This window comes from Gemmobacter sp. 24YEA27 (genome assembly GCF_030052995.1).
Classification (GTDB): Bacteria; Pseudomonadota; Alphaproteobacteria; order Rhodobacterales; family Rhodobacteraceae; genus Pseudogemmobacter.
Genome location: NZ_JASJPW010000001.1, coordinates 1,597,672 through 1,826,803 on the forward strand (window position 1 = coordinate 1,597,672; position 229,132 = coordinate 1,826,803).

Consider the following 229,132-nt stretch of genomic DNA (forward strand, 5'->3'; position numbering starts at 1 on the left):
ACGCAGGCCTGGATCATCTTTGCATCGGCATCCGAGACGCCTTTGGTCTGTTCGCGCACCGGGGCCTCGGCGGCGGGCAGGGGGGGGACGCGGATCGTCTCGCCCGGCTGCACCCGGTCGGCTGCCTTTGCCCGCCCGCCTTCGATGCGGATCTGACCGGTGCGGCACATCTTTTCGATATTGCCCTGGGTCAGGTGCGGAAAACGCTTTTTCAGCCAGCGGTCCAGCCGCTGTTCGCCATCATCTTCGGTGACCTGGATCAGTTGAACGCCGCTCATGAAAGCTGCCTCGCTAAAGTGACGCCGAGGAAGACGGCGAAGAGTGAAAGGAAGACCGAAACCGCGACATAGGCCAGGGCTTCGGTCATGCGGCCCGCTTCGACCAGTTTCAGTGTGTCGAGTGAGAAGGCCGAAAAAGTGGTGAAGCCGCCCAGAAGGCCGGTCATTACGACCGGACCCAGCAGGAGGCGCTGGCTCAGCATGATCCAGGCCAGTCCGATCAGAAAGCTGCCGGTGATATTGATGGCGGCCACGGCCCAGGGCGCGCCGAAAAGGGAAATGATCAGATGGCGCAGCACCGTGCCGGCGGCTCCGCCGAGGGCAAGGGCGAGGAGGCCAGAAAAATGCATCATTTTACCCCCTCAACCGGCGGGTTTTTCGCGCCGGATTTTCCCTTTTGCAACATTTTATCAAATTCCGGGTCAGCGCCAGGCACTGGATCATACCCCGCGCCACCCCAGGGATGGCAGCGGCAGAGACGACGCGCGGTCAGCCAGCCGCCCCGAATGCCGCCATGCCGCGACAGGGCCTCCATCGCATAGGCAGAGCAGGTCGGCTGAAACCGGCAGCCATGCCCGACCCAGGGGCTCAGCAGCAGCCGGTAGCCGCGTACAGGCAGCGAGAGGAGGAAGGCGAGGGGGCTCATTGCCCTGCTCCGGTGTGTGGCGGTGCCGGCCCGGTCGCCGGGTCGCGCGGGGGCTTTGGCGCCCGCTCGCGATGAACCGAGGCGAAAGCCTCGCGCAGATCGCTCACCAGATCACTGAAGCCACGGGCGAGGGTGGTCTCCGGGCGGGCAACCAGAACGTAGTCCCAGCCTTCACGACCAAGTTCGGGCAAAACGGCCCGCGCCACTTCGCGCATCCGCCTTTTGGCCCGGTTGCGCGCCACGGCATTGCCGATTTTCTTTGAGGCGGTGAAGCCGATCCGCGTGACCTGATCACCATCGCGCCGGTCGCGGGCCTGGAGCAGGAAAGAGGATGTCCCCTGACGCCGCGCCGAAGCGGCTTTCAGGAAATCCTTGCGCTGCGGGATGACCACAAGCGCCGAACTGTTTGATCTGTTTAATTCCGTCACGGAATCTTCCCATCTGCGGGCAGTTGGATGTTCCAAAACGGAAACCGCCGGAGGCTTTTCGGGCTGTCCGGCAAATTGCCTCATACCCTTTGCCTCCGGCGGTGCCATTATCCGTTCCTCCGGCCCTGCAGGTGCAGGGCGGTGGCAGATCAGGCCGAAAGAACCTTGCGGCCTTTGGCGCGGCGGGCAGCCAGCACGAGACGGCCGCCTTTGGTGGCCATGCGGGCACGGAAGCCGTGGCGACGGGCGCGAACCAGCTTCGAGGGTTGATAGGTGCGCTTCATTGCGGCATTCCTTCTGCGTTTGTTGTGGCCAGGGGCCTGTTTCCAGGCCTTTCGGCCATATCTCGCGGCCTCGCGGCCATATCTCAGTCGGATGCCTGTCGCAGCTTTCCCACGGGCGCCTGGACGGCGCAGGGTTCGCGGACGTTGATCCTGAAGCCCGGCCTATAGGGGCAGCCGGCGCCCAAGTCAACGTATCCTGACAGGAAACCCGGCAGATTTGGCCCGGTTTTGCAGCTTTTACATGGGTCTTCCCATACTGTCCAACCTGCCCGCGATTTGCTAGATATTTTCAGGAACGGGCGGGTCATACGGATCCCCGCCGCGCACGGCCCGCCGAAATGGGGCGAAAGCCTCTGGCGGGACCGCGGCGGGCGGCAAACCGGGGCGGCAGAACAGACGGCCAGCGCGGAAGGCCAGGCCGAAGGAGGGACGGGGTGACGCAGAGGCAAAGCGGGCGGCGGTTTTTGCGGACCTTGTCCGGCCGTTTCCTCATGCTGACCGTCATTTTCGTCCTTCTGGCCGATGTGCTGATTTTTGTCCCCTCCCTTGCCCGCTACCGCGCTGATTTCCTGCTGGAACGCTTGCGTCAGGCGCAGATCGCGGTGCTGACCCAGCTGGCCTCGGACAGCGGGGTCTCGCCCGAACTTGAGGCGGAACTGCTTGCCAATGCCGGGGTCTATAACGTGGTGCTGCGGCGCGACGATATCCGCCAGCTGGTGCTGTCTTCGCCGGTGCCGGAACCGGTCCATGCTGATTACGACCTGCGACTCTCCGGCCCCTGGGAGCTGATCCGCGATGCGCTTGCGACCCTTTTTGATTCCGAGCATCGCGTGGTGCGGGTGATCGGCAGCCCGGTGCAGGAGGGCGGCCAGCTGATCGAGATCACCATGCCGCAAGAGCCCTTGCGCAAGGCGATGCTGCTTTACGCCTGGCGGCTCCTGCTGTTTTCGGCGCTGATCTCGGCGGTGATGGCGGTGCTTTTGTTCCTCGCGGCGCAGCGGCTGATTGTGCATCCGATTCGGCGCGTGGTCTTGCATATGAAGGCCTATGCCGAGGCGCCCGAGGATGCGCGTACGGTGATCGAACCCTCGGCCCGGGTCGAGGAGCTGCGCGAGGCCGAAGAGATGCTGGCCAGCATGCAGCGTCAGCTGACCGGCGCGCTGAAACAGCGGGAGCGGCTGGCGCAGCTTGGCGGCGCGGTGGCGAAGATCAGCCATGACCTGCGGAACATCCTGACCACGGCGCAGCTGTTTGCCGACAGAATCGAAGGCAGCGCCGATCCGGTCGTGGCACGCTCGGCGCCGAAACTGGTCAATTCGATCAGCCGCGCGGTCAGTCTTTGCGAGGCGACGCTGACCTTCGGCAAGGCCGAAGAGGCGCCGCCGCAGCTGACGCGTTTTCCGCTGGCCGTGCTGGTGAATGAGGTGATCGAAGGTGAGGGGCTGTCCAGTGGCGAAGAGCTGCAGCCCACGGCCCTGGTGACCTCGCTTACAGATATCGCACCGAATCTGTCGCTCCGCGCCGATCGTGAGCAGCTTTACCGCGTAATATCGAACCTGATCCGGAATGCGCGTCAGGCGATCGAGGCGACCGGCCAGGCCGGCACGATCGAGATTTCCGCCGGAGAAAGTGATTCTGAATGGTGGATCAGGGTGGGCGACACTGGCCCGGGCCTGCCGCCAAAGGCGCGCGAGCATCTTTTCGCGGCCTTCCAGGGCGGAGTGCGTAAGGGCGGCACCGGGCTCGGGCTCGCGATCTCGTCTGAACTGGTGCGTGGCCATGGCGGCCGGATCGAGCTTTTGCACAGCGATTCCGAAGGAACCGAGTTCATGATCCACCTTCCGAAGGTCGCGCTGGTGGTCGATCCGCAGCAAATGGAGTGAGGCTGCATTTTGTCTCTTGCATCCCCCGCCGCGCCCTCTAGATACCGGCCTCACAGCGGACCCATAGCTCAGCTGGATAGAGCACCAGACTACGAATCTGGGGGTCGGGCGTTCGAATCGCTCTGGGTCCGCCACTTATATCATTGTAAACTCAAAGCAAAACTGCCTTTTGCGTCACGAAATTGCCTCGTGGCGTGGTTTGTCATTTCTCGCGTCCGGTTTGGTGCCGTTGTGGCGAGAGGCGTTTCCCCCTCACAGGCGGCATGCTCACACAGGCCCTTCCCGCACCACCGCGAGGCCGCCTTCGCCCCAGATCGCTATGAGCCGCGCTGGTTACGAAGTGGCAGACCGAAGCAAACACGACGCAATGTCTCTTGCCCCAGAAGAACCAACAGACCGATCAGCAGAATAAGGCTGACGGCCAATCCCTCGTCGTTTGGACCGAGCTGCCAAGCATTGGTCCAGCCAAGATTGATCTCGGCGATCCGGGCGATGATGAAGAGGGCTACCGCCAATAGAGCGATCCAGCAGGCCTGAACCCACCGTTCATAACGCGCTTCTCCGAGGCCTTTTTGGATTTCCATCTCCGGCGTAGGCGCTGATGCCCCCCAAGGCACATTTATGGGCTCACCAACACCTTGGGCGACAGCCACAGCCTCACAGGCTATGCCGCCCTCAGTGCTTGGGCTTGGCACGGAAAAAGCTGTCTCCTCTTCAAGAGGCGATGCCACGACCACCTCATCCTGATCGAGCTCGTCACTAACGGGAACGCTGGCAGCTTCGGACGCGGGAGGGGTTTCCAAGAGTTGAGCCCGCTCCAACAGCCCGGGCGGGAGTTTGTGCAGGCCCCGTTCATACTTTTCATAGGTCGAAGGAATCAGGCCAAGAAGCGGCGCAAAGCTGTGCTGAGTGTGCCCGAGCTTCGAACGAATTTGCCGCAACTTTCGTCGCCCTTCTGATTTGAACTTTGGCCTTTTCAGTCTTCCCTTCACCGCGCGCACTCCTCCGCAGGTCAGCTGGTACGGCAGCATAGCACCTTTTTTCCATTTGGAGCTAAAGTGCCGAATCTTTTCACGAAAGCGGCCATATCCGACCAGAATCCGACCAGTGCATGGAGCCCTTAAGCGGGTGTTCAGGCTTGCCAAGCCCAGTCTCTGGCCTGTTGAATTCGGGCTATTAGCAATTGCGAAAGCGCGAGCGTAGAGCCCAGATGTCTACAGATCCCCGGCAAGCATTTGAAAACCATGAGCGCCTGAAGGCGGAGCTGCGCATTCGTGGCACATCGCTGGCGCAGATCGGTCGTGACCTCGGGATATCCGGGACATCAATGTCGCTTGTTGGCCTTGGAAAGCACCGCTCCAAGCGGATCGAACGCGCCATCGCAGAAGCGCTCGGGACCACTCCGGAAAAGCTCTACCCCGAGCGGTACAGGGAGGGCGGCACATGACCTGACGCCCCACAAATAGAAGAGGCCCCGAGGGTTGCAGCCCCCAAGGCCTTTCGAGATGTAGTCGAGTAGGACCCACTACATCTCCATCATGACCCAAACAGAAACGCCGGTCAATCTCGCAGTCAAGCAGAGGGCCGGTTTTCCTCACGCTCATGACAAGGAGAACCCCTGTCGCTGCAACCGCAGTCGCAGGGCCTAAGCAACCATGTATGACGAAACCCCGTATCAGCCGCCCCGGCGCAGCCGCGCGACACGAAGCTTTACTGCACGGTCCAAATCCAGCGTGCGCGGCTTGACGGCTTCTTTGGCAATCTCGCGGCCAACACGCTGCCCGATCTGACCGTCTGCACCTATACGGTCAATGATGCCGGCGGCACGACCGTCCCTCAGTACAAGGCCGCGCTCGACAGGCTGGTCGCACAGACCCGCGCCAACGGTTCGCACCTGCTGCTGATCGTGGAGATGGGCGGACACTACTCGATGTCCGGGTCGCCCAATCATGCCAGGTTTGAGCAGATCCGCGCCTATATTAACGCGCAGGCCGTGCATGACCACGTTACCGTGGTTGACTGGCATGCGGCATCAGGTCTCGCAGATGGTGATGCGGCGGTCGAGCGGCTCATGCCGATCTACTACAATATCACCAGCGTGAACGCCGCAGCGGGCACCTTCCTGCCGGCAGGCGGTGACGCTATCCATACGAACAATCTCGGCTATGCGATCCTCTACAGCCTCCTGTGCCAGATCACGGGCGTCAGCCCTGACGGGCGCAGTGGGCGCACTGCCAGTGCGTTCAGGATGCTCGCGTTGCGCCGGACCCCGCTGGTGCATCCTGCTGTGCCACCGAACGCGCCAGCGTTGGCAGGGATGGCTAGTCTCGCCAGAGATTTGCCTCTGATCACCGGCGAGGTGGCGCGCGGCATTGTGGGCGGGGTAAGCCGCAATCCCTATTCTGATCGCGATGCCCCACTTTGGTTCTGTCCTGACGTCATCAACTACGCGGCTGTCGCCAACGATTATATCCTTGCCGGCGGGTTGAGCGATGAATTCGGACCCTATCGCCAGATCAGTGGTGGTAGCCCCTATGGTGCGGGTTACGTGATACCGGGCGTAGGCACGACCCCGGTGCCGATGACGCTGACAGTTATTGTCGGGCCGGGGGGCGGGTCTGTCCGATTTAGCAATGCCAGCGCCACGGCCTATCTGCCGCTGGATATTGACGGTGGCACCATGACGCCGACCCTGACCACCCAGCTGCCAAACGATACCGACAAGCCGATGGTGTATCACCTGACCACGTCGGGCGTTTTGGCCGCTTCACATCTGGTGCTGTCCGGCAACATGCGCGGTGTGTATCTCACCCCGACCACCTGGCCCTGTATTGCGGGCAAAGAGTACGCGAAGGCTCGGCAGCAGGCGCCGGTTCTGCGGCTCGGGGAGGATATCGACGCGAGCAAGGTGATTGATGGGCAGGTCTATCGCACGCTTGCCAACGGCAAGCGGCTCACGCAGCGCGCGATTGGTAAGGTCTGGCGGCCTTTGGAAAACCGCTGGTCTGGCCTCTACACGCTGCTCAACCGGGCGGATGCCGAGGTTCTGGAGATGGTGCCCAATGGCACCCTGACAGCCAATGCCTTTGATGAGCGACTGGGTGGCATCACGCGGACCACCAGTGCCAACCCCAGCTTCGCCGAGGCAAAGGTTGCAGCCGATCTGTCAAATCGTGCATTTGCAGCAGCAGACGCGGGCAAACGCTGGACGATCAGCGGCCAGCACCTGGCGGCGGGGCTGCGCATCCAGCTCTATGCCGGCTCCAACAACACCTATCTGGGCTTGGCCCTCGACGGCACCTGGGTCAATCACAGCGGCGCGCATAGCCTCGCGCCAAACCTTCTGAGTGGTGCCTATAGCGATTGGCGCAACCGGGGCATCGCAATCAGTTTTGACCTGCCAGATGCGGCCATGCTGGATGGCCGAAACTGGGGTCTGCGTCTCTATCAGAATGGCGGGGGGGCAGGCACGATGTCGGAATGGACGGCTGCTGAAGGCGGGATGGCGCTGGTATGACGGAGAGCATCATGGATATCGAGCAAGGCTGCATCGCGCTGGCCTCAGACGGCCGGATCTGGCGGGTGATGGACATCGATCACAATCCGCCAGAGCCGATCTGCTGGTGCGAGCCGCAGGACGGCATTGGCGGTAGCAGCTGGATCGTGCTGGCATCGCTGACCGCGATCACCTCGCCTGAGGATGTGGCAGCGGCGGAGGTGGTCGCGGAGCAACTGGCGAACGCCTTGCAGGATAACCCCGACGCCGTTAAGAACCCTTAACGGCGACGAGGGCGAGGCGGGATCACAATCATAGCTGTCAGCCTATTTTTCGATGAGTTCTCCAGTGAGGCGAATAGAGAATTTACGCTCGGCACTTCCCGCCCCGACACTGATCTGAAGTTCTGATTCGTCAGGTGCTCTCGAAATCCGACCGATCGCCATCGGATTCTTTTTTAGATGCTCATCAATAATAGGACCGGCGGCGGCCAGCATGGAGGCAATTTCCGCAAATTTTCCGGGCGTTAGCTTCTCAAAGGTACGAGTGACCTCTCCGTCGACCGACCAAGAACTCTCTAAGTGGACTTGGAGCGAGATGTTGCCACTAAATGTGGCCTCTCCGCAGGGAAAACCCAAATAAATACTATGTTCAGGTCCAAGAGCATTGAGCGCAGAGATGAGGCTATTAAGTGCTTCAGAAATTTCAGGCCGCTCACCGGCTTCGGCGGGGACTCGCGTGGGTTTTGTGAAGAGGCCTTCTAACCTCTTCCAGGCTGCCTTGCCCGCCTCTCCGAGGAAAGCATCTGTGAACGGCTTTGTAACATAGGCTAATGTAGCCCAAAAAAACAGCGATTGGAGGATGAGAAGCCTTCCTGGGGGGAAGCCAAAACAAACTGGTAAGTGCGCGTCCGACTTCTTCGGTCGGGGTCATTCCCGCAGTTTCAATCAACGCGTAGGGCTTGTGGTCTTCGGTCATTGAACGCCTCATGAGAAAAAATAAATCTCGGCAGGACGGCCAGTGGAGTCAACCCATGGCTACGGAGTACACACTTCATAAACGCTTAAGACCGGGGATCGGGTTCAAAGATCAGAGAAGCCTGAAGAAACTTTTCTGTGCAGAAGGTAGCCGTCGTTTGTGCAGAAGCTGGCGCGGAGCAACACCAGCGGCAGACACTGCTGCGCCGGAAAAGAGGCAGATACCTGCCCCTGGAGACGCCCGTCAGGCGCAGGACGCATAGCCAGTGAGGGGTGCTTTTGACGCATCTGTGCGTCATGGCGGGATGACGCCCTCACCCATCCCTGTGTCTGAAAATCACAAAAAGGCGCAGCTGGCTGCAACTCTCGTCAGAACTCACCCCGGCGCCGTGCTCCGGGGTGGTCTTTTGTGCGGGGATCCTCCGACCGCGATCAGGCAGACGCTTCGTCTTTTTCCCAGGCATCGATGATACGGGCGACCAGCGGGTGGCGCACGACATCGGCCGAGTTAAAATAGTTGAAGCTGACGCCCCGGACCCCTTTCAGGATCCGCTCCGCCTCAGCCAGACCCGAAGTCACGCCGCGTGGCAGATCGACCTGGGTGCGGTCACCAGTGACCACCATCCGCGAGCCCTCGCCAAGCCGCGTCAGGAACATCTTCATCTGCATCGCCGTGGCGTTCTGCGCCTCGTCCAGCACCACGAAAGCATTGGACAGGGTGCGCCCGCGCATGAAGGCCAAAGGCGCGATTTCAATGCGCTTCTCGGCGAAGAGCTTCTCGACCTGGCGCGCCGGAAGGAAGTCGTTCAGCGCGTCATAGAGCGGCTGCATATAGGGATCGACCTTCTCCTTCATATCGCCGGGGAGGAAGCCGAGCCGCTCGCCGGCCTCGACCGCAGGGCGCGAGAGCACGATCTTTTCAACCGCGCCGGAGATGAACATTGTCACCCCGACCGCAACCGCGAGATAGGTTTTTCCCGTGCCTGCCGGCCCGATGCCAAAGCCCAGCTCATGTTTGAACAGGTTCGCCACATAGGCTTTTTGCGCCTCGGTGCGGGGCTCGATCGGCTTTTTGCGGGTGCGCAGCTCCATCCCGGGAGTGAAGAGTTCGATCTGCTCGCCATCGCGCGGCTGCGCCGGGATCGACAGGCGCAGCGCGCCATCGACATCGCCGGCTTCAACACTGCGGCCGGCCTCGAGCCGGGCATAGAGCGCACGCAGCACAGCCGCTGCCTGCTCTCGTGCAGCCGGAGCGCCGACCACCGTCAGGCGGTTGCCGCGCCTGAGCACATGGACCCCAGCTGATGCTCGACCTGGGCCAGATTGCGGTCATATTCACCGCAAAGCCCGATCAGGAGCCGGTTGTCGGGAAATTCCAGGACGGTTTCCACCATGTCCTCGGGGCTGGTCGGGGGGGTCAGCGCGCTGATGCCCAAATGGGCCTCCTTCCTGCAAGAGCCTTAATCACGATGCTGCGCCTCAACGCGGCATCTGGCAAGACCTTTCATTGCCACCACCAGATCTTGCGGATGAAGATCAGAATCTGATGACAATCTGTACAATATGGGACGCCCTGCGCCGGAGGGAAGGCCCCGGATGTGAAAACGGGCCGCAGGTTCCCCGCAGCCCGTCAAAGTCAGGGTTCTGACTGCGTGTTTCAGTTCGTGCGGCGCACAACCACGGTCTTGCGGCCCGGGCCAGAGACACGGTCCCGGATCCCCGGATTGGCCGACTGGTAATCGCCCAGCACAGTGCCCGGAGGATATTTGTCATTGCAGATCGGCAGGCCCGATACCGGGTCGAAACGCGGCGTCGAATAGCCTTCAAGGCCGTCATCGATGATCCAGTTCTGGCAGCCATCCGGATCATAGGCGATGGCGGCGCGGCCATTTTGCAAAACGCCGCGGTCGCGGCCTTTGTCCACACCGGTCGCGATCACCGAATCCGGGCCGTAATAGGCCCGGGTGCCTTCAAAGCTCTCGGCACAGCCGGCCACCAGGCCAGCCCCGAGCAGCACTGTCACAAGTTTCATGCTCATGCCCCCTTACCAGCGATAGCAGACGATTTCGACGCGGCGATTCTTCGCCATGCCGGCAGCGGTCGAGTTGGTGGCGATCGGATTACGCTCGCCGAAACCGATCTCGCGCTCAACCGAGGCACCGACCGAACGGGCCACATCTGCCACCGCTTTGGCGCGACGCTGCGAGAGGCTCATATTATACTCATCCGAGGCGCGGCTGTCGGTATGACCGTAGATCGCGTAGCCAAACGCATCGGTTGACGTGAAGAAATTCGCCAGCCTTTGCCGCCCGGCTTTGGTGAGCTTCGCGCTGTCGGTCGCGAAAAGCTGATCGGTGTTCTCGTTCAGGCAGAGGTTCTTTTTCAGGCAGACCGGCTTGCCGGTTTTCGGATCGCGGCGCGGCACCATATAGCCTTCGAGACCGCCATCGGCCCACCAGTGCATACAGCCGTCATCATCGACCCAGACACCCCATTCGATCTGGCCGGTGACCACGGTGCGATCAATCGTGCTTTGCGACAGGGCAGCACTGCCCCCGGAAATCGCAATTGCCAGCGCGGTCGCCCCAAGGCTCATTCGAGCGCCCATCTTCCGCGCGGCGCGTGAAAGCATATTCACAGCCAGCCCCCCTGTTCTCTTGTGCAGCAGCTGCAGATTTGCCCCCCGCTCACGCGCAAGTAAAGGAGAATTTACCGTAACCAATTCATTTATGTAGACTTCAACTTTCAGTTGCACACAAGATGAAGTGGCTCCCGCACCTGATCTCTCAGGTCCGAAAGCAATGAGGTCAGGCCAGGGGCAGTGATGCAGTCCCGGCATAGGGGAGGTCAGAAAAGCCGTTCCGCCGCAAGGGAGTTAGAGGACGCAGCTGTCACACGCGCCCGGACGAGGTCGCCGATTCGGCCCTCCGGATCACTGACATGCACCGCCATCAGATGATCGGATTTGCCAACCATCTGCCCCGGGAGGCGACCGGGTTTCTCGTAGAGCACAGAAATCTCGCGCCCGACCATCGCCGCCTGGGCCGCGTGCTGCTGATCCAGGATCAGACGTTGCAGCGCCTGAAGCCTGGCATCCGCCACCGCCGCCTCGACGCCGGGCTTTTCCGCCGCAGGCGTGCCGGGACGGGCGGAATATTTGAACGAAAACGCCGCGCCATAGCCGACCCGCGCCACCAGATCCATCGTATCGGCGAAATCCTGGTCGGTCTCGCCCGGGAAGCCCACGATGAAATCCGAGGTCATCAGAATATCGGGCCGCGCCGCGCGGATCCGGTCGATCAGGCGGAAATACTGGTCGCGCGTATGTTTGCGGTTCATCGCTTTCAGGATGCGGTCCGACCCGGATTGCACCGGCAGATGCAGATAGGGCATCAGCTGCGGCACATCACCATGGGCGGCGATCAGGTCGTCATCCATGTCATTGGGGTGGCTCGTGGTATAGCGGATGCGGTCCAGCCCGTCGATTTCGGCCAGCTCGCGGATCAGCCGGGCGAGGGTCCAGTCTTTCCCCTCTCCTTCGCCATGATAGCCATTGACGTTCTGACCCAGCAGGGTGATCTCGCGCACCCCACGGGCGACCAGCTCGCGCGCCTCGTGCATCAGCCGCGCCGCCGGGCGCGACACTTCGGCGCCCCTGGTATAGGGCACCACGCAAAAGGCGCAGAACTTGTCGCAGCCTTCCTGCACCGTCAGAAATGCCGTCGGGCCGCGATAGCCCTTCCGTTGCGGCAGATGTTCGAACTTATCCTCGACCGGGAAATCGGTATCGACCTGGGCACCGCCCGCCTCAACCATCGCCGGCAGGCGGTGATAGGCCTGCGGGCCGACCACGATATCCACCAGCGGCATGCGGCGGCGGATCTCTGCGCCCTCGGCCTGGGCCACACAGCCCGCCACCCCGATCTTGAGGTCCGGCTTGTCGCGCTTCAGCGGTTTCAGCCGGCCAAGATCGGAATAAAGCTTCTCCGAGGCCTTTTCGCGGATGTGACAGGTGTTGAGCAGCACCATATCGGCGTCATCCGCCTTATCCGTCAGCACATAGCCCTTCGCGCCCATGGCTTCGGCCATGCGCTCGCTGTCATAGACATTCATCTGACAGCCGTAAGTCTTGATGAAGAGCTTCTTCACCGCATCTGCATCGCTGCCCTTTGCAAGGCCGGCATTGCTTTCTGCGGGATCTGTCAGGCTTTCGGGGTTCGACATGGCGTGCCTCCTGGAGCGCGCTTTTACACGCGCCGGCCGCCCGGGGCAACGCCATGCCCGGCAGGGCTGCGACCTGGCCCGCTTTGCGGATTTGTGCGGCCATACACCGCCATGCCTGTCCGGGTAACGTCTTGTCATCGGCGGCGTGATAGCAGAGTCTTATGCGCGGCCGGATGCGGGCCGATACACCACCCGGGCGAGACATGCAGTATAGTTCAATTGGCCAGTTTCTGGAAATGGCAAGACCCGCGCCGGGCAAGGGTCCTGTGGCGCTGATCCTCGCCGAGGACAATTGCGAGACCGCCGCCACGCTGCGCCATCACCTCAGGCTGGGCTTCGGGCGTGTCGTGTTGCTGGCCGGCGAAGAGATTATTCTGCCCCCGAGCTGGAAGCGCAGATCGACCGGATCGAAACCGATGCCTTTGCCGAAGACGCGCTTGTCACTGCCGTGAACCTCATCGCTCAGGGGGGGCAGGGCGAATGGATCTACTACTGCTACAACGCCGAATTCCTGTTCTTCCCCTTTTGCGAGACCCGCTCGATCCGTGATCTGACCACCTTCCACAGCGAAGAGCGCCGCAGTGCGATGCTCAGCTATGTGGTTGATCTGTATTCCTGCGATCTGGCCGCCCATCCCAATGCGGTCTCGCTGGACCACGCCCATCTCGACCGCGCCGGCTATTACGCGCTGCCCCGCAAGGATCCCGAGCGCGACTGGGCCGAGAAAGAGCGCCAGATGGATTTCTTTGGCGGGCTGCGCTGGCGGTTCGAAGAGCACGTGCCCTGGGCGCGGCGCAAGATCGACCGCATCTCGCTGTTCCGCGCAACGAAGGGCGTAAAACTCAGGCCGGATTTCACCTTCTCGGATGAGGAGATGAACACCTTTGCCTGCCCCTGGCATCACAATCTCACCACCGCAGTCTGTTCGTTCCGCACCGCCAAAGCGCTGCGCACCAATCCCGGCAGCCGCAACGAGATCCGCAGTTTCCGCTGGCACAGCTCTGAGCCGTTCCGCTGGGACAGCCACCAGCTGATGGATCTGGGCCTGATGGAACCCGGGCAATGGTTCTGACCGCTGCCCGAGCCTTGTTGTCAGCTGCGGGCAAACTTGCCGCAATTGACAGGTTTCGGTCCGCATTTGCCATTCACGGGTGCCGCAGTGGCGTTCTGGGCGGCGTTGTTGCACTTATCGGCGAGGAGGATTCACGTGGTGCATCGCGGCTGTTAGGCTATGGCTATGCCGAAGCCCTCTTCTCCCCGCTAGCGCAGGACGAACTGGCCTGACTACAATGCGGCCCTCCGCCGCCGCGGCTCGCTCTCGATCTGGTTCGATCCGGCGATGGTCCGGAACGCTGCGAAGACTGGCAGGCGCGGTCCCCCTGAGACCTTCTCAGAGAGCGCGATCCAGATATGAGGAGGATCAGGAAACAGTCCGGGGGACTGTTTTCCCGACGATTGGCCTTACGCTGAAGGTGGTGTTCGGCCTGCCACTGCGGCAAACGGTGGGGCTGGTCGCCAGCCTGATCGGGATGGCGGGATTGGACTGGCCTGTTCCGGACTATTCCACGCTCTGCCGACGTCAGGCACGGATTGTGGAGCAGATCCCCTGCCGCCGCCCGGACGGTCCCGTGACCCTGTTGGTCGACATCGAGCCGGTGAAGCGCCACCGGTTCGAGCGAACCGGCGAGGGGCATCAGGTTCCGCGGCGTGAGGAGGAATCGTGGCTGCAGTGCAGCCGCGTAAGTCCGACGCAAGGAGTGGCAGGCGCGCAAACATGGCGTGTCGCGCCGCAGGCAGTGGCGCAAGCTCCATATTGGCATGGAGGCGCAGAGCGGCGATGTCCGGGCCGTCGAATTTACGTCCGGTCGACAAGGCGACAGCCCGATGCTGCCAGATCTGCTGGCGCAGCTCCCCCAGGAGGAAGAGATCGGCTCGGTCACGGCCGACGGCGCCTGTGACACCAGGCGATGCCATGGCGCGATCGTCGAACGGGGAGCCGAAGCGCGCATCCCTGTCCGCTGCAACGGCCGCGCGTGGAAAGAGGATTGCCCTGCTGCCCGCGTCCGAAACGACATCCTGCACGAAACACGACGCCCCGGACGCGCCAAGTGGAAGCGATCAGCCGGCTGCCATGTCCGAAGTCGGGTCGAGGCGCGGATGAACTGCCTCAAGGCCTTTGGCCAGCGCATCGCCTCACGCGACCCAGATCGGCAAACCGCAGAGATCCAGATCCGCATTGTGTCGCAGGTTCTCTCGAACCAGTGGCGTTCACCTGCTCCGCATGAACAAATATAATGCTCGCGGCACCGCCGGGATCATTGCCGTGGGCTGAACGTCACGCGGGAAAGGCAAAGATCCGCTTCCAGCCGATTAGCGCAACAACGCCGATCTGCCCCGCAGGACATCTTTCCTTTCCAAAGCAAGGATTGCACCATCAAAGCCCCGGATCAGACATCTGAACATTCCGGGGCTGAGCGGCTTTTCCGCGCGGGGGACGGGCCCCTGTTTTTTCTTCCCTTGCCTTGCGCGAAGCAGCGGGATAGCGCGACTCTCATGGACCCAATCTTTGATATTGTCTTTGAAGATACGCGCTGGCAGGCTTTTGGGCTGGATGGCCTTGCCGAAACGGCTGCGGCCGCAGTCTTTGCGCAGCTGGGGCTTTCCCCGACCGGCTTCCTGATCTCGCTGCTCGGCTGCGATGACCAAAGGATCGCCGCGCTCAATACCGAATTTCGCGGCAAGCAGGTGCCGACCAATGTGCTGTCCTGGCCCTCGGAAGAGCGCGCGGCGGAGGAGGCCGGCGGTATGCCCGACCTGCCGGAGCCGGGCGATGCCGAGGATCCCGAAGAGCTTGGTGATATCGCCATCGCTTACGAGACCTGCATGCGCGAGGCCACAGATCAGGGCAAGGATCCGCGGGAACATGTGACCCATCTGATGGTTCACGGGATTTTGCATCTTCTCGGCTATGATCATATTGATGACGCAGATGCCGCTGTGATGGAAAATCTCGAGACGCGGATACTTGCGGGTCTGGGCATTCCTGACCCATATTGAAACGCACCCACATAACGGGTGGCTCTGGACAAAGGGACAATGGGCAGTAGCAGCGACGGGCCGGTTACGGCGCAGGATGCGGCGGCATTAGCGGGAACAACGGTTCCGCAGGATAATGCGGGACAGGGGAACATACCGGCAGCACTGCCCGGTGGCGGGCAAAGTGGCCCCAGGGGCTTTTTCGGCCGCCTGATCTCGGCTTTCTCGGGCACAGATGCCGAGGGGGCCGCGCTGACCCAGGGCGAGCAGGCCTTTGCCCTGCTGGCCGAGGTCAGCGTCGATGACGTGGCCATTCCCAAGGCCGAGATCGTGGCGGTTGCGCTTGATACCGGGCTGGAGGATCTGGTCCATGTGTTCCGAAGCCACGGGTTTTCGCGCCTGCCGGTCTATGAGGAAAGCCTGGATCACCCGCTGGGGCTTGTGCTTCTGAAGGATGTGGCGCTGCGTTTCGGCTTCGGGGCATCTGAGGCTTTCACCCTGAAAGACCTGTTGCGGCCGATCCTCTTCGCTCCGCCCTCGATGCCCGCGGCGGTGCTTTTGCAGAAGATGCAAAAGGAACGCGCACATATGGCGCTGGTGATCGACGAATATGGCGGCGTCGATGGGCTGGCGACCTTTGAGGATCTGATCGAAGCCGTGATCGGCGAGGTCGAGGATGAGCATGACGAGGTCGCCGGGCTTTTGTGGAAAGAGGAAAGCCCGGGGGTGATCCTCGCGCAATCCACGGCGGAGCTCGAAGATCTGGAGGCCGCTTATGGCATCCGGCTGCGGGGCCTCGCGGAAGATGATGATATCGACACTCTGGGCGGACTTGTGTTCCTGCGCACCGGCCATGTGCCGGTGAGGGGCGAGATGGTGGTGCTGGAAAACGGCGCCACGATCGAAGTGGTCGATGCCGATGTGCGCCGGATCAAGCGGCTGCGGCTGCGGCTGCCGCAGGCGGCGGTCATCCCGGCGGGAAACTGAACGGGGACAGGTCTCATGCAGCCTCAGCGCAATCGCCTCTGGCATCAGAGGCTGCGTGATTTTGTCATCGGTGCCGTGGCGGCGCTGGGCCTTTCGCCTTTTGGCCTCTGGCCGGTGGCGCTGGTGGCGCTGGCGCTGATCCTCAGGCGGGTGGGCGCGGCAAAGACCGGGCGCGAGGCCTTCTGGCGCGGGCTCTTTGCCGGGGCCGGCTGGTTCGGGCTTTCGCTCAACTGGATCGTGCAGCCGTTTTTCGTTGATCCTTGGCGGCATGGCTGGATGGCGCCTTTCGCGCTTTTGCTGATCGCCTTCGGTCTGGGGCTGTTCTGGGGCCTCGCCGGGCTGATCGCGCGCCGGGCCGGCGGGGGGGCAATGGCCTTCGCGCTGGCGCTTTCGCTGACGGAACTGGCGCGCGGTTTCATCTTCACCGGCTTTCCCTGGTCCTTGCCGGGCCATATCTGGCTCGATACCGCGCTGGTGCAGATGGGCGCGCTTATGGGCGGCTATGGCATGACGGCGCTGACTCTGATCGCGTTGGCCGCACCATTCTCTTATGGCTGGCGGCGGGGAGGGGCGGTTTCCACTGCCATTCTCGCGCTCGGCGTTGGCTGGTCGGGCTACCGGCTTTCCCTGCCCGAACCCGCGCCGCGAGACACAGTGCTGCGCATCGTGCAGCCCAATATCGCGCAGAACCTTAAATGGGATCCCGAAGAGGCGCGCAGCAATTTCACGCGGCTTTTGTCGATGACCGCCGGTGCCAGGGCGGATCTTGTGATCTGGCCCGAGACTTCGGTTCCCTATCTGGTGACCGAAGGCGATGGCGCCGCGCTGTCGATCGCGCAGGCCGGAGGCGAGGCGCTGGTCGTCGCCGGGTATCAGCGCGACGAAGGTGCGGCGGCCTGGAACACGCTGGGCGTTTTTGGCCCGGGCGGGCGCATCTCACAGACTTTTGACAAGATCCATCTGGTGCCGTTCGGGAATATATGCCGATGGGGGATCTGCTTTATGATCGTTTCGGCATCCGCGCTTTTGCAAGCCAGGCCGGGGCGGGCTATTCGGCGGGGCTCGCGCGCAATCTGCTGGATTTTGGCACCACCGGGGGGCGAGCGCTGCCGCTGATCTGTTATGAGGCGATCTTTCCAGGCGATCTGGTCACGGATGAGCGCCCCGACTGGATCTTGCAGGCCACCAATGACGCCTGGTTCGGCACCCTGACCGGGCCGTATCAGCATTTCGCCCAGACCCGGCTGCGCGCGATTGAACAGGGGCTGCCGCTGATCCGCGCCGCCAATACCGGGATCTCGGCGGTGGTCGATGCGCGGGGCTTTGTCGCGACAGACCGCGATGGCCGGCCCGCGCGTCTTGGCCTCGGGCTGCAGGGCGTGATCGACGCGCAGCTTCCCGGCCCGATGGAGCCGCCGCCTTATGCGCGGATGCTGCGCAGTGCCGGCGAGGCGCCCTTGCTGGTTTTCCTGCTATTTGGCCTTACGGTTCGGGCTCTGTCGGCCCGCCGCCGGGCCGCCGGCCGACCTGGCGCTTGATTGTTGGCCCCGTGGGCGCTAAGCGCAATGACACACCGTCACAACGGCTTCCTGGCGTGACGCGGTCCTTTCCAACGGAGCACTTCCCCAATGAGCCGCAAGAACTATGTCTTCACCTCCGAATCCGTGTCGGAGGGGCATCCCGATAAGGTTTGCGATCGCGTCTCCGACGCCGTGCTGGACGCATTCCTGACCGAGGAAGCCAATGCCCGCGTCGCCTGTGAGACCTTCGCCACGACGAATTGCGTGGTCGTGGGCGGCGAGGTCGGCCTGAGCGACAAGGCCGCGCTGACCTCTATGCTGGAGCGCGTCGAGACCATCGTGCGCGACTGTGTGAAAGATATCGGCTACGAGCAGGACGAGTTCCACTGGAACACGCTCAAAGTCACCAATCTGCTGCATCCGCAATCCGCCCATATCGCGCAGGGCGTTGATAAGGACGGGGCAGGCGATCAGGGCATCATGTTCGGCTATGCCTGCCGCGAAACGCCCGAGCTGATGCCGGCGCCGATCCAGTATTCTCATGCGATCCTGCGCCGCCTGGCCGAAGTGCGCAAATCCGGCGCCGAACCGACGCTGCGGCCGGACGCGAAATCGCAGCTCTCGCTGCGCTACGAGGACGGGCTGCCCGTCGAGGCGACCTCGATCGTGCTCTCGACCCAGCATTCCGATATCGCGCAAAGCTCGGATGATATTCGCGCCATCGTGGAGCCCTATATCCGCGACGTGCTGCCTTCGGGCTGGATCACTGAAAAGACCGTCTGGCATGTCAACCCGACCGGGTCTTTCGTGATCGGCGGGCCGGATGGCGATGCGGGCCTCACGGGGCGCAAGATCATCGTTGACACCTATGGCGGGGCTGCCCCGCATGGTGGCGGTGCGTTTTCGGGGAAAGATCCGACAAAGGTTGACCGTTCGGCCGCCTATGCCGCGCGTTACCTCGCGAAAAACATCGTCGCCGCCGGCCTCGCGGATCGCTGCACGGTGCAGGTCTCCTATGCCATCGGCGTGGCCGAGCCGCAGTCGATCTATGTCGATACCCATGGCACCGGCACGGTCCCTGACAGCGTGATCGAGCTTGCAATCCCGAAAGTGCTGGATCTGACGCCGCGTGGCATCCGCACCCATCTGGGTCTGAACCGCCCGATCTATGCCCGGACCTCGGCCTATGGCCATTTCGGCCGCGCGCCGGAAGCGGATGGCGGCTTTTCCTGGGAGCGTGACGATCTCGTCGCTGCCCTAAAAGCTGCGGTCTGAGGCCGGTCAGCCTGCCAAATTCTAAAAAGGGCGCCCATAGCGGCGCCCTTTTTCATGCATCCCGCTGACCTGCGCTTGACCCGGTGCCGCGCGGCGCTTAGACGCGCGCCCTGACCGCACCCCGCCAGAGGCCCGCCCGATGTCCGATCCCGTTGCCCCGGAACAGCACCCAGCCGAGCCCCGCCGCAATTTCTACGGTCGCTCAAAAGGCAAGACCCTCAGGGCGAGCCAGAAGGACTATCTCGCCAATGATCTCGAGACGCTGCGGCTGAGGGGCGTCACCCGCGACGAAAACCCGGGCCGTGCGCCGCTGGATCTGACGCAATTCGGTGGCCTTCCGCTCTGGCTGGAGGTCGGCTTTGGCGGCGGCGAACATCTGGTGCATATGGCGGCGCTGAACCCGCAAATCCACCTGATCGGCTGCGAGCCCTTTGTGAATGGGGTGGCGATGCTGATCGGCAAGATCCGCGCCGCCGGGGTGACGAATCTTTCGATCCATCCGGGCGACGTGCGTGACCTTTTTGACGTGCTCCCGGATGGGGTGATCGGCAAGACCTTCCTCAATTACCCTGATCCCTGGCCGAAAGCCCGCCACCACCGCCGCCGCTTTGTGACGCAGGGCTATCTGCGCGCGCTTCACCGTGTGATGGCGCCTGCGACAGAGTTTCGCATCGCGACCGATATCCCCGATTACGTCCGCCAGGCGCATGAGGAAGTGCCCGAAGCCGGGTTCCGGCTGGAGCATGAAGCCGGCGATGGCGGTGCCTGGGATGACTGGATCTCGACCCGTTACGAGCAAAAGGCCTTTCGTGAAGGCCGCTTCCCGCATTACCTGACCTTCCGTCGGGCGTAAGACCGCGGAACGCTCCGCCTGGAGTGGTCCGGCCAGACGGGGCAGGGAGTTCCTCCTGATCCAAATACTCCCGCCGGAGGCATCTGCGCTTTCCGCTTCTCATGCCGCCGCGATGCTGGACCCCCTCTTCTGCTTGCGCTATCAGGCAGGGGCATTTGCGGGGACGGGAGAGAAATATGTCTGGCCATGGTGACGCACAGGTGATGATTTCCGCCAAAAGCGGGCCGCTGAAAGGCGTGGCATCGGTGCCTGGCGACAAGTCGATCTCGCATCGCTCGCTTATTTTCGGCGCCATGGCGGTCGGAGAGACGAAGATCACCGGTCTCCTCGAAGGCGAGGATGTGATCGACACCGCGAAAGCGATGCGCGCTTTCGGCGCGACCGTGACCCGCCATGGCGAGGGGATCTGGTCGGTGAACGGCGTTGGCGTCGGCGGCTTTCAGGAACCTGCCGATGTGATCGATTGCGGCAATTCCGGCACCGGCGTGCGGCTGATCATGGGGACCATGGCGACGACGCCGATCTCGGCCACCTTCACCGGGGATGCGAGCCTCAGGAAACGGCCGATGGGGCGGGTGACCGACCCGTTGTCGCTGTTTGGCACCGAAGCTTACGGGCGCAAGGGCGGCCGTCTGCCGATGACCGTGGTTGGTGCCGCCGATCCGGCTCCGGTGCGCTATACGCTTCCGGTCGCCTCGGCCCAGGTGAAATCCGCCGTTCTGCTTGCGGGTCTGAACGCGCCGGGCGAAACCGTGGTGATCGAGCGCGAACCGACCCGCGATCATTCCGAGCGCATGCTGCTGGGATTCGGTGCCGATCTGACCGTCGAAGAAACCGCAGAAGGCCATGTCATCACGCTGAAAGGCCGCCCCGAACTGCGCCCGCAGAGTGTGGCCGTGCCGCGTGATCCGTCTTCGGCCGCGTTCCCGGTCTGTGCCGCGCTGATCACCGAGGGCTCGGATATCCGCGTGCCGGGCGTCAGCCAGAACCTCACCCGCAACGGGCTTTACCTGACCCTGGTCGAGATGGGCGCGCTGATCGACTTTGAAAACCCGCGCGAAGAGGGCGGCGAGCCGGTGGCCGATCTGCGCGTCCGTTTCTCGCCCGACCTCAAAGGCATCGAAGTGCCGGAAGAGCGCGCGCCGTCGATGATCGACGAATATCCGATCCTCTCTGTCGTGGCCTCTTTCGCCGAGGGTGTCACCACCATGCGCGGCGTCAAAGAGCTGCGGGTCAAGGAATCCGACCGGATCGACGCCATGGCGCGCGGCCTTGAGGCCTGCGGTGTGAAGATCGAGGAAGAGGAAGACGTGCTGATCGTCCATGGCATGGGCGCGGGCGGGATGCCGGGCGGCGCCACTTGCAAGACCCATCTTGATCACCGCATTGCCATGAGCTTCCTCGTCGCCGGCATGGCCGCGAAACGCGAGATCACGGTTGATGACGGCTCGCCCATCGTGACCTCTTTCCCGGTCTTCGAGGCGCTGATGAACGGGCTCGGCGCGGCGATCCGGCGCGGCTGATCTATTCCCGGGACCAAACCGAACCCGCCCCGGCTGTGCCATGGGCGGGTTTTCCATATCCGGATCATGGCTTTACATCCCGACCCCACGCCGCCAGTTTACCCGCAGTTTTCACCTCTCTCCGGGGATCCGCGCCATGCGCTTTGTCTGTTCCGCCGCCCTTCTTTCCGTGATCCTCTCTGCGGCCATTCCTGCGGTCTTTTCCGCGACCCCGGCTTTGGCCCAGGAAGAGGGGGAGGAGATGGAGCAGGTCACCGGCCAGCAGGTCGATGGCTGGATCAGACTGGAAAGCGACGGCGAAAGCCATGAATTCATGACGGTCAGCTTCCTGTTCGACACGGTCAGGGTCGGCACGGCTTCGGTCGCTGATGGGGCGCAGACGGGCAATGAATCGATTGTGGCCGTTTCGGGCGGGCAGGAACCGGATGGCGGCGGGCCATTCTTCCACCTCGCATTCGGCTGGCCGGGCGAGGGCGCCGAGCCGGTGCTGAAGCCCGAAATCACCTGGTATCCGGCCGGCCAGCAGCCACCCTTCTTTGCCAGTCTTTTGGCCAGCCCGCCGGAGGTCACGGTCACCCGCTACGCGTTTGACGGGCAGGCCGGGGCGATCAGCGGCAGCTTCAGCGGCAGGGTCTGTTCGGTCACAGACTGGGACCAGGAAGAACCGGATCCTGCACTTTGCCGCGATATCACCGGGGCGTTCGAGACAAAGCTCCACCCGGCTTTCTGATTTTCCAGACCTTTGGTTTTCTGGCCTGCCTGGTCTCAGCAGGCCGGGACGTCTCAGCAACCGGGGCGACGCGAAAAGCCCGCAGGATTTCTCCTGCGGGCTTTTGTCATTCCGGTGCCCGGGCGAAAAACGCCCGCAAGGCATCAGCGACGGCGGTCGCGGCGGGCGCTCATCGGCTGGAAGGCGACGCCGACATGGGCCTCGCAATAGGGTTTGCCGGGCAGCGAAGGCAGGCCACAGAACCAGAAATCATCGGTTGCCGGGTCGCCGATCGGCCATTTGCAGGTGCGCTCGGTCAGTTCCATCAATGACAGCTTACGGGCACGCTTTTCGACCTCGCGCACCGAAGCCAGCGCCTCGGGGCTGATCTCGTTGAGCGAGGGCTGCGGCGGCAGCGGCTGACCTGCGGGCACGATGGCCTTGCGGAGTGGCAGGGGCGTGACATTCGACACCGGAGCCGCCGATGGCGCAGGTGCTGCGCGCGGTGCCGCCGGTGCGGGCTCTTCACGCGGCGGCGCCGGCTGAGCCGGGGCCGCCTCGGCGACGGGTTCCGGGCGTGGCGGCGGGGCCGCTGCTGCCGGAGCCGGCGCGGCCTCTTCGTCATCCTTGCCGCCTACGCGGTTAGAAAGGCCCAGCCGGTGGACCTTGCCGATGACTGCATTGCGGGTGACGCCGCCAAGTTCCTTGGCGATCTGGCTGGCCGACTGACCCTCGCCCCACATGCGCTTGAGGGTTTCAACCCGCTCGTCCGTCCAGGACATATGCCTCTCCGCCTGTCTGATAACCGCTGCATAATAAGGGGAGGGGGCAGGGGGCCGCAAGGGGATAGCGAATCAAATCCCGTTACTGATCGCGTGTCCGGATTTATGGTCCGACAAAGGGGCGAGGCAGGTGGCGACATAAGGGCGTTTTGCCTGCCTTTGCCACCAGTTGTTCAACGCCGGAAAGGCAGCCACCGCCGCGGCTCCGTCGGGGCTGCGGGTAAAGCCTGCAAACATCGGCGCCAGATGCAGATCGGCAAGGGTCAGCGGACCGGACATCACCAGACCCTCAGCCGCGATAACGTCAAGCGCGGCCAGAACCGGCATCGCGGCGCGGAGCCCGGCCGCGGCCCGCGCCGGATCCGGCGGCTCGCCCTCGGACAGCGCAAAGACCCCCGCCCCGTAATGGTCGCGCAGCATCGGGCGAAAGCCATGCGCATCCATGATGGCGATGGCCTGGACCATTCGGGCCCGCGCCTTCGGATCCCCGGGTTGCAGGGCAGGGCCCGGGAAGCCCTCGTCAATCCAGCGGCAGATCGCCCCGGTCTCATAAAGCGTGAAATCCCCCTGGCGCAGCACCTGCACCATGCCAAACGGGGAAAGCCCCGCCGCATCAGGCGTCCGGAACGGGTCAACTTCGGTGAAACGCACTGCCACGCCTTTTTCCGCAAGGGTCAGCCGCACGATGGCAGTGTGGATGCTGTGGCGCCAGCCGGTCAGGGTCAGGGTCAGGGTCAGGGGCAGAATCAGGGGATCACGCATCCGCCGATCCTCGCATGTCGCGCCCCCTCGTGCAAAATCTCCGCCGCGCAAAATCTCCGCCGCACAAAAGCCCCGCCGCGCAAAATCCTGCGCACAGATCCCCCGCATTCCCGTTTACAAAGCGCCACTGTCGTTTTATCAGACAGGCATGACCATGAATGCGAAACAGCTTATTCATTCGCGACGCCGCTGAGGCGTTGGTCCCGGCTTGCCCGCCGGTCATTCAGGGCAATCCCCCGCATATCCCGACAGAGCTGTATCTGTCTGTCCACGGATCCGTCACCACGCTGGAATAGAATCCGCATGTTGACACCCCCATTGCCCCGGCTTTACGCCTTTGGCTTCCATTCCTGAGGGAAATTCCATGATCACGCCCGTGCTTCCCACCTATAACCGTGCGCCCCTTGCCTTTGTCAAAGGTCAGGGCAGCTGGCTGGAGGCGAGCGACGGCCGCCGATATCTGGACCTCGGCGCCGGGATCGCGGTGAATGCGCTTGGCCATGCCGCGCCCGAGCTGGTGGCCGCGCTGACGGAACAGGCGGGGCGGCTCTGGCATGTTTCGAATGTCTACACGATCCCGGAACAGGAAAAGCTGGCAGAGCTGCTGGTCGACCGGACCTTTGCCGACACCGTCTTCTTCACCAATTCCGGGACGGAAGCCGCCGAGCTTGCGATCAAAATGGCGCGGAAATTCCATTACGAGAATGGCCAGCCGGAGCGGACCGGCTTCATCGCTTTTGAAGGCGCTTTCCACGGCCGCTCCACCGGTGCTATCGCGCTTTCAGGGGCGGAAAAAATGGTCAAGGGCTATGGCCCGCTGATGGAGGGTTTCCAGCAGCTGGCCTGGAATGATGCCGACGCGATCCGCGCCGCCATTACCGGCCAGACCTGCGCCGTGATCATCGAGCCGATCCAGGGCGAGGGCGGCATCCGCCCGATGCCCGATGCGCTTTTGCAGGAAATCCGGGCACTTTGCGACAAGACCGGCACGCTTCTGATCCTCGACGAGGTGCAATGCGGTATGGGCCGCACCGGACGGCTTTTCGCGCATGAATGGAAGGGCGTCACGCCCGATATCATGATGGTCGCCAAAGGCATCGGCGGCGGCTTCCCGCTGGGGGCGGTGCTGGCCACGGAACGTGCCGCCAAAGGCATGGTCGCAGGCACCCATGGCTCGACCTATGGCGGCAACCCGCTGGCCTGTGCGGTGGGCGCAAAACTCACCGAAATCATCTCCGACCCCGCCTTTCTTGCCGAGGTCGCGCGCAAATCGGCGCTTTTGCGTCAGGGGCTCGAATCCCTAGTCGCGCGCCATGCGGATATTTTCACCGAAGTCCGCGGTGAGGGCCTGATGCTGGGCCTGAAATGCATCCCCGCGCCAGGCGATGTGGTCACTGCAGGCTACCAGGCCGGCCTCCTGACGGTCGCCGCAGCCGATAATGTCCTGCGCCTGCTCCCGGCGCTCAATATTCCCGATGCAGACATCACCGAGGCCCTTACCCGCCTCGACCAGGTGGCGACCAGTCTGAAGGCCGCCTGATTTCATCTGTCCTTAAATATCCCGGGGGTGCGGGGGCTGGCCCCCGCTGCCCGACCTGTCAAAAAGCGAACCGAAATGAAACATTTCCTCGATATCCACACCACTTCGACCGATGATCTCCGGGCGATGATGGACCAGGCACATGCGATGAAGGCCGCCCGCAAGGATCGCCCGAAAGGCACGCCTGATGATGACCAGCCGCTGAAAGGCCGCATGGTCGCGCTGATCTTTGAAAAACCCTCGACCCGTACCCGCGTTTCCTTCGATGTCGGCGCCCGCCAGCTCGGGGCCGAGACCATGGTGCTTTCCGGCAAGGAAATGCAGCTCGGCCACGGCGAGACCATTGCCGATACCGCCAAGGTGCTCTCGCGCTATGTCGACCTGATCATGATCCGCACCTTCGAGGAAGACACGCTTCTCGAGATGGCGGAACATGCCACGGTGCCGGTGATCAACGGGCTGACAAACCGCACCCATCCCTGCCAGATCCTCGCTGATATCCAGACCTATGAAGAACATCGCGGTCCGATCAGGGGCCGCAAGGTGGTCTGGGCCGGCGACGGCAACAATGTCTGTGCAAGCTTTCTGCATGCGGCCGGGCAGTTTGGCTTTGACTTCACCTTCACCGGGCCGGAAACGCTTGATCCCGAAGGAAAATGGCTGGATTTCGCGCGCTCGAAAGGCTCAAAAGTCACCATCCAGCGCGATCCCTTCACCGCGATTGAGGGCGCCGATCTGGTGGTCACCGACACCTGGGTCTCGATGCATGACCCGGAATCCGCGCGCGAACGCCGCCATAACCAGCTGCGCCCCTATCAGGTCAATGAACAGCTGATGAGCCGCGCCAAACCCGACGCGCTCTTCATGCATTGCCTGCCGGCGCACCGCAATGACGAGGCGACCAGCGCCGTGATGGACGGGCCGCATTCGGTGATTTTCGACGAGGCCGAGAACCGGCTCCACGCGCAAAAGGCGGTGATGCGCTGGTGCCTCGGGGTCTGAAACTCCGGTCTGCGGGCGGTTCACACCACCTGGCGATCATCGGCGCTGGCGGTTCGGTTGGCCAGCGCCGCAAGGCCGAAGATCATCACAGCGAGGCCGCCGAAGGTGACGCGATGGCCGAAATGCTCGGCCAGCCAGCCGATCGAGGCGGGCGCCATCAGGATGCCCGCATAGCCCACCATCGTCACCACTGACAAAGCCGCGCCAGCACGCTGGCCGGGGTAATTGCCGGCGGCAGAAAAGATCACCGGCACCAGATTGGCACAGCCGAGCCCTGAAATGGCAAAGCCGAAGATCGCAATCCAGGAGCCGGGCGCTGCGGCGGCCAGCGCCATCCCGACCCCGGCAATCAGACCCGAGACAAAGAAGATCCGCACGCCGCCAAAGATATTCCTGAGCCGGTCGCCAAGAAAGCGGGTGATCGCCATGGTCGCCGCGAAAAACGCAAATCCAAGGCCTGCGGTGAACTCATCGGCTCCAAAGGCTTCGCCAAGATAAAGCGCGCCCCAGTCCAGGATGGATCCTTCCGGTACAAAAGCCATCAGCGCCATCAGGCCAAGGATCCAGATGCCGGGATCTTTCGGCAGGAAGCTGTCCTTCACTGCGGCAGCAGTCCCCGGCTGGGGCGCCCCTTCGGGCGGGTCACCGCGCAGGAAGGGCATCGCGACCAGAACCAGCGCGGCAATCGCCGCTGCAGCCACCAGGGACTGGGTCTCAGCCGAGGTTTTCGAGATGATCCATGCCCCGAGCGTGCCGGCGGTAAAGCCTCCAAGGCTCCAGAACCCGTGCAGCGATGACATCACCGCCCGCCCAAGCCGCCGTTCGATCTCGACCGCATTGGAATTCGCAAGCACATCGAGAAGGCCCATCATCAGGCCAAAGATCACCATCGCCAGCGCGAGCAGCGGCAGTGAGGGCGCGTAAACCACCAGCGGCAGCACCGGCGCCTGGGCCAGCGCCGCGAGGCGGAGCAAAGGCAGCGTGCCATATTTCTGGATCGCCTTGCCCGCGACCAGCATCGCAAGCATCGCCCCCACCCCAAGCCCCAGGATCAGCAGGCCCAGCACCGCCTTGTCGATGCCGTGCTTTGGCAACAAAAGCGGGATCTGGGGGCCCAGGCGCCCACCAGCATACCGCCGCCGGCAAACATCGCGGCCAGCGCCCAGCGGGCGCGTGTCGCTTCCTGGCGGGTCATGGTGAGGCTCATGGCTGTCGTTCCTCCGTTAGCGCCAGCATCCCTATCCTGGGCTACTGACGGCGGGAAGGGGGATCAGCTGCGGGGTTTGGCGCGCAAGGTAGGCTCTGCCTCGCGCGGGTCTTCAGGCCAGGGGTGCTTCGGATATTGCCCGCGCATATCCTTTCTGACATCGGCGTAAGACGAGGCCCAGAAACCCGGCAGATCCAGCGTCACCTGCACCGGACGGCGCGCGGGCGACAGAAGCGTGATGCGCAAGGGCAGCCGGTTCTGGCCGACCACCGGATGGCGGCTGACGCCGAACATTTCCTGCAAACGGACCTCGATCGCGGGGTGGTCGCCGTCATAATCGATCGGCACCTCGCGGCCCAGAGGCGTGGTGAAATGGGCGGGCGCAAGGCGGTTCACCTCTGCCATGTGGTCCCAGCCGATATGGGCTTTCAGGGGCTCGATCAGATCCAGGGCCTTCAGGTCAGACAGGCTGCGGGCGCGGGTCAGATGCGGCAGGAGCCAGTCTTCGGCGCTGGCCAGCAGCGCCTCGTCGCTGACCTCGGGCCAGGTCTCGTCACGGGTCAGGCGGATACGGGCGCGCAGCCGCGCGGCGGCGGGCGACCAGAAGAGCCCGCTTTCGCGCAGACCGTCGAGCGCCGCACGGGCGAGCGCCGCGGCGGGCGCGTCAGGCCAGGGGCGCTCGGCCAGCACCAGCGCGCCAAAGCGTTCGCGTTTCAGCGCCTGGACGCGGTTTTCACGGCTGTTCCAGATCACCTCATCGGACCATGTGATCGCCGGGCCATGGATCTCGCGCAGCTCTTCCTCGCTGATGGCCAGCCCAAGGCGCAGCGTGGCCTCGCGCAGATCGCCATCGAGGTCGGTTGCAATGATCAGCCGTTCTTTGGCCAGCGCAGTGCCGGTCCCGACGATCGCGCCCTTGCCATTGGCCAGAAGGTAGCGTGGCGCGTCCCCCCTGCGCCGGAGCCCGATGCGGTCAGGCCAGGCCAGCGCCGCCCATTGCGCGACCGAAAGCCCGGGGCGCGCGCCCTCAGGCACCGCGCGCGCGAGGCGCTTCGCCTCCTGGCGGATCCGTTCGATCACCGCGCGACTGGCGGTTTCGGGCGGGCGTTCAATGGCTTTGAGGCGCAGCATCAGATCGGGCCCGGCGCCGCGCATCGGGTCGCGCTCTTCCGCCAGCGCCGCGAGACGCGCGGCATCGGGCCCGGCGATCATCAGCATATGGCCAAGGCGGGGATGCAGCGGCAGGCGCGAGAGCCGGCGCCCGTGAGCGGTGATTGAACCCGCCCCGTCCAGCGCCCCGAGCGTGATCAGAAGATCGCGTGCCTCGCGCAGGGTCGCGGGATGCGGCGGCGTGAGAAACGGCAGATCATCCGATCCCCATTCCGCCAGTTCCAGCGCGAGCGCGGTCAGATCGGCCGAAGCGATCTCGGGAGGCGGGAAGGCCAGAAGCCCGCCTTCCTCGCCTTTGGTCCAGAGCCGGTAACAGACACCCGCCGCGACACGGCCCGCACGGCCGCGGCGTTGTTCGGCCTCGGCGCGGGTGACGCGCTCGGTCACCAGCCGCGACATGCCCGAGGCCGGGTCGAACCGTGCGCGGCGCGCGCGGCCACCATCGATCACCACACGGATGTCAGGCAAAGTCAGCGAGGTTTCCGCAATCGAGGTCGCCAGCACGACGCGCCTGAGACCTTCGACCGGCGCAAGTGCTGCGCGCTGCGCCTGGAAATCCATTGCGCCAAACAGCGGGCGCAATGCGATCCCGGGAATGTCCTGCAGTCGCGCCTCAACCCTCCGGATCTCGCCTTCTCCGGGCAGGAAGGCCAGCAGACCGCCTTCGGTGGTTTCTTCCAGCGCCTGGGCGATCAGCCCGGCCATGGCGGCATCAAACCGCATCGAGGCATCAACCGGGCGCGGCAGCCAGCGGGTCTCGACAGGAAAGGCGCGGCCCTCTGCCGTGATCATCGGCGCATCACTCATCAGGGCCGCAACCGGGCCCGCATCAAGCGTCGCCGACATGACCAGCAGCGCCAGATCGGGGCGCAATGCCGCACGGACTTCCAGCGCCAGCGCAAGGCCGAAATCGGCATGGAGCGAGCGTTCGTGGAATTCATCAAAGATGATGCAGGAGATCCCCGGCAGTTCGGGGTCAGACTGGATCATCCGGGTCAGAATGCCCTCGGTCACCACCTCGATCCGGGTGGCGCCCGAGACCTTCGCCTCGCCCCGGATGCGGTAGCCGACGGTTTCGCCGGTCTTTTCGCCAAGGGTTTCCGCCATACGCTCGGCACTGGCGCGGGCGGCAAGGCGGCGCGGTTCCAGCATCAGGATTTTTTGCGCGAACAGCCCTGATTTCAGCAGGTCGAGCGGCACAAGCGTGGTCTTGCCGGCCCCTGGCGGGGCCTGCAGAACGGCACGCCCCGCGCGGGCCAGCGCCGCACGCAGGTCAGGCAGAATCTCGGTGACGGGAAGCTGTTCCATACCTGCTATATGGCAAGCCCGGTGCGGATAAGCCAGCGCCGCCCGGGGGAGGGGCGGCGCGGGGTCATTCTCGTCTCCGGGTCAGTCTCAGGATCAGTCTTCTGGCCACCAGCCGGGCGAGGTTGGCGCGCCATCATCATATTTCGCCAGATAGTCGAGGATCATCGGCTTGTTGCGGATGAAGCCCTTATAGGTCGCCAGCTCATCGGGCACGGTTTTGATCACCCGGTGGAAACGCCGCGCCCATTTCGGCTTGGTGACCAGATCATCCAGGCTGATCAGGTAGCAGCGGATCGGGAAAACAATCGCATTCGAGCGCGGCAGCCGGATCAGTGTCTGCAATTCCACCCGCAGATGCTGGCGTTTACCGATGGTCTCGGGCGTCATGGTGGTCTTTGACGGGCCCCATTTATGGTAATTCTCTGGGCTGGTATCCAGCAGCGGATCTACCGTCATCGTCCAGTTGAACCGCCGCACCGGCGCCCCATACTGTAGCGCGAGCAGGAATTTCAGCGCCCGGTCAAAGATCCCCATCTGATGGGCCAGCGGCACAGGCGCATGCCATTCGTGGAAATTCATCCCGATGTCGAAATCGAGGCTCCAGTCGGCCTGGCTGGTCACCATGCCGGCTTCGATCCAGAGATTGTCGTCGCGCTGATCCTGCAGCGTGAAATCGCCCTGGGCCTGGCGGGTGATATATTCAAACGGCCCCATCGGCAGGGTCGATTCGTCCAGGAAGGTGAACTTCTGGTCGATCCCCAGCGGACGGTTGACCCAGTGCCACTTGTTCCCGTCTTTCGTCAGCGAGAACCACTGGGGATATTCCTCCGAGAACTTCTCCATGATCAGCTCAAGGAGATCCCAGCCTGCCAGCGTCATATGTGGCAGTGACTGGCAGCGCAGCGGATCCTGCTCCAGCACCCGGGCGCGGTCCCGCATTTCCGAGACGTAATGCTCGTCCACGTCAAAGTAATGTTCAAAGATCGAGCCGGGTCGACCTGCGACATGGGGCTCCATATTCACCGAATACATGTAGTCGTCTTCGGGGAAGGGGAAGGGGAAACGGTTCACCGCATGGGGCGAATTGCGATAGGTGTAATCGCCGAAAAAGCTCTCGTCGCGGAAGAACGGGTCTTTGAACGCATCATCAAGGCTCATCGCATCCTCCTCAGAGTTCGATCACCAGGCGCTCGCCTTTGAAACGCGAGACGCAGGGCATGATATGGGATTTCGCGGCTTTCTGTTCGTCAGAAAGCCAGTGATCATAATTCAGGATCTCGCCCTCGACGGCGTTGACCTTGCATTCGCATTGGCCACAGGCGCCGCCACGGCAGAGATAGGGGGCATCGACGCCGGCGGCTTCCAGCGCCTCAAGCATCGACTGGGTCGGGCCGACATTGACGGTGATATTTGACTTTGACAGCTCGACCTTAAACGCCTCGCCCACCGGGGGTGCCAGGAATTCTTCGGAATGGAGCGCGCCTTTCGGCCAGCCCATCTTTTCAGCGGTCGAAAGCACCCAGCCGATCATCCCCTTGGGGCCGCACACATAGAGATGCGTGCCAAGGGGCTGCGTTTTCAACAGGGTCGCGAGGTCGATCGCCTGTTTTTCCAGGTCGTAATAGGGATGAACCCGATCGCCGTAACGGGCGGAGAGCTCTTTCATATAGGCGCCCAGCTCGCGGTCACGCATGGCGTAATGCAGCTCGAACTTATGGCCGAGCGTGTCCAGCTGCGCCATCTGCGCGATGAAGGGGGTGATGCCGATGCCACCTGCGATCAGCAGATGTTTCTTCGCGCGCAGGTCCAGCCCGAAGAGGTTCACCGGCTGCGAGATCACCATCTTCATGCCGGGCTTCACGCCAGAATGCATGAACAAAGATCCGCCACGCCCGGTCTCGTCGCGGCGCACGGAAATCTCATAGCCCGAGCTGTCCGACGGGTCCGACATCAGCGAATAGGCGTTCAGACGGCGGGTGCCATTGTCATCCATCTCGACGACGGTATGGGCGCCGCCCGAGAAACCCGGCATCAGCCCGCCATCTTCGCGCACGAAACGGAAGCGTTTGATCAGGCTGTTGACCTCGACCACTTCGGTCACGATCACGGGCAATCTGGTCGAGCCGCTCATTTGAAACGCTCCTCGGAGGCGGGCACTTCGCCGGGGTCTTCCGCGTCGATACAGACACCCTGGAAGGCGGCGAGGCGGCGCGAATAATGGTCGCGCACGAAGAGGTTGAGCCCGCAATGCGAGCAGACAAACGGGTCAAGCGTCACGTTTTCGGTGATGCCTTTGCAATGGACGCATTGCACGCGCCGCGCGAGTGAGCCGCGCTGCTCGGTCTGGAGCGCATCATGCGGCAGACCGGCGGCAATCGCGTCGCGCTGGACCTGGCCGATCAGCCCCTCGGTGCCGGCGGCGTAAAGCTGCAGACCCATATGCGCGTCGCCCAGCACCTTGCGGATGCGCTGCGAGGCCGAGGCATAGCTGGGCGCGGCGTGGAAGACCTGCGCGCCGAGCTCCGAGACCATCGTGGTCAGATCGGTGCCATTGGTGCCGGGAATATAGACGATATGGGTCGTGGATTTCAGATCCGGCGCGGCAGTCAGAAGCGCGGCGACAGCCTCGCCCCCTTCGCCATCGGCCACAATGAAATGCGAGGAACCCTGCCGTGGAACAAGGCGGCCATAGAGCGGCCGGGATCTCATGATGTCATTTGCTTGCGTTTGCGACATTCTTCTTCTTTCGCTCTGGCATGATGCACCCGCGAGGGCCGGCGCATCGGCTTCATGTCTCTTCCTCACCCCAAAGCCTCTGACGGGCCTTCCTCCCTGGAGGGTGATGAACCTCCCCGCCACAAAACTGCGCGGCGGGGAGGGGAACAGACAGGGCTGAACCTGATCAGCCTTTGACGGTATCAGCCTTTGACGGTGCGGCGCTTTTTCTCGACGTCGTAGAACGGCATCGAATGGCTGGTCGCCGCGATCTCGCCATGGGTTTCGCAGTTCACCACAAGTTTGGTGTCGTTATTGGCGTATTCAACCGGCAGTCGCGCAATTGCGACGGTCCAGTTGTTCAGCGGCGAATGCATCGCCTGAGTCACGACACCCACTTTCTTGCCGTCCTTGAACACCGGCGCGCCATTGCCCGGGACATTGTTGCCTTCAAGCTTAAGGCCCCAGATCTTGAAGCGCTCTTTGCCCTTCAGGCGGTAATGCTCTTCCGCGCCGCGGAAGCCGATCTTGCCCGGCGAGACGGTGAAATCGAGGCCAAGTTCCCACAGCGTGTCGCCGCCCGGCTCGTTGTCGAAGGGGTTATTCTCCGACGTGTCGAACGGGTAGAACAGCAGGTAGCTTTCGACCCGCAGCATATCGAGCGTGGTGAAGCGGCAGGGCATGATGCCCATATCGGCGCCTTCTTCGAGGATGCGGTCCCAGACCATGCCGGCATCCTGGCCGCGCACGAAGATCTCATAGCCGCGCTCGCCGGTATAGCCGGTGCGCGAGATCATGACGGGCTTGCCGAAAAGCGAGGTCTGCATATGGCTGAAATAGTTCAGGTCACGGATGCCTGGCACGTGCTTTTGCAGGTAATCAACGGCCAGCGGGCCCTGCAGCGACAGGTCATGCAGGTTGTCGTCGAAGCGGATATCGACATCGCGGCCGGTGGTGTACATGGCCAGCTGCTCATGGCCGTTGCCGGTGCCATGGACGACCATGAAATTGTTCGGCCCGGTGCGGTAGATCACGCAGTCATCGACGAACTTGCCGCCATCGGACAGCATGGTCGCGTAGGACGAGCGGCCCGGCATGATCTTTTCAACGTTGCGCGTGGTGGCGCGTTCGATCACGTGGCTGGCGGCCGGTCCGTTCAGATAGACCTTTTTCAGGCCCGAGACGTCCATCAGGCCGGCTTTGGTGCGGATGGCCATATATTCGGCATCTGCGTCACCGACCTTGTAGGACCAGGCCGTGCCCATCCCGCTCCAGTCTTCCATATCCGAGCCGAGCGCGCGGTGGCGATCACCGAGTGCAGAGAATCTCCAGGAATTGGTCATGATTCCTCCCGTCGTTTTCTTAATGAATGTTGCGACTCATCCTGGAAGGTCGGGATCGGAAAAGCAACATTCATGTTAAAAAAGGTTTCCTGACAGAGAACATTTTCCTGGCCCTCTTTCTGTCTCCGGGCGCGGCGCGCGGAATTGCCCGATCCTTGTGCGGTCCATGGATGCGACAGGGCAAAGCCGGCGGGAGGATCTCCCGCCGGCTTGCAGTCAGGGACGCGAAGGCCCGGCTTATTTGCCGTTGTCGAGCCCCCAGCGAAGCTTGTCGAGCCCTTCGGCCTGCTCCTCTTCGGGCACACGCAGCCCGGTCGTCGCCTTGAGCACCACCGACAGGATCAGCCCGGTGATGATGCCGACGCCAAGGCACAGCGCAAAGCCCGCAAGCTGCATCAACAGGCTGATATGGCCATGCTGATAGGCAAAGGGCCCTTCGGTGATGCCCCAATACCCGCCGCGCGGTGTGCCGGCCTTGAAGAGGCCAATCATCACAAGGCCGTAGAAGCCGCAGCCGATGAAGAGGGGGAACAGCTTGTGCTCGTCGATCTGACGTTTCGAGGTGAAGTCATAGACCAGCCAGCAGGTCAGTGGGGCGCCAAGTGCCACGAGGAACATCTGCCAGGGCAGCCAGACGTCAAATCCGGGCGCACCTGCGACATAGCCTCCCAGCGGTCCGAACAGAAGGTAGATATAGTTCTTCGTCTTATACGAGATCGCCGCGCCGGTGATGGCGCCGCCGGCCCAGGCCAGCGCATAGTTGTTGAAGGCAATCCCCAGCGAGGTATCGGCCATGGTGACCGAAATCGCGCGGGCTTCCGGGTCGACAAAGAACAGACAGGAGAGAATCACCATCGGCAGGCCCGAGAAAATGGTGATGATGCCGGTGGCCGCGAGGCCGATCGACGGCGCCTGGTAGGAAGGCACCTTGGGATGAGGCGCGAACATGCCGGGGCGTTTTCCAAGCTGCGGCACCAGCACCATCGCGATCCCCGTCGGGAAGATATAGACGAAGCCGATCCCGAAGAAGTCATGGAAGCCGGCATTGGTCAGCGGCCCGACCGAGCCCCAGACCACCCAGCTCAGGATCGAGGAGACGACCGTTGCCACCACGCAGGTGATGTAAAAGGCCGAGGCCTTCATCCGTTCCGACACCGCGAAATGCAGCAGCACATTCACGATCCCCGCAAAGGTGGCGAGGAAGAAGATGAAGATCTGGAAGGTGTTCAGCCCCGGCCAGACGGCGGGATCGACATTTTGCGCATGGGCATTCGACAGCGTCCCGAAGAACCACCAGTCCTTCAGCGAATCCATCATCGTGGCGCCGCCCATGATGTAATATTGCCCGGCCCAAAAGCCGAAGCCGACCGCGAAATAGGTCGCGAATCCAATAAAAAACCCCACCATTTTCTCGATGGTGGAGTTGTAGAGATTGGCACTTCGCGTTGTGCCGGCGTCGATCATTAAGAGCCCGGCGACAACCATCAGGGCCCCAACCGTGCCAGACGCATAGACGAGATTCTGGACGAGCTGGCTGAGGTTTACCTGTTCCGCGAAGAACGTGGCAGTTTCTTCCATATACGCACTCCCTGTTGTGGGTCCGGCTCCTTTCATGGGGCCGGTTTCTGGTCTTTCCGGCATGTCGCCGGCCGTTCCGGTCTTTTGGAGTTCCGCGTGCAGCAGGGCTGCGTCCCGGAAGCGCCGGATTATTCCGCCTGCCCGCCGGTCCTTGCTGCCGGTCTTCCCGGCTTTTTTTCATGCTGTGAGGGCTGAGTTTCCCGCAGCAGAAAAGCGCCAACCGAGAAAAGTACCGTTCCAATGGACCAGAGGGCAGACCACTTGCCGCGCCAGATCATACCGCTTGCCGATCTGGTCTGGTGTGCAGGGCTACATTGCGAGCAAGCGAAATGAAAATCAACCATCCAGGAAAAAACTATTCCCATAGGGAAGACTGCCCCTTTGGGGCCCCGTTTAACTGACTGATGGCGCGATAAAAAATCTGGATAAGAGAGGCGAAGATATCAGGTTTTTCCGCTGATTCCGAGGCAAACAGCCGGCTTCGCAGCCGTGTGGCCGACCCTGCCGGCCAGGCGGACCGTGCCAAAGGGTCAGGTTTGGCGCTGTACCAGATGCCTCAGATGGCTGAACCGCAGCAGGGAACCGGGAATCGCTGCCTGCTTGTAAAAATATTCCCCTCATTCAACTTTATTTCTTGTGTGTTTGTTTGTCTGGTTGTTAGGATTGCTTTGCGCCAGAGCTAATAGGGAGCCGCTTCGATGTGCGGGATTGTTGGACTTTTTCTGAAGGACCGTTCGCTGGAGCCCGATCTGGGCCGTTTGCTGACGGATATGCTGATCACGATGACGGATCGCGGTCCTGATTCTGCGGGGATCGCGATTTACGGCGATGATGCGGGGGGCAAGCTGACGGTTCAGTCTGCCTTTGCGGATCGCGATTTTGCGACGCTTGAGGCGGATCTCGGGGCGGCGATCGGGGCGAAGGTTTCGCTTTCGCGCAAGGACAGCCATGCGATCCTGACGCTTGCGGCGGATAAGATCGCGCCTGCGCGGGCGGCCCTTGCGGCTCTGCGGCCGGATGTGCGGGTGATGAGCGCCGGCGATTCGATCGAGATCTATAAAGAGACCGGGTTGCCGAAAGATGTGGCGGCGCGCTTTGGCGTCTCCAAAATGTCGGGCCGGCACGGGATCGGCCATACGCGGATGGCGACCGAATCGGCGGTCACCACCATGGGGGCACACCCGTTCTCGACCGGGCTTGATCAGTGCCTCGTCCATAACGGCTCGCTCTCGAACCACAATTCGCTGCGCCGCGAGCTGATCCGCGACGGCGTGACGTTCGAGACCCAGAACGATACCGAAGTCGCTGCCGCCTGGCTGTCGCATCAGCTGGCCCAGGGCGTCGAGCTTGGTGACGCGCTGCGCGCCGGTCTTGATGTGCTGGACGGGTTCTACACCTTCGTCGTCGGCACCAAAGACGGCTTTGGCGTGGTGCGCGACCCGATCGCCTGCAAACCGGCGGTCATGGCCGAGACCGATCAATATGTCGCTTTCGGATCGGAATACCGCGCGCTGGTCAACCTGCCGGGGATCGAGGACGCCCGCGTCTGGGAACCGGAACCCGCAACCGTCTATTTCTGGAAGCACTGATATGCAGACGATTGACCTTGCAACCACCACTCTGCGCGACCTGAACGCGACGCTGCAGGCCACCAAAGGCCAGACCAATGCCACCGCCTGGGAGATCACCAATCCCAAGGGCAGCCATGCGCTGGCCGTCGGCCTTGATGCCCCGATCGAAGTCACCGTCAAGGGCTCGACCGGCTATTACACCGCCGGCATGAACAAGCAGGCGACCGTCACCGTGAAGGGCTCGGCGGGCCCGGGTGTGGCCGAGAATATGATGTCGGGCACCGTCGTGATCGAGGGCGATGCCAGCCAATATGCCGGGGCGACCGGCAATGGCGGGCTTCTGGTCATCAAAGGCAATGCATCATCGCGTTGCGGCATTTCGATGAAGGGCATCAATATCGTCGTGCATGGCAATATCGGCCATATGTCGGCTTTCATGGCACAATCGGGCAATCTGGTGGTGCTGGGCGATGCCGGTGACGCGCTTGGCGACAGCCTTTACGAGGCACGGCTTTTCGTGCGCGGCTCGGTCAAATCCCTCGGTGCCGATTGCATCGAGAAAGAGATGCGCCCCGAGCATATCGCCATCCTCCAGGACCTGCTGGCCCAGGCGGGCGCGGATGCAAAGCCCGAAGAGTTCAAACGCTACGGCTCGGCCCGCAAGCTCTATAACTTCAACATCGACAATGCGTCGGCCTATTGAGGATCATGCCCATGAAAGACGAGCAAAAAGTGATCCCGCAGACCGTGCCGCGCCAGTCCTGGACCTATAGCCAGGAGATCAATTCCGAGATCCGCCGCGCCGCGGCGACCGGCATCTATGACATCCGCGGCGGTGGCGCCAAACGCAAGCTGCCGCATTTCGACGACCTCCTGTTCCTTGGCGCCTCGATCTCGCGCTATCCGCTGGAAGGTTACCGCGAGCGCTGCGAGACCAAAGTGGTCCTCGGCACCCGTTTCGCCAAAAAGCCGATCACGCTCGATATCCCGATCACCATCGCGGGGATGAGCTTTGGCGCGCTGTCGGGCGCGGCAAAAGAGGCGCTTGGCCGCGGCGCGACGCTTTCGGGCACCTCGACCACCACCGGTGACGGCGGCATGACCCCCGAAGAGCGCGGCCATTCCAAGACCCTGGTCTATCAGTATCTGCCCTCGCGTTACGGCATGAACCCTGACGATCTGCGCCGCGCCGATGCGATCGAACTGGTGGTCGGCCAGGGCGCCAAACCGGGCGGCGGCGGCATGCTTCTGGGGCAGAAGATCTCGGACCGGGTTGCCAAAATGCGCAACCTTCCCAAGGGTATCGACCAGCGCTCGGCCTGCCGTCACCCCGACTGGACCGGCCCCGATGACCTCGAGATCAAGATCCTCGAGATCCGCGAGATCACCGGCTGGGAGAAGCCGATCTATATCAAGATCGGTGGCGCAAGGCCCTATTACGACACGACGCTGGCGGTCAAAGCGGGCGCCGATGTCGTGGTGATCGACGGTATGCAGGGCGGCACCGCCGCGACCCAGGACGTGTTCATCGAACATGTCGGCCAGCCGACGCTCGCTGCACTGCCCCAGGCGGTGAAGGCGCTGCAGGATCTGGGCATGCATCGCAAAGTGCAGCTGATCGTCTCGGGCGGCATCCGCACCGGCGCCGATGTGGCCAAGGCCCTGGCGCTTGGCGCCGATGCGGTCGCGGTCGGCACCGCCGCGCTGATTGCGCTTGGCGATAATGACCCGCATTGGGAAGCTGAGTACCAGAAGCTCGGCACCACCGCCGGGGCCTATGACGACTGGCATGAGGGCAAGGATCCCGCCGGCATCACCACCCAGGACCCCGAGCTGCAAAAGCGCCTCGACCCGGTCCAGGCGGGGCGGCGGCTCGCGAATTACCTCAAGGTGATGACGCTGGAGGCGCAGACCATCGCGCGGGCCTGCGGCAAGAACCATGTCCATAATCTCGAACCGGAGGATCTCTGCGCGCTGACGGTGGAATCTGCCGCCATGGCGGGCGTGCCACTCGCGGGAACCAGCTGGATCCCGGGGCGCGGCGGCTACTGAACTGCTTTGGAAAGCCGGTCCGGATCTGGGCCGGCTTTCCCTTTCACAACATCGGGCCAGCCCCTCGACGGGCCAGCTGCATCAAAACAACAGGGAATCGAACAAAATGGCCTTGGACAAAGGGCAAAGCGCAAAGCCGCAGACCGGTGCCGAACTGAAGGCATATGCCGAAGCACGCGGCATCCGCTATTTCATGATCTCCTTCACTGACCTTCTCGGCTATCAGCGCGCCAAGCTGGTGCCGACCTGCGCGATCGAGGGAATGTGCAAGGATGGCGCCGGTTTCGCAGGCTTTGCGACCTGGCTTGACGTCACCCCGGCGCATCCCGATATGCTGGCCGTCCCCGACCCCTCGACCGTGATCCAGCTGCCCTGGAACCCCGAAGTCGCCTGGGTCGCCTCGAACCCGGTCATGTCGGAAAAGCCCCTCGACCAGGCGCCGCGCAATGTGCTCCGGAAGCTGGTCGATGAAGCCGCCGAGCTGGGCCTGCGCGTCAAAACCGGCGTCGAGCCGGAATTCTTCCTGCTCAACCCCGATGGCTCCGCTGTCGCCGATGAATTCGACGATGCGGTCAAGCCCTGCTATGATCAGAACGCCATCCTGCGCCGCTATGACCTGATCAAAGAGATCGCCGATGCGATGCTCGATCTCGGCTGGGAACCCTATCAGAACGACCATGAAGACGCGAATGGCCAGTTCGAGATGAACTGGAAATATGACGATGTGCTGGCCACCGCCGACAAGCACGCCTTCTTCAAATTCATGACCCGCGTTCTGGCCGAGAAATACGGGCTGCGCGCCACCTTCATGCCCAAACCCCTGATGGGCAAGACCGGCAATGGCTGCCATGCCCATATCTCGGTCTGGACCATGGACGGCAAGGCAAACGCGTTTTCCGATGACAGCAAAGAGCTCGGCCTCTCCGATAAGGGCCGCGCCTTCCTCGGCGGCATCATGAAACACGCCTCGGCGCTGGCGCTGATCTGCAACCCGACGGTGAACAGCTACAAGCGCATCAACGCGCCCCGCACCTCGTCAGGCGCCACCTGGGCCCCGAATTCGGTGACCTGGACCGGCAATAACCGCACCCATATGGTCCGCGTCCCCGGCCCCGGCCGGTTCGAGCTCCGCCTGCCCGACGGCGCCGCAAACCCCTATCTGATGCAGGCCGTCATCCTCGCCGCCGGCCTCGACGGCATCCGCACCAATGCCGATCCGGGCCCGCGCTCCGACATCAATTTCTACACCGAAGGCCATCTGATCAAAGACGCGCCGAAACTGCCTTTGAACCTCCTCGACGCCATCCGCGCCTTCGACGCCGATGAAGGCCTCAAAGCCGCCCTCGGCGAGGAATTCTCAAACGCCTTCATCAAGATGAAAACCCAGGAATGGAACGAATATTGCGGCCATTTCACACAATGGGAAAAACAAAATACTCTCGATATCTGAGGCTTGATCCCCTGGCGGGCTGGTCCTGAGCCAGTTCGTTGGACTTGCGCGCCCCTTACCGGGCGCGCTTTTTTCATGCGGTTGCACCGGCGCGGTGCATCTGATGATATTCAGGGCAGCAGCAACAGGAGGGGCACAGAATGCGCAGGCCGGAACAGGTGACAGTGCTCTTTGCCGATCAGTCGCTGGGGGCGACTGTCAGGATCGTGGCCGAGACGCTGCTCGCGCGGATCACCTCGCAGGAATATGTGGTTGACGAGCGACTGCCCTCGGAACGCACCCTGGCCGGAGAGCTGGGGGTTGCGAGGAACACCGTGCGTGAGGCCCTGGATGTTCTGGAAAATCAGGGTGTTATCCGTCGTCGCGCCGGGTCGGGAAGCTTTGTCACCGGGCTGTCACGCCATGAAGATATCGACGTCGGCGACGTGGCGGCCGAGACCAGCCCGCTTGATCTGCAGGTGATGCGCGGCATTCTTGAGCCCGAGATGATCCGCCTCGCCATCATTGCCATGTCGCCGCGCGAGATCGAAGCGCTTGGCGAGGTGCTTTCCGCCATGGAGGCGGTGACCACCGATGCCAGTGAATTCGCGCGGCTGGAGGATGAATTTCACCGCCAGATCGCCAAAGGCACCGGCAATCCACTGATCGCGGCCTGCTACGATCTGGTGATCGCAGCCCGCCATCAGGCGTTTCGCGCCGCGCTGAACCGCCGCTTTCTGACGCCAAAACGCATCCAGGACTGCCAGCGCTATTACAACACGCTGTTCAACACCCTGACGGCGCGCGACATCGAAAGCGCGGTCGAATTTACCAAGCTTTTGCTGATCGAAGAGCAAAAGCTCCTGATGCAGGAAGACTGAGACGCGGGATCAGAGCGGGGCGGAGGCGGCGCTGTCCAGCGTGGTGTCGCGGATCGGCAGCGGCTCTTTGCCCTCGCGCTGATACCACATCTGGCCCAGGGCCTCCATTTCCTGGCGAAGCCGTGCACCATGTTCGGCCAGCCAGGCCGGGATGGAGCCAAAGCCGACGACCCGCGCCCGGCCAGACGTGATCCTTACCACCGGCCAATCCCCCGCCAACAGATTGTCATTGCCGTAGAATTCGGTCCCGAGCCAGCGCGCATGGCCAAAGGCATGTTCGCCCCGGCCGCCATGTTTCATCGCCGCAAGGACCGAGACCGGCGCCACCGTTCCGGCCTTTTGCACCGCCATATGCCACAGATCCAGCGTCGCCGCATATTCCCAGGACACCGAGCCCCAGCTGCCGGGAAAGCGCCGCTCATATTCGCTGTGGAACTGTGTCGGGCGGTTGAAGAAAAAGCTCTTATTCTGCAGGGCAGGGTCGTCGAAATCGGGGAACTGGAAGAGGAAGCCTTCCATGAATTCTGTCGATGTTTTGCGGATCAGCTCGCGGTAGCCATCGGCGGTACAGGAGAGCAGCTGGCCGGTAAAGCCCTGGCGATGCGCCGCTTCGGTCAGCGCATGTACCATCGGCGTGTGGCTGGTGCACCAGCACAGGATCTGTGGATCCGTGGCCAGCATCGCCGCCACGATCTCGTCCGCATCGCCGCCGGTATTGGGATAGCGGATCTCTTTGGTGATCTGGAACCCTTCGGCACCGAATGCGGCACGATAGGCGGCAAGTGAGGGCAGGCCCAGCTCATCCATCTGGCTGCACAGCGCCACCCGCCTCAGCTCGGGCCGGTTCTTTGCCAGCCAGCCGACCGCGGTGACATTGAACAGGGGATGGGTCTCGCTCGGCGCGATCAGATAGGGCGTGTCGGGGGAAAGATCGCTCGGGAGCAGGGTCGAGGTCAGGATCTTGCGTTCGGTCAGCCAGGGGCGGAGCCGGCGCAGCGAGTCGCCGCCAAGCATCATCAGAAACCGCACATTGCCGTCCTGAACCAGCCGGCGCGCGCCGATGAACGCCCGATCGGGGTCATAGCCGCAATCTTCGGCGAGGATCTCGACCTGATGGCGCCGCCCGCTGATCATCATACCGCCCGAGGCATTGATCTGGTCGGCCCAGATCTGACATCCATAAAGCCCGGGCAGGCCCCAGGACCGCACCTGGCCGCTCAAAGGCGCCAGAAAACCGATCGGGATCCGCTGTCCGGTGGCGGTATCCAGGCGCCGGACCAGACCTCCGACCGCGAGCCGCTGTGCCAGACTGACAGAACCTGTCATCTCCCGCCCCTTGTTTCAGCGCCAGACCGCCCGGTTGGCGGCGATTCCGCCAGGAATCTTTTTCCCAGCATGAAGATTTGTTGACATGCTGGCAATCCTGTCGCGTAATTGGCGCAGTGAATAAGGAACCAATCCATAAACTGGTTCAGACCAACGGGAGCACGCGCATGAGTAAGAGAATCGCAGTCATCGGAGCAGGCCCTTCCGGCCTTGCACAGCTGCGCGCCTTTCAGTCGGCCGCCGAAAAAGGCGCCGAAATTCCAGAGATCGTCTGCTTCGAGAAGCAGTCCGACTGGGGCGGGCTGTGGAACTACTCCTGGCGCACTGGTCTGGACCAGTATGGCGAACCGGTTCATGGCTCGATGTACCGCTATCTTTGGTCGAATGGCCCGAAAGAAGGGCTTGAATTCGCTGATTATTCTTTTGAAGAGCATTTTGGCAAGCAGATTGCCTCCTACCCGCCGCGCGCGGTGCTGCTCGACTATATTGAGGGGCGCGTGAAAAAGGCGGGCGTTCGCAAATGGATCCGCTTTGAGAATGTGGTCCGCCTTGTGGACTGGGATGAGGCGACGCAGAAATTCACCGTTACCGTGCAGGATCTGCCGAAAGATCACTGCTATTCGGAAGAATTCGACCATGTGATCGTGGCCTCGGGCCATTTCTCGACGCCGAATGTGCCGTCCTTCCCCGGGTTCGAGCGCTTCAACGGGCGCATCGTCCATGCCCATGATTTCCGCGATGCGCGCGAATTCACCGGTAAGGATGTGATGCTGGTCGGCACCTCCTACTCGTCGGAAGACATCGGCTCGCAATGCTGGAAATATGGCGCGAAGTCGATCACCAACACCTATCGCTCGGAGCCGATGGGGTTCGACTGGCCGGATAACTGGGAAGAAAAGCCCAATATGCAGAAGGTCGAAGGCAATATCGTCACCTTCGGCGATGGCAGCACCAAGAAGATCGACGCGATCATTCTGTGCACCGGCTATAAGCATCACTTCCCCTTCCTGCCCGACGGGCTGCGGCTGAGAACGGCAAACCGGCTTGCGACGAACGACCTCTATAAGGGTGTCGCCTATGTCCATAACCCGGCTCTTTTCTATATCGGGATGCAGGATCAGTGGTTCACCTTTAACATGTTCGACGCCCAGGCCTGGTGGGCGCGTGATGTGATCCTGGGGCGCATCGCGCTGCCGGGTAAAGAGGCGATGCTGGCTGATGTGACCGACCGCGTTGCGCGCGAGGATGCCGGCAAAGACACCCATGATGCGATCCAGTATCAGGGGGATTACGTTAAAGAACTGATCGAAGAGACGGATTACCCGAGCTTCGATGTTGATGGCGCCTGCGAGATCTTCTTCGAATGGAAGGATCACAAGAAGCAGGACATCATGGGCTTCCGCAACAATTCCTACAAATCGGTGATCACCGGCACGATGGCGCCGAAGCATCATACGCTCTGGAAGGATGCGCTGGACGACACGATCGAAAGCTATCTGCAGAACTGACGGTCCGCTCTGGCGCAAAAGGAGAGGTTCCGATCAGAAGGGGCGCTGGCAAAGTCCAGCGCCCCTTTCTTTTGCACGATTGTTGGAAATACGTGAAATGCCGGCAGGTTTGCCGGCATTTCGCGATCAGAATGTTCGAATAGTGAAAGCGGTCAGAGGGTCGGGTAAAGCGGGAACCTGTCGCACAGGGCCTGGACCTCGGCCTTCACTTTGGCCTCGACCTCCCCGTTGCCGTCTTCGCCATTGGCGGCGAGCCCATCAACCACTTCGACGATCCACCGCGAGATCTGGCGGAACTCGGCCTCGCCGAACCCACGGGTGGTGCCTGCCGGCGCGCCCAGACGGATGCCCGAGGTCACGAACGGCTTTTCCGGATCAAACGGCACGCCGTTTTTATTGCAGGTGATATGGGCGCGGCCAAGCGCCGCCTCGGCTGCCTTGCCGGTCACTTTCTTGGGCCGCAGATCGGCGAGGCAAAGATGGTTGTCAGTGCCGCCCGAGACGATGTCGATCCCGCCCTTCATCAGCTCATCCGCCATCGCCGCCGCATTGGTTTTCACCTGGGCGGCATAGGCTTTGAACTCGGGGCGCAGTGCTTCGCCGAAGGCGACCGCTTTGGCGGCGATCACATGCATCAGCGGGCCGCCCTGCAGGCCGGGGAAGACCGCCGAATTGATTTTCTTAGCGATGTCTTCATCATTTGTGAGCACCATACCCCCACGCGGGCCGCGCAAGGATTTGTGGGTCGTGGTGGTCACCACATGGGCATGCGGCAGCGGCGAGGCATGCACGCCGCCGGCCACAAGACCCGCGATATGTGCCATATCAACATGGAGGTAAGCGCCGATCTCATCAGCAATCGCCCGGAAGGCGGCCCAGTCCCATTCGCGGCTATAGGCGGTGCCCCCGCCAGGATCAGCTTTGGTCTGTGCTCGAGGGCTTTCTTGCGCACCTCGTCCATATCGAGGCGCTGGTCCTGCTGGCGCACGCCGTAAGAGATGACCTTGAACCACTTGCCGGACATATTGACCGGCGAGCCATGGGTGAGGTGTCCGCCCGAATTCAGGTCGAGCCCCATGAACGTGTCGCCCGGCTGCAAAAGCGCGAGGAAGACGGCCTGGTTCATCTGGCTGCCGGAATTCGGCTGCACATTGGCGAATTTGCAGCCAAAAAGCTCTTTCGCGCGCTCGATCGCGAGGGTTTCGGCGATGTCCACATATTGGCAGCCGCCGTAATAGCGCTTGCCCGGATAGCCCTCGGCATATTTGTTCGTGAGCACCGAGCCCTGGGCTTCCAGAACCGCGAGGGAGACGATGTTCTCGCTCGCGATCAGCTCGATCTCATCGCGCTGACGGCCAAGTTCAGAGCGCACAGCCCCGAAAAGCTCGGGTCGCGCGAGGAAAGAGATTCGGTGAAAAAGCCGGAGCTCTGGAAATTTGTATCAGGCATATCGGGCCTCTTTCTGGTCCTGGATCTGCGGAAAGGGTGGTCAGCCGGTCCAACCTAGGCCGGCGGCGATGCAGTTCATGCTTTGCAAAAGCGGCACGGAAAGTGCTTGCCGTTCGCTTTGGCGCGCCTGGCGCAAGAGGTCAATTTGCAGGCGGTTGAGCTGGTCAAGGGCGATCCGGTTGCGTTCGAACCCGTCGCGGAACATCGGGAACCGCGCGGCGAGACTGTCCTGGCTGGTGATTTGCAGGATCGCCGAGCAGGTCAGCTGGTACTCCTCGCGGATCATCCCGAACAGGGTGTTGGCCAGATCGCGGTCGGTGACAAGGCTGGCATAGCCAGCGGCGACATCCATATCCGCCTGCACCAGGCTCTTCTCGATCTCGTCAACCACCATGCGAAACAACGGGTTAGAGGAGAACATCCGCGACAGGAGCAGCCTGCCGCTTTCGCCGCGCACCGAAAGGAAGGAGGTGATCGCGGATCCGAAACCATACCAGCCGGTCAGCATATGACGGTTCTGGGACCAGGCGAAGACCCAGGGGATGGCACGCAGATCAGCGAGCGTCTTTGCCCCGTGGCGCCGCGCCGGCCGCGAGCCCAGTTTCAACGCTGACAATTCGCCGACCGGGCTCGCCTCTTCGAAATAGCGAACGAAATCCGGGCTCTCGACCAGGCGTGACCAGACCGCTTGCGACATGCCGGAAAGGGCGACAAGGGCTTCGTCCTGGTCAGGATGGACCAGCGATCCCTGCGACCCCGAGCTGGCGGTATGGGTCAGAACCGCGGCGGTGAGCAACTCCATATTGTAGAGAGCTGTGCCGCGATTGGCATATTTTGCGGAAACCACTTCGCCTTGCTCGGTGAGTTTAAGCGCGCCGCCGATGGTGCCGCCGGGCTGCGCCGCAATGGCGCGTTCTGTGGGGGCGCCACCCCGGCTGGCTGAACCACCGCGACCGTGAAAGAAACTGGGACGGAAACCATGTGCGGCCAGTGTTGCCGTGATCCGCCGCTGGGCGCGGTGCAATTCCCAGGTCGAACAGAGGAAGCCACCGTCTTTCCCGGAATCGGAATAGCCCAGCATAACCTCGACATGGCCGCGTTTTCCCGAAGGCCAGCGCGAAAGGCATTGTTTTTCAACAACTCTTCCAGAATTTCCGGGCCAGCGCGCAGATCGGCAATGGTTTCGAACAGCGGCACGACGACCAGCGCGGAGCGCCGGGGCAGGCACCGGCGGCATAGCGCGTGAGCAGATGTACTGCGAGAATATCCTCGGCAGAGCGTGCCATTGACACGATGAAAGGGCCAAACGCCTCGGGGTCATGCCCGCTTTCGCGGGTGAGCCGCAGCAGCGCGAGCAGATCCTGCGCGACCGGCCCGAGGTCAGTATCCTGGATTTGGGGCAGTTCGGGGTCGGCGAGGGCGCGCCGGATTTCCGCAGCACCGGCAGGGTGCCACTGCGGGCGCTGATCCCTTGCGCGGCCCAGATCTCATCCAGGACCGCGTTGATAATGGTCGAATTTTGCCGCAGATCCAGCGCGGCGGTGCGAAACCCGAAAACCTCGGCCCGCCAGCCCACCGGGCGGATCCAGGCCCTTGCGAGATCGCCGGCACCGATGGCGAGCAGGGCGGCTTCGACACTGTTCAGATCACCGACCAGTTCATGCGGACCGCGATAGGCGGTCGCAGTGCCATCCCGGCTTGCGATCAGCCGGGCGAGGATCGCGCTTAACGCCTGTCGGAAAATCTCATTGGGATTGCGTTGGTTATGTGGCGTGCCGCTCCGGCTTTGCACGATGACGGCGGCCAGTGCGGCCATATTGCTCTCGGGACCGGCACGATGCGGCAGGAAATGCTGAGCCGCCGCGCGGCGCGCTCGACCCCTTCAATATGGCAGGCGAGCGCGGCCAGTCTTCCGGCGCTGATCGCGGCTCGCGTCACCTCTGCCGTCACATTGGGATTGCCGTCGCGGTCGCCGCCAATCCAGGTGTTGAACCGCAGACAGGGACGTTCCGATACCGCCGATTGTGGGGCGAATGCGGCGCGCGCATCGATAAAGCGTTCATAAAGCTGGGGAACCGCGTCAAAGAGGCTGTTGCGGAAAAATTGCAGGCCCCAATTGATCTCATCGGTGAGGCTGGGGCGTTCCAGCCGCAATTCCCCGGTCAGCCACAGAAGCTCGATCTCGCAGCGGATCTCTATATAGAGGGCTTCGCGCTCGCGCGGGGTCCAGCGTTGGGTCTCCAGCTCGACAAGGCGGCGATAGATGCGGCGGTGAATTTCAAGAATTGTGACCCGTTTCGCCTCGGTCGGATGCGCGGTCATCGTCGGCACCACCGCGAGTTTTGCGACCGCCGCGTCAATTGCGGCGGAGTCCATCCCCTGCTGGGCGAGGCCTGCGAAGGCCGCCGCAAAAGAGCCGGGAACATTCTCTGCCCCCTCTCGCGCTTCGATCCGGCGGCGCTGACGCATCGCGTCATTTTCCTCGGCGATCCGCGACAGCTGAAAGCGGATGTTCAGCGCCTGGAGATAGGGGATAGCGCGGTCATCGGCGGGAATCGGGGCGGTCGCGCCAGTGGCAAGCCAGGTGGCGACTTCAGGCGCACGCTGGGTCACCACTTCCGCCAGCAGGTCATGCAACAGGTGGCGCAGCGCGGCCGCATCGCTGTCTGCCGGCAGGCCCGGATCAGGCATCACCCGGTTCATCATGCCACCCTGTCGCGAGGAGCGCGGCCCTCAAAGAAATCGACCAGGTTTTCGAAGACGCGGAACCCCATGGCCTCACGGGTTTCGCGGGTTGCCGATCCCAGATGCGGCAACAGCACAAGATTGTCGCTGTTGAGAAGATCTGCCGGGATCTGTGGTTCGCGCTCAAACACATCAAGCCCGGCGCCACCGATCGTGCCATACCAGAGTGCACGGGAAAGCGCATGTTCATCAACCACTTCGCCGCGCGCGGTGTTGATCAGGAAGGCGCCGGGCCGCATCAGGTCGAGGCGCCGCGCATTGATCAGATGCCGGTTTGCCGCGCCCCGGGGCAGTGGAGCGAGACGAAATCGCAGGCCGGCAAGAGGTCTTCGATGGTTTCCACCTGCACCGCGTTGTAGCGGGCAAGCACCTCCGGCGCGATTGCCGAGCGGTTTTGCACCAGGATCTTCATGCCAAAACCGTGATGCGCGCGCTGCGCCATTGCCTGGCCGATACGGCCAAAACCGATGATGCCCAGCGTTGCGCCCGAGACCCGCGTGCCGATCATATGGGTCGGCCGCCAGCCGGTCCATTTGCCATCCCGGACCTCGCGTTCGCCTTCACCGGCACGCCGCGCCACCATCAGCATCAGCGTCATGGCGATATCGGCGGTGCATTCGGACAGCACATCAGGCGTATTCGTCACCATGATGCCGCGATCCTTCGCAGATCCGGTGTCGATATGGGAAAAGCCAACCCCATAATTTGCAAGGATTTTTACCCGCGCCGGGGCCTCGCAAAAGGCCTCGGCGGGGAGTTTGTCAGTCACCGTCGGAAGAACAGCATCATAGCTGCGAAAGGCGTCCCGGAACTCTGCGAGCCCCAGAGGCCGGTCGGCCCGGTTCAGATCGGTGTCGAAGATCTCCGACATTTTCGCCTCGACCGCGGCGGGCCAGCGGCGGGTGACAAGAACCTTTGGTTTTGCAGCCATGATGCGTTCCCCCCTTGCGGTTCAGGCGGCGTTCAGCACGCGGGCGATGGTCTCACCGATGACCGAGGGGTTCTCGGCCACGGTGACGCCGGCGGCAGTGAGGATCTCGACCTTTTCGCTGGCGCTTTCGCCAAAGGCCGAGATGATCGCGCCGGCATGACCCATCGTGCGGCCCTTCGGTGCGGTGAGGCCGGCGATATAGGCGACCACCGGTTTCGTCATGTTTTCCTGGATCCAGGCGGCGGCTTCGGCCTCTTGGGGGCCGCCGATTTCACCGATCAGGCAGACAATATGGGTGTCGGGATCCTTCTCGAACTGCTCGAGAATATCGCGGAAGGATGAGCCGTTGATCGGATCGCCGCCGATGCCGACGCTGGTCGAAACCCCGATGCCGCGATCTTTCAGCTGCTGAGCCGCCTCATAGCCCAGCGTGCCGGAGCGCCCGACAATCCCCACATGACCGGGCAGATAGATATGCCCCGGCATGATGCCGACCAGCGATTTCCCGGGAGAAATGGTGCCGGCGCAGTTCGGCCCGGTCAGGACCATGCGCTTTTCCTTGGGGTAGCGCATCATATAGCGTTTGACGCGGATCATGTCCTGGGCCGGGATGCCGTCGGTGATGCAGACGCAGTAGCGGATGCCGCCATCCGCGGCCTCCATAATGCTGTCAGCGGCGAAGGGCGGGGGAACGAAGACAAGGCTTGCTTCGGCGCCGGTGGCCTCGACCGCTTGTTTTACCGTGTCGAAAACCGGAACGCCGTGGACGGTCTCGCCCGCCTTGCCAGGCACGACGCCGCCGACGAGGTTGGTGCCGTAATCCAGCATTTCCTTTGCATGGAACTGCGCCATGCGGCCAGTAATACCCTGGATGATGACGGGGGTGTTTCTGTCGAGAAAGATGCTCATTTCACGATCCTCATCCGGGTGTTCTGGGTTTTGTCGTTTTTCCAGGCCGAAACAGCGCGATCTGCTGCCTCCATCAGCGAAGTCGCGCGGATGATCGGCAGCCCGCTTTTCGCAAGGATCTTCAGCCCTTCCTCGACATTAGTGCCCGCGAGCCGCACCACGACCGGCACATCGACCGGATTGGCCTGCAAAGCCTGGACCACACCTTCGGCCACCCAGTCGCAGCGGTTGATGCCGGCGAAGATGTTCACAAGGATCGCCTGAACGTTTTCATCCGAGTTCACGAGGCGAAACGCCTTCGCCACCCGCTCGGGCGTCGCGCCGCCGCCGATATCGAGGAAGTTCGCGGGCTCGCCACCCGCCAGCTTGATCGTATCCATCGTCGCCATGGCAAGCCCGGCGCCGTTCACGATGCAGCCGATATTGCCGGACAGGCCGATGTAAGAGAGGCCGCGATCCGCCGCGCGGCTTTCGCGCGGGTCTTCCTGGCTTTTGTCGCGCAGCTCGGCAATGGCCGGGTGGCGGAACAGGGCATTGGTATCAAAGGTCATTTTCGCGTCGAGCGCCAGGATGCGGCGGTCGGCCGTGATCACCAGCGGGTTGATCTCGACCATGGTCGCGTCAAGCTCGGTGAAGGCGCGGTAGCAGCCTTGCAGCGTGCGCACCATCTGTTGGATCATGTCGGTCGGGATCTTCAGTGCAAACGCGATTTCCCGCGCTTGGAATTCCTGAAGGCCCACTGCCGGCTCGACCGTCGAGCGCACGATGCTTTCCGGGCGGGTGGCCGAGATTTCTTCGATCTCCATCCCGCCTTCCGAAGAGGCGACGATCATCACCCGCTGCGACGAGCGGTCGAGCACGAAGCCGAGATAGATCTCGCGCTCGAACGGCACTGCCGCCTCGACATAGATACGGTAAATGCCCTTGCCTTCGGCGCCGGTCTGATGCGTGACCAGACGGCGGCCGAACATCTCATTGGTGGCGTCCTGGATCTCATGTTCCGAAGAACAGATCTTGACGCCGCCGGCCTTGCCACGCCCGCCGGCATGGACCTGGGCCTTCACGATCCAGCGTGAGCCCCCATTTCCCTTGCGCGGTAAGCCGCCTGTTCGGGGCTGTAAGCCAGCGCCCCATCCGGAATTGCGACACCGAAACGGTGAAGTATCTCTTTCGCCTGATATTCATGAATGTCCATGCGCGGCCCTCCCTGACCGGTTATGGTTGTGAATTTCCGCGTTTTTTTTCGCGGTTGGTGTCTGGCTGCGGGCGATGCCGCAGCCAGGGAAACGGCTTATTCTGCCGCCAGCGCCATCGAGCGCGAATTGGATTTACGCCAGAATTCCTCGGCCGCCGCGACGCCGGAGCCCGCCTCGATCGGGATGCCCACATCGCGCATCGACATCTCGGCACCGCCAAGCGCCATCATCAGCATCAGCTCGTTCAGATCGCCGAGATGGCCGATGCGGAAGACCTTGCCGGCCACGACCGACAGCCCGGCGCCAAGCGACAGGCCGTAACGGTCATAGGCGCGCGCGATCACCTTGCGGGCGTCATGACCTTCGGGCACGACGATGGCGCTGACGGTGTCGGAATGCCATTTTGGCTCTTTCGCGCAGAGAGTCATATTCCAGGCCGAGACTGCGCGACGCACGCCTTCGGCAAGGAATTTATGCCGCGCCCAGATGTTCTCGATCCCTTCCGCATTGATGCGGTCGAGCGAGGCGCGCAACCCGCGCAGCATGTTCATCGGCGGCGTGTAGGGGAAGTAACCGGTCGCGTTGGTCGCGGTCATATCCTTGAAGTCAAAGTAGCAGCGGCGCAGCCCGTTGGTTTTCGAGGCCTCGAGCGCCTTCTGGCTGACCCCGATGATCGCCAGGCCCGCCGGCATCATAAAGCCTTTTTGCGAGCCGGCGACCGCGAGGTCGACACCCCAGTCATCCATGCGGAACTCGATCGACCCGATGGAGGAGATGCCGTCAACGTAAAGCAAAGCCGGGTGATCGCACTGATCCATCACTTTTCGAACACCGGCGATATCCGAGGTCACCCCGGTCGCGGTCTCGTTATGGCAGGCGAGGATCGCCTTGATCTCGCGCTTTTTATCGGCGCTGAGGCGCTCGGCCAGCTTGTCGAGCGGCACGCCGGTGCCCCATTCACAGTCGATGGTTTCGACATCGAGGCCAAGGCGCTGGCAGAGATCAACCCAGAGCACAGAGAATTGTCCGAAACGCGGCGCCAGAACCTTGTCTCCGGGCGACAGTGTATTGGTGATCGAGGCTTCCCAGCCGCCGGTCCCGGTTGCCGGGAACACGAAGACCTGACCGGTTTCGGTGTGGAAGACCTTCTTCAGATCCTGGAACAGCGGCAGCACCAGTGCAGGCACATCGGGCGAACGATGATCCTCCATCGGCACGTCGATCGCTTTGCGAATCGCCTCGGGCACATTGGTTGGGCCGGGGACGAAAAGGCCGCGGATACCTTGCATAACAGTCCTCCCATGGGTCGGCGTCGGGTTATTCCCTTCTCGCCGTGAATAATCGTTGACCTCAGGGAATACTTGTTATGAAAGTTTCACAACGGAACTACCTCCTGCTTTTGGCCTTCTGTTTGGGTGGGAAAAAACCTGCCAGAATGTCTTGATATGCGGATGTATACCGAAAATTTACCTATCCAGACGGGTAGGTTTTTAAGCGGAAGGGTTGTGAATGCAAGCGCTTAGCCCCGCGTCCCGACAGATCTCGCTCGCGCTGGCGGACAGCAATCCGCTGGTTCTGGGCGCGATGTCCGAGATTTTCGACCGTGATCCCCGATTCTCACTGGTCGCCACCAGTTCAAGCGCCGAGGGGTTTCTTGGTGCCGTGATGCGGGTGCCGGTGGAACTGGGGATTATCGACTGGCGGATCCCCGTGCTTGGCGGCCAGAAGTTGATCGAGGTGCTGCGCGATCAGCCCAATGCGCCCCGGCTGATCGTCTATGGCGATGACCAGAACGGTGAACTTCCCCGCAAGTCGATGATCGCCGGTGCCGCCGGTTTTGTCGCGCGCTCCACCTCGGTCGAGAAGCTGGTCGATACCTGTCTCGCAGTCGCGTCGGGCCAGATGGTTTTCCCCTTTCTCGACGTGCGCGAGTTGCAGACCGATCCGATCCACCAGCTGACGCGGCGCGAAAAATCGCTGCTGGAGGCATTGGCACGCGGGCTGACGAATCGCGACCTGGCGGGCGATTTCGGCATCTCGGCCAATACGGTGAAGTTTCACTTGTCGAACCTTTATGAGAAGCTCGGCGTCCACAGCCGTGCTCAGGCAATCGCGTGGTTCTACTCGCATCAGCAGAGCGGTGATGCCGGGGCGGCGCGGCTCGCATTTACGGCGCAGAAATAATATTTCTTGACAGGAAAGTAATTTTCTTTCTCGCATTGGGTCAGCACAGATCACATCCTGAGGAGGATCCACAATGAGCTTTCACCCCATCGAACAGGCGCCCGCACGGCTGAACCGCAGCGAATTGGCGGTTCCGGGAAGCCAGCCGCAACTGTTTGAAAAGGCAGCGCAATCTGACGCGGATATGGTGTTCCTCGATCTCGAGGATGCGGTGGCGCCCGATGACAAGGCCCAGGCCCGCAAGAATATCATCAAGGCCCTGAACGAGATGGATTGGGGCAAGAAAACCATGTCGGTGCGAATCAACGGGCTCGATACGCATTACATGTATCGCGATGTTGTCGATATCGTGGAGCAGGCGGGCGAGCGGCTCGACCTGATCATGATCCCGAAAGTGGGCACCGCCGCCGATGTCTATGCTGTCGATATGCTGGTGACGCAGATCGAGGATGCAAAGGGCTATAAGAAGCGAATCGGTTTTGAACATATCATCGAGACCGCGCTTGGCATGCAGAACGTGACCGAGATCGCGGGCGCATCCAAACGCAATGAGAGCCTGCATTTCGGCGTGGCCGATTACGCGGCCTCGACCCGCGCCCGCACCACGATCATCGGCGGTGTGAACCCGGATTATTCGGTGCTGACCGACCCGCTGGAAGATGGCACCCGCGCTGTCCATTGGGGGGATATGTGGCATTACGCGCTGGCGCGGATGGTGGTTGCGGCGCGCGCGAACGGGCTGCGCCCGGTGGACGGGCCGTTCGGTGATTTCTCGGATCCCGATGGCTATCGCGCGGCGGCAAAGCGCGCGGCAGTGCTGGGCTGCGAGGGCAAATGGGCGATCCATCCGAGCCAGGTTGCGCTGGCCAATGAGGTCATGAGCCCGTCCGAGGCCGAGGTCACCCGCGCACAACGTATCCTTGAGGCGATGGCGAAAGCGGCGTCGGAAGGCAAAGGGGCTGTTTCGCTTGACGGGCGGCTGATTGACTATGCGTCGATCCGTCAGGCAGAAGTTCTTGTCGAGAAAGCAAAACAGATCGCAGGGTAAGACATGACCATGGGAGAGGGCGCGGCCCGGGCTGAGATTTCGGGGCTGCGCGAAGAAGCGCGGGCGTTGTTCGCGCGTGCGGTTCAGGCGGCGGATCCGGCACTGGCGCTCCGGCGCGCGCTGGAGACTGCGCCCTTTCCTCTGGCGCCCGGGCGCCAGATCGTCATCGCCGTCGGTAAGGCGGCGGTGCCGATGGTGGCCGAAGCGCTGCGGCATCTGTCGCCCGAGGCCGAGGTCATTCTGGTGACGAATTATGAGAATGCCGCGTCCCTGCCCGATGGGTTCGGGCGCGTGCAGGTTTTTGCCTCAGGTCATCCGGTGCCCGATGAGAATGGGCTGCGCGCCGGTCAGGCGGTGATCACGGCGTTGAACGGGGCAGGGGCGGATGATCGGGTGATCGCGCTGATCTCGGGCGGTGGCTCGGCGCTGTTGCCGGCGCCGGTCGAGGGCGTCAGCCTTGCGGACAAGGCCGAAGTGAACCGGCTTTTGCTCGCGGGCGGGCTTGATATCACTCAGATGAACCTGATTCGGCAGAACCTGTCGCAGCTGAAAGGCGGCGGCATGTTGCGGCTGGCGGCACCGGCGCCGGTTTCGGCCTGGATCCTTTCCGATGTGATTGGCGATGATCTGCGCACGATCGCGAGCGGCCCGACCGTAGCGCCTCTGGGCGGGCGGGCGGCGGCGGGCGACATCCTGCGCAAGGCCGGGCTGTGGGAGGCCTTGCCCGCATCGGTCCGGGCGCATCTGAGTGCTGCGGAAGAGGAATCCCCGCCACCCATGGCTGCGCTGAACCTGCTGATCGGGTCGAACCGGCAAAGCCTGGAAGCGATCCGCGATGACGCGGGCCATCCGGTGGTGATCATGGATCAGCCGCTGACCGGTGATGTGGGGGCTGCGGCAGAGACGATTCTCGCGGCGGCGGAACAGGCCGCGCCCGGGGCCTGCTTGATCTGGGGTGGTGAGACCACAGTGACGCTGCGGGGAGACGGTAAAGGCGGTCGAAATCAAGAGCTTGCGCTTCGTGTGGCGCTTGGGGCCACGCGCATCAGCCGGCCCTGGGTCTTTCTGTCTGGCGGCACTGACGGGCGCGACGGGCCAACCGATGCGGCGGGCGGGCTGGTCGATACCGGATCGGCTGCGCGGATGCGCGGAAGCGTCGATCCCGAAGCTTTGCTTGCGAATAATGATTCCAACAAGGCGCTGGCGGCCTCGGGTGATCTTCTGATCACCGGCGCCAGTGGCACCAATGTGGCCGATGTGCAGATCCTGCTGATCGGTTGAGCCTCAGGCGGGAAGTCCCGAGGCGGGAAGGTCATTGACCAGCACATGCGCGACCCGGGTGAAGGTCGCGCGCATCCTGTCGACATGCGGGCCGCTGAGCCCACAATCGAGGATTGCCTGATCCATCAGCGCGAGCCAGTCATCGGCATCGCCTGCGCGGATCGGGATATGGGCGTGCATTGTCTTCACGTCCATATTTCCATGTTTTTCAAGGTAATAGCGTCGGCCGCCCAGAAAACCGGAGAGAAAGTTGAACTGTTCTTCCCGCACATGGCTCAGCCCATGGCCGCGGAAATGCAGATGCAGGATCTGCCGGCCGCGCGGGTCGGTCTCGACCAGGTCATAGAAACGGTTGACGAGGCGCCTGAGCGCCTCCTCTCCGCCGATCTGGTCGAGGATGCTGGTCATTGCGACTGCGACCTCACGATTGCGGCCTCACGACTGGGGGCGCGTCTTTTTCGGATCGTAATGCGACAGCGTCACGATCTTCGCGGGCAGGCGCTTTTGCTGCCCGTCAAGCTTGCCGACCTCAACCTCGGTCCCGGGTTCCGAATGCGAGATATCAACGCGGGCCAGCGCGATATTCTTCTTCAGGAGCGGTGAGCGCATCGACGAGGTCACCACCCCGATTTGCGCACGACCGATATGAATGCAATCGCCATGCCCGACCGAGACATTCGAATCGATGTCGAGCCCGACAAACTTATGCATCGGGTTTTCCTTGCGCCGGACCAGCGCATCACGCCCGATAAAATCGTCCGTCTTGCCCTTCAGCGGCACGGTAAAGCCGATGCCGGCTTCGAACGGGTCGGTCTGATCGGTGAAGTCGTAATTTGCAAAGATCAGCCCGGCTTCGATCCGGAGCATGTCCAGCGCCAGCAGGCCCATCGGGCGCAGCCCGTGTTCGGGGCCTTTTTCCCAAATGGCGTCAAAGACTTCGCCCGCATGTTTCGGGTGGCACCAGACTTCATAGCCCAGCTCGCCGGTGTAGCCCGTGCGCGAGATGACAACCGGGATGCCCTGGTCATGACCGATCCGGCCGACGGTAAAGCGGAACCAGGCCAGCTCCTGGATCTTCGGCTGATGCGGCGGCGTCCAGATCACTTTGTCGAGCAGGTCGCGGCTTTCCGGCCCCTGCACGGCGAGGTTATGCAGCTGGTCGGTGGAATCGCGGATCAGCACTTTCAGGCCCAGCTTTTCGGCCTGTTCGCGCAGCCAGGTGCCGGAATATTCGTCACCGCAGACCCAGCGGAAGTTATTGTCGCCAAGCTTGAAGATGGTGCCGTCGTCGATCATGCCGCCATGCGGATAGCACATCGCCGAGTAGACGATCTGGCCGGTGGTCAGCTTTTTCACATCGCGCGTCAGCGTGTATTGCATCAGCGCCTCAGAATCCGGCCCGGTGATCTCGTATTTCCGCAGCGCGGAAAGGTCCATGATCACCGATTTCTGACGGGCCGCGAGGTATTCCTCGGTCGGGCCGGCCTCGGCAAAGGAATTAACCAGCCAGAACCCTTTATACTCCACAAAGTTGCGGGTGAGTTTGGACAGGCGGTCGTGGAACCCGGTTTCCCTGGTCATCTTCGGCTCCGAATCTGGGGTCGCGCGGAAAGCGACGGCGCGGCTGAATTTCTGCGTGGCCGCATAGGTGCGGACATGAATGTCGGTCGGGTTCCAGCCATTGGCGGCCGAGGTGTCATCGGGGCAGGCCGAATTGACGCAGACGATGTCGGTCAGGGCACGCAGCAGGACATAATCGCCCGGGCGCGACCAGGGTTCATCGGCATACATGACGCCATGATCATCGACGCCGGTGTTGAAGAAGAAGTTCGCTGCCATCCAGCCGCCGCGCGGGCCAATGCCATGCGGTGCGAGGACTGCGTTGAAGTTCTCGGTACAGTTCACATGGCCCGGATAGCCGATATCGTCGTAATATTTGGCATAACAGGCCAGCGAGAAGGCATCATGGCGCCCGCAGGTGTCCTGGATCACCTCGACCAGCGGCGTGAAGTCCTGGTCGTAATATTTCGCGTGCAGGCCCGGCATCGGATAGGCATGGCCCATGACCGAACGGGTCGCGGTGACGTCCAGCGCATGTTCGATGCCGCGATCCAGCTTGCGGGCGTCAAAGCACTGGAAATCGGTGCATTGGCGGCCATCAACATCAAGGATCTGGATATACTCGCCCGCCTTGACCACATAGGCCTCTGCCGTGGCCGAACGCACCCGCACCTCTTGCAGCGGGTCCGACAGTGGGTCGGGCAGCTCGGATTTCAGCGCGAAATTCGCCTCGGCGCGTTTGACAAAGACCGTGAGCGGCGTCGCGGTGTCCTGGCCATCGGGATCCATATCGCCGCCAGGCGCCGCCACCACCAGAAAGCCTTCGCGGCTGGCGGTGAAATCGACCGAGGTGCGCGCCGGGGTATCGGCGGCAAAAAAGCGGCTGGCCTTTGCCCCCGCCAGATCGAGGCCAAGACGCTCAAGCCCCTGGCGCATCCGCGCAAGGCTCGGCTCACCCGAGGCCAGCAGGGCTTTCAGGCCGCTTGCGTCACTGTCGCCGCCAAGCCCCAGCAGGGCCGGATCGATCCGCCCGTCCGGGCCTGCCGCCAGCACCTCACAGGGCTGGCCGCCCTCGTCATTGATCACCGTGATCCGGTCGCCGGTGCCGATCCGGATCATCATCGCGCCGGCGCCCGGCACCGAATAGCGTTCGGTGCCTTTGGGCAGCATCAGCCCGGCGGGGCGGATGATCTGGCTGGGTCTGGGCGGGCCCGGGATCACGTCGGGATAAGCCTGGTCGAGCATCGCATCCTCCATCACGCCATTGGCGTATGCAGAAAATAAGTTTACGCTGAGGAATATTCTAGGCCCGGGCAAGCGCAAGTCAACGGAAACCACAGGCTCTTTTACTGATAAAGCGACCGAAAGGGCGGGGGGCTCAGCTTTGCAGCCAGCCCGCCGCGATCTGGCGTTGATGCGCGGTCACTGCGTTGCGCATCAGGATCGCCACGGTGACCGGGCCGACACCGCCCGGAACCGGCGTGATCCAGCCCGCGACCTCTTTGACGCGGTCGGTGTCGACATCGCCGACGATCCGCACAGTGCCATCGGGATCGGTCACCTGGTTGATGCCGATATCAATGACGGCGGCACCGGGCTTGATCATGTCCGGCCCGATCAGATGCGCCTTGCCGACGGCGACCACCACGGCATCAGCGCGACGCGAATGCATGGCAAGGTTGCGCGTCATATGGTGGCAGATCGTCACCGTCGCCCCCTCGGCCATCAGAAGAAACGCCGCCGGTTTGCCGACGATCTCGGAATGGCCGATCATCACGACCTCCAGCCCCTGCATCTGAAGGCCGGTTTCACGAAGCAGTTCAACCGCGGCTGCGGCGGTACAGGGCGCCATCGCCACGTCATTATAGACGATATTGCCGATCGAGGCGGGGTTCATCCCCTCGACATCCTTCAGCGGATGGATCGCCGATTGCAGCGAGCGCACATTGATATGCGCCGGCACCGGACGCTGCAGGATGATCCCCAGCACATCGTCGCGGTCATTCATCTCGACGATCAGGCGCTTGGCCTCTTCCTGGGTGATCTCGGACGGCCAGAGCTGCTGGTCAAACGGGATCCCAGCTGCCGCAGCGCCCCGCGCCTGGTTGCGCACATAGACCGCCACCTCGGGCGAGGGGCCAATCGAGACCGAGACCAGCCGCCCGATGGGGCGGGTGGCCGAAGCCTCCTGCACTTTGGCCCGAACCTCGGCAAGGAGGCGCTGTTGCACCGCCTTGCCGTCGATGAAACGGTGGTCGCTTACAGTCACGCGGTCAGACCTTCGGGTTCGGAGAGATTATTGGCGCGGCAGGCCGCCGTCAGAGTATTCGCCAGCAGGCAGGCAATGGTCATCGGGCCAACGCCACCCGGCACCGGGGTGATGGCACCGGCCACAGCGGCAGCGCTTTCATAATGCACGTCGCCGACAAGCTTTGCCTTGCCGTCGCGCTCGATCCGGTTGATGCCGACATCAATCACGGTTGCGCCCGGTTTCACCATATCGCCGGTGATCATTTCGGGGCGGCCAACAGCGGCGACGAGGATGTCCGCGCCACGGCAGACTTCCGCGAGGTCTTTGGTGCGGCTATGCGCGATGGTCACGGTGCAGCTGTCGCCCAGCAAAAGCTGCGCCATCGGCTTGCCGACGATATTCGAGCGCCCGACCACGACCGCATTCAGCCCCGCGAGCTTGCCATGGTGATCACGCAGCATCATCAGGCAGCCCAGCGGCGTGCAGGGCACCATCGACTTCTGCCCGGTGCCCAGAAGACCCACATTCGAGATATGGAACCCGTCGACATCCTTCGCCGGATCGATCCGGTTGATCACCAGCTCGGAATTCAGATGGCCGGGCAGCGGCAGCTGCACGAGGATGCCATGCACCGCCGGGTCAGCGTTCAGCCTGTCGATCAGAGCCAGCAGATCGGCCTCAGACGTATCCGCTTCCAGCTTATGCTCGAAGGAATTCATCCCCGAGGCCTTGGTCTGGATGCCTTTGTTTTTGACATAGACCGCCGAAGCCGGATCCTGACCCACCAGCACCACGGCCAGACCTGGGACAAGACCCTTCTCAGCCTTCAGCCGCGCGACATGTGCCGCGACCTGATCCCGTACCTTTTCGGCAAAAGCCTTGCCGTCGATCACCTTCGCCGCCATCCGATAATCCTTCCTGTGTGACGCCTGGCCCTGTCTGAGCGGGCAGGTTTATCCGTTCCTGTCCCTGAGGCTGTCCGGCCCCAGGTGGCTTTCCTCACGCGCGATCGACCAGTCGATCAGCCGCCGCCAAAGCTTCTCCACCAGGTCGGGGGGCAGGCCTTCACGCGCGGCATGGGCGCGGACATTGGCCACCACTTCCTCAACCCGGGAGGGGATCCGTGCAGGCAGATCCACCCCGGCCTTGATCGACGCCGCCCGGTCGATAAACCGCGCCCTCAGAGCGAACAGCCGGACCAGTTCCTGATCCAGCGCATCAATTCCGGCGCGGATTTCCGCCATGGTCGAGCAGTCTTCCGGCTTTTGCATCTCATGCCCTCCGCAAACATCGCCCCTGACTTATGCCAGCACGCCCTTAGCGAAAAGCCCTCTTCCTCTTGACGTAAATACTAGGCAGGGGGACGGGGGGCACAAAGCCCCCCGTCCCGATATCATACTGAGCGAAAGCTCAGAACTGACCCGTGATCAGAACAGACCTTCAACCTGGCCCGCTTCATTGAGGCGGATGGTCTCAGCTGCCGGCACGCGCGGCAGGCCCGGCATGGTCATGATCTCACCGCAGATCGCCACGACGAAACCGGCACCAGCCGACAGACGCACTTCGCGGACCGGGATCGTATGGCCTTCGGGCGCGCCGCGCAGATTCGGATCGGTCGAGAAGCTGTACTGGGTTTTCGCCATGCAGACCGGCAGATTGCCGTACCCGGCAGCTTCCCAGGCCTTCAGCTGGTCACGCACCGACTTGTCGGCAATGACTTCGCCTGCGTGATAGATGCGCTTGGCGATGGTCTCGATCTTGGCGAAAAGCCCCATATCATCCGGGTAGAGCGGAGCGAAATTGGACTTGCCGCCTTCGGCCAGCTCGACGACTTTCTTCGCCAGATCTTCGATCCCGGCCGAGCCCTGGGCCCAGTGCTTGCACAGGATCGCTTCGGCGCCCTGTTCCGCGACATAGGCTTTGACCGCTTCGACCTCGGCATCGGTGTCCGAATAGAAGTGGTTGATGGCAACCACAACCGGAACGCCAAAGCCTTTGACGTTTGCGATGTGACGGCCAAGGTTCGGACAGCCCTTCTTCACCGCATCAACGTTTTCAGCGCCGAGATCGGCTTTCGCCACGCCGCCATTCATCTTCATCGCGCGAACCGTGGCCACGATCACGGCAGCCGAAGGCTTCAGGCCGGCCTTGCGGCATTTGATGTCGAAGAACTTCTCGGCACCAAGGTCAGCCCCGAAACCGGCTTCCGTCACCACATATTCGCCAAGCTTCAGCGCGGTGCGGGTCGCGATCACCGAGTTACAGCCATGCGCGATATTCGCGAACGGGCCGCCATGGACAAAGGCCGGATTGTTTTCCAGCGTCTGCACCAGGTTCGGCTGCATCGCGTCTTTCAGCAGCACCGTCATCGCGCCATCGGCTTTGATGTCGCGGCAATAGACCGGCTTTTTCTCGCGGGTGTAAGCCACGATGATGTCGCCCAGACGTTTTTGCAGGTCTTCCAGATCCTTCGACAGGCAGAGGATCGCCATGACTTCCGAGGCCACGGTGATGTCAAAGCCGGTCTGACGCGGGAAGCCGTTCGAGACGCCACCAAGCGAGATGACCGCATCACGCAGCGCGCGGTCATTCATATCCATCACGCGGCGCCATGCGATGCGGCGCTCGTCGATGTCGAGCTCATTGCCCCAGTAAATGTGGTTGTCGATCATGCAGGACAGCAGGTTATGCGCGGCCGTGATCGCGTGGAAGTCACCGGTGAAGTGGAGGTTCATCTCCTCCATCGGCACGACCTGGGCCATGCCGCCACCGGCTGCGCCACCCTTCATGCCGAAATTCGGGCCAAGCGAGGCCTCGCGGATACAGATCACCGCTTTTTTGCCGATGCGGTTCAGGCCATCGCCCAGACCCACGGTGGTGGTGGTCTTGCCTTCGCCCGCCGGGGTCGGGTTGATCGCGGTCACGAGGATCAGCTTGCCATCAGGCTTGCCTTCCAGCGAACGGATGAACTCCTGGCCGACCTTGGCCTTGTCATGGCCGTAAGGCAGCAGATGCTCGGACGGGATCCCCAGCTTCGAGCCGATCTCCATGATCGGCTTTTTCTTCGCTTCCCGTGCAATCTCGATATCAGACTTAAACGCCATTGTGGCTCTCTCCCGTTGGCACTTTTCCCGACTGATGCATCCTTGTGGCGGATGGCACCAGATTCCCTTAACGCGTCCGGCCCCGGCAGGCCCGTCTCACCGGGCTCCTCACCCGGGCGGCGGGCGCGGCAGCTCTGGCTGACGCGCTATTATTCTCGATAATAAATAGATATTCCTGACGGTCAACAAGTGACAGGGTCACAAACCCAGTTTCGCGCGATTTCTCTCCCATCTGGCGCAGCCCCCTGGTGCCGGGGGCGCTGACACTGCCCGCAAATGTCGCACGGGCCAGAGAACATGATGTTTATTTGCTCTGTGCGGCTGAAACCGGCAATTCAGTGTAAATTTCCGTAGCCCGCAGAAAGAGTTCGCAGATGCGCGATTCTCTTGCCTTCAAACGGGTGGTAGCGCAAACAATAGCAGTGGCGCCGCAGCAGCACACCAAAACAAGGAATATCGGCGATGAGCGACCAGGCCCCGATCCTGACCCTGACCCTCAATCCGGCGCTGGATATGGCAACGGATGTGGCCGAGATGCTCCCGGGCTGCAAGCTGCGCTGTTCCGAGCCGATGCTTGATCCCGGGGGCGGCGGGCTGAATGTCAGCCGGGCGATTCTCGCGCTTGGCGGTGACAGTCTGGCTTTGGTGGCGATCGGAGGGCTGACCGGCGACCGGCTCTCGGGCCTGATCCGCGAGGCGGGGGTGACCTTCCTCTCGCTGCCCGGCCCGGGCGAGACGCGGCAATCCCTGACGGTTACCGAAGCGACCAGTGGCCAGCAGTTTCGCTTCATGCTGCCCGGCCCGCTCTGGGGCGAGACTGAGCGCAACCGGGTTTTCACGCTTTTGCGCGCAACCTCGCGCCCCGGCGGCTATTCGGTCATCTCCGGCAGCCAGCCGCCCGGCGTTCCGGCGGATTTTCCGGCTCAGCTTGCCGCCGCGATGCCGGGTTGCCGGGTGGTGCTGGATACATCGGGCACCCCCCTGACCGAGGCTGTGCGCGCGCCGATCCCGGGGCTCGAAGTCCTGCGGATGGATGCGGAAGAGGCCGAAAGCCTGACGGGGCACGCGCTGGAAAGCCGCGAGGCGACGGCTGATTTTGCGCAAGACCTCGTCCGGCGCGGCGTGGCGCAAAAGGTGGTGGTCGCGCGCGGGGCCGAAGGCAATATCCTCGCCACCGCAGAGCGCCGCCTCTTCGCCAATGCCCCAAAGGTTAAGGTGAAATCAGCGGTCGGGGCAGGGGACAGCTTCGTCGCGGGCCTCGTCCTCTCGTTCGCGCGCGGGCAGAACGATGATGAGGCGCTGGCCCTCGCGGCTGCCGCTGCGGCTGCGGCTGTCTCGACCGATGCGACACAGCTCTGCCGCCCGGCAGATGTTATGCGCCTGCGGCCCGGCGTCACGGTGGTGGAAATCTGAAGAATGACTTTGCCGTCTGACGACGGCAATGCCTCCGGCGGGGATATTTAGAGACAGATGAAAACCTTTGCTTCTTTCATCTGTCCTTAAATATCCCGGGGGTAAGCCGCAAAGCGGCGAGGGGGCAGGGCCCCCTAACCCGGCTGCGACCAGAGATCAGGCCAGGTGCGGCCGGAACGCCGCCACCACCTGCTCATAGACCGCGCGTTTGAACGGCACGATGGCCGCGACCAGGTCATCGGCCCGGATCCAGCACCAGGACGAGAATTCCGGGTGGGTGGTGGCGATGCCGATCTGATCATCGGTGCCGAGATAGCGCAGCAGGAACCATTTCTGGCGCTGGCCGCGATACTTACCCCCCAGACTTTGCCGATCAGCTCATCTGGCAGGTCATAGGTCAGCCAGTCTGCCGTCTTCGCGATCTTTTCGACGAGATCGGCGGTCACGCCGGTCTCTTCCCACAGCTCGCGCAGCGCCGCGGCCTTTGGTGTCTCGCCCTCGTCAATCCCGCCCTGGGGCATCTGCCAGGCCAGCCGGTCGGGGGGGCTGGTGGCCCGACCCCCGTCGATACGCTGTCCGGCAAAAATCAGGCCTTCGCTGTTCACCAGCACGATACCGACGCAGGGCCGGTAGGGCAGTTCCGCTGCCTTGGCCATCGCGCTCATTCTTCCCTGAGGGTGTTCAGCCCTTTCAGGATATCCACCGCATAGGCGAGCTGATAATCCTCATCGCGCAGTTTGGCAGTCTCTTCCGCATGTTCCTGCTCTTCGAGATAGAGCTTTTTCTCATCCTCGGTCATCGAATCATTGGTGATCGCACCGCGCAGCCCGGCTTCGGTCCGGGGCTGGATCGCCGTTTTAGGCTCATCCGCGGGGGTGTCGGTCGCCGGATTGGGCCGGGCCGGCTGCTGCACCACGATATCGGGCGAGATGCCGAGCGCCTGGATCGACCGGCCTGAGGGCGTGTAATAGCGCGCCGTTGTCAGCCGCATCGCGCCTTCGTCGCGAAGCGGGATCAGCGACTGGACCGAACCCTTGCCGAAGCTCTTGGTGCCGACCACCACCGCACGGCGGTGGTCCTGCAACGCGCCGGCCACGATTTCGGAGGCCGAAGCCGAGCCGCCATTGATCAGCACGACAATCGGCTTGCCTTCGGCCAGATCGCCGGCTTTGGCGTTGAAACGCTCACCGTCTTCGGGGTGCGGCCACGGGTCGAGACAATTTCGCCCGAATTCAGGAAAGTATCCGAGACGGTGATCGCCTCGTTCAGAAGCCCGCCCGGATTGTTCCTCAGATCAAGCACCACGCCATCGATATTCTCAACGCCGCCCAGCTCTGCAATGCCCTTTTCGAGCGCCGTTTTCAGATCGCTGGTGGTCTGGTCATTGAAGGTGGTCACGCGCAGGACCACCGCCTTGCCGACAGTGCGGCCCTTGACCGCGTCAACCTTGATCGTATCGCGGATGACCGAGACGTCGAAGGGCTGATCGGTGCCGACCCGCACAACGGTGATGATGATCTCGGAGCCAACCGGCCCGCGCATCAGATCCACCGCCTGGTTCAGGTTGAGCCCGAGGATCGATTCCCCGTTCACATGGGTGATGTAATCGCCCGCCTGGATGCCGGCCTTGTCGGCGGGGGTGCCATCCATCGGCGAGATCACCTTGATGAAGCCCTCTTCCTGGGTCACCTCGATCCCAAGCCCGCCGAATTCGCCCTTGGTCTGGACGCGCATATCCTCGAAATCTTTCGCGGAAAGATATGACGAATGCGGGTCAAGCGAAGTCAGCATGCCGTTGATCGCGGCCTCGACCAGCTTCTCGGTATCGACCGGCTCGACATATTGCGCGCGCACACGGTCGAAAATGGTGCCGAACAGATCGAGCTGCTCATAGACCGAACTGTCGCGGGAGGCCTGCTCGGCGATCAGGGGACCGACCTGAGAGGTCAGGACCACACCGGCGACGGCACCGCCCACGGCGGCAAGCACGAGTTTCTTCATAAGGACCTCAGTCTCCTGTCGAGGCAGTGGCGGCGAACCATTCGGTCGGATCGACCGCAGTGGCCCCCATTCTCAGTTCCAAGTAAAGCGTTTCCGTGGCTTCTGCACCAGCCCCGCTTTTCGATCCGTTCGGCGCAAGCGGCGCCTGTTCGGTGGGTTCCGGCGCGGAACCGCTGCCGTCACTGCCGCCCATCAGGCCAAGCGGGGCGCCGGTTGCGACAACTTCGCCCACTTCGCCATAAACCGTTCCGAGCCCGCCCAGAACCAGAAGATAGCCGTCACCGAGCTCGAGGATGATCACATTTCCGTAGTCGAGCAGTGGACCGAGATAGCGGATGGTGCCGGGCCAGGGGGCGGTGACCAGCGCGCGGGGCCTTGTGGCAAGCGTCATGCCGGGGCGGCGCACACCGGCGCCATCGGCCTCATCGGGGCGCCGGATCAGGCTGCCCACCACCGGCAAAGGCAATACGCCCATCGCGGTGACAAAGGGGCGGGGTGCCGCGCCATCGGTCGAGGTCTCGATCAGCCCGGCGGCGAAACTGTCCAGCGTATCGGCGCTTTCCAGCAAAGCGCGCAGGATCACCGGATCATCGGTGAAGCGTTTGGGCAGATCGGTGCGCGCCGAGATTGCCTTTGACAGCGCGGTACGTGCTGCCTGGGCCGAGGCGAGCCCGTCGGTCAGATGCTGCCCGGCAGAGACCTGCAGCGCCCTGAGATCGGCCAGTTCCTGAAGTTCGCGGCGCAGCTGATCGGCCTCGGCCTGGATCAGCGGCGTGACTTCGGCCACCAGCATGCCCGAGCGGGCAGTGCCAAGCGGCCCTGCCGGGTGGATCAGCAATAAGGGCCCGCGGTTCTGTTCCATCTGCGCCAGCGCCGAGACCAGCTGACCCACGCGGTCGCGCTTGGCGTTGAAGCGCAGTTTCAGCACTTCCTCGCGCAGTTCCGCCTGACGCAGGGCTTCGCGCAGCGCGGCAAGGCCTTCCTCATAGGCACGCACGGTCTGGGTCAGCGCGGCCACCTGGGTGCGGCCCGTGGTCGCCGCCTCCATTGCCGCCACCGCGTCGCGCAGCTGGCCAGAGGCGCGCGCCGCCTGGTCGGAAACCGTCAGCCCGGCATCGGTCGTCATCGCAGGCTCTGCCACAGGCAGCGCGGCTGCCGTCTCGTCCGGCTCTGCCTCCTGGGCGCGGGTCATCGGCGGCGCCAGCATCAGCGCGAGCACGAAACCGCCCCAGACAAAAGAGCCGCGCGCGGACGTCATCGCAGGATCAGGCTTTCGCCGGTCATCTCGGCAGGTTTTTCCAGCCCCATCAGATCCAGCAGTGTCGGCGCGAGATCCGCCAGCCTGCCACCGCTGCGCAGATGCGCGCCGCCCTGAATGCCGGTCGGGCCGCCGACCAGGATCACCGGTACCGGGTTCAGCGTATGGGCAGTATGGGGCTGATGCGTGACCGGATCGGTCATCACATCGCAATTGCCGTGATCGGCACAGATCACCATGGCGCCACCGGCTTTTTCCAGGGCGGCAAGCGCAGCCGTCAGGCCCTGATCCACCGCCTCGCAGGCCTTTACGGCGGCCCCGATCTTGCCGGTATGGCCGACCATATCGGGATTGGCGTAGTTCACGACGATCAGGTCATAGCCTTTTTCAATGGCTTCGACGAATTTCGCGGTAACCTCCGGCGCCGACATCTCGGGTTGCAGATCATAGGTCGCCACTTTCGGCGATTGCGGCATGAAGCGGTCTTCACCGGGGAAGGGCTCTTCGCGGCCGCCATTGAGGAAGAAGGTTACATGCGGATATTTCTCGGTTTCCGCGAGGCGGAACTGGGTCTTGCCCTGTTTCGCCACCCATTCGCCCAGCGTGTTCACGATATCCTGTTTGGGAAACATCGTGGTCATGTAGTGGTTATGGGCCTCGGAATAATCGACCATGCCGAGGTGCGCGACCAGCTGCGGGCGGCGGCCGGGGTCAAAGCCGTCGAAATCCGGCTGGCCGATGGCGGCGAGGATCTCGCGCGCGCGGTCGGCGCGGAAGTTCAGGAAGAAAAGCCCGTCGCCGTCTTTCATCCCTTGGTAATCGCCGATCACGGTCGCGGGGATGAATTCATCGGTCAGGCCCGCAGCATAGGCCTGGGCAATCGCCTGACCGGCGCTTGTCCCCGCCACACCCTTGCCATGCACCATCGCCTCATAGGCGGTCTGCACACGCTCCCAGCGATTGTCGCGGTCCATCGCGAAATAGCGCCCGGTGACGGTGACGATCTTCACCGAAGGCGGCAGCGCGGCCTCGATCGCAGCGATCTGGCTCGCGGCGGAAGAGGGCGCCACATCGCGCCCGTCGGTGATCGCATGGATCACCACTTTCACGCCTTCCGCCGCGATGATCTTCGCGGCCTCGATCAGATGCGCCTGATGGGCATGGACACCGCCGGGCGAGCAAAGCCCCGCCAGATGCGCGGTGCCGCCCGAGGCCTCAAGCGCCGCAATGAACTGCCTGAGTGCCGGTTCTGCGCCGAAAGAGCCGGTCTCGATGGCCAGGTCGATCTGGCCGAGATCCATCGCCACCACGCGGCCCGCGCCGATATTGGTATGGCCAACCTCGGAATTTCCCATCTGCCCGGATGGCAGCCCGACATCGGGGCCAAAGGTCACAAGGGTGGAACTGGGCCGCGTGGCCATCAGGTTGCGAAAGGTCGGAATATGGGCCTGGGCCGGGGCCGAGGTTGCCGGGTCCGGCCCGATCCCCCATCCGTCGAGGATGCATAAAACGACGGGTTTGGGAACAGACATGCGCGACCTCTCAGGCAGTAACGGGCCAAGTTTTACGCGCGGCCCGGGGGCAGAGCAACCGCAGAAAGCCGCCATTCCCGCCCGCCGGGGCCTCTGTCACAGAGCTTTGTTGTGCCTTGCGCGAACCCGCTGCCGCCAGAGCGTGAAGAGCCCGGCCGCCACCACGATCACCGCCCCGATCACCACATTGATGCGCAGATTCTCATTGAGGAAAACCAGACCGAGGAACGAGACGAATGGCAGCTGGAAATAGGCGAAGGGCTGGATATCCGAGGCTTCGGCCACGTCATAGGCCTTGATCAGGAGCCAGTGCCCCAGCACGGCAGTGCAGCACAGAATGGCCATCAGGCCCCAGTCGAAGCCGGACATGTTCTGCCAGTGCATCAGGCCAAACGGCGTGATGAAAACCGCCCCCGTGATCCCGGTCCAGAAGAAACTGGTCGAGGCACTGTCCTCGCGCGCCACATAGCGGGTCAAAAGCCCGTAAAGTGCAAACATGGCGGCGGCCGAAAGCGGCAAAAGCGCCCAGGGGGTGAAAACGCCGCCGCCCGGGTTGAGGATGACAATCACGCCGACAAAACCGACCAGCACCGCCAGCCAGCGCCGCCAGCCGACCTTTTCGCCAAGGATGGGCCCTGAAAACAGCGTCACCAGCAGCGGATAGACCACGAAAACCGCATGGGTCTCGATCAGGCCCAGCCTGATAAAGGCCACAACCATGACGCAGATCTCCGCCACCAGCAGAAAGCCGCGCAGGATCTGCAACAGGGGATAGCGGCCTTTTGCCGCCGCTTTCAGCCCGCCCGGGCTGCGCGCCGCCAGCGCCAGCACGAAAACGGTCATGAACCAGAAGCGGATCATCACCACCATATAGATGTTCACCGCCTCGCCGAGATGGCGCGACAGGCCATCCTGTATGGCAAAAATCGCCGAAGTGGCGATCATCAACAGGATACCGAGTCGGGTGTTCTGGGGCGCGCTCATGATGCTGTCACCGCTATCACGGAGAACAGGGCTGCAACAGGGGCGAGGGCCGCGATCCTGCCCCGTGACATTTCTGGCAGCCTTGCGCTTTTTGCAAAGCACCGCCGCTTTTGCCCGGCGCTGCAGCAGGCGTCCTGTTGTCGCGAGCAGTTGTGCAAGGGTGAAAAGGAACAGCTTTCAGCCCGGCCCGGCATCCCGGCCCGGCAAGACCGGCGTGGCGGCGTCCGGGGCCAGCTCTTCGAAGTCGAAATTATCAAGCCGGCGGGCTCGTTTGCCGGCCTTGTCCGAGGAGATGCGGATCTCTTCGATATCCCGCGCCGCCATCTGGAAATGGCGGTCAAGATTGACGACCCGCGCGCCAAGCCGATCCACATCCTGCGACAAAAGCGAGAGCTCCTTGCGGATGGCGCCGGCCTGTTCGCGCATCCGCGCGTCTTTCAGCACTGCGCGCATCGTGTTCAGCGTCGCCATGCATGTGGTCGGAGAGACGATCCAGACCCGGGCGGCAAATCCCTCACGCACGAGCTCGGGGAAATTCGCATGCAACTCGGCATAGACCGCTTCCGAGGGCAGGAACATCAGCGCGCCATCGGCGGTTTCGCCTTCGAGGATATAACGCTCCGAGATGGCGCGGATATGGGCGCGCAACGCCTGGCGCAACAGCTGCGCCGCCTCATGGCTCTGGCGCGGGGTGTCGGCGCGGCGCAGCGCCTCGTAGGATTCCAGCGGGAATTTCGCATCGATCACGATGGGGCCGGGGGGCTTTGGCAGATGCACGAGGCAATCCGGGCGGCGCCCGTTCGAAAGTGTCGCCTGCATCGTATAGCTGTCGGCGGGAAGCGCCTTTGACACGATGTCATGCAGCTGGATCTCGCCAAAGGCGCCGCGTGTTTGCTTATTGGCCAGAATGTCCTGCAAAGACAGGATGTTGCCCGAAAGATTCTCGATCTTTTCCTGGGCTTTGTCGATGGTTTCCAGCCGCTGATGCAACTCTCCCAAGGATCGCGCGGTGCGGGTCGAGGTGCCATGCAGCGCCTCGGTCATCTGGCGCTGCACATCGGCGAGGCGGGCTTCCATCAGCTTCAGCATCGAAACCTGCGACGCGGCCTGAGCCTCAGAGACATGGCTCAGCCCGCCAGAAAGCCGTTCCTGCCCCTCGGACAGCGCCTGGACGCGGTGGCTCATCCAGGCGATCTCGTTCATCACGGGCTGCGCGGAATTGCCCGCACGATTGGCCGCGCGCAGGATCAGGATCAACAGCGCGATGAGGGTAACGCCCGCCGCCCCGATGATCAGGATCTCAGGCGCATTCCAGGCATAGCTCTGGCCGAAAACCGTGATCATCTGCGCCCGAAAAGCCGCTCAATATCATGCAGTTTCAGCTCGACCCAGGTGGGGCGGCCATGATTGCACTGACCGGAATTCGGCGTGACCTCCATCTCGCGCAAGAGCGCATTCATCTCTTCCGGGCGCATCTGCCGGCCAGAACGGACCGAGCCATGGCAGGCCATGCGCGACAGCACCGCGTCGATTTTCGCGCGGGTCAGCTGGCTGTCGCCCTGATCCGCCAGCTCGTCGAGAATGTCGCGGATCAGCGCGGCGGCGTTGACCTCACCAAGGATCGCGGGGGTCTCGGTTACCGAGATTGCCGAACCGCCAAAGGGCTCGATCACAAGGCCCGCCCCGGCGAGGCTTTCCGCCGCCGAGAGGATCAGGCTCGCATCCGGGGCCGACAGGGTGATTATTTCCGGAATCAGCAGCACCTGGCGCGGGATCTCGCGGCTGGCCATCTGCACTTTCAGCCGCTCATAAACCAGGCGTTCATGCGCGGCATGCTGGTCGACGATGACGATGCCGTCCGGGGTCTGGGCAATGATCCAGTTTTCATGCAACTGGGCGCGGGCGGCGCCAAGGGGGAAGCTCTGCGGCGCGGGCTCGGGCCCTGCCGGATCCTGATCCCGGATCTGCGCCGAGGTCGCGCCCAGGTCTGCAATCGTGTTGACCTGGGGGGCTTCGGCGAAGCCGGAGGCGGGCAGGGGCGCCTGAAAGGCGAAGGCCTGGGCGAGGGTGCTCTGCGCAGGACGGTGCGGCAGGTCATGTGCAAATGTCGGCCGCATCGGCTGGGGCGCGAGGCTCTGGCCCGGCCGGAAAGCCCCGATTGTCTCGGCCCCCACCGTGGTCGAGGCCCGATGGCCCGCTCCGGTCAGGGCCGTCCGTATCGCGGTGATGATCAGCGCGCGCGCGGCATCGGGTTCGCGAAACCGCACTTCGGATTTCGCCGGATGCACATTCACGTCGACCCGTTCGGGATCGACAATCAGATTCAGCACCGCCGCCGGATGGCGGTCGCGTGACAGCACGTCGAAATAGGCGGCCCGGAGCGCGCCGAGCAGCAGGCGGTCATTCACCGGGCGGCCATTGACGAAGAGATATTGCTGCGTCGAAGAGCCGCGCGAATAGGTCGGCAGCGCGGCATAGCCCAGCAAAGCGAGACCGTCACGGCTGGCATCAATCGCCATGGCATTGGCGGTGAAATCCGCCCCGATGATCCGCGTAAGCCGCCCCTGCAGCGCGTCAAACAGATCGCCCTGTTCGGGATCGAGCCGCAGGATCACCCTTGGCCCGTCGGCGGTCACCTCGGACAGGGTGAAGCCCACTGCCGGCTCGGCCATGGCGAGGCGTTTGATCACTTCATGGATCGCCTGGGCCTCGGCCCGGTCTGAACGCATGAATTTCAGCCGTGCTGGCGTTGCATGGAACAGATCGCGCAGCTCGACCACAGTGCCCGAGGTCAGCGCGGCCGGTCGCGGCCCGTCAAGTCGCCCGCCGGTGCAGGTGATCAGGGCCGCGTCAAACCCCGCTGCGCGCGAGGTGATCACCAGCCGCCCGACGGCGCCCAGGGAGGGCAGCGCCTCGCCGCGAAACCCGAAGGAACGGATGTTCAGCAGATCACTGCCGTCGATTTTCGAGGTGGCATGGCGGCTCAGCGCCAGCGGCAGATCCTCGGGCGTCATGCCGCAGCCGTCATCGCTGACCCGGATCAGTGTCTTGCCGCCATCGGTATATTCGACCCTGATCCGCGTCGCGCCTGCATCCAGCGCGTTTTCCACCAGCTCTTTCACGGCGGATGCGGGCCGTTCCACCACTTCACCGGCGGCAATGCGGTTGATCGCGGCCTCGTCCAGCTGACGGATCACAGGACGCGCGGCTTCTTGCGAGAGGTTGGGGGCGAACTGGCTCATGCCGCAATATCTAGCAGCGGATGGCGAGTCGCGAAAGGCCCGCCAGTGCCCGCCCGGCCTGCCGGTCTCTCCGCACAGGTCGCCCCGCGCGCGGCGGGGAGGGGGCAGGGGAGGGTTGCCCTCCCCTGCTTTGTTCAGGAAAATAACGGCCTGCCAGGCGCTGAGCCGCGCGTCACGGCGTCGGGGTCACATCCACCGGCTGGCCCACCACGACGAAACGCAGCGCCTCGGGCTGATAAAGCTGCGCTGCCACCCGTTTCACATCCTCCATCGTGACCGCTTCGATCTTTGCATTGCGGGTGTTCGGATAATCGATCGGCATCCCCTGCATCTGCATGCCCACAAGGATCGAGGCAATCGGCGCATTGCCGTCAAAGCGCAACGGATAGGCGCCGGTCAGATAGGTCTTCGCATCGTTAAGCTCTTTCTCGCTGATCCCTTCGGTCGCGATCTTTGCCCATTGCGCGCGGATCACGCTGATCGCCTCGGCGACCTTGTCATTCGAGGCCTGGAACTGCCCGAGATAGCTGTCCGAATGATCCATCCCCACGAGATAGGTCCCGATCCCATAGGTCAACCCGCGCTTGTCGCGCACCTCGGTCATCAGCCGGGCCGAAAACCGCCCGCCGCCCATCACCTCATTCAGGACGAAGGCCGCAAAGAAATCCGGGTCCTTCTGCGAAATCCCCGACTGGCCAAACACCACCACCGATTGCGGCGAGGGGAAATCGATCACGCTCACCCCGGTGGCAGCAGCCAGGGCGCCGCGCCGGGCAGGGGGGCGCCGGTTTCCGGCAGGCCGCCCAGCACGCGATCGATGATCAGCCCCAGCTCTTCGGCGGTGATATCACCCGCGGCCGAGATATAGACATTCTCACGCGCAAGAGCGGTCTTCCAGGCCTCGACGATATCGGCGCGGCTCAGGGCCGCAACTGATGCAAGCGTGCCGCGCCCGGTGCTGCCATAGGGATGTTCGCCATAAGCCAGCTGATCAAAGGTCTGCGACGCAATCGAGGAAGGATCGCGCAATTCGGAACGCAGGCCCGAGAGCACCTGTTCGCGCACCCTGGTCACCGCATCCTCATCAAAGCGCGGCCTGTTCAGCGCGAGGGCCAGCAGATCCACCGCCTCATCGCGGTTCTCGCTCAGAAACCGGGCCGAGACCGAAAAGGTATCGGTCGAGGCCGCGAAGGAAAACGAGGCCGCAAGGCTGTCTCTCGCCTCGGCAAAGCCCTTGCTGTCGAGATCGCCGGCGCCTTCCTCGATCAGCCCCGACATGAGGTAAATCGCGCCGCGTTTGCCCGGATCATCCAGCGAAGTGCCGCCGCGAAAGCGGATCTCCAGCGCGGTAAAGGGGATATTGTGATCCTCGACCAGCCAGGCGGTCAGCCCGCCGGGGCTTTTCACCTCTTTGATCGGAATATCGGCGCAGGCGAGACCCGGGATTAGGATCGCAACCGCTGCGACCAGAGCACGAAACATCATTCTGCGGCCTCCGTTTCACCTGTGGCCGGTTCCGTCCGGGGGGCTGCCTCAGCCGGAGCGGCGGATTGTTCCGGCGCCTGTTCCGGCGACACTTCCGGCGACGCTTCCGGCGGGCGCTCCAGCCAGCCGGTCACCGCATTGTTGCGGTTCAGCACCTGATGCGCGGCCTGCATCACATCTTCGATGGTCACCTCATCCAGCACCGCCGTATAGCTTTGGATATCCTCAAGCCCGAGGCCGACCGAAAGCTCCTCGCCGTAAAGCTTTGCCAGCCCCATCGCATCGTCTTTGGCATAGATATCCGAGGCACGGATCTGGGTCTTGATCCGGTCAAACGCCTCCGGATCGGGGCCTTCCTCAAGGAATTTCGCCAGAACCGCATCCATCGCCGCCTCGGCCTCGCCAAGGCTCACCCCGGGTGCGGGCACGACGTAAAGCCCGAAAGTCGCGTCATCGAGCGCAGTGCCATCGTAAAAGGCCGAAGACCAGACCGCGACCTGGGCATCGAACTGAAGCGCGCGCGGCAGGATCGCCGTCTGGCCATTGCCGCCCAGAAGCTCGGCCAGGATCGACAATGCGGCTGCGGTCTTCTGATCGCCCGGATTGCGCTCCGGCGCCAGGTAAGAACGGTAAACATAGGGGTCAGAGACCCGCTCATCGGCATAGGTCAGCCGGCGTTCCGCCAAGTGCGGCGGTTCTTGCGGGCGGAGGCGCGGCTTTATGCCTTCCGAGGGCGCAATAGGGCCGTAATATTTCTCGGCCAGTCCCTTCACCTGATCGGGGGTCACATCGCCCGCGATGATCAGCGTCGCATTGTTCGGGGCGTAATATTGCTCATACCAGGCCAGCGCATCCTCGCGGGTCAGCTCGGCAATCTCATGGCGCCAGCCGATGATCGGAACGCCGTAGCGGTGGTTCATGAACAGGGCCGCCCGCATCTGTTCGCCCAGAAGCGCGCCCGGATCGGAATCGGTGCGCTGCGCGCGTTCCTCAAGGATCACCTGGCGTTCGGTGAGCACCACGGCGGGGTCGAGTTTCAGCCCCCGCATCCGGTCGGCCTCCATCTCCATCACCATTTCCAGCTTATCGGCAGCAATGCGCTGGAAATATGCGGTGTAATCCCAGGAGGTGAAGGCATTGTCATCACCGCCATGCGCCTCGACCGTGGCCGAGAACTGGCCGGCGGGCACTTTGTCGGTGCCCTTGAACATCAGATGTTCCAGAAAATGCGCGATGCCGGATTTGCCCGCAGGCTCATCGGCGGCGCCGGCGCGATACCAGATCATCTGGACGACGACCGGGGCGCGGTGATCCTCGATCACCACCACATCGAGACCGTTTTCCAGCCGGAAGGCCGAAACCGTTTCGGCCTGGGCGGCAAAGGCTGACAATGCCGCAAGCAGCGGCAAAGCAGGCATGATCCTCGCAAAACCGCGGGTTTTTCCCCTGGCTTTACGGGCAAGTCGGGTCACAAGACGCATCCGTCCTCCGATGGTTTTCCGCTGTGTTCCGGGCGCTGCCCGGCAAGGGGCAGGTTTAACGGGCTCCTGGCGGCTGAGGTCCGGGGCGCGCGGCTTACGGACGCATCCCCGACATCAGAACAGCTGGAGGCCGCCGCGCTTCTTCTTCTGGCGTTCCTTTTCTTCCTTCTGCTTGTCATAGCCTTCCGGCGGAGCAGATGGGGTCAAAAGACCGCGAGAACGCCAGTATTCCAGTTCACGATACTGATTGAGCGACTGGTCTTTATAGGCGCGGTAATAGGTGTTGACGCTGAACATGCGCTCAAGAATGCGGCCCTTGTTGTCGCGGCGCCATTGCAGATCTTCCGAGGCCAGCTGGCTGCGGATATCGGCCTGGGTGCCATTGCGCGCGGCATGGGCGTAAAGCGCGGCGTCGGCGGCGGGGATGCCACCCGAGGCGCCGGGCTTGCCACCAAGCGCCACAACAGCATCATCAAGCGGGCGCTGATCGGTGCGGTTGCCGCCGCCCGGCGTGGGCGCGGGCAGGTCCCTGAGACTGGTGGGCATTTCCAGCGCCTTCGGCGGCAGGACCGCGAATTCATCCGGCCCGTCTTTCGAGCGCAGCCGCATCAGATCGGTTGAATCGCCCTTGTCGGCGGCACAGCCGGACAGCACCAGCGCAATCGTCAGCGCGATCATGCCTTTGCCCGACCTTGCGCCCGATCTTGCCTGCATCCTGTTCCCCGGCATTCGTCTTTCCGTCTTATGCTGCCCTTCGGCCTTTGAAGTCTCTTAGCCTATGGGATTGGTCGCGTCACGGGGTCTTTCGGCCAGGGCGCAGGCCCGGCACCGTCAGAAATCCGGCTCAGCCCTTTTTTGCCCCCGATTTCCGGCCCTCAGCCGGCCTGCCGGTAAAGAGCACGAGGCCAAAGGCCCCGGCAAAGATTGCGATATCGGCGACGTTGAACGCATAGGGATTCTCGAATCCGCAGCAGGACGTATTGAGGAAATCCGCCACCGCGCCGTACCAGATCCGGTCGATCACATTGCCAAGTGCACCGCCGACCAGCAGACCGGCGGAAATCTGCGCAAGGGTGCCGGGGCGCGAGCGCCGCACCCAGACCCAGACCCAGGCCGAGATCACCAGCGAGACCAGAACGATTCCCCACCGCACTGCCTCGGCATCCCCGGCAAAGAGGCCGAAATTGATGCCGCGATTCCAGGCCATGCGGAAGACGAGGAAGGGCGGCCAGATGTCGATCTCGCCCCGGTTGATCAGATCGAGCCCCTGGACCACCGCCAGTTTGGACGCCTGGTCGAGGCCGAAGGTGATGAGGGCGGAAAGCCAGGCTGCGCGCATGTCAGTGCCGGAAATGGCGCTGGCCGGTGAAGACCATCGCAAGGCCAAGCCGGTCTGCGGCTTCGATCACATCGGCATCTTTCATCGAGCCACCGGGCTGGATCACAGCTTTGACGCCATTGCCCGCCAGAACTTCGATCCCGTCGGCAAAGGGGAAGAAGGCGTCCGAGGCGACGACTGAACCGACCGCCGGGCTTTCGCTCAGCCCAAGGGCTCCGGCGATCTCGCCGGCTTTCCTCGCGCCGATCATGGTGCTGTCGACGCGGCTCATCTGGCCCGCGCCGATGCCGACCGTGGCCCCGTCTTTCACATAGACGATGGCGTTTGATTTGACATGTTTCGCGACTTTCCAGGCGAAGAACAGGTCTTCCAGCTCTTGGCCCGAAGGGGCGCGTTTCGTCACCACTTTCAGATCAGATAGCGTGATGGTGTCGACATCCGAATCCTGGACAAGAAAGCCACCCGCGACCTGGCGGAACGAGAGCACTCCCTGCGACGCATCCGGCAGCGCGCCCGTGGTCAGGAGGCGGAGGTTCTTTTTCGCCGCAAAGACCGCTTTCGCCGCATCGCTGGCCGAAGGCGCGATGACGACTTCGGTGAAGATCTTCACGATCTCTTCGGCGGTGGCGGCGTCCAGCTCCTGGTTCAGCGCGACAATGCCGCCGAAAGCCGAGGTCGTATCGCAGCTATAGGCGCGCTGGTAAGCTTCGAGCAGCGAAGAGCCTTTGCCGACGCCGCAGGGGTTCGCATGTTTGATAATGGCAACCGCCGGGCCCTGGCCCGCAAACTCTGCCACCAGCTCGAACGCGGCATCGGTGTCGTTGATATTGTTGTAGCTGAGTTCCTTGCCCTGCCACTGTTTTGCGGTGGCCACGCCGGGTCTGTTCGATCCGTCCAGGTAGAAGGCGGCTTTCTGGTGCGGATTCTCGCCATAACGCAGGGTTTGTGCAAGTTTTCCGGCCATGGCGCGGTAACGCGGCGCGGGTTCCGCAATCGCCGCCGCCATCCAGGTCGACACGGCGGTGTCATAGGCCGCGGTGCGGGCATAAGCGGTCAGCGCGAGCCGCTGGCGGAAGGCATAGCTCGTGCCGCCATTCTGTTCGATTTCTGCAATTATACCGGCATAGTCTTCGGTATCGGTCACCACCGCGACAAAGGCGTGGTTCTTGGCCGCCGCCCTGATCATCGCCGGGCCGCCAATGTCGATATTCTCGACTGCGGTGGCATAATCGGCGCCCTTCGCCACGGTCTCTTCAAACGGGTAGAGGTTCACGACCAGGATATCGATCGCTCCGATCCCGTGATCCTCCATCGCCGCGACATGATCTTTATTGTCGCGCAGCGCGAGCAGCCCGCCATGCACCATCGGATGCAGCGTCTTGACGCGACCATCCATCATTTCGGGGAAACCGGTGATCTCGGCCACGTCTTTCACCGGCAGATCCGCCTCGCGCAGCGCCTTGGCTGTGCCGCCGGTCGAGAGTAGTTCGACGCCATGGTCGTGCAGCGCGCGCGCAAACCCGATCAGCCCGGTCTTGTCCGATACCGACAAAAGGGCGCGGCGCGGGCGGACGGGTGTCGTAGGGGCGGCGGAGCGGGGCGCGGAAATCGACATGGGGCCTCTCTGACGGGGAATTCAGATGGGAACCGGGTCATCCCGGTCCAGATCGCGGATCGCGAGCGGAGTATCCTGGGCTTTCGCAAGCGTCCAGCCGATACGGTTGTCATAGTGCTGGGCAAAGCCCATCAACACGATCTGTTGTGCATGGCGTGGCGCAAGCCGGCCCCGTTCCAGCCAGGCCGAGGGCTCCAGCGAGAGATCGGCGCCGCTGTCATGGCGGAAAACCCAGATCTCGCCCGATCTCAGCTGCATCGACACCGCCGCCCCGCCCATATCCAGCGAGGCATCGACATCGGGATGCAGATGGAAGCGGATGGTGAAGGGCAGCCCACCCAGCGGCGAGCGCTCGACCATCCGGTCAAACTGCGCGCGGGCCTCCGGTGTGGTCGAGGATAGAAGATCCGTGCCGCTCAGCCGCCGCCCGTCGGGCGAGAGATGCAGCTCGCGTGTGGCGATGAGGCCGTGACCCGCCTGCCAGCCATCATGGCTAAGCCGCACGAAAGCGCCGTCAGCCCCGGCGAAATGCAGGTCCGAGACATGGGCACGCTCGCTCAGATGGCTGGTCGAGGCGCCAAAGCGGGATGAGGAAAACCCGGTCAGCGACAGGGCCGAATGCGACTGCGTCGCCCGTGCCGCGAGCCGCCATTCCGGCCCGGCGCTCTGACCCGGGCCGCAATTGACGATCAGCGGGCGGCGCCCGGAACTCAGCTCAAACGCCGCGGTCGAGGCATGCGCGTGTTGTGCCGCCGGGCCGCCGGGCGGGTCGGCGACATCAAGGATGACGGTGGTGCGGGCGGCCGAGAGCCGTGCATAGCCCATCGCCAGAGTAACATGCCCCGCCGCTGGCAGCGCCCGTGAGGCAGCAAGTGCCTGGTCAAGCCGCCCCTCAGGCCCGGTGCCGCCGGAATGGAAGCGCGCCAGCCCGCCATCGGAATGGCGCAGCGCGCGCAGACAGGGCGCGACGCGGTCCAAAGCCGCCGAAAGCGCCACCGGAACCGTGTGCCCCGCATCCGAGAGGCTTTGCACCGCCCAGCCGAGCAGGGTGAAAATCTCAAGCAATTCCTCGGGGTTGCGGCTGTTGATCGCGCCGCTGCGGTCGATGCGCTCATCGCATTCCTTCGCCAGTGCGGTCAGCGCCTGGCCAAGTTTTGGCGCCTCTTCCTCCAGCGAGAGATGGGTGTAGATCAGGCCGGTCAGCGCCTCGATCCGGGCAAGGCCGGGCCGGGCCGACGCCGCGCGGCGCGCCAGAAACCCCGCCTGCCGCGCCAGAGAGGCGAAGAATCGGGCGCGGTCTGAAGGGGCTTCGCCCTCGAGCAGGAAATCGGAATGATGGATCCAGCGGATCAGCCGCCTGCCGGTCAGCGCCGGGGTCCAGCCAGGGCGGGTGCCATCGCCGAATCGCCGGATCCAGCTCCAGGTCCAGGAGCGGGCCCGGTCGCGCGCCCGCGATGTGCCAAGAGCGGCCAGATCATCAAGCCAGGTGAAGCCATGCGCCTCATCAGTGAAGGCGGGGTCGGGCGCGGTCAGATCCCAGATCTCGGCTTCGGCACTTGGGTCCCCGGCTTCGACCAGATGGCCGGCAAGCACGATATTCCCGGCCATGATCTGCTTGCCGCGCGCATAAAGCCCGATGGAGCGCGGCTCTGGGCGCAGCGAAAAGCCGTCCGCCGGTTTGGCATGGCGCGCGGCCCAGGCGGCATAGCGATTTGCCAGCCGCTCACGCCGGCCCGGCGCCTCGAAGCCCATCTCACTGACGCGGTCACTGGCGCGTGTCACCCGGTTCTGCCCTTCCTGCCATACGCCCTCCGATTGTCCCCCGGAAGCGGCGCGGAGAATAGCTGCAGCCTGACGGATTGTCACCGGACTGTCGGCGGGCGGGCGCGTGAAACTGCGGGCATCACGCGGCGAGGTGGCGGGCAGGGGCCGGTTTTCGCATCGTTTTCAGGCTGGAAACGCAGCTTTTTCTGCCCCGCTGTGGTAACTGCGAAGAATTAGGGGCAAAATCATCCGGTGATCCTTCTGTGGCAGCCAGGGAACAAGCTGTGAAAAAGCCGATTCTTCTGCTGGCGGGCGCCATTCTGGCCTGCGTCGTTCTTCTGGGGGCGGTGCTGAGCCTGCCATTCGTGCTGCCAGGCGCGGCGCTGGGGCGCGAATTGTCGCAGGAGGAATTTGCCGCCCGATATGAGGTTCCGCTGACGCCTCCGGCTGGGCCGGTTGCGGTCTACCATCTGGGGCATTCGCTGACCGGGCGCGATATGCCGGCGATTCTCGCCGGTTTTGCCGGACATGACTGGAACAGTCAGCTCGGCTGGGGGCAAGCCTGAACGCGCATCGTAAGGGCGAAGTCGCTGGACTGGCAGAGGAAAATGCAACACCCGCCTTTCGCCCGGCGGGGGAGGCCATTGCTAGTGGTGACTATCCGGTGGTGGTGCTGACCGAAATGGTGGCGCTGGAAGATGCGATCCGCTGGCATGATGCGCCGGGCGCGCTGGCCTTCTGGGCGGCTGAGATCCGCAAGGCGCGCCCCGATGCCCGGGTCTATCTTTACGAGACCTGGCATTCGCTGAACGACACGTCGAACGACCCGGGCGACTGGCTGGGGCGGATCGGCCAGGACCTGCCCGCCTTGTGGGAGGGCGCGCTGCTCCGCCCGGCCATGGCGGCGGAGGGCGTCGGCACGATCCATGTCATCCCCGGCGGCCAGGTGATGGCAGCGGCGGTGCGCGCGGCAGAGGCGGGCGAGCTGCCCGGGCTTCGCGGTGTCGAGGATTTCCTGAGCGATGACATCCATTTCAACGATACCGGCGCCTGGCTGATGGCAGTGACGCATTATGCGGTGATCTACGGCCGCTCGCCGGTGGGGTTGCCCGCAGACGTCGCCCGCGCCGATGGCAGCCGCATCAATATTGATCCGGTGGCGGCAAGGCGGATGCAGGAAATCGCCTGGGATGTCGTGACCGCCTATCCGCCAAGCGGTGTCGCGCAAAGGCGGGGGCCGTGAGGGTGGCGCTGACCCGCCGGGCTTTTGGCAAATCCGTTGCGGGCGCTGTTGCGGGTGCGATGGCTGTGCCGCTGCTGCCCGGCGCCGCCTGGGCAGAGGCGAGGGCGCAGGGCCTCGGCATGGGGCTTTTGGGCGGGCGCGACTGGTCGCCGGAACAGCCGTTCCTTGATGTGATGAAATCGGCACGCGACTGGATCGGGCATCAGCCGGGGCAATGGGGCGGCCTGGACCATGACGCGCTGGCAGCGGCGGGCGTGCTGGGCGATCATGGCTGGCCGAAGCATATCCCGGCGGGGCTCACCGCCATCGGCACCGTGCTTTTGACCGATATGCCGCCTGATGCGCGCGATCTGGCCGGGCGCTATCTGGTGACCTGGAGCGGCAGCGGTGATGTCGCGGTTGGCGGTCTGGCGCGCAATCCGCGCCGGGACGGCAGCCGGATCAGCTTTGATTATACGCCCGGGCCGGGTCTTGTCGATCTGCGCATCACCGAAAGCGATCCCGCCGATCCGGTCCGCGAGATCCGCGTCTTGCGCGAAGACCGCGAGTCGCTCATGGCAGCGGGGGAAGTGTTCAACCCCGATTTCCTTGCGCGGATAAAAGGCATCGGGCTTTTGCGGTTCATGGACTGGCTGCAGACCAACGATTCGCCGCTGATCCGGCCGGAAGACCGGCCCCGGCCCGGGGATTACACCTGGACGCGGCGTGGCGTGCCGGTTGAGGTCGTGGTGGAGCTTGCGAACCGGATGGAGGCCGATCCCTGGATCACGCTGCCGCATATGGCGTCAGATGCTCTGGTGGCCGAGATGGCGCAGGTTGTCGCGACAGGTCTGGCGCCGGGCCGTGTAGCCTGGGTGGAGTATTCCAACGAGGTCTGGAACTGGCAGTTTTCCCAGGCCGCCTGGGCGGATCAGCAGGCCAAGGCCCGCTGGGGCGGGGATGGCGGCTGGCTCGCCTTTTACGCACTGCGCGCGGCAGAGGTCATGGCGATCTGGGCGGAGGAAATCGCCGATCCGGCGCGGCTTGTGCGGGTCCTGTCGACCCAGACCGGCTGGCTGGGGCTGGAAGAGCATATCCTTGCGCCAAAGCAGGTGACGGATGAGGGACGGCCCGCACCTGTGACCAGCTTTGATGCCTGGGCGGTGACCGGCTATTTCTCGGGCGCGCTGGGCCATGAGGATCGGCTGCCGATGATCCGCGCCTGGCTTGGCGAAAGCAAAGAGGCAGCAAAGGAACATGCTGCGCGACTGGGGCTTGAAGGCGCTGCGCTGGAAGCCTGGGGCGAGAAATACGGGCTCGACCAGGCAATCGGGCGCGCCGTTGCGGAATTGCGCGATGGTTCTGTCTCGGGGAATCCCGATGATACCCTGGCGCATCTGACCGGGGTGATCTGGTCCTATCAGGCTGAAATTGCAGAAAAACACGGGCTGCGGCTTGTGATGTATGAGGGCGGCACCCATGTGACCGGGATCGGCCCGGTTGCCGATGACGCCGAGGTCACCGCCTTTTTCACCGCGCTGAACTATTCGGACGGAATGGGCGTGCTTTATGAGGAACTGCTCGCCTCCTGGGCGGAGCTGAGTGATGCGCCTTTCACCCATTACGGCTTTGTCGCGACCCCTGGACGGCATGGCAGCTGGGGCGCGCTCAGGCATCTCTCGGATGACAATCCGCGCTGGCGGGCGCTGATCCGGGCCTGTGGCGCATGCTGAACCCGCCGCCTGCGCTCAGCGTCATCATCCCGGCCTCGAATGAGGCGGCCTGGATCGGCCCCTGTCTCGCGGCGGTCTTAGCCTCAGATCCGGTGCCAGGCGGCGCTGAGGTGATCGTGGTGGCCAATGGCTGCCGCGACCGCACGGCCGGGATCGCCCGGGCAGTTCCGGTGCCGGCGGGCTGGGAGATGACCGTGCTTGATCTCGCCGAGGGCTCGAAACCAGGCGCGCTGAATGCGGGCGAGGCGGTGGCGCGGGGCCGCGTTCTCGCCTGGCTTGATGCCGATTGCCTGGTGTCGCCGGGGGTGATGGCGGGGCTGGTGGCGGCGCTGGCCCGCCCTCGCGCGCTCTATGCCGGGGCCACGCCGCAGATCCCGCAGGCGAAATCATGGATCACCCGCGCCTATGCACGGTTCTGGCAGCAGCTGCCTTTCGCGCAAAGCACTGCGCCCGGCTATGGGCTTTACGCCACCAACCCGGAGGGCCGCGCGCGGTGGGGCGAATTTCCCCGGCTGATCTCGGATGACACTTTCGTGCGGCTGCGTTTCAAACCTGAGGAGCGGGTGCAGATAGCCGCGCCCTATTCCTGGCCGATGGTCGAAGGCTTTGCCGCCCTGGTCAGGGTGCGCCGCCGTCAGGATCTTGGCGTGCGCGAACTCGCCGCAGCTTTTCCCGGCATTCTGGAACGCGAGGGCAAGGCCTCCTTAGGCGCGGGCGGGCTGATACGACTTGCAGCGCGCGACCCGCTGGGCTTCGCGGCCTATGCGGCGGTTGCACTGGCGGTGCGGCTCAGGCGCGGCACTACGGAGTTCACCCGTGGTCGCTGACCGGATCCGGCCCTTCCGCCGGCAGGCGCATCGCGACACGGAAATGGCGGGCGAGCCTTGCGGCCTCGATATTGATGTCATGGCGGGCAATGACATCGGCCCGCGCCTCGCGCCCCATCCGGGCCAGTACCCCGACCGGCACAGCGGCAAAGCCGCGCATCGCATCGGCCAGCGCATCGGCATCCCCTGCGGGCACCAGCCAGCCGGTGCCGGGCGTGACCAGTTCCGGAATGCCGGCAATGGCGCTGGCAATCGCGGGGCGCCCGGCGGCGAAAGCCTCCATCAGCACCATCGGCAGGCCCTCGGCGAAAGAGGGCAGCACCAGCGCATGGGCGCGCGCCAGCTCATCGCGGACCCCGGCCTCATCCAGCCAGCCTGTCAAGGTGATGCGTTCCTCAAGCCCCGCCGCGCGGATCTGCGATTCGATCATCGGGCGCAACTCGCCCTCGCCGATCAGGGTGAGGCGCAGATCGGGCAGATCGGTCTTCACCTGCGCCATCGCCTCGATCAGCAGCGGAAAGCCCTTTTGTTCCGACATGCGGCCAATGGCCACAAGGCGGCGCGGTCCGGTATCGCGCATCGGCGCGGGCTCGGGGAAGCGCCAGGTCTCGATGCCGCAATGCACGACCTCGATCGTTGGCCAGTCCTGCACGCCGGCCCAGCGGCAGAGCTGCGCGCGCCCGAAGGAGGAAATCGCCACCGAGAAATCGGCGCGCGCGGTTTTCTCACCGAGATTATGGGCGCGGGGGGCGTCGAATTCTTCGGGCCCATGCGTGGTGAAGGAGAAACCCAGACCGCCGATTTCCGCCGCCAGCATGGCGACCGTGGTGGAATTGGTGCCGAAATGCGCGTGGATATGCGGCAGTCGCGCCAGGTGGCAGCGCCTTGCGACCTCGGCCCCTTCGATCCAGTAGACCAGGTGGCGCAGCCTGCCGCCGGTTCCGGGCGCGCCGCCGGCACCATTTGCGCCGCATTTCAGCGCCAGTCTGAGGCTGCGCCAGGCCGCGCCCGGACGGCGCAGGGCGAAGGGCAGGGCGCTGCGGATCAGGCGCAACAGCCCGTGTTCCAGCAGATGTTCGGTGCGGCTGTCTTCGGCGATATCGGCGGCCTCGACCAGACCCGCCCGTTCCGAGCGCATGGCGAAACGATGCACCTGCCAGCCCATCCGCTCCAGCGCGTGAATCTCGCGGCGGATGAAGGTCTGCGAGGGCAGCGGATAGCTGTTGACCAGATAGGCGAGTTTCATGATCCGAATTCATGGCAGCGGCAGCAATGGCCAGGATCGGGTGCGGCCGTGCCGCTTGCAAGCGTAAAGCGCCCGGGCCAAAGGGAAGGTGGCAAAGCGTTGCACAGGGGCACTGATGGCGACCCTGCCGACGGTGTGACCGACCGGATGACCAGCCGGATGACCGGGCGGGGCAGGGCAGAAAAGGGCAGATCATGGAACTGACCGGAGGCAAGAGCCTTTTCCGGCGAGCGCTTGGCGGCGGGGCCTTTGTCGCGGGGTCTTATGTTTTCGCGCAATTCGCCCGGCTGTTGTCGAACCTGGTTCTGACGCGGCTTTTATATCCCGAGGCCTTCGGGGTCATGGCGCTGGTCATGGTCGTACTGGTCGGCCTTCAGATGTTTTCTGATGTCGGCATCGGCCCGGCCATTTCGCGTTCTGCGCGCGGCGATGACCCGGATTTCCTGAACACGGCCTGGACGCTGAATGTGTTTCGCGGCGCGGGGCTCTGGGTGCTGACCTGCCTTGTCGCCTGGCCCGCCGCCTGGTTTTACGGCGTGCCGGAGCTTGCGCTTATGGTGCCGGTCGCGGGGCTGACGCTGCTGATCGGCGGCTTCAACCCGACGCGGATCGACACGGCGAACCGACATCTGCTTCTGGTGCGGGTGACGCTTCTTGATCTCGCGGCGCAGATCGGCGGCATTGTGGTGATGGTGGGTTTCGCCTGGATCACCGGCTCGATCTGGGCGCTGGTGGTGGGGGCGGTGGCGCAGGTCCTGCTGAAACTGTGTCTCACTTCGGTCTTCCTGCCCGGGCCTGCCAACTGTTTCCGCTGGGAGCCCGACGCTGCGCGCGAACTGGTGCATTTCGGGAAATGGATCCTTGCCTCGACGGCCGCCGGCTTCCTGCTGACCCAGGGCGATAAGGCAGTGCTGGGATCCTGGCTCAGCATGGCCGATCTCGGGCACTATAATATCGGCTTTTTCCTCGCCTCCTTCCCGGTGCTGCTGGCGGGGCTGGTGGTGACGCGGATCATGATCCCGATCTACCGCGAGCTGGGCCCCATGCCGATCCGGCGGGCGCGCGCAAATTGCGTCATTTGCGTTTTGGCCTGACGATCCCGATGCTTTTGGTGATGGGCGCCATGGCGGCGGGCGGCGACCTGATCGCGGGCGTCTTATACGATGCGCGCTACCAGGATGTGGGCGTGATCATCGCGGCGGTGGCGATGGCGCAGATGCCGATGCTGATCGGGCTGACCTATGACCAGGCAGCGCTGGCGGCCGGAGACGGGCGGGGCTTTTTCTTCGTCCAGGCGATAAGGGCGGCGTTGCAGACCACGGCGCTGATCATCGGCGCAGGCTGGGGCGGGCTTGGCGGTGCCCTTTTGGGCCAGGGGCTGGCGCTGGCGCTGACACATCCGTTCCTGATCCGGCTGGCGCGGCGTCACAAGGCCTGGGATCCGCGCCATGATCTGACGGCTGCCGCGCTGGCCCTGGTGCTGATTATTGCACTTTGCTGGTCCGGGCGTGACGAATTGCTGACATTATTTGGATAGATATGACGGATGCGTGCTTTTCCGCGCCCCGAAAGCAGCGGCACTTGTGACAGGCGGCGCTGGGCTTATGAAGGGGCAATGCCCGTTGATGACGACGCCCGATTGCGACCCGGACCTGATTGCGACCCGACCCGATTGCGACCCCTGAGGAAGACCAGCCAGATGCAGACCGAAGCCACCGCCCTTCCCGAAGTCCTCCTGCTGACGCCACGCCGTTTTGGCGATGCGCGGGGCTGGTTCACCGAGACGTTCAATGCGCTTCGGATGAAAGAGGCCGGGATCGAAATTGACTGGGTGCAGGACAACCATTCCTTTTCCGCCGCCAAAGGCACTTTGCGCGGCCTGCATTACCAGTCCGCCCCGCATGCCCAGGACAAGCTGGTGCGCTGCACCCGCGGCGCGATCCTTGATGTGGCGGTGGATTTCCGCGAGGGCTCGCCCCGTTTCGGCAAATGGGTGGCAGAGGAGCTTTCGGCGGAAAACGGGCGCCAGCTCCTGATCCCGCAGGGCTTTTTGCATGGCTTTGTCACCCTGACCCCGGATGTCGAGGTGCAATATAAATGTTCCGACTTCTACGCGCCCGACTGTGATGGCGCCGTCCGCTGGGATGACCCGGAGATCGGGATTGACTGGGGCCTGGACGGCACTCAGCCGGTTTTGTCAGACAAAGACCAGGCCGCGCCGCTGTTGAAAGATGCGGGCCGCCCCTTCCGCTTTGAGGTGAAAGCATGAAGCTTCTCGTGACCGGAGGCGCGGGGTTCATCGGATCCGCCGTGGTGCGGCTTGCGGTCTCGCGCGGGCACAGCGTCGTGAATGTCGATGCGCTGACCTATGCGGCCTGCCTGGAAAATGTCGCGGCAGTCGGCAACACCCCGCTTTATGCCTTTGAACAGGCCGATATAAGGGACCGGGCGGCGCTTGACCGGATTTTCGACGCGCATCAGCCCGATGCGGTGATGCATCTGGCGGCGGAAAGCCATGTTGACCGCTCGATCGACGGGCCGGGGGATTTCGTCGAAACGAATATCACCGGCACCTATAATATGCTCGAGGCCGCGCGGGCCTCGTGGACGCGCGCCGGCAAGCCTGCGTCTTTCCGGTTTCACCATATTTCGACCGATGAGGTCTTCGGCTCGCTGCCGCGCGATCCTGCGGTGAAATTCACCGAAGAGACCGCCTATGATCCGCGGTCGCCCTATTCGGCATCGAAAGCGGCCTCGGATCATCTGGTGCGCGCCTGGGCCGAGACTTATGGCCTGCCGGTGGTGCTGACCAATTGCTCGAACAATTACGGCCCGTTCCATTTCCCGGAAAAGCTGATCCCGGTGATCATCCTGAACGCTTTGGCCGGCAAACCGTTGCCAATCTATGGTGATGGCTCGAATATCCGCGACTGGCTTTATGTCGAGGATCACGCCGACGCGCTGCTGCTGGTTGTCGAAAAGGGCCAGCTGAACCGCAGCTATAATATCGGCGGCGAGAATGAGCGCACCAATCTGGAACTGGTGCAGACGCTTTGCGCCATCCTGGACCGCAAACGCCCGAAAGGGGCGGGGTCTTACAGCGATCAGATCACTTTCGTGACCGACCGCCCCGGCCATGATGCGCGCTATGCGATTGACCCCTCGCGCATCCGTGAAGAACTTGGTTGGCGGCCCTCCGTCACCGTCGAAGAGGGGCTGGAGCGCACGGTCGACTGGTATCTCGCCAATGAGGCCTGGTGGCAGCCGCTGATGGCGCGGCAGGGCGTGGGCGAGCGGCTGGGGGTTAAGGCATGAAGCTGCTCGTTTTCGGAAAAACCGGCCAGGTCGCGACGGAATTGCAGCGCCGTCTGCCGGCGGGGGTTCAGGCGGTGTTCCTGGGCCGCGATCACGCGGATCTTGCGGATACGGCCTCTTGCGCGGCCGCGATTGCCGACGGGCGGACCGAGGCGGTGATCAATGCCGCCGCCTGGACTGCGGTCGACAAGGCCGAAAGCGAGGAGGCGCTGGCGAGCGTGGTCAATGGGGACGCGCCCACCGCAATGGCCGATGCCTGCGCGAAAGCGCAGATCCCCTTTCTGCATATCTCGACCGATTACGTCTTTTCGGGCCAGGGTGACCGTCCCTTCCGCCCCGAAGATCCGGTCGCACCGCTCGGCGCCTATGGTCGTTCAAAGCTGAAAGGTGAGGAGGGCGTGCGCGCCGCCGGCGGACAGCATCTGATCCTGCGCACCTCCTGGGTGTTCTCTTCCCATGGCGCGAATTTCGTGAAGACCATGCTGCGGCTGGGCCGTGAGCGTGACCTGCTGAAGGTCGTGGCCGATCAGCATGGCGGCCCGACCCCGGCTTCGGCAATCGCCGACGCGCTGCTGTTGGCCGTGCAGGCGATGAAGGCGGGTGCCCCGGGCGGCACGCATCACTTCTCTGGCGCGCCAGATGCGAGCTGGGCGGATTTCGCTCGCGAGATCATGACCCGTGCCGGCCTTTCCTGCCGGATCGAGGGTATCCCGACCCGCGATTACCCGACCCCGGCGCAGCGGCCGCTGAATTCGCGGCTGGACTGTTCGGCGCTGGAGGCGGCATTCGGCATCCCGCGCCCCGACTGGCGGAGCGGGCTTGATGAGGTTCTGAAGGAGCTGGCAGCATGACACAGGCCGTGAAACGCAAAGGTATCATTCTGGCGGGCGGTTCGGGCACGCGGCTCTATCCGATCACCATGGGCGTCTCAAAGCAGCTGTTGCCGCTTTATGACAAGCCGATGATCTATTATCCGCTCTCGGTGCTGATGCTGGGCGGCATCCGCGAGATCGCGATCATCACCACGCCGGACGACCAGACGCAGTTCCAGCGGCTGATGGGCGATGGCAGCCAATGGGGCCTGTCGCTCACCTGGATCACCCAGCCCTCGCCCGATGGCCTGGCTCAGGCCTATCTGCTGGCCGAAGATTTCCTTGACGGCGCGCCTTCGGCGATGGTGCTGGGCGATAATATCTTTTTCGGCCACGGCCTGCCGGAAGTGCTGGCCGCGGCGTCTGCGCGCGAGGCCGGCGGTACGGTGTTCGGCTATCACGTCTCTGACCCGGAACGCTACGGCGTGGTTGATTTCGACCGCGACGGCAATGTGCGGGCGATCATCGAAAAACCGGCCAATCCGCCGTCGAATTTCGCGGTGACCGGGCTGTATTTCCTCGACGGACGGGCATCGGAACTTGCGGCGCGGGTGAAGCCATCCGCGCGCGGCGAGCTGGAGATTGCGGATCTGCTGGAGATCTACCGGGCCGAGGGCACGCTACGGGTCGAGCGGATGGGGCGCGGCTATGCCTGGCTTGACACCGGCACCCATGGCAGCCTGCTCGATGCGGGGAATTTCGTGCGCACGCTGACGCTGCGGCAAGGTCTGCAAGTGGGCTCGCCCGATGAAATCGCCTTCCGTGAGGGCTGGATCGACGCGGTGCAACTGGCCGCGCGGGCCAAGCTCTTCGGCAAGAACGATTATGGCCGCTATCTGTCAGAGCTGGCCACCGACTGAGATCCTCCTCCACGTGAATTGCCTGCCGGCTGAGTTGCCCTAAGACTGATATCCCTGGCAGGCGAGCGGGCTGTCCTGTGCTTTCCCTGCGCAACATTAGGTAATTCTAAACCTGTTATACGGCAATCCTTGCAATATCCCCGCTTCTGCGTTGTTCTGAGGGGTAATAGCCGCGGCCCCAGGTCGGGACACGCCGCGTTGCAGGTAGTGTAAGCAGCGGGGACATATGATAGCAGGATATCTCGCGGTCTCGGTTCTAGTTGCTGGCCTTGCGCTCAGCCTTTCTGTCCTGGCGGGCCACCCGCCTCTGGCCTGGCTGCTCTGCTATTCCGGGGCAGGGGCTACCTCTCTTATGACGATGGCTTTTTTCCACACAGGCGACTGGGAAGAGACCTCGGGCGCCGGTGACGCCTGACAAACCGCGCGGCGATACGTCTGTTGCCAGGGGGCAGAGCGGCCAGATCTTGCCGATTGTAATAGAATACGAAACAACATTTCGGGACTTTTCAGGCGCCTCACCGAAAGCCCGCATGCTTTGTGGCGATCAGCGGCTCCGAATCGCGTCTGGGACTTTGTGTCCTTCGCCGGGCGCTTCCGGGCCGGAACGTGGCATTTCCGGCGCGAAGACAGGAGTTGCCCCCCTGTCATTGCCAAAAATCTCTGAATTGCGTCGGAATTGTGGTGATCACATGGCGATCATGCTTTTCGCGCCCCGTCCCCATCGGATAAAATGATCCCCGGGGCATTCTGACCGGGTGCTGTAGATGTGGTTAAAAGTTCTGCCAAATTTTGATGTGGCGACGGTGAATATCGTCACCCGGGGGTCTGTGCTGTGCCTCATTCGACGAATTTGTTGACCGAGCGCTGACAATGTCAATCATTTCAGCAAAAACCGCCGGGGCTGCGGGCACCGCACCATTGTTGCGAAAAACATCTGACAAAGGCGAGCAGGTGTTGAACCTGCCCGGCCGTGGCGGTGTCTATCGCCATGCTTTCAAACGGGTGCTGGATCTGTTCGCCATATTGGCGGCGGTGCCGATTATGGTGCCGGTGGTTCTCGTGCTGGCGATCCTTGTGGCGCGCGATGGCGGCAGCCCCTTCTACAGTCAGATGCGGATCGGCAAAGGCGGGCGTTCGTTCCGGATGTGGAAGCTGCGCTCGATGGTGGTCGATGCGGATCAGCGGCTGGAGGCCTGGCTGGCGGTCAATCCCGCGGCGCGTGCGGAATGGGACAGCACGCAAAAGCTGCGCAATGACCCGCGCGTCACCCGGTTTGGCCATTTCCTGCGTCGCTCGTCGCTGGATGAACTTCCGCAGCTCTGGAATGTCTTCATCGGCAATATGAGCCTGGTCGGCCCAAGGCCGATGATGCTGAACCAGCGCGACCTCTATCCCGGCACGGCCTATTACGCGCTGCGCCCGGGTGTGACCGGCTACTGGCAGACCGCTGGCCGCAACCGCACGACCTTTGAGGCGCGGGCGGAATATGATGCGGTCTATGAGGAACAGCTTTCTCTGATGACTGACCTCGGCATTCTGGCGCGGACGGTGAGCGTGGTGCTGCGCGGCACCGGCTGCTGAAACACATATGTCTTTGGGCGGGGCGTTCACCCTGTTTAAAGAATCGCCTGCTGTCCTTTGCGTGGACAGCAAAGACAGCCGTCACAGATTAAGATCATAGTGCTGTCAATCTCACGGCGCCGGGACAGATCGGTTCTGAATGCCGAAGCTGCAAGTTCGGTGGACCTGCGGGACCAGAGGCGATTCCACGGCCCGGTTCCTGACATTGCCTGCCCGTGCATTGAGCAGGTCAGCCGGAGAGGTGAAGGATGTCCGGGTTCTGTGCCGTGAGGTCCAGATCGCGGCCAGCCGTGTTACCGGCTCACGCTGCACTCAGAAGTATCTGCGACCCAGGCCCCCCGCAACGCCTGGCGCCGATGTGTCCGGCGGAGGGACTGCCTGTCGTTGCAGGTCATCCTCACCCGCTTGCGCTGGCCCGCTTGTGATGGCCGGTAGGGTGGATCTCCGGCAAGGCAATGATCGGGCGCAGACCGAGTTCGCGTTCCATCTGCGTCGACGTGCGGATCACCGGCCTCAGCAGATCCAGCAGGAAGGCAAGGATCAGCCCGCCGAGCAGCCCCGCAATCGCCCCCGCCGCCACGAACATCTTGCGGCGTGGGCCGTCGGGATGCTCGGGCGTGATGGCGCGATCGAGAATGCCGAACCGTTCGCCCTGCTGGCGTTCGGCCAGACGCACCTGAGAATCTGCTTCGGCCAAAGCATCCGAAGCCTGGTCGAAATTGCGCTGGATCTGACCAAGGTCCCGCTCAAGATCCGCAAGACCGCGTTCCGCCACCGCAACACCCGCAAGCCCGGATTCGATGCCGGCGGCACGGGTCTTCAGCGCCGCTTGCTGGCCCGCGATCAGCGTGGTCTGATCATCCAACTCGCGCAGACGCTGCCGGTCGGTCGGGCGCAGCGTCTCGCGCGCCGAGATGCGGCGGCGCTCTTCATCGACCAGCAGCAGATCGCGGTCGAGCCCGCGCAGATCGGTCTCGATGGTGGTCAGCTCTTCGCGCCGCGTCGCCGATACCGGCGGCAGCATTTCGGCATTTGCATTGCGCCAGGAGATGATTTTTGCCTCCTGCGCCTGGATCTCGGTGTTCAGAACCGACAGCCGGTCGGAATGGAAGGTATAGCTTTCGCGCGCCCGTGCGAGCTGGCCCGAGGCCGAGAGATCCACCACGCTTTGCGCCAGATCATTGGCGATGCGCGCCGCATTATCGGCATCGCCGAAGGTCGTGCTGATCACCACTGCTGAGACCTGGGTCGGCTGGCCATAGGCGGGGTCGCCCGAAACCTCGACCGTGTCAAACCGGATCGCCGCACGCAGGGCGGTCACTTTCGCCTCGGTCGACATCGCGGGCAGGTCGCTGAAGAGCCCGTGCCGTTCGATGATCGCGACCAGGTTCTGCCGCGTCGTCAGCCGGTGTTGCAGCGATTGCACCAGCTGCGCCGAGCCGGAGGCCTGAGTGGCCTCGGCCGGCTGTCCTGCGACCGGCACCCGGACCTGGGCGGTCTGGATCTCGATCGAGGCCCAGGCGGTGTAATTATCGGGGCGGCCTTTGGCGTAAAGCGCGGCCAGCACGACCGCGATCAGCGCGCAAAGCGCGATCATCCAGCCGCGCCGCAGCAGAAAGCCCAGAAGATCTTCGATATTGCGCAGATGTCCCATGGTGATCGTCCCTCAGCCGCGCCCGAACCAGCGGCTGATTGCGCCTCCGAACAGGCGGTCGGCAAGGCCCTGGCCCGCCAGAAGCCCGCGATCCTGTGCCCGGTTCAGCACCACCGCGAGCAGCGGCACGCGGCCCTCGAACATCCGTTCGCAGGCGGTGATATCGGCGGCGGTGGTACGGGTGCCATCCACCAGAAGCACCGCATCGACCTGGCCGCTCAGCGCGATCATGTCGTCATATTCCAGCGCCGGCGGCGTATCGAAAAGCTGGATATCTGGCTGCAGCAGATCACTTGCCGATTGCAGCGCGGCGGTGGTCTGCGGATCCTGGAGTGTCTCGGCCGGGCGGGCGACAGGCTCGCTGTTCAGCGCCAGCGCCAGGTTCGGGCCGATGCGGCGGAACTGGCCCTCAAGCGGCTGCTCGCCCTGGAGGAATTCCAGCAGCTGGGGCGACGGGGTTTGTGCAAACAGGCTCGCGAGGCGCGGGTGGCGCAGATCGAGATCCATCAGCACCGTCCGGCACGAAGGCAGCCGGCCCAGCGACAGCGCGAGATTGGCGGCGACATAGCTCTTGCCACAGCCGGCGCGCGGCGAGGTGATGGCGAGCCGGCTCATTCCTTCTTTGGTCATCGCCTGGGCGATGCGGGTGCGTAGCATGTCGAAATAGCGGGTGATCTGGTGGTGTTCCGGTTTCAGGAACAAACCGTTTCTGACCAGCCGGGCGGCATCGACATGGATTTCTCCGATTGATTCCCAGACTTTCGAGGGGTTCGGGCTGGCAAAAACTGCGGGCGAGATAGAGATCTCGCGCCCGGTGCGTTGGTCAAGCGCGATGGGCAGATTGATGCGCGGATGGCCGGGTTTGAACAGGGAGACAGCGGTGCCACGCGCGGCGGCCCCGGCTTTGCGATCCTGGTTATTATCTTCTGCGCCCATCAGGGGAAATCCCATATCCAGGGGGTTTGAACCGAAAGGGCCATGTATGTTGTGGCGGCTCATCTGTAATCCGGTTCCGACAGAAGGGCGGCAGCAGGACTGCGCGCCCGGAATTGATATCCCCTGCCGGATGGCAGGCGCGATGCCGGTCCCAGATGCGGGATCCCCTCCGGGGCCGGTCTGGCCTGAAGGATGCAGCCTGGAGTCCGGGCCCCCGCCCAGAAGAGCATTCCTAACAGATAGAGGGTAAAAATGAAACCCCGGCGCATGGGAAATGGCTGTGATCTCAGCTACTTTACCGACCGCGCGGGTCGCGCCGCCGGCACCCCCGCTGCCCGGGCCGGGGCGGGCAGGGGCGCGGCCGCTGCGCAGGGCTTTGACTTTGAAACCTGGCGGGCTTAGGCGTGATGGCCATGACAGCCGACACGCCTCATATCCCTGCGCCACGGGACCCGTCTGCCCCACCCGGGCCGGTCGTTGATGCCGTGGTGATTGGTCGCAATGAAGGCGGCCGGCTTGCCGCCTGTCTCGCGTCACTTACAGGCCAGGTGCGGCGGCTGGTCTATGTCGACAGCGGCTCGACCGATGGCTCGCAGGCGCTGGCGCGGGGGGCAGGGGCGATTGTGGTCGGGCTTGACCTGTCGCGCCCCTTCACGGCGGCGCGGGCGCGCAATGCCGGTGTGCTTGCGCTGACTGCAGAGGGCGCAGAGCCCGATTACGTCCAGTTCGTCGATGGCGATTGCGAAGTGGTGCCGGGCTGGGTGGCGCGCGGGCTGCAGGGCTTTCGCGACCACCCCGGTGCCGTGGTGATCTGTGGCCGCAGACGCGAGCGGCACCCGGAGGCTTCGGTCTATAACCGGTTCTGTGACCGCGAATGGAACACGCCTGTCGGCGAGGCGCTTGCCTGCGGCGGGGATGCGCTGATGCGGCTGCGGGATTTCCAAGCGGTGCGCGGCTACCGCGAGGATCTGATCGCGGGCGAGGAGCCGGAGCTGTGCCAGCGGCTGCGCCGGGCAGGCGGGCAGATCTGGCGGATCGACGCGGAGATGACGCTGCATGACGCAGCGATGACGCGTGTGTCGCAATGGTGGCGGCGCATGAAACGCGCGGGACATGCTTTCGCCGAAGGTGCGGCCCTGCATGGGCGCGGCCCCGACCGCCATTGGCGGCGCGAGACGGCGCGCGCTTTGGTCTGGGGCGCCTTACTGCCGGTTTTGGTAGTGCTGGCGGGGCTGATCCATCCGGCGTTCTGGCTCGCGGGCCTGATCTGGCCCTTGCAGATGCTGCGCCTCGGGTTTCGCTGGCGTCATGAGGGACGCGCGGGCACTGAGGCCGCGGTTCTGACGGTCCTGGGGAAGTTTCCGGAAGCCCTGGGCGCGCTTGGCTATCTGCGCGACCGGGTGTTGCGTCGCAGGCGGGGCCTGATCGAATACAAATAGATCTTGCGACCGCAGCTGCCAGGCCTTCCTGATCTCACCCGGCAGGATCGCGAAGCAGACGGCATAGCGCGGCAGCAGCCGGCGCGGCGAGGCCACCGCCCGCCAGGCCCATTCCATCGCGATTTTTCGCACCCATTCCGGCGCACGGGTCTGATTGCCCGAGAGGAACTCGACCCCGGCCCCGACCGAGGCAAATCCCATCCGGGGCGCGAGGGTACGGCCAAGGGCGGCGAACCGTTCCTGCTTGGGCGCGCCAAGCGCGATCAGGCACAGGCCAGGCCCAAGCGCGTTAAGGCGGGCGAGGGCGTCGCGGGCCACCGGACCTTCGGGGTCAAACCCCATCGGCGGCGCGATCAGCAGTCCTTTCCGATAGCCGGGGAGGACGCGCGCGAGTTGCTCGCTGGCCCCTTCCAGCGCGGCCTCGGTGGCGCCCAGCATCGAGACGGGCAGACCAGCCTCGGCAGCGAGCCAGCACAGCGGCACCACCAGATCCGACCCCGGCAACAGATCGACGGGCTTTTTCGCGAGCCTGGACAGCCAGACGATCGGATTGCCGTCCGCAACCACCATATCCTGACGCGCATAGGCTTCGAGAAAAGCCGGGTCCCGGCGCAGTTTGACGAGATGATCAACGTTGATTGTCGCCAAAGCAAAGCCTTTGCCCCGACGCATCAGCCTTTCCACATCGTCAAGCAATGCGGTGCGGCTCGCGTGAGTCACCTCGATACAGGTCTTTTGGATGGTGAACTGCAAGGCGATCATCCTGACAGGGCGGGCTGATGTCATTGTAGCGCGCGCCAGCGTCATAGGCGACTGGTTCCGGACGTCAACACTCTGTTTCCAACTCTGGCAGAGTGGGGGTGAGGCAGCGCCCTGTCCCGGCCTCGCCTCGGAGAGCGGTTCGTGCTACGCTATGGCCCTAAATTGCGCCCGGTTAAAGCGCGAGCAGAACGGATCCCGGCCGGATGTCATCTACGATAGCGCTGCTGGCGCTTTTGATCTGGCCCTTTGTGGTCTGGGTTTTCTACAATCGGATGGCGCCGGGCCGGGCGCTGATCTGGTCGGTTCTGACCGGCTATATGTTTTTGCCAGAGCTGGCAAAAATCGACCTTCCGATGCTGCCCGACCCCGACAAACACATGTTGCCGGCGCTGGCGGCGGCGGTGATCTCCTGGCTGATGCTGGGCCGGACCCTGCCGGTTTTCACCGGCAATATGATGGTCAGGGTGCTGGTCGCGGGCTTTCTGATCTCGCCCGTCTTCACCGCGCTTCTGAACACCGACCCGATTTTCCTTGGCCATGGCCGCGAGATCCAGGGCATGCGAATCTATGATTCCATTGCCATCACAGGCACCGAGGCGATGTATCTTCTGCCGCTGTTCCTTGCGCGGCGCGATCTCGCCACGCCCGAGGCGATGCGCGACCTTCTGATGGCACTGACGATTGCGGCGCTGCTTTATACCGGGCCGATTCTGATCGAGACGGTGATGTCGCCGCAGCTGCATATCTGGGTCTATGGCTATTTCCAGCACGACATGTCCCAGGCGGTGCGGTTTGGCGGCTGGCGGCCCTTTGTCTTTATGCCGCACGGGCTTTGGGTGGCGTTTTTCGTGCTCTCCTGCCTGATCGCGGCGGGGATGCTGCTCCGGCTGGGGCCGGCGCCGGCGCGGGTCTGGCAGCTGCCGGTCTTCCTGCTGACCTGCGCGCTTCTGATTCTGTGCAAGAGCTTTGGCCCCATCGCCTATGCGCTGGCCGCCGCGCCGCTGGTCTTTCTTGCGACCCCGCGCCAGATCCTTGGCGTTGTCGGGCTGCTGGCGGTGGTGGTGATCCTGTATCCGCTTTTGCGCGGCGCCCATCTGGTGCCGGTTGACTATATTTCCAGCTTTGCCGGCGATCTGAGCGAGGACCGCGCCCAGAGCTTCGGTTACCGGCTGATGAATGAGGATCTGCTGCTGGCCCGCGCCGCCGAGCGCCCCCTTTTTGGCTGGGGCGGCTATGGGCGCGGTTTCCTCTATGATCCGGCGACCGGCATCGTCGAGACGGTGGCGGATGGCGCATGGATCATCCGGATCGGGGCGTTCGGCTGGGTCGGCTATCTCGTGCAATTCGGGCTTTTGTGCCTGCCCTTATGGCTTCTTGCGCGCGAGGCGCGGCTGAAACCCGGATCGGTCGGCCTGCCGGCAGCGGGGGTGGCGCTGATCCTCGGGCTGAATCTTGTTGATCTTTTGCCCAATGCAACGCTGACGCCGCTGAGCTGGCTGATGGCGGGCGCGATACTTGGTCAGGCCGAGGCTTTGCGTGCCATGCGCGAGGCCTCGCTTGCAGATTTGCGGCGAAACCAGCCCCGCCGCACCCTTATCTGAGCAGGCCCGGCCATCAGACTGCCGCAAAAGCCGGCCGGGGCTGTGCTAAATGTGGCATGAATGCGGCGTTAAAGAGGCGGTATTGTGGCATTGTTGCCTCGCGGGATAAGAACTGGTCACAGCCGCGAGCAGGGTATGAGTTTGCCTTAAATTGAGCTAGATTAACGCGGATAATCAACAGGCTGGCAGGGGGCTGTCTGTCAGGGAGGGAGCGCTTCTGTTCCAGCCCGGATCCCCTGAGCCACTGAACCGAAGTGATGGATGATATGACGCGCAGACCCTCAGGTGTGGCCGCGACCGACATAGCGATTGTCGGCATGGCCGCGCATTTGCCGGGTGCCGGTGATATCTCCACCTTCTGGGCCAATCTGCGCGCAGGCGTGGAATCGATCCAGGTGCTGTCGCGCGACGAGCTGCTGGCCGCGGGCGAGAGCGCGTCAAAGATGGCGCGGCCGAATTACGTGCCAGCCGCCGCCGTACTCGATGGGTTCGAGACCTTTGACGCAGACTTCTTCGGCTTTTCCCCGAAAGAGGCCGCGATCCTTGATCCGCAGCACCGCCAGTTCCTCGAAGTGGCCTGGGAGGCGCTGGAAAATGCCGGCCATCCTCCCGAGAATTTCCCCGGCGCCATCGGGGTCTGGGCCGGCTGCGGTATGGGGTCGTATTTCTATTTCAACCTCTGCTCGAACCCTGATCTGGTCGAAGAGACCGGCATGTTCCTTCTGCGTCATACCGGCAATGACAAGGATTTCCTCGCCACCCGCGCGAGCCATATCCTTGATCTCAAAGGCCCTTCGGTGAATGTGCAGACCGCCTGTTCAACCTCGCTGGTGGCGATCCACTACGCGTCTCAGGCGCTTTTGAACGGCGAATGCGATATGGCGCTGGCGGGGGGCGTCACCATCGAATTGCCCCATGCGCGGGGCTATCTGTTCCAGGAGGGCGAGATCCTGTCGCCGGACGGGCACTGCCACGCCTTTGACCACCGCGCGCAGGGCACGGTGTTCGGGTCGGGCGCGGGCTGTGTGGTCTTGCGCCGCGCGGTCGATGCGATCCGCGATGGCGATCATATCTGGGCCATCCTCAAGGGCACCGCGATCAACAATGACGGCGCGGCCAAAGCGGGCTATCTTGCGCCGTCCGTCGATGGGCAATCGGCCTGTATTGCCGAGGCCCAGGCGCTGGCGGGCGTCACTGCCGATAGCGTGACCTATATCGAATGCCATGGCACCGGGACCTATCTCGGCGACCCGATCGAGGTCGCGGCACTGACCGGGGCCTTCCGCGAGACCACAGATGCGGTCGGCCATTGCCGCATCGGCTCGGTGAAAACCAATATCGGCCATCTCGACACTGCCGCCGGGGTGGCGAGCCTGATCAAGGTCGCGCTCTCGCTGCATCACCGCGAATTGCCGCCGAGCCTTGGCTATGAGGCGCCGAACCCCTCGATTGATTTCGAGACATCACCTTTCCGCGTCAATGACCGGCTGACCCCCTGGGACGCGCCGGTCTTGCGCGCGGGCGTCAACAGCCTGGGCGTCGGCGGCACCAATGCCCATGCCGTGCTGGAAGAGGCGCCTTTGCGGGCGGTGTCAGAAGACAGCGACTGGCCGTTCCAGCCTCTGGTGATCTCGGCACGCTCAAAGGCCGCGCTTGAGGGCCAGGCGACCCGGCTTGCCGCGCATCTGCGCGCGCATCCCGACCAGAAGCTGGCAGATGTGGCTTTCACGCTGAAAGAGGGCCGCCGCGCCTTTGAGAAACGCCGGGTTATAGTCGCGGAAAGCCACACAGAGGCGGCGGGGCTGCTGGAAGGCGCCAATCCGCGCCTTGTCTTCAACCATGATCATCTGGGCGAGGACCCCGAGGTCATCTTCATGTTCCCCGGCGGCGGCGCGCAATTTGCCGGCATGGCGCGCGATCTTTACGAGACCGAGCCGGTTTTCAAAGACTGGATGGATCGCGGCCTTGCGGTGCTGGAGCCGCAGCTGGATTACGATATCCGCGCGCTCTGGCTGCCCGCGAAGGGCGCGGAACAGGCGGCGGATCAGGCGCTGAAAAGGCCCTCGGTGCAGCTGCCGCTGATCATGATCACCGAATATGCGCTGGCGAGGCTTTATGAAAGCTGGGGCGTCACCCCCGCCGCGCTGATCGGTCATTCGATGGGCGAGAATACGGCGGCCGCTTTGGCCGGTGTGATGTCATTCGAGGATTGCATCGGGCTGGTCCTGTTGCGCGGGCGGCTGTTTGACACGGTGGCGCCGGGGGGGATGCTCTCGGTGCCGCTGCCAGAGGGTGACCTGGCGCGCTACTGGGCCGATGATCTTGATATGGCTTCGGTCAATGCGCCGGGGCTTTGTGTGGTCTCGGGCCCGGATGCGGCACTGGATGCGCTGGCTGCACGGCTGGCCACAGATGAGGTCGAGACGCAGCGGATTGCGATCAATATCGCCGCGCACAGCCGGATGCTCGCACCGATCCTGCCCGCCTTTGGCGATTACCTGCGCAGCATTCGCCTCTCTGCGCCGCAGATCCCGATCATCTCGAACCGCTCGGGCAAGGTGCTGACGGATGCCGAGGCGACGGACCCGGATTATTGGGTCGCACATCTGAGAAATACGGTGAATTTCCAGGCCGGGCTGGCGGACCTGACCGCGGTGCCGGGCCGGGTCTATATGGAAATGGGGCCGGGCCGTGCGCTTTCCTCGCTTGCGGGCGCCAATGGGGTCGGACCGGGCCAGGTCGTACCGGCCTTGCGGCACCCCGAACAGAAGATCGCCGATGATGCCTGGCTGGTCGGATCCATCGCGCGGCTCTGGGCCTGCGGCGTCGCGGTCGACTGGGGCCAGATCTGGGGCGGACGTCTGCGCCAGCGCGTGCCGCTGCCCTCCTATGCCTTTCAGCGCAAACCGTTTTTTATCGCACCGGGCGAGGCGGCGCCGGTGGCGGCAGAGCTGCCCGCGCGGGTGGATGACCTGAGCGGCTGGGGCTGGAAGCGGCATTGGACCCCTTCGCCTGCAGGCTTTGACATTGATGATCTGGGCGCGGCGGCGCCGGCAAGCTGGCTGGTCTTTGCCGATGAGGCCGGGCTTTGCCTGGCTGCGGCAGACCGGTTGCGCGCGGCGGGGCATCGGGTGATCCTGGTGCATCCGGGCGACAGTTTCCGCGCCCTCGGCGAGGATCGCTACAGCCTTGCGCCCGAGCGCGGGCTGGAAGGGTATGAAGCCCTGATCCGTGAACTGGCGGGGCGGGGCATCGCGCCCGCGCAAGTGCTGCATGGCTGGCTGTTCACGAAAGATGAAAGCTTCCGCCCGGGGTCAAGTTTCGCGCAAAGGCTGATCGAACAGGGGTTCTGGTCGGCTTTGTTCCTGTTGCAGGCCATGGGGGGTGAAAACCTTGCCCAGGGGGTGAAGTTCACTTTCCTGACGAATGGCGCGGTGGCAGCGAAAGGCTCTGTGCTGCGCTGGCCGGAAAAGGCGCTGTTGCGCGGGCCGGTGCTGGTGGCGGGCAAGGAATTGCCAGGAGTTGCGCTGGCGCAGCTGGATCTGGAGCTGCCGGTCTTGCGGCGCGGCGAAAGCCTGCCCGATGCGCTGATTGATGCGGTGATCGAAGAGGCGCTTGCGCCAGAGGGTGGTGTGGCGGTCTTGCGTGGCGCGCGGCGTTACACCGAGGCGCTGCGCCCGGCGCCCTTGCCCGAGGCGGGGTTCGAACTGCCACATGGCGCGCATGTGCTGATCACCGGCGGGTTCGGCGGGATCGGGCTGACGCTGGCAGAAGACCTGATCCGGAACCGCGCAGCGAAGGTCACGCTGGTTGCGCGGTCGCGCCTGCCGGAAGGGCCTGCGCGCACGGCCTGGCTGCGGGCCCATGCGCCCGAAGATGCGGTATCGCGGCGGATTATGGCGGTGGAGCGGCTGGAGGCACTGGCGCGTGAAAGCGGCGGCGGGATCGCGCTGGCCCGGGCCGATGTGGCCAATCTCTTCGAGATGCAGGCGGTGGTTGAGGCCGCAGGCGCCCGCACGGGACCGGTAGATGCGGTGATCCATGCGGCGGGGATGGTGGCGGACGGTCCGATCCTTGGCAAGGATCCGGGCAGTGTCGAAGAGGTGTTCGCGCCGAAGCTGCATGGGACCGGGGTGATCGACCGGCTGTTCCCGGACGGGACGCTGAAGCTTCTGGTGCTGTTTTCCTCGACTTCGACGGTGACGGGCCCGGCGGGGCAGGTCGATTATGTCGCGGTGAATGAATATCTGAACGCCTTTGCCGAGGCGCGGGCCGGGGGGGCGACGCGGGTGGTCGCGCTGGACTGGGGGATCTGGCGGGGCGTCGGCATGGCGGCCGAGAGCCTCGCGGACCGGATGGGGCGCGAGGCGGCGCCGTCGGTGCCGGTGCGCCAGCCGATGCTGACGGCGGCCGGGTTTGACGTTTCGGGCAACCGGATGTTTACCGGTGATCTGTCCTGTCAGCAGTGGATCTTTGAGGGTCACCGCACCCGCGAGGGCCAGGCCTTGCTGCCGGGGACCGGCTATCTGGAACTGGCGGCCGAGGCCTGGGCCTTGCAGGAGGGGATCGTCGGGGCGCAGGGGACTGGCGCCGGGTTCGGGATCCGCGATCTGACCTTCTTTGCGGCGCTGGATCTCGCGGAAAGCGAGACGCGACCCTTGCGGGTGCGGCTGAGCCGCAGTGAGGAAGGCTATGATTTCGAGGTGCAGACGCTGATGCGGGCGGGAGGCCGGGATGGCTGGGCCACCCATGCCACGGCGCGGCTGCTCGCGCTGACCGGAGAACAGGCCGCTATCCCGCCGGGGATCGACCCCGGCGGGATAGCGGCGCGGCTTCGCGCGCCCGAGATGGGCCAGCGGCAGGAAGGGGAGGCAGAAGGCTGGCTTCCCAGCCCGCAGGAGGCACATCTGGTGTTTGGCCCGCGCTGGCGGGTGTTGCGTTCGCGCGCTTATGGTGCGGGGGTAGGGCTGGCGCGGCTGTCGCTGCCGGAGGCCTTCCGGCGGGAGGTGTTGGGCGGCAATCCGGTTGGAGGTGAGCCGGTGGGGGGCGAGCCGGTTGGGGGCTGGCTTTTACATCCGGCACTCATGGATCTGGCCACCGGCTGGGCGATGGATCTGATCGCGGGGTATCAGCCGGACCGGCTCTGGGTGCCGCTGTCTTACGGATCGGTGCGGGTCTTTGCGCCGCTGAGCGCAGATCTCGTCAGCCATATCCGCAATGCGGGCGAGAACCGCGCTGACCGGCCGACCGCCGTGTTTGACATCACGCTTGCCACACCGGAGGGCCGGGTGCTGGTCGAGATCACCGGCTTTACCATCCGCCGGCTGGATGCGGCCTTGTCCTTTCCGGCCCCTGATCCGCGCCTGCTGGAGGCGCCCGAGGGCGGCCCCGCTCGGGCGCTGTCACCGGCGGAAGAGCGGCTGATGATGGCGTTCCGCCAGGGGATCCGCCCGGAAGAGGGGGCCCGGGTCTTTGGCCGCGCGCTGAATGCGGGGCTGTCACAGATCCTTGTGTCTTCGCTGGATCTGCCGGCGCTGGTGCGCCAGACCTCTGCGGTCATTGAGGCGCGTAAATCGGGGCAGAGCTTTGAGCGCCCTGATCTCGACACGGATTACATCGCGCCGCGGGATGATATCGAGCGCAGCCTGACCGGCTTCTGGCAGGATCTGCTCGGGGTTTCGCAGGTGGGGGTCGAGGATAATTTCTTCGACCTCGGCGGGCACAGCCTGATCGCGGTCCGGCTTTTCGCGATGGTGAAAAAGACCTGGGCGGTCGATTTCCCGATCTCGGTGCTTTTTGAGGCGCCGACAGTGGCGGCCTGCGCGGGCCTGATCCGCGAAGCGGCGGGGATCACCGGTGAGAGCCTGGTTGCGAGCGGGGGCGCAGGTGCGGGGCCGGTGCCGGCGGCGAAGGCCGTGAAACAGCCGCGCCGCTTCACCCATCTGGTGCCGATGACGCCCGATGCGGGGAAGTCCGGCGCATCGCAAGGGGCGAAGACGCCCTTCTTCCTCGTCTCGGGCATGTTCGGCAATGTGCTGAACCTGCGCCATCTTGCACAGCTGGAAGGACGGGACCGGCCGTTTTTCGGCCTCCAGGCGCGCGGGCTTTACGGCGAGGATCAGCCGCATGATGATTTCACCGAAGCCGCGCGCGATTACATCGCCGAGATCCGTCAGGTGCAGCCGTCGGGGCCCTACCTGCTGGGCGGTTTCTCGGGTGGCGGGCTGATCGCCTGGGAAATGGCGCGCCAGCTGGAGGCTGAGGGGGAAGAGGTGGCGCAGCTGGTGCTCCTGGATACGCCTTTGCCGATGCGCCCCGGCCTCAGCCGCCGCGACAAGGCGCTGATCAAGCTCGCAGAATTGCGGCGCAAGGGGCCGGGCTATCTGGCGGAATGGGCGAAGAACCGGCTCGACTGGGAGCGGCGCAAACGTGCAGGCGCCCCGGTCGGGGAAGAGGGCTTCCATAACAGCGCCATCGAGGCGGCGTTCCGCGCCGCGCTGCCGCGCTATCAGATGAGCCCGCGCAACGGCGCGACGGTGCTGTTCCGGCCAGAGCTGGATCGGCACTGGCAGGTCTCGGGCGGGAAATGGGTCTCGGCGGCGAAGGAATATGTGTTCGAAGACAATGACCTGACCCGTTTCGCCCCGAAGCTGCGGGTGATCGAAGTGCCCGGAGATCATGATTCGATGGTGCTGGAGCCGAATGTGCGTGTGCTGGCGGCGGCGCTGAAAGCGCTGCTGGCCGGGACCGAAACGCGCGAAGACCCACTTGCGACGGCGGCGGAATAGGCGATGGCAACGGTTCTCACCATCATTCTCAACTGGCGCTCGCCGGAGATGACGCTGCGCTCGGTCGAGGCGGCGCTGGTCGCGATGCGGGGCATCCCGGGCGCGATCACCATTGTCGATAATGATTCCGGTGACGGATCCTTCGAGATCATGCAGGCGGGGGTTGCGCAGCGCGGCTGGGACCGCGCGGAAACGCCGGTCCGGGTGTTGCAATCGGGGCGCAATGGCGGCTTTGGTGCCGGGAATAATGTTGGTATCCGGGCGGGTCTGCCTGATGGAATTGCGGATGGATTTGCGGGCGGATCACGACCGGATTACGCCTATGTGCTGAATTCGGACGCTTTTCCGGCGCCGGATGCAATCCGGGTGCTGCTGGAGCATCTGGAGCGGACACCTGCAACCGGCTTTGCCGGCAGCTATATTCACGGCGAGGACGGCACCCCGCACCACACTGCCTTTCGCTATCCAACTGCGCTGAATGACTTTGAACGTCATATCCGGCTGGGGCTGGTTTCGCGGGCGATGAAGGACAGCATGGTTGCGATGCCGCTGCCGGATCGGGTGACGCGGGTCGACTGGCTGGCGGGGGCAAGCCTGATGATGCGGATGGATGTGCTGGACCGGATCGGTTTCTTTGATGAGCGGTTTTTCCTGTATTACGAGGAAACCGATCTTTGCCTGCGCGCCGCCCGGGCCGGTTTCCCGACCGATTATGTGCCCGAAAGCCGGGTGGCGCATATCGGCTCGGTCTCGACCGGGATGGGGAAATGGCAGCGGATTCCCGGTTTCTGGCTGGATTCGCGGCTGCATTATTTCGCCAAGAACCATGGGCGCGGCTATGCGGCGGCGGCGACGGTTCTGGCCGCCCTTGGCGGCGTGATCTGGCGGGCGCGGCTTCTGGTGCAGCGCAAGCGTGACCGCATCGATCCGCCACATTACCTCCGCGATTTGATTTTGCATGATATTCGTCGTGGCTTTGGCATGAGCCCGGAGCCCGTGACCGACCATTCCCGGAAAGAGACCTGAGATATGAGCCTGACCGCCATCCTGATCGGCAATGAGACGCTGACGCGCGAATGTGGCGCGCTCTGGCTGGCGCGCGGGCATCGGATCGTCGCGGTGGTCAGTGAGGCGGGGCCGGTCCGGGACTGGGCGCGAGAGGCGGGGCTGATGCTTTGCGATCCGGAAGATTTACCGCAGGCGGACTGGATTCTCTCGGTCGCCAATCTGCGGCTGCTGGGGCCCGAAGTGCTGGGTCGGGGGGCAAAAGGTGCGGTGAATTTCCATGATGGGCCCCTGCCGGAACATGCCGGGCTGAATGCGCCGGTCTGGGCGATCCTCGCGGGTGAGACGCGGCATGGCGTGACCTGGCATCTGATCGAGGGCGGGATTGATCAGGGGCGCATCTTTGCGGAGCGCCGGTTTGACCTCGACGCCGATGAGACGGCACTGACGCTGAACACGCGCTGTTTTGAGGAAGGGCTCGACAGTTTCCCCGAGGTGATGGCAGCGCTGGAAAGTGGCGCGGCGCCGCGCGCGCAAAGTGTGGGGGGCGGCTTGATGCATCGCGGCGCGGATCGGCCGGCGGTGATGGGGCGGATCGATTTCGCGCAGCCTGCGGCCGAAGTGGTGCGTCTGGTCCGTGGCCTTGATCACGGGCGCTACTGGAATCCGCTGACAACGGCGAAAATCGACACCGGGTCTGAGGTTCTGAATGTCGGTGCGGCTGAACTGGCGGCGGGCGATGGCGCGCCGGGCGCGGTGCTTCATGCCGGGCCGGAGGGGCTGGTGGTGGCCTGCGGCGCGGGGGCGGTGCGGCTCGACCGGCTCTGCTGCCAGGTCTCGGGCCGGGCGGTGGCGGCTGAGGCGGTGACGGCGGCTTTCTTGCCTCGGTTGGCTGCGGCTGAGGCGGAGGAGCTGACGGCGGAGCTTGCAGCGCTTGTGCCGCAGGAGGCGCGGCTCCGGGCGGCGCTTCTGGCGCTGCATCCGGTTGCCCTGCCGGTCGGGGTGCCGGCAGCGTTGCGGGCGGAACAAGGCGGCGTGGCTGACTGGCGCCGGATTCCGTTCGGGCGGCGGCACGGGCTGGGGGCGCTTGCGCTGGCCGGCCTCCGCGCGACCGGAACCACCGCCGGCGATTTCGCGAGGGCGGCGAAAGGCCGTGCCGGATATATCGCGGCCTGGGAGCCATTGCGCGCGGGGGCGAGGCAGCCGGTGAGACGGTGATGGCGGCGCTGGCGTCGGTTGAGGCGGCACTGGCGCGCCCGGCGACGGGCTGGCCGCTGGATCTGATGGCGCGGGATGCGGCGCTCATGGGCGTGGCGGTGCCACCGGTCGCACTGTCAGAGGCAGAGCCGGTCGAGGGCGCCGGGCTGGTGCTGACGCCGGATGCGGTGCTCTGGGATGCGGCGCGTCTGGACGAAGCGGCGGCGCAGGCGCTGGCATTGCGGATCGACTGGCTGGCGGGGGAGGTTGCGCGGGCGGTTACAGCCGCCAAAGATCTGCACCTTGCGGATCTGCCGGCGCTGACGCCTGCGGAATATGACCTTGTGATCAGGGACTTCAACCAGACGGTGGTGGAGCATGACCGCGCGGTCATGGTTCACACGGCCTTTGAGGCCCAGGTGGCGCGGACACCCGATGCGCCGGCGCTGGCCTTTGAAGGCGAGGAACTCAGCTATGCCGCGCTGAATGCCCGGGCCAATCGGGCAGCACATGTGCTGCGTGAGATGGGGGTCGGGCCGGGTGTGCTGGTCGGGCTGTCTACCCGGCGCAGCGTCGATCTGGTGGCCGGCGCGCTGGCGATCCTGAAAGCGGGCGGCGCCTATGTGCCGATGGATCCGGCCTATCCGGCCGAGCGCCTGGCTTTGTTCGCGGAAGACAGCGGCGCCCCGGTGATCGTGACGCAATCGGATCTGGCGGCAGGTCTGCCTGCGGGGGTGGAGAAGCTGGTGCTGGACCAGGATCCGCGCCTTGCCCTGGCCCCCGAAACCAATCCGGAAAGCGACGCGCGGCCCGAAGATGTCGCCTATATGATCTATACCTCGGGCTCGACCGGGCGGCCCAAAGGGGTGCAGGTCGAACACAGGAATGTCGCGAATTTCTTCACCGGTATGGATCAGCGGATCGGGCCGGAGCCCGGGGTCTGGCTCGCGGTGACCTCGCTGTCTTTCGACATCTCGGTGCTCGAGCTGTTCTGGACGCTGGCGCGCGGCTTTAAGGTGGTGATTTCCTCGGATGAGAACCGGGTGCTGGTTTCGGGGGCGCGGATCACCTCGGGGAGAGCGATGGATTTCTCGCTGTATTACTGGGGCAATGATGACGGGCCGGGGCCGAAGAAATACCAGCTTTTGCTGGATGGCGCGCGTTTTGCCGATCAGCATGGGTTCTGCGCGGTCTGGACGCCGGAGCGGCATTTCCACGCCTTTGGCGGCCCCTATCCGAACCCGAGCGTGACAGGGGCGGCCGTGGCGGCGGTGACCTCGAATATCGGGGTCAGGGCGGGGTCGGTGGTGGCGCCGCTGCATCATCCCGCGCGGATCGCCGAGGAATGGGCGGTGATCGACAATCTGACCGCAGGGCGCGCAGGCCTGGCCTTTGCGAGCGGCTGGCACCCCGATGATTTCGTGCTGCGCCCGGAAAATGCGCCGCCGCATAACAAGGCGGCGATGTTCCAGGCGATCAGAGATGTGCGGGCGCTGTGGCGCGGCGAAGGGGTGGATTTCCCCAAAGCGGATGGCACGACACTTACGGTCAGGACCCAGCCGCGCCCGGTGTCAAAGGAACTTCCGGTCTGGGTGACGACCGCCGGTAACCCGGAAACCTGGGCTGAGGCGGGCCGCGCCGGGGCCAATGTACTGACCCATCTTCTGGGCCAGTCGATTGCCGAAGTTGCTGAAAAAATTACGCTTTATCATGATGCCCTGCGCGAGGCCGGGCATGATCCGGCCGATTTCACCGTCACGCTGATGCTGCATTCCTATATCGCGGCCACGCGGGAGGAGGCGCGGCGGGTTGCCGAAGCGCCGATGAAATCCTATCTCGCCTCGGCGGCGGCTCTGGTGAAGCAATATGCCTGGGCCTTCCCGGCCTTCAAAAAACCGGCGGGCGCGGCCAATCCGATGGATATTGACCTTGCGGCTTTGTCGGCAGAAGAGAATGACGCGATCCTCGATTTCGCTTTCCAGCGCTATTTCGAGGATTCGGGGCTGTTCGGCACGGTCGAGGATGCGCTGGACCGGGTGGAGGCGCTGAAAGCGATTGGCGTGGGCGAGGTGGCTTGCCTTGTCGATTACGGCATCGCGCCGGAGGTGGTGCTGGAGGGGCTGAAGCCTTTGGCAGAGGTTGTGCGGCTGGCCAATCAGGGCGGGCCTGCGCCGGATGATTTCTCGATCGCGGCGCAGATCCACCGCCATGGGGTTACGCATCTGCAATGCACGCCGTCGATGGCGCGGATGATCCTGATGGATGATGAAAGCCGCCGCGCGCTTGCGAGCGTCAGGACGATGATGGTTGGCGGTGAGGCCTTGCCGGGCGCGCTGGCAGCTGAACTGAAGGCGGCCGGTGTGGGTCGACTTCTGAACATGTATGGCCCGACGGAAACGACGATCTGGTCTTCGGTGGAGGAGGTTCTTGCGCCGGAGCCGGTGGTGACTATCGGGACGCCGCTTGCGAACCAGCAGCTTTATGTGCTGGACGGCGCGCGCAGGCCCGTGCCGCCAGGCGTCGAGGGTGAGCTCTGGATCGGCGGCGAGGGCGTGACCCGGGGCTATTGGCAGCGTCCGGACCTGACGGCGGAGCGCTTTGTCGAAAACCCCTTCCATTCTGGAGCAGGCGGGGCGGCGCGGATGTATCAGACCGGAGACCTCGTCCGGCTGCGCCCGGATGGGCGGGTCGATTATATCGGACGGGCCGACGCCCAGGTGAAGCTGCGCGGCTACCGGATCGAGCTGGGGGAAATCGAGGCGGTGCTTGAGGCGCAGCCGGGGGTGACCCAGGCTGTGGTGATGGTGCGGGAAGATCAGCCGGGCGATCTGCGGCTGGTGGCCTATATCGGCGGCGGCGCGGGTGAGGCGGAATTGCGCGCGGCGCTGGCGCGGGAGCTGCCGGACCATATGAGGCCTGTGCATTATGTTGCGGTGGAGCGCTTCCCGCTGACACCGAACCGAAAAGTGGACCGTAAGGCGCTGCCGGCACCGATCCGCTTCTTGCCCGGGGCCGGGCCAGCAGCGCCGGAGACCCTGGCGCCTGTGGCGACGTCTGCTGTCGCGCCGTCGCAGCCCGGCCTGGCGGGCGTGGGGGATCGCGCCCTTTATCCCGCGACTGGCCCCGCGAACGGCCCCACGAACGGTTCCGGGTATGACCCGGCGATCGGCACTGAGATCGCGAAGATCTGGGCGCGGGTGCTGGGGGTGGCGCGGGTCGGGCCGAAGGACAATTTCTTCGCGCTTGGCGGCCATTCCCTTCTGGCGGTTCAGACTCATCGCGAGATCCGCGAGCGCCTGCCGCAGGTGAAGGTCTCGATCACCGATATCTTCCGCTTCCCGGTGCTCGACGCTTTGGTTGCGCATATCTCGGGCGGTGCACCGGCTGCGGTTGTGCCGGTGCGGGCGCCGGTTTTTGCGCCCTCTGCTGCCCCGGTGACGGCTGTCGCTCCGGTTCAGGTTTCGCCTGCTCCGGTGGCGCTTGCGACCGGGCTAGACGATGCTATGGCGCGGCGCCGGGCGATGCGGCTGGCGCGTCGGGGCATGGATGCCTGATCCTGGGATGTCTGATCCGGGCGAGACCCTGGCAGCGCGGGCGGCAGAATTGTTACCGGCAGGGTGTTTTACCGCCTCCGCCGATCCGCGGCGCACCTGGCCGCTCTGGCCGGGTGAGGAGGGAAGAGGCATGGTTCCCCGGCGCCTGGCCGAGTTTTCCGCCGGGCGCCAGGCGGCGCGCCTTGCGATGGTGGCGGCAGGGCGGCAGCCGGTTGCAGTCCCAAAGGCGCCGGACCGGGCGCCGGTCTGGCCTTTTGGCCTTGCGGGTTCGATCAGCCATTCGGATCTGGCCTGTATCGCGGTGGTCTCGACCGGTCTTGCGGGTCTCGGTCTGGATCTGGAACCCCTGCGCCCCCTTGACCCCGCAGTTGCGGCGCTGGTGACTGGGCCTGAGGACCAGGTCGTTGCAGCAGGTGATCCGGGGTTGCTGGTGTTTTGTGCAAAGGAGGCGGCTTACAAGGCGCAATATCCGCTGACGCGCCGGCTTTTCGGGCCCGAGATGCTGGCGGTGACGATCACGGGCGAGGTGTTCCGGGCGATATTTCTCGGGGCGGTTGCGCCTTTTGAGAGCGGTAAAGAGATCGAAGGGCGCATCACCCTCTGCGCCGGTCACGTGCTGGCGGTGGCCTGGATTGCAACCCTGGCCACCGCCTGAGCAGGGTCAGGCCGGATCGGGGCGGCGGATCTTTTCAGAGGCCTTGATCACCAGCGGGCGCAGGCCCTCGCCCCCGGCATCGATCAGCTGAAAGAACTGGCGGCGCATCCGGGGTTCCCAGAAGTCATTGATATGGCTGGAAAGACCCTCGATGCCTTCGGCCTCGGGTTTGCTCTCCATGAACATGGCGATCTGGTTGGCCATGCGCGTGATTTTCGGGTTGATGCCGTCAGTTTGCATGGGATTGCTCCGTCACGATGCGGTCAGAATGGGTGAAAAGCTCGAACCGCTCCGGGCGGGCGAGCGCGATTACAGTGATGCCGAGATGGTCGGCCAGCGCCACGGCGTCAGCGGTCGGGGCCGAGACCGCGATCAGCATCCCGGCGCCGATGGCCGCGACCTTCTGCACCATATCGGTCGAGACGCGGCTGGTCAGGACGACCGCGCCTTCGGGATGATCGTGGCGGATCAGATAGCCCGCGAGCTTGTCGAGCGCATTATGCCGCCCGACATCTTCGCGCGCGGCGAAAAGCCCGCCCGGCACCCAGTAAGCGGCGCAATGGGCGGCGCGCGTCACGTCATGCAGCGGCTGATGGGCGGGCAGGGCGGCGATGGCCTCTCGCACCTGAGCGGGTGTCATGCGGAAGGGGGAGGGCGGCACGGGGGCAGGTCGCGCAGCGCCTCGTTGATGCTGTCGATACCGCAGAGCCCGCAGCCGACCGGGCCGGCCATGGTGCGGCGGCGTTTGGCCAGCCGCGCCTCGGCCTCCGGCACCAGCCAGGACTGCACGTCAATGCCGCGTTCGCCCTCGACCACGGTGATCTCTTCGACCTCATGCGGGCGGGCTATGCCTTCGGTCAGCGCGAAACCATAAGCGAAATCAACCAGATCCGCAGGGGTCGCCATCATCACCGCCTGGGTGGTGCCATTGAAAGACAAGGCCACCGCAAATTCCTGCGGCAGGGTGCGATTGCCCTGTTCGATTGTTTCCGTGCCATCCCGCGCCCCGAAGAAGAGGCGCGGAACGGGCTTTGCACCCATGGTCATTTCAGCCTCCGCCTTACTCCGCAGCGGGCAGGATGCGACGCGACAGGGTTGCCTGAGCGTTATACTCTTCCTGCCAGTCCGATGGCCCGTTCGAGGGGCTGACCTGCACCGCCGTCACCTTATATTCCGGGCAGTTGGTCGCCCAGTCCGAGAAATCGGTGGTGATAACGTTAGCCTGGGTGTCGGGATGGTGGAAGGTGGTATAGACCACGCCCGGCGAGACCTTGTCGGTGATATCCGCGCGCAAGGACGTGACCCCCGCACGCGAGGCCAGCCGCACCCAGTCCCCGTTGCGGATGCCGCGGTTCTCGGCGTCATGCGGGTGGATTTCCAGCATATCCTCGGGGTGCCAGGCGGTGTTGTCGGTGCGCCGCGTCTGCGCGCCGACGTTATACTGGCTGAGGATGCGGCCGGTGGTCAGCAAAAGCGGGAATTTCGGCCCGGTTTTCTCATCTGTCGCGACATATTCGGTGCGGATGAATTTGCCCTTGCCGCGCACGAAACCGTCGACATGGACCAGCGGCGTTCCTTCCGGCGCCTTATCGTTCACCGGCCATTGCACCGAGCCCATGGTCTCGATCTTCTCATAGCTCACACCGGCGAAAGACGGCGTGGTCATGGCGATCTCTTCCATGATCTGGGCGGGGTGGGTGTAGCCCCATTTTGCCCTGCCCTGGTCTTCCAGCATGCGGTTCGCGAACATCTGGGTGATTTCCCAGTCGGCATAGCCCTGTTTCGGGGCCATCACCTTGCGGACCATATTGATGCGGCGTTCGGCATTGGTGAAGGTGCCGTCTTTTTCCAGGAAGGACGAGCCCGGGAAGAAGACATGCGCGTAATTCGCGGTCTCGTTCAGGAAGAGGTCATGAACGACGACACATTCCATCGCAGCAAGGCCCGAGGCGACGTGATGGGTGTCGGGGTCGGATTGCAGGATGTCTTCGCCCTGGCAATAAAGACCCTTAAAGGTGCCCTCGACCGCCGCATCCAGCATGTTCGGGATCCGCAGACCGGGTTCCGGGTCGATCTTCACATCCCAGAGGGTCTCATAGATCGCGCGGACTTCCGGGTTCTTGACGTGGCGATAGCCCGGCAGTTCATGCGGGAACGAGCCCATATCGCAGGAGCCCTGCACGTTGTTCTGCCCGCGCAGCGGGTTCACGCCAACGCCGGGGCGGCCGATATTGCCGGTCAGCATCGCGAGGTTTGCGATGCCGATGACGGTGGTCGAGCCCTGGCTGTGCTCGGTCACGCCGAGGCCATAGTAAATCGCCGCATTGCCGCCGGTGGCGTAGAGACGGGCCGCGCCGCGCACTTCTGCGGCCGGAACGCCGGTCAGCATCTCGATGGCTTCGGGCGAATGGCGCGGGTCGGCGACGAATTCCATATAGTCCTGGAATTCATCCCAGTCGCAGCGGGTGCGGATGAACTCTTCGTTGTAAAGACCCTCGGTCACGATCACATGCGCCAGCGCGGTGACCACGGCCACATTGGTGCCGGGCTTAAGCGCCAGGTGATGTTTCGCGCGGTAATGCGGGCCCTCGACCGATTCCGTACGACGCGGATCGACAACGATCAGCTTTGCCCCTTTACGCAGGCGCTTTTTCATCCGGCTGGCAAAGACCGGGTGGCCGGAATGCGGGTTGGCGCCGATCACGAGGATCACGTCAGCCGCTTCGACCGAGTCGAAATCCTGGGTGCCGGCCGAGGTGCCGAAGGTCTGGCCAAGCCCATAGCCGGTCGGCGAATGGCAGACACGGGCGCAGGTATCGGTGTTGTTGTTCTGGAAGACGGCGCGGGTCAGTTTCTGAACGAGGTAGGTTTCCTCATTGGTGCAGCGCGAGGAGGTGATCACGCCGACCGACTGACGGCCATATTTCTCCTGGATCGCTTTCATGCGCGAGGCCGCGAAATCCATGGCTTCGGTCCAGGAGACTTCCTGCCAGGGATCGTTGATGCTGTCGCGGATCATCGGGTTCAGGATGCGATCCTTGTGGCTCGCATAGCCGTAAGCAAATCGGCCCTTGACGCAGGAATGGCCGCGGTTCGCCTTGCCATGCTTATAGGGCACCATACGCACCAGCTCGTCACCGCGCATCTCGGCCTTGAACTGGCAGCCGACGCCGCAATAGGCGCAGGTGGTGACGACGGACTTGTCAGGCGTGCCGATGTCGAGCACCGATTTCTCGATCAGGGTCGCGGTGGGGCAGGCCTGAACGCAGGCACCGCAGGAGACGCAGTCCGAGGCGAGGAAGCTGTCATCCTTGACACCGGCATGGATCCGGCTCTCAAAGCCACGGCCCTCAATGGTCAGCGCGAAAGTGCCCTGAACTTCTTCGCAGGCACGAACGCAACGGTTGCAGACGATGCATTTCGACGGATCATAAGAGAAATAGGGGTTCGAGTCGTCCTTCGGCAGCCAGTCGATATTGGCTTCGCCCGAGGTGTTTTTCGCAAGGAAGTGATTGGCTTCAGCCTCATAGCGCACATCGCGCAGGCCAACGGCACCGGCCATATCCTGCAGCTCGCAATCGCCATTGGCACCGCAGGTCAGGCAGTCCAGCGGGTGGTCGGAGATGTAAAGCTCCATCACGCCTTTGCGCAGCTGCTTCAGCTTGCCGGTCTGGGTCTTGACCCTGATTCCGGGCGCGACCGGCGTGGTGCAGGAGGCGGGGGTGCCATTGCGGCCCTCGATCTCGACCAGACAAAGGCGGCAGGAGCCAAAGGCATCAATGCTGTCGGTCGCGCAAAGCTTCGGCACCGTGATGCCAAGCTCGGCGGCGGCGCGCATGATCGAGGTGCCTTCGGGCACGGTGACCTCGAAGCCGTCGATCTCCAGCGTCACTTGCGTCTTCGACTTCGACGCGGGCGTGCCCATGTCGCGGTCGGAGAACATCGGGGCGGGGATGATGAAATCTTTCATCTCATATGTCCTTCTGGCTCAGCGCATGAGCAACAAGCGCATTGGCGTGGCCGTGGCCAAGACCGTGGGTTTCTTTCAGCCAACCGACAATCTTCATATGGGGCTGGCCGGTTTGTGTCGCAATAAGGTCCAGCCAATGTTGCACTGGCTGGCCATATTTCGCCTCGATCGAGGGAAAGTAAGAGGCGGGCCCCTTAACCTGTCCGCTGATCGGGGCGGTGTTCATTCGGCGGCCTCGCGGGCGGCGCCCGTGAAATCATCCGGGAAATGCGTCAGGGCCGACATCACCGGGTAGGGGGTGAAGCCGCCAAGCGCGCAAAGCGATCCCGATTTCATCGTCTCGCACAGATCCGTCAGCAGCGGGATCGCCGCTGTGTCACCGCGTGCGATACGGTCAAGCGTCTCGACGCCGCGCACCGCGCCGATCCGGCAGGGCGTGCATTTGCCGCAGCTTTCAATCGCGCAGAATTCCATCGCGAACCGCGCCATCGCCATCATATCAGCGGTGTCATCGGCAACCGTCAGACCGGCATGGCCGATCAGCGCATTCTGGCCGGCATATTCTTCATAGCCGAAAGGCGTGTCGAACTGGCTGACCGGGATCCAGGCGCCCAGCGGGCCACCGACCTGCACCGCCTTGACCGGGCGACCGGAAGCCGTGCCGCCGCCGATCTCATTGACGATCTTATCCAGCGTCAGACCAAAGGCGATTTCAAAAAGGCCGCCATGTTTCACATTGCCCGCGATTTGCAGCGGGATCGTGCCTTTCGAGCGGCCGATGCCAAAGCTTGCATAATGCTCGGCGCCTTCCGCCAGGATCACCGGCACCGAGGCCAGCGAAATGACGTTGTTCACGACCGTCGGGCGGCCCATGAACCCCTGCAGGGCCGGCAGCGGCGGCTTGGCGCGCACCGTGCCGCGCTTGCCTTCAAGGCTGTTCAGGAGCGCGGTCTCTTCGCCGCAGACATAGGCACCGGCGCCGACGCGCAGTTCCAGCTCAAACACTTTGCCCGAGCCGAGCACGTTCTGCCCGAGAAGCCCCTCGACACGGCCCACTGCGATGGCAGCCGCCATCACCTCATTCGCGTCCGGATATTCCGAGCGGGAATAGATAAAGCCCTTGGTGGCGCCAACCGCGATCCCGGCAATGATCATGCCTTCGATCAGGGTGAAGGGGTCGCCTTCCATGATCATGCGGTCGGCGAAGGTGCCGGAGTCGCCTTCGTCGGCATTGGTGACGATGTATTTCTTCTCGCCCAGTTCCGGTTTTATGGGCGCATCATGGACGGTCTTCCATTTGATGCCGGTGGGGAAGCCCGCGCCGCCCCGGCCACGCAGGCCGGAATTCAGCACTTCCTGAACAACTTCGGCGCCGGTCATTGCCAGCGCCCGGGTCAGGCCTTTGAGGCCGCCATGGGCCCGATATTCATCCAGCGAAACCGGATCGATGATGCCGCAGCGGGCGAAAGTCAGACGGGTCTGGGCCCTGAGCCAGGGCAGGTCTTCGGTGAGGCCAAGCGCCAGCGCGCCACCGTCGAAAATCTGCGCCACGTCTTCCGGCGTCATCGGGCCAAAGGCCACGCGGCCTTCAGGCGTTTCCACTTCGACCAGGGGTTCCAGCCAGACCATGCCGCGTGATCCGTTGCGGGTGATCGTCACCTCAACACCACGGCGCGCCGCCTCGGCCTTCACAGCCGTTACAACTTCTTCAGCCCCAAGCGCCTTTGCGCTTGCGTCGCGGGGGATCCAGATCCTCATCAGCGCATACCCTTCACGATAGCGTCAAGTTTCGCCTCGGTCAGGCGGCCAACCACTTTGCCGTCGACCAGCGCCGACGGGCCGCAGGCACAAAGGCCAAGGCAGAAGATCGGCTCCAGCGTGATCTTTCCGTCGGGTGTCGTCTCATGCCAGTCGAGGCCCAGCGTCTCTTTCGCATGGGCCGCCACACGGTCCGCACCCATGGTCTGGCAGCTTTCGGCACGACACAGCTTCAGCACATGGGTTCCGGCGGGTTTCGCCCTGAAATCATGGTAGAATGTCATCACGCCATAGGCTTCGGCCTTGGAGATATTCTGATGCTGCGCGATCTGCGGCAGCACCTCCTCCGGCACGTAACCAAAGCTTTCCTGCACCGAATGCAGAATGGGCAAAAGCGCGCCCTCGGTGCCCGAATGGGCGGCGAGGATCTCTTCTACACGGGCGGCGATGTCTACAGAATCAAGCATATGCGGGCCTTTCGCTGGCCCGTTGATTTGTAAACCTTATGATAGGTCAATCAATTCATATTGCCCGTTATGTGATAGGTAAATCCTATCAAATCTCGAGGGATTTGGTTGGTTTTGCCTTTCGGGTGTCAGCGCCGCGCGCGGTACTTCTGCGCCTCGTCAATCAGCGCAGCGATGACCGGGGTCTGGGGATCCCGCCGCGCGCAGATCAGGCCGACCATATGTTCGACCTCGGGCTCGACCAGCGGCACAGTGACGATCTGGCCGCCACCGGCAAAAATATCCGCCAGACGTTTCGAGACAATGGAGCACCAGTTGCCTGTCAGCACATGGCTCACCAGCACGATCGAGGAATTGCTTTCGACGCCTGGCGTGCGCAGCCCCCCGCCGCGGCGAGGTTCTGGTCGACAATGCGGCGGTTCTGCATGTCCTGGGTCAGCAGGCAAAGCGGCTGCGTCGCGGCCTCGGACCAGGAGATGCGGTCGCGCCCCGCCATTTCCGACCCGGGCGTGCAGATGAACCGGTAGAATTCCGGATAAAGCGGCGCCTGGGTCACGCGCCCCAGCGGCTCATTGTCGAGATAGGTGATGCCGGCGTCGAGATCGAGGCTCTCGATCCCGGTCAGGATCTCGGTCGATGTTCTCGACAGCACCGAAAGGGTGACATTAGGGTGGCGGGTGAGGAAAGGGCGGGTCAGTTCTGCCACCATCGGCAGGGCCGTCGGGATCACCCCGATCCGCAGATGTCCCGAAAGGCCAGAGCGCGCGACCCGCATCTCATCGCGCAAAGCGCGCACATCGCCGACGATCTGCACCGCGCGTTCCAGCACGCGTTTGCCTTCGGGCGTCAGCCCCTGAAAGCGCGAACCACGATGCACAAGCTGCACCCCGAGCGTCTCTTCCAGCTGGCGGATCGCAGAAGACAGCGAAGGCTGGGTGACGCCACAGGCCTCGGCCGCGCGCCCGAAATGCCGTTCTTTCGCCAATGCGATGAACATCTGCAGCTTGTCGATCATTCCGGTTTCCGGCCACTATTCTTATTTGCTGATTTTTTCATGGGGTTGCTGGGTTCTGGTCTGTCCGCAGACCTGCACTTGCCCCGTCACACGCAGCTTCATACAGAACCCTGAACATCTCCAAAACGCAAGGCCGCGCCGGTGGTCATGCACCACGGCGGACCGATGCTGACCAAATGGCACAGCAGGTCCGGCAAGAAACGCGTCCTGCCGGCCGCCCTACGCAAGCACCGCGCGAATGCCAAAACCCGTGGAAAGCCAGAATTGGTGAAAAGCCAGTCTTTGTGGAAGGCCAGTGCCCGCGCTCTCTGTATCGGGCAGGTAGGGTATTCCGCCCTGTAACAGGCGCGCGAAAGCTGGCTTGTCAACTTTGTTCCTGCTTCCGAAACCTGGTCCATACGCGTAGCATCCGCGCGAGGCCCCAATGTCAGGGGCAGAGTGGTCCGGTTGTTTGATGGAGGGCAGATTGTCGAATTTTGAAGCTCAGATCCTTGAGAGTGAAAAACAGGTCCGGGTGGCCCAGGACAAGATCACCGCGATCACATCGGTGATTGAAAGCGCGCGGACCAAGGCCGATCAGGGCATCGAGATCGACGTGGAAAATGCCACGCTGGAAGATGTGCACAAACATACCGATGTGATGAATGCCAATATCGCCGAGCTGATCATGGGGCTTGACGATGTGACCGCCGCGTTCTCGAAGGATTTCGATGAGATGCGGACAAAGACCGGCTGGGAAAGCTTTGTCGGCATCTTCTCCTCGGGGAAATCGGAAAGCCTGCGCCAGGAGCGGCTGCGCTCGGCCACCATCGATGACAAGCTGCAGGATCTGATCTCGAAATCGGATGTGATCGTAAAGTTGCTGCAAGGCCAGCTGGAGCTTCTGAACGGGCAGAAAGCGAAGGTCGAGACCAATCTTTCCGCGACCCTGACCGATCGCGAAACGACTGTCGCTGAACTTGAAGCGGTGCGCCGTGAGGTGGCCGCAATGGATCCGGGGCTGATCGAGCTGGAGAACCGCATCTCGGTCGAGATGGATGCGGCGGCGCGGACCCGGCTTGAGACCGAGCTTGCCGGGCTGAACGCGAAACACAACGCGCTGATCCAGGATGAACAGGTCAAGCTTGCCCGCAGCCAGACGCTCGAGCGCTATATCGAAAAGGGCAAGACCTGGGTCGACAGCCTGACCAACCAGGCCGCGACCCAGCTGGTGCTGATCAACAAGCTGCAAACCGATACCCGCCAGCGCGTGGTGCTTTATGACGCGCTGACCTCGTCGCTGAAAACCGCGCAACAGCAGGATGTCGCACACCGGATCAATGAGATCGGGGTCAAGACCGACCAGGAGGCCCAGGCGGCCATGGCGGCAATCGGCTCGGCCACCAATGCGAAAATGGCCGATATGCTCGAGGCGCATGAGGGCAATATGGTCTTCGCCCGTAAGATCCTTGAGGAAAAGGCCAGGGCGGATGAACGTTTCGCCCGCCGCTTTGCCGCGATTGTCGAGAAACACGACAAAAGCAGTTACGGCGGATGAGAGGGGGGCGGCTGCCAGGTCGGGCCTTCCCGGCAGGACTGGCCCTGATCGCGCTTGGGATCGTCATGATCGGGCTGGGCGCGGTGCTTGACCATTACGATATGACCCGGGCCGAATGGTATATTGGCGAGAGCGGCCTCTTTGTGCTGGGGGCAGGCAGTATTCTCGCGCTCGTTGCGGTGCTGTTTGTGCTGATGGGCGGCGGCGATATTTCCGGGCCTGCTTCGGGAGGGCCAGCCGGGGGAAAGGATGGAGGCGCGGATGGCTGATAACAGCGTCAGGGAAGCGCTGGTCAGTGATCACGCCGAAATCTACGATACCGCCCAGGCGCGGCGCTATTTCGCAAAATTCAGCAGGATCGGCGGCTATCTGGCCAGGATCGCGGCGGAATTCGAGAAAGAATGCCGTTTCAGCCGGGTAGAAACACGGGTTCTGGCTGCCTATCTGAACGGCGTGATCGGCACATTCAGCGCGCTCAGCCATAAATACCTGATGTCGGGCCTTGCCGAAGGCGCGCCACGCCTGACCATCGACCGCCATGAAAGCGGTTTTCCGGTGGTGCAGGAACTGATGATGATGGCGGTCGATGCCCAGCAGGCCGAACGTCATCTCTCGGGCATGGCCTCTGCAGCCGAGCTGCGCGACCACATGATCCGCACCATTCTGGGCGAGCGCAAAGTGCCGGTGCAGCTCCAGTTCGCGCTGAGCCAGCGGCTTTACTATGAGGCGGTCCGTGCGGGCGGATTGTTTCACGCGAGGAATGACCCGGAAGCGCAATGGCTGGGGCAAAATGGCGACCGCCGCCGCTATCTGATCCATTGGGCGGTCTGGGATTCCGGGCTGAACCTGCCGGTGGTCTATCTGCTGGAGATGGAGGATTCCGGTCGCCGCCCGCTGCCCGAGGACGCCTTGCGTTGGCCCGGTATCCGGCAAAAGCTGCTGGCGCAGAGCGTGGGTGGGCTGAAGCTGGTCACCATGGCCACCGGCTTTGACAAGGATTTCGACGACGCCTGTCCGAAACGGCTGCGCCGTATCACGCTGGGGCCGATGTATTCCTCGGGCTTCACGCTGCAATCGGGCCCGATCTCGCATGTGCTGGAAGATGCGCGCGCCCCGGAAGGCGAGGATTGGGCGCTGGTCTGGACGCTGGAAGATCTGGTCTCGGATCGTGAAGAGCCGGTGAAAGACGGCTGGTTCTCGACGCGGCCCGGGCAGATCTGGCGTCTCGCGCCGGTGTTCGGGGCCGATACGGGGACGACGGCGACTGAACGGATGATCGTGCTGCCGGAGCGGCCCTATCAGGTGCTTGTCGAACAGGACCCGCCGGGGCTGCGCGGCATCCGGAAATTCGTGGTGGGCGGCGGGGGCAGGCTGATCCCGGGCTAGGGGGCGCTGCCCCCGTCCGCGCCTGCGGCGCGGACTCCCCCGGGATATTTAGAGACAGATGAAAGACGCTTTTCATCTGTCTCTAAATATCCCCGCCGGAGGCATGAACGGTTGAAGCCGGGGGTTCCGGCAGGAAGGTAAGAGATGGTTGCGCGCGATACGATGGAACTGAAAGAAGAGGCGATCCGGGGCCAGTATGAGGCGGCGCTCGGGCTTGTTTCCGGGTTCGATCATGCGCCGCGCCTGGCGAAGCCGCAGGAGGCGGCGCCGCTTACCGAGCGCTCGCCCGGGATCGGGGCGCGGCCCCGGTTTCGATCGACGGTGCCGGGGATGGCGGCGCGTCCGGCGGCGCGGCCAGGCGGGGTGCGGATCCTTGACCGGATCGAGGCGCTTTCGGATGGGCTGCTCTCTCCCGGACAGGCGGCGGCGCTGAATGCGCTCCGGCGGGCTTTGGCGGTTGCTTTGGCGATGGGCGAGACCTTTGCGGCGCAATCGGGGCTGGCGGAGCTGAAGCGCGCCAATCTCGAAGGCCGGCTTCCCGAGGCGCGGCGCGCGGAGTTTGGGGAATTGCTTCAGGCCGAGGCGCTTGCGGTGCTTTATACATTCGCCAATGCGACAGCGTTTCTGATCGCGCCGCATCTCGGCAGCCAGACCGTCGAAATAGGCGAGGTCGAGGAGGTGCTGACCGATAATGCGCCGCTCGCGTTGCAGGGGGCGCTTTGGGAGCTGGATCAGGATATCGCCGCTCTGGCCTCGGACGATCAGCGGCTGGTCGCGGTGATTTCGGCCTTTGCCGAAGCTTTGATGCAGAAAGTGGCGCTCCGGGCCGAGACGGCGCCGCGCCTTGCTGCCTATTCCGGCGGATCCTGGAAGGTCGAAGCCGATGGCTTGCTGATTGCCGGGTTCCGCCCCGCGCGGGTGGCAAAGGGCGGTCAGATCACCATGGCGTTTAAAAAGCCACATGAGGTGGTCGGCAATCATATCGCGAAATATCAGAGCCTTCGTCTGGCAAAGATGCTGATGGCCTATGATTTTGAGCGCCGGTTGAACCCCTTTGCGGAACTGGGCGGGTTTATTTTCACCTTCATGGGGGATGGCAAGCCCGGTACCGGGAAAACTACCCTGATCCAGATGATGGCGGGGCTTTTGAATGATTACTGCCAGATTGCGGGATATCCGTTCCGCTATCAGAATTTCTCGATCGACCAGATAGATTCCTATCAGGGTAAATCCGGGCAAAATGCGAAAGCTTTTGTCGACACCATTCTTGATCCGTCGGCAATTGGCTTTGGCACGATTGACGATATTGACCAGGTCGCGGGGAAACGTGGCGACCGGCAGTCAAGCGCCGGCCAGCAGGAAGTGACCGCTGTTTTTATGGGCGCCTTTGCCGGATCCGGAACAGTGGTGCGCGGCAATTGCACCTTTGGCATGTTTTCGAACTATCCGGAGAATGTCGATGACGCGCTGCGGCAAAGGGCCGGGGCGCGGTTTCTGGTCGACGGGCCGCAAACGCGCGAAGATTATATCGATATTCTGTCGCTGCTTCTGGGGAAGAACCATTCCATTCCTTTGGGAGAGCATGATCTTTTTGCGGCTCAGGAAATCAAAAAGGCGGTACATGCCAGTTTTTCTGGCCATTCTCGTCCGCATGAGGCTGGTCTGGTAAAGGTCTGGGAAGATGTTGGCGCAAAATTGGGGCCGCTTGATACGGTTGCGAAGATCGGCGCCTATCTGAAGGCCATCCAGATGTCGGATGAGCGGTTCACCGGGCGCGCTATCAAAAACATCACTGATGCTGTCAAGGTCCGGGCAATGGATTTCGAATTGCCGGATGAATGGATGGAAGAGCCTGACCGCTTCCTTTTCAGGCCATATGACGAAAAGATGCAGATGATCCGGGAGCTTATGACCCCGGTCACGGTTGATATGGTGGTGCAGGAAATCAACCGCTATGCAGACAGCGAATTCCGCTATGCCGATAATTCGGATGAAGTCGCGGTGCAGAACATGATGCGTGACTTCGCGCGCCAGGAAGAGGCGAAGCGGCGTTATCTTGAGAGCAAGAGCTGATGGAGGGTCAGGTCTATTCCGGCGCATTCGAAAGCATGGTGATCTGGGCGATCATCGCTCTGGTCTGGTTGGCTTTGACCTGGATGGTTTTGCGGGCTTTGCCCGGGATGCAAGGCCGGATTTGGGTCGGGGGATATGTTCTCGGTGTATTTATGGCGGCAATAGCAGCGGCTCCGGCCTGGTTTTTTGTCATGCTGATGCTGTTTGCAATTGGCAGCTCCGGGCCGGAAGGTCCGGTGGGGATTGCCGGGCCAGCCATCGTTTCCGGAATTGCTCCTGGCATTATCTCCGGCCTTGTCATCTGCGCGGTTGCGAACAGAAGATGCCCGGCTGAGGGGCGTCAGTCATGAAGCGCCTGATCGAAAAAGGGCTGATGTATGGAAACCTGATCGAGGTTTCCTCGCCCCAGCTTGTGGCCCGCTATAACCGCGCGCTGAAGGCATTGATCGGGCGCGAAACCAGCCTGACAGATTTCCATATCGACCTGTCGGGCTTCTCGCCCGAGATCGGCGAGGAACTCAATGATCCCTGGTATCTCAACCCGAATGGCGCCAACCGACAATTCATCCTGCTGACCACGGCGCAGAAATCTGCGCCTTTGTTGAATATCCGATTCTCGACCTCGCGCGGCATTCTCGTGCAATTCATCGAGGCCAATGAGGCGCAGCTTTTTGCCCTTACCGCCCGCGATGTCGTGGCAGGTGAATTGCAGGGCTCGGTCTTTTCGGTCGAAAAGCCCGAACAATTGTTCCGCATGCGCCGCGTCACGGTCGAGGCCGATACGATCGGCGGCCATGTCGCCGATGCCGAAAAGCTCACGACCCTGATCGAGCGGTTCCGGGCCGAGCCTGACGGCTGGCGCGACGAGTCGCTGATCGCAGAGATGATCGCGCTTGCTGCCCGCACCGGCGATGTGACGCGGGTGCCGATCAATCTGCCGGCGATGACCTTTGAACAGCCCGATTTCTGGTCGGCCCTGTTTGGCGGCATCTATATCTTCCAGGGGCAGAAGTTTCCCGCCGCAATAACCCGGCGTCCGATGATGGAATTCGGCACCCTGCCCATCGCGCAGGTGATGGATTTCAGCCATCGCAACCACATCGCCGACTGGCTGGAGCGCAATCAGCTGGTCGAACCTGTGGTGCAGGCGAGGGGTGGCGGACCGGGCGGCGCCGGGGCAGGGGCGATCCTCCGGCAGAAGATGGATTTCATTCTGGTCAGCGTTGCCGATCAGCTGGGGATCGAGGTCGGCACGGCGCGGCGGACCGAATTGCGCAAGCTGGCTTACCGTCTGGGTGAGGCGCTGCCCGAGGAATTCCTTGGCCTTGCCGCGATGCTGTCCTGGGTGGAAGAGGCCGGGCCCTGGCCGCGGATTTCCAGCGAGCATCCGGCCTATTTCTACACGATCCGCGCCCGGCCCGGCCCGGATCGCGATCTGGTCAATATGCTGCTCTCAGAGCTTTCCGTGATGGATATCCGCCAGCTCTTCATCACCCATAAAGAGCGGTTTTATGAGGAATATCGGGGCTGGTCCGAGGTGAAGCGGCAATATGTGGCCGATTTTCTCGCACGCGAATATATGGTCGACAAGGAGGGCGCGCGTGAGACATTGTTCGGATCAGAGCCGAAAATGGACGAGCTTGCGCGGCCCGAGTTGAAACCCGTGCCACGGACCGGAGCAGGGATGCGGGCCGGAGAAGGGACAGGCGCCGGAATGCAGGGGAACCGGATTGCGGCGGGGCCATGGGGCAAATCCCTCTCCGGAGGGGCGCCAGACGGTGACCCGGGCAGGCCAGGCGCAGGTCTCCGGAACAGGGGCGCCGCGCCATGTCACAGAGGCCGGGCCGTCTGGCCAGACAGAGAGGCGCAGGATGCAGAACGGAGACGGGGAACCCGCATGATCATCGGCTGGATCAGACTTGCTTTCTTCATGCTGATCGGACTGACGATCGCCTATTTTCTTGCATCAATCTATTCCCGCTCGGTCCGGCGCGAAAAGCTTGAAAAGCACTGGCAGGCGCGCGCGCTGGAAGGCGACCGCGCCACTTTTATCGAGCGCGGGATGCAGGCCTATGAAAAGGGGCTGAAACGGCGGCTTTTATGGCTTATCTATATCCTGCCCATGGTCGCCTTTAACGCGATCTTCTTTTATGTGAACTGGTTCTGACCCTATGCGCTACGTCAAATGGACCCTCTGGCTGGCTGTCATTCTTCTGGTGGGCAGCTTCCTGCATTACAATTTGCCGCAACATGACATCGTGCGCATCGTCGGCACCGAGAACCGACGCGTCGATATTGGCGAAAACTCCCTGTTCTGGAGCCGGGCAGAGGTCGGTATGACCAATTCCACCTCGCGCGATGTATTCTTTATCAATGCGGTGACGCCTGGTGGCAGCCCGATGGAGTATCGCAACGAGGATACCGGCTGGGGCTGGCCGCCCTATTTCAAGATCGACAGTTTCGGGCTGCAGACGCGGGCAAAGGATCTGGTCTCGACCCCCGCCGACCCGGTCTGGGTCGAGGTGACGCATTACGGCTGGCGCAACAAGTTCTTTACCATTTTCCCCAATGCCGTTTCGGCAAAGCGGGTGGCGGGCCCGGATGTAACCGTAATCCCCTGGGTCTCGATTGTGATCCTTCTGGTGCTGGCATTCCTTTTGTTCATGCTCCGCCGCATGTGGATGCAGTTTCGCGAGAGGATGATCGACCCGGCCATGGTCAGGGCCGAACTGGCGTTCGACCGCGTCGATTCCGGCGTTGACGACATGCGGGCGGGGGCAAAGGGCATCTGGGGCAGGCTGCGCGCCTGGCTCGACAGCTGGAAATCAAAGCCCAAACGCTGACGGGCAGGGCTGCCGACCCGGGTCTGCGGGCAGGGGCCGGCCAGACAAAGGCCCGGCGTGATGGCGTGCCCCTGTCCAGAGGGGGATCGCTGTCAGATCCTGATCTTGCCCTGCGAGGCCTTTGACAGCGATCCACGCCCTGCCGGGATTGGCGGTGCTGCGATCAAGGGCCAGATAAAGGAATACCAGCGGGTTCGAGGCCAGCGGGCGGATCACGCGGAACTGGTCACCTGGCGTCACGAGACTGTCTTTGATGCTGTCGTTGAGGCCCGGAGCCAGCATCTCCTGGCGTTTGCTGCGAACGACTTCGGTATTGGCGGAAGCCGCAGTGTCGATGTCGAATTGCGACGATCTCTTTTCTGAGACGATCATCAGCCCGGTTTCGCTGTCTGCGCGGCAGCCGCTGATCAATCCGAAATTTCTTTTATTTTCAGGATGTTGTTCGCTATTGCCCTTAACCTTTTAAGGCGCATCTGTGTTTCGGCGTACAAAAAATGAACTCATGAGGCGGGGTATCAGCGTCCAGTTTTGCCCTGCCCCTGAGGTTCTGTCGAACCGGTCGTTGCGGGGCAGCGAACGGAGGGGGCAGCGGGTGGGTACGAGCGCGCAGCTGTGGCGGGCCTTCCGCATACAGGGTGATCGATGAAGAGGATCGTGCGGGAGCTGCGCGTGTCGCGCATCGAAGCCGTTGCGCCATTGGTTCGGGCAATTGCTGAGGTGTGCGCAAGATCTTTCGGTCTGACGAGACAGACTTCAGCTATGAGCGCGAGCGGCGGCCGATGCCGTGGATCGGGCCCTGCCGGGGCAGATGGAACAGTTCCTGTCGTCCAACGCGGCCAAGTCGTCGCGGGAACGGCTGACGCTGATCCGGATCTTCGAAGACCTGTCTGGGCCTGGCTGCGAGGGTGGATACGATGCTGTCCGACGGTTCGCGCGGAATTGGTCGCAGAGCCGGGGCGCAGGAACGGGGGATGCCCATCTGCACGCACGCCATCTGCGACATTGAGCTATGGGAACGCCACCGGTCCGCGAGACCATGGCGGTCGCAAGGGGCGGAACATGATGTTTGGTATGCTCGCCCGCGCGACTACCGGGGGCCTGCGGCTCCGATCTCACAGCATGCCCGGGGGCGGCGCTGCGCCTCGGGCTTGCAGCCAGTTGCCGTCAGGAGGCGCTGGCCTGGCGTTTGCGACGTCTGCTTTCTGAAATCCGAACCGACGCAGGCGGCGCCGGCCCGGGGCGACGGCCCAAGGGGATAGCCGTCGGGGCGCGAAGAAAGCCACGTCGGGCCGATCAGTGCAGCAGAGGTTGGGTCGCTGCTGGTCACCGGCGGGGAGGTGCTTACCCGTCTTTAGCCCCCGCGCCACGCGACAGGCCAGGGAGGCGTCAGGAAGCATGAAAGAAGCGGGGCGCCCCATTCCCTGAGCGCCCCGCAAGTCCAACAGGGAAGACGACGGTCCGATGTGGTTCATCGGTTGTCACGGGGAAAACCAGCAGACAGCGATCTGGTTCCCTGAGAGATGAAATGACCCTGCGGAAAGTATGAGAATGAGCAAGATGACGCCCTTGGAGATCAGCCTGCTCGACGCGGCGGTTGAGGGCGGCCGCATCAGGCACCCACCCATGACGCGCGTGAGAGCGGCGCCGTGCTGAATGAACCCAGACAGGGGATTGCACCGAGTCCTGTCGCAAGGCCTCTGCGATGCCGATCTGCACCAGAGTGGGCGCGCAGCGTGTCGATCAACTCGCTCCTGCAGCGGTGACCGGGACCGGAGACGCGATCGTCGAACTTGTCGTTCTGGGGAGGCTCTCCGCTGGCCCGGACATGGATGTCGGCAGGATCTGGTTGATGACACAGCACAGGAGATGCAGGTACGGGTCTCGTATAGCGGAGGCCTGGCTGGCCTCGGGAGAACTGACATCAGCTGTCCGGTCATGCGTCGCCCTCTGGGAAGGCGGTGTGTCTCTGGACGATGTGAAAGGCGCTGATCTGTTGTGACGCCGCGCGCAGGTGCTTACCAACAGATGGACAAGGCCGATGCCGAGATTTTCGACGATCCTCATTTGCGACGGCGTTGTTGCGCTAATCGGCTGGAAGCGGATCTGCGCCTTACCCGCGTGACGTTCAGCCCACGGCAATGATCCCGGCGGTGCCGCGAGCATTATATTTGTTCATGCGGAGCAGGTGAACGCCACTGGTTCGAGAGAACCTGCGACACAATGCGGATCTGGATCTCTGCAGTTTGCCGATCTGGGTCGCGTGAGGCGATGCGCTGGCCAAAGGCCTTGAGGCAGGTCATCCGCGCCTCGACCCGACTTCGGACATGGTCGCCGACTGATCGCTTCCAGTTGGCGCGTCCGGGGCGTCGTGTTTCGTGCAGGATGTCGTTTCGGACGCGGGCAGCAGGGCAATCCTCTTTCCACGCGCGGCCGTTGCAGCGGACAGGGATGCGCGCTTCGGCTCCCCGTTCGACGATCGCGCCATGGCATCGCCTGGTGTCATAAGCACCGTCGGCCGTGACCGAGCCGGTCTCTTCCTCCTGGGGGAGCTGCGCCAGCAGGTCTGGCAGCATCGGGCTGTCGCCTTGTCGACCGGACGTAAATTCGACGGCCCGGACATCACCGGTCTGCGCCTCCATGCCAATATGGACCTTGCGCCACTGCCTGCGGCGCGACACGCCATGTTTGCGCGCCTGCCACTCCCTGCGTCGGACTTACGCGGCTGCACTGCAGCCACGATTCCTCCTCACGCCGCGGAACCTGATGCCCCTCGCCGGTTCGCTCGAACCGGTGGCGCTTCACCGGCTCGATGTCGACCAACAGGGTCACGGGACCGTCCGGGCGGCGGCAGGGGATCTGCACCACAATCCGTGCCTGACGTCGGCAGAGCCTGGAATAGTCCGGAACAGGCCAGTCCAATCCCGCCATCCCGATCAGGCTGGCGACCAGCCCCACCGTTTGCCGCAGTGGCAGGCCGAACACCACCTTCAGCGTAAGGCCAATCGTCGGGAAAACAGTCCCCCGGACTGTTTCCTGATCCTCCTCATATCTGGATCGCGCTCTCTGAGAAGGTCTCAGGGGGACCGCGCCTGCCAGTCTTCGCAGCGTTCCAGACCAGCGCCGGATCGAACCAGATCGAGAGCCAGCCGCGGCGGCGGAGGGCCGCATTGTAGTCAGGCCAGTTCGTCCTGCGCTAGCGGGGAGAAGAGGGCTTCGGCATAGCCATAGCCTAACAGCCGCGATGCACCACGTGAATCCTCCTCGCCGATAAGTGCAACAACGCCGCCCCTCTGGCAAACGGGGGGCTTGTTAGCCAAGAACAGAACAGGGCCAGAACGGGGTTATTGAGAACATTGTTGCGAGCGGGCCTTGCGGATTTTTCAATGGTCGTCTAAACGATTGATCAATCTGGACAACGGCGGGTTGGCGGAGAGGTTACGCAGCGGATTGCAAATCCGTGAAGACCGGTTCGATTCCGGTACCCGCCTCCATATTTTTCAATGACTTAGCAGACATGACCGGCCCGAGGGTATCATCTAGGGTATCAGGTTTCTGTTCTGTGCCTGTTCTGTTCATTGCCGTTTCCCCCGCGCTTGACGCACCCGCATTTCCTGCCGGGCCTCGCCTGCGTACTTCGCAATCATCTCTTTGGTGGCATGGCCGGAATAGGCGGCGATTTCGTCATCATCGCATCCGGCCCATGCCAACTCCTTCACCCCGCGATAGCGCAGCGCGTGAAGGTCATAGGCTTCCAGCCCCAGCCGTTTGCGCTCTTTCAACATCAGATCAGCCATGTATCGGTAGCTGATCGGGTTGCCGTCCCGCTTGATAAGTATCGGACGGGCAGCAATGGGAACTGCGCCCAGTGCCGCCTTGGTGCGGTCCAGTGAGGCCTTGAGCTGTTCGGTGCAGGGCAACACCAGCGGCTTGTCGGTCTTGTTCTGGCGAAGTGTCAGGGAATCACCGTCATAGTCGCCCCAGCGGAAGCCAACCCAATCGCCGGGGCGTTGGACGCTGCCCACGCCAATTTCGAAGATCAGGCGCGGCAGGCCCTCGGCATCGGTGCGGAACTTCTCCACCGCCCAATCCGGCCAAGGCAGATGTTCGCGCTGCCGCTCGGTCGGGGTCTTAAGCGCCCGGACACCTTTCGCCGGATTGTTCTGGATCCAGCCCAGATCAATGGCATGTTCGCAGAGAACAACCAGCATCTGAGGGATGTAATTCGCAAAGCGGGTGCGATGCGCGTTCGCCTTCTGCGCCCCGATTACGTCAGCCCGCGTCAGGGACTTCACATCTCGGGTGCCGATCTTCTCGCGCAGATAATCCATCACCTTGTCATAGTCCTGCCGGGTACGCGGCTTGAGGCCGGTCCAGCGGCCGGACTTACGGTAATCATCCAGGAGCGCCGCCCATGAAATTTTGGCCTGCATCCGCTTGCCCGTCAGGATTTCCCAATACTGGCGGTCGAATTCGGCAGTGCCCTCCGCAGCGGTGATGCGGTGCAGCTTGCCTTTGAGCCGGACATAAATACGACCCTCGGGGTGCCGCCAGAGGAATTTCTTGGCTACCAAGTTACATCCCCCATACCTTCAGAGGCTTCGCCGCTGGCAATGCGGCGCAAATCGTCTGTAATCCAGCGGTAGACGCCGGGAGCAATTTCACGCCCGCGCGGCAAGTGCCCCGCCTCAACCAACGAACGGAACTCGGCCACCTTCATATCAAGAAGGCGGGCCGCGCTCGTTTCGCTGGCAAGGATCGGAGCGGAGATACTCATCAGTCTTCTGCGTCTTTCGGATACGCGATTTCAAGAACAGCTTCTGGGTGGAAACCGGCGCGGGTGGTTACCAGATCGAACACTCGGCTCATGTTTACAATCGTGGCACCAACCGCGCTGGACTGGATGTTCTGGGTGTAAAAATCGAGCGCGGTTTCGTTCTCCGAAAGGAAAACTTCACGCGCCCAACCCTGCCCGGCCACCAGCAGCGTGATGCCGTAGCCCTTGTTGAACGGGCACCCTGGAACCCGCGCTTCGTCACCGCTATGCGAGAAGCGGCTGGCAGCGTAGAAAGCTGCTTTCAGGTCCGTCATTCCCACATCAATCAGAGCTTTCGCAGCCGCGATTTCGATCAGGTTGAAGAAGGTGAACTGGCGATGGCGACCCTGCGAGCCGCCACCATCAATATCTTTCTGACCAACGATCAGCTTGCGCTTAAGCCAGTTTTGCAGGGTGTCATTTGAAACGCCGGTGGCTTCCACCACCTGTCCGGTCGAGAATTTTTCGTGGAAGATGTTCATCTCAGCCTCATATGGTTAAATGACCATATGCCCCGATCCATCATAATGTCAACAGACCATTTGCGGCATGATCGTGCCGCCAGCGAACCTATTCCGCCCAGATTGGCGTGAAGCGCTCAAGGTGAGTGGAAAACCCACTCTTCCGCATGACGACAGTTCCAGAACTGCTCGTTGCTCCGGGGCTGCCCTATGGCCTTGGCAGTGAGGTGGATGAAGTTACCCAAGGGCGGACTCAGCCCCAGCACGATAGCGCAGCCGGTGAGAGCCGTGCCCGATGGAACTGTTTCCGCCAGCAATCTTGCCAGCTCAGAACAATGACGGGAAATCTGATCGTCCCTGCTCAGGGAAGGCGAAGAGGCCGCATAAGCCGGGGCGGCCAGCGCCACAGCAGGCAGGGAAGTGATGAAACTACGCCGCTGCATGATGCACCTCCGGGCGGGCCTCATAGCCGTGCCGGTCGAGGCGGTCGGCGACACGTTCCGCCAGATGTGCCGTTGCGACCAGCAGCGCCGAAAGCTCCCAGCCTGGCTCTTCGCAGGCTATCCGCGCGGCGAGGTTGCAAAGATCCGAGAGGACCACGGCATCGGAATGCACTTCGGAAATGCGCACGGTCATGCCTGCACCCCCATCAGCTTTTCGGTGCGGCGCAGGGCCGAGCGGACATAGGATCGGGCCTCACGTTCGCCTTGGCTGTAGCCGTTCGGGCGGGCGGTGGCGTCGAGCGCCAGCGAGAGCATGTCGTGGATTTCGGAAAGGGTTGCGGCAGGCAATGCCTGTCCGGTATGGCAATGGATAGCCATGCGGTGTTTCCTCCAGAAACAGCGTTACGGTTAGGGCTGGCAGGGTGTTCCACCACCTTGTCAGCCCGTGTCGTTTTCGACATTATCAACCTATGCAGCGGAGCGATGGGTTGTCAACATTGAAAACCGAAAAGAATAAAGGGGGCCGTCCTAGGACAAATGCCACGCCGATCACTCTGCGTCTCCCACCGCAGGTTCTTGCATGGGTCGATGAAGAGAGGTCGAAGCTCAATCCAGAACCCACGCGCCCAGAGTTTATCCGCAGGCTGATTGATGAACAGCGCGAACGTGGGGCCAACGTAGATGCCTGATGAAATGAACCAAATAGCCTCGGGCGTTTACAGCTTCCTCGTTTCGAATTGGGACACTCTCCTTACCCTAATCATTGCTGCCGTATCTCTGATCGTTTCGATCAGAGCGATCAGAGTCTCAAGGCGATCCGAAGACAGAGCCATGCGCACGGAGATTGCCCAGATGAGGATACGTGTCAAAGAGAGGCACGTTGCGACTGAAAAAATACTTAGCACATTCCATGGGCGGGCAAGTCGGACGTTAGCCGAGTGGAAAGTGTATTTTGCGCGAAATGGAACCTTAGATTCATCGATGTGGGAAGGGAAACAGCGTGAGTTTGAAACCCTCATCGAAGTTACTCAGGCATTAAGGCAGCAGGCGAGTCATTCTCTTGGATCGCTTCAGGGGCTTGGCGCGGAAGAGTTAGAGGGACGTCTTGTTCAGATGGCGTCATTTCTGGCACAAGCTGAAAATCTTGAGACGAACCTCAAGCCACCACCGGCAATCAGATAAGAGCTAAGAAGTAAGCGCCGCGCCCCCTGAAGGCTGGACCGCGCTCTCTCGGGGTTTCCCCACTCACCGAGTAACGGGGATGCCTGGTGCCATGTCGTCAGCACCGGGCGCATCCTGCCCTATTCGTCCTGCCAGTCGATGAAGGCCAGCGCGTCCTGCAAGGTCGCGCCCTCGATCCCTGCTTCCCGCGCCCGTGCAAGCGCCTCGATCATCGTCGCCAGCGCCCGTGCCTTGCCGCCCGCGTCATAGGCCTGCATGGGGCGAACAACGTCGATCAGGACGCGATTGCCCAGTTTACCGGTGGCTTCCTCGGCCATCAGCATGGCGATGGGTTGCAGGATCAGCTGGGCCAGATGCCGCTGCGCTTCCCGCACCAGCGGGCCGGTGGTGGCAGGGTATTGCAGGCCGGGCAGCACCCCGAAGGCAGAGAAGATCGCGCCCTTGGCCTCGGTCAGGAACTTGTCGGCCATCGAGCGCGACAGGTTAGCGCGCCACCGAGAAGCGGCGTGATCGAAATCGCCTCCTGATCCAGCGCCGCCGGCAGGTCGAGGCTGCCACCGACCAGCAGGGTCAGCTCTGTCGTCCGGGGACCGGCAATTCCGGCGGTAGATATGGCCCGCGCACGGATCTGGACGGTGTCACCGGAGCTATACTCCTCAATGCTGCCGCCGCCATGCGCGGCCGGAATGCTAGGTCGTGTTGACAAAAGGGATTCCGCTGGCATTCGTCCTATGATTCAAGCTCATCTCTACGTGGGAGATGAGCTTGGCACGCAACCTGATATCCGACTATGAGTGGACCTTCTTCGAGGGCTTCATTCGTGCCGCCCGGCACTCTAACGGGCGGAAACCTGCGGACCATCGTCTTGTTCTCGATGGAATTTCCTGGATCACAAGGACTGGTGCGCCATGGCGTGATCTGCCCAAAGAGTTTGGCAAGTGGTCCTCGGTCTACCGTCAGTTCCGCCGGTGGACTTTGGCGGGATTGTGGGAGGATATCCTGGATGCGCTGAACCACGCTGGGATCGCGCCAGACAAGCTCCAGATGGTCGACAGCACTGTGATCCGCGCTCATCATCATGCGGCGGGCGCAAAAGGGGGACTGCTGACAAGAGGCTCCTGGCCGTTCGAGAGCGTCCGGTGGGAAAACGATCCACTGGATCGTTTTCTGGACCACCTTCCACTTCTCGACCAAGATCCATCTCCGCGTCAACGGCGCAGGCCTCCCGATGAGGACCGAGATCACGCCGGGGCAGGATTCCGACTACACCGGCTATGATCTGGTGATGGCTGACAATCTGCCCCAACCGACAGTTCTGGTCGCCGACAGGGGCTATGACTCTGATAAAATTCGGGAAGACATCGAGAGCCGCAACGCCCTGCCCATGATACCGATGCGAAAGAACCGAAGGGTGCGCAAGGCTGTCGACATGACCATCTATACCCTGCGCAACATGGTCGAGCGCTGCTTCAACAACCTGAAAAACAGCCGCCGCCTTGCAACCCGCTACGACAAAACCGCCGAAAGCTTCCTGGGCTTCGTCGACGTCGCCTGCATCAGGCTCTGGCTCCGCCATTTGTCAACATGACCTAAGGAAGAGGGGAAAACCTCACACCAATGACTCATTAGTCCCAAAGCGACTCCTTCCATTTCAGAGAAAATATCGCACCAACAAACCGCCGGATCAGGCACCTCTTTAAATATGTTGTGCTGAACGGACAAATATGCGTAGATCTAATCATCACATGATACGTTGCCGTTACGCAGACCCATAGCCTTTTACATTGTTCAATACATGTTTCCGAGGCGCTATGACTTATGCATTATGCGACTGCGAGACCGTCTCCCCTGAAGCACCCCAGGCCATAAAGGCACGGCATTACAAAAGGCCGGCGTTAAGTCCCGGGCCGCATATGACGGGGTTGCTCTCTGTCCTTAAACGCTGCCTTGCGCAAGCCATTCTGGCGATTTGCGCTTTGCTCTTCGCTTTCAGCCCGGGCCGCGCCATGGCGCAGGTCGTTTGGGAGGATTTCCGCGGCAATGAACGTGTTCCCTTGCCACTCGGAAACCCACACTACGAAAATGATGAGGGCGCCCCCCTTGTGACGCTGAAGAATTTCTCAAGCAATGTCATTAATGTAGCGCGATCAGGGACGAGTAATAGTATAAATTTCCGGGCCTTGGATTATACCCTGTGCAACTACGAGGACGCCCCAGGGAGCGCGTCATGTATTGCCCGGGTTCAGGGGCGCGTGCTTTGGGCAAGGGTTCAGTTTCCCCAACCCGGGAATTACACATTCTCGCTGGCGCATGACGACCAGGTCGATATCGATGTGTCGGGCAACTTTGCCAGCAATTCTTTTAAAACGATTGTAACGCCCCACTGAACTTCTGCTCATGCTATAAGGAGACAGGTAGCAATGAGTGTGAGTATGGAAGACGGCGTCAAACGGTGGACCGCGAAGCGCAAGACAGCGCTGGTGATCGAGATCATTCAAGGCAAGACGACCGTTGCGGAGGCGAGCCGGTCGTTTGATCTGTCGCCCTCGGAGATCGAGGGTTGGGTCGATGACGCGAAGCGCGGGATGGAGAATTCTCTGCGGGCGAACCCGCTCGACATCCGGGAGCAATACGAGAAGCAGCTGAAGGACCTGCAGGAGGCCTATGGCGAGGCGATGCTGGAGCTGCGTGCGCGAAAAAAGTTCCAGGCCCTGCTGGATGCTCAGGACGAGAAATGATCCGCAGCATTCACCGGGGCCTGCTCGCGGAAGGGTTTGCCGTGCCGCTGACGAAACTCTGCGCCTGGTTTGGCGTCCCGCGGCGCACGGTCTACTATCTGCCGACGAAGGGGGCGCCGAAGATCGCAGCGCGCTTCGCCGAACCGATCAAAGCGATGATCGAGAGCAATCCGTCCTTCGGCTACCGCACGGTCGCTTGGCTGCTGGGGTTCAACAAGAACACGGTTCAGCGGATCTTCCGGCTCAAGGGCTGGCAGGTCCGCAAGCGGGTTCTGGGCATGCGACCGCGGATCGAAGCGATCCCTTCGGTGGCCGCCGCGCCGAACGAGCGGTGGTCGACCGACATGTGCCGGGTCTGGGCCGGGCGCGACGGCTGGACTACCCTTGCCCTCGTCATCGACTGCCACACACGCGAACTGCTCGGCTGGCACCTGTCCCGATCCGGCAAGGCCACGACGGCCGCCAGTGCGCTGGAGCATGCGCTGATCACCCGGTTCGGCACCCTCGGCCGGGTGCCAGAGCCATTCCTGCTGCGGTCGGACAATGGTCTGGTCTTCACCAGTCGCAAGTTCACGGGTTTGGTGCGCGGCTACGGGCTGAAGCAGGAGTTCATCACTCCGCATTGCCCGCAACAAAATGGCATGGTCGAGCGCGTGATCCGGACGCTGAAGGAGCAATGCGTCCATCGCCAGCGCTTCGACAGCATCCAGCACGCCGCCCGCGCGATCGGTGAATGGATCGGCTTCTACAACCATCAGCGCCCGCATCAGGCGCTGAAGATGAAAACGCCAGCACAGGCATTCGCCTTAGCGGCTTAACTTGAGCAGAAACTGATGGGTCATTACAATCCGGGGCACCAGTGCGATGCTGCGCATAACCTATGTGCTTGCCCGGGAGGAGCCCGATAAGCTGGCGCAACAGCGGCTGCGCCTGGTCGAACGGGCGCTGCGGGCACTGTGGCGTGAGCAGGGTAGCTATAAGCTGACCATAGAGACCCTTGTTCAGAGGGCAGGAGCGCAGTGATGGTAATATGGATCAGAACCGGATCGTTGCGGGCTCTTTTTGCGGGTGGTGTGGCAGTTTGTATCATGATCCCCGGCGGCGGGCTGCGGGCGCAGGATGCCTGCCGGGCGGATGGCAGGGGTTTCGAAAACGACTGCAGGCATTACAATCCAGGCACCGTCGTCAGCCGCCCCGTTCAGCCCAATGTGTCAGACGGACCGGCGCCGGACCTGGGCGAGATCGGGTTTTCAATCTCGATCGACGGTGTGGCGGCAGGAGAGGGCGCGACACGGCGCACGATTGCGGGCGCTCCGGCGCGGCCGCAGGAGTTGCGTGAGATTGACCGGCTGCTGGATATAGCAGGCGTCGATCTGACCTATGACGGGCTGGGCGCGCGGCCACGGCTGGCGGTTGCCACCAGCGACCTGCGCGAGAGCTTTGTCGCCGGTGAGGTGGTGCGTTTCCGGGCATCCTCAAACTACCCGGCCTGGATCGTGAAGACCGAAGTGGTCATCACCGATACGCGCGGACGTACCGTCGCACTGGTGCCGATAGCCGCCAATGGCGAGGCAGGCTGGACCATGCCCGCCGCCAGCACCGATTCAGGCGGGCGCGACACGTATCTTTACTTCCTGCGCGCGACCGACAGCGCCGGGCGGCGTGATGAGACGCGCAGCCTGGTGCTGGCGCGCGCGACCAGCCGGCTGCCGACCGATCTGACCGGGCCGGTGACTGCGGCGGGCGAAGGCGACGACATGACGGCGCGGCGGGGCATTCCGGTGACGGGCGGCGCCATCACCGTCTCGGGCCATTCGCCTGCCGGTCAGCCGGTCAGTGTTCTGGGAGAGGCGGTGCCGGTGGACCCCTCGGGCAGTTTCGTGGTGCAGCGCATCCTGCCGCCCGGCACCCATGCGGTGGCGATCTCGGTCGACGGGCGGGCGATGGACCGTTCGGTCACGATCGAGAAATCGGAATGGTTCGCGACCGGCATCATCGATGTGACGGTGGGGCGCCATGACGGCGAGACCTGGAAGCTGGGCCGCGTCGCCGGTTTTGCCCAGGGGACCCTGGCGAATGGTACGCGGATCACCGCTTCGGTCGACACGCAGGAGGCGGAGCTGCGCGATCTGTTCCGCAACTTTGGCCGCAAGAACCCGGATCAGACGCTGCGCGAAATGAAATCCGAGGATGTGTTCAACACATTCGGCGATGACAGCCGGATGAGCGATCTGGCGCCAAGCTCGGGCAAATTCTTCCTGCGGGCAGAGAAGGACGGCTCCTACCTGCAATGGGGCGATTTCCGGCCGCTGGCCGATCAGAACCTGACCGTGCGCAGCGAGCGCGCGCTTTATGGGATTTCGGGCGAATACCGCTCGCTCGACGTCACCCGGGACGGCGAGGCCAAACTGCGATTTACCGGCTTTGCCGCCCAGGCCGACAGCCTGATGCAGCGCGATGTGATGCGCGCGACCGGCGGCTCGGCCTATTTCCTGTCGCGTCAGGATATTCTTGCCGACAGCGAAAGCATCTGGGTCGAGATCCGCTCGCGCACCACCGGCCTTGTGGTGCAGCGCCGCCGTCTTGCCGAAGGTACTGATTATCGCATCAATCCGGTGCAGGGCGTGGTGATCCTGAACGCGCCGCTTTCGGCGACGACGGGGGCGATGGTCTGGTGACCAATAACCCATTGGGCGATTATGACGTCAATCTGGTGGCGCAATATGAATATGTGCCGGCCACCGGCGATATTGACGGCTATACCGCAGGGGCCCGCGGCGAGACCTGGGTCAGTGACCATCTCCGCCTTGGCGCCACGGTGCTGCGCGAGACGACGGGTCTGGCCGATAACGACCTTGGCGGCATTGATATCCTGATCCGTGACGGTGAGGCGCGCGAGCTCTCGCTGGAATATGCCACCAGCGAAGGGCCGGGCTTTGGCTCAGGCTTCTCGCTGAATGGCGGGCTGGATCTGGAACCCGGCAATCCCAGCTATGGTCTGCCGGGGCTGCGGGCGGATGCCTGGAGGATCGCCGGCCGAACGGATCTTGCCTTCCTGGGGCTTGATGGCGAAGTCGAGGCCTTCTTTGATCGCAAAGAGGCGGGGTTCTCCTCGCCCGATGACAATATCCAGTATGACCAGGAGGCCTGGGGCCTGTCGGGTCGGGTGGCGGTCTCTGTCCGCACCGATTTGACCTTCGGCGGAGAGGGTTTCCGGGATGACAATGGCAAGCGCAAGGAAACAGCCCGGATCGGCTTTGCGCATCGCCTTGATGAACAATGGACGCTTGAGGGGGAAGTCGCGCATGATGATCGCCGCGAGTCCGTCCCCTCATCGACACTTGTGGATTACGGCAAACGCACCGATGCGGCCCTGCGGCTGACCTGGAAGCGCGATGAGGACCTCTCGGTCTGGGGGTTTGGCCAGGTGACGCTGGCGCATGATGCGTCCCGGCGCAGCAATGACCGGATCGGCGCCGGTTTCTCGACCCGGCTGAGCGAGCGTGTGACCCTGCTGGCCGAAGCATCGGATGGCAGTCTCGGCGGGGCAGGGCGGTTGGAATTTGGCTATCGCCCGAATGACACCACCACCACCACCATCGGCTACCGGCTTGATCCGCTGCGCCGTTTTGATGCGAACGACTTTTCCGGGCGCGACAGGGGCAGCCTTGTCTTCGGCACCAGTTCCAGGGTGAATGACCGCTGGTCCTATCTGTCGGAAAGCACCTATAGCGCGCTTGGCACAAGGCCCTCGCTGACCTCGGGCTATGGCGTGACCTATACGCCCTCCGAGCGGTGGAAATATGACGGCACGCTGCAATTCGGCGAGAGCCGCGAAGAGGATGGCACCAGGCTTGAGCGGCGCGGGTTTTCGCTTGGTCTGCGCTACACAGAGGCTGATCTGGTCTCGGCCGGGTTGCGCGGCGAATGGACCAATGAGAACTCCAATCGGCCCAGCAATGCGCTGGATCGCGACACCTGGCTGGTCTCGGGCTTTTACGAGACGAAGGTCTCAGAGGACTGGCGGTTTGTCTCTTCGCTGGATGCAGTGATCTCCGACAGCGACCAGTCCTCGTTCCGCGATGGCCGCTATGTCGAGGCGCGGATCGGCTATGCCTGGCGCCCGGTGGAAAATGACCGGATCAATGCGCTGTTCAGCTATACGTATCTGCATGACCTGCCCGGCGCGGATCAGGTGAATATCGACGGCAATGTCGATGGCCCGCGCCAGAAAAGCCATATCGTGAACGCCGCGATCAGCTGGAAGGCCGACCCGGTCTGGACGCTGGGCGCAAAATACGGCTACCGGATGCGCGAGGCTGCCGATCGTGGTAGCAATGACTTCACGCGCTCCGAGGCGCATCTCGCCGTGCTGCGCGCCGATTACCACATTGTCCATAACTGGGACGTGATGGCCGAGATCCGCGGCCTCTGGGCCCCGGGCACCAACATCACCGAGAAAGCTGCCCTTCTCGGCGTCTACCGCCTTTTCGGCGACAATATCCGCGTCGGAGGCGGCTATCTCTGGGGCACCGTCAGTGACGACCTGCGCAAGATCGAAAGCCCGGATAAGGGCTACTTCCTCAACATCACAACACAGTTCTGAACGCTGATCTGTCGAAGATCGGTGACAACTGAGCAAACCTACAGTTTTGCCCTGTGTCAGCGCCGATCTGTGCCGACTCCTGCCCGCTGAAGCCGCAATCAGCGATGCGGTCCGTGGTGAGATTTGCACGGGAAATGCCATTCTCAGCGCAGTATAGCGGCAGCCTGGTTTGTAGTGCTTTTGGCGGTTCCGATGGACGCCGGCTTGAAAGGGCAAACTGGTTTTGCCTGAAGTTGCGGGAGCGAAGTTCGCTGCAGGTGGCCTTGGCACTGGTCACCAAGGGTCTTCGATCAATCTGACAGTCGGGCCGGTGAAGCCGCGCCGGGATGCCAATCGGTGTTGAATGTGGCCTTCCCCTGGGAGACGCGTAAGCGGTGCGCGGCGCCCTTTGTTTTGGCTTTGTTCTGCTTCTTGCATGCGAGCCGCAAGTGAGCTTGGGGGAGTTTTGCAGTGGTGCAGAAAACTGAGCACCGGATGGAGGTCTGCGGATCGCCTGGCCTGCCTCGGATCCAGGTGATTGATGGGCCGACCGGTCCTGGGCGAATGATCTGAAGGCGCGGATCGTGGCAGAGAGCTTTGGCCCGGCGGGCGGGTATGCGACCCTGCGGCCAGATGCGGCGTGATCGCGCGGCATCTGTCGGGCTGGCGGGCGCTGGCGCGCACGGGGCAGGTCGTTCTGCCCGGGGCGGATACTCCCGCGAACATGCCTGCCTTCGTGCTGCGGGTCGTCGCGGCTCCGGAGCCGCCCGCGCGTTTGCCCATCCCTTGCCCGTGACCTGTCAGCGGATGCGGCCCGGCTCGGGCTGCGGCGCGGGTGGCGGCGCGGGTGGCGGCATTGAGGCCGTGCTGTGATCCTCCCGGAGCAGACGGTGCGGATCATGATTGTGACGAGGCCCGTGGACATCCGCAAAGGCCATGACGCTCTGGCGGCTATCGCGCAGGGCGAGCTCGGCTCTACACCGGGCGCGGGCGTGATGGTGGTGTTCCGTTCGTGCCGTGGTGACAGGATCAAAATCCTGCTCTGGGACTGCAGCGGGGTGCCGCGGCTGTCGCTGGAGCAGTTCGAGGCGTTGCCCGCGGGTCTCGACCGGCGCCTTATCCGGGCGCCGCGCCCTGTTCTGCCCGGCGCCGCAGAATGACCACTTGCCACTGTAAATCATAGAACTCTGCACGGATCTGCAGTCCGAACCGGCATGCCTGATCCCGCGGATTCTCCTGATCTCGAAGCTCTGCTGCCCATGCTGCGCCCGGCCTCTGAGGCCTTGCAGAATCGGGTGTCAGGTCCTGAATCGCTGACCGAGCGGCAGGATCATCTGATCGCCGAACTGCACCATGCGCTCTTCGGCAAGCAGGCCGCGCACCGCTACAGGGATCCCATCAGTCCGGTGTAGATATGTCTTGACTGGCACCATAGCTGCCCGAGCACTCGACCCCGACACGGCCCAGATCGCCGAAGGACCGCATCCACGCCAGCATCAAACGATAGCGATGCCGTGTTGTCGGGAAGCTCTCGGTGCCGGGAACACGGTCTCGGTGGTCGACGACGGCCGCGACATGCAAATCTTTGTGTGTCTCGACGCCACCGATGACATGAGTTTCTTCTGGACAGACTGCCATCCGATTATCCTCTCCTGGATCGCTTATTCGCTCGTTGCGCCGAAGGATGCAGGGACGGGACAGTCATGGGACCGAATGGTCATGCCCTTCTGGAGCCACGTCGCACCTTCGAGGCCAGGCCTCACCGCAGGACGTTCCCGGATGATCGACAGGTCCAGGGAAATACATGTGTCAGATCGATTTGGATCGCTCGGAGTGAGGATCAGAACACATCGGAAAGCCCTGCGGCAGCAATCCAGCGAAGGGTCGATCGGTGTTTGAGTCAAACTATCCCAGAACTGCCATCAAGCGTATGACGGTCAGAAGGATGCAGCAGAGTTACGGCTTTTCCGCGTCGCCCTGCCGTCATCACCAGTTTGCCCATGATCAGTGAGGCACCCCGATCTGCTTTCATCGTCCACCCCACAGCGCGCCGTGAGAAGAGGTGGGCAACGACCGCACCGCAGAGCCTGCCTTCCGCGGCCCGGATGCGGCGGACCTGGGCCGTCCACTTCTGGTTCGCCCGGGTCACGCTGCCGCTCAGATCCAGTCGAGATTAACATGGGTTGGCGGATATGTTTCGGCCACCCGGCGGCGCAGCTCGCGAAATCTCTGGCGCAGCTCGGGGAATTTGCGCTCATGGGTCTCGGCCACGAGGCTTTTGACCCGGGCGAAAAGCCCGTCGCGCTCCATGGCCTCAAGGATTTCCAGCTCTGCACCCTCGATATCGAGCTTGAGGAAGCCGATCTGTCCCTTTTCGCGCAGGAAGGCGGGGAAATCGATCAGCTGCACCTCGACAGAGTTTCCTTCATCAATGCCGCGCCCGCCATCGAGGATGGTGTTTTTCACCGAGGCCCCCACCGGATTGGCGTCGAAATTCCCGGCGCGCATCAGGCGGACGGTGCCGGCGCGGGTGCCGACGGCGGAATTGATCAGCGTGACATTCGTGGTAGCACCGAATTTCTGCTGCAAGGCCGCAAAGCAATCCGGATCGGGTTCAAAGGCGATCACATCGGCGCCGGTGGCGGCAAGCTGCGCCGTCACCACGCCCATATTGGCGCCGCAATCCACCGCCAGATCCCCCGGCCGCAGCATGGCACAGATGCCGGTCAGATAGCCCTCGGCCCAGGCCTTGCGCATATTGCGCTTCTGGCGGCGGATCATCATCTCGGCCCGCTGTTCGGCCTTTGACTTCGGAGCGCTCGCGTCAGTGTCAGGCGCGGCCTCAGGCGGCGCAGCTTTCTTGCGCGCGGCCATTACTCCTCCAGCGCCTTTGCCGGATCGACGCCGATCTCTTCGCACATCCGCGCGGCATAGGAATTCGCCAGCGGCACGTTCTTGCGCCACCAGGGCCTGGTGCCATTGGTATAGAGATGCACCGAGAGCGTCTGATCGGTGAAATGACCCTCGACGCGACCATAGGGGTCGTAAAACACATCATTCAGCTGGAAGGGCACCGGGTAAAGCACATCGGGGCCGAGCGCCTTCTCATAATCGCCGGTCTGCTGGGCGAAATATGTAAAGGCCTGGGGGCCAAAGGCGGTGCGTTCGGCGTTATAGATCCGCACGGCCTGGGGCAGCGCGTGGTCCTGCTTCTCGATGCGCTTTTTCTGCTGTTTGTTGAACCAGGCCGGCGCCTCGGGCAGGTTGTCATAGTAATCCAGCAGCTGGTGGATCAGCTCGCCATCTTTCGGAATATAAACCACGCCGCAATTCAATGCGCCGCGAAAGCCATGGCCGGCATAGATATTCTGCATCTCGTCGGGGAAGGGCTTATGGCAATAGGCGTCGCAGTCGATCCAGACCGCGTCGGTTTTCTGGATCATCTTGTAGCGGAACACGTTCGAGAGGAAACTTTCCGAGGTCTGGGCCACGATGCCCATGTCGATATCCATGATCTCGGTCGCGGGGCGGACCTCGATCCCTTCAGGGACATTCGAGACTTCTTCGGTGCAAAAAAGCGTGGTCGGATGGCCGTGGCGCATATGGCTCAGAAGACAGAGCTGGTTCAGGTAATGCAGGCGCGGGCCAATCCAGAGAGAGGCGACCGGGCGGCGAACCGGGGGGCGGCGTACTGGGGTCGACAAGGGCGGAACCTCAACCTTTATTGTTTCAATTCAGGATACAGTATTGCCGCATCCCCCAACAGAGTCCTGCTCGGATCCCGGCTGGATTATTCCCGATCCTCATCACGCGGCGAGGGTTTTCCTGTGGCGCAATGGTGGCGGGAAGGTGATTTTTCTTCCTGCGCTAGGATGGGGCGCCGCTGGCCGGGTGTCTCGCGATGCGGAACACTGTCAGCCCGGCATCAAAGCCGGGGGCGGCGATGTAGCCGGCCTCCATCACCCTGGCATAATCCTGAAGCCGGTCGCGGCCGGCCTCGATCAGACGGCCATAGAGGAAGATCTGGGCCGGGCTGACGCGGGTGAGAATATCGGCCAGACCCTCGGGCGTGATGCGCGGGTCGGCAAGCAAAAGCGCCTCCGGGAGGGTCCTGGCGATCATCTCAGACAGGGGGCTGTCTTCCATGAGGCACAGCCGCTCCCCCGGGCGGCACCCGTTTTGCGCCCATACCAGATCCAGCACGCGGCGCAGCTCCGGCTCACCCTCGCTCACGCTCAGATGCAGATCGGGGCGCACGGCGGCGAGATGCGCGGCAAGAAAGCCTGCCCCTGCGCCGATCTCGGTCACCCGCGCGTCTTTGGCAAGGATCTGCGGCAGGCGTCTGGCAAGCCCGCGATCGAATTTCCCCTTTGCAATCAGCGCGAGGCCGGGGTTTGAGAAGACGCCAGGATCAAGTGGCAGCACCACGCCATGGTTTGCCACCCAGTCCCCCGCATAACCCGGATTGGCGCGCGGCTGGCTGAGATAGCTGCCCGATGGCAGCGCCTCCATCGCCTCACGCGGCGCGGATCTGCGCTTTTCGCGGGCGGCTTCGTTGCGCGTCTTTTCGATATCGCTCATCAGGGCTGCGATCTTTTCCGGGTCGCGCGCCTGGGGCGGTTTGGCGACGATTTCCTGAATCGGCACCTGGCCCGCACGGGCCAGATCGGAGACCAGCGCGCTATAGGCCTCAGTCCCCCGGATCTCGGCCAGCCGCTGATCGACACGTGCCAGCGCCGCCTCGTGCAGCCGCGCCAGAACCGGGTCTTTCAGCAATTCAAGGATGATCTCATCGCGCCGCGCCGTGTAGCGCAGCATGGTGTCATCCCTGACCTCATTGCGGTCCTGGAGCGACCAGTAATCGGAATTATACTTGTCTTTCTTATTGTTGACATTGCCACGCAGCTTGCGGATCGCGTAAGAGTCGACCGATTTCACTGCATAATGATTGAGCTGCACCCAGTCATAGCCGACCGTCCTGGTGATCGACCGCCAGCCGCGAAACTTGAAATAATCCTCCATCTCGCGGCCCGAGCCGTTCAGCCATTTCACCTCATCGGCGAAACCGGCCTTGATGGCTTTGGTTTTCATCTTGGGGCGGTGGATGCCGAGCTTCCAGTTTTCCGGGTCGAATTTGAAGAGCGTTTTGACCCCCCAGCCCTTGTTCCAGTCCTGCGGCGCGGCCATCAGATATTGTTGCGACACCGGGGCGGTGGACCAGTCGACCACGCCGCCCGAGCCGAAGATGCGCCAGGTCACCACGATCCCGGTGGCGTCCTGGGCTTTGGCGGCGGCGATCAGATCATCCAGCGTGCCATCGCCGTAGCGGATCGAGAGAAACTCATCGGCATCAAACACCATCACCCAGTCGGAGAGACCCACAACCGGCTCCTCCTGCGCATAGTTCAGCGCAGAAGGCTGCGGGCGGATGCCTTCGGGAATGTCATTCCTGCGGTGATGGGCAAGCCCGAGTTCTTCGAGCCGGATCAGCATGTCATCGGTGCCGTCGGAACAGTCATTGGTATAGACGACGAGATCCGAGAAGCCGACGGCAAGGTGATGCGCCACCCATTCGATCACATAGGGCCCCTCATCCTTCATCATTGAGACGGCGGTGACCTGGCCATGCGGACTGGCATGGCGCTTCAGTGCGAAGGGAACGGTCGCGAATATCCCGGACGCGCCCCGGGGCAGGTCCGGACGCGCGTCAGGGTCAGGGTCACGGGTCGCTTTGGCCTTCCGGATCTTCGCCACATGACCTTTGCCCGGCTGTGCTTTGCCCTCTCGTGCACTTGCCGCACTTGTCCCAACAGAAGACTTCGCAATGGCCTTTCCTGCCAAAGCCCCGGCGGCTTTCGCATTCTGACCGGCCCCGGTTTTCGCCTCACCCATTCTTCTTCTCCTGCAGTCGGTCTTTGTTTAGCCTGACATTCCGGGCAGCGATAAGGCGGGAAAGCTGAGAAATTTTGACCTGTCTCACAAACGGACTTTGCCGGATCGCAGAACAATCACCAGGTTTCGTATGGATTGCGCCCAACTGCCGCCATAGTCTTGGCCGTAAGATCGGGCAGAGTGCAGTAACAAGAACACGGGCAGTGAAAGAATGACCGAGGCAACCCTTACCATCGTCGCAACCTGTAATGGTGTCGAAGTGCCGGACGCGCCCATCCTGGGGCCACGTATGATCGAGGCGATGAACAATCACCGTTATGAGCGCCAGGAGATCGAATGTGGTCTCGCTGTGATCCCGAAAGGCGCCCGGATCCTCGAGATGGGGGCGGGGGCAGGGGTTGTCGGCGCGGTACTGGCAAAGAACTGCGCGCCGGTTTCGATCCTGTCCATCGAGGCCAATCCGGGCCTTCTGCCCCATATCAATCGTCTTTACGCGCATAACGGGTTGCAGGATCTGATCTCGGTGCGCCATGCTGTGGTCTTCAGCGCGCCCGATGCGCCCGGGACAGTTACTTTCAATGTGGCGGGGAATTTCCTCGGCTCTTCGCTGACGGAACTGCCGGGCAAAAAGACCCGCGCGGTCGAGGTGCCGGTGCTGCGCTACAGCGATCTGACCAAAGAATACCCCCATGATACGATCATGATGGATATCGAGGGCGGCGAGCTGGATTTCCTGCGCCATGCCGATCTCTCGGGCGTCAATCTGGTGATCCTCGAAATGCATCGCGATGCCTATGGTCGCGAGGGGATGCAGGAAATCCGCAATCTGTTCCTGGACAAGGGCTTCACCCTGAATGAGGAGCAAAGCAAAGTCGGGGTCCATATCTGGTGCCGGCTTATGGGCCCGGACCAGGGTTGAATGAAAATGATGCGGGAAGGCGCGCGCGGACAGATGCCAGGCGATGATGCGGATGACGCTGGCGCCTTTGCCGAAAGTGCCGGGCCGGGGGTCAGGAAGGCGATGCGCGAGCCGATGCCGGCACTATTTCCACGCCCTGACGACGTCACGGATGTCGCGCAGGCCATCGGGCGCGACAGTTTCTTTTTGCATGCGGGCCTGATTGACGCCTGGTTCATCCGGCGTTCGGATGTTCTGCTGGTCACATTCGACAATCTCGGTTCGATCGGCGAATATGAACCGCCTCAACCCTGGCTGCAGGCGCGAGCTGCAAAAGGCGGGTTTTCGATCCTGGGGCTGATCGCAAGCCAGCGGGACTGGTATCGCAACGAGGATACACCGGCGCTGATCCGCGCCTTGCGGGACGCGGGTTTTTTTGCAGGTTTTCGCAGGGTGGTCTTCGCCGGCGCTTCGATGGGGGGCTTTGCCGCGCTCAGCCTTTCCGCGCTAGTGCCGGGCGCGGTGGTGCTGGCCTTCAGCCCTCAGTCGACGCTCGCGCCCGGGCTGGTGCCCTTTGAACGGCGCTATCCTTTTGCCCGCCGGAAATGGGACTGGCAGAGCGCAGGCTGTGACGCCGCGCAGGCGGTGCAGGGCGCGTCTGAGGTCTGGCTGATCTATGATCCTTTTATCCCCGAAGACCGCGCCCATGTGCGTCGCATCGTGGCTGCGGCCCCCCCGGCGTCACCCGCGAGATCCGCCTTGATCACCTCGGCCATCGCGCAATCAGGCAGCTGAAGGCGCTCGGGCTGTTGCAGGATCTGATCGAAGGCCTTGCCAGCGGTACATTGAGCCAGGCTGCATTTGCAAAAGCGTTCCGGGTGCGGCGCGAAAGCCTGGCCTATCAGCGCCTGCTGATCGCGGCAGCCGAGCGGCGTGGCCATCGCCATCTGGCCCTGCAGGCGCTGCGCCGGCTGGCGCAGGATGACAACAGCCGCTTTGCCCGCCGCAACAGTCGTCGCCTGCACCAGGAAATCACAGAAGCGGCCGCCGGGCATCAGGAGGAAGCCGCCCGAAAGGCCGAAATTCCCCGGACGGGGGCCAGGAAAGCGGCCCAGAAACAGCGGGACCCGGCTTCAAGCCCTCTGACCGGCCCCGCTTTCACATGTCAGATCATCGCGAATCCGGGCCTTAAAGCGCCCTTCTCCGGCGAAATCCAGACGCTGGCCGACGCTCTTTTCATGCCTGAACGCGCCAATGATAAGACCCTGGCCTCGGGTGTGCTTTACCGGGATGGCAGCTGGTGTGAATTGTCAAAGGGCTGGATCCGGGCGCTGAAGCCCATCCCGGCGCCGGCGCTCTCGGATCGGGACCAGATCCGGGATCTGCCGGGCACCCATCTTTACGGCGGACATTTTCGTGGCCATTTCGGGCATTTCCTCGTCGAATCGACCGCAAGGCTCTGGGCGCTCGACCACCTGGGGGAACAGCCCGAAAGCATCGTCTATCTGCCCTATCGCGGCGATGTGGCAGCGATTGAAAAGGCGATCAGGGGCCAGGCACCGTTCTTCCGGCTTCTTGGCATCGACCTTCCGGTACGCACCTTTGGCGAGGTGCAGCGGGTGGAGCGGCTGATCGTTCCCGAGCTTGGGTTCGGCTGGCTTGAACGTTATGCCGGCTCGCCCGCTTACCGGGATTTCATGCAAAGCCGCCTGAGTGCTGCGGCACCGGCAGAGGGGGGCGAAAAGCTCTATGTGTCGCGGGCGCGGCTGCCGGCGATCAAGGGCGGCATTCTGGGGGAAAGGGTGATCGAGGAGAATCTGGCCCGCGCGGGCTATGAGATTTTCCACCCCGAACGCCATCCGCTTGAAGTGCAGATCGCGCGCTACAAGGCGGCGGGGGTGATTGTCGCGCTGGATGGATCGGCGCTGCATCTGGCGGCCTATGTCATGCCAAAGGCCGGGCGCGTCGCGATGATCCTGCGCCGGTCCTCGGCCAATACCGCCGATTATGACCTGCAATTCCGCAATTTCGCCGATGTGACGCCGGATGTGATCAATGTGATCGTGAATGACTGGGTCGCGGGAGAGGCGGCGCGTGCCGATTTCCGTTCGGTCGGAGAAGTGGATTTCGCGGCTTTGTTCGACCGGCTGAAGGCGCTCGGCTATCTTCCCGCCGATTTCCGCCCCGAACTGCCCGGCGAGGGCGAAGTCCGCGCCATGCTGGAGCCGTTCCAGGGCCGGCGCGGCGATTCATTCCGTCCGCTGAGGCGCGGTGAAAAACACGGGGATGAAGACGAGTGATGCCATTTCGCAGCATGGCCGGGCTGTGAATAAGGGGGGCGAGTGATCGCCCCCCTATTCTTTCCGGTCAGGGATTGGGTCGCTTTGTCCTGTCAGCCTTCGAAAAAGACAAAGATCTTGCGGGTATGTTCCAGGATCTCCCAGGTGCCTTTCCAGCCCTTCGGCAGCATGATCGCATCCCCCGGCCCGAGCGTCTTTTTCGTGCCGTCGACATGGGTCATGACGATCTTGCCTTCGAGAAAGTAGCAGAATTCGGCGGCAGCTGACCGGTCAGCGGTGAACTGGCCCGGCGTGCATTCCCAAAGCCCGATCTCCAGCACCCCATCAGGTGAGGACCAGAGCGCATGGGCGGCCTCTTGCTGGCCAGGGTTCAGGGTGGTCGGCTTGTCTTTCAGCTGGCCGAGGTCGATCCCTGAAAGGGCTGTGAAAACGGAAAGGTCGATCATGGCTGTCTCCTGCAGGCGCGGCGGCGCGTTTCAGCGGCCGGTCAGTTTATTGGCGAGTGTGGCGAGGGGCGAGCTTTTGGTCCCGCCCGAGCGGGCTTCCTGGCGGTCGGCCAGGTGATACAGCCAGTACATTCCGTGGACACCGAGCCAGCGGAAGGGCTCGATCTCCCATTTTTTCGGACGGCGGTTGACCCAGGGCAGGCTGGTGCGTTCGGTATTACGGTCAAGGACCAGATCCGCGAGCGTCTGGCCCGAGAAATTCGAGGTCGAGACGCCGAGACCGACATAGCCGCCGGCCCAGGCCATGCCGGTATTCGCGTCCATGCCGGCGGTGGTGCACCAGTCACGCGGTACGCCCAGCACACCACACCAGGCGTGGTCGATCGAAAGCCCCTTTGTCTGCGGCAGCATCCGGTAGAGGATCTCGATCAGCGCCTCGACCGTTGCGGGCTGGGTCTGGCCGTTCACATCGGTTTTTGACCCGAACCGGTAGGGTACACCGCGCCCGCCCATGGCGATGCGGTTGTCGGCGGTGCGCTGCGAATAGCAATAGGCGTGGCTGGCATCCGCCAGCAGCTGGAACTTTTCCCAGCCGATTTCATCCCAAAGCGCGTCGGGCAGGGGCTGGGTCACGATCTGCGCCGAATTCAGCGGCAGCCATTCGCGTTCCTGCCCCTTGATTCCATGGGTGAAACCCTCGGTCGCGCGAACCACGCGTTTCGCCTTCACCGTGCCACGACTGGTGACCACGCGGCCCTTTTCGATGCTGGTGACGGCGGTTTGCTCGTAGATTTTGACGCCGCGCCGCTCGACCACTTCTGCCAGTCCGCGCACCAGTTTCGCCGGCTGAATCCGCGCCACATTATGGCGCACCAGCGCGCCTTTCGCATTCGGCACCCGGATGCGCGAGGCGGCCTCGGCGCCGTCTATCAGCTCGAGCCTTGTCGCGGGCACCTGCCACGACATCGCGGTCGCGTAATCTTCCTGCAGCCTCCCCCATTGCGCCGGGGTCTGGGCAAAGGTCAGGCAGTCGGTCATCAGGAAGTCGCAATCGATGCCTTCCTTTTGCGTCACCCGCTCCACCTCGGCCACGGTGCCGCGCAGCTGACGCTCGAAGTCGATCACGCCTTCGCGGGTGCCGGTCGAGAGGTATTTGTTCCGGCTCCAGCTGAATTCGCCCGAGCACCAGCCGCCATTGCGGCCCGAACCGCCAAAGCCCGCGAATTCCTTTTCGACAATCGCGATCCGCAGTGTCGGTTCGATTTCGGTCAGGTAATAGGCGGTCCAGAGCCCGGTATAGCCCGCGCCGACGATGCAGATATCGACGTCGATATTGCCGGGCAGCGGCGCGCGGTAGCCGGGCGTGCCGCCGATATTCTCATACCAGAACGAGACGCCACCGTTTTTCTTCGCTTGCATGTTCATCACCTGTTAGTGGCCCAGGACCTAATGTCCGCCTACCGAGCCGTCATCGGTCAGAAGCCTGCCATCTTCCGGCTTCCAGGCCAGCTCGATCCCGGCCCCGATCCCGAAGGCCTCGCCTTGCGTGGCGGTGCGCGCCACGATGGGCGTGCCGTCCGCGAGGAGAACTTCATATTTCATCGCAGATCCCAGATAGATCGCCTCTCGCACCATGCCCTGGATCACATTGCCGCGCCCGTTGGCCGCGCCCGTGCCGGGGGCCTGGACGGCGACATCTTCAGGGCGCAGGAGAATGACCTGCGCGCGGTCAGATTTCGGGATGCCGGGGGCCGAAATGGGGGTGCCGCCGATGTCCAGCGCGGTTTCCGCGCCATTCACCCGGTGACCGCCGCGCAGGATCGAGCTTTCGCCGATGAACTGGCCAACAAACAGCGTCTGAGGGTCAGAATAGAGCTGATGCCCGGTCCCGACCTGCTCGATCCGGCCTTTGTTAAAGACCGCGATGCGGTCAGACAGCACCAGCGCCTCTTCCTGGTCATGGGTCACATAGACGAAGGTCGATCCGAGCTCGCGATGGATGCGCCGGATTTCCAGCTGCAAGACTTCGCGCAGCTTTTTGTCAAGCGCACCAAGGGGTTCATCCATCAGAAGGACCGAAGGGTCAAAGACCATCGCGCGGGCCAGCGCGACACGCTGCTGCTGGCCGCCGGACAGCTCGGACGGGTAGCGATGCGCGAATTTCTCAAGATGCACCTTGGCCAGCGCGCCTTCAACCAGGCGGTCACGCTCGGCCTTTGCCACGCCGCGCTGACGCAAAGGATAGGCCACATTCTTCGCCACCGTCATATGCGGGAACAGCGCGTAATGCTGGAACACCACCCCGATATTGCGCTTATGGGCGGGGACATTGCTGATCGGGCGCTCGCCCAGCCGGATTTCGCCCCGGCTCAGATCGGTGAACCCGGCGATCAGGTTCAGCGTCGTGGTCTTGCCTGACCCGGACGGCCCGAGAAAGGACATGAACTCGCCCGGCTCGACCCTGAGCGACACATCATCCAGCGCGGTGAAATTGCCGTAGAATTTCGAACAGGCCTGGATGTCGATGGCCGCGCCCTTGCGGCTGCCGGTTTGTGCATTGGTCATGATTTGCGCCCTTTACGGGTTCCGAAGATAAGGCCCAGTCCGATGACGAGCGTGGTGGTCAGGAAGATCAGCGAGCCGACAGCGGCGACGGTCGGATCGGCGTCGCGGGTCATCGACGAAAAGATCTGCACCGGCAGCGTTTTCAGCTGCGGGCTGGTGATGAACAGGGACACGATGACTTCGTCAAACGAGGTGACAAAGGCGAAAAGCGCGCCGGACAGGATGCCGGGCCGGATCAGCGGCAGGGTCACGGTGAAAAACGTGGTCAGCCGGTTGGCGCCAAGGCTCGCGGCGGCGGTTTCCAGCCGCTGGTCAAAGACGGAAAGATTCGCGCCGACCGCGATCACCACGAAGGGGATCGCCAGCAGCGTATGCGCCAGCACATAGCCGGTCCAAGTCCCGACGAGGCCCTGTGTCAGGTAGACCGCGTAAACGCCCACTGCCAGAACGACGCCCGGCACCACCATCGGCGTGATCAGCAGCATCCGGATCAGACCGGCGGCGCGGGATTTCATCCGCTCGATCCCGATGGCGGCCATGGTGCCGATCACGGTCGCCACAACCGAGACCATCACCGCAACCTTCAGCGAGGTGGTGAAACTGTTGAACCATTGCGGATTGGTGAAGAAATTCTCGTACCATTTCAGCGAGAATCCGCTGGGCGGGAAGGCCAGCGATTTCTTATCGGCGAAAGACATCGGCACCACGACAATGGTGGGCGCGAGCAGCCAGAGTGCAATCAGCGCCACCGTCAGCCCGAGGATCAGCTTGCCAGGATTGAAGTGTTTCACCGGCTGCCTCCGCTCATCTTGTATTTCTGCCGCATGAAGGGGGCGGCGAGTGCAAGGAAGCCGAAGGTTGCGATCAGAAGCACAACCCCCATCGCGCCACCACGGCCCCAGTTCAGCAGCGACAGCACCTGTTGCTGCACCAGCGTCGAGAGCATCGAACTTTGCGTGCCGCCAAGCAGCATCGGCGTGATGTAGAAGCCAAGCGCAAGGATGAAGACGATGGTGGCGCCGGCGAAGACACCTGGCAGCGAAAGCGGCAGATAGACCTGGAAGAAGGTCTTGACCGGATGGGCGCCCAGGCTTTTTGCCGCCTGGATCAGCCGCAGGTCGATGCCGCGCATCACAGCATAGAGCGGCATGATCATGAAGGGCAGCAGGATCTGGGTCATGCCGATGGTGACGCCCAGCTGGGTGCGGATCAGCTTGACCTTGTCAAACCCGAGCGCAAGCAGCGTCTTGTTGATGACACCGCTGTCTTGCAGCAAGATCACCCAGGCCAGCGTGCGCACCACGCCCGAAACCCAGAACGGCACCAGCACGCACATGATCAGAAAGAGCCGCAGGCGCGGGCCCACGACCGACATCGCATAGGCATAGGGATAGGCCACGATCACGCAAACCAGCGTGACCACGGCGGCGATTCGGAAGGTCCGGATCAGCACGGTCATGTTCACCGGCGTGTTGAAAAACCAGTAGTAATTGTCGAGAAACGCATCGCCTTCGGTAAAGCTGCGGCTGATCACGGTGCCAAGCGGCACCGCCATGACAAGGATCAGGATCGCCAGCGCAGGCAGTGTCAGCAGAGCAGGGTGCGACAGGAACTTTCGGGGCGAGAGGAAGCTGGTTTCTGGCTCTGACATGGATCCTCCGACGGGCTGCCGTGATGTCTCGGGGGGGGCGGCTGCCGCGTCAGCGCGCGGGGGCCGGAAGGGAGCTGCGGCGACCCTGGCAGGGGGCGCCGCAGCATGACCGCGCAGGCTCAGGCGCGCGGGGTTCGGTGAGGCTTAGTTGCCTGCGATGAATTCAGCCCATTTTTCGCTGAGAACATCATAGTTATCGACCCAGTATTGCACATTCTGATTATAGGCCATCGCCTGTTTTTCGGGCGTATTGGTCATGAAAGAAGCGGTCAGCTCATCGACCTGCGGCTTCGAGTCGATATTGATCGGCGAGTACGAGGTCTCTTCGGCCATTTTGCTTTGGGCGTCGGCGCCGAGATAGGCATTGATCAGAGCATGGGCGGCGTCGACATCCTTGACGCCGACCGGGATGGTGATCTGATCCTTCACGACAACCCAGTCCTGCCAGACCGGCTGATAATTCGCGCCATTTTCCAGCGCGGCCTTGCCCCGGCCGGACCAGACCATGACCATATCAACCTCTCCCGATTCCATCATCTGCGCGCTTTCCGCGCCGGTGGTCCACAAAACGAGGCTGTCGCGCATCGATCGCCATTTGTTCAGGCCACGGTCGATATCTGCCGGGAAAAGATCAGCTTTTGCCACGCCGTCATTCAAAAGCGCGAGCTCGATCATATAGCCTTCGGCATCGGAATAGCCGGGAATGCCACGGGTGCCGGGGAATTTCTCGGTATCAAAGAAATCCGCCCAGGAGGCCGGGCCGTTCTCGGGCCATTTGTCTTTGTTGTAGAGGAACATGATCGCATAGTTCATCGCGGGAACTGAGCACTCCCCGACCTGGCCTTCCGGCACTTTCGAAATGTCGAGCTTCGAGAAATCGAGCTTCTGGAACAGGGTGCCACAATGGACAAAGGGGGTGTAGTCGCCGGTATCGACCACATCCCACATCACATTGCCGGATTCGACCTGGGCCTGGATCTTGGCGTTTTCGGTGGGGCCGTCCGACAGGAGCGTGACCCCGGATTGCGCCACGAACTGTTCAAGGGCCGCGATCTGGCCGTCCTGGAAAGTGCCACCATATGACACGAAGGTCAGCGTCTTGCCGGCAAGCGAGCCTTCGGCGGTTTCGCCTGCGACGGGGGTATCAGCCTGCGCCTGGAGGGAAAGGCTAAGGCCGAGGATCAGCGACAGGCCGGTGAGGTTTTTCAGCTTCATTGCGGTTGCTCCCTGAGTGTAAGGTTCTGTTTCTTCAGTTTTTTACGTGGGTCCGGTCTTCGCCGGATCTTTCGCTGAGGCCAGCGCGGAACGTATCGAGATAGCCGGTGGTCGAGGTGGGCGGTGAGGTCACGAAGAGGACCGAGGCCGGCCCCTTGCCCGTATTTGCGACCCGGTGGGGGATCGAGCTCTGGAATTCGATGCTGTCGCCCTCGTCGAGCTGGTAGCTCTGCGGGCCGAGGTCGATCTGCACCTTGCCGGCCAGAACGAGGATCATTTCATGTGAATCGCCGTGGCTATAGGCCTCGTCGCCGGTCGAGCCGCCCGGCTCGAACTCGGAGACATAGGCCTCGAACTGCGTCAGGGGCCGGCGCGAGAGCAGCATCTTCCGATGCCCGCTCATCTCGGGCAGGGTGGGGCGGTCCTTGCGGCGCAAGACCGGGTTTTGTGCGCTGTCGGTGAAGGCGAAAAGCTCGGAGATCGAACAGCCGAAAGCATTGGCGATGCGGATCAGCGTTGAGGTGCTGGCACCGGTCAAGCCGCGTTCAAGCTGGCTGAGAAAACTGGCCGAAGTCCCGGTTGCATCGGCGAGCTGGCGAAGCGAGAGGCCGCTGGCCTTGCGCAACCGCCGCAGCCGCTCTGCCAGCAGCCGCTGCTGGTCCGAGGTTTCTGCCGTGATTGTATCGCTGAGCTGTGACACCAGAATCTCCGCCCAAATGCCCGGGCCGGGGCGTGGATTAGCGGTTCGGGGTGGTCCACTGCACAAGTGTTAAGTGATACTTTATTTGTGGGCAATGATTCTGAACGCGCGGTGAAAAGAACTCATCAGACCGGTGGGCCTGACATGTTGGCTGCAATGAAAAACGCCGCCTGTCGCAGGAACAGGCGGCGTTTGGAGGGGAGGGGCGATCAGCGGCAAAGATGCCCCAATCTGTTCCTGGGGTCTTCGCCAAACCTGCCCAGCCAGTTGTGGAACACCATCCCGAGATGTTTGGTAATCCTGACCTTTTGGGTAAAGCCACGGGCATCGGCACCGGCCGCGTCCTGACCGACCAGAGCGGCAATATCGGCTTTGATCGGGAGGCTCACGGTCAGCTCCGCTCAGCTTTCGTCATGGGGCGCCCTGGAGAAGGGCAGCGCTCCGGTAAGGAATAAGGGTCTTTAAGCGGGGGTCGGCGGTGCTATTTTCCGGCTACCCCGACTGTGACCACCCGGTTACGTCCCCATGTTTTGCCTGATAGAGCGCATGATCCGCCTGCTGCATCAGGGCATCCGGAGAGGTTGCGCCGTCAGGCCGCGCGACGGCCAGGCCGATGCTGGTGGTGACTGCAATCAGGATCGGCACGTCGCCAACCCGCACGGGTTGTTCGGAGACCACAGTCAGCAGGCGCTCGGCCACTGATTGCGCCTGCTCAAGCGTGACACCATTGATCATGACCACGAATTCCTCGCCACCCACCCGTGCAAACAGATCAGCCGGGCGCAGCATCCGGACAACCCGCCGCGCGGTCTCGCGCAGGACCTCGTCACCGGCTGCATGGCCCCAGGTGTCATTGACGGATTTAAAATGATCGAGATCTATCATCATCATCGCGGTGCTGCGATCCGCTGCGGCAAGCCGCCTCGAGGCCTGTTCGTGGAAGGCAGCCCGATTGGTCACGCCGGTCAGTGCATCATGACTGGCCAGATAGCGCAGCCGCTCGGTCAGTTCGTTACGGCTGCGCATCACGATGGCGAGGGTGATCGGCACCAGCGCAATCGCCGAGGCGCCAAGGCGGAACGAAGACAGCGCGGCCTTGTCGGGGAAGCCGTCGAGATAGGGAACCAACCCGCTGGCGATCACCCCAAGTGCCATGACCCCGAAGACCAGCGTCAGCACAGCGGTTGCAAAGACAGACCAGGTCAGTCCGCACCAGAGGAGCGCGAGGACAGGGAAGGCCACGGCACCGGGGCCACCGATCAACAGTGAGGCGATGAAAGTCAGCACGACCATCATGGCGGGAACAAGGTCGCTTCTGTCTATGAGATCAAGCCGGTACCAGTATTTCCTGATCTGCGCCAGGGGAGGAGCCGAGAGGATCACAGGGAGAAAGGCGATGAAGGTGACGAACTCACCCGCCGTCCAGTAGACAATCCCGCTGAGCGCATCGCCGCCCCAGTACTTTATGCCGGCGATCCCCCCAGCAGTCCTGAGGCAAATCCGCCTGCAAGCGAGGCCAGTACGATCCACAGCATTGAAACCGGCTGTCGCAACTCGCTGATCTCGGCAGGCAGGCGGGTCAGTATGGCATAGGCGGTCGAGATACTGATGATATTGGCGATATTGAGGATCAGAGCTTTTTCGAGACCCGCTCCGGTCAGCAGATCGCCGATCATGAACCCGGCGAAGCCCGCCAGCCAGCCGGGCGCCTGCGCCATGACCGGATTGCGCAGCATCAGTCCAAGCATGATCGCATTGGCCGGCCAGATACTGGCGAGAAAGCCGACCGGGCGACTGTAGATCCCGAAAAGGGTTGCCAGGAAGATTGTGGCAAACAGCACCCCGGCAGCCCGCCAGGCTTCAGGTACGGCCGCATCCCGGAGTTCCATATCTGCGTTCATCCGTAACCCCTTGCATTCCTCTGCCTGTCTGTCTGCCGGCCGGCTTTTGCCTGTCCCCGACTTCCGACCTCTGTTTTTGCAGATGTCCTGTCGGATCCAGGCCGCTTCCTGTTGTCAGACGGGGAGCATCCTCTGCACCACCAGACTGATCCGCGTCACAGAAGGACGGCTCGGGCCGATATCCCGACAATCTGCATATGCTTTCGAAAAAAAGTGTTAACGCGGATCAGGTCAGGCGATGAAATGTCACGGCCACAGCGACAGCCACGGGCGCTCCCGCCCGGAGGCTCCGTGCTTGCGTCGCCGGGGCCGCGTCACTAGTTTTGATCCGTGAGGGAAGGGAATCGTCTCCGGTGGGGCGGTCGGTCTTCAAAACCGGTTGGGGCAGCGAGACTGTCCCGGGTGGGTTCGACTCCCACTCCCCTCCGCCAATCGTTCAGTTTAAGTATTTTATTTTGCTTAGTTATTTCAGATTAGGCGAGCTTATTCCGGCGTTCATTCCCCCACTTGGCTACGGAACATTGCGGTATAAGCCGGAACGGCATCACTCGTTTGTGATCGCCGCGCCCCCAAAGACGTAGGAGCTAGGGCAGTGGGGAAGTCACCGCAGAACGCTGTAGACGTGGCTGGTGCTGCGGTTGAGATATCGTCCGAGCTCGCGGAAGCTCGCGCCGCCGTCCCGTAGTTCGGCCGTCTGCAAGCGCTCTTTCGCGGTGAGCAGGCGCCCGCGCCGGACAGCCCCAACTGATGCCCAGGGACCGGTGTCTGCTGCGATCACCCCGGGCGGGATGATCTGGACGGGGCAGCGCACCGGGACGCCATAGCGGGCGGCGACCTCGGCCTGGACCTTGTCGGAATAGCTCATGGGCTGGCCTCCACATTTTTGGCGCCGTGAAGCATGTCGATCCCGGCATTGAGCCGGATCAGCGCGGCCTCACACCCTGAGGACCAAGGCCTTCCGGTCGTCGTCGGGCTGGTGGCGGGTGGTCATTACGAGTAGCTGAACCAGATCGCGCACGCCGGTCAGTTCATCGAGAGCGTCGAGGGTTTTGCGCATTCGTCTCCCCCCACCAGCGCGCGGGCCTCGGCCCAGAACGGCGACGTATCGTAGTTCAGGCAAGTGAAATCGCCATGGCAGTGCGCGACCAGCGTCTTCGCCGTCATGTCCTGTGCGGTGGTGGGCGGGATCGCCGTTATAGCATCCTCAACCCGATCCCACTCCCGGAAGAAAAGCCGCTCGACTGCGTCGTCTTCGCCCTCGCCGGAAATCTCGTCGTGAACATATGCCCGAGCGGCATCATTTATGTCCACGTACCTGCGATGCAGGGCCATGATCGGCGTTTCGGACAGGTGCAGGGTGCAGGCGCCAACCGGGATCGTGCAGCCCAGCACCGCGGCAGGAGCGAGCGAAAGAATGTCGCGCCGCTTCATGCCTCACCCCTCCTGCGCCGCTCATTGATAACCGCGCTTCGGATGGTGCTGTGATCCCGGCCAAGAGCCATGCCGATCCTGGGATAGCTCATGCCGTGGCGGCGGGGGGTGAAGCAGACCAGGGCGCGCAGCCTGAAGTCCTTCTGCTTCCGACCAGGCCCGAAGATCACCGCAGGCTTCACTCCGGCCTCTTTCGCCACCTGGCGGGCAATCTCGCGCACAGTCACGCGCTCCATGCGGAGCGATGCTTTGTCACCCTCGGTTTTCATGCCGACACCCCCGTTTTGATCAGGCGCTGGGCGTGGCGCAGATAGCTGACGGCCTCGGGGGGGCGGATGCGGCGCGGTGATCGCGTCCAGCGCAAGGGCAACATCGTCGTGCAACTGGTCACGGCGAACGGGTGGCAGTTGGAACTGCCCCATATCGTGCTTGGTCATGGTTCTTCTCTCGGTTCAAGCCTGTCACAGCCTTCACCAGTGTCGGACTGGCGGCCGGGGGGTGACAGGTCGTCGAGAGACGACTGGATCGCTTTTATGGGTTTCCCCACTGGACAGCACGATCCACCCCGGCCATAATGGTCAGGTTGGAAACGTGCCGCTAAGCGCGTCCGGTACACCCCGCCAATGGTGTTTTCTCAGCCTCTCCCACGTCGCCAAACGTGGAAACGTCTCTCGCCAAAGAGACAAGGATGCGGCCTATCTCGATCAGGGCTGTCACACCCACTGGCCACATTGCATCCGAGCCAAACGAAAATCAAGCACAACCCTTCGGGTTTCGGCTTGCGTTTTGGTTGACGCCCGCGCCGGAGCTGACGCACTGTCTCCGCCATTGTGGAGGATCATATACGCGCAGCCATTTTCGGCGTTCTCATTTCAGCACTCCCCGCAGCAGCGGAAGAGATGAGCGGCGCAGACCGCATGAAGACCAAAGAGTGCCGTCATGCTTCTTTTGATCTAAGCGAGGCCAACCGAGACATCGAGAGGTGGGACAAAGGGGATCGTCAGTGGGCGTATGACCAGTGGGGCAGTATGGCCGAAAAGCTCGTGACCAATCGTCGCTTCATGGCGCAGGTCTAAGACGCCATGGTTGCTGACTGCATTATGGGCCGAGATCCGAACGGCGACTGAATACGCCATTCGTACCGACCCCTTGGCGGAGATCTCCGCTCTGGCCGACCGCCGAAACGAAAAGAGCCGCCCACTGCATCCGGGGCGGCTTGGCCGGCGTCGATAACCTCTTTGACTATGCTGAGGAAAGGCGCGAGGCGGCGGAGGCATGGGCGCGGTTCGTCGACGAGTTGGTCGAGGGTCGGTCCGGGAAATCCAGAAATGTAGTTCAGCTCAGGGGTTAAGAAATCCCAAAAGGTTTTGGATTTTCCCAGAGCAAGAAAGCTTGCTTAGGGCCAGGACCCACTGAGTATCACCTCGCGGCGAGATTGCAGTTCCGCGAGGAGACTGGCCGATGAGCAACCCTTTTTGGCTGATGGATGTTCTCCTTGAAAGTCGGCTTCATGCCTGGAGCGCGTGAGCGCTACTAAGCTGTTGCGCGAGTAGGCTCTTCGTCTGGGCAGTCTCTGGCAGGATCTGCGCCAGCAACAGGATCAGATCGAGGCCAATCTGCTCCTGTGCTACAAGCGTGTCGGTGAAGTGACGCGAGGCGTCCGAAATGCCAGCGAAGGTGCGGGCGATGTTTTCGAGATGCTTCTCGCGGCCCTGCCGCCGCTCCAGATCGGCCCGAAGCGCGCGGGCGGTGTCGCGACCAAAGAACCCTTCGGCACACTTGTTTCCGCACAGAGCAATGCTGCCATCCTCCAGCCCGACCGTGAAGCCGCGATTATGCCGCTGATGGGTGTCGCAGAAAGCGCAATGCACCTGATCCGCGACATTGTAGCTGTTCAGATAGGTGACGGGCTTCGTACCCTTTGCCACCACCGGCACAAGGCCATCCTGTCCGGCAGGATCGGCAATGAAGAGCTTGCCCGATTTCCGGCTGAAATCCCTGGCATCGAACCCGACATGAATGGTCACGGTCATGGGTCATCCCCTTCTCGTGTGAATGTGAGAGGCCGGGACGCGCACCTTGCGCACGGTGCCCAGCATTGAAAGCTCGCCCTCGGCCTCACGCAGCAAGGCGATAGCCCGCTTCGATAAGGGCACCCGATGGGGCCGCTTCATCTTCATCCGATCCGCAGGCACATTCCAGGCGCGCGTCTCGAAGTCAATCTCCTGCCATCGGGCGCCTCTGGCCTCAAGCGACCGGGCGCAGGTCAGGATCAGAAACTCCAGGCACAGCCGAGTTGAAAGCCCGGCCTTGGACTGGTGGACTGTTGCCAACAGTCCAGCGACTTCATTGTAGGGCAGGGCGCGCCGGCGCTGCCGGGGCTCACTCTGCTTCGGCAGGGCATCGGTCAAGCCAATTGCCGGATTGTCTTTGCGCCACCCCCTCGCGATGGCCGATTTCATCACCTTGCTGATCCTCTGGCGGATCCGTGGCGCAGTTTCGGCCTTGGCTACCCAGATCGGGCACAGGATCTCCAAGACGTCCGAACTGGTCACTTCGGAAACCTTCGTGCGCCCGATGCTCGGAAAGACCTAGGTTTCCAGTGTGCTGAGGAACTGATCGGAGTGCTTCTTGTTTTTCTAGCTGGGGGCAAGCATCTCGTGGATGCTACGGGCCTCATCTTCGAAGGTGACGATCTCCTGGCGGGCGCGCCGGTTCTGGAGCGGATTGCCGCCGGATCGCGCCAGCTTGCGATTTTCATACGCGGCAATTCTGGCCTCGGCGAGGGTGACGAAATCGACGCTGCTCATTCCGAGCTCGCATCGCTTGCCGTTGATGACTATCCTTTGGATCCAGAATTTGGCACCGGTCGGATCGACGCGAAGGAACAGGCCGTGTCCGTCGAAGTACTTTGCGGGCTTGGTGACGGTCTGGACGTGCTTGGCTGTGAGGCTTTTCGCAGGTCTTCGCAAAACAGATAACCTAACCTTTCATTCCGGCATTGCTTCCCCCACTTGGTGCGGGCTTGCCGTGAACGTTAGCGGAGCATCTTGGAATATGGCAAGGCGATTTAGCTCAATAAAACAAGGCGTAAAAGTCGCTGACGGAATATGACGGAAATGGCGGAGGCAGACGCTCCCCTCCGCCAGATATTTTGCGTAATATTTGATTTATATCAAAATAATTCTCGAATCTCTTGCATTTCAGACGTTTTTTCCCACGATTGAACAAGGCACAATCAAGACCTCAGTGGAACGTCTCGGCGTCATGGATGGCATCCATGACACTGCGCGACATCCCTGTGTTCAGAAGCCGGTCGCGGTTTCTGGTGAAGACGGCCAGTCCCAGACAGGGTGATCAGCCCCGAGGCCCAGGAAACGTCGAAACAGAGAAGTGCCGTGCATTTGCTCAAACAACTGCCGCCCGGATCCGATTGGGAACAGGGTCCGGAACAGGCAGGACGGGATCAGCCGCGCCTTCGCCATCGAAGGGCGGTGTAAGCGGCGTTGAAATCTTCATCAAGTCTGGTGAGAGCATCATTCGCCACGGCAGCTATCTTGCGCAGCAGGTGACGCGCAGGGACCTGATCCTCAAAATCAGCATATCTGAGAAGCGGCCGCACGCCTCGTCCATACCCCGCCTCTTCCCCCAAAAATCGACTTGCGAGGGTGAATCATGTTCCAGATGCTGCGGCGGGACCCGACTAAATCAGCACCCTGTCAGCGCGCGAAAGCCTGCTCAGGCCCGAAAGCGGATCGCCATGGAGGTGTCTTTTACGCCTGACGCCTGACGCCTGCCTCATGGTTCAGGGGGGCTCTCCTGATCTCCGCCTCGAAGGAGATCAGGAAACGCCGGCCCGTTGACCGGGGAAGCCCGCGTGCGGACCGGGCCCGGAGAGCGCATCCGTGCATGGGAGCAGGTAAACCCGCCTCAGCCGCCGCAATAGGATTCGGCCATGGCGCCGAACTGCTTGTAGCGGTCCCAGAATGCATCATCGGCCGGTCTTTGCGAGATCCAGACGGTATGGGCCAGATCTGGATCGCGGAAGAACTTTGCCGCCCGGCGCTGATCGCCACCCTTCAGGGTCATATCCGCGACCTGCTGGATGCAGCCGCAAAGGGCGCGGCTTGCGGATTCGCGACCTGAACGCATGCAGGCCGATTCAATCGGGCCAGCCAGCGTCATGGAGGCGGTGGAAAGAAGCACACCGGCGGCGAGCGCCAGGGAGATGATTGGTTTCATGATGTTCTGCCTCAAGTGCCGCGAGCAGGGTTTCCCTCCGCCCATCGGTCATTTTTCTGCCAGCGATATTGCCAAAAATCGCCTCTTTTTTCAATCCTCGCAGGAGGCCAGGCAGGCTTTTGCCAGGAAAAAAGACGTGATCGCGGAAACTACAAGCGCCAGGGGGCAGGAGGCGGGTCTGCCGCAAGATCGGCTGCCCCAGGGGGGCGGATCGAGGCCGGATCAGTCGGCGGGATCTTCGGACATGACACGCCAGCTTGAAATCGACCAGCTTGGCCTGGGCGAGACGGTGACGTCTGCAGCCTGGATGATTCGCGACTGATCGGCGATGCCGCAGCCAGGCAGACAGCTGGCATCCAGCCCCCAGATGTCAAAGGCGCGATGTACCGCATCGGTGAGGCGCAGCAGATCGGGCGAAGGCGCGAAGCTGGTGTCAATCCGGGCGGTGACCTCGTCAAGCCGCGCTTCAGGCAGTTCGATGGTGATCGCGCGGTCGCGCCAGCCGATCCCGGGCAGGACGCGGTTTTTACCGGCATCGGTCAGATAGGTGCCGTCCTGCAGCACAAAAAATGGTATTGGCGCGGTGACCCGGACCGAGGTGACCGTGCCGGGACGGCCACCGAGCCAGGCCTTTGCCTGCTCTGTGAGGCGTGCGACCTCGTCTTCCGCAACAGCCTCGGTCCGGGCTTCTGGCGCCTTTTCGGGCGGCAGGCCGACAGGATCGCGCAGCGCCACCAGTTCTGACGGCAGGTCGATATGGATCCGGCGCAGCCCGGTATCGGGCGGCAGCACCTTCTCGGCGCCAGGTTCGGCGAACCAGCGGCCCGGATCACTGGCGATGGCATCATGATTGATCAGATAGGAGTCGTAATTCTCGAAATGGCTGGTGATCAGCTCTGCGGGGGCCGAATGCGGCACGGAGTCCCGCAGGGCGCCCATGCCCCAGTTTTCCGGGCTGTCCGCCCCGGCAGGCCAGGTCCGGCACTGGATCGTCGGGCAGGAGAAGGTCCCCACTGCCGCGCCATCTTTCAATAACGTGCCGATTTCCGTAAGCGGGGCGCGGGCTGTTTCGCCAGCGATATCCGCGCCGGTGATATCGCCCGTGACATTGCCGCCGCCGGATGCGTCGAGATACCAGAGCGATGGCCGCAGCCCCGCAAGCGTTGCGCTGTCGGTGATCAGGCGCGGCCCGGCGCCGGTGACGAAATCCTCAAGGATGAGCGCGTATTGCCCGGAGGCGAGTTCGTCATCGCTGATCCCGCTCAGCAGCGCGACGGTCGCGGGCCCGGGCGCCATAGTCAGAAACAGAACCGCAAACCCGGGAAAGGCGTCGCGAATCTTCCACCAGGCATAAAGCCCCGCCACTGTCAGTCCGATCCCGCCCGCCGCGAGGCCCCGGAGCAGCGCTTTCTTACCAGGTTTCCGCATTCTGCCCGTCTTCTTACTTCACGGACGAAGGTAAACTATGAAAATCGCAGCTTCCAGTCTGCTTGCCCCTCTTCCCGGCTCTCACGGATCCCGCTATATCCCGCTGCCATGACCCAACTTGATCACATCCGCAATTTCTCCATCGTCGCCCATATCGACCACGGGAAATCCACGCTCGCCGACCGGCTTATCCAGATGACCGGCACGGTGGCCGAGCGTGACATGAAGGCGCAGATCCTCGACTCGATGGATATCGAGCGCGAGCGCGGCATCACGATCAAGGCGAACTCCGTCCGGATCGAATATCCGGCGAAGGATGGGAAAACCTATATCCTGAACCTGATCGACACCCCCGGCCATGTGGACTTCGCCTATGAGGTCTCGCGCTCGATGCGGGCGGTTGAGGGGTCGCTGCTGGTGGTGGACGCCTCGCAGGGCGTCGAAGCGCAGACGCTTGCGAATGTCTATCAGGCGCTGGATGCCGGGCATGAAATCGTGCCGGTCCTGAACAAGATCGACCTGCCCGCCGCCGACCCGGACCGGGTGAAGGCCAATATCGAAGACGTGATCGGGCTGGATGCGTCAGACGCGATTCCGATTTCGGCGAAATCGGGCCTTGGTATCCCGGATGTTCTGGAAGCGATTGTTCAGCGCCTGCCGGCGCCGAAAGGTGACCGCGATGCGCCCCTGAAGGCGATGCTGGTTGACAGCTGGTATGACAGCTATCTCGGCGTTGTCGTGATGATCCGCGTGATGGATGGTGTGATCAAAAAGGGCGAACGCATCCGGATGATGCAGACCAATGCGGTTTATCCGATTGACCGCCTCGCCGTGCTGACGCCGAAGATGAAAGATATTGCCGAGCTCGGGCCAGGTGAGATCGGCGTTTTCACGGCCTCCATCAAACAGGTACGCGACACCCGTGTCGGCGACACCGTCACCCATGAGAGGAAGGGCTGCGAGACGCCGCTGCCGGGCTTCAAACCCGCACAGCCGGTGGTGTTCTGCGGCCTCTTCCCGGTCGATGCCGCCGATTTCGAGGCGCTGCGCGATGCAATTGAAAAACTCGCGCTGAATGATGCGTCCTTCAGCTATGAGATGGAGACCTCGGCGGCCCTTGGCTTTGGCTTCCGCTGCGGCTTCCTTGGTCTTTTGCACCTTGAAGTGATCCGCGAGCGGCTGGAGCGTGAATTCGATCTCGATCTGATCACCACCGCGCCGAGCGTGGTGTTCAAGCTGCATATGAAAGACGGCGAGGTGCGCGATCTGCACAACCCCGCCGATATGCCCGACCTGACCTATATCGACCATATCGAAGAGCCGCGCATCAAGGCGACGATCATGGTGCCGGATGAATATCTCGGCGATATCCTTAAGCTTTGCCAGGACCGTCGCGGTATCCAGCTGAACCTGACCTATGCCGGGCCGCGCGCCATGGTCGAATATGACCTGCCGCTGGCAGAAGTGGTGTTCGACTTTTATGACCGGCTGAAATCGGTGACCAAGGGCTATGCCTCCTTTGACTATAGCCTGTCGGAATATCGCGAGGACAATCTCGTGAAAATGTCGATCATGGTGAATGAAGAACCGGTGGATGCGCTGGCGATGATGGTTCACCGTGACCGCGCCGAGGCGCGGGGCCGGGTGATGGTCGAAAAGCTGAAAGAGCTGATCCCGCGCCATATGTTCAAGATCCCGATCCAGGCGGCGATTGGCGCAAGGGTGATTGCGCGCGAAACCCTCTCGGCGATGCGCAAGGACGTGACCGCGAAATGCTATGGCGGCGACGCGACGCGCAAACGCAAGCTTCTGGACAAGCAGAAGGAAGGCAAAAAGAAGATGCGGCAGTTCGGCAAGGTCGAGATTCCGCAGACCGCCTTCATCCAGGCGCTCAAGATGGACAATTGACGGGCAGCTTGTCCGTTCAGAATCAAAAAGGCCGGCACTTGCGCCGGCCTTTTTGATTCTGGCCCGCCGAAACTGGCCAATGCTGCAACCGGTTTGTTCCGCTGCGCGCCAGTCCCTTGGCCCGGCCCTGAGCGCCTTGGCCCGGCCCTGGCATCTTTAACGGTGAAAAAGGGAGGGGAGGGCGGCGGTCCCGAGGGAGGAGGAGAGGGACCGCCGCAAGTTCCGGTGGCGCAAGGGAGGAGGAGAGCGCCGCCGAACCGATCGGACACCAGGCACAGGCCTGTGCCCTATTGGGAGGGCGCAGCGGCTCCGGGGAGGAGGAGAGGAGCCGCCGCGCTTTCCGGAGACCCCAGGGAGGAGGAGAGGGGCTCCGAACTCGTCTGGCCCGGGCGTCACAAGGACGAGGGGCCACTATTTTGCGCAGCGGCTCCAGGGAGGAGGAGGGGAGCCGCTGCTGTTTCCGGAGGCCCCAAGGGAGGAGGAGAGGGGCTCCGAACTCGTCTGGCCCGGCGCATAAGCGCGCTGCAGGCCGGTATCTGATGCGGCGACCCCAGGGAGGAGGAGGGGGCCGCCGCTGGTTCGAAGGCCCGAGGGAGGAGGAGTGGGCCACCGAATGGAGCGGGCATTGCTGCCCTTTAAAAGCTGGCGCCACCTGGGAGGAGGGCGGCGGCGCCATTTTCACGCCGGATCAAGGGAGGAGGAGGGGATCCGGAGCGGGAAACTTATTTGCCGTAAGCGGCTTCGCGGGCAACTTCGGTGATCATGGCGCGGGACAGGCCCAGATCCGACAGATCACGATCCGAGAGCGAACGAAGCTCTTCAAGGGTCCGCGAGTAGAGTTTACGACGTGCGATTGCGTTGCGCAGGGCCTCGACAACATCGCCGAAGAGAGAGGGCCGGGCCAAAGCGGCGCGGGAGGTGTTCACATATGCCATTTCATCAAGCCTTTGCGTCAGGATCGGCGGTGGTCTTGCCAGGTTTGGCGGATCTTCGTGCCGGTCTGTTGCTTTCCGTTGTCGCTAACATGCGGGTTTTTCTGCGTTTGCACAATAGACGGCCCGGCAATGCTGCCATGCAGCAATCGCATGGCTGTTTTCGGGGCTATGTCATTGATATGAACAGATATGGTTAAAGATCAGGCAGTCTGCGAACAGATATTTCTCCGCCCCTTGCCCTTTTCGCAAAAACTGCCGAGTCTCAGCCAGCGATTTGTCCGGAGAGAGCGATGACAGCCACGCGTGAAGCGGTAACGGAGATTCTGGCGGGGATTGCCCTGCCAGGGGGCGGCACCCTGGTGTCGCGCGATTTGATTCGCGCGCTCTCGGTAGATGGTGGCGTGGTGCGCTTCGTCATCGAGGCGGAAAGCGCAGACCAGGCGCGGGCGCTCGCGCCGGTCCAGGCGGCGGCTGAGGCGGCGCTGAAGGCGCTGCCGGGGATCACCTCGGTCCAGGTGGTGATGACGGCGCATGGCCCGGCGGCGAAAGCGGCCCCGAAACCTGCGGGGCCGGTGGTGCGCAGCTCGGGCGCGGCGGGCGAGCCGCCCAGTCTGAAGATCGGCGGTCATCCGACGCCGCAGCAGGGCGGGCCGCAAAAGCTCTCGGGGATCGACCGTATTATCGCGATCGGCTCGGGCAAGGGCGGCGTCGGCAAGTCGACGGTCAGCTCGAACCTTGCGGTGGCACTGGCGAAACAGGGGCGGCGCGTGGGCCTGCTGGACGCAGATATATACGGGCCGAGCCAGGCGCGGATGATGGGGGTCTCGAAACGCCCGTCTTCCGTCGATGGCAAGATCATCGAGCCGGTGGTCGCGCATGGCGTGACCATGATGTCGATGGGGCTTTTGCTGAAAGAGGGCGAGGCGGTGGTCTGGCGCGGCCCGATGCTGATGGGGGCGATCCAGCAGCTTTTGTCCCAGGTGGCCTGGGGCGAGCTGGATATCCTTCTGATCGACCTGCCGCCCGGCACGGGTGACGTGCAGCTGTCGTTGTCGCAGCGCGTGCAGCTGACCGGCGCGCTGGTGGTCTCGACGCCGCAGGATGTGGCGCTGATCGACGCTCTGAAGGCCATCGATATGTTCAACAAGCTGAAAACGCCGATCCTTGGCCTGATCGAGAACATGTCCTCTTATATCTGCCCCAATTGCGGCCATGAGGCGCATATCTTTGGCCATGGCGGCGTCCCTGCCGAAGCGCAGCGCCTGAACATCCCCTTCCTCGGCGAGCTGCCACTGGCGCTGGATGTGCGGGTGGCGGGCGATGCCGGCGCGCCGATTGCCACCGGCGATGGTCCGCTGGCCGAGGCCTATGACCGTCTCGCGCGGCGCCTGATCGACGGCAATATGGCCTGACGGCCCCTGTCACCGGCAGGCGCCCCCTGCGCCGCGCCGATCCCTGAGCCCTGAAAACCCCGCCACCCATCCCCGGTGGCGGGGTTTTGCTTCACTGGCCCCCTCTGATCGCCGCCGGGGCGCGCAGGCGGCTCAGGGATGGGATGGGATGGAACTGCGGGTCTCCGAATCAATCGACATGGAATTTCATGGAACTGAAGAGATGATTTCACCTCAGACGGGTGAATCTCCGGGATTGAGAGGGGTGCTGCGTGTATGTGATCGGCAATGATGCGCTGCCTTTTGCGGAGGTTGCGCCCTGATCCTGAAAAAACTTCGACCCTCCGGGATTACATGGGTTTGGCTGGTTTCTCCAATATATCGACAGTAACGCAAACGAGAGCCATAGATATAGTGTCGTGATGAGGCGTGAGGGCCACAATATCCTGTTTTCCCATCCCATCCCGGACAAGATATTGCCATCATGGTCCAACATTTCCCTTGTCAGACCATGAAATCCCAGGCATGTTGAGGGCACGGAAGATGAGACGGGCAAACAAAGACGTCAGGGGCGGACGAAGACCCCGAACAAAGGCGAAAAAAGGCAGCTCATACAGGCAAACCCTTTCATCGGACGACAGAGATCCGGCGCGCGAGCGAGCAGACATCTCCCCCAGGTGGCGCGCGTAGCTGGACGCCCAGCGATGGGACAGAGGCGGATCGGACAGTGGCAGCAGTCCGATCCGCCCATTTCATTTCTGGACCATGAGATTTCGGCCGACGGGCCAGAAGACCACCGCCGCAAGGCGCATTTCATCGGGCCGCAAGGCTCAGGGACAAACGCGAAAACTGACGCAACAAGGGCCGGCACAAAGCAATGGCTGAGGCATTCAGAGGCGAGTTCTACCAGAAGGTAGATGCAAAGGCGCGGGTTTCGATCCCGGCGCCTTTTCGCCGTATTCTGGAAGCCGGCGATGCCGGGGCAGGGACCTCGCGCCCGCGTGTTGTGATGGTCTATGGTGGCCGCGCCGGCCAGGCCTATGTCGAATGCTATTCCGTCGGGCAGATGGCCGTGATGGAAGACAAGATCCGCAGGCTCGCCCCCGGTACGCCGCAGCGCAAGGCGCTTGAGCGCAACTACATCACCCTCTCGCAGACCGTTGAAATCGATGATGATGGCCGTCTCGTGCTGCCGCAGAAGGTGCGCGAGCGGATCGGCCTGACCGATGCCGGCGAGGCCTGTTTTGCGGGCGCGCTGGACACGTTCCAGATCTGGCTGCGCGATACCTATGATACGGAAATGGCGGCACAGGAAGAGATCGATCTCGACCTGCCCGATGGCGCGGATCTCCTCTCGCTCCTGCCGCATGACGGAGTGTAAGCGATGGCAGGAAGCGCACCGCATATCCCGGTGCTCCTCAGGCCCTTGCTTGCGGCGTCAGCCCCGGTCGAAGGCTTCTGGATTGATGGCACGTTCGGGCAGGGGGCTATGCAAAGGGCCTGATCGGCGCGGGAGCGTCGCGGGTGCTGGGCATCGACCGCGATCCGCTGGCGCATCAGATGGCGGCGTCCTGGCTGCCGGAGTTCGGCGGGCGCATCGCGCTGGCGCAGGGCACGTTTTCAGATCTGGATACTCTGGCCGGTGAGGCGGCGGATGGGGTCGTCCTTGATATCGGCGTGTCGTCGATGCAGATTGACGAGGCAGAGCGCGGGTTTTCCTTTCAGAAAGACGGCCCGCTTGACATGCGGATGAGCCAGGACGGGCCATCGGCTGCCGATCTGGTGAATACCGCAGGCGAGGAATATCTCGCGGATATTCTTTATAATTACGGTGAAGAACGTGCCTCGCGCCGCATCGCGCGCGCGATTGTGGCCGCGCGTGAGACCAGCCCTTTCACCACCACATTGCAATTGGCCGAGGTGGTGGCGAAACAGTTGCCGCGCCCCAAATTCGGCGAAAGCCATCCGGCGACCCGCAGTTTCCAGGCGATCCGCATCGCGGTGAATGCCGAATTCGACCAGCTGGCCGAAGGCCTGGCGGCGGCAGAGCGCATCCTGAAACCCGGCGGGCGGCTGGCGGTGGTGACCTTCCACAGCCTCGAAGACCGCATCGTCAAGCGGTTCTTCCAGCAGGCCTCCGGCGCCGAACCCGCTGCCAACCGCTATGCGCCGGCGCGGGATGCTGTCACCCCGCGCTTTCGGCTTGCGTCGAAGAAGGCCATCGGCCCCGATGACGAAGAACTTGCCGCCAATCCGCGCGCGCGGTCTGCGAAGCTTCGCATCGGCATTCGCACGGATGCGCCGGCCCTGGCCGCCGATCCGGCGGCGCTCGGGCTTCCCCGGTTTCATGTGACCCGTAACTCGCAAAAAGGACGGTCCTGACATGCGCCCCGTGCTTTACGTTTTTACCTTCCTGTCTGTGATCGCCCTTGGCTTCTGGGCGTATCGCGAAAACTACGCCACCCAGGAAGTGCTGCGTGAGGTCCGGGGGCTGCAGCGCCAGATTGCCAGCCTGCGCGAGGGTCTGTCGGTGCAAAAGGCGGAATGGGCCTGGCTGAACCGGCCCGACCGGTTGCGGGATCTGGTTTCGCTGAATTTCGAACGCGTGCCGCTGATGCCGATGGAACCGGGTCAGTTCGGCTCCACGGCAAGCGTCGCCTATCCGGTGCCCGAGATCCCCGCGATCGAACTGCCCGACGGCGTCGGCGCGATCCGGATCACCTCGGCCACAGCAGAAGAGGGGCTCTGATCCATGCGCACACCCCTCCGCCCGCTTGCCCGTATCCTTGAGGCGCGCCAGAACGGTGAAAACCCCGATCTGATCGAGCGCGAGAATCTCGAACGCCGCCATGAGGTGATCCGCGACAAAAGCCAGCCGCGCGCGTCGGCCCGGCTGGGTCTGCTCGCTCTGGCCTTCGGCTGCGCCTATCTGACCATCGGGGTCCGGATGGGCCATCTTGCGGCCTCTGAGCCGGTCGAGCCGGTGGCGTCGGCGCCGGGGGCCGAGATTGTCGCGCAACGCGCCGATATCACGGACAGAAATGGGCGCATCCTTGCGACCAATATGACCACTTCGGCGCTTTACGCGCATCCGAAAGACATGGTCGATCCCAAAGGCTCGGCGCGCAAACTGGCCGAGATCTTTCCCGATCTGAAGGCCGAAGACCTGGAACGCCGTTTCACCGACGGGCGCCGGTTTCTCTGGGTGAGGAAGGTTCTCAGCCCCGAACAGATGCAGGCGGTGCATGAGATCGGCGATCCGGGGCTTTTGTTTGGCCCGCGGGAGATGCGGCTTTACCCGAACGGCACGCTCGCGGCGCATGTGCTGGGCGGCTATTCCTTTGGCGCAGAAGGCGTGCATTCCGCCGAAGTGATCGGTACCGCCGGGATCGAAAAGGCAATGGATGCGCGACTGCGCGATCCCGCCCAGGCCGGTCAGCCGCTGGAGCTGTCGCTTGACCTTACCGTGCAGGCCACGGTCGAAGAGGTGCTTTCCGCCGGGATTTCGATGCTGAATGCGCGCGGCGGCGCCGCGATTGTGATGGATGTGCGCACGGGTGAGATCCTCGCGCTGGCCTCGGCGCCGACATTCGACCCCAATGACCGCCCGGTGCCGCTGGTGGGCAAGGATGACGAACCCTCGGACAGCCCGCTCTTCAACCGCGCGGTGCAGGGGGTGTATGAGCTGGGGTCTGCCTTTAAGATCTTTGCCGCCGCTCAGGCGATGGAGCTGGGCCTTGTGACGCCCGACACCCTGGTCGATGCCAATGCGCCGATGACCTGGGGCAAGCACCGGATCAAGGAATTCGAGGGCAAGAATTACGGCCCGATGCTCTCGGTGCGCAAGGTGATCGAGAAATCGTCAAACGTCGGCACCGCCCATATCGCACTTATGATCGGGCCGCAGCGCCAGCAGGCCTTTCTGAAATCGCTTGGCTTCTTCGACCCGACGCCGCTCGAGCTGATCGAGGCCCCGGGCGCGAAGCCGCTGATCCCGAGGCGCTGGCCCGAGATCGTGACCATCACCACCTCTTACGGCCATGGCATGTCGGCAAGCCCGATGCATCTTGCGGCCGCCTATGCGTCGATCGCGAATGGGGGTCTTTATGTCAAGCCGACGCTCCTGAAACAGAAGGGCCCCGCCTCGGGCATCCGTGTGATGAGCGAGAAGGTCGCGAAGGAATCGGTTTCGATGCTGCGCTCGGTGGTGACCCATGGCACGGCCAGCCTTGGCGAGGTCAAAGGCTATGAGGTCGCGGGCAAGACCGGCACCGCCGACAAGCCCAAGAAATCCGGGGGCTATTACAAGGACAAGGTCATCAACACTTTCGCCTCGACCTTCCCGGCGTCAAACCCGCGCTATGTGGTGATTGTGACGCTGGATGAACCCGCTGATACGTCGGGGCCACGGCCGCTGCGCACTGCCGGCTGGACCTCTGTGCCGGTCACCGCCGAGATGATCCGCCGCATCGCGCCGCTGCTTGACGTGAGGCCGATAGTTGAACCCATCACCGGAGCTGCGCTAACAGCAGCGGCAAACTGAACGGGTGCCAGAGCTGCGGCTGCAAGCGGCAGCGAACTGAACGGGTGAAATATGGCGGGTGAAAAGCGGCTCTCGGGGCTGGGGCTGAAGGCAAGGCAAAGCAGGGATCCGGTCCTGACCGGGATCACGGCTGACAGCCGGGCGGTCAGGCCTGGCTTCCTCTTTGCGGCGCTGCCAGGCAGCCTGCGCCACGGCGCCGACTTCATCGCGACTGCGCTGGAAAAGGGGGCGACCGCGATCCTCACCGATCCGATGGGCGCGCTGATCGGGACCGAAGCGATTGGCCTGACTGACGTGGCGCTGGTCGTGGTGGACGAGCCCCGCGAGGCTCTTGCCCGTGCCGCCGCGCTCTGGTCGGGGGCGCAGCCTGCGGTCATGGCGGCGGTCACCGGCACCAACGGGAAGACCTCTGTGTCGACCTTCACCCGTCAGATCTGGCAGGCGCTTGGACATGCCGCGATCAATATCGGCACGACCGGGTCGAAGGCGACTGGCAGGCGCCATCCGCCCATACAACCCCCGACCCGGTGACCCTGCATGCCATGCTCGCAGATGCGGCGGGTGACGGCATCACCCATGCCGTGATGGAGGCCTCCTCGCATGGGCTCGACCAGCGCCGCCTCGAAGGCGTGCGGCTGAAAGCGGCGGGCTTCACCAATCTGACCCAGGACCATCTCGACTATCACCACACGATGGAGGCCTATTTTACCGCGAAAGCCGGTCTCTTCACCCGGCTTCTTCCCGATGATGCGGTGGCGGTGATCAATCTCGACGGTGCTTATGGCCCGGAAATGGCCGAGCTTGCCGAAGCGCGCGGCCTGCCGGTGCTGCGCGTCGGGCGGGGCGAAACCGGCCCGCTCCCCGATCTGCAGATAAAAGCGATCCGCCCCGATGCCACGGGCCAGGAATTGCGGCTTTTGTGGCAGGGCAAACCCTTCCAGGCGCGGCTGAGCCTGACCGGCTCCTTCCAGGCGGAAAATGTTGCGCTCGCGGCGGGCCTTGTGATCGCCTGCGGCGAGAAACCGGATCGTGTGATGGAGGCTCTGCCCGGCCTCAAAGGCGTGCGCGGCCGGATGGAACTGGCCGCGACCCGCAGAAATGGCGCGCCGGTCTATGTCGATTACGCCCATACGCCCGATGCCATCGCCACCGCGCTGCAAGGCCTGCGCCCGCATGTCATGGGCCGGCTGATCGTGGTCTTCGGCGCCGGCGGCGACCGCGACCGCACGAAACGCCCGCTGATGGGCGCGGCCGCACAGGCCAATGCCGATATCCTCTTCGTGACCGACGACAATCCGCGTTCTGAAGAGCCCGCCGCCATCCGCGCCGAGATCATGGCCGCCTGCCCCGAGGCCAATGAGGTCGGCGACCGCGCCGAGGCGATCCTGCGCGCCGTCGACGCGCTCCTCCCCGGCGACGCCCTGCTGATTGCGGGCAAAGGCCATGAAACCGGCCAGATCATCAAAGGCGAAGTCTATCCTTTCGACGATGTCGAACAGGCCTCGGTCGCCACCGCCGCGCTGGACGGGCTGATCTGATGCGCGACATTGCCCATTTCATCTGTCTGAAAATATCCCCGGGGGCGGCTCCGCAGGAGCCGGGGGGCAGGCAGCCCCCCGCCGCGCTCAGCCACAGGACGCAAACCGATGACCCCGCTCTGGACCTCTTCTGACGCTGTCGCTGCAACCGGCGGCCGCACGACGGGCGCCTGGACGGCGACCGGTGTCTCGATCGACACTCGCACGCTGCAACCGGGCGATCTCTTTGTGGCACTTGCCGCAGCGCGGGACGGCCATGATTTCGTGGCTCAGGCACTGGAAAAAGGCGCGAGCGCCGCACTCGTCTCCCATATCCCCGAGGGGGGCAGCCCGGACGCTCCCCTGCTGGTCGTCGCGGATGTCCTTCAGGGCCTCGAAGCCCTCGGGCGCGCCGCCCGCGCCCGCACGAAAGCCCGGGTGATCGGTGTCACCGGCTCGGTCGGCAAGACCTCGACCAAGGAAATGCTGCGCGCCATGCTTTCAGGCCAGGGCGTGACCCATGCGGCCGAGGCCAGCTATAACAACCACTGGGGCGTGCCGCTGACCCTCGCCCGGATGCCGGCCGACAGCGATTTCGCCGTGATCGAGATTGGCATGTCGAACCCCGGCGAGATCGCGCCGCTTGCGCGCCTTGCCCGCCCGCATGTCGCGCTGATCACCACTGTCGCCCCGGCCCATATGGCCTCCTTCGGCTCTCTCGATGGGATCGCCCGCGAAAAAGGCACGATTTTCCAGGGGCTGGAGCCGGGCGGCACCGCCGTGATCAATATGGATCTCGACAGCACGCCGGTCCTCACCGCGCTGGCCGAAGCCGCCGGCGCGCAGATCCTTGGCTTTGGCCGTGCCAGGGCCGCCGGCTGGCATCTCGACGAGGTCCGGCCGGGCGATGAGATCACCGTGGTCCGCGCCAGCCATGACGGGCAGATGAGCCTTTTCCGCATAGCGTCGCCCGGTGCGCATTTCGCGATGAACGCGCTTGGTGCGCTGGCCTCGGTCGCAGCGCTTGGCGCCGATCCGGTGCTGGCCGCGCATGATCTCGGGCGCTGGCAGCCCCCCTCGGGGCGCGGCACCCGAGAGCGGATCGAGCTGGACGTGGTGGAAGAGACCTTCTTCGATCTGATCGATGACAGTTTCAACGCGAACCCTGCTTCGCTGGCCGCCAGCCTCGATATGCTGATCCGGACGAAACCGATTGACGGGATCGGCGCGCTTGGCGCCGGCCGACGCATCGCCATTCTCGGCGATATGCTGGAGCTTGGCCCCCAGGAATTACAGCTCCATGCCGCGGTTGCGGATCACCCGGGGCTGAAGGCCGTGACGCTGATCCACTGCGTCGGGCCGCGCATGCGGGAACTTCACCGCGCGCTTCCTCTTGCACAGCGCGGCGAATGGGTGGAAACGGCAGCCGAACTTGCGGGCCGAGCCCGCGCGCTGATGGATCCGGGCGATATCCTCCTCGTCAAAGGCTCCAAAGGATCAAAAGTCAGTCTTGTGGCCGAAGCCCTGCGTCGTCTGGGCACTGCCCGCATGAAAACCGAAGGAACCGAGTGAATGCTTTTCTGGCTGACCGAACTCTCTGACGGGGGCGATTTCTTCAACCTGTTCCGGTATATCACCTTCCGGGCAGGGATGGCTTTCGGCACCGCGCTGATCTTCGGTTTCATCTTCGGGCGTCCGCTGATCAACCTCTTGCGTCGCAAGCAGGGGAAGGGGCAGCCGATCCGCGATGACGGGCCGCAGAGCCATTTCGCGAAAGCCGGCACGCCGACAATGGGGGGGCTCCTGATCCTTTCGGCCCTGACGATTTCGACGCTCCTTTGGGCGCGGCTTGATAATCCTTATGTCTGGATCGTGCTGCTGGTCACGCTGGCCTTCGGGCTGATCGGTTTCGCGGATGACTATGCCAAGGTCACCAAACAGAATACCAAGGGCGTGTCGTCACGCATCCGGTTTATCCTGGGCCTCGTGATCGCGGGCCTTGCGGCCTGGGCGGCGGCGCGGTTCCACCCCGAAGGGCTGACCAATCAGCTGGCCATGCCCTTTTTCAAGGATGCGCTGATCAATCTGGGCATCTTCTTCGTACCTTTCGGCATGATCGTGATCGTCGGCGCCGCCAATGCGGTCAACCTGACCGACGGTCTGGACGGTCTGGCAATCATGCCGGTGATGATCGCGGCCGGCACGATCGGCGTCATCGCCTATGTGGTCGGCACCTCGACCATGGCGAATTACCTCGGTGTCCATGCCGTGCCGGGCACGGCGGAACTGGTGATCTTCGCCTCGGCGCTGATCGGCGGCGGGCTTGGCTTCCTGTGGTATAATGCGCCGCCCGCGGCGGTGTTCATGGGCGATACCGGCTCGCTCGCGCTTGGCGGCGCGCTTGGCGCAATGGCGGTCTGCACCAAACACGAGATCGTGCTGGCCATCGTCGGCGGCCTGTTCGTTGTCGAAGCGCTGAGCGTGATCATCCAGGTGCTTTATTACAAGCGCACCAGAAAGCGGATCTTCCTGATGGCGCCGATCCACCACCATTTCGAGAAAAAGGGCTGGGCCGAGCCCCAGATCGTGATCCGCTTCTGGATCATCTCGCTGATCCTCGCGATGATCGGGCTGGCGACGCTGAAAGTACGCTGAGGACTGGCCGCGCCCCTCGCCACAGGTCAGGGCGAAGTTTCGTCCCTGACATCCTCCTCAGTCACGCGCCCCTTCTGGCCGCCATGAACGCGCTCAGGGAAATCTCTCCCGGGTCCCGAAATCCGGTAAGCATCGCCGCTTTCCCTGACGGTGAAGCAGCGGCTCTTTTGCCGCCCCGGGGCCGTCTTGTCCGGACCCGGGGGGCTGCATCCCTGCAAAAGCGGGATCAGTTTGCGCCGAGGCAATCGACGGTGGCGATCACGGCATCGCGGGTTCCCGCGAGGTCAAGCAGCGCCACCTCACCCTCGGAATTTGACAGGCTCAGCGTGTTTTTCAGCGCGAGATCCGTAAGGAATTCTTCATTCTCGATCAGCACGATGATGCCGCCGATCTCATGGTCACTCACGCCATGGCCATCGGCCTCCCATTCCTGGCCATCCAGGTCGATGGTCATCGGATAGACCTTGCCATCCGTAATATCGGTCCAGTCATTGTTGAACACCGCCATGAAGGCTGCTTCTTCTTTGAGATCAAAGCCGACCTGAACGACCGATCCGTCCTCGAACGCGGAGGTCATATAGCAGCCGCCGCCCATATTCGCGTCGCGGTAGATCTCCCAGCCGCCTGCCTCGCCAACGACTTCTGCGGCCTGGCCCGGAGCGATGGACACCATCAGCGCGATGCCGGCAAGCGTAATATTTCTGAACATTATTTATCTCCCCTATGGTCGGAAAGATGCCTGACATCGGCGTTCGGATCATGCAAGGGTTGAATTCCCTGTCGCCCGGTATCGCTCTGGTCCCTTTCAGAGGCGCGGTGAGATGACCAGACCGTGCCTGATCCTGACGGGAGGGCGGCAGCTCTCCGGCCGGATGACGACGCAGAGCGATCTCAGCGATCCAGCGCGCCTTTGCCGGCAAGGATCTTCGGCCGAAATTTCTCGATCCGTGCGATCCTCGTGGCCGATGTCTTTGCGCCGCTGAGGTTGAAGGCGTAGCTCTTTTGCCGCCCCGGGGTCAGCGCGTGGAAGGCCACGGCCAGGTCCGGATCGGCGTCCAGCGCCTCGATAAGTTCGTCCGGCAATGCGATCTCGCTGACCTCGCGGGGCGGGCGCAGACCGGCTTTTGCATAATCCATCGCCTCGCGCAGATATGTGCTGATCACCGGCTCCAGCGCGGTCACCCGGGAATTCTCGGTGAAGCGGATCATATCGGGGTGTTTCGTATTCGGGCCCTGGCGTTCAAGCACGCCATCGGGGTCTTTCAACAGCGCGGCGTTGAAGAAGCTCAGCCGGAAATCGCCCCTGAGCGCGCCGATGATCGCGATATTGCGGTCGGCATGGACATAACAGGGATGGCCCCATTTCACGACTTCCGCCAGCCCGGCAGCCCGGCAGATCCGCCGCAGCTCTGCCAGCCCCGCCGCCCAGAGGCGGGTTGAACAGTCCGGTGTCGAAAATCGCGGGCAGCGCCCGCAGCCATGGGTGAAATAATCCTCGATCTCAGAGATCATCATCGGGCTTGCCTCCTGCGGCTGGCGCGGCCAGCCTGACAGATCCGGCCCCGCAATGCAAAAAGGGCGGCAAAACTGCCGCCCCTTCCGCTTCTGTTCCCGCCGGGGGACGGAGCTCAGAATTTCATCACATAGGAGACGCTGGCGACCAGCGGATCGATCTCTGCCTTGCCGATTTTCGTGCCATTCAGCTGCACATCGCTGTCGATATCGATATAGCGGATATCGGCGCGCAAAGCCGCCTTGTCGCTGATCGCGTAATCCACACCAAGGGTTGCGGCGAGGCCGAAGCTCTCTTTGATCTTCAGCATGCCGAGCGAGGATTTCTCTTCAAAGAATTTGGTATAATTCACCCCGAGCCCGACAAAGGGCGTGAATTTGCTGGTGGTCGGGATATGCCAGTTGACGCTGAGGGTCGGTGGCAGCTGCTTTGTCGAGCCGATCTCGCCCAGCCCGGCCAGGCTGATATCATGTTTGAAAGGTGCTGCGGCCAGCAGTTCGATCCCGATATTGTCGCGGATGAAATATTCCAGCGTCAGGATCGGGCGGGTGTTCTTGCCGATGCTCGACTCCATCCCGGCCAGAGCGCCGTTATTGTCCTTTGGCGCGACGGTTCCGATCCCGAAGCCGAGGGTGAGGGTGCCGGCCTCCTGCGCCAGGGCAGGGGCGGCGGTGACGAGCGCGGCGAGAAGCGCGGCGGAGAGATGTTTCATACCCGTTACTTTCTGTTTTCAACACCCGCAGGCATAATGCGCAGCAGGGACGGGGCATTGACGCAGGTCAAAACGGCGGCTTCCGGGGCTGCGACAGATTGGCTCATCCGGTGGCCATCTTGCGCCTGCCGGGCCGCTGGCGCATTGTCGGAGGCGGAAAATGACCCCCTCCGGGGACAGGGGCGGGGCAGAAATGGCAGGCGGCAGAGATGATTGCGGTACGTGGCTATCAGGGGCAGAAGGTTGCGGTTCTGGGGCTGGGGCGGTCTGGCCTTGCCACGGCCCGGGCCCTGATCGCGGGTGGCGCCGAGGCGCTCTTATGGGATGACAGCCCCGAATCGCGCGGGCTTGCCGAGGCCGAGGGTTTTGCCCTCACCGATCTGACCCGCAATATGGCGCTGGAAGGCGTGGCCTGTCTTGTAACCTCGCCGGGGATCCCGCATCTCTACCCGCATCCCAACCCGATCATCGCCCGCGCGCTCGAACTCGGGGTGCCGGTCGACAATGATATCGGTCTGTTTTTCCAGTCCTGGGGCGGCGACGAATGGGATGAATTCGATCAGGTGCCGAAGGTTGTCTGCGTCACCGGCTCGAACGGGAAATCTACCACCACGGCGCTGATCCACCATATTCTCGAAGTCGCGGGCCGCCCGACCCAGATGGCCGGCAATATCGGCAAGGGCGTGTTGTCGATCGACCCGCCGCGTGATGGCGAGGTGCTGGTGCTGGAACTTTCGTCCTACCAGACCGATCTGGCCCGCGCGCTGACGCCGGATGTGGCGGTCTTCACCAATCTCTCGCCCGATCATCTGGACCGCCATGGCGGCATGGGGGGCTATTTCGCGGCCAAGCGCCGGCTTTTTGCTGAAGGCGGGCCGGATCGCGCGGTGATCGGCGTCGATGAGGTTGAGGGGCAGTACCTCGCCGGGCAGATGGCGCAGGGGCCGGGCGATGACCGGGTGATCCGGATCTCCTCGGGGCAAAAGCTTGAGGGTTTCGCCTGGTCGGTTTTCGCGCGCAAAGGCTTTCTGGCGGAATGGCGGCGCGGGCGGCAGATGGCATCCGTGGATCTGCGCGGCATTTCCGGCCTGCCGGGCGCGCATAACCACCAGAATGCCTGTGCGGCCTGGGCGGTGGCGCGGACCCTGGGTCTTGCGCCAAAAATGATCGAGGGGGCTTTGCACTCTTTCGCGGGCCTTCCCCATCGCAGCCAGCTGGTGGGCGAGCGGGCAGGCGTGAAATTCATCAACGATTCCAAGGCCACCAATGTCGACAGCGCCGCGATGGCGCTGCGCGCTTTCCCGAAAATCCGCTGGATCGCGGGCGGGATGGGCAAGGATGGCGGTATTGCGAGCCTCGCGCCGGATCTTGCTCCGGTGGTGAAGGCCTATCTGATCGGCCATTCCGCCCGCGATTTCGCGCTGCAGATCGGCCAGACCCCGCATGAGATCTGCGAGACGATGGAGCGCGCGGTGACCCGTGCGGCGGAAGAGGCCGAACCGGGGGATGTGGTGCTGCTTGCACCGGCGGCGGCCAGTTTCGACCAATATCCGAATTTCGAGAAGCGCGGCGAGGATTTCACCCGGATCGTGCGGGCGCTGCCGGGGATCGCGCAGCCCTGAGGGGCTTTTCGCTGCTCAGAACGCGTCTGGTCTGAGCAGCGCCAGCGTGAAGCGGTGAAAGGTTGCAAGAATCGCTCCAATGGCGATCAGCGTCGGGAGGCCCGTGGTCATCGCCGCGCCGCCGCCAAGGATCGCGCCCCAGATCACGGCGCTCAGCGAGCCATAAGCCCCGTATTTGCACAGCATCGCCGTGCCGATGCCGATGGCCACCCAGAACGGCCCCAGGATCAGCGGCGAGAGAAGAAGCAGGTAAAACAGCATCTGCAGCGCGGATTGGTCCGGGCCGCCGCTTTGGCCGGGACTTTGACCGGCGCCTGGCCCGACAGCCAGATCCATGAGGATCCAGCCGATACCACCGATCAGGGACGGCACCAGGCACCAGGCCAGCGTGGTGAGGGTCAGCGTCTTCGCCCCGATAAAACGCATCCCGCGCGGGGCAGACACGAAAAGGCTCACGTTACGCTCTCCGAAATCACTGTCACTGTTACTGGGGCCCTGGCTGGTCCGCTGTACTGACAGTGCCATAACGGCCCGGCGATGTCAGGCCGGGTTTTGCGACAGGCGCTGATGGCCTGTCGCGTAATTGTGCCGTCGCCGCATGAGCCTGTCGCCGCTTCAGCCCGCCTTCTGGCCTCCGATTGTCAGCCCGCCAATCATCAGCGTCGGCTGGCCCACACCCACCGGCACCCATTGCCCGGCTTTGCCGCAATTGCCGATGCCGGGGTCAAGCTGCAGATCATTGCCGATGGCGCGGATGCCCTTCAGCGCGGTCGCCCCGTCACCGATCAGCGTGGCGCCCCGGATCGCCTCGCCGACCTGGCCATTCCTGACCCGGTAGGCCTCGGTGCAGCTGAACACGAATTTGCCGGAGGTGATATCGACCTGGCCGCCGCCGAACCCTACCGCCCAGATCCCGTCTTTCAGATCCGCGAGCACCGCCGCCGGGTCATCCTGTCCCGAAAGCATATAGGTATTGGTCATGCGTGGCATCGGGATATGGGCATAGCTTTCGCGCCGCCCGTTGCCGGTCGGGGCCACTCCCATCAGCCGCGCGTTCTGGCGGTCCTGCATATAGCCGACCAGCACCCCATCCTCGATCAGCACGTTTTTACCCGAGGGCGTGCCCTCATCATCGAAGGTCAGCGAGCCGCGCCGGTCCGGGAGCGTACCGTCATCAAGCACGGTCACCCCTTTGGACGCGATCTGCTTGCCCATCAGCCCCGCAAAGGCCGAGGTCCGTTTGCGATTGAAATCGCCCTCAAGCCCATGGCCGATCGCCTCATGGAGGAGGATCCCCGGCCAGCCCGGGCCCAGCACCACATCCATCATCCCTGCCGGCGCCGGCACCGCCGTCAGGTTCACCCGGGCGATGCGGATCGCCTCGGTGATGGCCGCTTTCCAGTTTGCGGGTGCCAGCAATTCTGCCAGACCATGCCGGCCACCCCCACCCGAAGAACCGCTCTCGCGCCGGCCGTTTTCCTCAAGGATCACCGAGACATTGAGCCGCGCCATCGGGCGGATGTCCGACAGCCGCAGCCCTTCGGGGCGCAGGATTTCAACTTCCTGCAGGCTCGCAGAGAGCGAGGCCGAGACCTGGACCACACGCGGGTCCTGCTCGCGCGCAAAAGCGTCGATCTCTTTCAGGATGTCGATCTTGCCGGCAAAAGATGTGTCCTCCAGCGGGTCAACCGCCCGGTAGAGATGGTGATTGGTGCCCGGGGGAGGGGGGCCAGCACCCCGCCGCCATCGCCCACCGCCAGCCGCGCCGTGCCGACTGCGCGCCTGAGCGCCTGTTCCGAGATTTCCGTCGAATGCGCATAGCCCGCGACTTCGCCCCGCACAGCGCGCAGACCGAACCCCTCGCTCGCATCATAGCTGGCATTGCGGATGCGGCCATCATCCAGAACGAGGCTCTCGCCCCGCCGGCGCTCCAGAAACAACTCGCCATCATCGGCGCCCGCGGTTGCCTCACGCAACAGGCCAAGTGCGGCAGACTCGTCGAGTTTTTCCTCGAAAGGGCGGAAAGGGGCGGTGCTCATTGGGTATGTCCTTGATTCAGGTCAACCAGGCCGGGCTGCGACATCATGGTTTCTCTTGTCGTCCTGCGCCCAATATGGTTTGAACGACAGCGGAAACAATGGGATTCCTCACCGCTTCGTGACAGGAGGGGCAGGGTTTCCTCAAGGCAGCGGCAACAGGCCGCACCCAGAAGCGGGACGAGACATGCGTGTGATCACCACTCTGAAGGGCGCCGCCCTTGCAGGTTTTGCGGCACTGGCCTCCGGGTCGGCCATGGCACAGACCCTTGAAATCATTGGACAGCCTGTCGACCGGGGGGTGAATTTCCAGACCGCCGCGACCGAGCTGGCGCATGACAAGCACTTCCTCGACGATATGGTTTTGTGGATCATCACGGTCGTGACCATCTTCGTGATGGCGCTTTTGCTGATCGTGATCCTGCGCTTCAACAGCCGGTCGAATCCGGTGCCGCGCAAATTCACCCATAACACGCCGCTGGAAATCGCATGGACCCTGGTCCCGATCATCATTCTGATCGTGATCGGCGTCTATTCGATGCCGGCGCTGAAGAAACAGCAGACCTTCCCGGAAGGCGATGTGGTCATCAAGATCACCGGCAACCAGTGGAACTGGAGCTACGAATATCCGCAGATCCTGGATGAAAGCGGCTCGGCCCTTGCCTTTGGCAGCTTCATGATCGGTGGCAATGCCTGGGATCAGACGCTGGAAGACGGGCGCAAGCTGGTCGGCAATGGCACCCTGACCGCCGATGCGATCGAAGGGCTGGAGCGCGCAGGCTATACCAAAGAACAGTTCCTTCTGGCGACCGATACCGCGATGGTGGTGCCGGTGAACAAAAAGATCCTGCTGCAAATCACCGGCTCGGACGTGATCCACTCCTGGACCATCCCGGCTTTCGCGGTGAAACAGGATGCTGTTCCGGGCCGTATCGCGCTGGCATGGTTTGAAGCCGACCGCGAAGGCATCTTCTTTGGTCAGTGTTCGGAACTGTGCGGCAAGGACCACGCTTATATGCCGATCACGGTCAAGGTTGTCTCGCAGCAGGCCTATGACGCCTGGGCGAAAGAAGCGGCCGCGACGGGCGAAGTCGTGCTGGCCAATACGCCGGCAGCGGATGCCTCGGTTTCGCTCGCGTCGAACTGAGACATCTGCGGCAGAATGAACCCCAGGGCAGGGGCCGGGCGACAGCCACGGCCTCTTTGCGCAAGGTGAAGGTGGAATGGAATGAGCGATACCGGCTCATATGAGCGTGCAGACCGCGCGCCTGGTGAGGGCAGTTTCGGCGATTACGTGCAGCTGCTGAAGCCGCGCGTGATGTCGCTGGTGGTCTTTACCGCGCTGGTCGGGCTGCTGGTCGCGCCGGTGCATCTGCACCCGGTCGAGGCCTTTTCGGCCATTCTCTTCATCGCACTTGGCGCCGGAGCCTCGGGCGCGCTGAATATGTGGTGGGATGCCGATATCGACGCAGTGATGCGGCGCACGCAGTCGCGCCCTGTTCCTTCGGGCCGGGTCGAGCCTGGCGAGGCGCTCGGGATCGGGCTGTCGATGTCGGTGCTTTCCGTGCTGATGCTGGGGCTTGCGACCAACTGGCTGGCGGCGGGGCTGCTGGCCTTCACGATTTTCTTCTATGCCGTCATCTATACGATGTGGCTGAAACGCTGGACGCCGCAGAATATCGTGATCGGCGGCGCGGCGGGGGCCTTTCCTCCGATGATCGGCTGGGTGGCGGCGACGGGCTCGGTCGGGCTTGAGGCCGTGCTGATGTTCGCGCTGATCTTCATGTGGACGCCGCCGCATTTCTGGGCGCTGGCGCTGTTCATCAACAGCGACTATTCCAAGGCCAAAGTGCCGATGCTGACCGTGACCCACGGCAAGAAATCGACCCGTGCCCATATCATCATCTATACGCTTCTGCTGACCCCGGTGCCGCTCTGGGCCGCGATGACGTCGATTGGCGGCCCGCTGACACTGGCAGTGGCGCTGATCCTGAACGCGATCTTCCTGATGGGCGCCGTGATGATCTGGCGTCGCAACGAGGTGACAGCCGAGGCCGATGGCTACCGCGTCGAGAAACGCTTCTTCGCCTTCTCGATTCTTTATCTTTTCCTGCATTTCGGTGCATTCCTGGCCGAGGCGGCATTGCGCCCCTATGGTCTCGGAGGCTGGTAAGACATGGCTCTGCAACCCACACATGAACTTCACAAACGGCGCTTTGGCCGCAATGTCGGCGTGGCGGGGCTGCTCCTCGCCTTTGTCGTACTGGTCTTCGTTCTGACCATGGTTAAAATCCAGCGCGGCGAGCCGGTGCAGGGCTTTGACCATGTGCCTGTCGCGGAGCGCGCGGCGGGCGCCGCCGCAGTGACGACAGCGCCGGCAGAGGAGGCAACACCATGAGCGGTCCGCAGCCAGGACGTCAGCATAAGAAAACCGGCCTGATCCTTGCGGGGGTGGTTCCGGTGATGCTTGGCCTCTCCTTCGCGGCGGTGCCGCTTTACGACTGGTTCTGCCGGGTCACCGGTTTCGGCGGCACGGTGCTTGTGGCACCTGAACCCTCCTCCGCAATGATCGACCGTGAGATCACCATCCGCTTTGACGCCTCGCGCGCCTCGGGCATGCCCTGGGAATTCCGCCCCGAGCTGAGCGAGATGAAGGTGAAGATCGGCGAGAATGCGCTGGCCTTTTACGAGGCCTATAACCCGCTCGACACCGTCACCGCCGGGACTGCGAGCTATAATGTCGCCCCCTATGCCGCGGGCGGCTATTTCGTCAAAGTGCATTGCTTCTGCTTTGAACAGCAGGTGCTGAAACCCGGCGAGCGGGTGATGATGCCGGTGAGCTTCTATGTCGATCCGTCGATCATGGATGATCCCGAAGGCAAGGTGCTGAAAGAAATTACGCTGAGCTATACGTTCCACACGACGCCCGTGCCTGACGGCTATGCGGCGGCGGAGGTCAGCCCGGCAGCAACCGAGACGGCAGTGCCCGTCTCGGCCAATTGAGACAGACGTGAGAGGCGGCGCGCCAGGATGGCGGGCCGGACTTACGAAACTGAAAGAAGACGCCTGTTAAAGGATACGAGGGAACGGATACCGGCCATGGCCCACGCAAAGAACCACGACTACCATATTCTGCCACCGTCGATCTGGCCTTTCGCGCTCGCGGTCGGTGCCTTCATCATGCTGTTCGGCGGTGTGCTCTGGCAGGGCGCACGGGTCGAGGTGCTTGAGACCAGCAGCGCGCTTCTCAAAGCCACCGCCCATACCCCCTGGGTCTTCCTGATCGGCCTTGCGATGGTGCTTTACTGCATGTTCGGCTGGTTCTCGGCGATGACCAATGAAGGCCAGACCGGCGACCATACCCCGGTTGTCCGCATCGGTCTGCGCTATGGCATGATCCTTTTCATCATGTCCGAAGTGATGTTCTTCTCGGCCTGGTTCTGGGCCTTCTTCAAGATCAAGCTCTATCCGCTGACCGAAGGCTACCCCTGGGTCGACGGAACCTGGCCGCCCGCCGGCATCGAGACCTTTGACCCCTGGCATCTGCCCTTCATCAACACGCTGATCCTGCTCCTGTCGGGTTGTGCTGTCACCTGGGCCCACCATGCCCTGGTGCATGAAAACAACCGCAAGGACATGATCAACGGGCTGATCATCGGGGTCGCTCTCGGCGTGATCTTCACCTTCCTGCAGGCCTATGAATACAGCCATGCCGCCTTTGGCTTCGCCAATAACGCCGAAGGTGCGCCCTCGGTCTATGGTGGCGCCTTCTACATGGCGACCGGCTTCCACGGCTTCCACGTGATCATGGGGACGATCTTCCTCTTCGTCTGCCTGATGCGCGCAGTGAACGGCCATTTCACCCAGGCGAACCATGTCGGCTTCGAGGCTGCGGCCTGGTACTGGCACTTCGTCGACGTGGTCTGGCTTTTCCTCTTCTTCGTGATCTATGTCTGGGGCCAGTAAGCCCCGCCATTGTGACTGATCCTGGCGCGGGCTCCCGGAACGGAGCCCGCGTTTTCCGTTCCCGAAGACCAACAGGAGGCCCCGATGCGGCAGATCCTTTTCGCGCTGGTGATCGGCGTTATCGGCACCGGGGTGCTTGTCCGGCTTGGGCTGTGGCAGCTGGAGCGTCTGGACTGGAAGGAGGCGATGATCGCCGAGGCGGCCGCGATGATGGCCGAGGCCCCGGTGGCGCTGCCGCCGCAGCCTGACCCCGCCCGCGACCGCTACCGCCCCGTCACCGTTGCAGGCAGCTTCACCCAGGATGAGGCGCATGTCCTGACCTCGACCCGCGATCAGGGGCCGGGCTACCGCATCATCACCTCCTTCGTTACCGAAGACGGAAGGCGGATCATGATCGACCGCGGCTATGTGCCGGAAACCGCGCGCAAGACCCTGCGCCCCGGTCATGCGGCCAGTATCACCGGCAATCTGAACTGGCCCGATGACATGACCTCTTCGACGCCCGCGCCCGATACCGCGGCCAATCTCTGGTTTGGCCGCGATGTCGAGGCGATGGCGGCCTATCTCGGGACCGAAAAGGTCATGGTGATCGCAAGCGCGGATACCGGTGACGGCGTCACCGTGCAGCCCGCAACAGCGGCTTTCCGCAATGATCATCTTGGCTATGCGGTGACCTGGTTCGGTCTGGCCCTTGTCTGGGCGGGGATGACACTCTACTGGCTCTGGCGTATCAGGGCGCGCAAGGTCTGAAGGGCGGAACTCATGCGATATATCTCGACACGCGGCCAGGCGCCGGTTCTCGGTTTCGGCGAAGCGATGATGACGGGCCTTGCCCGCGATGGCGGCCTCTATGTGCCGGAGACGGTGCCGCATTTCACCCGCGAAGGCATCGCATCCCTGCGCGGCCTGTCCTACGAGGATCTCGCCTTCCGTGTGATGAAGCCGTTCATCGGTGATTTCTTCGCGGATGATGAATTCCGCGCCCTGCTGGCCAAAGCCTATGCCGGCTTCGGCCATAATGCCCGCGCGCCGCTGGTGCAGCTTGGCCCGAACCATTTCCTGATGGAACTGTTCCACGGCCCGACGCTGGCGTTCAAAGATTTCGCGATGCAGATCATCGGCCAGATGATGCAGGCGGCTCTGGCTAAGACCGGGGAGCGCATCACCATTGTCGGCGCGACCTCGGGTGATACCGGCTCCGCCGCGATCGAGGCTTTCCGGGGGTTGAAGAATGTCGATGTCTTCATCCTCTTCCCGCATGGCCGGGTATCGGAAGTGCAGCGCCGCCAAATGACGACGCCGTCTGAGGCCAATGTCCATGCCCTGGCGGTGGAGGGCGATTTCGACGATTGCCAGGCCCGGCTGAAGGACATGTTCAACGATTTCGACTTCCGCGACGGGGTGCGTCTGGCGGGGGTGAATTCTATCAACTGGGCGCGGGTGCTGGCGCAGGTGGTCTATTACTTCCATGCGGCGCTCGCACTTGGAGCCCCGGATCGCGAGATCAGCTTCACCGTGCCGACCGGCAATTTCGGCGATGTCTTCGCAGGCTTTATTGCGCGCGAAATGGGGCTGCCGATCAAACGTTTGGTGATCGCCACCAATGAAAACGACATCCTGCATCGCTGCATGGAGACCGGCGCCTATACCAAACATGGCGTGGTGCCGACGATCAGCCCGTCGATGGATATCGAGGTCTCATCGAATTTCGAGCGCGCACTGTTCTGGGCGCATGGCAGGGATGGTGCTGCGATCCGGGAACTGATGGCAGAGCTGTCCGCGAATGGCGGTTTCTCGCTGTCGCAAAACGCGATGACGGCGCTGACCAATGTCTATGACAGCGGCGCTGTGGATGAGGCGCGGACCTATGAGACCATCGCGACCACGCTTGCGCAGACCGGAGAGCTCCTCTGCCCGCATTCAGCAGTTGGTGTAAGCGTCGGAACGGCGCACCAGCACCTCCACCCGGAGGTGCCGATGGTGACGCTCGCTACCGCGCATCCCGCGAAGTTCCCCGATGCGGTGGCGAAGGCGACCAGCATTCGTCCGGGCCTGCCGCCGCGGATGGCGGATCTCTTTGACCGCGACGAACGGGTGACGCGGGTGCCCAATGACCTTGAGGCGCTCAAGACCCTGATCCGCGCAAGGCTTGGCTGAGCGCGGCGACCTGCGGGAAGGGGGGCACAGCGCCCCCTTTTCTCACGCTTGCCCCGGGTGTAAGACGCCCGGATTGTCCCGCTTGTGAACGGAACCAGCCTTGACCGTCCAGATCCATACGCTTTCCAACGGATTTCGCATTGTGACCGAATCCATGCCTGGCCTGAAATCGGCCTCGGTCGGGATCTGGGTCGGAGCCGGGGGGCGCCATGAGACGGCGGCCCAGAACGGGGTTGCGCATTTTCTGGAACATATGGCCTTTAAAGGCACGCCCTCGCGCTCGGCACTGCGGATCGCGGAAGAGATCGAGGATGTCGGCGGCTATATCAATGCCTATACCTCGCGCGAGATGACCGCCTATTACGCGCGCTGCCTGTCGGAAGACGTGCCGCGCGCGCTTGAGGTAATTGCGGATATCGTCCTCAACCCGCTGTTCAACGCGGAGGATATCGAGACCGAGCGCCATGTGATCCTGCAGGAGATCGGCCAGTCCAATGACACGCCCGATGATGTCATTTTCGACTGGCTGCATGAGGTCAGCTATCCCGGTCAGGCGTTCGGGCGCACCATTCTGGGGCCGGAAGAGCGGGTCTCGACCTTCGGGCGCGAGGATTTCCTTGGCTTTGTCGCGCGCCATTACGGTCCTGACCGTATGATCCTCTCGGCGGCGGGCGGCATCAGCCATGCTGAGATCCTGCACCGCGCCGAGGCCCTCTTTGGCGGGCTTGCCGCGGTCGGGTCTGACGCGCCAGAGCCCGCCCGCTTCACCGCCGGCGAACGGCGGGAAGAAAAAGATCTCGAACAGGCGCATTTCGCGCTCAACCTCGAAGCGCCGGGCTTTCGCGATCCCGAGGTCTGGGCCTCGCAGGTCTGGACCACGGCGATGGGCGGCGGCATGTCTTCGCGCCTGTTCCAGAAGATCCGCGAGGAGCGCGGGCTTTGCTATTCGATCCACGCACAGCCGGCCGCCTATGAGGATACCGGCCATGTCACCATTTATGCCGGGACTTCGGCGGCCGAGATCGGGGAACTGGCGGAGCTGACCGTGCTGGAGCTGAGGCGTTCGGCAGAGGATATGTCAGAGGCAGAGGTTGCGCGGGCAAAGGCGCAACTGACGGCGGGGCTGGTGATGGGGCTGGAAAGCCCGTCCTCGCGCGCCGAGCGCAATGCCCGGCTGCTCGCCATCTGGGACCGGGTTCCCGACCTTGACGAAGCGGTTGCGAAGATCAGCACGGTCAGCCTTGAGGCAGTGCGGGCGCAGGGCGCGCGGGTCTTGCAAGGGCAGGCAGCGGTGGCGGTTTATGGACCGATTTCCCGTGCGCCCTCGCTTGCGGATATGATGGCAGGGATGCGGGCATAATGCTTGGCCTGGCGCGCAGGGTCAGGATCGAGACCGAGAGGATGACGCTGCGCCTGCCGATCCATGATGACTGGCGGCAATGGAGCGCGCTGCGCGGTGAAAGTGAAGGGTTTCTGAAACCCTGGGAGCCGGTCTGGTCGGATCAGCATCTGTCGCGGCGCAGTTTCTCGGGCAGGGTCTACTGGGCGCGGCGTGCCGAGGCGCAGGGGAGCGCGTTGCCCCTTGTCATGCTGCGGCGCGAGGATCAGCGCATCGTCGGCTCGATCACGCTCGACAATATCCGCCGGGGACCGGCGCAGACCGGGACGCTGGGCTATTGGGTGGGCGAAGCCTATGCCCGCCAGGGCCTGATGCGGGAGGCGATCCTGGGCGTTGTGCATCACGCCTTCACCCGGATGGATCTGAGCCGGATCGAGGCGGCCTGCCTGCCGGAGAACCTGGCGTCACGCGGCGTGCTGGAGAAGACCGGCTTCAAATATGAAGGCGTGGCGCAGGCCTATCTGCAGATCAACGGACGCTGGCGCAACCATGTGCTTTATGCCTCTCTGCGCGCGGACCGGCGCGGACGGACAGATGTGGGGCCAGCCTGAGACTGGCCATTACCGGAACGCTGCCATGACGCGGTGCCGGAGTTTTCAAAACTCCGGACCGATTTCTTCAAAGAAATCGGGTGCGCGCCGCGTGCACCGGAGAGAAGAGGAGACGGAGTTTTGCTCAATCCGGCGAATGAGGCCTTTATCGGGCGGCTCAGCTCGCACTTGCCAGAAGGGCGCCTGCGTGCGGCAGAGCCGCGGCATCTGACCGAGCCGCGCGGCAAATGGCTTGGCCGGCCCGGGCCGCTTGCGGTTCCGAAAAGCCGCGAGGAAGTCTCGCAGATCCTTGCTGCCTGCAATGCTGCTTCGGTGCCCGTTCTGCCCTGGGGGGGCGGCACCGGGCTGGTGTCGGGCCAGGTCATGCCCGAGGGGCCCGTGCCGCTGATCCTGTCCCTTGAGGCGATGACGGGGCTGCGCGGTCTCTGGCCGGATGAGAACAGCATCACGGTCGAGGCCGGGATGACGCTCGCCTCCGTTCAGGAAGCAGCCCGTGCCGCCGGCCGGCTTTTCCCGCTCTCGCTGGCCTCCGAAGGGACGGCCACGATCGGCGGCAATCTTGCGACCAATGCCGGCGGCACCCAGGTGCTGCGCTATGGCACCGCCCGCGAGCTGTGCCTCGGGATCGAGGCGGTGCTGGCCAGTGGGGAAGTGATTTCCGGGCTCAGGCGGCTTCGGAAGGACAATACCGGCTACGACCTGCGGGATCTGATCGTCGGCTCTGAGGGCAGTCTTGCCGTGATCACCGCCGCCAGTCTGCGCCTGTTCCCGACCCCGAAAAAGCGCGTGGTCGCCATGCTGGCGGTGTCCTCCCCCGAAGCGGCGCAGGCGCTGCTCCGGCTTTCCGAGGCTGAGCTGGGCGGGCTGGTCTCCGGGTTCGAACTGATGTCACGCGCAGGGTTCGATTTCCTCGCCGAGACCGGGTTTGATCTGCGCGCCCCCTTTGATCCGCTGCCCGACTGGCTGGTGCTGATCGAGCTGGGCCTGCCCGGCGCAATTGACGCCGAGGCCGCGATGGCGGGTCTGTACGAACAGGGCGCCGAACTCGGACTTGTGCTCGATGGCGTGATCGCGACATCCGGGGCCCAGGCCGACCATCTCTGGGCCCTGCGCGAGACCATTCCCGATGCCAATCGCCGTCTGGGCTCGATTTCCAGCCATGACGTCTCGCTGCCGCCCGGTGCGATCCCGGATTTCATCCGGGAGGCCAGCGGCCGCCTGACCGGAATGGCGGATGTAAGGATCAATTGCTTTGGCCATCTCGGCGATGGCAATCTGCATTTCAACCTGTTTCCCGCCAAAGGCCGCAGCCGCAGTGACTATGCGGCGCTGGCGCCGGCGCTGTCAGATCTGGTGCATCAGATGGTTGACGCGGCCGGGGGCAGCATATCGGCCGAACATGGTATCGGGCGGCTGAAAACCGGAGACCTCCAGCGTTACGGCGATCCGGGCCGACTGGCGGCGATGCGCCGGATCAAGACGGCGCTTGACCCGAAAGGCATCCTCAATCCGGGCGCGGTGCTGCCGCTCTGAGCGCGCATCGGCGCGCGTCACAGACCCTCAAAGGCGCAAAGGCAGCGGACATCCATCCCGAGCGCCTCAAGCTTATTGCGCCCGCCCAGATCGGGCAGATCGACCACGAAAGCGCAGCCGATCACCTCGGCGCCGAGCCGTTCGATCAGCGAAATCCCGGCCGCCGCCGTGCCGCCGGTGGCCAGAAGGTCATCGACCACCAGCACCCGTTCGCCGGCCAGAAGCGCATCCTCATGGATTTCGACCACCGCCTCGCCATATTCCAGCTGATAGGCCTGACTTATGGTCTGCCCGGGCAGTTTGCCCTTTTTGCGCACCGGGACAAAACCGGTCGACAGCTGATGCGCCACCGCGCCGCCGAGGATGAAGCCGCGCGCTTCCAGCCCTACCACCTTGTCGATCCGCATCCCGGCCCAGGGCGCGAGCAACTGGTCGACACAGATGCGAAAGCCGCGCGGATCGGCGAAGAGCGTGGTCACATCGCGAAACAGGATCCCTTCATGCGGGAAATCGACGATGGTGCGGATATAGTCGCGGACGGTTTTTTGCATCTGGGGCCTTCCGGTTACAGCAGTCGACCAGCTTACAACAGGCGGCCCGCGACCGCGTCAAGCTTTGCCACCAGCTTCGGGTCCCGTTTCGCAGGTGCCGTCATCAGCGCGGTCTGAAGCGCCTGGTCACAGCCGCAGCGGCAGGGCGCCCGGCTGGCGCCAAGCGTCGCCGGCAATGCCGCCACGACCTGGCGCGCTTTGGCGGCATTGCCGGTCAGCGTCGCGATCACCGCCGCCACATCCACCGCATCATGGTCGGGATGCCAGCAATCGTAATCGGTCACCATGGCGAGGCTCGCATAGCAAAGCTCTGCCTCGCGCGCGAGCTTGGCTTCCGGCATCGCGGTCATGCCGATCACATCGGCGCCCCATTGCCTGTAAAGCCGGCTTTCGGCCAGGGTCGAGAATTGCGGCCCCTCCATCGCGATATAGGTGGCACCGCGATGGAGCGTGATCCCCGCAGACTGCGCCGCTTCCGCCACCGCATCACCCAACCTTGCACAGGTCGGATGGGCAAAGCCGACATGGCCCACGAGCCCCTCGCCGAAGAAGCTTTTTTCGCGGGCGAAGGTGCGGTCGATGAACTGATCCACCAGCACAAACTCCCCCGGTGCGCGGTCCTCGCGCAGTGATCCCACCGCCGAGACCGCGAGGATATCGGTGCAGCCGATCCGCTTCAGCGCGTCGATATTGGCACGATATGGCACCGAGGACGGGCTGTGGACATGGCCGCGCCCGTGTCGGGGCAGGAAGGCAACCGGCAGCCCGCCGAGCCGCCCGACCAGGATCTCATCCGACGGTGCCCCCCAGGGCGTTGTGACGGTGACCCATGAAGCCCCCTCGAGCCCGTCGATCTGATAGACACCCGAGCCGCCGATGACGCCGATCATAGTGTGACCGGTTGTGGTTTGCCCGGTAATATCCTGCATATCCTGGTCCTTCCTGATACCGGCCAGAAGCTAGCGTTGCCGCCGCATTGCGGCAAGAGATCCTGCGCCAGGGATCTGAGAATTTGGGTCAGGGGAAATCAGCTTCCTCCTGAAGGAAATATTCCCGTCGGAGGCATCCGACGATTCCCATCGGGAAATGCGGCCAGCCCCTTGCGCCTTGCGCGCCCGGGCGATAGGAAACCGGCGATTTTGGCGGGTGACTGAGAGCCCGCCTGTGTACAGAGCCCCAAAAGGGCCTCGGGGGGGTGCAGATGCCGCTTCTGGTAATGAAATTCGGGGGCACATCCGTCGCCGATATCGACCGTATCGCGAATGCCGCGAAGAAGGTGCAAAAAGAGGTCGAACGCGGCTATGACGTGATCGTCATTGTCAGCGCGATGTCCGGCAAGACCAATGAACTGGTCGGCTGGGTCGAGGGCACTTCGAAACTTTATGACGCGCGCGAATATGATGCGGTTGTGGCATCGGGCGAGAATGTCACCGCCGGTCTGATGGCGCTGCGCCTTCAGGAAATGGGCGTGCCTGCGCGTTCCTGGCAGGGCTGGCAGGTGCCGATCAACACCACATCGGCCCATAGCGCGGCGCGGTTCGTTTCTATCCCGCGCGAAAACCTTGATGCGAAATTCGCCGAAGGTTTCAAAGTTGCCGTGGTTGCGGGCTTCCAGGGGATCTCGCCCGAAGGGCGGATCACCACGCTGGGCCGGGGCGGCTCGGACACGACCGCTGTTGCCTTTGCCGCCGCTTTCGGGGCCGAACGCTGCGACATCTATACCGATGTTGATGGCGTCTATACTACCGACCCGCGCGTGAGCTCGAAGGCGAAGAAGCTCGACAAGATCGCCTTTGAGGAAATGCTGGAACTGGCATCTCTGGGCGCGAAAGTCCTGCAGACCCGTTCGGTCGAGCTGGCGATGCGCTACAAAGTGCGCCTCAGGGTGCTGTCCTCGTTCGAGGATACCGACGAGAACTCAGGGACCCTGGTCTGTGACGAGGAGGAAATCATGGAATCGAAAGTCGTAAGCGGCGTCGCCTTCTCGCGTGAAGAGGCCAAGATCACGCTGTTCACCATCGAAGACCGTCCGGGCGTCGCCCAGGCGATCTTTGGTCCGCTGGCCGAGGCCGGGGTCAATGTGGACATGATCGTGCAGAATATTTCGGAAAAGGACTATGACGAGCGCCATAGCGGTGCCGTCACCGATATGACCTTCTCCTGCCCGATCAACCAGGTCGAGCGCGCCAAAAAGGCGATGGAAGAGGCGAAGGCACGCGGCGAGATCGCCTATGACGAGCTGATCATCGACACCGATGTGGCCAAGGTCTCGGTTGTGGGTATCGGGATGCGCAGCCATGCCGGGGTTGCCGCGCGGACCTTCAAGGCGCTGGCGGCGGAAGGGATCAATATCAAGGTCATCGCGACCTCTGAGATCAAGATCTCGGTGCTGATCGACCGGAAATATCTGGAGCTGGCCGTTCAGGCGCTCCATGACGCTTTCGAGCTGGAAAAGGCCTGAGGCATCAGGCAGGAATGAGTTACTGAAGCCGCACCGGTCTGGTGCGGCTTTTTCATATATGGTGAATTTATGAAGAAATTCTCAGGGATTGCAGCAGTTTTGACGCTTGCGGCCTGTATCGGCCCGGATGGAAGCTCCCGGTTAGGTGCGGATCGCAGCCAGCAGGTCTTTACCTTTACGATGAACGGCGGCGGCAAAGGCAGCAGCTGCAGCGTAACCGGTGCAGGCGGTCGGGTTTCCAGCGGCACCAATTATCTGGGCGCACCCTATGTGACCATACGCGGCAATGTGCGCCAGGGCATGATTTTCTGCCAGGACGCGGCAGGTGGGCGCTATAGCACGGTGGTAAACCAGCAATCCCCTGCCGGTCTGCGCAATGTGGAGGCAAGCGCCTCTGTCATTGGGATGCGCCGGGACGCCTATCCGGTGCGGATGCTGGTCAGCGGCGGTGCTCAGAGCTTTTATCGCGCCTTTGTCCGGCTGCGCTGACGCCGGTCGCCGCGCGGGTCTGCCCGGCTCCACAATCTGCGAGCTGCCGCTTATTCAGGCTCTCCCGGTCACTCGCTGCGCTGCGGCGTCGAGCAACCGTTCCGTTTCCCGCAATCATGTGGTCTAAGGGGCGCAGACGCTTCGCAATTCCTGAAACCGGAGGTCGCGCCCCGATCATGCCCGAACGGACCGAGAGTGAGAGCCGCAGGCTGCTGCGGCGGTTGCGCGATGTGCTTGCCATGCCTGGAAAAGGCCAGGACAGGCTGGATCGCATCACCCATCTGATCGCCGATTCCATGGCGACCGAGGTCTGTTCGATCTATCTGTTCCGCGATGAGGAAACGCTTGAGCTGTTCGCCACCGAAGGGCTGAAGAAATCCGCGGTCCACAAGACGCGGATGCGGCTGGGCGAGGGGCTGGTGGGGCGCGTGGCGCGCACCGGTCTGCCGGTGAACACCGCCGATGCGCCCGCGGAAAAAGGCTTCCGTTTCATGCCCGAGACCGGCGAAGAGATCTTTTCGTCTTTCCTCGGCGTGCCGTTGCAGCGTGTGGGTGAGAAGCTGGGCGTGCTGGTCGTGCAGTCGAAAGAGGCGCGGGTGTTTTCCGAGGACGAGCTGGATGCGCTGGAAGTGGTGGCCATGGTGCTCGCCGAGATGACGGAACTGGGTGCCTTTGCCGGCGATGATGGCGGCGGGCGCCCGATCCACCGCCAGTCGCTGATGTTTCGCGGCACCTCCGGCCAGGAGGGCGCCTCCGAGGGCAAGGTCTGGCTGCATGAGCCGCGGGTGGTGGTGACGAACCCGGTCGCCGATGATCCTTTGCTGGAAATCGACCGGATCCGCGATGCGGTGGGGCAGCTCCGCATTTCGATCGATGACCTGCTGGAGGCCGAGCAGCTTGACAAGGACCAGAAGCAGGTTCTGGAAGCCTATCGCATGTTCGCCCATTCGCGCGGCTGGCTGAAACGGATGGAGGAAGACATCACCCTGGGCCTTTCGGCCGAGGCGGCGGTTGAAAAAGAACAATCGGCGGCGCGGGCGCGGCTGGAACAGGTGCCGGATGCCTACCTGCGTGAACGTTTGCAGGATCTTGACGATCTGTCGAACCGGCTCCTCAGGATCCTGACCGGGCAGGGCGCGGATACGGGCGCGGCGATGCCGGAAAACCCGATCCTGATTGCCCGCAATATAGGCCCGGCGGAACTGCTGGAATATGGCCGCCGGCTGAAAGGCGTGGTGCTCGAGGAAGGGTCGGTCGGCTCTCATGCTGCGATTGTCGCGCGCGCGCTGTCGATCCCGCTGGTGATCCATGCCGAAAGGATCAGCGCCGAGGCACTTAATGGTGATAATATCCTGGTGGATGGTGATCAGGGTATCGTGCATCTTCGGCCCGATGAGACCGTTTCGCGCGCCTTCCGGGACAAGATCGCTATGCAGGCCGAAGCCCAGAAACGCTATGCCTCGCTGAAAGGCCTGCCGGCGCAGGCGAAATGCGGCGCGGTGATCTCGTTGATGATGAATGCCGGGCTGATGGCAGATCTGCCGAGCCTTGAGGGATCGGGCGCCGAAGGGGTCGGGCTGTTCCGCACCGAATTGCAGTTCCTGATCCGCAACAAGATGCCGAAACGGGCCGAGCTCGCCTCGCTTTACACCCGCGTGCTGGAAGCGGCCGGCGGGCGGCGGGTCGCGTTCAGGACACTGGATATCGGGTCGGACAAGGTGCTGCCCTATATGAAGCCGAATGACGAGCCGAACCCCGCGATGGGCTGGCGCGCGATCCGGGTGGGGCTGGATAAGCCGGGCGTTTTGCGAATGCAGATGCAGGCGCTGATCCGGGCGGCGGCGGGGCGGCCTCTGACCGTGATGTTCCCCTTTGTCGCGGAATATGGTGAGTTCATGCAGGCGCGCGCCCAGGTCCTGGGCGAGATCCACCGTGAGAAATCGCTGGGCCATCCGGTGCCGGAGACGCTCGAGATCGGGGCAATGTGCGAGACTCCCTCGCTGGTTTTCGCGCCGAAGGCGTTTTTTGACCAGGTGGATTTTGTCTCGGTCGGAGGCAATGACCTGAAACAGTTCTTCTTTGCGGCAGATCGCGAGAATGAACGGGTGCGCAAACGCTATGACACGCTGAATGTCAGTTTCCTGACCTTCCTTGAGCAGATCATCGCGCGCTGCGCCGAGACCGAGACACCCTTGTCGTTTTGCGGCGAGGATGCCGGGCGGCCAGTCGAGGCACTGGTTTTGGCGGCGCTTGGCTTCCGGTCGCTGTCGATGCGGCCAGCCTCGGTCGGGCCGGTCAAGTCGCTGATCCGCAGTGTCGATCTGGGCGAGGTGCGGGCGGTGATCGAGGCGGGGCGTGCGGCGGGGGATGAAACGATCCGGCCGCGGCTGATGGCCTGGCTGGCGACACAGCCGGCCTGACAAGGCAGACCCCGGGAAGGTGAGGGGGCCAGCCCCCCCCGCGGCCAGGCCCGCGCTCCCCCCGGGGATATTTAAGGACAGATGAAAAGCGCAGCGCGAAAGCCGGAGCCGCAATGGATAGGGCCGCGAGGGGTGGGTTCAGGGATATGAGCGGCTGGTCAGAGGAAGGTCTTGCCGCACCAGGGCGCGGTTTCGTCGAATTCCGTCATGAGCTGCGGCAGGCTCTTGCGGCTGAGCAGTTTCTCGAACCGCTGGCCCATGGCCTGGACTTTCTGATCCCTGGTGCCTGGGACATAATCGAGCATCCGGACCGAGGCGGCCTGTGCCCCGCTGTAATCGGCGCGGGTGATATAGCCGGCCTGATAAAGCTCCTCCGAGGCGATGAACAGGAGCGCGGCGCAATGCAGCGCCTGGGCGGCGCGGCCCTGGATCACCAGGTCGGCCTTGACCGGCACGGCAAAGCCCAGCACCAGCGAAGACGCTGCGGCGAGGGCGAGGAGGCGGGGAAAGCCGCGATGGCGGAGCGCGGGGCGGAAGGGGCGGAAACGGGCAAAGCGCATCGGGGAAAACCTCTCCTGTATTCTGCCCGCAAATCTCGCATGGCTGGCAGGCGCGTATCCAATGACGAAAACCGTCATCTTGCGGTGATTTGACAAAGCAGAGGCGCGGAGGCAGGGTCTGGCGCCTGCGCCTCGCGGTTTGCGGCGCCCTCTCTCGCCCTGGTGTGATATGCCCGCCGACAGCCCGCCCTTTGCCGCCGAACCTGCGCCCTCGCCATCCTCGCAGCCTTCGCCCGGACCCGCCTCGAAACATGCGGTCACCTTTGTTCTGATCACGGTTTTTCTGGACATGATCGGCTTTGGTATCATCATGCCGGTCCTGCCGCGGCTGATCGAAGAGGTGGGCCATGTCGGGCTTGACCGTGCCTCAGAGATCGGGGGCTGGATGTTTGCGGCCTTTGCGGTCTCGCAATTCATCTGCTCGCCGCTGGCGGGGAACCTGTCCGACCGCTTTGGCCGCAGGCCGCTTCTGTTGTTGGCGGTGTTCGGGCTGGGGGCGGACTTCCTGCTTTCGGCCTGGGCGCCGACGCTGTTCTGGCTGTTTGTCGGGCGGGTGCTCGCCGGGGTCTGCGGCTCGAGCTGGGTCATCGCCAATGCCTATATCGCCGATGTGACCGCCCCCGAAGACCGCGCGCGCGCCTTCGGGCTGATGGGCGCGGCCTTTGGCGTGGGCTTTGTGATCGGGCCGGCGATCGGCGGCTTATTGGGAGAGATCGGCACCCGCATTCCCTTTATCGTCGCCGCCTGCGTCTCGTTCCTGAACTTCACCTATGGCTGGTTCGTGCTGCCTGAAAGCCTCAGCCCCGCAAAACGCCGCCGGTTCGAGCTGGCGCGCGCCAATCCCTTTGGCGCCTTCCGGGTCTTTCGCACCTATCCGGGGGCGGTGCCGCTCTGCGTGGTGCTCTTTGTCTTCTTCTTCGCCTCCTCGGTCTATCCGGCAATCTGGACCTTCTGGGGCATGGCGAAATTCGGCTGGTCCGAGGGCATGGTCGGGCTGACGCTGGCCGTGTTCGGCCTGGTGATGGCGGGGTTCCAGGGCGGGCTGACCGGGGTCTTCGTGCGCCGGTTTGGCGAGCATCGCACCGCACTGATCGGCCTCGTCTGCGCCAGTATCGCGGCCACAGGCTACGGGCTTGCCGGCGGGCTGGGCGTGGTGGTCTTTTTGATGTTCGTCCACGGGCCCGAGGGCCTGGTGCATCCGATGATCATGGCGATCATGTCCCGCCAGGTGCCCGAAAACGCACAGGGCGAGTTGCAGGGCGGTATTTCCGCCATCACCAATATCGCCATGCTGTTCGGCACGGTTTTCTTCTCGCAGATCTTCGGGCATTTCATGGCCGAGGGCCGCGAATGGCAATCGCCGGATGTGGCCTATTGGGTGGCAGGGGCCTGCCTCGCGCTTGCGCTTGTGCTGTTCATATGGCTGACAGGGACGACGGGGCGGAGCGCGACGGGGCGCGACACAGTAAAGGCAGCAGATAGATGAGCGAGCGGTTCAGCGGCAGTTTCACCCAGCAAGAGCCGATCCCGGAGGCAGGGATCGCGGCGGCGCTGGCGGTTTTGCGCCATGGACGGCTGCATCGCTATAATACGCTGGGCGACGAGATCGCCGAGGCCGCGCAACTTGAGGAAGAATTCGCGGCTTTCACCGGCGCGCGCTATTGCCTCGCTGTGGCTTCGGGCGGCTATGCGATGGGCTGCGCGCTCCGGGCCATGGGGCTGGCGCAGGGCGAGGCGGTTCTGACCAATGCCTTCACGCTCGCCCCCGTGCCGGGCGCGATCCAGGCCGCCGGCGGGCATCCGGTCTTTGTCGAGATCACCGAAGACCTGGTGCTGGACTTCGACGATCTGGCGGCGAAGGCCCGGGCAACCGGCGCGCGGATCCTGCTTTTGTCGCATATGCGTGGCCATAGCTGCGATATGGAGGCGCTGATGGCGCTTTGTGGCACGCTCGGCCTGATCGTGATCGAGGATTGCGCCCATACGATGGGGGCGGAATGGAACGGGGTCGCCTCGGGGCGGCATGGGCTGATCGGCTGCTATTCGACCCAGACCTATAAGCATATGAATTCCGGCGAAGGCGGGCTCCTGATCACGGATGATGCGGATATCGCTGCAAAAATGATCCTGCTCTCAGGCAGTTACATGCTCTATGCCCGGCACCGCGCCGCGCCCGGGCCGGAAGCGTTCAGGGATATCAGGCTTGATATCCCGAATGTCTCGGGGCGGATGGACAATCTGCGCGCGGCGATCCTGCGGCCCCAGGTCGGGCTGCTGGCAGAACGCCGCGCCCGCTGGACCGCGCTTTACGAGACGATGGAGCAGGGCCTCGCCGATACGCCCGGCCTCAGACTGATCCGGCGCCCTGCGGCCGAGCGCCATGTCGGATCGTCCTTCCAGTTCGCGCTGCCCGGTTGGGAGGCCGCGCGGATCGGGATGCTCTTGTCGCGCTGCGTCGCCCGGGGGTGGAGCTCAAATGGTTCGGGGTCGAAGAGCCGGTCGCCTTCACCTCGCGCTATCCGCATTGGCGTTATGCCGGCGAACAGCATTGCCCGAAGACCGACCGCATCCTCGCCGGCCTTGCGGATATGCGCCTGCCGCTGACCTTCTCGGTGGAGGACGCGGGTCTGATCGCCCGCATCATCCGGGAAGAGGTGCTGATCACCGGTCAGGCCGAGTATTTCGACGCGGGCGAAGCGCCGGTGATCGAATGAGCGCTGCTCGTATCCCGGAGCCTTGCTCTGGTCCGCAGGGGTTTTGAACCCTGACTGGCCCTTAGGATGATCCGCTCCGGTTGCGGACGGCACGTTCGGGCCCAGGCGCCAAAGATCCGGGCCAGATATTCGACGTCAGATCTGTCACGCCGGTTCCCCGACGTAAAAACAGGCTCAGATAACCCGCGGCACTGGCGTTACTGCGGGTAGGGGCTTTCGCCGCCAAGTGAGCCATTGGTGTGCCCGATCAGCACCTCGCAGAGGCAGGTCTCGGTGGTGCAGGCATCGCGGGCGGCGATGAAGGTCTCATCACGCGGTGGATTGCTGTGATCTGTCTCGGTGCCGGTCGCGTTTTCCAGCGCATAGACCCAGGCCGCGTCATCCAGATTGCCCATCAGCCAGAGCTCCTGCTCATCGTCATAGAGGCTGTCGCACATCAGCTTATGCGCGGGCAGCGTGGCCGGGGTCTCGCAATCGATGTCTGGCGCGATCGGATAGCTTTCGCCAAAGCGCACGAGGCTCTCTTGCAGCGCGCGGACGCTGATCCCGCAAATCCCCTGCGCGAGGGCCGGCGCGAGGCTGAGGGCAAAGCCCGACAGCAGGGCGATGAAGGGGGCTGTACGACGTACCGCCAGGGGGCAGTTCCGGAGAGGGGAGGACATTGCGATGCTCCGCTGTTGATCGGGACTGACCCAATGCGACCGGGGCGCTCCGGTCAAGGTCAGGAATAGCACCGGATAATTTCCTACTGTTTTTCATGGGAATACGGGGGTAATCACTTTCGTGATTCCTTTGCCTGCGACTTTCTGACGCCGGGGCCAGCAACTTTGCCGCGATGCAGAACGGCATAAATTCTTTTTCGGATGCGGCCACGTCCAAGGCAGCAAAACAAGGGTGATCCCCCTTCGGAAGGGTGGGAAAACCCCGCTCCATCGGTTGACCCCGGGCGGGGGCAGGGGTAAAGCGAACCAATGAGTGCAAGCGGGTCGAAAAAGGGTCCGCAGGCTCGCTGACGCCAGCTGAAGGAGCATCTCGTGGACACGCTTCTCCGAGAGTATCTTCCGATTGTCATTCTGCTCGTGATCGCGGTGGGGCTTGGCCTCGTCCTGATCCTCGCTGCTGCGGTGATCGCAATCCGGAACCCGGACCCTGAAAAGGTCTCGGCCTATGAATGCGGGTTTAACGCATTCGATGACGCCAGGATGAAATTCGATGTCCGGTTCTATCTGGTCTCGATCCTGTTCATCATCTTTGACCTTGAGGTCGCTTTCCTCTTTCCCTGGGCGCTTGCGTTCAGCGAGATCTCGATGACCGCATTCTGGTCGATGATGGTGTTCCTTGGCGTGCTGACCATCGCTTCGCCTATGAATGGAAGAAGGGAGCTCTCGAATGGGAGTGATGACCGGAGCCAACACGGTGGGGCTGGACCGCGACGGCGATGTCGCGGCCTTCTCGCGTGATCTGCAGGATAAAGGCTTCCTGCTGACCTCGACCGAGGATGTGATCAACTGGGCCCGGATCGGATCTTTGCACTGGATGACCTTTGGTCTGGCCTGCTGCGCGGTCGAGATGATCCAGATGTCGATGCCGCATTACGACGTGGAACGCTTTGGCATGGCGCCGCGCGCTCGCCCCGGCAGTCGGATCTGATGATCGTGGCCGGCACGCTGACGAACAAGATGGCGCCCGCATTGCGCAAGGTCTATGACCAGATGCCCGAGCCGCGCTATGTCGTGTCGATGGGCAGCTGCGCCAATGGCGGCGGCTACTACCATTTACAGCTATTCGGTGGTGCGCGGCTGTGACCGTGTGGTCCGGTCGATGTCTATGTGCCGGGCTGCCCGCCCACGGCCGAGGCGCTGCTCTATGGCTTGTTGCAATTGCAGCGGAAGATCCGCCGCACCGGCACTCTGGTGAGGTGAACAGGATGTCTGGACGCGCTGAACGAACTCGGAGCCACCATCGCCCTGCGCCAGCCCGACGCGGTGCTGTCGCATTCCGTGGCTCATGGCGAGCTGACGCTGCTGGCGACGCCGGCGCATCTTCTTGCGCTGATTGAATATCTGCGGGACGAGGCGACCTGTCGCTTTTCGACGCTGATCGACATCACAGCGGTCGATTATCCGGAACGCCCGGCGCGTTTCGATGTCGTCTACCATTTCCTGTCGATGTACCGGAACCAGCGCATCCGCGTGAAAGTCGCGCTGCGCGAAGAGGAAATGATCCCCTCGCTCACGAGCCTGCATCCAGGTGCCAACTGGTTTCGAGCGCGAGACCTTCGACATGTTCGGGATCATCTTCCAGGGCCATCCCGACCTGCGCCGCATCCTCACCGATTACGGTTTCCGTGGCCATCCGCTGCGCAAGGACTTCCCCACCACCGGCTATGTCGAAGTGCGCTATGACGAAGTGCAGAAGCGCGTCGTCTACGAGCCGGTGAAGCTGGTGCAGGAATATCGCCAGTTCGACTTCATGTCCCCCTGGAAGGCGCGGAATATATCCTTCGGGCGACCAGAAAGCGGAGGCACCGAAATGATGGACGCACCGGCAACGGCCTTGGCTCTCAGGATATGCGCCGAACTTCTATTGATGACGGCTCGATGGATATCGAGACCTCGGAACAGCGGATCCGCAATTTCAACATCAACTTCGGCCCGCAGCACCCTGCGGCCCATGGCGTGCTGCGTCTGGTGCTGGAGCTGGATGGCGAGATCGTTGAACGCGCCGACCCGCATATCGCCTGTTGCATCGCGGCACCGAGAAGCTGATGGAAAGCAGGACCTACCTGCAGAACCTGCCCTATTTCGACCGCCTCGACTATGTGGCGCCGATGAACCAGGAACATGCCTGGTGTCTGGCGATTGAAAAGCTGACCGGCACTGTGGTGCCTCGTCGTGCGAGCCTCATTCGGGTGCTCTATTCGGAAATCGGCCGCATCCTGAACCATCTGATGAACGTCACCACCGGCGCGATGGACGTTGGTGCGCTGACGCCGCCCTCTGGGGCTTTACGCGCGCGAAGAACTGATGCAGTTCTATGAGCGCGCCTGCGGTGCCCGTCTGCACGCGGCCTATTTCAGGCCGGGCGGCGTCCACCAGGATCTGCCGCCGAAGCTGATCGACGATATCGAGGCCTGGTCGCAGACCTTCCCGAAACTCGTCGATGACCTTGACGGGCTGATCACCGAGAACCGCATCTTCAAACAGCGCACCGTCGATATCGCGACCGTGTCGGAACAGGACGCGCTGGACTGGGGATTCTCAGGGGTGATGGTGCGCGGATCGGGCCTTGCCTGGGATCTTCGTCGTGCGCAGCCCTATGAATGCTATGACGAGTTCACCTTCCAGGTGCCGGTCGGCAAGAATGGCGACTGCTATGACCGCTATCTCTGCCGGATGCTGGAGATGCGGGAATCCGTCAAGATCATCCAGCAGGCCATCGCGAAACTGCGCGAGCCTGCGGCCCAGACCGATGTGATGGCGCGCGGCAAGCTGTCGCCGCCGAAGCGCGGCGAGATGAAGACCTCGATGGAGGCGCTCATCCACCATTTCAAACTCTATACCGAAGGCTTCCACGTCCCCGCGGGCGAAGTCTATGCCGCGGTCGAGGCGCCCAAGGGCGAATTCGGCGTCTTCCTGGTAGCAGATGGCACGAACAAGCCTTACCGCGCCAAGATCCGCGCGCCGGGCTATGCCCATCTCCAGGCGATGGATTACCTTGGCAAGGGCCACCAGCTGGCCGATGTTTCGGCGATCATCGCGACGATGGATATCGTGTTTGGTGAGGTGGACAGATGATGGCACGTTTCGCGGCGGCTCTTCTGGCGCTGGCCCTGCCGGTCGCGGGCTTTGCCCAGACCGCCGAACTCGGGGAAGAGGCAAAGCAGCTCGCCGCCGCCATCGCGGCAGAGGGCTGTGTGCTGACCCAGGCCAATAATGACGCCGTTCAGAACCGCCTGACCGGGATGAATGACGAGAGCGCCATGGCGGCCTCGGTTCAGCTGATCATCGGCGGTTTCCTTGTGGAAGAGGGGCAGGGCGCCTTCCGCCTCAAGGGGCTTGGCTGCTGATGCTGTACCGTCTTGCCCCCCTTGCCGTGATGCTGCTGGCCGGGCCCGCGCTTCTCCCGGCGTCTGCTCAGGAGGCGCCGCCCGCTGGCACCGACTGGAAGGCGCTTCTGACCGAGACGCTCGAAGCCCATGGCTGCACGATGACCGAAGAAGAAGCGGCGACCCTCTTGCCGCCGCTTGGGTTCAGCGAAGACTGGACTGCCGTGGTCGTCGAAGAAATGCTTGCCGACGGATCGGCGGAGCTGGAGGAGAATACCTGGGCCCTGACCGTGAAAACGGAGAAATGCCCCTGATGCTGCTGGTCGGGCTCATCCCTGTTTTGGTCCTGACCCCCTTCTTTGTGCATGGTCCCTTCGGGCTCCTGTACATCAAAGCCGTTTTTTCTTTCGTCGGGATCATCTGACATGCTGCGCCGCCTTTACCACGAGCAACCTGCGAGTTTCGCCTTCACGCCCGCCAACCTGGCCTGGGCCGAGGGGCAGATCAGCAAATATCCCGAAGGGCGCCAGGCCTCGGCGGTCATCCCGCTGTTGTGGCGGGCGCAGGAACAGGAAGGCTGGCTGACCAGGCCCGCAATCGAATATATCGCGACCATGCTGGGTATGGCGAATATCCGCGTGCTTGAGGTCGCGACCTTCTACTTCATGTTCCAGCTGCAACCGGTTGGCTCTGTTGCGAATATCCAGATCTGCGGCACCACGTCCTGCATGATCTGCGGCGCAGAAGAGCTGATCGAGGTTTGCAAAGAGCTGATCGCACCGGCGCCGCATACGGTTTCCGCCGATGGCAAATTCAGCTGGGAAGAAGTCGAATGCCTCGGTGCCTGCGCCAATGCGCCGATGGCCCAGATCGGCAAGGATTACTACGAAGACCTGACGCCCACGGTGCTGCGCGGTCTGATCGCGCGCTTCCGCGACGGCGAAGTGCCGCAGCCCGGCTCGCAAAGCGGACGCTATTCATCGGAGCCGGTCACCGGCCTGACCTCGCTGGCCGATTATAAGGGCAAGGGTCTGGCGCTGAACGGTTCGGTGCAGCGCGCAGTGGATATCGGCGAGACGGTCAAACGGATCGACGGCACCGAAGTGGCGCTCAACCTGTCCTGGATCCGCAATCGCGAGGGCGATGTGGCGCTGGCAGAAAAGCCCGCCGCTGAGCCTGCCGCGAAACCGGCTGCCAAAACAGAGGAGCCGGTGGCGGCAGAGGGCAAACAGCCCGAAGCGCTGCAGGGGCCGCGCGGCGGCGCGGCGGATGACCTCAAGGAAATCGAAGGTATTGGCCCGGTGCTGGAACGGCTTTGCCATGAGCTCGGCTTTTTCCATTTCGACCAGATTGCCGGCTGGAGCGATGACGAAGTCACCTGGGTTGACCACAATCTCAAGGGCTTCAAAGGCCGCGTGACCCGTGACAAATGGGTGGCGCAGGCGAAACTGATTATGGCTGAAGGTCTGGACGCATTCCGCATCCGGGCAAAGACCAACGATTACTGAGGGCGGGGGGCATGACAGGGCCATCGGCACATGACATCAAGCGCGGGCGCCAGGTGCGCCTTGTGGCTGTTGTCATTGCGGCGACGATGATCCTGTGGATGGGCGGGCAATGGCTCGGCGGGCATTTCGGCTGGGAGACGCGGTTTGTGTTCCTCTTCGATCTCGCAGCGATTGCCGGTTTCATCTGGGCTCTGGCCGTGACGTATCAGATCTGGCGCGGGCGCCGGGCGTAAGGAGAGCGAGCGATGCTCAAGGATCAGGACCGCATCTTCACGAACCTCTACGGGATGCATGACCGCTCCCTCAAAGGGGCAATGGCGCGCGGCCATTGGGATGGCACGGCGGATATCATGTCCAAAGGCCGTGACTGGATCGTGGATGAGATGAAGAAGTCGGGCCTGCGCGGGCGCGGCGGTGCGGGCTTCCCAACGGGGATGAAATGGTCCTTCATGCCGAAGGTCTCGGATGGGCGTCCGGCCTATCTGGTCGTGAATGCCGACGAATCCGAGCCTGCGACCTGCAAAGACCGCGAAATCATGCGCCATGATCCGCATACGCTGATCGAAGGCTGTCTGATCGCCGGTTTCGCGATGAATGCGGTTGCCGCCTATATCTATATCCGTGGTGAATATGTCCGCGAGAAAGAGGCGCTGCAGGCGGCAATCGACGAGGCCTATGACGCTGGTCTGATCGGGCGCAATGCCTCGAAATCCGGCTATGATTTCGACGTCTATCTGCATCATGGGGCAGGGGCCTATATCTGCGGCGAGGAAACCGCGCTTCTGGAAAGCCTTGAAGGCCGCAAGGGCATGCCCCGGATGAAGCCGCCTTTCCCGGCGGGGGCGGGTCTTTATGGCTGCCCGACGACGGTGAACAATGTCGAATCCATCGCCGTGGCGCCGACCATCCTGCGCCGTGGCGGCGAATGGTTCGCGGGCTTTGGCCGTCCGAACAATGCCGGCGTGAAGCTTTTCGCGATGTCGGGTCATGTGAACGCGCCCTGCGTGATCGAGGAAACGATGTCGATCCCGATGCGCGAGCTGATTGAGAAACATGGCGGCGGCGTGCGTGGTGGCTGGAAGAACCTGAAAGCGGTGATCCCGGGCGGAGCATCCTGCCCGATCCTGACTGCCGATATGTGCGAAAACGCCATCATGGACTATGACGGCATGCGCGAGCTGAAATCCTCGTTCGGCACCGCCTGTATGATCGTGATGGATCAGTCGACCGACGTGATCAAAGCGATCTGGCGCCTGTCTAAATTCTTCAAGCACGAATCCTGCGGCCAGTGCACGCCGTGCCGCGAAGGCACCGGCTGGATGATGCGGGTCATGGACCGTCTGGTGACCGGCGATGCCGAGGTCGAAGAGATCGACATGCTGTTCGAGGTTACCAAACAGGTTGAAGGTCACACGATCTGCGCCCTTGGCGACGCTGCTGCCTGGCCGATCCAGGGTCTGATCCGCAATTTCCGCGAGGAAATCGAAGATCGCATCAAGGCGAAGCGCACCGGCCGCATCTCGGCCGCGCTGGCTGCGGAGTAATCATGGCCCTTCGCGCAATCCTCAACATGACGGCCTCCGCCCGCAGCCTTCCGGCTGTGGCGCTGGCGCTTGTCCTGTCGGGCTGCGCGGTGATCCATACGCCGCTGCCGGAAACGGTGACGCCGGGCCGGTATCAGGTCCAGGTCGACGGCCAGACCCTTCAGGGCGAGGTTCGCCCCGGCCCGGAAGGGCTGCAGATCACCGTGGTCGGCGCGCGCCCGATTGGGGGGCAGGAGATCCGGGTGACGACCGCCGGTGGACTGCGCAATGATCAGGGCGCGCTGGCCAAGAAAGCCGCCCGCGCGACCTGTGCGGCCGCAGGCGGCCAGTTCCGCGAAAAAGCCATCGGGAAATATGATCGGGCAGGCGCCTGGGCTTTTGCCGGAGGCTGCGCATGATCACGGGATGTTTCAGCCAGCAGAGTTCACGGAAACGGCACGAAGCCGTGCGTTTTGATGCGCCTGTCGCTCTGGCAGAATGGGGCGCCGGTCACTTGACCGGGGCAACCTGTGGAGCATCCGTTATGACATCTGTGAAAATTCTTGCTGTATCGCTGGTGATTGCCGCAAGCGCCGGCGCCGCTGTGGCACGTACGCCGATCAACCAGGAAGCGCATATCAACAACACATTGCGCCAGGGCTTCATCGCTGATGCGATTGCCGATAATTGCCCGACCATGCGGCCGAGAAAGCTGCGCGCGCTGAATGAGCTGACCAAGCTCAGGGATTATGCGCTGAAACAAGGCTATACGCGCCAGGAAGTCACCGCTTTCGTCGAGAGCAAGACCGAGAAAAAGCGCGGCAAGGCCGAGGCTGCGGCCTGGCTGAAAAAGGCGGGCGCTGAACCGGGCAAGACCCAGGCCTATTGCGCGGTCGGCGAGGCGGAAATCGCGAGAAACAGCCTTATCGGCTATTTGCTGAGGTCGACCAGATGACCAAAGGCAAAACCCCGCGCGGCATTCCCGGCTTTCATCTCGCTTCGTTCAATTTCGGGCTTTTGCGCCACGACTGGGACGCGCCCGAGATCGCAGATTTCGCCAATGGGCTGGATCTGGTGAATGGTGTGGCCGAACGCGCGGCGGGCTTTGTCTGGCGTCTGGAGGATGGTGCGATGGAGGCGGCGCAGGCCGATCCGGCCTCGCCGTTCCAGGGCAATCCGCGCATGGCCTCGACGCTTTCGGTCTGGGCGGATGCGGACAGCCTTGGCGCTTTCGTGTGGAACACAGTCCACCGGCAGTTCTACGCCCGTAAGGGTGAATGGTATGATGCGCCCGGCGCTTTGGTTCTGTGGTGGGTGCCGGAAGGCCACCGCCCGGATATGGCCGAGGGCTATGCGCGGTGGCAGCACCGCAATGAATTTGGAGACAGCGACCAGGCCTTCGGCTGGTCGTATCTGGAAGAGGCCGCGACATGGACAGCCCATGCCTGCGACCGGATCGCGGCGGAGTAGGCGCAGATGTCGAATCTGAAAAAAATCAACATCGACGGGACCGAGCTGGAGATCGACGGCTCGATGACGATCATCCAGGCGGCGGAAGTGGCCGGGATCGAGATCCCGCGTTTCTGCTATCACGAGCGGCTGTCCATCGCGGGCAATTGCCGGATGTGTCTGGTCGAGGTCGTGGGCGGCCCGCCGAAACCGGCGGCCTCCTGTGCGATGCAGGTGAAAGATCTGCGTCCGGGCCCGAATGGCGAGGCGCCGGTCGTCAAAACCAGATCGCCGATGGTCAAGAAGGCCCGCGAAGGGGTGATGGAGTTCCTCCTGATCAACCATCCGCTGGATTGCCCGATCTGCGACCAGGGCGGCGAATGCGATCTGCAGGACCAGGCCATGGCTTACGGCGTAGATTTCTCGCGCTACCGCGAGCCGAAACGGGCCTCTGACGAGCTGGATCTTGGCCCGCTGGTCAAGACCGCGATGACGCGCTGTATTTCCTGCACGCGCTGCGTGCGGTTCACCTCGGAAGTTGCGGGCATCACCCAGATGGGCCAGACCGGGCGGGGCGAAGACAGCGAGATCACCTCCTATCTGAACATGACGCTGGACAGTAACCTTCAGGGCAATATCATCGACCTCTGCCCGGTTGGCGCGCTGACCTCGAAGCCCTACGCTTTCTCGGCCCGCCCCTGGGAGCTCACGAAGACTGAGACCATCGACGTGATGGACGCGCTTGGCTCGAACATCCGCGTCGACACCAAGGGCCGCGAAGTGATGCGCATTCTGCCGCGCAACAATGACGCGGTGAATGAGGAATGGATTTCGGACAAGACCCGGTTCATCTGGGACGGTCTGCGCCGCCAGCGCCTCGACACGCCCTATGTGCGGGTGGATGGCAAGCTGCGCAAGGCGACCTGGGGCGAGGCGCTTGAGGCGGCTGCAGCGGCGATGAAGGGCAAGAAGATCGTGGGTCTGGTGGGCGATCTGGCCCCGACCGAAGCGGTTTACAGCCTTAAGAAACTGATCGAAGGCCTTGGCGGCAAAGTGGAATCGCGCACCGATGGCGCGCGTCTGCCGATTGGCAATCGTTCGGCCTATGTCGGCAATGCGACGATCGAAGATATCGACAACGCAAAGATGATCCAGCTGATCGGCACCAATCCGCGTGTCGAAAGCCCGGTTCTCAATGCAAGGATCCGCAAGGCCTGGACCAATGGTGCAACCGTGGGTCTGGTCGGTGAAGCGGTTGATCTGACCTATGACTATGTGCATGTCGGCTCTGACCGTGCGGCTCTGGTCGAACTGTCGGGCAAAGAGATCCCGGATGCGACCCGCGATGCGCCGTCGATTGTGATCGTCGGGCAGGGCGCGATCAATGAGGCTGATGGCGAGGCGGTTCTGGCCCATGCCATGAAGCTCGCCGAGACGTCGAATTCGAAGCTTTTGATCCTGCATACGGCCGCTGCCCGCGTCGGCGCGCTGGATGTCGGCGCCGTGACTGATGGCGGCATGGCGGAGGCAGTGCTGGGCGCTGAAGTGATCTTCAACCTCGGTGCGGATGAGGTCGAGATCGCGCGTGAAGCGACCGAAGCCGGCGCGGCCCCCTTCGTGATCTATCAGGGCAGCCATGGCGATCGTGGTGCGAACCGCGCCGACATTATCCTGCCGGCCGCGGCCTTCACTGAAGAAAACGGTTTGTTCGTCAATACCGAAGGGCGGCCGCAGCTTGCGTTCCGTGCCGGATTTGCGCCGGGCGAGGCCCGTGAGAACTGGGCGATCCTGCGCGCACTTTCGGGTGAGCTGGGCGCGAAACTGCCCTGGGACAGCCTCGCCGGGCTTCGTGCCGCGCTGATCGCCGACCACCCGCATCTGGGTCTGGTCAACGAGGTCGTGGAAAATGAATGGCAGCCGCTTGAGCTTCGGATGCCGGCGCGTGCGGGCTTCCGCAATGCGATCCGCGATTTCTATCTGACGAACCCGATTGCCCGCGCAAGCCAGGTCATGGCCGAGCTTTCCGCCCAGGCCCAGGCCCGGGCCAATGCGCCCCTCGCAGCGGAGTAAGTCAGGCATGCGCCAGCTCTCTGCCCTCACGCTTTTCCCGGTCGCCCTGGCGGCTCTGGGGGCCTGCGCGGGGGATGGAGAGGGGGCCGCCATGTCGGGCAAAAAGGGCTATCTCGGCATTCAGACCGTGCTTCTGGATGGTGATATGGTCAGTTTCCGCGTCGCCATGAAGGGGACGCAGGATGGCAAGGATATCGAGGATTATGCCCGTTGCGCAGCTGCGCAATATGCATTGATCCGGGGTGCCGGTTTCGCCCGCCATGTGCGGACGAATGTTGCAAAATCCGGCGATACGCTAAGGGGTGACTCGGTCTGGCTGGTTTCAGCCGCGCTGCCCCGCGGTGTGAAAACGATTGACGCCGAAGTGACGGTGCAGGATTGCGGCGCATTGAGGATCCCGACGGTCTGAGGGGCAGCCCCCGGACAAAAGGCATAAAGACAGCGGTCCGGAAAACGGACTGAGAGGACGGTAGGAAGATGGACGGATTTTTCTCGACGGGGCTAGGCACGGCGGTCATTCTGATCGCGCAGTGTCTTGCGGTGGTCGCCTTCGTCATGATCTCGCTGATCTTCATGGTCTATGGCGACCGGAAGATCTGGGCGGCGGTGCAGGTGCGGCGCGGCCCGAACGTGGTCGGCCCCTGGGGGATCCTGCAGACCTTTGCCGATGCACTGAAATATGTGCTGAAGGAAATAGTGGTCCCTGCGGGTGTTGACCGCCCGGTCTATTTCCTTGCTCCGATCCTGTCTTTCGTGCTGGCGCTTCTGGCCTTCGCGGTGATCCCGTTCGATTACGGCTGGGTGCTGGCGGATATCAACGTCGCGATCCTCTTTGTCTTCGCCGTCTCCTCGCTTGAGGTCTACGGCGTTATCATGGGCGGCTGGGCGTCGAACTCGAAATACGCGTTTCTTGGCGGTCTGCGCTCTGCCGCGCAGATGATCTCGTACGAGGTCAGCCTCGGCCTGATCATCATCGGTCTGATCATTTCCTCCGGCTCAATGAACATGTCCGACATCGTGCGCGCTCAGGATACCGGCTACGGCTTCCTCGGCTGGTACTGGCTGCCGCATTTCCCGATGCTGGTTCTGTTCTTCGTCTCGTCTCTGGCGGAAACCAACCGCCCGCCGTTTGACCTTCCGGAAGCTGAATCCGAACTCGTCGCCGGCTTCATGGTCGAATATTCCTCGACGCCCTATCTTCTGTTCATGGCGGGTGAATATATCGCCATCTTCCTGATGTGTGCGCTGATCAGCCTGTTCTTCTTCGGCGGCTGGCTTTCCCCGATCCCCGGCATCGCCGATGGCTGGTGGTGGATGGTTGCCAAGATGTGGATGTGGTTCTTCATGTTCGCGATGGTGAAGGCCATAGTGCCGCGCTACCGCTACGACCAGCTGATGCGGATCGGCTGGAAAGTCTTCCTGCCGCTGTCCCTTGGCTGGGTCGTCCTGGTGGCATTCCTTGCAAAATTCGAAGTGCTTGGCGGCTTCTGGGCCCGCTGGGCGGTTGGGGGCTGAGGCAAATGGCCAATATCGACTGGAACCGCGCCACGCGCTATTTCCTGATGATGGATTTCATCAAGGGCTTTGCGCTTGGGATGAAGTATTTCTTCAAGCCGAAACCCACCATCAACTATCCGCATGAAAAGGGGCCACTTTCGCCCCGTTTCCGCGGTGAGCACGCTTTGCGCCGTTACCCGAATGGCGAAGAACGCTGCATCGCCTGCAAGCTTTGCGAGGCGATTTGCCCGGCCCAGGCCATCACGATCGATGCGGAACCGCGCGAAGACGGCTCGCGCCGCACCACGCGCTACGATATCGATATGACGAAATGCATCTATTGCGGCTTCTGCCAGGAAGCCTGCCCGGTCGATGCCATCGTTGAAGGCCCGAATTTCGAATTTTCGACCGAGACCCGCGAAGAGCTGTTCTACAACAAGGACAAACTCCTTGAGAACGGCGCGCGGTGGGAGGCCGAGATTGCCCGCAATCTCGAACTCGACGCACCTTACCGTTAAGCCAGACCCCCCAACCGGAGACCCGGCCAGGCCATGAGCAGACTTGAATCAGCAATTACCGGAGCGGCGGGCGGGGCAATCACCTTCGCCCTTGTCGCTCTGTTTGCTGGCGGGATGCTCAGAGGCGATCCGGGGGGCAGGGGGCAATCGGCCCGGCCGGCGCCGCAGGCCCGGCAGGGCCAGAAGGCCCGTCCGGACCCCAGGGTCCCGGCGGCGTGCAGGGGCCCGTTGGCCCGGCCGGCCCGCAAGGCGTCGAAGGTGTTGCCGGCCCGCAGGGGCCGCAGGGCGAGATCGGTGTCCAGGGCCCCGAAGGCCCCGCTGGCCCGCAGGGTGTGGCGGGCTATGGCGATCCGGGGCCGGATGCGCTGCTTCTCGTGCGCCGTGTGGGCGGCTGCCCCACCGGCTGGAACCCGGCAGGAGAGGTTGTGCTGAACGCATCTCCCGATTATGCGGGCAGCGCCGACCAGGAACGCTCGAACCCAGGGGTCGTGACTTCGGCAACCACGGGCTTTGCCAATGTCAATTTCTTCCTCTGCCAGCAGGGGAATGCCGGCGGGTCCGGCGGGGAGGGCGCGGAATGAACGAAGCCTATGCCAAAATGCTGAGCCAGATGATGGAAAGCAGCCAGGAGATGCTGAAAAGCTTCAATCCGGGCATGGCCTCGGTCACGGAAAGCATGACCGAAGGCATGAAAGCGGGCGGCTTTGACAAGCTGTTTCTGACCATGCCGGCGGATCTGATGGAAATGTGGTTCGGCAAGACCTTTAACCGCGAGGGGCTCGACAGCCGCACGCGGCTTCTGGTGACGCTGGCCGGGCTGACGGTGCAGGGGGCGTTGCTGCCCGCAGGCGCCGGCGAGCCGCAGATCAGGGTGACGGTCCGGCATGCGCTGGAAGCCGGCGCCACGGAACGCGAGATCGCCGAGGTGATCTGGCAAATGAGCATGTTCGGCGGTTTGCCCGCCATGAGACAGGCGCTGGACATTGCCCAGTCCGTCTTTGACGAGAGGAAGGAAGCTAGCAAATGACCGTCGCGGTTTTTGCCTTTTATGTCTTTGCGCTGGTGACCATTGGCTCGGGCCTGATGGTGACGTTCAGCCGCAATCCGGTGCATGCGGTGCTCTGGCTGATCTCGGCCTTTGTCGGCGCGACCGGGCTTTTCGTGCTTTTGGGCGCGGAATTCATCGCGATGCTTCTGCTGATCGTCTATGTCGGCGCGGTCGCGGTGCTGTTCCTCTTCGTCGTAATGATGCTCGACGTCGATTTCGCGGCGCTGAAAGGCGAGATGGCGCGGGCCATGCCGCTCGCGCTGCTGATTGGCGTCGTGCTGCTGATGCAGATCGGGATCGCCTTCGGGTCCTGGCGGGTGTCTTCCGGCGCCAGCCTCACGAACCCGACTCCTACGGATGTCGACAATGCGCGCGCCATCGGTCTGTTGATCTATGACCGCTATATCTACCTCTTCCAGGCCGCAGGCCTTGTGCTGCTGGTCGCGATGATCGGGGCGATCCTGCTGACGCTGCGCCACCGCACCGGCATCAAGCGCCAGAATGTGCTGCATCAGATGTGGCGCGACCCGGCCCAGACCATCGAGATGAAAGACATCAAACCGGGGCAGGGGCTCTGATCCATGATCTTCGCGGGGTTCATCATCGCAGGGGCTGCAGTCCCGCCGGCGGTCTCGCCGGCGCGGACCTGCCTGTCTGCCAGGATGAAACCTGTGGCCAATGCTGTCCGGGGCAGGTGTTGCGCCGGATCTGAAACCACCGGGCCGAATGTGGGAGGCAGGATCTGATGCTGCGCCTCTCGGCCTTGTTCACCTGTCTCGCGGGCACTTCCCAGGCGCTGACCCCTTTGCCGCCCTGTGGCGGTGTCGAGGCGGGCATGCGCACGGGGGCTCCGGCGCAGATTGCCGGTGCCGGCATCGTGGTCGAGCAATATCGGCAGAATATTACCAGCCATGGGGATCTGGCCGAGGCAGATACCCCGCCTGTCGGGGCCCTTGCGGGCTTCATCGGGCTGCGTGTCAGCCATTGCGCCACCGGGCGTTTTGTCGCGATCCCGGGTGCGAGCGACAGTTACGCCGTGGCAGAACAGCTTGCTGCCAGCGCGGTTTTGCGCGACAGCCTCGCGACAAAGCGCATGGTCACTGCGGGCCAGATGATCGGCGCGACAAAGGCCAGCTATGGCCGGGTGATCGTTCTTCGGGAAACCGACGAGACCTGCGCCTGCAACACTTACTTTCCGGATCTGCGCGCCAAAGGGATGACCCCTTACAAAGAGCGCAACGATCTGGGGCAATAACGGGCGAGAGCGCCTGAGGGACGGATGAGATGGCAGTAGGCATTGAACATTACATCATGGTGGCGGCGACTTTGTTCGTCATCGGGATCTTCGGTCTCTTCCTCAACCGGAAGAACGTGATCGTCATCCTGATGTCGATCGAGCTGATCCTCCTGTCGGCCAATATCAGCTTTGTGTCTTTCTCGTCCTTCAACGGCGATCTGACCGGGCAGATCTTCACGCTCTTCGTGCTGACGGTCGCCGCGGCCGAGGCCGCCATCGGCCTCGCCATCCTCGTCGTCTTCTTCCGCAACCGCGGAACGATTGACGTCGAAGACGTGAATGTGATGAAGGGCTGAGAGAATGGTTCAGATTGTCTTTTTCGCTCCGCTGATCGGGGCCATTCTCTGCGGCTTCGGCTGGCGGTTCATCGGTGAGAAACCAGCACAGGTTCTGACCACAGCGGCGGTCTTTCTCGCGGCAGCGCTGAGCTGGGTCATCTTTCTTGGCTTTGACGGCGAGACCTATAAGATCACGCTTTTGCGTTGGGTCGAAAGCGGCACGCTTGCGACCGAATGGGCGATCCGCGTTGACCGGATGACCGCGATTATGCTGGTCGTCGTCAACTCGGTCTCGGCTTTGGTCCATCTCTATTCGTTCGGCTATATGGCCCATGACGAGAACTGGACGGATGACGAGCCTTACCGCGCGCGTTTCTTCGCCTATCTCTCGTTCTTCACCTTCACCATGCTGACGCTGGTGACCGCCGATAACCTTCTCCAGATGTTCTTTGGCTGGGAAGGGGTGGGGGTCGCCTCGTACCTGCTGATCGGTTTCTACTGGAAGAAACAATCCGCCGGTGCTGCGGCGATGAAGGCTTTCATCGCGAACCGGGTCGGTGACTTCGGCTTCATCCTTGGCATCGCGGGCCTTTACCTCTTGACGGATTCGATCCAGTTCGACCAGGTCTTTGCCGCGATCCCGGGCAAGTCCGAAGTGACGCTGCGCTTCCTCTGGACCGACTGGAATGCGGTGAACCTGATCGCCTTCCTGCTATTTGTCGGCGCGATGGGGAAATCGGCGCAGCTGTTCCTGCACACCTGGCTGCCGGATGCGATGGAGGGGCCGACGCCCGTCTCCGCGCTGATCCATGCTGCAACCATGGTGACTGCAGGCGTCTTCCTGGTTTGCCGCATGTCGCCGGTCTTTGAATATGCGCCCTATGCCACCGGCTTCATCACGGTGCTGGGGGCAACGACCGCCTTCTTTGCCGCGACCGTGGGTCTGGTGCAAAACGACATCAAGCGCGTGATCGCCTATTCGACCTGTTCGCAGCTGGGCTATATGTTCGTGGCGGCAGGCGTTGGCGCCTATCCGGTCGCGATGTTCCACCTCTTCACCCACGCCTTCTTCAAAGCGATGCTGTTCCTTGGCGCCGGTTCGGTGATCCATGCGACCCATCACGAGCAGGATATGCGCTGGTATGGTGGTCTGAGGAAAAAGATCCCCTTCACCTTCTGGATGATGATGATCGGCACGCTCGCCATCACCGGTGTCGGTATCCCGCTGACCTATTACGGCTTCGCAGGTTTCCTGTCGAAAGACGCCGTGATCGAAAGCGCCTATATCGGGTCGGACTACGCCTTCTGGCTGCTTGTCATCGCCGCCGGCATGACCAGCTTCTATTCCTGGCGGCTGATGTTCCTGACCTTCTACGGCACCAGCCGCGCCGATCAGAAGCCTCAGGACGAAAACGCGCATGACCATGCGCAGGATCATGGTCACTCCCATGGCCATGATGATCACGGGCATGACCACGGGGCTGATCACGGGCACGGCCATCACCACGAGCCGCATGAAAGCCCGCTGGTCATGCTGATCCCGCTGGCAGTCCTGTCGCTCGGCGCTCTGTTCTCGGGGATGATCTGGTACAAGGTCTTCTTCGGCGACGAAGAAAAGATGCGGACCTGGTTCGGGATGGAGCAGCTTGCGGCCCATCACGTCGAGGAGGGCCATGCTGAACCTGCCGCCGATCAGGCTACGGCGGGTGAGACGGCGCATGCCGAAGCTGAAGCTGCGGGCGATGCGCTGACGGCTGAGGAGGCGGCAAATGCGGCAGCTCAGGCTGAGGCTCTTGCAACGGTGGATGCCGGTGTGACCGATCCGGGTGAAGCGGTCGAAGCCGCGGATCACGGCGCGGCGCCGGCTGAGTCCCATGGTGTGGCGCCCAAAGGCGCGCTTCTGATGCTGCCTTACGGTGCCGATGAGCAGGCCGTGGTCGACATCCGCGTCGACGCAGCAAAGGTCGAAGCCTCGGGCCATGCGCCGAACACCATCATCGCGGCGGCCCATATGGTGCCGTCCTGGGTCAAGGTCTCGCCCTTTGTCGCGATGCTGATCGGTCTGACCCTGTCCTGGCTCTTCTACATCAGGAACCCGTCCTGGCCGCGCCGTCTGGCAGAGCAGCAGCGCCCGCTCTACCTCTTCCTCCTGAACAAATGGTATTTCGACGAGGTTTATAATTTCGTCTTCGTCAAAGGTTCGAAAGCCCTTGGCCGGCTGTTCTGGAAGAATGACGTCAAGGTCATTGACGGAACCATCAACGGGGTGGCGATGGGGATTATCCCCTTCTTCACCCGCCTCGCAAATCGCGCCCAGTCGGGCTTTGTCTTCCACTATGCCTTCGCCATGGTGCTCGGGATTGTTGCCCTGGTCACCTGGATGACGCTTTTCGGTGGCGCCAGGTAAAGGGGCCCGGGATCCATGGCACAACAACTCCTCAATATCATCCTCTTCCTGCCGCTGGTGGCCGCGCTGATCATGGCGCTGTTCCTGCGCGGCGATGACGAGGCCGCACGCGGCAACGCCAAATATCTGGCGCTGTTCGCGACCATCGCAACCTTCCTTGCCAGCCTCTTCCTGCTGGCGGAGTTCGATCCGTCGAACCCGGATTTCCAGTTCGTCACGGAACGTGACTGGATCCTCGGCCTGAAATGGCGGCTTGGCGTCGATGGGATCTCGATCCTCTTCGTCATGCTGACGACCTTCCTCATGCCGCTGGTGATCTGGTCGGCCTGGGATGTGACGAAACGCGTCAAGGAATATATGATCGCGTTTCTGATCCTGGAAACGCTGATGATCGGCGTGTTCTGCGCGCTGGATCTGGTGATGTTCTACCTTTTCTTCGAGGCAGGGCTGATCCCGATGTTCCTGATCATCGGGGTCTGGGGCGGCGTGAACCGCATCTATGCGGCGTTCAAATTCTTCCTCTACACCTTCCTCGGGTCCGTCCTGATGCTGGTGGCGATGATCTTCATGTATATGGATGCGGGCACCACCTGTATCGGTGCCTGTGGCGAGGGCCAGGTCTCGCTTCTGACCCATACTTTCAGCTTCGAGGCCTTTGACCTTCTGGGGATCCATGTGGTCGGCGGTGTGCAGACGCTGCTGTTCCTCGCGTTTTTTGCGAGTTTCGCGGTCAAGATGCCGATGTGGCCGGTTCACACCTGGCTGCCCGATGCCCACGTTCAGGCGCCGACCGCGGGGTCGGTAATCCTGGCGGCGGTGATGCTGAAAATGGGCGGCTACGGGTTCCTGCGGTTCTCGCTGCCGATGTTCCCGGTGGCCTCTGATCTGCTGGCGCCGCTGGTCTACTGGATGTCGGCGATTGCGGTGGTCTATACCTCGCTGGTCGCTCTGGTTCAGTCGGATATGAAAAAGCTGATCGCCTATTCCTCGGTCGCCCATATGGGTTACGTGACCATGGGGATTTTCGCGATGAACCAGCAGGGCGTCGATGGCGCGATCTTCCAGATGATCAGCCACGGCTTCATCTCGGGCGCTTTGTTCCTTTGCGTCGGCGTGATCTATGACCGGATGCATACCCGCGAGATCGACGCCTATGGCGGCCTTGTGAACCGGATGCCGGCCTATGCGATGGTCTTCATGTTCTTCACCATGGCCAATGTCGGCCTTCCCGGCACCTCTGGCTTCGTGGGCGAGTTCCTGACGATCATGGGCATCTATCAGGTCAACACCTGGATCGCCTTCTTCGCGGCTTCGGGCGTGATCTTCTCGGCCTCTTACGCGCTCTGGCTCTACCGCCGGGTGGTTTTCGGCCAGCTTACGAAAGACAGCCTGAAGCTGATCACCGACATGACCGCGCGTGAGAAACTGATCTTCGCGCCCCTGGTGGCGATGACCCTGTTCCTCGGCATCTATCCGAGCGCGGTCACCGATATCATCGGCCCGTCCGTGACCCATCTGATCGAGAACTACCGTGCCGCTCTGCCCGTTCTGGCTGAGCAGGCGGCAATGCACTGAGGAAGCGCGACAATGACCGCAGTTGATTTCAACACCGTTCTGCCCGAGGTGATCCTCGCGCTTTACGCGATGGCCGCGCTCATGTTCGGTGTCTACACCGGCAAGGACAAAGTGGCGGTGCCGCTGGTCTGGGCCACGTCGGGGCTTTTCGTGGCGCTTGCGCTGTGGATCGGCCTTGGCGGCGAGGGCAGCCGGACGGCCTTCCACGGCATGTTCAACGACGACCCCTTCGCGCGCTTTGCCAAGGTGACGATCCTCGTATCTTCTGCCGCCGTGCTGGTGATGAGCCAGGACTATATGCAGCGCTACAATATGCTGCGCTTTGAATATCCGGTGATCGTGACGCTGGCTGTGACCGGCATGATGATGATGGTCTCGGCCGGTGATCTGATGGCGCTCTATATGGGGCTCGAGCTGCAATCGCTCGCGCTTTACGTGACCGCCGCGATGCGCCGCGACAGCGCGAAATCCTCGGAAGCCGGGCTGAAATATTTCGTCCTCGGCTCGCTGTCTTCCGGGATGCTGCTGTTCGGCGCCTCGCTGGTTTACGGCTTTACCGGCACGACGCAATTCGACGGCATCTTCGTCGCACTTCAGGCCGATGTCTCGCTGGGGCTGCTCTTTGGCCTGGTGTTCATGCTGGCGGGTCTCGCGTTCAAGATCTCGGCGGCACCCTTCCATATGTGGACGCCTGACGTCTATGAGGGCTCGCCCACCCCGGTGACCGCCTTCTTCGCCACCGCGCCGAAAGTCGCCGCGATGGCGCTGATCGCGCGGCTGGCCTGGGATGCCTTCGGCTCGATCCCGGCGCAATGGGGCCAGGTGCTGGCGGCGCTGTCGGTTCTGTCGATGTATCTCGGCGCGATTGCCGCCATCGGCCAGAAAGACATCAAACGCCTGATGGCCTATTCCTCGATCGCCCATATGGGCTATGCGCTGATCGGTCTTGCCGCCGCGACCACCGGTACGGCAGACCAGGCCGTGCAGGGCGTCCAGGCCATGCTGATCTATATGGTGATCTATGTCACCATGGGCGTGGGGTCCTTCGCCTTCATCCTCGGGATGGAGCGCAATGGCCGCCCGGTCACCGATGTTGCCAGCCTGAAGATGCTCTCGAAGACCGAGCCGCTGAAGGCGCTGGCGCTTCTGATGCTGTTCTTCAGCCTTGCTGGTGTGCCGCCCTTTATCGGCTTCTACGCCAAATTCGCGGTGCTGAAAGCGGCGGTGGATGCGGGCATGGTCTGGCTGGCGGTCGCGGGCGGGATCGCTTCGGTTATCGGCGCCTTCTACTATCTGCGCGTCGTGTATTTCATCTATTTCGGCGATACCGAAGATCCGGCGGAAAGCCGTATGTCGGCGGTACAATGGGTGGTGATGATGGCGGTAGCTGCGATCCTTGTGCTCGGGGCGATCAACCTCTTTGGCATCGAGGAGCCGGCTTTGACGGCGGCAAAAGCGCTTGTGCTCTGACCTGGTAACCCGGGTCGAGCTGGCTTCGGTCGACTCCACCAATCTCGAGGCCTTCCGGCAGGCCCCCGATCTTCGGGGCCTCTGTGGATTCTGGCGGGCGAGCAGACGGCAGGGAAGGGCAGGCGGGCAAGGCCCTGGACCAGCCCGCCGGGGAATTTCTACGGCAGCCTCGCGCAACGCCTGGACGACCCCCCGCGCGCCTGGGGCTGCGGAGTTTCATCGCGGCGCTGGCGCTTTATGACGCCTTTGTCGCGGTTGTGGGGAATGGCACGGGTTTCGCGCTGAAATGGCCCAATGACGTGCTTCTGAATGGGGGCAAGCTGACTGGGATCCTGCTTGAGGCCTCTGGCCCGATACTGGTCATCGGGATGGGCGTGAACCTCCTCCATGCGCCGCCGGCTTCGGCGGTAGAGCCGGGCGCGGTGGCGCCGGTTTCCTTGCTTGGAGAAACCGGGGTGCGGGTGACGCCCGCGCGCTTCCTCGATGCGCTGGCGCCTGCGATGACGCATTGGGAAGCCATTTTCCGCACCGAGGGGTTCGCGCAAATCCGCACCGCCTGGCTGTCGCGCGCCGCGCGGATTGGCGAGAAGATCATCGCCCGCACCGGATCCGAGACCCGCGAGGGTATATTCGAGACCATCGACCAGGACGGCAATCTGGTTCTGCGCATGGGCTCTGGCACCGTTGCCATTCCGGCAGCGGATGTGTTTTTCTGACACGAACCCCAGGGAGCGGCGAATGCTTCTCGCGATCGACTGCGGCAATACCAATACCGTCTTTGCCATCTGGGACGGGGCGAAGTTCATCGCCACCTGGCGCATCGGCACCGATCACAAACGCACGGCAGATGAGTATTTCGTCTGGCTTTCCTCGCTTTTGCTGCTCAACCGGCTGGAGGTGAAGATCGGTGAGGTGATCATCTCGTCTACCGTGCCGCGGGTGGTGTTCAATCTGCGTGTGCTGTCAAACCGCTATTTCGACTGCCGCCCGCTGGTGGTGGGCAAGCCCGAATGTCTGTTGCCGCATCAGCCGAGGGTCGATCAGGGCACGACTGTCGGCCCCGACCGGCTGGTGAACACGGCAGGCGCCTTTGACCGGCATGGCGGCAATCTGATCGTGGTTGATTTCGGCACCGCGACCACCTTTGACGTCGTCGATACCGATGGCGCCTATATCGGCGGTGTGATCGCGCCGGGGGTGAACCTGAGCCTTGAGGCACTGCATATGGCGGCGGCCGCGCTTCCCCATGTCGATGTGACGCGGCCCGCGCAGGCGATTGGCACGAATACGGTGGCCTGTATGCAGTCAGGCGTGTATTGGGGCTATATCGGCCTTGTCGAAGGCATCGTGCGCGCCATCCGCGAGGAACGCGATCGCCCGATGAAGGTGATCGGCACCGGCGGCCTTGCGTCGCTCTTCGCCCAGGACACTGAGATTTTCGAGTCGATTGAGGATGATCTGACCATGCATGGCCTCGTCCTGATCCATGAGTACAACAAGGAAAACGCATGAAGAGTGAACGGCTGATCTACCTTCCGCTGGGTGGTGCCGGCGAAATCGGGATGAATGCCTATGTCTACGGCTATGGCGCCCCTGGGAAGGAGAGGCTGATCCTCGTGGATATGGGGGTGACTTTCCCCGATATGGACGGGGCTCCGGGGGTCGAGGTGATCATGCCCGACATCACCTGGCTGGAAGAACGCGTGAGCAGGCTTGAGGCGATATTCATCACCCACGCCCATGAGGATCATATCGGCGCGCTTGGCCATCTCTGGCCGAAGCTCAAAGCCAAAGTCTATGCGCGGAAATTCACCGCCGCCATCGGCAAGCTGAAGATGGATGAGCTGGGCCATCCGACCGATGCGATTGTGACCGTGGGTGCGCGCCCTGATGTGGTCGAGGCGGGGCCGTTCCGCGTGCAGTTCGTGCCGCTTTCGCATTCGATCCCGGAATCGGCGGCTCTGATCATCGACACGCCCGCAGGGCGCGTGGTGCATTCGGGCGATTTCAAGCTCGACCGTTCGCCGGTCGTGGGCGAGGCCTGGGATGATGCGCTCTGGCAATCGGTGGCCGACGAGGCACCGGTCAGGGCGCTGATGTGCGACAGTACCAATGTGTTCTCGACCCATCCGGGGCGGTCCGAGGCGACTTTGGCCGAGCCTTTGGCCGAGCTGATCAAGGCATCAGAAGGGATGTTCGTTGCAACCACCTTCGGCTCGAACGTGGCGCGGCTGAAGACGCTCGCCGAGGCGGCTGTGGCGGCGGATCGCACGATCTGCGTCATGGGCCGCTCGATGAAGCGGATGCTCTCGGTCGCCGAGTCCACCGGGGTGCTGACCTCTTTCCCGCGGGTGGTGTCGACCGAAGACGCGCTGGAAGTGCCGCGCCGGAACCTCATGCTGCTGGTGACCGGCAGCCAGGGCGAGCGGCGGGCGGCTGCGGCGGCTTTGTCGCGCGGCAAATATCTGGGCCATGAGCTGAAAAGGGGCGATACCTTCCTGTTCTCCTCGCGCACGATCCCGGGGAATGAGAAGGGTGTCTACAAGATCTGGAACGAGTTTTCCGAGAAGGGCGTGCGGGTCGTCGATGATGCCGGCGGGCTCTATCATGTCTCGGGCCATGCGAACCGTCCGGATCTGGAACATGTGCACCGGCTGTTGCTGCCGGATATGCTGATCCCGATGCATGGCGAACACCGGCATCTGACCGAACATGCGCGGATCGGGTCTGAGGGCGGGATCGCGACACAGGTGGCGGTCAACGGGATGATGGTCGATCTGACCGGCGAGCATCCGAAGGTCGTTGAATATGTCGAGACCGGGCGGCTTTATCTGGACGGGACTGTGCTTATCGGGGCGATGGACGGGGTGATCCGCAACCGGATCCGCATGGCGCTGAACGGGCATGTGCTGGCGACGGTAATCCTTGACGAGGCAGGCGAGCCGCTGGGCGAGCCCTGGGTCGAGATCATGGGGCTGACGCCGACCGGCAAAGGCGGGCGCGATCTGGCCGAGACGATGGAGGCGGAGCTTGATGAATGGATGGGCCGTGCCGGGCGCAAGGTTCTGAAAAACGATGACAAGGTCGAGGATGACATGCGCCGCATCATCCGCCAGGTCGCGGTGGAAGAAATCGGCAAAAAGCCGGAAGTGACCGTGGTGGTTTCGCGTCTTTTGCCCGAATGAGGTCACGGCTGGCGGGACGGGGTTCCGCCGGTTGACGGATCCTGCGCTTCCGCGCCGGATCTGTTTTTTGCGGGATCTCCCGATCCGTGGGCCGGACCAGAGGCCCGACCCACGGATCGGGAGCGAAGAGCACGGCCTTTGGCCGTGCGACTTTAGCAGCATAGCAAAGCCCGCCACTGGCGGGCTTTGCTATGACTGCCGCCCAGAGGGGCAGACTTCTGCAGATCTGGACAGGAACAGCAGGTTTCTTTCGGCCTCTGACTGCGGATATCGGTAAGCATGGCATCGAGCGGGGCTCGACAGGGCCTGTCGCCAGAACGGCCGGAAGTGGGAAAAGTGCCACCTGCGACGAGGCGACACTTCAGCCTTCAGGCCGCGAGGTTTGATGCCAGGAAGTGGCCCGACGCCGCTTGTAACAAGCGTCCTATGGGAGAATGCCAAGGGAGCAGTTCTTGCAATCTGTCAACGGGTATGGTTACGTTCCCCGACAGCGCGCCTGCCCGCACCGTGACCGGTATGGGCGGTATGCAGGACCCGCCAGCGCAGCGGCTCGCTATCGGGAACGGATGCAACACCGCTGGCCCCGCGACTGAACTATGCCGACGGGATCGACCTCGTTCGTTCAAGGCCGGTCGGGATCGGGCTGAACTGCTATCATTGCGATCGCCGCTCGCGCCCATGCACCGTTCAACCGCCGGCTGGCGGTAAATGAGCGCGAGCGCAGCCTCGTGATCTTTCGATTCGGCGACGAATGACCTTTGGCCGGTCTGTGCTGGCAACATGTCCAGACGCAGAAGCCAGCGATTGCAATGACCCTCACCGCATCACAGTCAAGGATAGCGCCCGCTTTACGGCCTGGGCCCACCCTCAGCATCGCGGATTAAACAGGGCTTTCCGGTGCCGGCAAAACAAGCCACTGCCTGCGAGCAAGTATCCGCAACTGCGACACATAGTTGGCGGGTGTTAAGCGCCTTCGCGCGACGCTGTTCAACCTCTCCCCGGGCCACCAACGTCATCGCTATGATCTGAGCCGTAACCTCATTCGGCCACCGTCGGGCCGGTTGCCATGACCTGCGCCCTTTGGGTCCCTCGTTCATCACGAGAGTCTGCGGGTTTGTGCTCTGCTCCCTTGGTTAGGACCGCCGCGATCTGGAGTTTCGCGGCTCTGATCACGGAGGCGGGCTGGCTGCGCCACCGGGAATATGCAGGTTGATCGGCACGTTGTAACCGATCGCACTGTGAGGCCTGACCTCGTTGTAGTCTCTGCGCCAAGCCTCCAACTTTTCGCGCGCATCCGCAAGGTCCATGAACCAGTGGGCGTTCAGGCACTCCGCCCGCAGCTTGCTGTTGAACGCCTCAATGAAGCCATTGTCG

196 protein-coding genes, 3 tRNA genes, 24 pseudogenes and 1 riboswitch (2 of these 224 running past the window's edge) are annotated in these 229,132 nt (G+C 63.0%); of the genes and pseudogenes, 121 read left to right on the plus strand and 102 right to left on the minus strand.

Annotated elements, in window-relative coordinates:
* The 5 genes from QNO18_RS07945 to rpmH form a co-directional block, all read right to left on the minus strand.
* Positions 1–278, minus strand: partial view of an RluA family pseudouridine synthase gene (locus QNO18_RS07945; RefSeq protein ID WP_283177234.1) — the 5' end (the start) only. 775 nt of this gene lie to the left of the window's left edge; the window shows 278 of its 1,053 coding nt (coding positions 1–278); it begins with the start codon at positions 276–278; the stop codon falls past the left edge of the window.
* Complete coding sequence (locus QNO18_RS07950; protein ID WP_283177235.1) at positions 275–631, minus strand: CrcB family protein; 357 nt, start codon at positions 629–631, stop codon at positions 275–277. Before QNO18_RS07950 ends, QNO18_RS07945 begins: the two co-directional genes overlap by 4 nt.
* A complete protein-coding gene (gene yidD / locus QNO18_RS07955; RefSeq protein ID WP_283177236.1) occupies positions 628–924 on the minus strand; it encodes a membrane protein insertion efficiency factor YidD in 297 nt (98 codons plus the stop codon). The genes QNO18_RS07950 and yidD overlap by 4 nt, the downstream gene beginning before the upstream one ends.
* The gene (gene rnpA, locus QNO18_RS07960) at positions 921–1,352 is read right to left on the minus strand and encodes a ribonuclease P protein component (RefSeq protein ID WP_283177237.1); all 432 of its coding nucleotides are present in this window, start codon (positions 1,350–1,352) and stop codon (positions 921–923) included. Before rnpA ends, yidD begins: the two co-directional genes overlap by 4 nt.
* Before the next feature lie 149 nt (positions 1,353–1,501).
* Positions 1,502–1,636 (minus strand): 50S ribosomal protein L34, encoded by a 135-nt coding sequence (gene rpmH, locus QNO18_RS07965; RefSeq protein ID WP_092895917.1) that lies wholly within the window; start codon positions 1,634–1,636, stop codon positions 1,502–1,504.
* Positions 1,637–2,127: 491 nt separating this feature from the next.
* Here rpmH and QNO18_RS07970 point away from each other — a divergent pair, with 491 nt between their 5' ends.
* On the plus strand, positions 2,128–3,519 hold the full coding sequence (locus QNO18_RS07970) for a HAMP domain-containing sensor histidine kinase (protein ID WP_283178761.1): 1,392 nt from the start codon (positions 2,128–2,130) through the stop codon (positions 3,517–3,519).
* 57 nt (positions 3,520–3,576) lie between these two features.
* Positions 3,577–3,653 (plus strand) — tRNA-Arg (locus QNO18_RS07975).
* Positions 3,654–3,836: 183 nt separating this feature from the next.
* Here the strand turns inward: QNO18_RS07975 and QNO18_RS07980 are convergent.
* Complete coding sequence (locus QNO18_RS07980; RefSeq protein ID WP_283177238.1) at positions 3,837–4,664, minus strand: helix-turn-helix transcriptional regulator; 828 nt, start codon at positions 4,662–4,664, stop codon at positions 3,837–3,839.
* Positions 4,665–4,729: 65 nt separating this feature from the next.
* Between QNO18_RS07980 and QNO18_RS07985 the strand changes: the two genes are divergently transcribed.
* Entirely contained in the window at positions 4,730–4,966 is a 237-nt protein-coding gene (locus QNO18_RS07985; protein WP_283177239.1) for a helix-turn-helix domain-containing protein, read from the plus strand.
* A 228-nt stretch (positions 4,967–5,194) separates the two neighbouring features.
* Here QNO18_RS07985 and QNO18_RS07990 read toward each other — a convergent pair whose 3' ends face one another.
* Complete coding sequence (locus QNO18_RS07990) at positions 5,195–5,443, minus strand: hypothetical protein (protein WP_283177240.1); 249 nt, start codon at positions 5,441–5,443, stop codon at positions 5,195–5,197.
* A gap of 6 nt (positions 5,444–5,449) precedes the next feature.
* On the opposite strand from QNO18_RS07990, the gene QNO18_RS07995 reads away from it, so the two are divergent.
* Complete coding sequence (locus QNO18_RS07995; RefSeq protein WP_283177241.1) at positions 5,450–7,036, plus strand: hypothetical protein; 1,587 nt, start codon at positions 5,450–5,452, stop codon at positions 7,034–7,036.
* Positions 7,037–7,047: 11 nt separating this feature from the next.
* Positions 7,048–7,299 carry a hypothetical protein gene (locus QNO18_RS08000; protein WP_283177242.1) on the plus strand — a complete coding sequence of 84 codons (252 nt, stop codon included), beginning with the start codon at positions 7,048–7,050 and terminating at the stop codon, positions 7,297–7,299.
* Positions 7,300–7,341: 42 nt separating this feature from the next.
* Here QNO18_RS08000 and QNO18_RS08005 read toward each other — a convergent pair whose 3' ends face one another.
* The 5 genes and pseudogenes from QNO18_RS08005 to miaB all read right to left on the minus strand — a co-directional run bounded on the left by QNO18_RS08005 (position 7,342) and on the right by miaB (position 12,216).
* Positions 7,342–7,512, minus strand: coding sequence for a hypothetical protein (locus QNO18_RS08005; protein WP_283177243.1), 171 nt, complete (start codon positions 7,510–7,512; stop codon positions 7,342–7,344).
* 912 nt (positions 7,513–8,424) lie between these two features.
* Positions 8,425–9,386, minus strand: a pseudogene (locus QNO18_RS08010) (PhoH family protein).
* A 263-nt stretch (positions 9,387–9,649) separates the two neighbouring features.
* Positions 9,650–10,024 (minus strand): hypothetical protein, encoded by a 375-nt coding sequence (locus QNO18_RS08015; protein ID WP_092895945.1) that lies wholly within the window; start codon positions 10,022–10,024, stop codon positions 9,650–9,652.
* Between the two features lie 12 nt (positions 10,025–10,036).
* Positions 10,037–10,624, minus strand: coding sequence for an OmpA family protein (locus QNO18_RS08020; RefSeq protein ID WP_283178762.1), 588 nt, complete (start codon positions 10,622–10,624; stop codon positions 10,037–10,039).
* A gap of 215 nt (positions 10,625–10,839) precedes the next feature.
* Positions 10,840–12,216: a tRNA (N6-isopentenyl adenosine(37)-C2)-methylthiotransferase MiaB gene (gene miaB / locus QNO18_RS08025; protein WP_283177244.1), complete on the minus strand. Its 1,377-nt coding sequence runs from the start codon at positions 12,214–12,216 to the stop codon at positions 10,840–10,842.
* Between the two features lie 203 nt (positions 12,217–12,419).
* Between miaB and QNO18_RS08030 the strand changes: the two are divergent.
* The 11 genes and pseudogenes from QNO18_RS08030 (at position 12,420) to QNO18_RS08080 (ending at position 22,140) form a co-directional block, all read left to right on the plus strand.
* A pseudogene (locus tag QNO18_RS08030) lies at positions 12,420–13,288 on the plus strand (glycosyltransferase family 2 protein).
* Positions 13,279–13,500, plus strand: a complete 222-nt coding sequence (locus QNO18_RS08035) for a hypothetical protein (RefSeq protein ID WP_283178837.1) — start codon at positions 13,279–13,281, stop codon at positions 13,498–13,500. The pseudogene QNO18_RS08030 and the gene QNO18_RS08035 overlap by 10 nt, the downstream one beginning before the upstream one ends.
* A pseudogene (locus QNO18_RS08040) lies at positions 13,454–14,548 on the plus strand (IS5 family transposase). The gene QNO18_RS08035 and the pseudogene QNO18_RS08040 overlap by 47 nt, the downstream one beginning before the upstream one ends.
* A 221-nt stretch (positions 14,549–14,769) precedes the next feature.
* A complete protein-coding gene (ybeY, locus tag QNO18_RS08045) occupies positions 14,770–15,273 on the plus strand; it encodes an rRNA maturation RNase YbeY (RefSeq protein WP_283177245.1) in 504 nt (167 codons plus the stop codon).
* A gap of 39 nt (positions 15,274–15,312) precedes the next feature.
* Complete coding sequence (locus QNO18_RS08050) at positions 15,313–16,239, plus strand: transporter associated domain-containing protein (protein WP_283177246.1); 927 nt, start codon at positions 15,313–15,315, stop codon at positions 16,237–16,239.
* A gap of 15 nt (positions 16,240–16,254) precedes the next feature.
* The gene (gene lnt / locus QNO18_RS08055; RefSeq protein ID WP_283177247.1) at positions 16,255–17,355 is read left to right on the plus strand and encodes an apolipoprotein N-acyltransferase; all 1,101 of its coding nucleotides are present in this window, start codon (positions 16,255–16,257) and stop codon (positions 17,353–17,355) included.
* 14 nt (positions 17,356–17,369) lie between these two features.
* Positions 17,370–17,777 carry a nitrilase-related carbon-nitrogen hydrolase gene (locus tag QNO18_RS08060; RefSeq protein WP_283178763.1) on the plus strand — a complete coding sequence of 136 codons (408 nt, stop codon included), beginning with the start codon at positions 17,370–17,372 and terminating at the stop codon, positions 17,775–17,777.
* A 32-nt stretch (positions 17,778–17,809) separates the two neighbouring features.
* Positions 17,810–17,859, plus strand: a riboswitch (SAM-SAH riboswitch).
* A gap of 8 nt (positions 17,860–17,867) precedes the next feature.
* On the plus strand, positions 17,868–19,034 hold the full coding sequence (gene metK / locus QNO18_RS08065) for a methionine adenosyltransferase (RefSeq protein ID WP_283177248.1): 1,167 nt from the start codon (positions 17,868–17,870) through the stop codon (positions 19,032–19,034).
* A gap of 139 nt (positions 19,035–19,173) precedes the next feature.
* A complete protein-coding gene (locus QNO18_RS08070) occupies positions 19,174–19,887 on the plus strand; it encodes a tRNA (guanine(46)-N(7))-methyltransferase TrmB (protein ID WP_283177249.1) in 714 nt (237 codons plus the stop codon).
* 176 nt (positions 19,888–20,063) lie between these two features.
* Positions 20,064–21,410, plus strand: a complete 1,347-nt coding sequence (gene aroA, locus QNO18_RS08075; protein WP_283177250.1) for a 3-phosphoshikimate 1-carboxyvinyltransferase — start codon at positions 20,064–20,066, stop codon at positions 21,408–21,410.
* 40 nt (positions 21,411–21,450) lie between these two features.
* Complete coding sequence (locus QNO18_RS08080) at positions 21,451–22,140, plus strand: hypothetical protein (RefSeq protein ID WP_283177251.1); 690 nt, start codon at positions 21,451–21,453, stop codon at positions 22,138–22,140.
* Positions 22,141–22,283: 143 nt separating this feature from the next.
* Here the strand turns inward: QNO18_RS08080 and QNO18_RS08085 are convergent, their stop codons facing one another.
* Positions 22,284–22,901, minus strand: a complete 618-nt coding sequence (locus QNO18_RS08085; RefSeq protein ID WP_092895961.1) for a GcrA family cell cycle regulator — start codon at positions 22,899–22,901, stop codon at positions 22,284–22,286.
* A 72-nt stretch (positions 22,902–22,973) separates the two neighbouring features.
* Positions 22,974–23,663: a glutathione S-transferase family protein gene (locus QNO18_RS08090; protein WP_283177252.1), complete on the minus strand. Its 690-nt coding sequence runs from the start codon at positions 23,661–23,663 to the stop codon at positions 22,974–22,976.
* A 364-nt stretch (positions 23,664–24,027) separates the two neighbouring features.
* Between QNO18_RS08090 and QNO18_RS08095 the strand changes: the two genes are divergently transcribed.
* Both QNO18_RS08095 and argF read left to right on the plus strand, forming a co-directional pair.
* Entirely contained in the window at positions 24,028–25,203 is a 1,176-nt protein-coding gene (locus QNO18_RS08095; protein WP_283177253.1) for an aspartate aminotransferase family protein, read from the plus strand.
* A 75-nt stretch (positions 25,204–25,278) separates the two neighbouring features.
* Entirely contained in the window at positions 25,279–26,205 is a 927-nt protein-coding gene (argF, locus tag QNO18_RS08100) for an ornithine carbamoyltransferase (protein WP_283177254.1), read from the plus strand.
* A 20-nt stretch (positions 26,206–26,225) separates the two neighbouring features.
* Here argF and QNO18_RS08105 read toward each other — a convergent pair whose 3' ends face one another.
* The 7 genes from QNO18_RS08105 to QNO18_RS08135 all read right to left on the minus strand — a co-directional run bounded on the left by QNO18_RS08105 (position 26,226) and on the right by QNO18_RS08135 (position 35,526).
* The gene (locus QNO18_RS08105) at positions 26,226–27,302 is read right to left on the minus strand and encodes an MFS transporter (RefSeq protein WP_283177255.1); all 1,077 of its coding nucleotides are present in this window, start codon (positions 27,300–27,302) and stop codon (positions 26,226–26,228) included.
* Positions 27,303–27,475: 173 nt separating this feature from the next.
* The gene (gene hrpB, locus QNO18_RS08110; protein ID WP_283177256.1) at positions 27,476–29,890 is read right to left on the minus strand and encodes an ATP-dependent helicase HrpB; all 2,415 of its coding nucleotides are present in this window, start codon (positions 29,888–29,890) and stop codon (positions 27,476–27,478) included.
* A 93-nt stretch (positions 29,891–29,983) separates the two neighbouring features.
* Positions 29,984–31,048: a DUF3445 domain-containing protein gene (locus tag QNO18_RS08115; RefSeq protein ID WP_283177257.1), complete on the minus strand. Its 1,065-nt coding sequence runs from the start codon at positions 31,046–31,048 to the stop codon at positions 29,984–29,986.
* A gap of 10 nt (positions 31,049–31,058) precedes the next feature.
* Entirely contained in the window at positions 31,059–32,021 is a 963-nt protein-coding gene (locus QNO18_RS08120; protein ID WP_092895974.1) for a PDR/VanB family oxidoreductase, read from the minus strand.
* Entirely contained in the window at positions 32,018–32,626 is a 609-nt protein-coding gene (locus QNO18_RS08125) for a dimethylamine monooxygenase subunit DmmA family protein (RefSeq protein WP_283177258.1), read from the minus strand. The genes QNO18_RS08120 and QNO18_RS08125 overlap by 4 nt, the downstream gene beginning before the upstream one ends.
* A gap of 182 nt (positions 32,627–32,808) precedes the next feature.
* A complete protein-coding gene (locus tag QNO18_RS08130) occupies positions 32,809–33,948 on the minus strand; it encodes an aminomethyltransferase family protein (protein ID WP_283177259.1) in 1,140 nt (379 codons plus the stop codon).
* Positions 33,949–34,185: 237 nt separating this feature from the next.
* Positions 34,186–35,526 (minus strand): ammonium transporter, encoded by a 1,341-nt coding sequence (locus QNO18_RS08135; RefSeq protein ID WP_283177260.1) that lies wholly within the window; start codon positions 35,524–35,526, stop codon positions 34,186–34,188.
* Positions 35,527–36,224: 698 nt separating this feature from the next.
* On the opposite strand from QNO18_RS08135, the gene QNO18_RS08140 reads away from it, so the two are divergent.
* From QNO18_RS08140 to QNO18_RS08160, 5 genes are all read left to right on the plus strand, one after another.
* Complete coding sequence (locus QNO18_RS08140; RefSeq protein ID WP_283177261.1) at positions 36,225–37,115, plus strand: glutamine amidotransferase family protein; 891 nt, start codon at positions 36,225–36,227, stop codon at positions 37,113–37,115.
* 1 nt (position 37,116) lies between these two features.
* On the plus strand, positions 37,117–37,800 hold the full coding sequence (locus tag QNO18_RS08145; RefSeq protein WP_283177262.1) for a GXGXG domain-containing protein: 684 nt from the start codon (positions 37,117–37,119) through the stop codon (positions 37,798–37,800).
* Between the two features lie 11 nt (positions 37,801–37,811).
* Positions 37,812–39,149 (plus strand): FMN-binding glutamate synthase family protein, encoded by a 1,338-nt coding sequence (locus QNO18_RS08150; RefSeq protein WP_283177263.1) that lies wholly within the window; start codon positions 37,812–37,814, stop codon positions 39,147–39,149.
* Between the two features lie 106 nt (positions 39,150–39,255).
* Positions 39,256–40,599 carry a type III glutamate--ammonia ligase gene (glnT, locus tag QNO18_RS08155; RefSeq protein WP_283177264.1) on the plus strand — a complete coding sequence of 448 codons (1,344 nt, stop codon included), beginning with the start codon at positions 39,256–39,258 and terminating at the stop codon, positions 40,597–40,599.
* 140 nt (positions 40,600–40,739) lie between these two features.
* Positions 40,740–41,459: an FCD domain-containing protein gene (locus QNO18_RS08160; protein ID WP_198839410.1), complete on the plus strand. Its 720-nt coding sequence runs from the start codon at positions 40,740–40,742 to the stop codon at positions 41,457–41,459.
* 9 nt (positions 41,460–41,468) lie between these two features.
* On the opposite strand, the gene QNO18_RS08165 is transcribed toward QNO18_RS08160, so the two are convergent.
* On the minus strand, positions 41,469–42,785 hold the full coding sequence (locus QNO18_RS08165; protein WP_283177265.1) for an ABC transporter substrate-binding protein: 1,317 nt from the start codon (positions 42,783–42,785) through the stop codon (positions 41,469–41,471).
* A gap of 167 nt (positions 42,786–42,952) precedes the next feature.
* On the opposite strand from QNO18_RS08165, the gene QNO18_RS08170 reads away from it, so the two are divergent.
* Positions 42,953–44,293: an NAD(P)/FAD-dependent oxidoreductase gene (locus tag QNO18_RS08170; RefSeq protein ID WP_283177266.1), complete on the plus strand. Its 1,341-nt coding sequence runs from the start codon at positions 42,953–42,955 to the stop codon at positions 44,291–44,293.
* 152 nt (positions 44,294–44,445) lie between these two features.
* On the opposite strand, the pseudogene glyA reads toward QNO18_RS08170, so the two are convergent.
* The 8 genes and pseudogenes from glyA to QNO18_RS08210 form a co-directional block, all read right to left on the minus strand.
* Positions 44,446–45,742 (minus strand): annotated as a pseudogene (glyA, locus tag QNO18_RS08175) (serine hydroxymethyltransferase).
* 40 nt (positions 45,743–45,782) lie between these two features.
* Positions 45,783–46,823 carry a phosphoenolpyruvate carboxylase gene (locus tag QNO18_RS08180; protein WP_283178764.1) on the minus strand — a complete coding sequence of 347 codons (1,041 nt, stop codon included), beginning with the start codon at positions 46,821–46,823 and terminating at the stop codon, positions 45,783–45,785.
* Between the two features lie 441 nt (positions 46,824–47,264).
* Positions 47,265–47,558 (minus strand): annotated as a pseudogene (locus tag QNO18_RS08185) (phosphoenolpyruvate carboxylase); the annotation flags it as partial.
* Complete coding sequence (locus tag QNO18_RS08190) at positions 47,468–48,433, minus strand: phosphoenolpyruvate carboxylase (RefSeq protein ID WP_283177267.1); 966 nt, start codon at positions 48,431–48,433, stop codon at positions 47,468–47,470. The pseudogene QNO18_RS08185 and the gene QNO18_RS08190, both read right to left, overlap by 91 nt.
* 11 nt (positions 48,434–48,444) lie before the next feature.
* Positions 48,445–49,418: pseudogene (locus QNO18_RS08195) on the minus strand (D-glycerate dehydrogenase).
* A 21-nt stretch (positions 49,419–49,439) separates the two neighbouring features.
* Positions 49,440–50,327 carry a succinate--CoA ligase subunit alpha gene (gene sucD, locus QNO18_RS08200; RefSeq protein WP_092895998.1) on the minus strand — a complete coding sequence of 296 codons (888 nt, stop codon included), beginning with the start codon at positions 50,325–50,327 and terminating at the stop codon, positions 49,440–49,442.
* Positions 50,324–51,522 (minus strand): annotated as a pseudogene (locus tag QNO18_RS08205) (malate--CoA ligase subunit beta). Before QNO18_RS08205 ends, sucD begins: the two are co-directional and overlap by 4 nt.
* A gap of 96 nt (positions 51,523–51,618) precedes the next feature.
* A complete protein-coding gene (locus tag QNO18_RS08210) occupies positions 51,619–52,812 on the minus strand; it encodes an aminotransferase class V-fold PLP-dependent enzyme (protein ID WP_283177268.1) in 1,194 nt (397 codons plus the stop codon).
* Positions 52,813–53,032: 220 nt separating this feature from the next.
* Here QNO18_RS08210 and QNO18_RS08215 point away from each other — a divergent pair, with 220 nt between their 5' ends.
* The 3 genes from QNO18_RS08215 to QNO18_RS08225 all read left to right on the plus strand — a co-directional run bounded on the left by QNO18_RS08215 (position 53,033) and on the right by QNO18_RS08225 (position 56,036).
* Positions 53,033–53,707 (plus strand): response regulator transcription factor, encoded by a 675-nt coding sequence (locus QNO18_RS08215; protein ID WP_283177269.1) that lies wholly within the window; start codon positions 53,033–53,035, stop codon positions 53,705–53,707.
* A 73-nt stretch (positions 53,708–53,780) separates the two neighbouring features.
* A complete protein-coding gene (locus tag QNO18_RS08220; RefSeq protein ID WP_283177270.1) occupies positions 53,781–54,755 on the plus strand; it encodes a CoA ester lyase in 975 nt (324 codons plus the stop codon).
* 3 nt (positions 54,756–54,758) lie between these two features.
* The gene (locus QNO18_RS08225; RefSeq protein ID WP_283177271.1) at positions 54,759–56,036 is read left to right on the plus strand and encodes a DUF4147 domain-containing protein; all 1,278 of its coding nucleotides are present in this window, start codon (positions 54,759–54,761) and stop codon (positions 56,034–56,036) included.
* Between the two features lie 3 nt (positions 56,037–56,039).
* On the opposite strand, the gene QNO18_RS08230 is transcribed toward QNO18_RS08225, so the two are convergent.
* The 6 genes from QNO18_RS08230 to QNO18_RS08255 form a co-directional block, all read right to left on the minus strand.
* Positions 56,040–56,444 (minus strand): group II truncated hemoglobin, encoded by a 405-nt coding sequence (locus QNO18_RS08230; protein WP_283177272.1) that lies wholly within the window; start codon positions 56,442–56,444, stop codon positions 56,040–56,042.
* 27 nt (positions 56,445–56,471) lie between these two features.
* Positions 56,472–58,841, minus strand: coding sequence for an aminomethyltransferase family protein (locus QNO18_RS08235; RefSeq protein WP_283177273.1), 2,370 nt, complete (start codon positions 58,839–58,841; stop codon positions 56,472–56,474).
* Positions 58,842–58,974: 133 nt separating this feature from the next.
* Positions 58,975–59,865 carry a bifunctional 5,10-methylenetetrahydrofolate dehydrogenase/5,10-methenyltetrahydrofolate cyclohydrolase gene (locus QNO18_RS08240; protein ID WP_283177274.1) on the minus strand — a complete coding sequence of 297 codons (891 nt, stop codon included), beginning with the start codon at positions 59,863–59,865 and terminating at the stop codon, positions 58,975–58,977.
* A complete protein-coding gene (gene folD, locus QNO18_RS08245) occupies positions 59,862–60,752 on the minus strand; it encodes a bifunctional methylenetetrahydrofolate dehydrogenase/methenyltetrahydrofolate cyclohydrolase FolD (protein ID WP_283177275.1) in 891 nt (296 codons plus the stop codon). The genes QNO18_RS08240 and folD overlap by 4 nt, the downstream gene beginning before the upstream one ends.
* A gap of 48 nt (positions 60,753–60,800) precedes the next feature.
* A complete protein-coding gene (locus tag QNO18_RS08250) occupies positions 60,801–61,118 on the minus strand; it encodes a chorismate mutase (protein WP_283177276.1) in 318 nt (105 codons plus the stop codon).
* Between the two features lie 156 nt (positions 61,119–61,274).
* Complete coding sequence (locus QNO18_RS08255) at positions 61,275–62,951, minus strand: formate--tetrahydrofolate ligase (protein WP_283177277.1); 1,677 nt, start codon at positions 62,949–62,951, stop codon at positions 61,275–61,277.
* Positions 62,952–63,413: 462 nt separating this feature from the next.
* On the opposite strand from QNO18_RS08255, the gene QNO18_RS08260 reads away from it, so the two are divergent.
* The gene (locus QNO18_RS08260) at positions 63,414–64,364 is read left to right on the plus strand and encodes a 1-phosphofructokinase family hexose kinase (protein ID WP_283177278.1); all 951 of its coding nucleotides are present in this window, start codon (positions 63,414–63,416) and stop codon (positions 64,362–64,364) included.
* Between the two features lie 156 nt (positions 64,365–64,520).
* Here QNO18_RS08260 and QNO18_RS08265 read toward each other — a convergent pair.
* The 13 genes and pseudogenes from QNO18_RS08265 to QNO18_RS08325 form a co-directional block, all read right to left on the minus strand.
* Positions 64,521–65,029: pseudogene (locus QNO18_RS08265) on the minus strand (RNA pyrophosphohydrolase).
* Positions 65,026–66,365, minus strand: a pseudogene (locus tag QNO18_RS08270) (S41 family peptidase). The pseudogenes QNO18_RS08265 and QNO18_RS08270 overlap by 4 nt, the downstream one beginning before the upstream one ends.
* Before the next feature lie 7 nt (positions 66,366–66,372).
* The gene (locus tag QNO18_RS08275) at positions 66,373–67,623 is read right to left on the minus strand and encodes a peptidoglycan DD-metalloendopeptidase family protein (protein WP_283177279.1); all 1,251 of its coding nucleotides are present in this window, start codon (positions 67,621–67,623) and stop codon (positions 66,373–66,375) included.
* Positions 67,620–69,155 (minus strand): 2,3-bisphosphoglycerate-independent phosphoglycerate mutase, encoded by a 1,536-nt coding sequence (gene gpmI / locus QNO18_RS08280; RefSeq protein ID WP_283177280.1) that lies wholly within the window; start codon positions 69,153–69,155, stop codon positions 67,620–67,622. The genes QNO18_RS08275 and gpmI overlap by 4 nt, the downstream gene beginning before the upstream one ends.
* Before the next feature lie 96 nt (positions 69,156–69,251).
* Positions 69,252–70,139 carry a DMT family transporter gene (locus QNO18_RS08285; protein WP_283177281.1) on the minus strand — a complete coding sequence of 296 codons (888 nt, stop codon included), beginning with the start codon at positions 70,137–70,139 and terminating at the stop codon, positions 69,252–69,254.
* A gap of 177 nt (positions 70,140–70,316) precedes the next feature.
* A complete protein-coding gene (gene rmuC, locus QNO18_RS08290) occupies positions 70,317–71,483 on the minus strand; it encodes a DNA recombination protein RmuC (protein ID WP_283177282.1) in 1,167 nt (388 codons plus the stop codon).
* A complete protein-coding gene (mutL, locus tag QNO18_RS08295; RefSeq protein WP_283177283.1) occupies positions 71,480–73,381 on the minus strand; it encodes a DNA mismatch repair endonuclease MutL in 1,902 nt (633 codons plus the stop codon). The genes rmuC and mutL overlap by 4 nt, the downstream gene beginning before the upstream one ends.
* A gap of 172 nt (positions 73,382–73,553) precedes the next feature.
* Positions 73,554–74,863 (minus strand): annotated as a pseudogene (locus QNO18_RS08300) (pitrilysin family protein).
* A complete protein-coding gene (locus QNO18_RS08305; RefSeq protein ID WP_283178765.1) occupies positions 74,863–76,284 on the minus strand; it encodes a pitrilysin family protein in 1,422 nt (473 codons plus the stop codon). The pseudogene QNO18_RS08300 and the gene QNO18_RS08305 overlap by 1 nt, the downstream one beginning before the upstream one ends.
* 177 nt (positions 76,285–76,461) lie before the next feature.
* Positions 76,462–77,061, minus strand: a complete 600-nt coding sequence (locus QNO18_RS08310; RefSeq protein WP_283177284.1) for a DUF3035 domain-containing protein — start codon at positions 77,059–77,061, stop codon at positions 76,462–76,464.
* 130 nt (positions 77,062–77,191) lie between these two features.
* Positions 77,192–77,686 carry a signal peptidase II gene (gene lspA, locus QNO18_RS08315; protein WP_283177285.1) on the minus strand — a complete coding sequence of 165 codons (495 nt, stop codon included), beginning with the start codon at positions 77,684–77,686 and terminating at the stop codon, positions 77,192–77,194.
* A gap of 1 nt (position 77,687) precedes the next feature.
* The gene (gene purH, locus QNO18_RS08320) at positions 77,688–79,301 is read right to left on the minus strand and encodes a bifunctional phosphoribosylaminoimidazolecarboxamide formyltransferase/IMP cyclohydrolase (RefSeq protein WP_283177286.1); all 1,614 of its coding nucleotides are present in this window, start codon (positions 79,299–79,301) and stop codon (positions 77,688–77,690) included.
* 21 nt (positions 79,302–79,322) lie between these two features.
* On the minus strand, positions 79,323–81,083 hold the full coding sequence (locus tag QNO18_RS08325; protein WP_349293846.1) for a heparinase II/III family protein: 1,761 nt from the start codon (positions 81,081–81,083) through the stop codon (positions 79,323–79,325).
* A gap of 266 nt (positions 81,084–81,349) precedes the next feature.
* On the opposite strand from QNO18_RS08325, the gene QNO18_RS08330 reads away from it, so the two are divergent.
* The 4 genes from QNO18_RS08330 (at position 81,350) to QNO18_RS08345 (ending at position 84,847) form a co-directional block, all read left to right on the plus strand.
* Positions 81,350–81,631, plus strand: coding sequence for a hypothetical protein (locus QNO18_RS08330; protein ID WP_283177287.1), 282 nt, complete (start codon positions 81,350–81,352; stop codon positions 81,629–81,631).
* A 98-nt stretch (positions 81,632–81,729) separates the two neighbouring features.
* Positions 81,730–82,308, plus strand: a complete 579-nt coding sequence (locus tag QNO18_RS08335) for a hypothetical protein (RefSeq protein WP_283177288.1) — start codon at positions 81,730–81,732, stop codon at positions 82,306–82,308.
* Positions 82,305–84,020 (plus strand): hypothetical protein, encoded by a 1,716-nt coding sequence (locus tag QNO18_RS08340; RefSeq protein ID WP_283177289.1) that lies wholly within the window; start codon positions 82,305–82,307, stop codon positions 84,018–84,020. The genes QNO18_RS08335 and QNO18_RS08340 overlap by 4 nt, the downstream gene beginning before the upstream one ends.
* Positions 84,014–84,847: a glycosyltransferase gene (locus QNO18_RS08345; protein ID WP_283177290.1), complete on the plus strand. Its 834-nt coding sequence runs from the start codon at positions 84,014–84,016 to the stop codon at positions 84,845–84,847. The genes QNO18_RS08340 and QNO18_RS08345 overlap by 7 nt, the downstream gene beginning before the upstream one ends.
* Here the strand turns inward: QNO18_RS08345 and QNO18_RS08350 are convergent.
* Positions 84,831–86,093 (minus strand): glycosyltransferase family 4 protein, encoded by a 1,263-nt coding sequence (locus tag QNO18_RS08350; RefSeq protein WP_283177291.1) that lies wholly within the window; start codon positions 86,091–86,093, stop codon positions 84,831–84,833. The two genes, QNO18_RS08345 and QNO18_RS08350, sit on opposite strands and share 17 nt — an antisense overlap.
* 194 nt (positions 86,094–86,287) lie before the next feature.
* On the opposite strand from QNO18_RS08350, the gene QNO18_RS08355 reads away from it, so the two are divergent.
* The 8 genes from QNO18_RS08355 (at position 86,288) to QNO18_RS08390 (ending at position 92,721) form a co-directional block, all read left to right on the plus strand.
* Positions 86,288–87,187, plus strand: a complete 900-nt coding sequence (locus QNO18_RS08355) for an oligosaccharide flippase family protein (protein WP_283177292.1) — start codon at positions 86,288–86,290, stop codon at positions 87,185–87,187.
* Positions 87,163–87,630 (plus strand): hypothetical protein, encoded by a 468-nt coding sequence (locus tag QNO18_RS08360; RefSeq protein ID WP_283177293.1) that lies wholly within the window; start codon positions 87,163–87,165, stop codon positions 87,628–87,630. The genes QNO18_RS08355 and QNO18_RS08360 overlap by 25 nt, the downstream gene beginning before the upstream one ends.
* Before the next feature lie 162 nt (positions 87,631–87,792).
* Complete coding sequence (gene rfbC, locus QNO18_RS08365; protein ID WP_283177294.1) at positions 87,793–88,362, plus strand: dTDP-4-dehydrorhamnose 3,5-epimerase; 570 nt, start codon at positions 87,793–87,795, stop codon at positions 88,360–88,362.
* Positions 88,359–89,408, plus strand: a complete 1,050-nt coding sequence (gene rfbB / locus QNO18_RS08370) for a dTDP-glucose 4,6-dehydratase (protein WP_283177295.1) — start codon at positions 88,359–88,361, stop codon at positions 89,406–89,408. The genes rfbC and rfbB overlap by 4 nt, the downstream gene beginning before the upstream one ends.
* Positions 89,405–90,259 (plus strand): dTDP-4-dehydrorhamnose reductase, encoded by an 855-nt coding sequence (gene rfbD, locus QNO18_RS08375; protein ID WP_283177296.1) that lies wholly within the window; start codon positions 89,405–89,407, stop codon positions 90,257–90,259. The genes rfbB and rfbD overlap by 4 nt, the downstream gene beginning before the upstream one ends.
* Entirely contained in the window at positions 90,256–91,140 is an 885-nt protein-coding gene (gene rfbA, locus QNO18_RS08380; RefSeq protein ID WP_283177297.1) for a glucose-1-phosphate thymidylyltransferase RfbA, read from the plus strand. The genes rfbD and rfbA overlap by 4 nt, the downstream gene beginning before the upstream one ends.
* A 226-nt stretch (positions 91,141–91,366) precedes the next feature.
* Complete coding sequence (locus QNO18_RS08385) at positions 91,367–91,555, plus strand: hypothetical protein (protein ID WP_283177298.1); 189 nt, start codon at positions 91,367–91,369, stop codon at positions 91,553–91,555.
* Positions 91,556–92,094: 539 nt separating this feature from the next.
* Positions 92,095–92,721: a sugar transferase gene (locus tag QNO18_RS08390; RefSeq protein ID WP_283177299.1), complete on the plus strand. Its 627-nt coding sequence runs from the start codon at positions 92,095–92,097 to the stop codon at positions 92,719–92,721.
* Positions 92,722–93,118: 397 nt separating this feature from the next.
* Here the strand turns inward: QNO18_RS08390 and QNO18_RS08395 are convergent, their stop codons facing one another.
* Both QNO18_RS08395 and QNO18_RS08400 read right to left on the minus strand, forming a co-directional pair.
* Positions 93,119–94,375: a Wzz/FepE/Etk N-terminal domain-containing protein gene (locus QNO18_RS08395; RefSeq protein ID WP_283177300.1), complete on the minus strand. Its 1,257-nt coding sequence runs from the start codon at positions 94,373–94,375 to the stop codon at positions 93,119–93,121.
* A 12-nt stretch (positions 94,376–94,387) separates the two neighbouring features.
* Positions 94,388–95,311: a CpsD/CapB family tyrosine-protein kinase gene (locus QNO18_RS08400; protein WP_283177301.1), complete on the minus strand. Its 924-nt coding sequence runs from the start codon at positions 95,309–95,311 to the stop codon at positions 94,388–94,390.
* Positions 95,312–95,724: 413 nt separating this feature from the next.
* On the opposite strand from QNO18_RS08400, the gene QNO18_RS08405 reads away from it, so the two are divergent.
* Positions 95,725–96,750, plus strand: a complete 1,026-nt coding sequence (locus tag QNO18_RS08405; RefSeq protein ID WP_283177302.1) for a glycosyltransferase family A protein — start codon at positions 95,725–95,727, stop codon at positions 96,748–96,750.
* A 69-nt stretch (positions 96,751–96,819) separates the two neighbouring features.
* On the opposite strand, the pseudogene QNO18_RS08410 reads toward QNO18_RS08405, so the two are convergent.
* Positions 96,820–97,557: pseudogene (locus QNO18_RS08410) on the minus strand (WecB/TagA/CpsF family glycosyltransferase); the annotation flags it as partial.
* Positions 97,558–97,715: 158 nt separating this feature from the next.
* Here QNO18_RS08410 and QNO18_RS08415 point away from each other — a divergent pair.
* From QNO18_RS08415 to QNO18_RS08440, 6 genes are all read left to right on the plus strand, one after another.
* Positions 97,716–99,113, plus strand: coding sequence for a hypothetical protein (locus QNO18_RS08415; RefSeq protein WP_283177303.1), 1,398 nt, complete (start codon positions 97,716–97,718; stop codon positions 99,111–99,113).
* A gap of 266 nt (positions 99,114–99,379) precedes the next feature.
* A complete protein-coding gene (locus QNO18_RS08420; protein ID WP_283177304.1) occupies positions 99,380–105,901 on the plus strand; it encodes a type I polyketide synthase in 6,522 nt (2,173 codons plus the stop codon).
* 3 nt (positions 105,902–105,904) lie between these two features.
* Positions 105,905–106,927 carry a glycosyltransferase family 2 protein gene (locus tag QNO18_RS08425; RefSeq protein ID WP_283177305.1) on the plus strand — a complete coding sequence of 341 codons (1,023 nt, stop codon included), beginning with the start codon at positions 105,905–105,907 and terminating at the stop codon, positions 106,925–106,927.
* A gap of 3 nt (positions 106,928–106,930) precedes the next feature.
* Complete coding sequence (locus tag QNO18_RS08430; protein WP_283177306.1) at positions 106,931–108,124, plus strand: formyltransferase family protein; 1,194 nt, start codon at positions 106,931–106,933, stop codon at positions 108,122–108,124.
* Positions 108,124–111,657, plus strand: coding sequence for a MupA/Atu3671 family FMN-dependent luciferase-like monooxygenase (locus QNO18_RS08435; RefSeq protein ID WP_283177307.1), 3,534 nt, complete (start codon positions 108,124–108,126; stop codon positions 111,655–111,657). The genes QNO18_RS08430 and QNO18_RS08435 overlap by 1 nt, the downstream gene beginning before the upstream one ends.
* Positions 111,658–111,787: 130 nt before the next feature.
* Positions 111,788–112,312, plus strand: coding sequence for a 4'-phosphopantetheinyl transferase superfamily protein (locus QNO18_RS08440; RefSeq protein WP_283177308.1), 525 nt, complete (start codon positions 111,788–111,790; stop codon positions 112,310–112,312).
* Between the two features lie 6 nt (positions 112,313–112,318).
* Here QNO18_RS08440 and QNO18_RS08445 read toward each other — a convergent pair whose 3' ends face one another.
* From QNO18_RS08445 to QNO18_RS08480, 7 genes and pseudogenes are all read right to left on the minus strand, one after another.
* Entirely contained in the window at positions 112,319–112,537 is a 219-nt protein-coding gene (locus QNO18_RS08445; protein WP_092901393.1) for a formate dehydrogenase subunit delta, read from the minus strand.
* A gap of 4 nt (positions 112,538–112,541) precedes the next feature.
* Positions 112,542–113,359, minus strand: a pseudogene (locus QNO18_RS25650) (formate dehydrogenase accessory sulfurtransferase FdhD).
* Positions 113,360–113,372: 13 nt separating this feature from the next.
* Positions 113,373–116,282 (minus strand): formate dehydrogenase subunit alpha, encoded by a 2,910-nt coding sequence (fdhF, locus tag QNO18_RS08460; protein WP_283177311.1) that lies wholly within the window; start codon positions 116,280–116,282, stop codon positions 113,373–113,375.
* A gap of 1 nt (position 116,283) precedes the next feature.
* Complete coding sequence (locus tag QNO18_RS08465; protein WP_198837848.1) at positions 116,284–116,508, minus strand: DUF4287 domain-containing protein; 225 nt, start codon at positions 116,506–116,508, stop codon at positions 116,284–116,286.
* Positions 116,505–118,040: a formate dehydrogenase beta subunit gene (locus QNO18_RS08470; RefSeq protein WP_283177312.1), complete on the minus strand. Its 1,536-nt coding sequence runs from the start codon at positions 118,038–118,040 to the stop codon at positions 116,505–116,507. The genes QNO18_RS08465 and QNO18_RS08470 overlap by 4 nt, the downstream gene beginning before the upstream one ends.
* The gene (locus QNO18_RS08475; RefSeq protein ID WP_198837846.1) at positions 118,040–118,507 is read right to left on the minus strand and encodes a formate dehydrogenase subunit gamma; all 468 of its coding nucleotides are present in this window, start codon (positions 118,505–118,507) and stop codon (positions 118,040–118,042) included. The genes QNO18_RS08470 and QNO18_RS08475 overlap by 1 nt, the downstream gene beginning before the upstream one ends.
* Positions 118,508–118,670: 163 nt before the next feature.
* Positions 118,671–119,522: pseudogene (locus QNO18_RS08480) on the minus strand (LysR family transcriptional regulator).
* A gap of 466 nt (positions 119,523–119,988) precedes the next feature.
* On the opposite strand from QNO18_RS08480, the gene QNO18_RS08485 reads away from it, so the two are divergent.
* The 6 genes from QNO18_RS08485 (at position 119,989) to QNO18_RS08510 (ending at position 127,361) form a co-directional block, all read left to right on the plus strand.
* The gene (locus tag QNO18_RS08485; protein ID WP_283177313.1) at positions 119,989–121,059 is read left to right on the plus strand and encodes a hypothetical protein; all 1,071 of its coding nucleotides are present in this window, start codon (positions 119,989–119,991) and stop codon (positions 121,057–121,059) included.
* Positions 121,056–121,328: a hypothetical protein gene (locus tag QNO18_RS08490; RefSeq protein WP_283177314.1), complete on the plus strand. Its 273-nt coding sequence runs from the start codon at positions 121,056–121,058 to the stop codon at positions 121,326–121,328. Before QNO18_RS08485 ends, QNO18_RS08490 begins: the two co-directional genes overlap by 4 nt.
* Entirely contained in the window at positions 121,321–122,445 is a 1,125-nt protein-coding gene (locus tag QNO18_RS08495; RefSeq protein ID WP_283177315.1) for a hypothetical protein, read from the plus strand. Before QNO18_RS08490 ends, QNO18_RS08495 begins: the two co-directional genes overlap by 8 nt.
* A gap of 144 nt (positions 122,446–122,589) precedes the next feature.
* Positions 122,590–124,518 (plus strand): ATP-binding protein, encoded by a 1,929-nt coding sequence (locus tag QNO18_RS08500; RefSeq protein WP_283177316.1) that lies wholly within the window; start codon positions 122,590–122,592, stop codon positions 124,516–124,518.
* A gap of 346 nt (positions 124,519–124,864) precedes the next feature.
* Positions 124,865–126,685 (plus strand): DUF6638 family protein, encoded by a 1,821-nt coding sequence (locus QNO18_RS08505; protein WP_283177317.1) that lies wholly within the window; start codon positions 124,865–124,867, stop codon positions 126,683–126,685.
* Between the two features lie 4 nt (positions 126,686–126,689).
* Entirely contained in the window at positions 126,690–127,361 is a 672-nt protein-coding gene (locus QNO18_RS08510; protein WP_283177318.1) for a DUF1523 family protein, read from the plus strand.
* On the opposite strand, the gene QNO18_RS08515 is transcribed toward QNO18_RS08510, so the two are convergent.
* Together QNO18_RS08515 and QNO18_RS08520 are read right to left on the minus strand one after the other, a co-directional pair.
* Positions 127,344–127,772 carry a hypothetical protein gene (locus tag QNO18_RS08515; RefSeq protein ID WP_283177319.1) on the minus strand — a complete coding sequence of 143 codons (429 nt, stop codon included), beginning with the start codon at positions 127,770–127,772 and terminating at the stop codon, positions 127,344–127,346. The two genes, QNO18_RS08510 and QNO18_RS08515, sit on opposite strands and share 18 nt — an antisense overlap.
* Before the next feature lie 1,714 nt (positions 127,773–129,486).
* Positions 129,487–130,581 (minus strand): annotated as a pseudogene (locus tag QNO18_RS08520) (IS5 family transposase).
* Positions 130,582–130,778: 197 nt separating this feature from the next.
* Here QNO18_RS08520 and QNO18_RS08525 point away from each other — a divergent pair.
* Positions 130,779–130,852: transfer RNA gene (locus QNO18_RS08525), tRNA-Cys, on the plus strand.
* An 81-nt stretch (positions 130,853–130,933) separates the two neighbouring features.
* Here the strand turns inward: QNO18_RS08525 and QNO18_RS08530 are convergent.
* The 6 genes from QNO18_RS08530 to QNO18_RS08555 all read right to left on the minus strand — a co-directional run bounded on the left by QNO18_RS08530 (position 130,934) and on the right by QNO18_RS08555 (position 133,456).
* Positions 130,934–131,932, minus strand: a complete 999-nt coding sequence (locus QNO18_RS08530) for a tyrosine-type recombinase/integrase (RefSeq protein WP_283177320.1) — start codon at positions 131,930–131,932, stop codon at positions 130,934–130,936.
* Positions 131,926–132,135 (minus strand): hypothetical protein, encoded by a 210-nt coding sequence (locus tag QNO18_RS08535; protein WP_283177321.1) that lies wholly within the window; start codon positions 132,133–132,135, stop codon positions 131,926–131,928. Before QNO18_RS08535 ends, QNO18_RS08530 begins: the two co-directional genes overlap by 7 nt.
* Positions 132,135–132,656 (minus strand): MerR family transcriptional regulator, encoded by a 522-nt coding sequence (locus QNO18_RS08540; RefSeq protein WP_283177322.1) that lies wholly within the window; start codon positions 132,654–132,656, stop codon positions 132,135–132,137. Before QNO18_RS08540 ends, QNO18_RS08535 begins: the two co-directional genes overlap by 1 nt.
* Before the next feature lie 116 nt (positions 132,657–132,772).
* Complete coding sequence (locus tag QNO18_RS08545; protein WP_283177323.1) at positions 132,773–133,078, minus strand: hypothetical protein; 306 nt, start codon at positions 133,076–133,078, stop codon at positions 132,773–132,775.
* The gene (locus QNO18_RS08550; RefSeq protein WP_283177324.1) at positions 133,065–133,271 is read right to left on the minus strand and encodes a hypothetical protein; all 207 of its coding nucleotides are present in this window, start codon (positions 133,269–133,271) and stop codon (positions 133,065–133,067) included. Before QNO18_RS08550 ends, QNO18_RS08545 begins: the two co-directional genes overlap by 14 nt.
* Positions 133,268–133,456, minus strand: coding sequence for a hypothetical protein (locus tag QNO18_RS08555; protein ID WP_283177325.1), 189 nt, complete (start codon positions 133,454–133,456; stop codon positions 133,268–133,270). The genes QNO18_RS08550 and QNO18_RS08555 overlap by 4 nt, the downstream gene beginning before the upstream one ends.
* A gap of 453 nt (positions 133,457–133,909) precedes the next feature.
* Between QNO18_RS08555 and QNO18_RS08560 the strand changes: the two genes are divergently transcribed.
* Positions 133,910–134,260 carry a hypothetical protein gene (locus tag QNO18_RS08560; RefSeq protein WP_283177326.1) on the plus strand — a complete coding sequence of 117 codons (351 nt, stop codon included), beginning with the start codon at positions 133,910–133,912 and terminating at the stop codon, positions 134,258–134,260.
* Between the two features lie 119 nt (positions 134,261–134,379).
* Here QNO18_RS08560 and QNO18_RS08565 read toward each other — a convergent pair whose 3' ends face one another.
* Both QNO18_RS08565 and QNO18_RS08570 read right to left on the minus strand, forming a co-directional pair.
* The gene (locus QNO18_RS08565; protein ID WP_283177327.1) at positions 134,380–134,730 is read right to left on the minus strand and encodes a hypothetical protein; all 351 of its coding nucleotides are present in this window, start codon (positions 134,728–134,730) and stop codon (positions 134,380–134,382) included.
* Positions 134,712–134,966, minus strand: coding sequence for a hypothetical protein (locus QNO18_RS08570; protein ID WP_283177328.1), 255 nt, complete (start codon positions 134,964–134,966; stop codon positions 134,712–134,714). The genes QNO18_RS08565 and QNO18_RS08570 overlap by 19 nt, the downstream gene beginning before the upstream one ends.
* Positions 134,967–135,019: 53 nt before the next feature.
* Here QNO18_RS08570 and QNO18_RS08575 point away from each other — a divergent pair.
* From QNO18_RS08575 to QNO18_RS08610, 8 genes are all read left to right on the plus strand, one after another.
* Positions 135,020–135,848, plus strand: a protein-coding gene (locus QNO18_RS08575; RefSeq protein ID WP_283176493.1) for an IS5 family transposase whose coding sequence is annotated in 2 segments (ribosomal slippage) — positions 135,020–135,367 and positions 135,369–135,848 — 828 coding nt in all. Because the reading frame shifts where the segments join, the coding sequence is not laid out codon by codon here.
* 325 nt (positions 135,849–136,173) lie between these two features.
* The gene (locus tag QNO18_RS08580; protein WP_283177329.1) at positions 136,174–136,647 is read left to right on the plus strand and encodes a hypothetical protein; all 474 of its coding nucleotides are present in this window, start codon (positions 136,174–136,176) and stop codon (positions 136,645–136,647) included.
* Positions 136,648–136,680: 33 nt separating this feature from the next.
* Positions 136,681–136,998 carry a transposase gene (locus tag QNO18_RS08585; RefSeq protein WP_349293847.1) on the plus strand — a complete coding sequence of 106 codons (318 nt, stop codon included), beginning with the start codon at positions 136,681–136,683 and terminating at the stop codon, positions 136,996–136,998.
* On the plus strand, positions 136,995–137,816 hold the full coding sequence (locus QNO18_RS08590) for an IS3 family transposase (protein ID WP_283176385.1): 822 nt from the start codon (positions 136,995–136,997) through the stop codon (positions 137,814–137,816). Before QNO18_RS08585 ends, QNO18_RS08590 begins: the two co-directional genes overlap by 4 nt.
* 204 nt (positions 137,817–138,020) lie before the next feature.
* Positions 138,021–139,676: a hypothetical protein gene (locus QNO18_RS08595; protein ID WP_283177331.1), complete on the plus strand. Its 1,656-nt coding sequence runs from the start codon at positions 138,021–138,023 to the stop codon at positions 139,674–139,676.
* Positions 139,673–141,604 carry a hypothetical protein gene (locus tag QNO18_RS08600; protein ID WP_283177332.1) on the plus strand — a complete coding sequence of 644 codons (1,932 nt, stop codon included), beginning with the start codon at positions 139,673–139,675 and terminating at the stop codon, positions 141,602–141,604. Before QNO18_RS08595 ends, QNO18_RS08600 begins: the two co-directional genes overlap by 4 nt.
* An 848-nt stretch (positions 141,605–142,452) precedes the next feature.
* The gene (gene tnpB, locus QNO18_RS08605) at positions 142,453–142,743 is read left to right on the plus strand and encodes an IS66 family insertion sequence element accessory protein TnpB (protein ID WP_283177333.1); all 291 of its coding nucleotides are present in this window, start codon (positions 142,453–142,455) and stop codon (positions 142,741–142,743) included.
* Between the two features lie 54 nt (positions 142,744–142,797).
* Positions 142,798–142,995, plus strand: coding sequence for a hypothetical protein (locus tag QNO18_RS08610; protein WP_283177334.1), 198 nt, complete (start codon positions 142,798–142,800; stop codon positions 142,993–142,995).
* A gap of 13 nt (positions 142,996–143,008) precedes the next feature.
* Here the strand turns inward: QNO18_RS08610 and QNO18_RS08615 are convergent.
* The 4 genes and pseudogenes from QNO18_RS08615 to QNO18_RS08630 form a co-directional block, all read right to left on the minus strand.
* A pseudogene (locus QNO18_RS08615) lies at positions 143,009–143,221 on the minus strand (IS110 family transposase); the annotation flags it as partial.
* 519 nt (positions 143,222–143,740) lie between these two features.
* Positions 143,741–144,457 carry an FkbM family methyltransferase gene (locus QNO18_RS08620; protein WP_283177335.1) on the minus strand — a complete coding sequence of 239 codons (717 nt, stop codon included), beginning with the start codon at positions 144,455–144,457 and terminating at the stop codon, positions 143,741–143,743.
* Complete coding sequence (locus QNO18_RS08625) at positions 144,457–145,287, minus strand: hypothetical protein (RefSeq protein WP_283177336.1); 831 nt, start codon at positions 145,285–145,287, stop codon at positions 144,457–144,459. Before QNO18_RS08625 ends, QNO18_RS08620 begins: the two co-directional genes overlap by 1 nt.
* Positions 145,288–145,450: 163 nt before the next feature.
* On the minus strand, positions 145,451–147,475 hold the full coding sequence (locus tag QNO18_RS08630; RefSeq protein WP_283177337.1) for a glycosyltransferase family 2 protein: 2,025 nt from the start codon (positions 147,473–147,475) through the stop codon (positions 145,451–145,453).
* Between the two features lie 211 nt (positions 147,476–147,686).
* Here QNO18_RS08630 and QNO18_RS08635 point away from each other — a divergent pair, with 211 nt between their 5' ends.
* Genes QNO18_RS08635 through QNO18_RS08645 form a run of 3 tightly spaced genes read left to right on the plus strand, consistent with a single transcriptional unit; the run spans position 147,687 to position 150,673 of the window.
* Positions 147,687–148,394 (plus strand): FkbM family methyltransferase, encoded by a 708-nt coding sequence (locus tag QNO18_RS08635; protein WP_283177338.1) that lies wholly within the window; start codon positions 147,687–147,689, stop codon positions 148,392–148,394.
* Positions 148,395–149,168, plus strand: a complete 774-nt coding sequence (locus QNO18_RS08640) for a hypothetical protein (RefSeq protein ID WP_283177339.1) — start codon at positions 148,395–148,397, stop codon at positions 149,166–149,168.
* Positions 149,169–149,182: 14 nt separating this feature from the next.
* Positions 149,183–150,673, plus strand: coding sequence for a glycosyltransferase family 61 protein (locus QNO18_RS08645; RefSeq protein WP_283177340.1), 1,491 nt, complete (start codon positions 149,183–149,185; stop codon positions 150,671–150,673).
* A 92-nt stretch (positions 150,674–150,765) separates the two neighbouring features.
* On the opposite strand, the gene QNO18_RS08650 is transcribed toward QNO18_RS08645, so the two are convergent.
* The 10 genes from QNO18_RS08650 to QNO18_RS08695 form a co-directional block, all read right to left on the minus strand.
* Positions 150,766–151,119, minus strand: a complete 354-nt coding sequence (locus QNO18_RS08650; RefSeq protein ID WP_283177341.1) for a cupin domain-containing protein — start codon at positions 151,117–151,119, stop codon at positions 150,766–150,768.
* A 30-nt stretch (positions 151,120–151,149) separates the two neighbouring features.
* Positions 151,150–152,538 carry an FAD-binding oxidoreductase gene (locus tag QNO18_RS08655; RefSeq protein ID WP_283177342.1) on the minus strand — a complete coding sequence of 463 codons (1,389 nt, stop codon included), beginning with the start codon at positions 152,536–152,538 and terminating at the stop codon, positions 151,150–151,152.
* Positions 152,539–152,565: 27 nt separating this feature from the next.
* Positions 152,566–153,684, minus strand: a complete 1,119-nt coding sequence (locus tag QNO18_RS08660; protein ID WP_283177343.1) for an ABC transporter ATP-binding protein — start codon at positions 153,682–153,684, stop codon at positions 152,566–152,568.
* Complete coding sequence (locus QNO18_RS08665) at positions 153,681–154,475, minus strand: ABC transporter permease (protein ID WP_283177344.1); 795 nt, start codon at positions 154,473–154,475, stop codon at positions 153,681–153,683. The genes QNO18_RS08660 and QNO18_RS08665 overlap by 4 nt, the downstream gene beginning before the upstream one ends.
* Complete coding sequence (locus tag QNO18_RS08670) at positions 154,472–155,335, minus strand: ABC transporter permease (protein ID WP_283177345.1); 864 nt, start codon at positions 155,333–155,335, stop codon at positions 154,472–154,474. The genes QNO18_RS08665 and QNO18_RS08670 overlap by 4 nt, the downstream gene beginning before the upstream one ends.
* A 144-nt stretch (positions 155,336–155,479) precedes the next feature.
* On the minus strand, positions 155,480–156,550 hold the full coding sequence (locus tag QNO18_RS08675) for an extracellular solute-binding protein (RefSeq protein ID WP_283177346.1): 1,071 nt from the start codon (positions 156,548–156,550) through the stop codon (positions 155,480–155,482).
* Positions 156,551–156,584: 34 nt separating this feature from the next.
* Positions 156,585–157,250 carry an XRE family transcriptional regulator gene (locus QNO18_RS08680; protein WP_283177347.1) on the minus strand — a complete coding sequence of 222 codons (666 nt, stop codon included), beginning with the start codon at positions 157,248–157,250 and terminating at the stop codon, positions 156,585–156,587.
* A gap of 209 nt (positions 157,251–157,459) precedes the next feature.
* Positions 157,460–157,639 (minus strand): DUF6778 family protein, encoded by a 180-nt coding sequence (locus QNO18_RS08685; protein WP_283177348.1) that lies wholly within the window; start codon positions 157,637–157,639, stop codon positions 157,460–157,462.
* Positions 157,640–157,742: 103 nt separating this feature from the next.
* Complete coding sequence (locus QNO18_RS08690) at positions 157,743–158,780, minus strand: GGDEF domain-containing protein (RefSeq protein ID WP_283177349.1); 1,038 nt, start codon at positions 158,778–158,780, stop codon at positions 157,743–157,745.
* Positions 158,714–159,151, minus strand: coding sequence for a hypothetical protein (locus tag QNO18_RS08695; protein WP_283177350.1), 438 nt, complete (start codon positions 159,149–159,151; stop codon positions 158,714–158,716). Before QNO18_RS08695 ends, QNO18_RS08690 begins: the two co-directional genes overlap by 67 nt.
* Before the next feature lie 335 nt (positions 159,152–159,486).
* On the opposite strand from QNO18_RS08695, the gene QNO18_RS08700 reads away from it, so the two are divergent.
* Positions 159,487–159,582 (plus strand) — tRNA-Sec (locus QNO18_RS08700).
* A 170-nt stretch (positions 159,583–159,752) separates the two neighbouring features.
* Here the strand turns inward: QNO18_RS08700 and QNO18_RS08705 are convergent.
* The 3 genes from QNO18_RS08705 to QNO18_RS08715 form a co-directional block, all read right to left on the minus strand.
* Positions 159,753–160,016, minus strand: coding sequence for a helix-turn-helix domain-containing protein (locus QNO18_RS08705; protein WP_283177351.1), 264 nt, complete (start codon positions 160,014–160,016; stop codon positions 159,753–159,755).
* Positions 160,017–160,174: 158 nt separating this feature from the next.
* Entirely contained in the window at positions 160,175–160,582 is a 408-nt protein-coding gene (locus tag QNO18_RS08710) for a hypothetical protein (RefSeq protein WP_283177352.1), read from the minus strand.
* Positions 160,579–161,019, minus strand: a complete 441-nt coding sequence (locus QNO18_RS08715) for a helix-turn-helix domain-containing protein (protein WP_283177353.1) — start codon at positions 161,017–161,019, stop codon at positions 160,579–160,581. The genes QNO18_RS08710 and QNO18_RS08715 overlap by 4 nt, the downstream gene beginning before the upstream one ends.
* Positions 161,020–161,481: 462 nt before the next feature.
* Here QNO18_RS08715 and QNO18_RS08720 point away from each other — a divergent pair, with 462 nt between their 5' ends.
* Positions 161,482–161,658 carry a hypothetical protein gene (locus QNO18_RS08720; RefSeq protein WP_283177354.1) on the plus strand — a complete coding sequence of 59 codons (177 nt, stop codon included), beginning with the start codon at positions 161,482–161,484 and terminating at the stop codon, positions 161,656–161,658.
* A 432-nt stretch (positions 161,659–162,090) separates the two neighbouring features.
* Here the strand turns inward: QNO18_RS08720 and QNO18_RS08725 are convergent, their stop codons facing one another.
* Complete coding sequence (locus tag QNO18_RS08725; protein WP_283177355.1) at positions 162,091–162,615, minus strand: hypothetical protein; 525 nt, start codon at positions 162,613–162,615, stop codon at positions 162,091–162,093.
* 3 nt (positions 162,616–162,618) lie between these two features.
* Positions 162,619–163,137 carry a tyrosine-type recombinase/integrase gene (locus QNO18_RS08730; RefSeq protein WP_283177356.1) on the minus strand — a complete coding sequence of 173 codons (519 nt, stop codon included), beginning with the start codon at positions 163,135–163,137 and terminating at the stop codon, positions 162,619–162,621.
* A 69-nt stretch (positions 163,138–163,206) separates the two neighbouring features.
* Here QNO18_RS08730 and QNO18_RS08735 point away from each other — a divergent pair, with 69 nt between their 5' ends.
* Positions 163,207–163,563: a hypothetical protein gene (locus QNO18_RS08735; RefSeq protein ID WP_283177357.1), complete on the plus strand. Its 357-nt coding sequence runs from the start codon at positions 163,207–163,209 to the stop codon at positions 163,561–163,563.
* A 949-nt stretch (positions 163,564–164,512) separates the two neighbouring features.
* On the opposite strand, the gene QNO18_RS08740 is transcribed toward QNO18_RS08735, so the two are convergent.
* Complete coding sequence (locus QNO18_RS08740; RefSeq protein ID WP_198837590.1) at positions 164,513–164,827, minus strand: hypothetical protein; 315 nt, start codon at positions 164,825–164,827, stop codon at positions 164,513–164,515.
* Between the two features lie 219 nt (positions 164,828–165,046).
* Positions 165,047–166,252 (minus strand): hypothetical protein, encoded by a 1,206-nt coding sequence (locus QNO18_RS08745; RefSeq protein ID WP_283177358.1) that lies wholly within the window; start codon positions 166,250–166,252, stop codon positions 165,047–165,049.
* Positions 166,253–166,360: 108 nt separating this feature from the next.
* Here QNO18_RS08745 and lepA point away from each other — a divergent pair, with 108 nt between their 5' ends.
* Positions 166,361–168,160 carry a translation elongation factor 4 gene (gene lepA, locus QNO18_RS08750; protein ID WP_283177359.1) on the plus strand — a complete coding sequence of 600 codons (1,800 nt, stop codon included), beginning with the start codon at positions 166,361–166,363 and terminating at the stop codon, positions 168,158–168,160.
* Positions 168,161–168,882: 722 nt separating this feature from the next.
* Here the strand turns inward: lepA and QNO18_RS08755 are convergent.
* A complete protein-coding gene (locus QNO18_RS08755) occupies positions 168,883–169,095 on the minus strand; it encodes a DUF1127 domain-containing protein (protein ID WP_092896164.1) in 213 nt (70 codons plus the stop codon).
* A 290-nt stretch (positions 169,096–169,385) separates the two neighbouring features.
* Here QNO18_RS08755 and QNO18_RS08760 point away from each other — a divergent pair, with 290 nt between their 5' ends.
* From QNO18_RS08760 to mraY, 8 genes and pseudogenes are all read left to right on the plus strand, one after another.
* A complete protein-coding gene (locus tag QNO18_RS08760; RefSeq protein WP_283177360.1) occupies positions 169,386–170,507 on the plus strand; it encodes an Mrp/NBP35 family ATP-binding protein in 1,122 nt (373 codons plus the stop codon).
* An 856-nt stretch (positions 170,508–171,363) separates the two neighbouring features.
* Entirely contained in the window at positions 171,364–171,867 is a 504-nt protein-coding gene (locus QNO18_RS08765) for a division/cell wall cluster transcriptional repressor MraZ (RefSeq protein ID WP_283177361.1), read from the plus strand.
* A gap of 3 nt (positions 171,868–171,870) precedes the next feature.
* Positions 171,871–172,868: pseudogene (rsmH, locus tag QNO18_RS08770) on the plus strand (16S rRNA (cytosine(1402)-N(4))-methyltransferase RsmH).
* Between the two features lies 1 nt (position 172,869).
* Complete coding sequence (locus tag QNO18_RS08775) at positions 172,870–173,235, plus strand: cell division protein FtsL (RefSeq protein ID WP_092896172.1); 366 nt, start codon at positions 172,870–172,872, stop codon at positions 173,233–173,235.
* Positions 173,236–173,238: 3 nt separating this feature from the next.
* A complete protein-coding gene (locus tag QNO18_RS08780; RefSeq protein ID WP_283177362.1) occupies positions 173,239–175,029 on the plus strand; it encodes a penicillin-binding protein 2 in 1,791 nt (596 codons plus the stop codon).
* A 51-nt stretch (positions 175,030–175,080) separates the two neighbouring features.
* Positions 175,081–176,567 (plus strand): annotated as a pseudogene (locus tag QNO18_RS08785) (UDP-N-acetylmuramoyl-L-alanyl-D-glutamate--2,6-diaminopimelate ligase).
* Positions 176,568–176,675: 108 nt separating this feature from the next.
* Positions 176,676–178,118, plus strand: coding sequence for a UDP-N-acetylmuramoyl-tripeptide--D-alanyl-D-alanine ligase (murF, locus tag QNO18_RS08790; protein WP_283177363.1), 1,443 nt, complete (start codon positions 176,676–176,678; stop codon positions 178,116–178,118).
* Entirely contained in the window at positions 178,119–179,201 is a 1,083-nt protein-coding gene (gene mraY, locus QNO18_RS08795; RefSeq protein WP_283177364.1) for a phospho-N-acetylmuramoyl-pentapeptide-transferase, read from the plus strand.
* A gap of 226 nt (positions 179,202–179,427) precedes the next feature.
* Here the strand turns inward: mraY and QNO18_RS08800 are convergent, their stop codons facing one another.
* The 3 genes from QNO18_RS08800 to QNO18_RS08810 all read right to left on the minus strand — a co-directional run bounded on the left by QNO18_RS08800 (position 179,428) and on the right by QNO18_RS08810 (position 181,426).
* The gene (locus QNO18_RS08800) at positions 179,428–179,910 is read right to left on the minus strand and encodes a hypothetical protein (protein ID WP_283177365.1); all 483 of its coding nucleotides are present in this window, start codon (positions 179,908–179,910) and stop codon (positions 179,428–179,430) included.
* Positions 179,911–180,092: 182 nt separating this feature from the next.
* Positions 180,093–180,716 (minus strand): YdeI/OmpD-associated family protein, encoded by a 624-nt coding sequence (locus QNO18_RS08805; protein ID WP_283177366.1) that lies wholly within the window; start codon positions 180,714–180,716, stop codon positions 180,093–180,095.
* Between the two features lie 113 nt (positions 180,717–180,829).
* A complete protein-coding gene (locus QNO18_RS08810; protein WP_283177367.1) occupies positions 180,830–181,426 on the minus strand; it encodes an OmpW family outer membrane protein in 597 nt (198 codons plus the stop codon).
* Positions 181,427–181,635: 209 nt separating this feature from the next.
* On the opposite strand from QNO18_RS08810, the gene murD reads away from it, so the two are divergent.
* Complete coding sequence (gene murD / locus QNO18_RS08815; RefSeq protein ID WP_283177368.1) at positions 181,636–183,048, plus strand: UDP-N-acetylmuramoyl-L-alanine--D-glutamate ligase; 1,413 nt, start codon at positions 181,636–181,638, stop codon at positions 183,046–183,048.
* A 15-nt stretch (positions 183,049–183,063) separates the two neighbouring features.
* Here the strand turns inward: murD and QNO18_RS08820 are convergent, their stop codons facing one another.
* Together QNO18_RS08820 and tldD are read right to left on the minus strand one after the other, a co-directional pair.
* Positions 183,064–183,504, minus strand: a complete 441-nt coding sequence (locus QNO18_RS08820) for a hypothetical protein (RefSeq protein WP_283177369.1) — start codon at positions 183,502–183,504, stop codon at positions 183,064–183,066.
* 159 nt (positions 183,505–183,663) lie between these two features.
* Positions 183,664–185,087, minus strand: a pseudogene (gene tldD / locus QNO18_RS08825) (metalloprotease TldD).
* Between the two features lie 184 nt (positions 185,088–185,271).
* On the opposite strand from tldD, the gene coxB reads away from it, so the two are divergent.
* The 10 genes from coxB (at position 185,272) to QNO18_RS08875 (ending at position 194,690) form a co-directional block, all read left to right on the plus strand.
* Entirely contained in the window at positions 185,272–186,231 is a 960-nt protein-coding gene (coxB, locus tag QNO18_RS08830; RefSeq protein ID WP_283177370.1) for a cytochrome c oxidase subunit II, read from the plus strand.
* 81 nt (positions 186,232–186,312) lie between these two features.
* The gene (gene cyoE / locus QNO18_RS08835) at positions 186,313–187,257 is read left to right on the plus strand and encodes a heme o synthase (protein ID WP_283177371.1); all 945 of its coding nucleotides are present in this window, start codon (positions 186,313–186,315) and stop codon (positions 187,255–187,257) included.
* Positions 187,258–187,260: 3 nt separating this feature from the next.
* Positions 187,261–187,482: a hypothetical protein gene (locus QNO18_RS08840; RefSeq protein ID WP_283177372.1), complete on the plus strand. Its 222-nt coding sequence runs from the start codon at positions 187,261–187,263 to the stop codon at positions 187,480–187,482.
* Entirely contained in the window at positions 187,479–188,087 is a 609-nt protein-coding gene (locus QNO18_RS08845; protein ID WP_283177373.1) for a cytochrome c oxidase assembly protein, read from the plus strand. The genes QNO18_RS08840 and QNO18_RS08845 overlap by 4 nt, the downstream gene beginning before the upstream one ends.
* Before the next feature lie 96 nt (positions 188,088–188,183).
* Complete coding sequence (locus QNO18_RS08850; protein ID WP_283177374.1) at positions 188,184–189,050, plus strand: cytochrome c oxidase subunit 3; 867 nt, start codon at positions 188,184–188,186, stop codon at positions 189,048–189,050.
* Positions 189,051–189,134: 84 nt separating this feature from the next.
* Entirely contained in the window at positions 189,135–189,800 is a 666-nt protein-coding gene (locus QNO18_RS08855) for an SURF1 family protein (protein ID WP_283177375.1), read from the plus strand.
* Between the two features lie 12 nt (positions 189,801–189,812).
* Positions 189,813–191,207, plus strand: a complete 1,395-nt coding sequence (gene thrC / locus QNO18_RS08860) for a threonine synthase (RefSeq protein ID WP_283177376.1) — start codon at positions 189,813–189,815, stop codon at positions 191,205–191,207.
* Between the two features lie 100 nt (positions 191,208–191,307).
* Positions 191,308–192,567: a pitrilysin family protein gene (locus QNO18_RS08865; RefSeq protein WP_283177377.1), complete on the plus strand. Its 1,260-nt coding sequence runs from the start codon at positions 191,308–191,310 to the stop codon at positions 192,565–192,567.
* On the plus strand, positions 192,567–193,157 hold the full coding sequence (locus tag QNO18_RS08870; RefSeq protein WP_283177378.1) for a GNAT family N-acetyltransferase: 591 nt from the start codon (positions 192,567–192,569) through the stop codon (positions 193,155–193,157). The genes QNO18_RS08865 and QNO18_RS08870 overlap by 1 nt, the downstream gene beginning before the upstream one ends.
* Positions 193,158–193,277: 120 nt before the next feature.
* Positions 193,278–194,690 carry an FAD-binding oxidoreductase gene (locus tag QNO18_RS08875; RefSeq protein WP_283177379.1) on the plus strand — a complete coding sequence of 471 codons (1,413 nt, stop codon included), beginning with the start codon at positions 193,278–193,280 and terminating at the stop codon, positions 194,688–194,690.
* 17 nt (positions 194,691–194,707) lie between these two features.
* Here QNO18_RS08875 and QNO18_RS08880 read toward each other — a convergent pair whose 3' ends face one another.
* Together QNO18_RS08880 and QNO18_RS08885 are read right to left on the minus strand one after the other, a co-directional pair.
* Positions 194,708–195,241 carry an adenine phosphoribosyltransferase gene (locus QNO18_RS08880; RefSeq protein WP_283177380.1) on the minus strand — a complete coding sequence of 178 codons (534 nt, stop codon included), beginning with the start codon at positions 195,239–195,241 and terminating at the stop codon, positions 194,708–194,710.
* Between the two features lie 32 nt (positions 195,242–195,273).
* Positions 195,274–196,170, minus strand: a complete 897-nt coding sequence (locus tag QNO18_RS08885; protein ID WP_283177381.1) for an S-methyl-5'-thioadenosine phosphorylase — start codon at positions 196,168–196,170, stop codon at positions 195,274–195,276.
* A gap of 272 nt (positions 196,171–196,442) precedes the next feature.
* On the opposite strand from QNO18_RS08885, the gene QNO18_RS08890 reads away from it, so the two are divergent.
* The 3 genes from QNO18_RS08890 (at position 196,443) to ptsP (ending at position 200,611) form a co-directional block, all read left to right on the plus strand.
* Positions 196,443–197,702: an aspartate kinase gene (locus QNO18_RS08890; RefSeq protein WP_283177382.1), complete on the plus strand. Its 1,260-nt coding sequence runs from the start codon at positions 196,443–196,445 to the stop codon at positions 197,700–197,702.
* Positions 197,703–197,771: 69 nt separating this feature from the next.
* Positions 197,772–198,191: a hypothetical protein gene (locus QNO18_RS08895; RefSeq protein WP_283177383.1), complete on the plus strand. Its 420-nt coding sequence runs from the start codon at positions 197,772–197,774 to the stop codon at positions 198,189–198,191.
* A 176-nt stretch (positions 198,192–198,367) separates the two neighbouring features.
* Complete coding sequence (ptsP, locus tag QNO18_RS08900) at positions 198,368–200,611, plus strand: phosphoenolpyruvate--protein phosphotransferase (RefSeq protein ID WP_283177384.1); 2,244 nt, start codon at positions 198,368–198,370, stop codon at positions 200,609–200,611.
* Between the two features lie 158 nt (positions 200,612–200,769).
* On the opposite strand, the gene QNO18_RS08905 is transcribed toward ptsP, so the two are convergent.
* On the minus strand, positions 200,770–201,171 hold the full coding sequence (locus tag QNO18_RS08905; protein ID WP_198837555.1) for a hypothetical protein: 402 nt from the start codon (positions 201,169–201,171) through the stop codon (positions 200,770–200,772).
* 169 nt (positions 201,172–201,340) lie between these two features.
* Here QNO18_RS08905 and QNO18_RS08910 point away from each other — a divergent pair, with 169 nt between their 5' ends.
* Both QNO18_RS08910 and QNO18_RS08915 read left to right on the plus strand, forming a co-directional pair.
* A complete protein-coding gene (locus QNO18_RS08910) occupies positions 201,341–202,657 on the plus strand; it encodes a TCR/Tet family MFS transporter (protein WP_283177385.1) in 1,317 nt (438 codons plus the stop codon).
* Positions 202,654–203,885: pseudogene (locus QNO18_RS08915) on the plus strand (DegT/DnrJ/EryC1/StrS family aminotransferase). Before QNO18_RS08910 ends, QNO18_RS08915 begins: the two are co-directional and overlap by 4 nt.
* A 197-nt stretch (positions 203,886–204,082) precedes the next feature.
* Here QNO18_RS08915 and QNO18_RS08920 read toward each other — a convergent pair.
* Positions 204,083–204,547: a hypothetical protein gene (locus QNO18_RS08920; protein WP_283177386.1), complete on the minus strand. Its 465-nt coding sequence runs from the start codon at positions 204,545–204,547 to the stop codon at positions 204,083–204,085.
* 372 nt (positions 204,548–204,919) lie between these two features.
* Between QNO18_RS08920 and QNO18_RS08925 the strand changes: the two are divergent.
* From QNO18_RS08925 to QNO18_RS09060, 27 genes and pseudogenes are all read left to right on the plus strand, one after another.
* Positions 204,920–205,284, plus strand: a pseudogene (locus tag QNO18_RS08925) (NADH-quinone oxidoreductase subunit A).
* A pseudogene (locus QNO18_RS25655) lies at positions 205,275–205,807 on the plus strand (NADH-quinone oxidoreductase subunit B family protein). The pseudogenes QNO18_RS08925 and QNO18_RS25655 overlap by 10 nt, the downstream one beginning before the upstream one ends.
* Before the next feature lie 9 nt (positions 205,808–205,816).
* Positions 205,817–206,389, plus strand: a pseudogene (locus QNO18_RS08940) (NADH-quinone oxidoreductase subunit C); the annotation flags it as partial.
* A gap of 96 nt (positions 206,390–206,485) precedes the next feature.
* A pseudogene (locus QNO18_RS08945) lies at positions 206,486–207,682 on the plus strand (NADH-quinone oxidoreductase subunit D).
* On the plus strand, positions 207,682–207,954 hold the full coding sequence (locus QNO18_RS08950) for a hypothetical protein (RefSeq protein ID WP_283177388.1): 273 nt from the start codon (positions 207,682–207,684) through the stop codon (positions 207,952–207,954). The pseudogene QNO18_RS08945 and the gene QNO18_RS08950 overlap by 1 nt, the downstream one beginning before the upstream one ends.
* On the plus strand, positions 207,954–208,247 hold the full coding sequence (locus tag QNO18_RS08955; RefSeq protein ID WP_283177389.1) for a hypothetical protein: 294 nt from the start codon (positions 207,954–207,956) through the stop codon (positions 208,245–208,247). The genes QNO18_RS08950 and QNO18_RS08955 overlap by 1 nt, the downstream gene beginning before the upstream one ends.
* Positions 208,248–208,358: 111 nt before the next feature.
* On the plus strand, positions 208,359–209,441 hold the full coding sequence (gene nuoE, locus QNO18_RS08960) for an NADH-quinone oxidoreductase subunit NuoE (RefSeq protein WP_283177390.1): 1,083 nt from the start codon (positions 208,359–208,361) through the stop codon (positions 209,439–209,441).
* An 11-nt stretch (positions 209,442–209,452) separates the two neighbouring features.
* The gene (locus QNO18_RS08965) at positions 209,453–209,674 is read left to right on the plus strand and encodes a DUF5337 domain-containing protein (protein WP_198837547.1); all 222 of its coding nucleotides are present in this window, start codon (positions 209,453–209,455) and stop codon (positions 209,672–209,674) included.
* Between the two features lie 12 nt (positions 209,675–209,686).
* Positions 209,687–210,985, plus strand: coding sequence for an NADH-quinone oxidoreductase subunit NuoF (nuoF, locus tag QNO18_RS08970; RefSeq protein WP_092896273.1), 1,299 nt, complete (start codon positions 209,687–209,689; stop codon positions 210,983–210,985).
* A gap of 2 nt (positions 210,986–210,987) precedes the next feature.
* Positions 210,988–211,383 (plus strand): hypothetical protein, encoded by a 396-nt coding sequence (locus QNO18_RS08975; RefSeq protein WP_283177391.1) that lies wholly within the window; start codon positions 210,988–210,990, stop codon positions 211,381–211,383.
* Positions 211,384–211,508: 125 nt separating this feature from the next.
* On the plus strand, positions 211,509–211,919 hold the full coding sequence (locus tag QNO18_RS08980; protein ID WP_283177392.1) for a DUF5333 domain-containing protein: 411 nt from the start codon (positions 211,509–211,511) through the stop codon (positions 211,917–211,919).
* On the plus strand, positions 211,916–212,434 hold the full coding sequence (locus QNO18_RS08985; protein WP_283177393.1) for a DUF3291 domain-containing protein: 519 nt from the start codon (positions 211,916–211,918) through the stop codon (positions 212,432–212,434). The genes QNO18_RS08980 and QNO18_RS08985 overlap by 4 nt, the downstream gene beginning before the upstream one ends.
* Before the next feature lie 6 nt (positions 212,435–212,440).
* Positions 212,441–214,483: an NADH-quinone oxidoreductase subunit NuoG gene (gene nuoG, locus QNO18_RS08990; protein ID WP_283177394.1), complete on the plus strand. Its 2,043-nt coding sequence runs from the start codon at positions 212,441–212,443 to the stop codon at positions 214,481–214,483.
* Positions 214,484–214,490: 7 nt separating this feature from the next.
* Positions 214,491–214,892: a hypothetical protein gene (locus QNO18_RS08995; protein ID WP_283177395.1), complete on the plus strand. Its 402-nt coding sequence runs from the start codon at positions 214,491–214,493 to the stop codon at positions 214,890–214,892.
* Between the two features lie 68 nt (positions 214,893–214,960).
* Entirely contained in the window at positions 214,961–215,998 is a 1,038-nt protein-coding gene (gene nuoH / locus QNO18_RS09000) for an NADH-quinone oxidoreductase subunit NuoH (protein WP_112308903.1), read from the plus strand.
* A 5-nt stretch (positions 215,999–216,003) separates the two neighbouring features.
* Positions 216,004–216,498 carry an NADH-quinone oxidoreductase subunit NuoI gene (nuoI, locus tag QNO18_RS09005; RefSeq protein WP_283177396.1) on the plus strand — a complete coding sequence of 165 codons (495 nt, stop codon included), beginning with the start codon at positions 216,004–216,006 and terminating at the stop codon, positions 216,496–216,498.
* Between the two features lie 215 nt (positions 216,499–216,713).
* Positions 216,714–217,079: a hypothetical protein gene (locus QNO18_RS09010; protein ID WP_283177397.1), complete on the plus strand. Its 366-nt coding sequence runs from the start codon at positions 216,714–216,716 to the stop codon at positions 217,077–217,079.
* Positions 217,076–217,525, plus strand: coding sequence for a carboxymuconolactone decarboxylase family protein (locus QNO18_RS09015; RefSeq protein ID WP_283177398.1), 450 nt, complete (start codon positions 217,076–217,078; stop codon positions 217,523–217,525). Before QNO18_RS09010 ends, QNO18_RS09015 begins: the two co-directional genes overlap by 4 nt.
* Positions 217,522–218,124, plus strand: coding sequence for an NADH-quinone oxidoreductase subunit J (locus QNO18_RS09020; protein WP_283177399.1), 603 nt, complete (start codon positions 217,522–217,524; stop codon positions 218,122–218,124). The genes QNO18_RS09015 and QNO18_RS09020 overlap by 4 nt, the downstream gene beginning before the upstream one ends.
* Before the next feature lie 167 nt (positions 218,125–218,291).
* Complete coding sequence (locus QNO18_RS09025; protein WP_283177400.1) at positions 218,292–218,801, plus strand: hypothetical protein; 510 nt, start codon at positions 218,292–218,294, stop codon at positions 218,799–218,801.
* Positions 218,802–218,830: 29 nt separating this feature from the next.
* Positions 218,831–219,139 (plus strand): NADH-quinone oxidoreductase subunit NuoK, encoded by a 309-nt coding sequence (gene nuoK / locus QNO18_RS09030; protein ID WP_092896299.1) that lies wholly within the window; start codon positions 218,831–218,833, stop codon positions 219,137–219,139.
* Between the two features lie 4 nt (positions 219,140–219,143).
* A complete protein-coding gene (nuoL, locus tag QNO18_RS09035) occupies positions 219,144–221,528 on the plus strand; it encodes an NADH-quinone oxidoreductase subunit L (RefSeq protein ID WP_283177401.1) in 2,385 nt (794 codons plus the stop codon).
* 15 nt (positions 221,529–221,543) lie between these two features.
* Positions 221,544–223,103 carry an NADH-quinone oxidoreductase subunit M gene (locus QNO18_RS09040; protein ID WP_283177402.1) on the plus strand — a complete coding sequence of 520 codons (1,560 nt, stop codon included), beginning with the start codon at positions 221,544–221,546 and terminating at the stop codon, positions 223,101–223,103.
* Positions 223,104–223,115: 12 nt separating this feature from the next.
* Entirely contained in the window at positions 223,116–224,573 is a 1,458-nt protein-coding gene (nuoN, locus tag QNO18_RS09045) for an NADH-quinone oxidoreductase subunit NuoN (RefSeq protein ID WP_283177403.1), read from the plus strand.
* A pseudogene (locus QNO18_RS09050) lies at positions 224,563–225,289 on the plus strand (biotin--[acetyl-CoA-carboxylase] ligase). The gene nuoN and the pseudogene QNO18_RS09050 overlap by 11 nt, the downstream one beginning before the upstream one ends.
* A gap of 22 nt (positions 225,290–225,311) precedes the next feature.
* Positions 225,312–226,085 (plus strand): type III pantothenate kinase, encoded by a 774-nt coding sequence (locus QNO18_RS09055; protein WP_198837529.1) that lies wholly within the window; start codon positions 225,312–225,314, stop codon positions 226,083–226,085.
* The gene (locus QNO18_RS09060) at positions 226,082–227,758 is read left to right on the plus strand and encodes a ribonuclease J (RefSeq protein ID WP_283177404.1); all 1,677 of its coding nucleotides are present in this window, start codon (positions 226,082–226,084) and stop codon (positions 227,756–227,758) included. The genes QNO18_RS09055 and QNO18_RS09060 overlap by 4 nt, the downstream gene beginning before the upstream one ends.
* 1,169 nt (positions 227,759–228,927) lie before the next feature.
* On the opposite strand, the gene QNO18_RS09065 is transcribed toward QNO18_RS09060, so the two are convergent.
* Positions 228,928–229,132, minus strand: a protein-coding gene (locus tag QNO18_RS09065) for an IS3 family transposase (protein ID WP_283177405.1) (it continues 898 nt past the right edge of the window). Within the gene, positions 228,928–229,132 belong to an annotated coding region that runs on past the window's edge; the region does not span the whole gene.

Excerpts from the sequence above, each read along its gene's own strand:
- QNO18_RS08345 (WP_283177290.1), top strand. The coding sequence starts at position 84,014 with ATGCTGAACCCGCCGCCTGCGCTCAGCGTCATCATCCCGGCCTCGAAT.
- QNO18_RS08780 (WP_283177362.1), top strand. The coding sequence starts at position 173,239 with ATGCGCACACCCCTCCGCCCGCTTGCCCGTATCCTTGAGGCGCGCCAG.
- rfbD (WP_283177296.1), top strand. The coding sequence starts at position 89,405 with ATGAAGCTGCTCGTTTTCGGAAAAACCGGCCAGGTCGCGACGGAATTG.
- rfbB (WP_283177295.1), top strand. The coding sequence starts at position 88,359 with ATGAAGCTTCTCGTGACCGGAGGCGCGGGGTTCATCGGATCCGCCGTG.
- QNO18_RS08165 (WP_283177265.1), bottom strand. The coding sequence starts at position 42,785 with ATGACAGGTTCTGTCAGTCTGGCACAGCGGCTCGCGGTCGGAGGTCTG.
- QNO18_RS08090 (WP_283177252.1), bottom strand. The coding sequence starts at position 23,663 with ATGCGTGATCCCCTGATTCTGCCCCTGACCCTGACCCTGACCCTGACC.
- QNO18_RS08425 (WP_283177305.1), top strand. The coding sequence starts at position 105,905 with ATGGCAACGGTTCTCACCATCATTCTCAACTGGCGCTCGCCGGAGATG.
- QNO18_RS08385 (WP_283177298.1), top strand. The coding sequence starts at position 91,367 with ATGATAGCAGGATATCTCGCGGTCTCGGTTCTAGTTGCTGGCCTTGCG.
- QNO18_RS08230 (WP_283177272.1), bottom strand. The coding sequence starts at position 56,444 with ATGACCAGCATCCTCGACCAGATCGGCGGAGAGGAGGCGCTCAGGCGC.
- QNO18_RS08710 (WP_283177352.1), bottom strand. The coding sequence starts at position 160,582 with ATGAAGCGGCGCGACATTCTTTCGCTCGCTCCTGCCGCGGTGCTGGGC.
- QNO18_RS08540 (WP_283177322.1), bottom strand. The coding sequence starts at position 132,656 with ATGAACATCTTCCACGAAAAATTCTCGACCGGACAGGTGGTGGAAGCC.
- QNO18_RS08800 (WP_283177365.1), bottom strand. The coding sequence starts at position 179,910 with ATGTTCAGAAATATTACGCTTGCCGGCATCGCGCTGATGGTGTCCATC.
- QNO18_RS08845 (WP_283177373.1), top strand. The coding sequence starts at position 187,479 with ATGAGCGGTCCGCAGCCAGGACGTCAGCATAAGAAAACCGGCCTGATC.
- QNO18_RS08015 (WP_092895945.1), bottom strand. The coding sequence starts at position 10,024 with ATGAAACTTGTGACAGTGCTGCTCGGGGCTGGCCTGGTGGCCGGCTGT.
- nuoK (WP_092896299.1), top strand. The coding sequence starts at position 218,831 with ATGGCAGTAGGCATTGAACATTACATCATGGTGGCGGCGACTTTGTTC.
- rmuC (WP_283177282.1), bottom strand. The coding sequence starts at position 71,483 with ATGATCACGGTTTTCGGCCAGAGCTATGCCTGGAATGCGCCTGAGATC.
- QNO18_RS08910 (WP_283177385.1), top strand. The coding sequence starts at position 201,341 with ATGCCCGCCGACAGCCCGCCCTTTGCCGCCGAACCTGCGCCCTCGCCA.
- QNO18_RS09040 (WP_283177402.1), top strand. The coding sequence starts at position 221,544 with ATGGCACAACAACTCCTCAATATCATCCTCTTCCTGCCGCTGGTGGCC.
- QNO18_RS09060 (WP_283177404.1), top strand. The coding sequence starts at position 226,082 with ATGAAGAGTGAACGGCTGATCTACCTTCCGCTGGGTGGTGCCGGCGAA.
- QNO18_RS08035 (WP_283178837.1), top strand. The coding sequence starts at position 13,279 with ATGGTTCTGACCGCTGCCCGAGCCTTGTTGTCAGCTGCGGGCAAACTT.
- QNO18_RS08170 (WP_283177266.1), top strand. The coding sequence starts at position 42,953 with ATGAGTAAGAGAATCGCAGTCATCGGAGCAGGCCCTTCCGGCCTTGCA.
- QNO18_RS08995 (WP_283177395.1), top strand. The coding sequence starts at position 214,491 with ATGCGCCAGCTCTCTGCCCTCACGCTTTTCCCGGTCGCCCTGGCGGCT.
- QNO18_RS08980 (WP_283177392.1), top strand. The coding sequence starts at position 211,509 with ATGACATCTGTGAAAATTCTTGCTGTATCGCTGGTGATTGCCGCAAGC.
- QNO18_RS08595 (WP_283177331.1), top strand. The coding sequence starts at position 138,021 with ATGGTAATATGGATCAGAACCGGATCGTTGCGGGCTCTTTTTGCGGGT.
- glnT (WP_283177264.1), top strand. The coding sequence starts at position 39,256 with ATGGCCTTGGACAAAGGGCAAAGCGCAAAGCCGCAGACCGGTGCCGAA.
- miaB (WP_283177244.1), bottom strand. The coding sequence starts at position 12,216 with ATGTCGAACCCCGAAAGCCTGACAGATCCCGCAGAAAGCAATGCCGGC.
- mutL (WP_283177283.1), bottom strand. The coding sequence starts at position 73,381 with ATGAGCCAGTTCGCCCCCAACCTCTCGCAAGAAGCCGCGCGTCCTGTG.
- QNO18_RS08395 (WP_283177300.1), bottom strand. The coding sequence starts at position 94,375 with ATGGGACATCTGCGCAATATCGAAGATCTTCTGGGCTTTCTGCTGCGG.
- purH (WP_283177286.1), bottom strand. The coding sequence starts at position 79,301 with ATGTCGATTTCCGCGCCCCGCTCCGCCGCCCCTACGACACCCGTCCGC.
- QNO18_RS08765 (WP_283177361.1), top strand. The coding sequence starts at position 171,364 with ATGGCTGAGGCATTCAGAGGCGAGTTCTACCAGAAGGTAGATGCAAAG.
- QNO18_RS08535 (WP_283177321.1), bottom strand. The coding sequence starts at position 132,135 with ATGAGTATCTCCGCTCCGATCCTTGCCAGCGAAACGAGCGCGGCCCGC.
- QNO18_RS08260 (WP_283177278.1), top strand. The coding sequence starts at position 63,414 with ATGAGCGACCAGGCCCCGATCCTGACCCTGACCCTCAATCCGGCGCTG.
- murD (WP_283177368.1), top strand. The coding sequence starts at position 181,636 with ATGATTGCGGTACGTGGCTATCAGGGGCAGAAGGTTGCGGTTCTGGGG.
- QNO18_RS08580 (WP_283177329.1), top strand. The coding sequence starts at position 136,174 with ATGACGGGGTTGCTCTCTGTCCTTAAACGCTGCCTTGCGCAAGCCATT.
- QNO18_RS08355 (WP_283177292.1), top strand. The coding sequence starts at position 86,288 with ATGGAACTGACCGGAGGCAAGAGCCTTTTCCGGCGAGCGCTTGGCGGC.
- QNO18_RS08695 (WP_283177350.1), bottom strand. The coding sequence starts at position 159,151 with ATGAACGCAGATATGGAACTCCGGGATGCGGCCGTACCTGAAGCCTGG.
- QNO18_RS08465 (WP_198837848.1), bottom strand. The coding sequence starts at position 116,508 with ATGAACACCGCCCCGATCAGCGGACAGGTTAAGGGGCCCGCCTCTTAC.
- QNO18_RS08985 (WP_283177393.1), top strand. The coding sequence starts at position 211,916 with ATGACCAAAGGCAAAACCCCGCGCGGCATTCCCGGCTTTCATCTCGCT.
- QNO18_RS07985 (WP_283177239.1), top strand. The coding sequence starts at position 4,730 with ATGTCTACAGATCCCCGGCAAGCATTTGAAAACCATGAGCGCCTGAAG.
- QNO18_RS08895 (WP_283177383.1), top strand. The coding sequence starts at position 197,772 with ATGAAGAAATTCTCAGGGATTGCAGCAGTTTTGACGCTTGCGGCCTGT.
- QNO18_RS08490 (WP_283177314.1), top strand. The coding sequence starts at position 121,056 with ATGAGAGGGGGGCGGCTGCCAGGTCGGGCCTTCCCGGCAGGACTGGCC.
- QNO18_RS08125 (WP_283177258.1), bottom strand. The coding sequence starts at position 32,626 with ATGTCGCAAACGCAAGCAAATGACATCATGAGATCCCGGCCGCTCTAT.
- QNO18_RS08745 (WP_283177358.1), bottom strand. The coding sequence starts at position 166,252 with ATGCGGAAACCTGGTAAGAAAGCGCTGCTCCGGGGCCTCGCGGCGGGC.
- QNO18_RS08955 (WP_283177389.1), top strand. The coding sequence starts at position 207,954 with ATGCTGTACCGTCTTGCCCCCCTTGCCGTGATGCTGCTGGCCGGGCCC.
- QNO18_RS08715 (WP_283177353.1), bottom strand. The coding sequence starts at position 161,019 with ATGACCAAGCACGATATGGGGCAGTTCCAACTGCCACCCGTTCGCCGT.
- QNO18_RS08705 (WP_283177351.1), bottom strand. The coding sequence starts at position 160,016 with ATGAGCTATTCCGACAAGGTCCAGGCCGAGGTCGCCGCCCGCTATGGC.
- QNO18_RS08635 (WP_283177338.1), top strand. The coding sequence starts at position 147,687 with ATGACCGAGGCAACCCTTACCATCGTCGCAACCTGTAATGGTGTCGAA.
- QNO18_RS09020 (WP_283177399.1), top strand. The coding sequence starts at position 217,522 with ATGACCGTCGCGGTTTTTGCCTTTTATGTCTTTGCGCTGGTGACCATT.
- QNO18_RS08140 (WP_283177261.1), top strand. The coding sequence starts at position 36,225 with ATGTGCGGGATTGTTGGACTTTTTCTGAAGGACCGTTCGCTGGAGCCC.
- QNO18_RS08005 (WP_283177243.1), bottom strand. The coding sequence starts at position 7,512 with ATGCTGGCCGCCGCCGGTCCTATTATTGATGAGCATCTAAAAAAGAAT.
- nuoG (WP_283177394.1), top strand. The coding sequence starts at position 212,441 with ATGTCGAATCTGAAAAAAATCAACATCGACGGGACCGAGCTGGAGATC.
- lepA (WP_283177359.1), top strand. The coding sequence starts at position 166,361 with ATGACCCAACTTGATCACATCCGCAATTTCTCCATCGTCGCCCATATC.
- QNO18_RS08510 (WP_283177318.1), top strand. The coding sequence starts at position 126,690 with ATGCGCTACGTCAAATGGACCCTCTGGCTGGCTGTCATTCTTCTGGTG.
- nuoE (WP_283177390.1), top strand. The coding sequence starts at position 208,359 with ATGCTGCGCCGCCTTTACCACGAGCAACCTGCGAGTTTCGCCTTCACG.
- QNO18_RS09055 (WP_198837529.1), top strand. The coding sequence starts at position 225,312 with ATGCTTCTCGCGATCGACTGCGGCAATACCAATACCGTCTTTGCCATC.
- QNO18_RS08435 (WP_283177307.1), top strand. The coding sequence starts at position 108,124 with ATGGCGGCGCTGGCGTCGGTTGAGGCGGCACTGGCGCGCCCGGCGACG.
- QNO18_RS08050 (WP_283177246.1), top strand. The coding sequence starts at position 15,313 with ATGGGCAGTAGCAGCGACGGGCCGGTTACGGCGCAGGATGCGGCGGCA.
- QNO18_RS08610 (WP_283177334.1), top strand. The coding sequence starts at position 142,798 with ATGCCTGATCCCGCGGATTCTCCTGATCTCGAAGCTCTGCTGCCCATG.
- QNO18_RS08965 (WP_198837547.1), top strand. The coding sequence starts at position 209,453 with ATGACAGGGCCATCGGCACATGACATCAAGCGCGGGCGCCAGGTGCGC.
- gpmI (WP_283177280.1), bottom strand. The coding sequence starts at position 69,155 with ATGTCTGTTCCCAAACCCGTCGTTTTATGCATCCTCGACGGATGGGGG.
- QNO18_RS08400 (WP_283177301.1), bottom strand. The coding sequence starts at position 95,311 with ATGGGCGCAGAAGATAATAACCAGGATCGCAAAGCCGGGGCCGCCGCG.
- QNO18_RS08975 (WP_283177391.1), top strand. The coding sequence starts at position 210,988 with ATGGCCCTTCGCGCAATCCTCAACATGACGGCCTCCGCCCGCAGCCTT.
- QNO18_RS08095 (WP_283177253.1), top strand. The coding sequence starts at position 24,028 with ATGATCACGCCCGTGCTTCCCACCTATAACCGTGCGCCCCTTGCCTTT.
- QNO18_RS09025 (WP_283177400.1), top strand. The coding sequence starts at position 218,292 with ATGCTGCGCCTCTCGGCCTTGTTCACCTGTCTCGCGGGCACTTCCCAG.
- QNO18_RS08135 (WP_283177260.1), bottom strand. The coding sequence starts at position 35,526 with ATGGAAGAAACTGCCACGTTCTTCGCGGAACAGGTAAACCTCAGCCAG.
- sucD (WP_092895998.1), bottom strand. The coding sequence starts at position 50,327 with ATGAGCATCTTTCTCGACAGAAACACCCCCGTCATCATCCAGGGTATT.
- QNO18_RS08545 (WP_283177323.1), bottom strand. The coding sequence starts at position 133,078 with ATGCAGCGGCGTAGTTTCATCACTTCCCTGCCTGCTGTGGCGCTGGCC.
- QNO18_RS08850 (WP_283177374.1), top strand. The coding sequence starts at position 188,184 with ATGGCCCACGCAAAGAACCACGACTACCATATTCTGCCACCGTCGATC.
- QNO18_RS08130 (WP_283177259.1), bottom strand. The coding sequence starts at position 33,948 with ATGACCAATTCCTGGAGATTCTCTGCACTCGGTGATCGCCACCGCGCG.
- QNO18_RS08725 (WP_283177355.1), bottom strand. The coding sequence starts at position 162,615 with ATGACCGTGACCATTCATGTCGGGTTCGATGCCAGGGATTTCAGCCGG.
- QNO18_RS08590 (WP_283176385.1), top strand. The coding sequence starts at position 136,995 with ATGATCCGCAGCATTCACCGGGGCCTGCTCGCGGAAGGGTTTGCCGTG.
- lspA (WP_283177285.1), bottom strand. The coding sequence starts at position 77,686 with ATGCGCGCAGCCTGGCTTTCCGCCCTCATCACCTTCGGCCTCGACCAG.
- QNO18_RS08555 (WP_283177325.1), bottom strand. The coding sequence starts at position 133,456 with ATGGCTATCCATTGCCATACCGGACAGGCATTGCCTGCCGCAACCCTT.
- QNO18_RS08720 (WP_283177354.1), top strand. The coding sequence starts at position 161,482 with ATGAGCGGCGCAGACCGCATGAAGACCAAAGAGTGCCGTCATGCTTCT.
- QNO18_RS08655 (WP_283177342.1), bottom strand. The coding sequence starts at position 152,538 with ATGCAAGCGAAGAAAAACGGTGGCGTCTCGTTCTGGTATGAGAATATC.
- thrC (WP_283177376.1), top strand. The coding sequence starts at position 189,813 with ATGCGATATATCTCGACACGCGGCCAGGCGCCGGTTCTCGGTTTCGGC.
- metK (WP_283177248.1), top strand. The coding sequence starts at position 17,868 with ATGAGCCGCAAGAACTATGTCTTCACCTCCGAATCCGTGTCGGAGGGG.
- QNO18_RS08505 (WP_283177317.1), top strand. The coding sequence starts at position 124,865 with ATGAAGCGCCTGATCGAAAAAGGGCTGATGTATGGAAACCTGATCGAG.
- QNO18_RS08620 (WP_283177335.1), bottom strand. The coding sequence starts at position 144,457 with ATGGCCGCGCGCAAGAAAGCTGCGCCGCCTGAGGCCGCGCCTGACACT.
- QNO18_RS08080 (WP_283177251.1), top strand. The coding sequence starts at position 21,451 with ATGGGCGGGTTTTCCATATCCGGATCATGGCTTTACATCCCGACCCCA.
- cyoE (WP_283177371.1), top strand. The coding sequence starts at position 186,313 with ATGAGCGATACCGGCTCATATGAGCGTGCAGACCGCGCGCCTGGTGAG.
- QNO18_RS08905 (WP_198837555.1), bottom strand. The coding sequence starts at position 201,171 with ATGCGCTTTGCCCGTTTCCGCCCCTTCCGCCCCGCGCTCCGCCATCGC.
- QNO18_RS08350 (WP_283177291.1), bottom strand. The coding sequence starts at position 86,093 with ATGAAACTCGCCTATCTGGTCAACAGCTATCCGCTGCCCTCGCAGACC.
- QNO18_RS08215 (WP_283177269.1), top strand. The coding sequence starts at position 53,033 with ATGCAAGCGCTTAGCCCCGCGTCCCGACAGATCTCGCTCGCGCTGGCG.
- QNO18_RS08235 (WP_283177273.1), bottom strand. The coding sequence starts at position 58,841 with ATGCTCGACCAGGCTTATCCCGACGTGATCCCGGGCCCGCCCAGACCC.
- QNO18_RS07970 (WP_283178761.1), top strand. The coding sequence starts at position 2,128 with ATGCTGACCGTCATTTTCGTCCTTCTGGCCGATGTGCTGATTTTTGTC.
- QNO18_RS08650 (WP_283177341.1), bottom strand. The coding sequence starts at position 151,119 with ATGATCGACCTTTCCGTTTTCACAGCCCTTTCAGGGATCGACCTCGGC.
- QNO18_RS08670 (WP_283177345.1), bottom strand. The coding sequence starts at position 155,335 with ATGTCAGAGCCAGAAACCAGCTTCCTCTCGCCCCGAAAGTTCCTGTCG.
- mraY (WP_283177364.1), top strand. The coding sequence starts at position 178,119 with ATGCTTTTCTGGCTGACCGAACTCTCTGACGGGGGCGATTTCTTCAAC.
- QNO18_RS08225 (WP_283177271.1), top strand. The coding sequence starts at position 54,759 with ATGACCATGGGAGAGGGCGCGGCCCGGGCTGAGATTTCGGGGCTGCGC.
- QNO18_RS08500 (WP_283177316.1), top strand. The coding sequence starts at position 122,590 with ATGGTTGCGCGCGATACGATGGAACTGAAAGAAGAGGCGATCCGGGGC.
- nuoI (WP_283177396.1), top strand. The coding sequence starts at position 216,004 with ATGGCCAATATCGACTGGAACCGCGCCACGCGCTATTTCCTGATGATG.
- QNO18_RS08305 (WP_283178765.1), bottom strand. The coding sequence starts at position 76,284 with ATGCCTGCTTTGCCGCTGCTTGCGGCATTGTCAGCCTTTGCCGCCCAG.
- ptsP (WP_283177384.1), top strand. The coding sequence starts at position 198,368 with ATGCCCGAACGGACCGAGAGTGAGAGCCGCAGGCTGCTGCGGCGGTTG.
- rpmH (WP_092895917.1), bottom strand. The coding sequence starts at position 1,636 with ATGAAGCGCACCTATCAACCCTCGAAGCTGGTTCGCGCCCGTCGCCAC.
- QNO18_RS08775 (WP_092896172.1), top strand. The coding sequence starts at position 172,870 with ATGCGCCCCGTGCTTTACGTTTTTACCTTCCTGTCTGTGATCGCCCTT.
- folD (WP_283177275.1), bottom strand. The coding sequence starts at position 60,752 with ATGGCGGCGAAGGTGATCGACGGCAAGGCTTTTGCCGAAAAGGTACGG.
- QNO18_RS08220 (WP_283177270.1), top strand. The coding sequence starts at position 53,781 with ATGAGCTTTCACCCCATCGAACAGGCGCCCGCACGGCTGAACCGCAGC.
- QNO18_RS09015 (WP_283177398.1), top strand. The coding sequence starts at position 217,076 with ATGAACGAAGCCTATGCCAAAATGCTGAGCCAGATGATGGAAAGCAGC.
- QNO18_RS08470 (WP_283177312.1), bottom strand. The coding sequence starts at position 118,040 with ATGAGGATCTGGATCCCCCGCGACGCAAGCGCAAAGGCGCTTGGGGCT.
- QNO18_RS08760 (WP_283177360.1), top strand. The coding sequence starts at position 169,386 with ATGACAGCCACGCGTGAAGCGGTAACGGAGATTCTGGCGGGGATTGCC.
- QNO18_RS08660 (WP_283177343.1), bottom strand. The coding sequence starts at position 153,684 with ATGACCAATGCACAAACCGGCAGCCGCAAGGGCGCGGCCATCGACATC.
- nuoN (WP_283177403.1), top strand. The coding sequence starts at position 223,116 with ATGACCGCAGTTGATTTCAACACCGTTCTGCCCGAGGTGATCCTCGCG.
- QNO18_RS08810 (WP_283177367.1), bottom strand. The coding sequence starts at position 181,426 with ATGAAACATCTCTCCGCCGCGCTTCTCGCCGCGCTCGTCACCGCCGCC.
- QNO18_RS08495 (WP_283177315.1), top strand. The coding sequence starts at position 121,321 with ATGGCTGATAACAGCGTCAGGGAAGCGCTGGTCAGTGATCACGCCGAA.
- QNO18_RS08805 (WP_283177366.1), bottom strand. The coding sequence starts at position 180,716 with ATGATGATCTCTGAGATCGAGGATTATTTCACCCATGGCTGCGGGCGC.
- QNO18_RS08870 (WP_283177378.1), top strand. The coding sequence starts at position 192,567 with ATGCTTGGCCTGGCGCGCAGGGTCAGGATCGAGACCGAGAGGATGACG.
- QNO18_RS08180 (WP_283178764.1), bottom strand. The coding sequence starts at position 46,823 with ATGCTGGGCTATTCCGATTCCGGGAAAGACGGTGGCTTCCTCTGTTCG.
- QNO18_RS08120 (WP_092895974.1), bottom strand. The coding sequence starts at position 32,021 with ATGAGCGGCTCGACCAGATTGCCCGTGATCGTGACCGAAGTGGTCGAG.
- QNO18_RS08150 (WP_283177263.1), top strand. The coding sequence starts at position 37,812 with ATGAAAGACGAGCAAAAAGTGATCCCGCAGACCGTGCCGCGCCAGTCC.
- argF (WP_283177254.1), top strand. The coding sequence starts at position 25,279 with ATGAAACATTTCCTCGATATCCACACCACTTCGACCGATGATCTCCGG.
- QNO18_RS08070 (WP_283177249.1), top strand. The coding sequence starts at position 19,174 with ATGTCCGATCCCGTTGCCCCGGAACAGCACCCAGCCGAGCCCCGCCGC.
- QNO18_RS08285 (WP_283177281.1), bottom strand. The coding sequence starts at position 70,139 with ATGAGCGCGCCCCAGAACACCCGACTCGGTATCCTGTTGATGATCGCC.
- QNO18_RS08840 (WP_283177372.1), top strand. The coding sequence starts at position 187,261 with ATGGCTCTGCAACCCACACATGAACTTCACAAACGGCGCTTTGGCCGC.
- QNO18_RS08415 (WP_283177303.1), top strand. The coding sequence starts at position 97,716 with ATGTCATCTACGATAGCGCTGCTGGCGCTTTTGATCTGGCCCTTTGTG.
- QNO18_RS08000 (WP_283177242.1), top strand. The coding sequence starts at position 7,048 with ATGGATATCGAGCAAGGCTGCATCGCGCTGGCCTCAGACGGCCGGATC.
- QNO18_RS08255 (WP_283177277.1), bottom strand. The coding sequence starts at position 62,951 with ATGGCGTTTAAGTCTGATATCGAGATTGCACGGGAAGCGAAGAAAAAG.
- QNO18_RS08250 (WP_283177276.1), bottom strand. The coding sequence starts at position 61,118 with ATGCAAAAGCCGGAAGACTGCTCGACCATGGCGGAAATCCGCGCCGGA.
- QNO18_RS08675 (WP_283177346.1), bottom strand. The coding sequence starts at position 156,550 with ATGAAGCTGAAAAACCTCACCGGCCTGTCGCTGATCCTCGGCCTTAGC.
- ybeY (WP_283177245.1), top strand. The coding sequence starts at position 14,770 with ATGGACCCAATCTTTGATATTGTCTTTGAAGATACGCGCTGGCAGGCT.
- QNO18_RS08160 (WP_198839410.1), top strand. The coding sequence starts at position 40,740 with ATGCGCAGGCCGGAACAGGTGACAGTGCTCTTTGCCGATCAGTCGCTG.
- murF (WP_283177363.1), top strand. The coding sequence starts at position 176,676 with ATGACCCCGCTCTGGACCTCTTCTGACGCTGTCGCTGCAACCGGCGGC.
- QNO18_RS08880 (WP_283177380.1), bottom strand. The coding sequence starts at position 195,241 with ATGCAAAAAACCGTCCGCGACTATATCCGCACCATCGTCGATTTCCCG.
- QNO18_RS08890 (WP_283177382.1), top strand. The coding sequence starts at position 196,443 with ATGCCGCTTCTGGTAATGAAATTCGGGGGCACATCCGTCGCCGATATC.
- yidD (WP_283177236.1), bottom strand. The coding sequence starts at position 924 with ATGAGCCCCCTCGCCTTCCTCCTCTCGCTGCCTGTACGCGGCTACCGG.
- QNO18_RS08440 (WP_283177308.1), top strand. The coding sequence starts at position 111,788 with ATGGTTCCCCGGCGCCTGGCCGAGTTTTCCGCCGGGCGCCAGGCGGCG.
- QNO18_RS07950 (WP_283177235.1), bottom strand. The coding sequence starts at position 631 with ATGATGCATTTTTCTGGCCTCCTCGCCCTTGCCCTCGGCGGAGCCGCC.
- QNO18_RS08640 (WP_283177339.1), top strand. The coding sequence starts at position 148,395 with ATGAAAATGATGCGGGAAGGCGCGCGCGGACAGATGCCAGGCGATGAT.
- QNO18_RS08115 (WP_283177257.1), bottom strand. The coding sequence starts at position 31,048 with ATGAGCCTTGATGATGCGTTCAAAGACCCGTTCTTCCGCGACGAGAGC.
- QNO18_RS08630 (WP_283177337.1), bottom strand. The coding sequence starts at position 147,475 with ATGGGTGAGGCGAAAACCGGGGCCGGTCAGAATGCGAAAGCCGCCGGG.
- nuoH (WP_112308903.1), top strand. The coding sequence starts at position 214,961 with ATGGACGGATTTTTCTCGACGGGGCTAGGCACGGCGGTCATTCTGATC.
- QNO18_RS08145 (WP_283177262.1), top strand. The coding sequence starts at position 37,117 with ATGCAGACGATTGACCTTGCAACCACCACTCTGCGCGACCTGAACGCG.
- QNO18_RS08565 (WP_283177327.1), bottom strand. The coding sequence starts at position 134,730 with ATGGCCGACAAGTTCCTGACCGAGGCCAAGGGCGCGATCTTCTCTGCC.
- QNO18_RS08920 (WP_283177386.1), bottom strand. The coding sequence starts at position 204,547 with ATGTCCTCCCCTCTCCGGAACTGCCCCCTGGCGGTACGTCGTACAGCC.
- aroA (WP_283177250.1), top strand. The coding sequence starts at position 20,064 with ATGTCTGGCCATGGTGACGCACAGGTGATGATTTCCGCCAAAAGCGGG.
- QNO18_RS08310 (WP_283177284.1), bottom strand. The coding sequence starts at position 77,061 with ATGCAGGCAAGATCGGGCGCAAGGTCGGGCAAAGGCATGATCGCGCTG.
- fdhF (WP_283177311.1), bottom strand. The coding sequence starts at position 116,282 with ATGAAAGATTTCATCATCCCCGCCCCGATGTTCTCCGACCGCGACATG.
- nuoF (WP_092896273.1), top strand. The coding sequence starts at position 209,687 with ATGCTCAAGGATCAGGACCGCATCTTCACGAACCTCTACGGGATGCAT.
- QNO18_RS08550 (WP_283177324.1), bottom strand. The coding sequence starts at position 133,271 with ATGACCGTGCGCATTTCCGAAGTGCATTCCGATGCCGTGGTCCTCTCG.
- QNO18_RS08855 (WP_283177375.1), top strand. The coding sequence starts at position 189,135 with ATGCGGCAGATCCTTTTCGCGCTGGTGATCGGCGTTATCGGCACCGGG.
- QNO18_RS08085 (WP_092895961.1), bottom strand. The coding sequence starts at position 22,901 with ATGTCCTGGACGGACGAGCGGGTTGAAACCCTCAAGCGCATGTGGGGC.
- QNO18_RS08210 (WP_283177268.1), bottom strand. The coding sequence starts at position 52,812 with ATGCAAGGTATCCGCGGCCTTTTCGTCCCCGGCCCAACCAATGTGCCC.
- QNO18_RS08420 (WP_283177304.1), top strand. The coding sequence starts at position 99,380 with ATGACGCGCAGACCCTCAGGTGTGGCCGCGACCGACATAGCGATTGTC.
- QNO18_RS08585 (WP_349293847.1), top strand. The coding sequence starts at position 136,681 with ATGAGTGTGAGTATGGAAGACGGCGTCAAACGGTGGACCGCGAAGCGC.
- QNO18_RS08885 (WP_283177381.1), bottom strand. The coding sequence starts at position 196,170 with ATGCAGGATATTACCGGGCAAACCACAACCGGTCACACTATGATCGGC.
- QNO18_RS08950 (WP_283177388.1), top strand. The coding sequence starts at position 207,682 with ATGGCACGTTTCGCGGCGGCTCTTCTGGCGCTGGCCCTGCCGGTCGCG.
- rfbC (WP_283177294.1), top strand. The coding sequence starts at position 87,793 with ATGCAGACCGAAGCCACCGCCCTTCCCGAAGTCCTCCTGCTGACGCCA.
- rfbA (WP_283177297.1), top strand. The coding sequence starts at position 90,256 with ATGACACAGGCCGTGAAACGCAAAGGTATCATTCTGGCGGGCGGTTCG.
- QNO18_RS08405 (WP_283177302.1), top strand. The coding sequence starts at position 95,725 with ATGACAGCCGACACGCCTCATATCCCTGCGCCACGGGACCCGTCTGCC.
- QNO18_RS08020 (WP_283178762.1), bottom strand. The coding sequence starts at position 10,624 with ATGCTTTCACGCGCCGCGCGGAAGATGGGCGCTCGAATGAGCCTTGGG.
- QNO18_RS08560 (WP_283177326.1), top strand. The coding sequence starts at position 133,910 with ATGCGCACGGAGATTGCCCAGATGAGGATACGTGTCAAAGAGAGGCAC.
- nuoL (WP_283177401.1), top strand. The coding sequence starts at position 219,144 with ATGGTTCAGATTGTCTTTTTCGCTCCGCTGATCGGGGCCATTCTCTGC.
- lnt (WP_283177247.1), top strand. The coding sequence starts at position 16,255 with ATGCAGCCTCAGCGCAATCGCCTCTGGCATCAGAGGCTGCGTGATTTT.
- QNO18_RS07995 (WP_283177241.1), top strand. The coding sequence starts at position 5,450 with ATGTCCGGGTCGCCCAATCATGCCAGGTTTGAGCAGATCCGCGCCTAT.
- hrpB (WP_283177256.1), bottom strand. The coding sequence starts at position 29,890 with ATGGAACAGCTTCCCGTCACCGAGATTCTGCCTGACCTGCGTGCGGCG.
- QNO18_RS08430 (WP_283177306.1), top strand. The coding sequence starts at position 106,931 with ATGAGCCTGACCGCCATCCTGATCGGCAATGAGACGCTGACGCGCGAA.
- QNO18_RS08190 (WP_283177267.1), bottom strand. The coding sequence starts at position 48,433 with ATGCCTGATCCGGGCCTGCCGGCAGACAGCGATGCGGCCGCGCTGCGC.
- coxB (WP_283177370.1), top strand. The coding sequence starts at position 185,272 with ATGCGTGTGATCACCACTCTGAAGGGCGCCGCCCTTGCAGGTTTTGCG.
- QNO18_RS08275 (WP_283177279.1), bottom strand. The coding sequence starts at position 67,623 with ATGACGTCCGCGCGCGGCTCTTTTGTCTGGGGCGGTTTCGTGCTCGCG.
- QNO18_RS08475 (WP_198837846.1), bottom strand. The coding sequence starts at position 118,507 with ATGCTTGATTCTGTAGACATCGCCGCCCGTGTAGAAGAGATCCTCGCC.
- QNO18_RS08755 (WP_092896164.1), bottom strand. The coding sequence starts at position 169,095 with ATGGCATATGTGAACACCTCCCGCGCCGCTTTGGCCCGGCCCTCTCTC.